The following is a 225,093-nucleotide window of genomic DNA, read 5'->3' as shown; positions in this document are numbered from 1 at the left end:
TGCCGCGAGACCTGTTCGGCGGTGGCGCCCGGCCACAGCGTGCGCACCACCATCGCCTTGAAGGTGAATGGTGGATCCTCGGACTGGCCCAGGTGCTTGTACGACCACGCGCCGATCAGCGCGAAGGCCAGCATCGCGAACAGCACCAGCGGGCGGTTGGCCAGCGCCCACTCGGAAAGATTGAAGCGGCGCACCGGCTTACTCCTTGGCCTTGGCGGCAGCGGCCGGCGCGGCCGGCTTCAGCACCGGGCGGTTCTGCCGGTCCACGGCGATCACCGGCTGGCCCGCTCGCAGCAGGTGGCCACCGGCGGCAACCACCCAGTCACCCGCGTTCACGCCGGACAGCACCGGCACGGTCTCGCTGCCAAACGCACCGGTGGTGACCGAGGCGGCCTTCAGCGTGCTGTTGGCCGGATCGACCACCCACACGCTGGCGGCACCGTTGGCACCGCGCTGCAGCGCGCCCAGCGGCAGCTGCAGGGTGCCGTGGCGACCGGCGCTGCTGTAGACGCGTGCGCTCTGGCCCAGTTCGACATCGGCCAGCGCATCGGCGGCCAGGCTGACGCGGGTGGCATAGGTGCGTGCCTGCGGATCGGCGGCGGCGGCGATCTCGCGGATCGTACCGGGCAGGCGCTGGCCCGGGCGGTTCCACAGTTCCACCTCGACCGGCTGGCCGACCGCGTAGTCGCGGATGGTCGCCTCGGGCAGGTCGATCAGCACTTCGCGGCCGCCATCGGCGGCCAGGTTGAAGATAGTCTGGCCGGCGGACACCACCTGCCCGGCTTCGGCCTCGCGGCTGGCGATCACGCCATCGGCCGGCGCGCGCAGCTGCGCGTAGTCAGCCTGGTTGCGCAGCACATCGAGGTTGGCGCGGGCCGCATTGGCCTGGCCCTGCGCGGCCTTGAACGCCGCGGACTGCTGGTCCAGCTGCGAGCGGCTGACCAGTTGCTGGTCGGCCAGCACCTGGTAGCGCTTCAGGTCATCACGGGCACGCACCAGGTCGGCCTCGGCCGCAGCCAGCTGCGCCTGCGAGGCACGGGCCTGCAGCGCGAAGTCAGCCACGTCCAGTTCGGCCAGCACGTCCCCCTTCTTCACCCGCTGGCCAGCATCGACGTGGCGCTTGACCAGGTTGCCTCCGACGCGGAACGACAGCGGGCTTTCCTGACGGGCACGCACCGTGCCCGGGAATGCCGCCGGCGCCTGTCCGGCCTGTTCGCCGGGGTGAACCACCAGTACCGGCACGGCCGCCTGCGGCGCCTGTTCCTGTCCCGAACAGGCTGCCAGCGCAGCCACCCACACCATACCGCCCATCCAGCGCACGATCTTCATCGGTCAACGTCCTGAAAACGCAGGGTTGCAACAAGGGGGAGCCGCGACTGCCGGCCCAATTTAATAAACCGGCCGGTATAGTATAAATATCGAACCGCTTGGTCTAGTATTGTTGCGATGAGTTCTTCCACTTCCCGCAAGCCGTCGGCCAAGCCCGCTGCCAAGGCCGCCGGACCCGGGCGCCCCAAGGATCTGGGCAAGCGCGCGGCGATCCTTGAAGCAGCCAAGGTACTGTTCATCGAACAGGGGTATACCGGCGTGAGCATGGACGCCATTGCCGCCCAGGCCGGCGTCTCGAAGCTGACCGTGTACAGCCACTTCGGCGACAAGGAGACCCTGTTCTCCGAGGCCGTGCAGTCAAAGTGCATTGAAATGCTGCCCGATGCCCTGTTCGTGGCCGACGCGGACGGCCCGCTGCGCGACCAGCTGATCGGCATCGGCCTGGCCTTCTTCGAACTGATCACTTCCGATGCGGCGATCTCGATCCAGCGCATGATGATGGCGCCGGAGACCGACGAACGCCTGCGCGAGCTGTTCTGGAAGGCAGGACCGGAACGTACCTGCGAGGCCCTGGCTGACTTCCTGCGGGCACGCGCCGAGCGCGGCGAGCTGGAAATCACCGACTATTCGCTGGCTGGCGAGCAGTTCCTGACCCTGGTCAAGGGCGAAGTGCACATGCATATGATGTGCGGCATGCCACTGTCACCGGTGGAGTGCGACCCTCTTGCCCACGTGACCGCCAGCATCGACTTCTTCCTGCGCGCCTATGCGCCGCGAGGGGCCGGGACGGCTGAATAACCAAAACTGAACGAACCGGAGGTCGCGATGACTTCCGGCACTGCGACCCCGGCCACCCGGCAGCTGATGCTCTGGGCGCGCCGCCGGCCTCCGGCACCGGTAAAATGGCCGGCCCACTGCGCTGGATTTGAACCTCATGACGATTGATTACGCCCACGCCCGCGAACTGATGGTGGAACAGCAGATCCGTCCCTGGGACGTGCTGGACATCAAGGTGCTCGACGTCCTGGCCCGCCTGCCGCGCGAGGCTTTTGTCGCCGATGCACACCGGGCGCTGGCCTACGCCGATGTCGAACTGCCGATCGGCCACGGCCAGAAGATGATGAAGCCGGTCATCGAGGGCCGTACCCTGCAGGCACTGGATCTGCAGCCGGGTGACGAAGTGCTGGAAATCGGCACCGGCAGCGGCTTCCTGTCCGCCTGCATCGGCGCGCTCGCGCGCGACGTGCTGAGCCTGGAGATCGACCCGGAGCTGGCCACCGCCGCGCGTGCCCGCCTGGACGCCTCCGGCCTGGGCACCAACGTCCGCGTGGAAGTGGCTGACGCCCTGTCCTGGCAGACCGAACGCCGCTTTGACGTGATCTGTGTCACTGGTGCGGTCGACGTGGTGCCGTCACAGTTCGCCTCGTGGCTGCGTCCGGGTGGTCGCCTGTTCGTGATCCACGGCCGCTCGCCGGCGATGGAGGCCCTGCTGGTCAAGGCCGACGGCAGCACCGAGTCCCTGTTCGAGACCGATATCGATTACCTGCGTGGTGCCGCCCCGGCACCCCAGTTCCACCTCTGAGTCCAAGGAAGCCGCAATGATCCGCCGATCCCTCGCTGTTGCGCTGGCCACTGCCCTGCTGCCGTTGTCTGCCCATGCCGCCGACCTGCTGCAGGTCTACGAAATGGCACGCAACGGCGATCCGCAGCTGTCCGCCGCCGAATCGACCCGGCTGGTCGACAAGGAAGGCGCCGTGCAGGCGCGCGCCGCCCTGCTGCCGCAGATCAACGGCCAGGCCACGCTGAACCGCACGCGCAGCGAGCCGAACGCCGACATCAACTCCGGCTCGTTCACCAACAAGCGCCGCAATTACACGATCGATGGCAGCCAGACGCTGTTCAACTGGACCCAGATCAACAACCTGCGTTCGCAGCGTGAGCTGAGCAAGGCGGCGGACTTCACCCTCGAATCTGCCAACGACAGCCTGATCGTGCGCACCTCGGCGGCCTACTTCAACGTGCTGGTGGCGATCGAATCGCTGAACGCCGCACAGACCAATGAAGCGGCTGCGAAGAAGCAGTTCGACTTCGCCGACAAGCGCCTGGAAGTGGGCCTGGCGCCGATCACCGACGTGCACGAAGCACGCGCCCAGTACGACCAGGCGCGCGCCAACACCATCGTTGCGCAGAACACCCTGGCCGATAACTACCAGGCCCTGACCGAACTGACCGGCCAGCCGGTGACCAACCTGCGTGGGCTGCCGGCCGACTTCCGTCCGGAAGTGCCGGCCAACCGTGGCAACATCGACGAGCTGGTGCACCAGGCCACCACCCAGAATCCGGCGCTGAAGGCGCAGGAACTGAAGGTGAGCGCCGCCGAAGCCGGCGTGCAGGCCGCGCGTGGTGGCCACTACCCGACCCTGTCGCTGGGCGGCAGCTGGGGCAAGACCGCGACCTGGGGCGACAGCACCGGCTCCGGCTCGCTGTCCCCCGACGCCCGCACCAACAGCATCGGCCTGACCCTGAACGTGCCGATCTTCGCCGGCGGCGCTACCCAGTCCGGCGTGCGCCAGGCGCTGGCCCAGCGTGACATTGCCCAGGACGGCTACGAGCAGCAGAAGCGTGCCCTGGACCGCAACACCCGCAATGCCTACCAGACCCTGGTGCAGGGCATCAGCGAAGTGGAAGCCCGCCGCTTGGCGGTGGTCTCGGCACAGAGCGCCTATGACGCCTCGCAGGTCGGCCTGGAAGTCGGTACCCGTACCGTGCTGGACGTGATCCAGAACCAGCGCATCCTGTTCTCGGCGCAGCTGGACTACGCCCAGGCCCGTTACACCTTCCTGCAGAACCGCCTGCTGCTGAGCCAGTCGCTGGGTGCGCTGGACGTGGCCGAGCTGCAGGACGTCAACCGCCTGCTGACCCAGGACGCGGGCAACCCGGCAACCACCACGCACTGAGTCGTCAGCCTGCCGGTCACGAAGAAGCCACCCGCGAGGGTGGCTTTTTTGTTGGCCGCGCGGACGGAAGCATGCACCCATCGACCGTCAGCCGGGCCAGACCCGCATCCGTTCGACTGCGGCCAGCAGACACAGTGCGATGGCGACGGGAGCCAGCACCGGCAGGGCGCGTGACCGCGGTGCCCGTCCGCGCAGTACGGCCACGCACACGGCCCCCATCACCAACAGGGTTGCCGGACCAGGCAGTACCGGCAGGCTGCCCATGGGCGCCCACAACGCCAGCAATGCCGCCGACAGGACGACGGCAACCGGCACCAGTCTCTCCCGGAACTCCAGGGATCGGTCACCTGCCGTCGGCCACAGCTGCATCGCCAACCGCGCAGCCAACATCAGCAGCACCAGGATGAGCGCCACCAACCCTGCCACTCCCGCCAGCGGCAGCAAGGGCATCACCCAGTACAACTGCGGGTGATGCTGCAGGGCGACCGACAAAGGCCGCGTGCTGGCCAGGGCCGGAAATTCGACCAGGCCCGCCTGCAACGCGGCCAGTACGATCAGCAGCACCATGGCCAGCAGCACGCACGCCGACAGCAGCGGCGGCCGTGCCCTCGCCTGCCTGCCGATGCCAGGAAATCCCAGCGCCAGGCCAACGGTGGCGAACACACCGTACAGCGGCACGCTCGCCGCCAGTACACCGCCGAACCCGAAGCGATAGGGTGCCGTTGACGGCGGCAGCCATGGAATCCAGTACGCGTAGTGCACATGGCGGGCTGCCAGCACCAGCAACAGCAGGCCGGCGCCGACCTTCACCGTCAGCAGCACGCAGGCAACCAGCACCACACGGTGTGGCCGCAGCAATCCGACCACTGCAAGCAACAGCAGGCTGGCAGCAGCCATCAGTTGACCCGGCATCCCGTTGCTGGCCTCGATTCCACACCCAGCCAGCAGTACATGCAGATGGTTGGCGACGGACTGCGCAACGCCAGCGGCAGTCACCACCAGTTCCAGCAGCAGCGCGCCACCGAGCAGAACGGCCGGCACGCCTCCCCAGCAGTCCCGCACCACGCCATGCAGGCCATCGGCAGCGGGCCTTTGCTGGTTCAGAACGTGCAGGCAGTACAGCAGCGGCCCTGTGCCCAGCGCGGCCAGCAGCAGGCTCAGGACGATGGCCGGGCCTGCCTGGGCTGCGGTGTGCTGGCCGACCAGCGCGACCACGCCGCCTCCCAGCAGCAAGGTCAGTGCCACCACCACAAGGCGATCGCCGTACCCGGGCTCATCGATGCCGGGGCTGCTGTCGCTGTCCATCGCAAGTTCCCTTGATATCCGCCCAAGCGCGGTCGACAGCAGACTGACAGCCTGTGCCGGGAGGCGGTATCGGAATACGCGCCATGCGCATCACGATGTGACGGCAGGCACGTTGGCAAGGAAGCTCACGGTCCCGCTACGACAGATTCCAGGTCGCTAAGCAGAATTGACGCGGTCTTTCACGACAGTCACGTCGCGTGCGCCGGCCCTTCGGACTCAGCGGCAAGGCGGCGGCAGGTGTGGTCCGACCAGCGCCAGCGTACGCTGCAGGGCACCGCGTCCGTTGCTGATCAGCGTGCAGCCTGCCCGCGCCATGTCCTCGCGTGCCTGTGGATCTTCGAGCAGGTGCTGCAGCAGTTCGCCGACCGCCTGCACGTCTTCGCCGATCAACAGCGCGCCCGCCTCGCGCATCCGACGGGAAATCTCCGAGAAGTTGTGCAGGTGCGGGCCCGTCACCGCAGCGGTGCCCATCGCCGCCGGCTCCAGCAGGTTGTGGCCACCGATCGGCTGCAGGCTTCCACCGACAAACGCCACCTGCGCGCAGGCATAGAACGGCATCAGCTCGCCCAGGGTATCGATGACGAACACATCGGTTCCAACCTCCGGCCACTGCTTCGCGCGCCGGGTTGCCACGTTCCAGCCCTGCTCCCGCGCCAGCGCCTCCACCTTCGGGAAGCGCTCGGGATGCCGGGGCGCCCACAGCAGCAACAGGTCGGGGTGCTGCCGGCGCAGGCGCCGATGCAGATCGATCACCGCCTGTTCTTCACCATCATGGGTACTGGCGGCGATCCACACCGGCCGCCGGGCCGGCACGCGGGCATGGAACTGCTCGACGAAGCCCTGCACGTCCGGCGTAGTGATGTCGAACTTCAGGTTGCCCAGCGCCTGCACCTGCTCCGGCGCGGCACCCAGCTGCACGAAACGCTCGGCATCGTCCTGCGACTGCGCGGCCACGCAGGTGACCGTGCGCAGTGCGCGGCGGATCAATGACGCCAGCAACCGGTAGCCCCGCAGCGAACGTGCCGAGAGGCGCGCGTTGAGGATGTAGACCGGAATGCCACGGTCACGGCAGCCGAACAGCATGTTCGGCCACAGTTCGGTTTCCAGGATCAGCGCCAGGCTGGGCTGGAAGTGGCCGAGGAAGCGGTTGACGCTGCCGGGCACGTCATACGGCAGGTAGACGTGGTCCAGGGCGTCGCCCCACAGCGCACGCACGCGCTCGGAGCCGGTCGGGGTGATGGTGGTGATGACCCAGCGGATGTCCGGGCGCTCCTTGCGCAGCGCGTTCACCAGCGGCGCAGCGGCATTGACTTCGCCCACCGAGACCGCGTGCAGCCAGACCCGCGGTTGGCCGGTGGGCTGCGGATAGGAGGCATAGCGCTCATCCCAGCGCCGGAAGTATTCACGGACCCGGAAGCCGCGCCAGACCAGGTGGTACACGGTGATCGGCAGCAGGATGTAGAGCACGACCGAGTACAGGCCGCGCAGGATCCATTCGACAGGGTCTTTACGCATGCGGCAAGGATACGGGAGCCCCCCGGGAAAGACACGCGGCCGCCTTGGTAGAATGGGCCAATGTCCGATGCCACCACCGCCGTCCGCCCGTCGCTGCGCGATCCCCGCAACTGGCCGATGTTCGCCGCCATGCTGGGCGCCTTCGCCATCGCCCGCCTGCCGTGGATGCTGCAGCGGGCGCTGGGCCGGGGCGTCGGCTGGATCACCTGGCGCCTGCTGGGCAGCCGTCGCCGCGCCGCCGAGGTCAACCTGCAGCTGTGCTTCCCCGAGAAGGACGAGGCCTGGCGCCAGCGCCTGGTGCGCGACAGCTTCGATGCCCTGGGTGTGGGCGTGTTCGAGTGCATCCGTGCCTGGTGGGGCAGCATCGACAGCATCCGCCCGCAGGTGCAGATCGAAGGACTGGAACATCTGCGGCAGATGCAGGCGGAAGGTCGTGGCGTGCTGCTGGTGTCCGGCCATTTCATGACCCTGGAAATGTGCGGGCGCCTGCTGTGCGACTACGTTGATCTTTCAGGCATGTACCGCAAGCACAAGAACCCGGTGTACGAGTGGGCGGTGAAGTTCGGCCGCCTGCGCTACGCCAAGGCAATGTTCGCCAATGAGGACATCCGCGCCACCGTGCGCCACCTGAAGAAGGGCGGCTTCCTCTGGTACGCACCCGACCAGGACATGCGCGGCAAGGACACCGTGTTCGTGCCGTTCTTCGGCCACACCGCTTCGACCATCACTGCCACCCACCAGCTGGCGCGGATGACCGGCTGTGCGGTGATCCCGTATTTCCATCGCCGCGAAGGCGGGAAGTACTTCCTGAAGATCGGCGCGCCACTGGAGAATTTCCCCAGCGACGACGTGGAAGCCGATACCACGCGGGTCAACCAGGCCATCGAAGAGATGGTGCGCGAGGCGCCCGACCAGTACCTGTGGATCCACCGCCGCTTCAAGCGCCAGCCAGGCGGGCGGAGCGATTTCTACAAGTAGATCCACGCCATGCGTGGATGCTTTTCGATTCCGTGCCGGGATTCACAACGGCCAGCGGCACCAGGCGTACGGGTACTCCCCCACCACGCACGCCAAGCCCGCACGGACCGGATTGGCCAGGATGTACATTGCCTTCTCGTGAAGTGATTCGTCGGTCCGCACTGCATGGTCGTGATAGCCGCGCTGCCACTGCGCAGTTCCATCAGCCAGTGCAGATGGTCGGGCATCACCACCCAGGCGAGACTGTGGCTGAAGCCCCTACGCTCGACGAAGCGCAGGGTGTCGATCAGGATCGCCATGTTCGCCGCATCCGCGAACAACGGTTCACGGCCAAGGGTTGCCGTGGTCAATGAGTACACGTTGCCGGATCGGGAATATCGACCGTAGCGGAGTCCTGGGCTGGCCATGCCTCAAGCGTGCGATACGCATGGAAACACCGGTAGTGGTGGGTTACCTGTGTTTGCGTCGGGAAAGCTCCATCCACGCATGGCGTGGATCCACCACAGGAATCTCCGTTCGGTACGTGCAGTAGAGCCACGCCATGCTGGATGGACGATCACGCCGCCGTCGGCGTGTCGTCCGCGTCGCGCGCCAGCAGGCTGCCGGCGAACAGCGCGGCCAGCAATACGGTCAGGCCACCCCAGAAGGCCGAATAGAACGCCAGATGGGTGTTCAGCGGGAACACGGTCACCGCCAGCGCCAGCATCGCCGGACGCGCGCGTTCGCGGGCCATTGCCGGCGCGTAGCGCCATGCGCGCCAGGCCTGGGCCACCGCCGCCAGCCACAGCAACAGACCAATCACTCCAGTCTCTGCGAGGATTTCCAGCACGATCTGATGGGCATGAAGCGCCGGGGCATTGCCCCACACGGCCGGCCCTTCCTCCGCCACGCAAGCGGGATAGGCATCGCGGAAACCACGTGCACCCACGCCATTGATCGGGTGCTCTTCAATCATGCAGGCGGCGGCTTCCCAGATCCGCGCGCGCCCTGACAGGGCCTCGTCGACACCACGCTCCCCCCCATCCAGGGCCATGGCCGTTCGCGCGAAGCGCTCGCGCAGCTGCGGCACGCTGGCGGTCAGCGCACCGGCGCCGAGCACCGCCACCAGCGCCAGCGCGGCCAGCCGTTTCCAGCCGAACTGGCGCACGCCGCTGTAGGCCAGCACCAGCGCGAAGGTGATCCACGAGGCGCGCGAACCGGCCAACAGCAGCACGCTGCCCAGCGCTGCTGCAGCCAGCAGCCAGCCCGTATTGCCAACGCGCCGCGCGGCGGGCAGCAGCAGGAACGGCGACAGGCTGGCCAGCACCTGGCCGAACTTCAGGTTGCACGGTCCCAGTGCGCCACTGAGGCGATCTGCCAGTGCGGCCTCGTCGGCCGGGCACAGTGCGTGGCCACTGACCGCCAGCTTCAGGTGTTCCAGCGACCAGAACCAGGGGCTGGTGCCGGCCACCGCCTGCACCAGTGCATCCAGCGTCCATGCGCCGGTGATCAGTGCCAGCCCCGCGAAGGTCAGCCGCCGCCGCTCCGGCGTAGCCACCGCGATCGCCACCAGCCACATGAAGGGCAGATAGCGCAGGCCCGCAGCAGCCTTGGTCCACGAGGCCGCCGGATCGATCGCATCGAATGCGGAGAATGCCTGCGGCAGCCAGTAACCAAGGAACAGGATCGAAGTCAGTGCCCAGGCCGCCGTGCTCAACAGATGCGGGCGGCGCTGCAGGCGGCGCGTCACCATGCGCACCGCCGCGTACAGCGCGCCCAGGCCCAACACGGTTTCGGCGATGCCTGGCAACGGCCACATCGCCACGTACGCCAGCACCCACCAGGGCGCCCAGCGCCCGGCGCGGTCGTCGCGCACGATGACGGTGGGGTCAGCCGGCGAGGTCGGCATAGAGGCGGAGGGTATCGCGCTGCATGGCCTGCAGGGTAAACGGGATGCGGGTCGGCAAGGACGGGGGCTGGGCCAGCAGGGCCAGCGCACGTTCACCCAATGCCCGCGCATCGCCGAGCGGCACGGCACCTGCGGGTTGCAGCTGCCGAAGCAGCTCACCAACGCCACCATGGTCCCAACCCAGCACCGGCCGGCCCACCGACAACGCCTCGACCACGGTGCGGCCGAACGCTTCGGGCTTGTCCGACAGCTGCAGTACCAGGTCGCTGGCCGCGTAGGTCTGGGCGATGCGTGCGGTCGGCGTGCTGATGTGCACGGCCTCGGCCACGCCGAGCGCGGCCGCCTGCCGGCGCAGGTCGGCCACGTAGGCTTCACGGCCGGGTTCATCGGTGCCCAGCATCCACAACTGTGCCGGCACGCCGGCGGCGCGCACATCCGCCAGCAGCTGCAATGCGTGTGCGTGACCCTTCAGGCGGGTGCCACGCCCCGGCAACAGCAGCAAGGGGCCTTCAACCTGCGCCAGCCATGGGTACTCTGCCGCAAGCGCCATCCGCGGACGGCGATCGGCACGCGCCACGCGCGGGAACTGGGCCACATCGACGCCACGCGGAATCACCTGCAATGCCTGTTCGGGCACGGTCGGGTAGTGCCGCTGCACGTAATCGCGCACGGTGTTGGACACGCAGATCACGCGTTCGCCGCTGGTCATCACCGCGCTGTAGCGGCTGGGCGAATTCAGCCCATGCACGGTGGTCACCCAGTGCGGGCGTTGCGCGGCAGGCAGGGCACGGATTGCGTACAGGCCCAGCCAGGCCGGCAGCCGCGAGCGGGCATGCACGATGTCCGCACCAACCTCGGCAAACAAGCGGCGCAGGGTCGGCAAGTGGCGCAGGGTCAGCAGCGACTTGCGGCCGATGTCCAGGGTGAGGTGCTCGGCACCGCTGTCGAGCAGCGGCTGCACCAGGCGGCCACCGGCGGAAACCACCAGCGCGCGATGGCCGGCGGCGACCAGGGCCGCAGCGATTTCCAGGGTCGAGCGCTCGACGCCGCCGGAGTGCAGCGCCGGCAGCAACTGCACCACGGTCAATCGGCGCATCGAAGGGGCGGCCGCTTAGTCGGCCAGCACGAACACGGAACCGCAGTACGGGCACTGCGCTTCGCCATTGGGCTCGTCTTCGATCGGCAGGTACACGCGCGGATGCGAGTTCCACAGCGCCATTTCCGGGGTCGGGCAGCTCAGCGGCAGATCGCTGCGGTGCACGGTGTAGCGCTTCTCGGCGTTGGCGGGCGCAGTGGCGGTATGGCTCATGGCGGATGTCGATGAACGGGTTGCGAGGCCTGTGATTCTAGCATCCAGGCCGCCCCGACATTGCGCCGCAACGGGTCTTTGCGCGTATCGGGCCGATTCCCTGCGACCTTGCATGCCACTTCGGGATGAGGTGCCGGTGGGAATTCCCGACCGATCCTGCAGATTCACCCCGGGAAACCACCGACAACGATATTTACCGCATTTGGATCGAACTAAATGGCACTTGTCAGGTTGCCACGGCTGTTGCAGGATCGGGCCAGGTCGTGAACCGGCCTGCCCCAATCCGACCCGATCGCATGGCCCGCCCCCACCGGACCGGCATCGCCTCTTCCACTGCCATCCCGGCGGGCGGAGCGATGCCGTCCGTGGTGTCCGCCGATGCGGGTTCTGCCCGCCGCCAGCCCTTCCGGGAGACCCCTGCATGACCCTGTCCGATCCACGCCGCGCCCTGCTTCCGCTCGCCCTGGCCCTGGCCTGTGCGACTACCGCGATGCCGGTGCTGGCACAGGGACTGCAGAGCTCGTTCGAGCCGGGCCAGCCGGCTCCGGAACCGGCCGCAGGCGCATTGCAGGTCACGATCGGCAATGGCCCCGCGGCGCCCTACGCCGCCAAGCGCAATGTCGGCTACAGCGGCCTGCACGCACTGCGCTACAGCAGTGAAGGTGGCAATGCGCGGCGCGAACTGTTCAAGGCGGACGTGACCATCGAGGCGGATACCACCCTGTCGTGGTTGGTGCTGCCGGAGATCGTCGGCAAGGACACCGTGGCTTCGACCTATGTGTCTCTGGACCTGCTGCTGGACGATGGCAGTCGGGTTTCGGCCGGCACTGCACGCGACCAGCACGGCGTAGCGATCGGCGCCCGCGCGCAGGGCGACTCGAAGACGCTGTACCCGCAGCAATGGGCGCGCAAGGCGGTGCGGCTGGGCGATGTGCCCGCGCTGAAGGGCCGCCGCGTGGTGGCGATCGAACTGGAGGTGGCCAGTGCCGACGGCGCACCGGTCTCCGGCTGGATTGATGACGTTCGCCTGGACACAGTGCCACGGCAGCAGCCAGCGCGCGTCTCCGACTGGGTACTGACCACCCGCGGTACCCAGGCCAACGGCACCTTCTCGCGTGGCAACAATTTCCCGGCCACGGCGGTGCCGCACGGGTTCAACTTCTGGACCCCGGTCACCGATGCCGGTGCGCTGAACTGGCTGTACCGCTGGAACGAGCAGAACGACGCGCAGAACCGTCCGCAGCTGCAGGCGCTTGCGCTGAGCCATCAACCCAGCCCGTGGATGGGCGACCGCCAGACCTTCCAGGTGATGCCATCGGCCAGTCGTGGCGTGCCGGAGGCTGACCGTCGCAAACGTGCCCTGTCGTTCGACCGCAGCCACGAAAGCGCCCGCCCTTACCGCTACGACGTGCGCTTCGACAACGGCGTCGCGGCATCGATCGCGCCGACCGACCATGCCGCGCTGTTCCGCTTTGACTTCCCGGAGGACGGCGACGCCAACCTGCTGTTCGACAACGTCGATGCCCGTGGTGGCCTGACTCTGGACGCCGCCACGCAGACGCTGTCCGGCTACACCGACACGCGCAGCGGCCTGTCCAACGGTGCCAGCCGCATGTACGTGGTGGCCAGCTTCGACAAGCCGTGGCGCAGCAGTGGGCGCCTCAGCACCGGCCGCCCGACCGGCTACATCAAGTTCGATGCCGGCAGCGACCGGCGGGTGACCATGCGCATCGCCACTTCGCTGATCTCGGTGGAGCAGGCACGACACAACCTGGCCCTGGAAATCACCGCCACCGATACGCTGGAGAGCGTGGCCGGCCGTGCGCAGGATGCATGGGACGCACGCCTGACCCGCTTCGACATCGGCGATGCCAGCGACGACCAGAAGACCACGCTGTATTCCAGCCTGTACCGGCTGTTCCTGTACCCGAATTCCGGCCATGAAAACGTGGGCAGCGCCGCCGCACCGGAGTGGCGCTACGCCAACCAGGCCAGCGCCAGCGATGACAACACCGATGGCAGCGCGACCCGCACCTTTGCCGCCGTGCGCGATGGCAAGGTGTTCGTCAACAATGGCTTCTGGGACACCTTCCGCACCACGTGGCCGGCCTACGCGCTGTTCACGCCCGACGATGCCGGGCAGATGGTGCAGGGTTTCATCGAGCAGTACCGCGCTGGCGGCTGGATCGCGCGCTGGTCGTCGCCGGGCTACGCGGACCTGATGGTCGGCACCAGCTCGGACGTGGCCTTCGCCGATGTGTGGCTGAAGGGCGTCGGCGGCTTCGATCCGGGCGAGGCCTACGCCGCCGCGCTGAAGAACGCGACCGTGGTACCACCCGACCGCCATGTCGGCCGCAAGGGCATGGACCGTTCGACCTTCCGGGGCTACGCCAGCGCCGACGTGCATGAGGGCATGTCGTGGACGATGGAAGGCGCACTCAATGACTTCGGCATCGCCAACATGGCCGATGCGCTGGCCAAGCGCGCGGCCACGCCGGCCGCACGCGAGCGCTACAGCACCGAAGCCGACTACTTCCGCCACCGCGCTGCCAGCTACGCGACGATGTTCGACCCTGCCGCCGGCTTCTTCCAGGGCCGCAAGGCGGATGGCCGCTGGCGCGTGGACGCCAAGGACTACGACCCGCGCGTGTGGGGCCACGATTACACCGAATCCAACGGCTGGACCTTCGCCTTCACTGCCGCCCATGACGGCGAAGGCCTGGCCGCGCTGTACGGTGGCCGCGACAAGCTGGCGGCGAAGCTGGATACCTTCTTCGCCACGCCGGAAACCGCAGACCCGGCACTGGCCGGCTCCTACGGCGGCACCATCCACGAGATGACCGAAGCGCGCGACGTGCGCATGGGCATGTACGCGCACAGCAACCAGCCGGCGCACCACATCCCGTGGATGTACCTGTATGCCGGGCAGCCGTGGAAGACCCAGCAGCACGTGCGCGAGATCCTGTCGCGGCTGTACGTCGGCAGCGAGATCGGCCAGGGCTATCCGGGCGATGAGGACAACGGCGAAACCTCGGCATGGTACGTGCTGGCCTCGCTGGGCCTGTACCCGCTTCGCATGGGCGCCCCGGAGTACGTGATCGGCTCGCCGGCCTTCGAACATGCACGCGTGGAGCTGCAGGGTGGCGCGGTGCTGACCGTGAACGCGGCCAACAACTCGCGCGAGAACGTCTACGTGCAGTCGCTGAAGATCAACGGCAAGCCGTGGACGAAGACCTGGGTGCCACACGACCTGATCGCCAAGGGCGCGACCCTCGACTTCGTGATGGGACCCCGTCCCTCGCGCTGGGGCAGCGGCGTGGACGATGTGCCGCGCTCGTTGACCGCGCGCGGCCAGCGCCCGCAGCTGCTGCACGACCTGCTCGGCAGCGGCGCGAAGGCGACGCTGGCCGATGGCCGCGCCCTGCCCGCACTGGTCGATAACGATGCGAGCACCACCGTGGGCCTGGGCGGCGGCGCAACCATCGCGCTGACCGGACTGAGCGACGGCACGCCAACGATGTACACGCTCACCAGCGGCGACGGCCGCATCCAGGGCGGTGAGTGGACGCTGGAGGCGCGCAACGGCGGCGGCAGCTGGACCGTGCTCGACCAGCGCAGCGGCGAAGACTTCGAATCCGCCCGCCAGACCCGTCCGTTCCGCATCGCCAGACCCGGCCGCTACAGCGAATACCGCCTGCGCCTGGCGGCACCGGCACGGCTGCCACTGGCGGAGATCGAACTGCTGGCGGCCGGCACCGTACAATGAGCGGCATGCGCTACCGTCTTCTGCCTCTGGCCCTTGTTGCCCTGTCCTTCTCAAGTTTCGGCCAGACCCAGGCGTTCGATACGCAGCTGACCCGCGACGGCGTGACGCTGAACTACCAGGACGCCCGTGGCGCCCTGGCCGCGCCGCAGCGCAAGCGGGTGATCGATACGTTCTTCTTCGCCTACCTGCGCGAACGTGCGGACTTCCACCCGCCCGCGCCGGCGATGGTGCGCATCGTGATCGATCCGGCCTACACCGGCATCGCCTTCGTCGGCGACAAGGACCAGGCAGCGACGATCACCATCAACCCAGGCTGGTTGGCGCAGCACCCGAACGACATCGACCTGGTCACCCATGAGGCGATGCACATCGTGCAGGGCTATCCAGGTTACGGCGAAGCACGGGTGCCGGGCTGGCTGGTGGAAGGCATCGCCGACTACGCACGCGACCGCTACGGCATGGATAATGCCGCCGCAGGCTGGGTGCTGCCGGGCAAGGTCGAGAAGGGGCAGAATTTCGACAGCGGCTACCGGGTGACCGGTGCGTTCCTGAAATGGGCCGAGGCCGAGTATCCCGGCCTGGTGCTGGCGCTGGACAAGGCCCTGCGCGACGGCCGCTATACGCCGGCGCTGTGGCAGAAGCACACCGGCAAGGCACTGCCGGCGCTGTGGACGCAGTACGCCAAGCCGCGTTCGGATGCACCGCCGCCGGCACCAGCGCGCCGCGGCAAGCGGCGCTGACTGGGCGACCAACTGGGTACTGCGGCGACTGGGTACTGCGGCGACTGGGTAGAGTCGACTGGGTAGAGTCGACTGTTAGTCGACTGCCTTTCGTACAGCCCCCGAAAACCCCGCGCTTCGCGCGATAGTCGACCAACGGTCGACTCTACCTCGCTGGCGTCTACGCCTCAGCGCGACTGCACGAAACCGGCGTACAGCGCGAACAGCTGCTGGAAGTACCGCCGCGTCACTCGATTGCGCATGACACCCTCGCCCGTGAAAAGTTGGTCGGGCCCAGGGTGGGAAGGCCGGTCCGGTCCCTTCCCACGGCCGGGCCGCGTGGGCGTATTGGGCCGCAACGGCGTTGCAGGGACATGACCGGGTTGCGTAGCGCGTGTGGCAGCGGTGGGACCGGCATCGGGACCGGCATCGGGACCGGCATCGGGACCGGCATCGGGACCGGCATCGGGACCGGTAGAGTCGACTGTTAGTCGACTATCGCGCGATCGCGCGGGATTTTCGGCGTCCGAATCAAGAGCAGTCGACTAACAGTCGACTCTACCCGTTTCCGCTTTGCGGAAACAAAAACGCGCCCCGGAGGGCGCGTTTCTGCAGCTGTCGCCGGAAAGAAGGCTTACGCCTTCTTTTCCGCTTCCAGCTGCTTCCTGATCTGCGCATCCACCGCTGCAATCGCGGTCATGTTCAGGATCCTGCGCGAGGTCGCGCTGGTGGTCAGGATGTGCACCGGCTTGTTCACGCCCATCAGGATCGGGCCGATCGCCACGCCGTCGGTGAACACACGCACCAGGTTGTAGGCGATGTTGGCCGCTTCCAGGTTCGGCAGCACGAACAGGTTGGCGCGACCCTGCAGGGTCGAGCCCGGCAGCAGCTTCTGGCGCAGCGCTTCATCCCATGCGGTGTCGCCCTGCATTTCACCGTCCACGTTCAGACGCGGGTTGCGCTTGAGCAGCAGCTCGCGCACCTGGCGCATCTTCAGCGCGTCCTTGGAATCGTGGCTGCCGAAGTTGGAGTGCGACAGCAGCGCCACCTTCGGCTCGATGCCGAACAGCTTCATGCGGTAGGCCGCCTGCAGGGTCGCTTCGCACAGCTGCTCGGCGGTCGGGTCTTCCTGCACGTGGGTATCGACGAAGAAGAACACGCCCTGCTGGTTGATCACGCCTGTCATCGCAGAGGTCGAGGTGACCTTCGGCTCCAGCGGCAGCACGCTGCGCACGTAGCCCAGCTTCTTGTGGAAGCGGCCGACGATGCCGGTCAGCATCGCATCGGCTTCGCCACGGGCCACCATCACCGCCGCGATCAGGGTCGGGCGCGAACGCATCAGGTTCTTCGCCGCGGCCACGGTCACGCCACGACGGCCGGTCAGGCCGTGGTAGTACTGCCAGTATTCGTTGAAGCGCGGGTCGTCGTTGATGTTGGTGACTTCAACGTTCTCGCCGATCTTCAGGCGCAGGCCGAGGCGCTCGATGCGCGATTCGATCACTTCCGGGCGGCCGATCAGGATCGGGTGTGCCAGGCCGTCGTCGACCACGTTCTGCACCGCCTGCAGCACCACTTCCTCTTCACCTTCGGCGTACACCACGCGCTGCTTGTCGCTGCGCGCGCGGTCGTAGACCGGCTTCATCATCAGGCTGGTGCGGTAGACGAACTGGGCCAGCTTGTCACGGTAGGCGCCCATGTCCTCGATCGGGCGCGAGGCCACGCCCGAGTCCATCGCGGCCTGGGCCACGGCGGCCGACAACTCCACCAGCAGGCGGCGGTCGAACGGGCGCGGGATCAGGTATTCACGGCCAAAGCTCGGCGTCTCGCCACCATAGGCCGAGCCCATGTCGGTGGCCGCACGACGGGCCAGCGCCGCGATGGCACGCACGCAGGCGATCTTCATTTCCTCGTTGATCGCGGTCGCACCCACGTCCAGCGCACCGCGGAACAGGTACGGGAAGCACAGCACGTTGTTGACCTGGTTCGGGTAGTCCGAACGGCCGGTGCCGATGATCGCGTCCGGACGCGCGGCGCGCGCCACCTCCGGCATGATCTCCGGGGTCGGGTTGGCCAGTGCGAAGATCACCGGGTCCGGCGCCATGGTCTTGACCATGTCGGCGGTCAGGATGCCCGGTGCCGACAGGCCCAGGAAGATGTCCGCGCCGTCGACGATCTCGGCCAGGGTGCGCTTGTCGGTGTCGCGCGCATAGCGCTGCTTTTCCGGATCCAGGTCGGTACGACCGGTGTGGATCACGCCCTCGCGGTCGAAGGCCAGGATGTTTTCCGGCTTCAGGCCCAGCTGCACCAGCATGTTCACGCAGGAAATGCCGGCCGCGCCCATGCCCGTGGTCGCCAGCTTCACGTCCTCGATCTTCTTGCCGGTGATCGCCATGGCATTGAGCACGGCCGCACCGACGATGATCGCCGTGCCGTGCTGGTCGTCATGGAACACCGGGATCTTCATGCGCTCGCGCAGCTTGCGCTCGACCACGAAGCATTCCGGCGCCTTGATGTCTTCCAGGTTGATGCCGCCGAAGGTCGGCTCCAGCGAGGCGATGATGTCGACCAGCTTGTCCGGGTCGGTTTCATCCACTTCGATGTCGAACACATCGATGCCGGCGAACTTCTGGAACAGCACGCCCTTGCCTTCCATCACCGGCTTGCCGGCCAGCGCGCCGATGTTGCCCAGGCCCAGCACCGCGGTGCCGTTGGAGATCACCGCCACCAGGTTGCCGCGGGCGGTCAGCTCGCTGGCCTGCTGCGGGTCGGCCTTGATCGCTTCACAGGCGTACGCCACGCCCGGCGAATACGCCAGCGACAGGTCGCGCTGGGTCAGCATGGGCTTGGTAGCGGAAACCTTGATCTTTCCCGGCGGAGACATCCGGTGGTAATCGAGGGCGGCCTGTTTGAAATCTTCGTTGGACATCGATGTGGGTTACATGAATGGGCAGAAGGGACAGGGGATGATACCCCCGTTGGAGCGTCTGGACCTGTCGCTATCCTGTCGCAGGCATGCTGCGACTGCACAATTCCGTGCCGTATGCGACGGTACCGGGATGCCAGCATCGGCGCCCCCGATGACAGCCATGGGACGCCCTGAAACGCCGCGGGGCCGTACCACTGTCGTGATCGGCCCCGCGGTACCACACACCTGGGTCAGCCCTTGGCCGGCAGCGCCTCGGGCAGTGCGTCCACCGGCGGCGGCAGCTCGCTTTCGCGGCCATCCAGCGCCAGCTGCAGGCGGTTGCGGTCCAGCGCGCCTTCCCAGCGCGAAACCACCACGGTGGCCACCGCATTGCCGATGAAGTTGGTCAGCGAGCGGCATTCGCTCATGAAACGGTCCACGCCCAGGATCAGCGCCATGCCGGCCACCGGTACCTCCGGCACCACCGCAAGCGTGGCGGCCAGGGTGATGAAGCCGGCACCGGTGACGCCGGCCGCACCCTTGGAGCTGAGCATGGCAACCAGCAGCAGGGCGATCTGGTGGCCCAGGGTCAGTTCGGTGTTGGTGGCCTGGGCAATGAACAGTGCCGCCAGGGTCATGTAGATGTTGGTGCCGTCCAGGTTGAACGAGTAGCCGGTCGGGACCACCAGGCCCACCACCGACTTGCTGCAACCGGCGCGTTCCATCTTCTCCATCAGCGACGGCAGCGCCGACTCCGACGAGGAAGTGCCCAGCACCAGCAGCAGCTCGGCCTTCAGGTAGCGCGCCAGCTTGAACACCGAGAAGCCGCACAGTCGGCAGACCACACCGAGGATCACTGCCACGAACAGGAACGCGGTGAGGTAGAACGAGCCCACCAGCCACGCCAGGTTGACCAGCGAACCGACGCCGTACTTGCCGATGGTGAAGGCGATGGCGCCGAAGGCACCGATCGGGGCGGCCTTCATCAGGATGTGCACCAGCTTGAACACCGGGGCGACCAGCGCCTCCAGGAAGTTCAGGATCGGCTTGCCCTTCTCGCCCACCGAGGCCAGCGCGATGCCGAACAGCACCGCGATGAACAGCACCTGCAGGATGTTGCCGTCGACGAAGGCGCTCACCAGCGTCTTCGGAATGATGTCCATCAGGAAACCGACCAGGGTCAGGTCGTGCGACTTCTCGACGTAGCTGTGCACCGCGGTCTGGTCCAGCTCGGCCGGGTTGATGTTCATGCCGGCGCCGGGCTGTACCACGTGCGCCACGATCATGCCCACGATCAGTGCCAGCGTGGAGAAGAACAGGAAGTACGCCATCGCCTTGGCGAACACCCGGCCCACCGTGCGCAGGTGGGTCATGCTGGCGATGCCGGTGACGATGGTGAGGAAGATCACCGGCGCGATGATCATCTTCACCAGGTTGATGAAGGCATCGCCGAGCGGCTTCATCTTCTCGCCGATCAGCGGTTCGTAGTGGCCGAGGATGGCGCCCAGGACGATCGCCACGATCACCTGGAAATACAGCTGGCGATAGATCGGCAACGGCTTTGCAGGCGCCGGGGCTGCGGTCGGGATGTGCATGGCGGACTCCGGAAGGGGCGTTTTCAGGCACGTACGGCCCCGGGACAGCACGGGAACCGTTACCGTGGAAACTGATCGCAGGCCCTGTGCTGCATGCGCAGGAGGTGCGACCAATGGACGCCTTTGTACGCGCCGGGCACGCCGGCGCAGATAACCTATTGGTACTAGCCCCCCGGTTCAGGTGGCGGCGATGCCTACACTGGCGCCGCACCGCCCGATCCTGGGGAGGCCGGTGGCCCGTGCTGAACGGCCGGGCGCGTCATTGCGAAAGTTTCGGCCCCTGCGGCCGTTGTTGTCCTGTCCACACGCAATCTGAGAGAGCCGCACCCAACATGCGCCCGATTCCCACCTTGCTGGCCCTGTCGCTGGCCGCGCTTCCCGCCTTCGCTTCGGCTGCCGATTTCGACAACTGGCCGACCAAGTACGCCTTCGGCGACGGCACCGAGTTGGCCGCTACCGCCAACATCGCCTACGACTACAACGATTTCTCCTCGGGCAGCGGCCTGGAGGACGACGACGCCGTGCGCCGCAAGGAGTTCGGTGCGACGCTGAAGAAGAAGGGCGTCTACGACGCGATGGTCTACTACGACTTCCAGTCCGATACCTGGCTGGACGTGTTCGTGCGCTTCGAGAGCAAGGCCTTCTTCGGCCGCGATATCGGCCGCTTCCGCTTCGGCTATATGAAGACCCCGGTCGGCCTGGATGCGAACACCTCTTCGCGCGCCGGCAGCTTCCTGGAAACCGCGCTGCCCGTGCAGGCCTTCTACGAAGGCCGCCGCACCGGCGTGGAATGGGTGCTGGAGCGCCCGCAGTACCTGCTGCAGGCCGGCGCCTATGGCGGCAAGGACCTGCAGGGTGACAACCCCGGCACCACCCAGGCAGTACGTGCGGTGTGGACCCCGGTGAAGGCGCCCGGTGACGTGATCCACCTGGGCCTGGCCTACTCGCAGGAAAATCCGCGCGGTTACAGCGATGGCCGTGACGTGCACCACGAGGCCAGCGCGCGTCTTCGCGCACGCCCGGAAGCCGGCCTGACCGACATCCGCTACGTCGATTCCGGCGCCCTGGTCACCGCCGACCAGATCCGCCGCACCGGCCTGGAAGGCATCTGGATCCGCGGCCCGTTCTCGCTGCAGGCCGAAGCCCTGCGCGCCACGGTCACCCGCCATGACGGCAAGCCCGACTACACCGGCAGCGGCCAGTACGCGATGGCCAGCTGGGTGCTGACCGGCGAGTCGCGCCCGTACAACGCAGGTGCCGTGGCCAACATCAAGCCGGCGCACGACTACGGCGCGGTGGAACTGGTGGCCCGTTACAGCCGCATGGACCTGGACGATGGCAGCATCCTTGGTGGCCGCCAGCACGACCTGACCCTGGGCGCGAACTGGTACCTGACCAGCCACTTCAAGTTCCAGGCCAACTACGTGAAGGTCGACGCCAGCCGTCGCGGTGTGCACAGCACGCCGGAGATCTTCGAGCTGCGCGCGCAGATGCACTTCTGACCCCTTCCACGTCAGATCCCGGCGGGCGTGCACGCCACGCCCGCCGGCCCTGCGTAGACTGCCGCCATGTACTGGCTCAGCCGCCACCGGATGCTGTTGCTGACCATCCTGGTGATGGTCGGTGGCACCGTGCTTTGTGCGGTCGCCGCCGGCCACTACGCCTGGCGGCGCGCCCTCGGCGAGGAAAGCAGCCAGGTGCAACGCCAGCTGCAGCTGTACGGCCAGGGCCTGCAGCAGCGCATCGACCGCTTCGGCACGTTGCCGCAGGTACTGGCGCTGGATCCGGATCTGCTGCACGCCCTGCGTGTGCCGCCCTCGCCCACCGAACAGCAGCGGCTGAACCTCAAGCTGCAACGCGCCAATGAAGTCACCCGTGCCTCGACCCTGACCCTGGTCGGCCATGACGGGGTGGCAGTGGCGGCCAGCAACTGGGACCAGCCGACCAGCAACGTCGGCGAGAACTACAGCTACCGCCCCTACTACCGGCAGGCACTGGCGCAGGGCCGCGGCCGCTTCTACGGCATCGGCATGACCACCGGCGTACCCGGCTACTACCTGTCGCAGGCCATCGAGGAAGACGGCAAGCGGCTCGGCGTGGTGGTGATCAAGGTCGAGCTGTCGGCGCTGGAACAGGAATGGTTGAGCAGCCCGGACGTGGTGCTGGCCAGCGACGACCATGACGTGGTGTTCCTGGCCAACCGTGACAGCTGGCGCTACCGCCTGCTGCGCCCGCTGGGCGCCGATGAGCGCCGCGAAATGCTGGACGCCCGCCAATACGCCGACCGCGCGTTGCAGTCATTGCGCGCGCGTACTGAAGACGTGCTTGCCGATGGTGGCCGCATGGTGCGCCTGCTCGATCCCGCACTGCCGCAGCCGATGCTGTGGCAAAGCCTGCCGCTGCCCGCCGAAGGCTGGAACCTGCATCTGCTGCACGACGCCAGCGCCGCCACCGCCGCCGGTCGCGCGGCCGCCCTCACCGGCGGTGCCGCGTGGCTGGCGCTGGGCTTCCTGGTGCTGTTCGTGCAGCAGCGCCGACGCCTGGCCAAGCATCGCCTGCGCAGCCGCCGCGAACTGGAAACCCTGCTCAAGCAGCACGCACAGGAACTGCGCACCGCACAGGATGGCCTGCTGCAGGCGGCCACCGACGCCGACAGCGGACTCAGCCGCAGCCTCGAACACCTGCCGCAGGGCGTGGTGGTGATCGACCGCGAACTGCGCCTGGTCGCGTGGAACTCGCGCTACCTGGAACTGTTCCGTTTCCCACAGGACCTGGTTCGCGTCGGCCGGCCCATCGAGGAACTGTTCCGCTTCAACGCACGCCGTGGCCTGCTCGGTCCGGGCCCGGTCGATGAAGCAATCGAGCGTCGCCTGAACCACCTGCGCAGCGGCCGCCCGCACATGCGCGAGAGCGAGAAGGACGACGGCACGGTGCTGGAGATCCGTGGCAATCCGCTGCCTGACGGCGGCTTCGTCACCAGCTATGCCGACATCACCAGCTACAAGAACGCCGCGCGCGAACTGCGCTCCCTGGCCGATGCGCTGGAGCACCGCATCGCCGAGCGCACCCATGATCTGGAAGAAGCACGCCGCGAAGCCGAGCAGGCCAACCGCTACAAGACCCGTTTCGTTGCCTCGGCCGTGCACGACCTGCTGCAGCCCCTCAACGCGGCGCGCATGTTCGTCTCGGTGCTGCGCGGCAAGCTGAGTGACCCGGCGCAGCAACAGACCAGCGACCACATCGATGCTGCATTGGCCGCGCAGGATGCGATCCTCAACAGCCTGCTGGATATCGCGCGCCTGGAATCGGGCAGCCTGCCCACGCGCGTACAGGCGTTCCGGCTCGGGCCTTTGCTGCAGACGCTGGCACGCGAGTTCGGCATCGCCGCGCAGTCACGTGGGCTGGTGGTCGACTGGGTCGATACCGCTGCGGTGGTGGTCAGCGATGAAGCGCTGCTGCGCCGCATCCTGCAGAACTTCCTGTCCAACGCACTGCGCTACAGCGAACGTGGCCGCGTGCTGCTCGGCTGCCGTCGCCGCGAAGGCCTGCTGTGGATCGAAGTTCACGACCAGGGCCCCGGCATTCCCGATGCGCTGCAGGGCGAGATCTTCGAGGAGTTCCGCCGCCTGCACGACGGCCAGCAGCGCGGCGCCGGCCTTGGCCTGGCGATCGTCGACCGCATCGGTCGGCTGCTCGGCCACCCGATCCGCCTGCGCTCGCAGCTGGGCCAGGGCAGCGTGTTCGCGGTGGGCGTGGCGTTCGGCGAAGCCAGCGCGATTCCCGCTACTGCTCCTGTGCCGGTGCTGGTGCAGGAACCGGCCGCGGACAATCCGCTGCGCGGTCGCCGGGTGTGGGTGATCGACGACGATCCGCACGTCTGCGCCGCCAGCCGCGCGCTGCTGGAGCGCTGGGGCTGCGAGGTGGCGCTGGCCGACGGCCCGCAGGCGGCGCTGCAGCTGGCGGCAACAGGCGCGGTGCCGGAACTGGTGCTGCTGGATGTGCGCATGGGCGATCACCACGGGCCGGTGCTGTACGAGACGCTGGCCGAGTTGTGGCAGGCCCGCCCACCGGTGGTGCTGGTCACCGCCGAGCGCGATGCGGGATTGCGTGAGATGGCCGCCGAGCGCGGTTGGGGAATGATGGCCAAGCCGGTGAAGCCGCCGGCGCTGCGGGCGTTGATGAGCCAGTTGTTGATCCGCCATCGCGGGTAGTTTCCAGCCAACGGCGCAGCCCCTCGTGGGTGGTCGCACAAAGCAGTTCATCGGTGGGGCCGGGCAGATGGGCTGCACAGGGGCCGCTGCAAGTACGTCCCTGTAAGCTCGGTCGCCGCATCCATCCGGCTCACGCCCCTGTGCAGCCCATCTGCCCGGCCACGGACACGTTCCGTGCGCGTCCACCCTCGGAGAAGAAAAAAGATCAAAAGCGGGTCGCGCGCTGCGCTTGCTCGTGTAGAGCCGAGCCCATGCTCGGCCTCACGGACGGGCCGGAAAGCAGCCGAGCGTGGGCTCGGCTCTACGAAAAATGGCCTGCCAGGCTGCCTTTGCTTTTGATCTTCTTTTCTCTTCCGTGGGTGACAGGCCACCGAAATCTGTCAGAGGTCGGTCGGGTTGGGTGCGCGGGGGTGTCAGCCGCATGGGCCCGAGGCATGCCTCGGGCGGGTTGGGCAGGACGCCCAACCCGGGTCTTGCCGTGTGCGCAGGACAGCGCACACGAGCAAGCGGCTGCCAAGCCTCCAGGGACGGATTCACGGCGTCCCCCGCGCACCCAACTCGACCGGCCCGCTCGCAGCTTCTGCTTTCAGCGACCAACCCAAACCCACCCACGAGGGGCTGCGCCGTTGGCTGGAAACTACAACCCGATGCCGGCGTCGCCCTCAGGCTCCAGCGCCTTCACCAGTACCGCTGCCTGTGTGCGGCTGTGGCATTCGAGCTTCTTCAGGATCGCAGTGACATGTACCTTCACCGTGTTCTCGGCCAACCCCAGCGTGTAGGCGATCTGCTTGTTGAGCAGGCCATCGGCCAGGCACAGCAGTACCCGGAACTGCTGCGGGGTCAGCTGGGCCAGGCGGCTGGCCAGCAGTGCGTCGGCCTCGGAGCGTTCGGCGGCCATCGCCGGGAACCACAGGCCACCATCGAGCACCGCCTGCACCGCCTCGCCGATGGTCTCGGCCGGAGCAGACTTTGGAATGAAACCAGCCGCGCCGAACTGCTGGGCACGACGGATCACCCGCGGATGGTCGTTGGACGAGAGGATCACCACCGGAATGTCCGGATGCGAGCCGCGCACGTGCAGCAGCGCGGAGAAACCGTGTGCACCGGGCATGGTCAGGTCGAGCAGCACCAGGTCCACGTCCGGGTGCGCGTCGAGTGCTTCGGCCAATGCCTCGGCGCTGGCGACCTCGCGCACCTGCGCCAGCGGCAGGCTCTGCCGCAATGACTGCACCACCGCCGAACGCAGCAGCGGGTGGTCATCGGCGATCAGGATGGTGTATTCGCTCATGCCGCCATTGTACGGGCAGGCCGGAGCCTCAGCGCCCTGCCGGCTCCACGCTGCTGCGCCAGGCATCCAGGAACTGGCGGCGCTTGAGCGCGTCCAGGTACACCAGCAGGCCCGGGCCGAGCTGGATCGGGCGGCGGCTGCGGCCGGGCGCATCGTCGCCACGTGCGTTGCCGGTCACGATCGGCATCAGGCGTGCCTCGCGCGACAGCACCTGCTGGCCACGTGGCGACAACAGGTAGTCGAGGAAGCGCCGGGCTTCTTCCGGGTGTGGGCCGGTGCGTGGAATCACCGCGGTACGCAGCACCACCAGCGTGTAGTCCTCGGGCTCCACGATCGCCAGCGGCGCACCCGCGTCGATGCGCGCCTGCGCGTAGGAGCCGAGCACGTTGTAGACCAGCGACAGCTGTCCGCTGGCGACCTTGTCCAGCAGCACGCCGGTGCGCTCCTCGCGCACCACGTCGTTGTCGCCCAGCGCGCCCAGCAACGCGCCGGCGATGCTGCCACGCTGCGCATCCTGGGTAGACAACAGGTAGCCGACACTGCTGCGCTCAATGTCATAGGTACCGACCCTGCCGCGCAGCGGTGCTCCCTCCGCGCGCAACCGGTCCAGCAGTTGCCGACGCGTGTGCGGCACCTTCGCAGCCGGCAGTGCGCGGGTGTTGTAGACCATCACCACCGGCTCGTAGCTGATGCCGAAGGCCTCGTTGCGCCACTGCGCCCAGGCCGGTAGCGCAGCGGTCTGCGCCGAACGATGCGGCAGCGCGTGGCCGTCGTTGACCAGCTTGGTCTGCAGGTCCATGCCGCTGGAGATCAGCAGGTCCGGCGATGCCGGTCCGCCGCGGTCGTGCAGGTACCGCGCGTACAGGTCCTGGGTGATGATGTCCTCGTACACCACCTCAGTGCCGGGGTGCAGCCGCTGGTAGTCGGCAATCACTACCGCGAACACTTCGATGTCGGTGGTGCCGTGGATGCGCAGCTGCGCAGTGGCCTTTGCCTGGGCCGGGAAGCGGCGCACGTCGCCCGGTGCTGCAAGCACCGGCAGGGCCAGCAGCAAGGCAACGGCAGCAGCGAACAGGCGGATCATGGCGTACTCCGGGGCAGACGGATGGTGGCGACCAGCCCGCCCTGCGGACGGTTGCTGAGGTCGATGCGACCGCCATGGCTGTCGACCACGCGCTTGACGATGGCCAGGCCAAGCCCGGCGCCGCCGGACGGCGCGCCTTCGCCACGGGCGAAGCGCTCGAACACGCGTTCGGCATCGGCGGCGGCAATCCCGGCACCGTGGTCGGCGATGGTCAGCACGGCCTGCCCGCCTTCCACGGTCAACGCGATCTGCAACGGACCGTCACCGCCGTACTTGAGGGCGTTGTCGACCAGGTTCTTGATCGCCTCGCGCAGCAGCAGCGCATCACCGTGCACCTGCACGGGTTCGGCGGTCATCGCCAGTTGTACGCGCGGTGCCGGGCCGGCCTGCGGCAGTACTTCATGCAGGGCCTGGTGCACGGTCTCGGCCAGGTCCACCGCTGCAAAGCGCTGCAGATGCGAGCGATGGATCACGCTGGCATCGCTGAGCAGCTGGTTCAGCAACCGGCTCATGTGGGTGGCATTGCGTTCGATCGCCTGCAGGCTGCGCCGCATGTCCTCGGGGTCGTCGTCATCCAGCGCCAGCTGTGCCTGCGCGCGCAGGGCAGCCAACGGCGTACGCATCTGGTGCGCGGCCTCGGCCATGAACGCGCGCAAGGTCTCGTTGCTGCTGGACAGTCGTTCCATGAAGCGGTTCAACGCCGCCACCATCTGGTCCATCTCGCGCGGCACGCGCGCATCCAGCGGTTTCAGATCGGACGGCTCGCGGCGCGACAGCTCGCGTTCCACCCGCACCAATGGCCGGAACGCGCGATGCACGCCAAAGGCCACCAGCGCCAGCAGCAGCCCGGACAGCACACCGATCGCCAGCAATGCACGGTTGACCATGTCCTGCGCAACCGCTTCACGTGCACGCCGGGTCTGGCCGACCTGCACCTGCACCTCGCCCTGCGCCGACGCGGCGGCGAAACTGCGGCCGACCACCACGAAGCGCACGGTCTCGCCGCTGTACGCCGCATCAAACAGCTGCGGTTGCGTGCCGGGCCGGCGCGGTGGCGCCGGCAGGTCGCCGTAGCCGGTGATCAGGTTGCCGCGACTGTCGGCGACCCGATAGAACACACGGTCTTCCGGGGCCATCGCCAGCAGGTCCAGCGCGGCATAGGGCAGATCGACCTGCCACTGGCCATCGACCAGGGCCACCGAATCGGCGATGGACAACGCCGAGGACACCAGCAGGTGATCGTAGGAACGGTTGGCGGCGCGCTGGCCATAGCCGCGCGCCGCAAACAGCAGGGCCACCGCGAACACCGCCAGCAACGCGCCGAGATAGAGCAGCAACGTGCGCCGCAGCGAGCCCGGTGCGGCATTCGCGGTACGCGCGTCAGCCATCGGCGTCGGCGCTGCCGTCACTGGCTTCCAGCAGGTAGCCAACGCCGCGCACCGTGGTGATGCGCAGCGGTGCGCCTGCCAGCTTCTTTCTCAGGCGACCGACATACAGCTCGATGGCATTCGGACCGGCTTCGTCGTCGAAGCCGAACAGGCCGTTGCCGATTTCGTCCTTGCCGACCACCTGGCCGAGGCGGCCGACCAGGATCTCCAGCAACCGATATTCGCGGTTGGGCAGTTCGATCGGTTCACCGTCGAGGCTGACCCGGTGCGCGGCGTTATCGAACTGGAAGCCGCCGATCTGCACCACTTCGCTGGCCTGCCCACGCGCACGCCGCAGCAGCACGCGGCAGCGTGCTTCGAACTCGCGGAAATCGAACGGTTTGCCCAGGTAGTCGTCGGCGCCGACATCCAGCGCCTGCACGCGGTCTTCGATGCCATCGCGCGCGGTCAGCATCAGCACTGGCGTGCTGTCGCCGCGCTCGCGCATGCCGGCCAGCACGCGCAGGCCATCGAGCTTGGGCAGGCCGATATCCAGCACCACCAGGTCGAAGCTCTGGTAGCGCAGCACGCTGGCCGCCGCCAGGCCATCGGCCTGCCAGTCCACGGCATGCCCACTGCGGCGCATGCGGCGGATGATCGCATCGGCCAGATCCGGGTTGTCTTCGACCAGCAGCAGGCGCATGGGCACGGGGGTGGGAAGGGAAACGAATGCTACCGCATGCCGCTGCCGCGCTCGCCGCGCCCCGCCCGGAGGTGGCAGCGGGCCGCTTTACGCTGCACCGCACAATCCGTTGACAGGACGATGACAGCTTGCGCGACCCAGACTGCGGCCGCGCACCGTCCGGTGCCCACGATTGCCGCGCGCCTGGCGCGCACCTGGGAGGGTTTGTGGAATTCACGTTTGCCTGGCGGCGCCCTGCCGCCATGATGGCGCTGGCTGCCCTGTCGGCGCCGGCCTTCGCCGCCGAAGACGACCGTCCGGTCACCGCCACCCTCGGTGGTCGCCTGCACCTGGACTTCGCCACCTTCGACAACGACAACCGGGGCACCCCGAACAAGGACGACACCGAAATCCGCCGTGCGTGGGTTGACGTGTCCGGCAAGTTCTTCGTGGTCGACTACAAGCTGGAAGCCGATTTCTCCGGCGACCGCGTCGAGGCCAAGGACGTGTACCTGGCACGCAGCTTCGGCAAGGCCGGCAAGCTGACCGTGGGCCAGTTCAAGCAGTACTTCTCGCTGGATGACCGTACCAGCTCCAACTACGGCAGCTTCCTGGAGCGCGGCAACGCCGGCACCACGCTGGCGCCGCTGTACCGCCTGGGTGCGTCCTGGCAGGCCAACCCCGGTGACTTCACCTGGGCGGCCAGCCTCTACAGCCTGGAGAGCATCGACGCCTGGCAGGTGAAGGGTCGCGCTGCCGGTGGCCGCGTCACCTGGGCGCCCTCGCCCAGCGATGGCGACGTGCTGCACCTGGGCCTGTCGCTGGCCCGCGAGGCCTACGACAATCCCGGCGCCAACGGCGTGCCCGGCCTGCGCATCCGCCCGCGCCCGGCCGGCCATCTGTCCGACAACAGCCGCCTGACCCTGGTCGACTTCTCCGCCGGCCGCGATACCGACGTCAACAAGTGGTCGCTGGAATACGCGCAGGTGCGCGGCCCGCTGTCGTGGCAGGGCGAGTTCAGTGGCGCCACCTTCGACGACGGCGCGCAGCGCGGCGATGTAATGGCGGCCTACGGCATGCTCAGCTGGTTCGTCACCGGCGAAAGCCGTGCCTACGACCGCAAGACCGGTCGATTCGCGCGGGTGAAGGACATCCGGCACAAGGCCGGTGCTTTCGAAGTGGCGCTGCGCTACGACCAGATGTGGGGCGCGCAGCATCTCGACGGTGCGCCGGACCTGCGTCGCGGCAGCACCGAAGCCTGGACGCTGGGTGGCAACTGGTACCTGCGCGACAACCTGCGCTTCATGCTCAACGTGATCGAAAGCCGCAACCGTGATCGCCTGGCCGGGGTGACGGTGGACCGCACGCGCGCGGTCACCGGCCGCCTGCAGTACGACTTCTAGGCCCGACATTCCGGGCATTCCGCCCGGGCCCCTTCCACTCCCCACGTCCTGTTTTCGCAAGGAGTCCGCAGATGATGCTGAGCATCCTCGGCTTTGGCATGGTCATTACGTTCATGTACTTGATCATGAGCAAACGCCTGTCGCCGCTCGTCGCCCTGATCACCATTCCCATCCTGTTCGCGCTGATCGGTGGCTTCGGTGCCGGCATCGACGAGATGATGCTGGAGGGCATCAAGAAGATCGCGCCGACCGGCGTGATGCTGATGTTCGCCATCCTCTACTTCGGGGTGATGATCGACGCCGGCCTGTTCGATCCGCTGGTGCGGGTGATCCTGCGCTTCGTCAAGGGCGATCCGATGAAGATCGTGCTTGGCACCGCGGTGCTGGCGATGCTGATCTCGCTCGACGGCGATGGCTCGACCACCTACATGATCACCGTCTCGGCGATGCTGCCGCTGTACCAGCGGCTGGGCATGAACGCGCTGAACATGACGTGCGTGACCATCCTTGCCGGCGGCGTGATGAACCTGACCCCGTGGGGCGGCCCGACCGCACGCGCGGCCACCGCGCTGCACGTGGACCCGGCCGACGTGTTCGTGCCGCTGATCCCGTCGATGGTGATCGCCTGTGCCGGCGTGCTGCTGCTGGCCTGGTACCTGGGCCTGAAGGAACGCCGTCGCCTCGGCGTGGTCACCCTGCCCAAGGGCGGCAGCTGGATGGACAACAGCGTGTCCGATGACAGCAATCCGCTGCCGACCGTGGAAGACGCCGAAGACATCAAGCGCCCGAAGCTGCTGTGGGTGAACCTGGCGCTGACCGTGGCACTGATGACCGCGCTGATCATCGGCGTGCTGCCGATGCCGGTGCTGTTCATGGTCGGCTTCGCCATCGCCCTGGTGATCAACTATCCGAACCTGGCCGAGCAGCGCCGCCGCGTGGTCAACCATGCCGGCAACGTGCTGTCGGTGGTGTCGCTGATCTTCGCCGCGGGCATCTTCACCGGCATCCTCAACAACACCGGCATGGTCGAAGCGATGTCACACAGCTTCCTGGCGGTGATTCCGGAATCGTGGGGCCCGTACCTGGCGGTGATCACGGCGGTGGCGTCGATGCCGTTCACCTTCTTCATGTCCAACGACGCGTTCTACTTCGGCGTGCTGCCGATCCTGTCCGAGGCCGCTGGCAACTACGGCATCACCCCGGTGGAAATGGCACGCGCCTCGCTGGCCGGCCAGCCGGTGCACCTGCTCAGCCCGCTGGTGCCGTCCACCTACCTGCTGGTGGGCCTGGCCAAGGTCGAATTCGCCGACCACCAGAAGTTCACCCTGAAGTGGGCCATCGCCATCTCGATGCTGCTGATGGTCGGCAGCCTGCTGTTCGGCCTGTATCCCCTCGCCGCCTGACCCTTTGCCAAGGAGCCTTCTGCAATGACGCTTCGAATCGCTTACGTCACCAGTGGAATGGGCAGTGTCGGCACTGCCATCTGCCAGAGCCTGGCCCGCAGCGGCCACACCGTGGTTGCCGGCTGCGCGCCGAACTCGCCGCGCAAGGCCAACTGGCTGCGCGAGCAGCGCGAACAGGGCTTCGACTTCATCGCCTCCGAAGGCAACGCGACGGACTGGGCCTCGACCAGCGCGGCGTTCGCCAAGGTCCGCGCCGAAGTCGGCGAGGTGGATGTACTGGTCAACAATTCCGGCGGCAGCCGCGACCTGCTGTTCCGGCAGATGACGGTGGAGGACTGGAACGCGGTGATCGCCTCCAACCTCAACGCGCTGTTCAACCTGACCAAGCAGGTGGTGGACGGCATGGCCACGCGGGGCTGGGGCCGCATCATCAACATCGGTTCGGTCAGTGCCCACAAGGGCCAGATCGGCCAGGTGAACTACGCTACCGCCAAGGCCGCGATGCATGGCTTCAGCCGTGCGCTGGCTGCCGAAGTTGCGTCGCGCGGGGTCACCGTCAACACGCTGTCGCCGGGCTACATCGCCAGCCAGGCGATCAGCAGTTTCCCGCCGGATGTACTGGACCGGCTGGCTGCCTCGGTGCCGGTTCGCCGCCTGGGCCGCCCCGAGGAAGTGGCCGGCCTGTGCGCGTGGCTGGCGTCGGATGAAGCCTCGTATGTGACCGGTGCCGACTACGCGGTCAACGGTGGCCTGTACATGGGTTGAGCCCTCCCCCACGGAGTGCGCGGGGGCCGGATCACCTTCAGTTGTGAAGGTGATCCGGCCCCTTTTGTTTCTGCATTTCTGAGACGCACTTCCCGATACATCGGCAGAACCGGTGCTATAGCTGCCAGCGCTCGCCGAGCCCGATGGATGAACGGCTGGAATCGCGGATCAAGGAGGTTGGCATGCGTGCATTGCTGATTGCGCTTCTCGTGGTCGCCACTACGCTGCTGGCGACACCGACCCGCGCGGAGCCCCCGCCTATGCGGGTGATCACGGGCCTGGGCTGCCCCGACTGGCTGATCCCAGGCGCGCCCACGCTCGACGCGCAGATCACCGGCCATCCGGAGTGGACCTTCGCCTGGGCTCCCGCGTCCTATACCAATCGCGATCCCATCCGGATCTACATCCAGTCCTTCGACTGCGATTCCTCCGACATTGCAGGCTATTACTTCCGGATCGCAGCCATTGCCCATGAAGTGGGACACGCACTGTATTTCGAAGGTATCGCCTTGAGCACCCGAGGTGCGTTCATCCAGCACTTCTGCACCATGGAGGGGAAAGCGGTACTCAACAACCTCACCGCGCGCAGTGAGCTTCTGGTGACCAGCCTGGGGTACTACGACATCGGCGTAGCTGCGTCCAACGGTCCTGGCCTCATCGCACAGGCCGATGCCGGCGGTGAAGACCTGGACCGGCAGGTAGGTAAGCTGTTCTGCGACAACAACGTAACTTCAACCACCGGCGAGAACTACAACGACTTCTACGGAAGAATCTACGATGAAGCGATCGCAGCCCGTCCCTGAACTTCTTCTGATCCTGAGCCTGTTGGTTGCCGGTTCTGCAACAGCAGCCACGTCCGCTGCCACTGCGGAAGAGGCGGATGCAACCTGGCGGCTCGTGGAGCGCTGGTCCTTGCAGCTGTCACGCTCTGACCTTGTCGCGCAGCTGTCACCCCTGGCTCCGGCCGGCTCGCGTTCGGAAGCAAGAATGGGCCGGGGCGACAGCGCCACCATCGATCTGGCGCCATTCGCGGTCGCTGGGAGGATCAAGGGGCCCTCTGGCCAGATCTACACCGACGCGTCGGGGCGAATCATCAAAGGCATTACGCTGCGGCTGAGCGGCGCCTGCATCTCGCGAAAGCAGATGGGTCGTCGCTACCCCGACTTCAATGTCCTTTCCGTGCCGTCAGGGCATAGCCTGGACGAGTCGACGGTGTTCGGCACAGTAGTGAACGGCATCCAGATCGGGTTCTCATTCTCCGAACATGACCGTGACTGCATGGACCAGCTCAAATTGAGCTGGCCTGGGGAGCGCTTCTGATTCCCACCGGCCTACCACCATGACGAACATGTTGCAGGACACGCACCACTGCCCTGCACCGTTCGTTGGTTTTCCGTAAAGAAGGTTTCATGTTCCGTTCGCATAGTGGCCATGCACCGCGCACGCGTGCCGGTGACCACCCCCAATGCAACGGACCACCATGCAGACCCGACACCTGACGATCGCCGTGGCGATTGCGCTCTCCGCCGCCACCAGCGCCCATGCCGCCACCGCCGCCGATACCGGCGCCAGCACCGATGCCGCGCTGAGCGCGCAGACGCTGGATACCGTCTCCGTGATCGGCCAGGGCGAGACCCGCCAGGTGCAGCGCATCACCACCGTCGACAAGCAGGTGCTGCCGCCGGGCACCAGCGGCCAGAAGATCCTCGACCGCCTGCCGGGCGTGTCGGTGCAGTCCAACGATGCCTTCGGCGCCAACGAAGAATCGCAGACCATCAGCCTGCGCGGCTTCGACAAGAGCCGCCTCGGCTACACGCTGGACGGCATCCCGCTGGGCGACAACAGCTACGGCAACTACAACGGCCTGAGCATCGCCCGCGCGATCATCGCCGAGAACCTGGCCGGTGCCGAGCTGTCGCAGGGCATCGGTTCGCTGGGCGTGGCCTCGACCAGCAACCTGGGCGGCACCATCCAGTACTTCTCGATGGACCCGTCCACCGAGTTCGGTGGCCGCGCCAGCGTCACCGTCGGCGACAACAGCCAGCGCCGTGGCTACCTGCGCGTGGATACCGGTGACATCAACGGCTTCTCAGCCTATGTGTCCGGCGTGCACCAGGACCAGGACATGTGGGCCGCGCCCTACCAGAACCAGACCACCCGCCAGTTCAACGCCAAGGCAGTGTGGAATGTCGGCGACCACCGCTTCGGTGCGTTCGTGGCCACCTCGCGCGCCAGCCAGGCCAACTACGCCTACCTGTCCAAGGACATGCTGGCGCGTGGCCTGGGCTGGGATTGGAACATCTACGCGCCGGACTGGGATCGCGCCGTCGCCGCTGCGTACTGCGCGCCGGGCACCTACAACAAGGCACGCTGCAAGTTCAGCGGCGGCGTCAACAGCATCGACGATGCCTACTACCAGAGCCGCGCATTGCGCGACGACAATCTCTATTCGGTCGATGCCGACCTGCGCCTGGGCGAGCAGGGCCGCCTGAAGCTGCTGGCCTACCACCACGACAACCGTGGCCAGGGCCACTGGTGGGCACCGGGCCAGCCGTCCTACCCGGGCACCGACAGGATGCTGCCGATCTCGATCCGCAGCACCAACTACACGATCAACCGCGATGGCCTGACCGCCGCATTGTCGTGGACGGTGGGCATCCACGAACTGGAAGCCGGCCTGTGGTATGAGCAGAACGACCACAACGTCTCGCGCAACTTCTACTACATCAGTGGCCCGTTCCTGGACGACCTGTACCTGAAGAATCCTGATCGCCTGCTGTTCAACCAGGACTTCGACATCCGCACGCGCCAGTTCTACGTACAGGACCGCATGCGCTTCCTGGACCAGCGCCTGACCGTGGACGTGGGCATCAAGAGCCCGAACACCCGCATGCGTGCCACCGCCCAGCCGGGCGTGGAAACCAGCATCGCCTCGGGCACGCTGACCGCCAAGGAATCGGTGCTGCCGCAGGTGGGCCTGGGCTTCAAGCTCAACGCCAACAACGAGCTGTTCGCCTCGTACGCCGAAAACATCGCCGCCTTCGTCGGCGGTGGCAGCGGCGGCCCGCTGCAGGTGTCGCCGGAATCGTTCGCGGCCAGCGCTGGCCTGGAGCCGGAGAAGTCCAAGAGCCTGGAAGCCGGCTTCCGTACCTTCGGCGAGAAGTACCAGGCGTCGATCGCGGGTTACAACGTGAAGTTCGACAACCGCCTGCTGTCGTTGAACCCGTGCTCGAGCATCGAAGTCGGCACGCGTCCGGAGTGCGTGACGCGCTTCATCAACGTCGGTTCGGTGAAGAGCTACGGCGCGGAACTGACCTTCATCCTCAAGCCGATCGACGGCCTGCAGTGGTACAACGCGCTGTCCTGGAACAAGACCACCTACGAGGATGACTACACCTCGGGCGGCGCCATCGTTCCGGTGGCCGGCAAGATCACGGTGGATACGCCGCAGCGCATGGCCTCCAGTGAGATCAGCTGGAACCGCGACGGTTTCTTCGCCAGCCTGCGTGCCAAGTACACCGGCAAGCGCTACTACACCTACACCAACGACCAGTCGGTGCCGGGCGTGACCACCTTCGACGCCGGTGCGGGCTACGACTTCGGCCCCGGCCTGGGCCTGCGCAACGTGCGGGTGTCGTTGAATGCGACCAACCTGACCAACAAGCGCTATGCCGGCCAGCTGAGTTCGTTCGCACCGACTGATCCGAAGGGCACGCGTTATGCGATCCATGCGAGCGCACCGCGGCAGTTGTTCATGACGGTGGCGGCGGAGTTCTAAATCGAAAGCGGGCGCTGCAGCGCGTTGATTGTTCCTGCATGGCGTGGGTAGGCAGGCCCATGCAGGACACGCCGTAAACCCATCCATGGGGGCTCGATCGGCGCATCCATGCGCCTCACGGTCCTGCATGGGCCTGCCTACCCCCGCTGGACAGTTCCCCGCGCCGGCGCGGAGGCAATGGAAAGCAAGAGCAAAAGCAAAGAGCCGGGCAATGCCCGGCTCTTTGCTTTTCAAGCGCAATCCCTCTGGTGGACCTGCTGCCGCGCCCGCAGGAAATTGTCTGGAGGAGGCGGGGCACCCTGGTCAGGACCGTTGGCGCCATGGATGGCGCCATCGAGCACCATGGAGGGGCTTTTGCGTGTCCTGACCAGGGTGCCCCGCCTCCTCCCAGCCGATAGCAGGCAGGCGCAGGAGGATCCGCCAACGCATTTCATTCCGGCGCCAGCTGGTCCATCCGTATCCGGTTGGCAAACAGCGAGAACGCCAGCATCCCGGCCAGGCCATTCGCCCGGCTCACCCAGTGCGGCAGCCAGCGCGGAGGCTTCAGCACCCCCGCCTCGAACAACGGCGCGAACGCGATCGCATCGGTCAGGCTCATCTTGCCGGCGAACAACCAGCGACAGACCTGCAGGCGGTCCTCGGCCAGCATGTGGCGGAAGAAGGTGTGCACCGACACCAGGCCGCGCAGGTACACCGTGTCCTTGGTGAAGGCCAGGCCGCCACTCGGCGGCACGCCGCGGAACACGCGCTGTGCCGAGGCGAAACTCTCCTCTGCGTTCTGCCCCGCATCGCAGAAATAGCGGAACACTTCGATGAAATCGGCGCCTTCGCGTGCCATCGCAATTGCTTCGGTACGCAGGCTGATGCGCTTGAGGCGCTCGATGTCGATGCTGCCGGTGATCTGCTCGGCGAAGGTGGCCAGACCTTCCTGGGTGGCGGTCACCCGTGGCGAGGACAATGCCAGGCTCGGCAGCACCGGCTGTTCGCGGCCGTTCAATGCGGTCAGCGAATGCACCAGCGCTTCGTGGTGGAACAGCTGCGCGCGGTCGTAGGCACTGAAGCGGGCACTGGTGCGCAGTCGGATACGGGTCGGACCGGCAGCCGCCTTGGACACCAGTTCCGGGTCGAGCTGTACCTGGATGATGCGCGATTCGAAGAAGGCATCCAGGTCGTTCTGCAGCTGCAGCTGCAGGGCGATGGCCGACACTGGCACCTGCTCTTCCGGCGCCAGCAGTTCGTGGTCCAGTTCGGCGGCAATCTGGATGAAGTGGCGCGCTGCTTCGCGCGTGCTCGGGCCATTGCCCGGCAGCGGCTGCTCGGGTGCGCCGAACAGCTGCACTGAACAGGTATCGACCGCCGCGGTGCCCAGCCCTTCCAGCAGCTGCGCGGCCAGGTCCCAGCTCTGCGCCGACTGTCGCACGTAGTGGCCCAGTGGGTGGCTGTCGTCGCAATCGGCGGCGATCGCGGCCAGCGCGCGACGTTCTTCGCTGAAGTCCAGCCGTGGGTAATCCACCTTCGGCAGCACCGGCTGACCACGTGCCAAGCTGTCCAGAAACGGTGCCTGCACCGTTGCCGGCCAACTGGTCAGGCCCAGCAGGCGGATGCCTCCCACGGCCTCGACCAGGCGCGCATCGAGCGCTGCATGGTGGGCCACGTCACGGTCCAGCGTCGCAGTCGGTTCCATGCGCGGACTATAGCGCCCTGCCCTTGCTTTGGTAGGTGCCAACGTTGGTTGGCGTCCGCCGACGGCGGGCTTCGGACACACCCGTGCCAACCAGGGTTGGCACCTATCAGGAGCGGGCAGTTGGCACCCGCCCGAAGCAGACAGAGGCGGGGTCATTGCAGGGGTCAGCGCCCATTGCGGTGCAATGGGATCCGACCCCGCGGTACCGATCAGCGCCTACGCGGCTTGCCGGCCGGGCGGAACTGCTGGCCCTTGCCCTTCTTGCCGCCACGCTCCTGCGCGGTCTCGGCCTGGCGGACCGCCAGCTTGGCGGCGGCGGCGGCCACTTCTTCCTTCAGCTTGAAGTAGTTGAGCAGCCGGCTCTCTTCGATCTCACCTGCTTCGATCGCTGCGCGTACGGCACAGCCCGGTTCCTGCTGGTGCTTGCAGTCGTTGAAACGGCACTGTGCGGCCAGCGCTTCGATATCGGCGAAGCCGCCTTCGGACAGCGTCTCTTCACCGGTCGGCTTCAGCTCGCGCATGCCGGGGGTGTCGATCAGGCAGGCGCCGGTCGGCAGCGGCATCAGTGCGCGGTGCGTGGTGGTGTGGCGTCCGCGCGAATCGTTGGCGCGCACCGCGTTGGTCTTCATCCGCTGCTCGCCCAGCAGGGTGTTGGTCAGCGTCGATTTGCCGGCACCGGACGAGCCCACCAGCACCACCGTGCGGCCCGGGCCCAGCCACGGCTGCAGCACCGCCACGCTGTCGGCATCCAGGCCGTTGATCGCATGCAGCGCGATGCCCTGCATCTCCAGCTCCTCCAGCACCGCCAGCGCGTCTTCGCTGTACTCGGTCTGGTCGGCCTTGGTCAGCACCACCACCGGTTCGGCACCACCACCGCCGACCAGCAGCAGGTAGCGTTCGATGCGCCTCGGATTGAAGTCGGCATCCAGGCCGCAGACGATGAACACCGTATCGATGTTGGCCGCGATCACCTGCTGGTGGTAATGCTCGCCGGCAGCACCACGCTTGATCGCGGTACGACGCGGCAGCAGGGCGACGATGCGGATGCCATCGAGCAGCACCCAGTCACCCACCGCCGGCCGTTCATGGCTGGGGAAGCGCGGGCGCTGCCATTCCGGCAGCGACTCGGCCTTGATCGACGCGTCCGGGCCATCGGCCACCACGTAGTGGGTGCGGTGCTGTTCGATCACCCGTGCCGGGCGGGCCTGCGGATGTGCGGCCATCGCGGCCTGCCAGTCGGCCTGCTGCGCCGGGCCCGGCCAGGGCCAGCCGATGGTCTGCAGGGCGATGAAATCGGGGGTCTGGGTCATCGCCGCCATTCTACCTGTGCCGGCGCCCTGCCAGCCCAGCAATGACGGGCCCGGCGCCCTTGCCATGCATTGCAGCAATTCCGGTAGGATGGAAGCCCCATGCCTTTTGACGGCCCAGCTCCCATGTCCACCAACTCGCCCAAGCCCCTGGCCATCCGCGAGCGCCTTTCCGAAGTGCGCTACGAAATCCGCGGAGAACTGGCGCGGCGAGCCCGGGAGCTGGAGGCGCAGGGCCGCAAGCTGATCAAGCTCAACATCGGCAATCCGGGCGCTTTCGGCTTCCGCGCGCCGGAGCACCTGCAGCGTGCGATCGCTGACGACATGGGCCGCACCGACCCGTACACGCACCAGCAGGGCCTGCCGGTGGCGCGCGAAGCCATCGCCAGCTACTACGCCCGTCGTGGCGCGCCCGATGCGCACCCTGACCGTGTCTTCCTCGGCAATGGCGTCAGCGAGCTGATCGACCTGTCGCTGCGTGCGCTGCTCAACCCGGGCGATGAAGTGCTGGTTCCCTCGCCCGACTACCCGCTGTGGTCGGCCTCGACCATCCTCAACGATGGCCGTCCGGTGTACTACCGCTGCGCACCGGAGAACGGCTTCCAGCCGGACCCGAGCGAGATCGAGACACTGGTGTCCTCGCGCACCCGCGCCATCGTGCTGATCAATCCGAACAACCCCAGCGGCGCCAGCTACCCGCGCGAACTGCTGGAGCGCGTGGTCGAGATCGCACGCCGCCACAACCTGTTGCTGCTGGTCGACGAGATCTACGACCAGATCCTGTACGACGACGCGGTGTTCCAGCCGGTCGCGCCGCTGGCCGGTGATCATCCGTGCCTGACCTTCAGCGGCCTGAGCAAGGTGCACCGCGCCTGCGGCTGGCGCGTGGGCTGGGCCCACCTCAGCGGCGACGATGCCCGCCTGGGTGACTTCCGCGCGGCACTGGACCTGTTGGGCGCGCTGCGCCTGTGCGCCAACGTGCCGGGCCAGTACGCCATCGAGGCCGCGGTGAACGGTCCGGACACCATTTCCGAGCTGTGCACGCCGGGCGGCCGCCTGTATGAAACCCGCCGCGCGGTCATCGAGGCCTGCGAAGCCAGCGAACATCTGTCGCTGGTCGCACCGGCCGGCGCGCTGTACGCGTTCCCGGCCGTGGTCGGCGCCGCTGCGAAGGGCTTCGACGACCACAACTTCGCGCTGGACCTGATGAACAACGAAGGCGTGCTGGTGGTGCCGGGCTCGAGCTTCAACGTGCCCTACCGCCATCATTTCCGCGTGACCCTGATGCCGGAGGCCTCGGTGATGCGCGATGTGTTCGCGCGCATCGACCGCGTGCTGGCGCGGCGTGCCGAGGACGCGACCAAGGTCGTGCCGCTGAAGCCGCGCCGTTCGGTGGCCTGAGCGTGGCGCTGTCCTACCTGGCGCTGGGCGATTCGTACACCATCGGTGAAGCGGTTGCAGTCGAAGGCCGCTGGCCGCACCAGCTGGCCGCCACGCTGCGTGCGCAGGGCATTGAGCTGTCCGATCCGCAGACCATTGCGACCACCGGCTGGACCACCGACGAACTCGATGCGGGCATCGATGCGGCTGCGCCGCAGGGGCCGTTCGATTTCGTCAGCCTGCTGATCGGCGTCAACAACCAGTACCGCGGGCGTCCGCTGGACGAATACCGCAGCCAGTTCCTGGTGCTTCTGCAGCGGGCGATCGGCTTCGCTGGCGGTGATGCCGGACGCGTGCTGGTGCTGTCCTTCCCCGATTGGGGCGCGACCCCGTTCGGCGCAGGCAGTGGCCGCGACCTGGCCGCGATCGAGATCGAGACCGACGAGTTCAACGCGGCAGCCGAGGTGATCAGCACCCAGCAGGGCGTGGCCTTCGTCGACATCACCGATATCAGCCGCGCACAGGGCGAAGACCCGACGATGATCGCCGAGGATGGCCTGCACCCTTCGGCGCGGATGTACGCGCTGTGGAGCGCACGCGCCCTTCCGGTGGCCACGCACCTGCTCGGCGGCACGGACTGAGGCGATGGACGGCACGCCACGGAACGGCCCGCCCCTGCCCTGCACTCCCCTGACGGCCCCGCAGGCCCGCTTGATTGCCGAGGCCTTCCGCCCGGCGCAGGCCTGGGGCAGCCGCCGCGACTACTACTACACCCGTGGCAAGCTCGGCAGCGATCCGCTGTACGACGGCGTGCTGCAGCATCTGCCTGACGATGGGCAGCCGGTGCTGGACCTCGGCTGCGGGCTGGGCCTGTTCGCCCATGTACTGCGCCAGCGCGGCGGTACCCAGCGCTACCTTGGCGTGGACGTGGATGCCGGCAAGATCACCCGCGCGCAGCGTGCTGCCGCCGACCTGCATGACGTGCGCTTCGATTGCGTGGATGTGCAGGCGCCGCTGCCGGCGCAGGCCGGGCACGTCCTGCTGCTGGACGTGCTGCAGTACCTGGACGCGGGCCCACAGCAGGCACTGCTGCGCGCGGCCAGCGCACAGGTGGCCCGCGGCGGCCGCCTGCTGCTGCGCACGCCGCTGGCCACCGGCGATGGCCGCGACCGCACCACGCGGGTGGCGGACCGGCTGGCCTGGCTGATCGGCTGGATGGGCACGCGACCGCGCCACTACCCCGATCCGCAGGTATTGCAGACAACGCTTGCCGAAGCTGGATTGCAGGTGACCGCACCCCGGCCGCTGCACGGGCGTACCCCCTTCAACAGCTGGCTGCTGGTGGCCAAACGCCCCGCGTTGTAGGGCCGAACCCACGCTCGGCTGTGCTGTTGCGGTAGATCCACGCCATGCGTGGATGGCCTCGCGACCATTCCTGTAGGGGCGAGCCCAAGCCTGGCTGCCCCAAGCGGCCAGAAGCCTGGTTTACAGGACCGGCAGCCGCGCCTTCAGCCCCCGCTCGTCCAGCGCCTGCAGCACGCGTTCGATGATCACCCGATTGTGACCGTGGGCGGCGCCCTCATGCAGCAGCACGATGGCGCCGGGTTGCAGGTCAGGCAGCAGCCGTGCCAGCACGCCCTCCGGCGTGCAGCCGACGCCGTCGTAGCCCCGGGCACTCCAGCCCACGCGCACCAGGCCCAGCGCCTTCAACACCGGTGCCACGAACGGATTGGTCATGCCCACCACCGAGCGGTACCAGCGCACTGGATGCCCGCTCAGGGCCTGCAGTGCATGCTGGCAGCCCTCGATCTCCGCCCGCATCGCCGCCGGGCCCAGACGCCAGAAGCGCGCCTGTGGGTGGCTGTGGCTGTGGTTGCCCAGGTCGTGGCCGCGGCGCAGGATCTCCTGCACCAGTTCCGGCTGTGCCAGCGCACGTTCCCCCACCAGGAAGAAGGTGGCGCGCGCCTGGTGGCGGTCCAGCAGGTCGAGCACGGCGCGGGTTTCCGGGCCAGGGCCGTCATCGATCGTCAGCCAGACGCTGTTGCCGGCCTCTGGCAACCGGCTCAGCACCGGTGCGTAGAAGCGGCTGTTGGGCAGGAATATCGGCACCATGAACAGCGCGTGGCTGGCCACCATCAGCGGCAGGCCCCAGTGCCAGCCTGCCAGTACCCATACCAGGATCACGGCCAACTGCGACGCCACCAGCCAGGGCAGCCAGCGCCAGGGCCGGGTCGGGATGCGATGCAATGTTCCTGCGTTGCTCATCCCCCATGATGCCATGAGGGGTAGAATTGATGATTCGAATTCCCGGAAACCCGACGTCCATGTCCCTCGATCCCGCCCTGCGTTCGCGCATCGAATCCATCCTCAACGCCAACCGCGTCGTGCTGTTCATGAAGGGCCAGCCGTCGATGCCGCAGTGCGGTTTCTCGGCCAAGGCCGTGGGCGCCCTGCAGGATCTCGGCGTCGAGTTCGCCCACGTCAACGTGCTGGCCGACCAGGAAATCCGTGAAGGCATCAAGGCCTACGGCGACTGGCCGACCATCCCGCAGCTGTACATCGACGGCGAACTGGTCGGTGGCAGCGACATCGTGCTGCAGATGGCCGCCAGCGGCGAGCTGAGCAGCGTGCTGGGCCTGGCCGCACCGGACCGCACCCCGCCGAGCATCACCGTCACCCCGGCCGCCGTGGAAATGCTCAAGGGCGCGCTGGCCGACGCTCCGGGCGCTGCCCTGCAGCTGAGCATCGACGCCGGCTTCCAGCCGAACTTCCAGCTGGCTCCGCACGACGAAGGCGCGATCGCTGCCGAGTCCAACGGCCTGCGCGTGCAGTTCGACCTGGCCAGCGCGCGTCGCGCCAACGGCATCACCATCGACTGGGTGGACGACATCCGCGGCAAGGGCCTGGCCATCGACAATCCGAACGCACCCAAGCCGGTGCAGGAAATCAGCGTGCGTGATGCCGATGACCTGGTGCGTGCCGGCAACATCACCCTGGTGGACGTGCGCCCGGCCGAGGAGCGCGAGATCGCTGCCGTGGGCGTGCCGTTCAAGAGTTTCGACGGCAACGGCCGTGCGGAGCTGGAGGCCCTGCCGAAGGACACCGCACTGGCTTTCATGTGCCACCACGGCGGCCGCAGCGCACAGGCTGCCGAGCAGTTCCGCGCACTGGGCTTCACCAAGGTGTTCAACGTCACCGGCGGCATCAACGCCTGGTCGGAAGAAGTGGACAACGGCGTGCCGAAGTACTGATCGGCCCTGAAAAAGGGGACGGAGGGAATTAAGTCGTTTATGGCACAAACGACTTAATTCCCTCCGTCCCCTTTTTCTTAGCCGGCGAACCCGCCTTCGGCCAGGTAATCCAGTTCTTCCGCCGTGGGGAAGCGGCCCAGCACGGCATTGCGATGCGGGAAACGACCGAAGCGGCGGATGATGTCGCGGTGCAGTTCGGCGTACTGCAGGTATTCCTTGTCACCCAGCACGTCGAACATCGCCACCGAGCGGTCCTGGTCCAGCGGATCCTCGGAGTGCTCGAACGGCAGGTAGATGAAGGCGCGCAGCTTCGGCACCAGCTGCAGGTCCAGGCCTTCCTCGATGGCGCGCATGGCGTAATGCCGGGCCAGGCCATCGGTGGCGTAGGAATGGGCAGTACCCCGGAAGCAGTTGCGCGGGAACTGGTCGAGCAGCAGCATCAGGGCCAGCGCCCCTTCGGCACTGCCCAGCCAATGTTCGCGCGCGCGCGAAGCGGCGGCGAAATGCTCATCCAGAAACAACTGGCGGAACTGCGCGTCGAACGCGTCGTCGCGGGCGAACCACTTCGCGGGGCCCGCCTCCTTCCAGAATTCCACCACTTGCGCGGCAACGTCCATCACCTACTCCCCAGGGCCGGCGCGCCGCGCCAGGCCATCATCATCATTCGTCGAAGCGCAGGTGGCGGACCGACTTGCCGTTGCGCCGGATAAGCTTAAGCGCCTCGATACCGATCTGGATATGGTTTTCCACGAACTGGGAGCTGACCTTGGCATCGGAGGCTTCGGTCTTGACCCCATCGGGGATCATCGGCTGGTCCGACACCAGCAGCAGCGCACCGCTGGGGATGTGGTTGGCGAAGCCGGCGGCGAACACGGTGGCGGTTTCCATGTCGATGGCCATGCAGCGCATCGCCCGCAGCCGCTCCTTGAACGCCTCGTCGTGTTCCCAGACCCGGCGGTTGGTGGTGTAGACGGTGCCGGTCCAGTAGTCGTGGCCGAGGTCGCGGATCATGGTCGAGACCGCACGCTGCAGCGCGAACGCCGGCAACGCCGGCACTTCCGGCGGCAGGTAGTCACCCGAGGTACCCTCGCCACGGATCGCAGCGATCGGCAGCACCAGGTCGCCCAGCTGGTTCTTGCGCTTGAGGCCGCCGCACTTGCCCAGGAACAGCACCGCCTTGGGCATCACCGCCGACAGCAGGTCCATGATGATCGCGGCATTGGGGCTGCCCATGCCGAAGTTGATCATGGTGATGCCGTCGATCGTGGCGCTTGCCATCGGCCGGTCCAGGCCGATGACCGGCGCACCGGTCAGCTCGGAAAAGGTATGCAGGTAGCCGCCGAAGTTGGTCAGCAGGATGTGCTGGCCGAACTGGTCCAGAGGCACGCCGGTATACCGGGGCAGCCAGTTGTCGACGATTTCCTGCTTGCTTTTCATGGGCGGTCCGGTACGGCGGGGGACCGGGTATTTTCGGCCACCCGGCCGGTGCAGTCGAGCCGCCGTCGACCGTCCTGTGAAGAAGGTCACTTGGCAAGCCCGCCACCACCGGGCTAGCGTCGGCGGTTGGACCAGGTTGCAAGGGGAACTGCATGGCATCGACGTTGTTGCGCGCCGGGGTGGCCCTGGCGCTGCTTTCATTGAGTACGGCTCCGGCGGTGGGCGCCTCGCGCTTTGTCGCCGATCCCTACCCCAGCACCTACCAGGCCCATCCCGATGCGCCGGTACTGATCCACAACGCCACCGTGCTGACCGGTACCGGCCAGCGCCTGGACAACGCCGATGTGCTGCTGCGCGACGGCCGCATCGTTGCCGTCGGCCGCCAGCTGCAGGCCGATGCGGGCGTCACCCGCATTGATGCACAAGGCAAGTGGGTCACTCCGGGCCTGATCGACGTGCATTCGCACCTGGGCGTGTATCCCAGCCCGGGCGTCGGTGCGCACAGCGATGGCAACGAGATGACCGCACCGGTCACCGCCAACGTCTGGGCCGAACATTCGGTGTGGCCGCAGGACCCGGGCTTCGCCACCGCGCTGGCCGGCGGCGTGACCAGCATGCAGGTGCTGCCGGGCTCGGCCAACCTTGTCGGTGGCCGCGGCGTGACGCTGAAGAACGTCCCGGCCATCACCTACCAGGCGATGAAGTTCCCCGGTGCGCCGTGGGGCCTGAAAATGGCCTGCGGCGAGAACCCCAAGCGGGTCTATGGCGAGGGCAAGGGCGTGACCCCGGCCACGCGCATGGGCAACGTGGCCGGCTATCGTGCCGCCTTCATCGATGCCGCCGACTACATCGCCAAGAACAAGCCCAAGCCGGCCAAGCGCAAGAGCTGGTTCGGCAGCGACAAGGGCGACAGCGCCGGTGATGCCGGCGGCAAGCGCGATCTCAAGCTGGACACACTGGCCGGCGCGATCGAAGGCGACATCCGCGTGCACATCCACTGCTACCGCGCCGACGAGATGGCCACCATGCTCGATCTGGCCAAGGAATTCGGCTTCAAGGTAGCCGCCTTCCACCACGGCGTGGAGGCCTACAAGCTGGCCGACAGGCTGGCCGCCGACGGCGTCTGCGGTGCGCTGTGGGCCGACTGGTGGGGCTTCAAGATGGAAGCCTTCGACGGCATTCCGGAGAACATCGCGCTGGTCGACCGGCCGAAGAACAGCTGCGCCATCGTCCACTCCGATTCACCCGAGGGCATCCAGCGCCTGAACCAGGAAGCAGCCAAGGTGATGGCGTCCGCGCGCCGCGCGCGCATGCCGGAGATCACGCCCGAACACGCCATCACCTGGATGACCGCCAACGCCGCCAGGGCGCTGGGCATTGAAGGCCAGACCGGCACCCTGGAGGCCGGCAAGATGGCCGACGTGGTGGTCTGGAACGGCAACCCCTTCAGCTCGTATGCGCTGGCCGAGCAGGTCTTCATTGATGGCCGCAGGTTGTACGACCGCAGTGCACCGGCAGCGACGCCGCGTTCTGATTTCCAGCTTGGCCAGGAGGTGCGCTGATGGTGGTGCTCAAGCAGTTGACGCAGTCTGCCGCGAAGGGCAGCCGAGCATGGTTCGGCGCTACTGTCATGGTGCTGGCCTGCATCTCCGCATCCGCACAGGCACAGGACCTGCTGGTGCGCAACGCAACGGTGCACACGGCCAGCGCACGCGGCAGCCTGCACAACGCCGATGTGCTGGTCCAGGGTGGCATCATCCGCGCGGTCGGCCCCGGCCTGTCCGCGCCGGCCGGGGCGACCGTGGTCGAAGCCAATGGCAGGCCGCTGACCCCGGCCCTGTTCGGTGGCATCACCGAAACCGGCATCGAAGAGGTCTCAGGTGAATCGAGCACGGTGGACAGTTCGTTGAAGCTCGGCGAGCAGCCGCTGCGCCCGGAATTCGACGTCACCCTCGCCTACAATCCGGCCTCGGTGCTGATTCCGGTCACGCGCCTGGAAGGCATCGGCTTCACTGCATTGGGGGCCGCCACCGGTGGTGGTTTCGTGGCCGGCCAGGGCGGCGTGATGCGGCTGGACGGCAGCGCCGACCCGATCGGCCCGCGTGCCCTGTTCCTGCGCATCGGCGCGGCCGCCTCCGAACTGACCGGCCATTCGCGCGCCGCGCAATGGATGCTGCTGCAACAGATGGTCGACGAAGCACGCGGCCAGGTTGCTGTGGATTCTCCGCACGCGCTGTTGACCCCGGCCGGGCGCCGTACGCTCAGTCGCTACCTGGCCGGCCAGGGCCGCATCGTGGTGGAGGTGGATCGTGCCTCGGACATCCGCCAGCTGCTGCGCTGGGCCACACGCGAGAAGGTAAAGATCGCCATTGCCGGTGCCAGCGAAGCCTGGCAGGTCGCGCCGGAGCTGGCCGCTGCGCACGTGCCGGTATTCGTCGACGTGCTGGCCAACCTGCCGGCCAGCTTCGATCAGCTCGGTGCCACCCTGGAAAACGCCGCGCGCCTGCAGCGTGCCGGCGTGGCGGTTTCTTTCGTGCAGCGCGGCGACGCCACCCACAATGCGCGCAAGATGCGCCAGCTGGCTGGCAATGCAGTGGCCAACGGCCTGCCCTGGGCTGACGGTCTGGCCGGGCTGACCCGGGTACCCGCACAGGCGTTCGGCGTGGCCGACCAGATCGGCAGCATCGAGCCCGGCAAGCGCGCCGACCTGGTGCTGTGGGAAGGCGACCCGCTGGACGTGGCGCACTATGCCGAACAGGTCTGGCTGGGCGGGCGTGCGATGCCGATGCGCTCGCGCCAGACCGACCTGCGTGATCGCTACCTGCAGCGCAATGCGCAGCCCTGACCGCATTGAAGGACACCACCATGGCCACCCTGCGCTGGTACTTCGACTTCGTCTCGCCCTACTCCTACCTGCACTGGCAGAAGCTGAAACAGTTGCCGCAGTTCGCGCAGATCCAGACCGTGCCGATCGCCTTCGGCGCGGTGCTGCATCACCTGGGCAATCTCGGGCCGGCCGAGATTCCGGCCAAGCGCCGTTTCATGTACCGCCAGCTGCAATGGACCGCGCAGGCCGAGGGCACGCCGATGCGCTTCCCGCCCGGCCATCCGTTCAATCCGTTGTCGGCGCTGCGCCTGTGCCTGGCCGCCGGAGCCAGCGCACAGGCGGTGGACGTGCTGTTCGACTGGATCTGGCGCGACGGCCATGCCGGTGACAGCGCCGAAGCCCTGCGCGAACCGGGTGCGCAGCTGGGCATCGAGGATGTCGCCAGCGCCATCGCCGCCCCGGCGGTCAAGGAACAGTTGCGGCGCAACACCGAGGCCGCAATCGGCGCCGGGGTGTTCGGGGTCCCGACCCTGGCCATCGACCAGGAACTGTTCTGGGGCAACGACGCCCATCCGCTGATGGCGGCCGTGCTGGCCGATCCTGCCCTGCTGCAGCAGCCCGAATGGCAACGCCTGGACAGCCTGCCGGTGGCGGTGCAGCGCGATCGCTGAACAGGGGTGGCGCGTTTCCCTCGGGCGCGGGCTCTGGTTTTGAGATAGATTTCACGTTTCCGAACCTACAACCGCCCTGGAGGGGGAGCCGCGGATGCGCATCGGAATCGTCGTCGACTCGGCCTGCGACCTGCCGCAGGACTTCATTGCCGAGCACAACATCGTGCTGCTGCCGATCACCGTCCGCATCGGCGAAGCCGTGCTGGCCGATCACCGCGATGAGCAGGCCACCCTGAGCTTCCTGCACGCGCACGTGGCCGAACACGGCGCCGAGGCGGAAACCATTCCCTTCAGTGTCAACCAGATCCGCGACCTGTTCCTGCAGCAGCTGGTGATCGATTACGACCACGTGTTCTGCATGACCATCACCAAGACCCGCAGCCCGATCCACGACAACGCGCTGCAGGCCAGCTTCGCCATCCTCAACGACTACAAACCGGTGCGTCAGGCAGCGGGCTACAACTCGCCGTTCGCGCTGCGCGTGCTCGACACCCAGAACCTGTTCGCTGCCCAGGCGGTAACGGCGGTGGAAGCGGTGCGCCTGCGCGACAGCAACGCCAGCGTGCAGCAGATCCGCGAACGATTGGAGGAACTGGCGGGCAACGTGCATGGCTACATGGTTACCCGCGACCTGTACTACATGCGCGCACGTGCGCGGCACAAGGGTGACCGCAGTGTCGGCCTGCTCAGTGCAGCGCTGGGAAGCGCACTGGACATCAAGCCGGTGCTGCATGGCTACCGCGGCGAGACCGGGCCGGTGGCCAAGATCAAGGGCTTCGACAACGCCGTGCAGAAGCTGTTCGCGGTGGTCGGCCAACGTGTGCGTGCCGGGCTGATGACACCGACGGTGTGCGTCAGCTACGGCGGCGAACTGGACGAGCTGCGCACCCTGCCCGGCTATGCACAGATGAAGGAGGTCTGCGCCGGCCACGGCGTGACCGTGTACGAATCGGTGATGAGCCTGACCGGCATGGTCAACGTCGGCAAGGGCGCGGTCACCGTGGGCTTCGCCGATGGGCCACATCGGTTCGAATGAGCGCCGGCCACGGCCGGATTCTGCACATCGATTCCACCGCGGTTGTGCCAGTCTTGCCGCACTTCAAGGAGAACTCCATGCCTGCGCAGTACCACATCAGCCTGCCCGACCCGTCCAAGGCCCGCGGCAACGATCCTGACCTGTCCTTCCATTCGCAGGGCGCCGCCGGTTTCGCCGAAGAGCTGCAGGACGCCCTGCGCAGCGGCACGCTGTTCGAGCGCTGGAAGGCCAAGCAGCCCGACCCGGATGCGGTGGAACCGCAGTGGGGCGTGACCGACCCGGCTGCCACCGTGACCGGCGAGCAGAAGGACCTGCGCATCAACCTGGTCGCCACCACCCGCATCGACAGTGACGTGTTCAAGCAGCGCCTGCGCCTGCTGGCCGGCAGCCACTGGGAACTGCGCGACGTGCGTTGAGGCCCTGCCCTGGTAGGTGCCAACCCTGGTTGGCAACTACCGGGACGCGAGGTAGTGCCGGCCGCTGGCCGGCAACCGCAACATCCATGAAGGTGCCGGCCAGCGGCCGGCACTACCAGCCTCCACCCAGCGCGCGGTACAGCTCTACACGCGCGATCGCGGCGGTGGCCTGGCTATTGGCCAGCGCGGCCTGGTTGTCCAGTGCGATGCGCTGGGTGGTCAGCACGTCCAGCATGTCGACCACGCCGGCCTGGTACTGCCGGCGCGCCGCCCCCAGTGCCGTCTCGCTCTCATCCACTGCCACGTGCAGCTGCACCGTGCGCTGCTGCTCGGCACTGTAGCCATCCATGGCGTCATCCACTTCGTGCCATGCCTGCAGCACGGTACGGCGGAACTGCAGGGCCGACTGTTGCTGCTGCAGCCTGCTCAGCGCGAGATTGGCCTTCAGCCGTCCGCCCTGGAAGATCGGCAGGCTGATCGACGGACCGATGCTGAAACGGTGCGCGTTCCAGCCATCCAGATCATCGAGCTGCTTGGCCTGGAAGCCGGCGTCGCCATTCAAGGTGATGCGCGGCAGGAAACTGGCCTTGGCCACGCCGATGCCTGCCGTTGCCGCATGCAGTGCCGCTTCGGCACGACGGATGTCCGGGCGACGCTCGGCCAGTTCACTGGGCAGCCCCACCGCTACGGCCGGCAACGCCGGCCAGTCACGGCGTGCATCCTGCAGCTGCGCGTCCAGCGCCTGCGGCGGCTGCGCCAGCAGGAACGCCAGCGCATTGCGCAGCTGCGATTCGCGATGCCGCAACGGCGCGATGCGTGCCTGCAGCGATGCCACCTGCGCGGCCGCGCTGGACACCTGCAGCGTGCTGGCCACACCCTGGCGTTGGCGTGCTTCGGTCAGGCGTTTGATGTCGTGGGCGATGCTGAGGTTGTCCTCGGTGATCGCCAGCAGCTGCCGCGTCGCGCGCAGCTGCAGGTAATCACGCGCGGTTTCCGCCAGCAGCGCGATGCGCACTGCATGTGCATCCTCCTCGGCCATCTGCACGCGCGCGTCGGCCGCTTCCACCTGGCGCCGCACGCGGCCCCACAGGTCCAGTTCCCAGCTCAGGCCGATACCGGCCTGGAACAGCCCGTAGTCATCACGGCCGCCGTTGCCGGACGGATCATTCAGGCCCACCTCGCTGTTGCGTGCACGCACGCCACTGGCGCTCGCGCTGACGCTGGGCAGGCGATCGGCGGCGGTGATGCCGCGTGCAGCACGGCTCTGCTGCACGCGGTTGGCCGCCAGCTGCAGGTCCAGGTTGGCCGCCAGCACCTGGTTGCCCAGCTGCCCCAGCAGCGGATCGTCGAAACCGGCCCACCAGGCCGCGTCCTGGTCGATGGCGTTGCCGGCGACGGCCTCACCCTGCCAGTGGCTGGGCAGTTCCGCCTGCGGGCGTACGAAGTCCGGACCCATCGTGCAGGCAGCCAGGGCCGTGCACAGACTGGCCGCAACGAAGGTGCGGAACACGGTGACTGCGCTCATGCGCCCTCCCCGCTCTTGTGGCCCGGACTGTGCTGCACGCTCTGCGCGCGCGCGCGGCTGCCCAGGTCAACGCTGGCTTCCACCGACATGCCGGCACGCAGCTGGTCCAGCAGCGGCTGGCCCGGCTCCAGCACGATCTTCACCGGAATGCGCTGCACCACCTTGGTGAAGTTGCCGGTGGCGTTCTCTGGTGCGACGGCAGCAAAGGTGACGCCGGTGGCTGGTGCAATGCTGTCGATGTGCCCGCGCAGCGGCTTGCCCGGGAATACGTCCACCTTCAGTTCGACCTGCTGGCCGGCCTGCATGCGGGTCATCTGCGTTTCCTGGAAGTTGGCGACCACGAAGGCGCGCTTCAGCGGCACCACCGCAGCCACCGGCGTACCCGGCGTCAGGTAGGCACCCACGCGCACCGCGCGGCGACCGACCATGCCATCGATCGGTGCGCGCAGCACGGTGTGCGACAGATCCAGTTCGGCGCGTGCCTGCGCCGCTTCCGCACGCTGCACCGCCGCCTGTGCAGCCTGCACGCCCGCGCTGAGGATGTCGGTGCGCTGGCGTGCGGTCGACAGCGCGGCCTGGCCCTGCTGCAGATGCGCACTGGCCACGGCCTGCTTCGACTGCGCCTGCTGCGCGTTCTGCACGGTACCGGCGCCGTCACGGGCCAGTTCGCGGTAACGCTGCTGGTCGGCACTGGCCAGGGTCAGTTCGGAACGGCTGACATCGACACTGGCCCTGGCCTGCGCGATCAACGAGTCCTGCTGGGCCAGTGCGGCCTGCGCATTGGCCAGCTGTGCACGGGCATTGGCGAGGTCGGCACGGGCCGCCTGCAGGGCGACCCGGTAGTCGCGGTCGTCGATGCGGGCCAGCACATCACCGGCCTTCACCGACTGGTTGTCCTCGACTTCCACGGCACTGACGAAGCCGGGAATCTTCGGCGCTACCAGGGTGTAGTCGGCCACCACGTACGCATTGTTGGTGGTCTGGTGGCCGCCATCGCGCAGCAGCAGCCACGCGCCGACGGCCAGGGCCAGCACGCCCAGGCCCAGGCCAGTGTTGAGGGTGGTTCGATTGATCGTCATGAGGGGGTTCCTGCGAAAGGTTCAGGCCACGGCACGTGGCGGATGGATGCGGGTGGGCATCCAGGCAATGAGGGGAATGAAGGCCAGCGCCACCAGTGCGACCACCCAGTACAGGTCGGCCGAAGTCAGCGCCTGCACCTGTGCATGCAGGCGCGCGCCCAGCTGCGGGCCATCGGCCAGCCACGGTTGCTCGCCAAGGCGGTCGACCAGCACGGTGGAATGGAAATGACGGCGGCCCTGGGCGACGGCATCCAGCACGCCACCGGCGAGCACGGCAGCGAAGCCCTTGACCGTGTTGAACCAGGCCGAGGCGAACGGGCCGTCCTGCGGCGCCAGGCCGCCGGTGGCCAGCATCAGCAGCGGCAGCACCGCCATCGGTTGCGCGAACACCTGCAGCAGCTGCACCCACAGGAAGTTGTCGCGGATCCAGGCCACGTCCAGGTGCGAGCCCAGCCAGCAGGCCAGCGCCAGCATCGCCAGGCCCGTGGCCTGCACCCAGCGGCAGTCCACCGCGCGGATGTTCAGCAGCGCCGCCACCAGCGGCAGCGCGATCACCTGCGGCAGCGCCACCCACAGCAGCATCGGTGCGGTCTGCAGCGGCCGGTAGCCCTGCACGCTGGCCAGGAACCCGGACGGGATCGAGATCACTGCCAGCAGCACGAACAGCACGCCGCCCAGCGTCACCAGCGAGTAGCTGAGATTGCGGTTGGCCAGCAGCTGCAGCTTGAAGAACGGCAGCGGATGGAACCATTCATTGATCATGAACAGCACCATCAGGCCGGCACCGCCACCGATCATCAGCGTGATCATCGGCGAGTCGAACCAGTTCAGGCGCGGGCCCTGCACCAGGCCCAGCACCAGCAGCACCAGCGCCGGCAGGCCCAGCAGCAGGCCGACGCCATCGAACTCGGCGAAGCGTTCCAGCCGCAGCGGGTCCTGCGGCAGGCCCCAGCCGACCATCGCCATGGCGGCCAGGCAGTACGGCACGATCTGCCAGAACGCCCAGTGCCAGCCCACCTGCTCGACCCAGAACGCGGCCAGCGGCGTGCCCATGCTCGGGCCGAACGTCGCCGTCAGTGCGTAGCCGGCCAAGCCGTACAGCTTGATGCCCGGGGGCAGGAAGCGCAGCGCCACGCTCATCAGCAGCGGCGGCAGCGCGCCACCGCACAGGCCCTGCAGCGCGCGCAGCAGCAGGAACACCTGCAGGTTCGGGGCGAGCGGGCACAGCACGCCCAGCACCATGAAGCCACCGATCATCGCCAATGCGAAGCGGCGCAGCGAGAAGGTGGCGGCACACCACGGTGCGAAGGCCATCGCGCTGACCGACATCGCGCTGTAGAGGGCGACGACCCAACTGCCGTCGTCGACGCTGAAACCCATCGCGCCACGGATGTCGGCCAGGGCGACCTTGGTGATGTTCTCGTTGAAGCCCGACACCAGCACCGCCAGCAGCACGCCACACAGGCCGACCAGAATGCGGCGATCGAGCCCGGGGGCGGCGGCAGCACGGGGCGCTGCGGCGGCCGGGACAGCGGCGGCCGGCGTACTCATCGCCGGGCACCTATCCGTGCAGTGCACGGCATGTTGGGGGTCATTGGAATGCGCTCAGTGAAACTCCGGGGAGCGCAGTCTAGGGAGCCGGTACCCTGCGAAAAATGGCGCAACCCGCATCCCAGGCGTGCGCCAGGCGCACGCATGCAGATGTCAGCGCGGGGCCTCCCCTGCGCTTTCGCACATGGTCTTGATCGACCGCCGCAGCCACTGGTGGGCGGCGTCGTTGTCCAGTCGTGGATGCCAGGCCTGCACGATGGCGGCGGTCCGCACCGGGATCGGCAGCGGGAACAGGCGCAGCGGCAGGCGCATGCTGACGATCCGCTCCAGCATCACGCTCGGCATCTGCGGCAGGATCAGGTCCGATTCGGCCGCCGCGAAGATCGCGCCGTGGAAGGTCGGGCTGATCAGCGCCACCCGCCGCTGCAGGCCCAGCGCGGCCAGATCATCGTCGATCGGACCACGCGGCAAGCCGCGGCGCGACACCGCGATGTGGTCGCAGGCGGCAAAACGCTCGGCGCTGATCTCCTCATCGAACAACGGATGATCTTCGCGCGCGGCGCCCATGAACGAGGTACTGAACAGGTTCTGCACCTTGGTATCGGGCGCATGCTTGCCGGCGGTGCTGATGTACAGGTCGATCCGGCCCTGCGCCATCGCATCGTCGTCGGTATCGCCCTCGGGCACGAAGCGCAGCACTGCGCGCGGCGCCTGCTGGCGGAACAGCTCGCGCAGGCGTCCGCCGAACCCCCCGACGAACACATCATTGGCACGCACGCTGAAGGTTCGTTCGAGCACGCGCATGTCCACTTCACGACCGGCGTTGAAGACGCGGTGGGCCTGCTCGATCACATCGCGGACCTGCTCGCGCAGCTGCAGGGCGCGGGGCGTGGGCGCCAGACCGCGGCCGGCACGCACCAGCACCGGGTCGCCCAGCGCGGTGCGGATCCGGCCCAGGGTACGGCTCATCGCCGGCGCGCTCAGATTCATCCGGCGCGCGGCGGCGGCCACGCTGCATTCGTCAATCAGCACGTCCAGTGCCAGCAACAGGTTCAGGTCCGGCAGGGGCATGACAGTCTCCAGTAAATCAGATGACTTTACGGCACTTGCAACCACGGTGGATTGCGTTCGACGCATTCATTGACTGCCGCGCACGGCATGGGTGCGCGCGGTGACATCGGCGACCATCCCCGGCCTGCCAAGGAGACATCCATGTTCAATACCCTGCTGGTCGCCCTGGATGGTGGCCCCCAGCACGCACGCGTGCTGGACCTGGCCGCCGCAATCGCCGGCCCCCACAGCCGCCTGCACCTGCTGTGCGTGCTCGACCCCGAATTCGCGCTGGCGGCCGATGCCAGCGAAGCCGACCGCATCGAGTACCCTGAAGCCGCCCGCCAGCGCTCGCGGGCCGAAGCGGTGCTGGCCGAAGCCTTGGCCGAGCTGCGCGAACGCGGCATTGACGCCATCGCGCAGATTCCCTCCGGTGACCCTGGCGAAGTGATCAGCGAGCAGGCCCGGCGCCTGAAGTGCGACCTGATCGTCATCGGCCACCGCCACCTGTCCCGGCTGGAACGCCTGTTCGAACCCTCGATCGGGCAATGGACCATCGACCACGCGCCCTGTCCGGTGCTGGTGGAAACCCGCGACCCACAGCCCTAGCCACCATGGCCTCCCGTTCCCCGTTGTTTCCCACCCGGGTCAACTACCGCGCCTTCGGTCGACAGTTCGGCCGCGGCGAACAGGCGCTGCTGGGCGCGATACGGCAGCTGCGCGACCCCGATCTGCAGGCCGATGGCCTTGCCCAGCTGAGCGGACTCGGGCTTGGCCAGGAGGGATGCGACGCCTTCATCGGCCTGCTGCCGCTGCTGGCCACCCCCGCCGCTCCGATCGATCTGCTGCCGGCCGGCTCTCCCTTCATTGCCGCCAGCGAATTGGACCTGCTGGCCTGCCTGCTGCGCATCGCACAATGGCGGCATGCGCGGCCCCGCGAAGACGACACGCTGGCACCGTTGCGCCGGCAACTGGCACGCTGTGCGATGGCCGTGCAGGCGGCAAACCTGCCGTTGCGGCAGCGCTCGTTGTCACCGGTCGGGCTGAGGCTGCTCGATCCGACCGGCTGGTTGCGGCAGCGATAAGCCGTCGCGCCCCCCGTGTGATCGCATGCAGAGAGCTGCTCAGCAGTCCATCGTTCCGTGCGTGCTGCCCTCGTCATCCAGCACGTGCGCATGCAGGATCACCTGGTTGCGGCCAGCCCGCTTGGCGGCATACAGGCCGGCATCGGCGTCTGCCAGCAACTGATCGGCACTGGCCAGAGCCGGCGGATGCAGGTAACCCACGCCGACGCTGATGCTGACCGGGCCCTCCGGCAATGGCAGCGCTTCGACCGCTTCGCGCAGCCGCTCGGCCAGCGCCAGCACGCCCGACAACGGGCTTCCGGGCACGATGACGGCGAACTCTTCACCGCCATAACGCGCAACGCTGTCACCACCGCGACCGGCTATGGCCTTCAGCACCCCGGCCACCGCCTGCAGGCAACGATCACCGGCCGGATGGCCGTGCTGGTCGTTGAAGGCCTTGAAGTGGTCGATATCCACCAGCAGCAGGCCCAGCTCGGTGCCGCTGCGCCGTGCGCGATTCCACTCGGACGTCAGCCGTGCGTCGAACTCGCGGCGGTTGGCCACGCCGGTCAGGCCATCCTGCCGCGCCAGTTGATCCAGTGCTGCCTGGCGTTCCAGAAGATCGGTCTGCAGCAGGACGCTGCGCAGGCCGAAGCCAAGGGTGGCTACGACGAAGCCGGCAACGGCCAACGGCCGCGCATGATCGACCACCAGCGTGCCGACCACCAGCAGCAGCAATGGCAGGATGATCGGACCGGCGGCCTGCACCGTCCTCGCCAGCCGCGGGTGTGCCGTGGTGCCTGTGTCCGGCCTCGTGTCCAGCGCCAGGCAGGCGATCAGCAGAAAAGGTACGTCGATCAGCAGATCGTTGAACGCACCGAATGCATCATCGGAGGTGTAGTGGTTGATGTAGTAGGCCACCAGCAGATAGGCCAGTGCGTACAGCGCCAGTGCGCGGAAGAACCTGCGCCGTTCGGGCACGTCGCCGGCCAGCCATCGCACCACGGCGAACGCGGCGATACACAGGTTCTGGATATCGAACATGCGTTGCATGTTGGACAATGCGTGGTCGTCGATGTCCACGCGGGCGGCGAACGACTGCGCATGCACGAAGAACAGCACGCCAAGCAGCGCCGCCATCGCCGCGTCGATCAGGCTGATGCTCAGGCGCTCGCGGCGTGCCCGGGCCAGGATGAACACCAGGGGCACGCCATACAGCACGTACAGGAACATGCTTGCGCGCGGGGTGAAATCGGCACGCCCGGCGCCCAGCGCGTCGATCATGTTGAACGCCATGCCGCCGGCCCACAGCAGCAGTGCCAATGCCGTGGCGCGCCACCCCAGTGCCGCGCGGTCGCGGCGGGCCCGCCACAGGCAGGCGGCCGCCGCCAGCAACGGGGCGCCGGTCAGGAAAACGAAGGAGCCGACCCCGGCGGGGCCAGGCCACAGGGCCAGCACCAGGCCATGGCACAGCACATACAGCAGCGCCAGCACTACCGGCATGCATCCCCCCGATCCGCAAGGCCGTCTACGCGCACGATAGCGCGCCGGCACGCCACAGCGGCGTGATCCACTGCGGCAAAACGACACTCCGAGTGCACCGCGATGGTAGTGCCGGCCGCTGGCCGGCAAACCCAATGAATCACAGGGCTGCAGGTTGCCGGCCAGCGGCCGGCGCTACCGGAAAGCCCTCAGCCCTGCAGGGCGCGGGCGTGGTGGGCGATGTGCTCGCCGATGAAGCTGGCGATGAAGTAGTAGCTGTGGTCGTAGCCGGGCTGCAGGCGCAGGGTCAGCGGATGGCCGGCGGCATCGCAGGCCTGCTGCAGGCGCTGCGGCTGCAGCTGGGTCTGCAGGAACTCGTCCGCCTCGCCCTGGTCGACCAGCAGCGGCAGGCGCTCGTCAGCCATAGCGATCAGCTCGCAGGCATCCCATTGCGCCCAGTCGGCCGGGTTGTCGCCCAGATAGGCATGGAAGGCCTTCTGCCCCCACGGCACGTGGCTGGGCGCGACGATCGGCGAAAACGCCGACACGCTGCGATAGCGCCCGGGGTTGCGCAGCGCGATCACCAGCGCGCCATGGCCGCCCATCGAATGGCCACTGATCGCGCGCGCGTCGGTCACCGCGAAGTTCGCCTCGATCAGCGCCGGCAGCTCCTGCGCCACGTAGTCATGCATGCGGTAGTGCTTCGCCCACGGTGCGCGGGTGGCATTGAGGTAGAACCCTGCCCCCTTGCCCAGGTCGTAGCCCTCGGCATCGGCCACGTCATCACCGCGCGGGCTGGTGTCGGGCGCGACGATGATCACACCGTGCTCGGCCACATAACGCTGCGCGCCGGCCTTGGTGATGAAATTCTGCTCGGTGCAGGTCAGGCCGCTCAGCCAGTACAGCACCGGCAGCTTCTGTGTTTCCGCCTGCGGTGGCAGGTACACGGCGAACTGCATGTCGCAGCCCAGCGTGGTCGAATGATGGCGGTAGACGTCCTGCCAGCCGCCAAAACAGGCGCGGTGTTCAATGCGTTCCATGGTGCTCTCCTGCGCGGCGCGTCAGCGCACGCGTGCTTCCGGTAGATGCCGACCTTGGTCGGCTTATCCACGCCCGGCGTGGATGCCTTGGTTGATCCGTTCATCCAGCTGTGCCAGCAGGCGCAGCAACGATTCGACGCCAGGCTGGCCGTCAAGGTTGCGATACACCGCCACCGCCACGTCGCTGCGCGGTGGCCACTGGCCGTCGGCGCGGGCCTCGTAGAGGCGCGGCAGGAATACCTGCGCAAGCCACTGCTCGAACGGCATGCCATCGTCACTGCCGAAGGCCGAAGTCACCGCACGCGGTGGTCCCACCTCGCCGTCGACCCAGCCCAGCGCACGCAACGCCTGCTCGATCGGCGCCACCAGGGCCGCGCGCGGGTCTTCCGCACGCGGCCGGCGCAGGGCATCGAACCAGCCCATGACGCGGCTCAGTAGTGGACCACCGAACGGATCGACTTGCCTTCATGCATCAGGTCGAAGGCGTCGTTGATCTTGTCCAGGTCCATGGTGTGGGTGACGAACGGGGCCAGTTCGATATCGCCCTTCATCGCATCCTCGACCATGCCCGGCAGCTGGCTGCGGCCCTTCACGCCGCCGAAGGCGGTGCCCATCCACTTGCGCCCGGTCACCAGCTGGAACGGACGGGTGGAGATCTCCTGGCCCGAACCGGCCACGCCGATCACCACGCTCTGGCCCCAGCCACGGTGCGCGCATTCCAGCGCCGCGCGCATCACGTTGACGTTGCCGATGCACTCGAAGCTGTGGTCCACGCCCCAGGTGGTCATTTCAACGATGACCTGCTGGATCGGCTTGTCGAAATCCTTCGGATTGATGCAGTCGGTGGCACCGAATTCGCGCGCCAGCTCGAACTTGGACGGGTTGGTGTCCACCGCGATGATGCGGCCGGCCTTGGCCTGGCGCGCACCCTGGATCACCGCCAGGCCGATGCCACCGAGGCCGAACACGGCCACGCTGTCGCCTTCCTGCACCTTGGCGGTGTTGTGTACCGCGCCGATGCCGGTGGTGACGCCACAGCCGAGCAGGCAGACGTGCTCCGGGTTGGCGTCCGGGTTGATCTTCGCCAGCGAGACCTCGGCAACGACGGTGTACTCGCTGAAGGTCGAGCAGCCCATGTAGTGGTACAGCGGCTCACCGTTGTAGCTGAAGCGGCTGGTGCCATCGGGCATCACACCCTTGCCCTGGGTGGCGCGCACGGCCACGCACAGGTTGGTCTTGCCGCTCTTGCAGAACAGGCACTCGCCGCACTCGGCGGTGTACAGCGGAATCACGTGGTCGCCGGGCTTGACGCTGGTCACGCCCTCGCCGACCTCGACCACGATGCCGGCGCCTTCATGGCCCAGCACCACCGGGAACAGGCCTTCCGGGTCATCGCCGGACAGGGTGAACGCATCGGTGTGGCAGACACCGGTGTGGGTGATCTTGACCAGCACTTCGCCTGCCTTCGGCGGGGCGACGTCGATCTCGACGATCTGCAGCGGCTGGCCGGGACCAAAGGCGACGGCGGCACGGGACTTCATGGTGGTTTCTCCAAAGACAGGCAATGACAGGATGGGCGGCGCCATGTTGCGCCATCGTTTATTTCAGGTACGAGCGGATCAACGCGCTCATGTCGCGCACGCGTTCGGCGCGTTGTTCATCGGAGGCCGCAGGCTGGCCGAACTCCTCGCGCAGATGGGCCTCCATCACCTCGGACATCAGGCCGTTGACCGCGCCACGGATGGCGGCGATCTGCTGCAGCACCGGCCCGCAGTCAGCGCCGGCTTCCAGCGCGCGGTCCAGCGCATCGCACTGGCCGCGGATGCGGCGCACGCGGGCCAGGACCTTTTTCTTCTCTTCGGGGGAGTGCGGCATGGCGGGCCACCTCGGAACTATACTGGGGGATAGTATACACGCGTGTTGGCAAAGTGACGGAAATGGCATCTCCCGCCTCCGCAATAGTGCCGTTGGATCCATTCATATCAATCACTTACAGCAATTGCGCTTCTCCCGTAAACGCATCGGGCATGCTGTGGGATCGGCAGAATCAGGAACCAGGCAATGGGTGTTGGCATCCAACTCGGGCGCATCACCGATGAGATCGGTAGTGGTGCGTTTCTCTATGCCTTCTTCTCGACCATATCCGGCAACCTGGAGCCGAATGGCTGGGCAAGTCGATTCCCTATCCTCTTGAATCAGCTATACGCCGGCAGACTGCAGCAATCAGATGCTGCCGCCGCGCTGGCCGAACTACATGGGGTCCGCCGAGAGCTGGCCGAGCTTGCGCCAGCCCGTGTCATATGGTCGTTCGAGGATCGAACCCAGCGTCCACCGTGGGGAGACGATATCGCTGGCGATATCGACAGCCTGGCGACCTACTTCGTCACCTCACATGGGCGCGATCTGATCGCGCTTCTGGCCGAGGTGTTTGAAGCACTTCAGGAAGGCGAAGACACGTCCGCCCGGATCGTCAGCTACTGAAGCCCTACGCTCAGTCAAACAATCCCTCACCCGCCAACCGGGTCAGTTCATCCACCACGTAGCGCACCTTGGGCCGCAGGTGGCGCGTCGGTGGCCACAGCGCGTGGATATCGATGTGCCGTTGCATGTGCGCATCCAGCACCGACCGCAACACGCCGGAATCCAGGTGGCGGCGTACCAGTGAAACCGGCATCTGGCAGATACCAAGCCCGGCGATGGCCGCCTCGATCACCGCGTCGCCGTCATTGAGTTGATAGGGCGCATTCGGGATGAATGTCCCTTCGTCCTCCTCGCTACCGATCCGCCACCACACCGGTTGCCCGTGGCGGAAGCCAACAATGCTGCGGTGCCGCGCCAGTTCCTCCACCGTGCGCGGCACGCCGTGCGCCTGCAGGTACTCCGGCGATGCGCAGGTGACCAGTCGCTGGCGCCCCAGCCGCCGCGCCACCAGATGCTCGGCCTGGTGCAGCCCGCCGAAGCGGATCAGCAGGTCGATGCCTTCCTCGACGGGATCGACGAAATGATCGGTGAAGGTCATCGTCAACTGCAGGTCCGGGTACTGCCGGCACAGCCGCAACAGCACCGGCAGCACCACCAGGCGCCCGAACGAGGATGGCATGTCGATGCGCAGCCGCCCGCTGGGCAGGCCGGCCGAACCCAGGCAGGCCTCGGCGGCGGAGATTTCTTCCAGCGCCGCCGCGCACGATGCGTAGTACGCCTCGCCATCGGTGGTCAGCGCGATGCGCCGCGTGGTGCGGTGGAACAGGCGCACCCCCAGCCGCGCTTCCAGCCGGGCGATGGCCTTGCCCACCGCCGAGCGCGAGATGCCCAGCGCGTCGGCGGCCTCGGTGAAGCTGCCTGAGCGGGCCGTGGTGACGAACGTGACCAGGCCATTCAACGATTCCAGCGGCAGCATCTATCGCGCTCCATTGGGGACAAATAGTCCCACACTCAGGGAGATCGAAGCGCTTTATGCGCCCGCATGTCAACTCCATCCTGTGGGCATCGCGCCGCTGGCGCTCCTCCCCCCGCACCGAGAAGACCGACATGACCGCCACCCTGTTCCGCCCCTTCGACCTGTCAGGCACCCTCCTGCGCAACCGCATTGTGATGGCCCCGATGACCCGTGCCCGCAACCCCGGCTCGGTCGCCAATGCGCTCACCGCGCAGTACTACCAGCAACGCGCCAGCGCTGGCCTGATCATCAGTGAAGGCACCCCGGTCTCGCCGCAGGGCCAGGGGTACATCGACGTGCCGGGCATCTGGTCAGCCGAGCAGGTGGCCGGGTGGAAGCGTGTCACCGAGGCGGTGCATGCCGCACAGGGCACGATCTTCGCCCAGCTCTGGCACGTCGGCCGCATGTCGCATTCCTCGCTGCAGCCCGACGGTGGGCAACCGGTCAGCGCCGGTACCCGCCCGGTGGCCAGCGCACCGAAGAACACCTCGTTCGTGTACCTGGACGATGGCAGCCGCGGCCACGCCGATCCCACTCCGGCACGTGCACTGGAGACTGCGGAGATCCCCGGTATCGTCGACGACTTCGTGCGCGGGGCGGACAACGCCATTGCGGCCGGCTTCGACGGCATCGAACTGCATGCCGCCAACGGTTACCTGTTCGAGCAGTTCCTCAACCCGCTCATCAACCAGCGTGATGATCGCTACGGCGGCTCGCTGCCCAATCGTGCGCGCTTGATCCTGGAGACCGTCGATGCGATGGCGCAGCGTATCGGTGCGCATCGCATCGGCGTGCGCCTGGCACCGAACAACCTCACCTTCGACATGCCGTTCTACCCCGACAACGAAGCCACCTATCTGTACCTGGCCGAGGAACTGGGCAAGCGTGGGCTGGCCTACGTGCACCTCAACGACAACCTGCAGGCGGGCCGGTCGGTGCTGGGCGAGGCGTTCCTGCGGCAGTTCAAGCAGGCCTACGGTGGCACCGTCATCCTGGCAGGTGGCATGACCCGCGAACGCGCCCTGCAGCTGGTCGAAGCGGGCACCATCGACCTGGCCGCGTTCGGCCAGCCGTTCATCGCCAACCCGGATCTGGTCGAACGCCTGCAGCGCAACATCGCGTTGGCCACGCCCGACCGCAGCACCTATTACGGGGGCGGCGAAGCAGGCTACCTCGACTACCCGGCCGCGGGCTGATCCCCACGGGGCCCCCACGGGGTCGGATCCCTTTCCAACGGAAAGGGCTCTGACCCCTGTTCGGCGAACAAGGCGTCAGAGCCACGCTGCGCGCGGATCCGACCCCGGCCTTCAGGCGTCCTCGCGCACGTAGGCGAACGACTCGTCCAACCGCTCGAAGCCGATCACCTCAGCGACGATGGCCTGTGCATCCTCGTCGCTGATGTTTCCTTCAGCGATATCGTCAACGCGGGCGAACAGCCGCTGCAGGGCTGCGTACTGGTCATCGCGCAGGAACGGCTGGTGGCTCTGCAGCCAGCGCCGCAGGTTGCTGGCCAGCTCGCCGTGCGACAGCAGCGTGTACGGCCCCTGGTAGTCAGCAACGGCTTCGACCATCTTGCGGAACAGGAAATCCTGATAGCTGGCCGCCAGCACATCGGCACGATCATCGTCATGCCACACCAGCACGACGGGGGGCTCGGCAAAGCCGGGCGCGTTGCTCCAGAAGCAGTAGCTGTCGCCACCGCCGGTCCGCGCAAAGGGCAGCAACTGCAGGTCAGTGCGCAGGGGATTGTAATGATCCTCCGCAGTCAGCTCCTGCCACGCCTCGAGCAGCTCATCGTCCTCCAGGGGCTCATAGTCCTGGGCATACAGCAGCACCGGCGGATCCGCCTGCAGCGTCGGGAATACCACCTCGGACCATTCCGGATGTGGGGCACCCCAACTCAACCGATCCGCTGCATGCAGCTGCTTGAACAGGGGCGGGAAGGACTGGCCGGTGGCCTGTTCGATGCCGGATAGCGCGCTCATGGATGTCCTTGTCGATGGAGACCGCCCAGCTTGCCCGAATCCGCGCAGGAGATGAACCAGCCGCAGCACGCGGCAGGACTAGACTGCGACCACCGGATGCCGCCCATCGCTGCCATGAACGCCACTGCCCACAGCTTCATCGTCAACCTCGACGTGCCCGACCTGGCCGCCGCCGAAGACTTCTACATCCGGGCCTTCGGCCTGCGCATCGGCCGCCGTCTCGGCCCGGGCGCCGTGGAGCTGCTCGGTGGGCCAACGCCGCTCTACCTGCTGCACAACGACGCCGGCAGCGCCGCCACCGAAGACGGCGACGTGCGCGACTACGAGCGCCATTGGACGCCGCTGCACCTGGATTGGGTGGTGGATGACATCGAAGCCGCGCTGGTACGTGCAGTCGCAGCCGGAGCGACGCTCGAGCAATCCGTGCGCGAGCGCCGCTGGGGACGCATCGCCGTGCTGGCCGATCCGTTCGGCCACGGCTTCTGCCTGATCCAGTTCAGCGGCGAAGGCTACGACGCACTGGTCGAATGACCGTTGCACCGCTCACCACGGCAACGGCACCGCTTCGCCGTTGGCGCGCTCGCCGTAGTACAGCGACGGCAGCAGGCGCGAGAGGAAACTGAACTCCGTGTAGCAGTGCTTGAGCAGGCCCAGCCCGACCGCATCGCCGGCATCGCGGTGCGGATCGGTGCTGTCCAGGCCGAGCACGAAGCGGCTGCGCAGCACACAGCCAAACGGCGTATCGCGTGCGACGTGCAGCATCTGCCCGTCGCAGGGGTCAGCGTTTGCATCCAGACGGACCTGGTCGCCGAAGCCGATTCGCGCGGCGATCACCGCCGATACATCGCCTGCATCCTGTGCCGCCTGCAGGCGCTCGGGCACCAGCAACGTGCGCGGGTCATGGAACTTCAAGCGCGCCGCCACCGGCGGAATGTCGGCCAGCGATTCCACCGCATGGATGCTGGCGCCGTGGTAGCTGCGCCCGCGCTGCCAGGCCGCGTCCCAGCCGCGATGCTCGACATGATCGACCGGATGCCACCAGCGGATGTGCTGGGTGGTCTCGAAGAAGGTGAACCACCAGTCGAGCATGCGGCCCTTGCAGCCGTGCAGATCGGTGCGCACCGCCACCAGCAGGGTGCCGTCTTCGCGGCGCTGGATGCCGGTCTCCAGATGCATCGGCGCCGGGTCGAGCAGATCGTGGTGGTCCAGCCAGGCGCGGGCGTTCACAGCGGTATCCATCGGGGTCTCCTGCGGTGTTGGGAGTCCCGACAATACGGAAACGTCTACCGTTTCGCAATTGTCCGGATGCGGTAAGATGGGCGCAATGAACAGCACCACCGTGCCCGAGCCCACATCACCGACCCGCCGCCGCGGCCGCCCTGCGCGGCCGGAAGCCGAAGTCCGCCACGCCGTGCTGCAGGCCACGCTGGAACTGCTGCTGGCGCAGGGCTACGAGGCCACCACCATCGAAGCGGTGGCGGCGCACGCCGGAGTGGCGAAGAAGACCGTCTACCGCCACGCCAGCAACCGCGAGGAACTGGTTGGGTTGGCGGTGCGTGAGTGGACCGACGGCTTCGCGCCGCAACTGCAGCGCGATGCGCGCAATGCCCAAGAGGTCGTGCCGTTGCTGCAGGACATCCTGCACGCGGTGTGCGCGCAGGCGCTGTCGGCGCAGGCGGTGCAGGTATTCCGCCTGCTGGCCACCGACTTTCCCGGCAAGGACGCGCTGCTGCAGGCCTATCTGGACAACGGCATCGAACGCGGCCGTGCGCTGCTGGCCGACTGGCTGGCGCGCCAGCAACAGCGTGGGCTGCTACGCGAGGGAGATCCTGTTTGCATGGCGCGATTGCTGCTGGCGATGGCCGTGGCCGAGCCGCTGCGCGAACGCGTGATCGGTGTGGTGGCCGAGGATGCGCCGGTGGACGTGCACCTGCGCGACTGCGTGGCGTTCTTGGCGCCGGTGTTGCAGGCGCCGTAAGGTTGCTCCATCCACGCGTGGCGTGGATCTACCGGCCGATCCCGATTCGTTGGTCGGCAATGGCCTGCCCCGGTGGGTGCCGACCGTTGGTCGGCAATGGCCTGCCCCCGGTGGGTGCCGACCGTTGGTCGGCACTCCTGCAGCACCTCACTCGCGCAGCATGTCCACGAACGCACGCAGCGCGGCAGGCATCTGCCGCTGCTTCGGGTAATACAGCGCGAAGCCGGCGAACGGTTCGCTCCAGTCTTCCAGCACCGCCACCATCTGTCCGGATTCGATGTACGGCCGCGCGGTGTCTTCCAGCACATAGGCCAGGCCAATGCCATCGAGCACCGCGCCGACCACGGTGCCCTGCTCGCCCAGCGTCAGCCGCCCCGGTACATCGATCTCCAGCGCCTGCCCACCGCGCTCGAACTGCCACTTGTACAGATGCCCGCTGGCGAAGCGGAAGCGGATGCATTCGTGTGTGGCCAGGTCGCGCGGATGCTGTGGCGCCGGGCGCCGCCGCAGGTAGTCCGGCGAGCCAACAATCAAGCCACGCAGCGGTGGGCCCATCGGCACCGCCACCATGTCCTCGGGTACGAACTCGTGCAGGCGCACGCCGGCGTCGTAGCCTTCGGCAACGATATCGACCAGGCCATCGTTCTCGGTCAGCTCCACCCGCACGTCGGGATGGGCGTGCAGGAAGCGCGCCAGCCGTGGCCCCAACTGGGTCGGCACTGCGGCGCGGGTAGCATTGATACGCAGCAGGCCCGCCGGCGCGGCGCGGAACTGGTTCATCTCCTCCAGCGCGTCATGCACCTGGCCCAGCGCGGGCTGCAGGCGTTCCAGCAGGCGCTGCCCGGCCTCGGTCAGGGCCACGCTGCGGGTGGTGCGATGGAACAGGCCCACGCCCAACCGTTCCTCCAGCGCGCGGATCGCATAGCTCACCGCCGAGGTCGACAGCGCCAGCTCGGCGCCGGCACGGCGGAAGCTGCGGTGACGGGCGACCGCCGCGAACGCGGCCAGGTGGGTGAGATTGTCAGTGGCCATGATTGTGCAGTTTCACTTGATGAATCATGCCGATATCCGGGCTTTTTGCCGCTGGGTACGGGGCGTATTGTAAAGCGCCTTTCGACAAACCCTGCCAAGGATTCCCCATGTCCCTCGCCCGTGGTTACGCCGCCCATTCACATACCGACCCGCTGATCCCGTACGAGTTCGAACGCCGCGCGGTCGGCCCGGACGATGTGCGCATCGAGATCCTCTATAGCGGCATCTGCCACTCCGACCTGCACCAGGCCCGCGACGACTGGGGTGGCTCGATCTACCCGATGGTGCCGGGCCACGAGATCATCGGCCGCGTGACCGAGGTCGGCAGCAACGTCACCCGCTTCAAGGTCGGCGACCACGCCGGCGTGGGCTGCATGGTCGACTCCTGCCGCCACTGCGATGCCTGCGAGCACGACCTGGAGCAGTACTGCGCAGAGGGCGCGACCTGGACCTACAACGGCCGTGAACGCGAAAGCGGCGCTCCGACCTACGGCGGCTATTCCGACCACGTGGTGGTCGAACAGCGCTTCGTGGTGAAGGTGTCCGAGACCCTCGACCTGAAGGCCGCCGCCCCGCTGCTGTGCGCCGGCATCACCACCTGGTCGCCGCTGCGCCACTGGAAGGTCGGCCCGGGTCAGAAGGTCGGCGTGATCGGCCTCGGTGGCCTCGGCCACATGGGCGTGAAGTTCGCCAAGGCGCTCGGCGCGCACGTGGTGATGATCACCACCACGCCGGAAAAGGGTGCCGACGCCAAGCGTCTGGGCGCCGATGAAGTGCTGGTCTCGCGCGATGCCGCGCAGATGAAGGCGCACGCGGGCAGCTTCGACTTCCTGCTCAACACCATCCCGGTCGGCCATGACACCAACCCGTACATGGGCCTGCTCAAGCGTGAAGCCACCATGTGCCTGGTCGGCGTGCTGACCGAACTGGACCCGCCGCTGACCGGTGGCAGCGTGATCTTCGGCCGCAAGCACCTGACCGGCTCGGCGATTGGCGGCATGGCCGAAACCCAGGAAATGATGGACTTCTGTGCCGAGCACGGCATCGTCAGCGACGTCGAGATGATCGACATCAAGAACGTCAACGAAGCCTGGGAACGCATGGCGAAGAACGATGTGCGCTACCGCTTCGTGATCGACATGGCGACGATGAAGGACGCCGCCTGATCCAAGGCAGATGTGGAAAATGAAAAACCCCGGCAATGCCGGGGTTTTTCTTCTGGTAGTGCCGGCCGCTGGCCGGCACCCCCGCATGGCTGCCGGCCAGCGGCCGGCACTACCGCAATCCACTCAGTACGCGAATTCGCGGAACACCGGATCGACGTCGCCGTGCCAGCGGCCATGGAACAGCGCCAGCTTGCGCTCGGCCGGGGTCAGCCCGGATTCGACGATCTCCTGCAGCACGTCCAGGAACTTGCTCTCGTCCTGGCCGTCGGCATTGCGCGCCGCGCGGCGCTTGAGGCCTTCGACGGAAATCTTCACGGCTTCGCGGGCCAGGTCGCGCACCGTGCCATTGCGGAACGGCAGGTTCATCGCATGCTTCGGCACGCCGTCGCGCAGTGCATGGCGCTCGGCCAGGGTGAAGTCACGCACCAGGTCCCACGCAGCGTCCAGCGCAGCGTCGTCGTACAGCAGCCCGACCCAGAACGCCGGCAGCGCACACAGGCGGCTCCACGGACCACCATCGGCGCCGCGCATTTCCAGGTACTTCTTCAGGCGCACTTCCGGGAACGCGGTGGTCATGTGGTCCGACCAGTCGCGCAGCGTCGGCAGCGCGCCCGGCAGCACCGGCAGCCTGGCCTGCATGAAATCGCGGAAGCTCTGCCCGCTGGCGTCGTGGTAGATGCCATCGCGGTAGGAGAAATACATCGGCACGTCGAGCAGGTAATCGACATAGCGCTCGTAACCGAAGCCATCCTCGAACACGAAGTCGAGCATGCCGGTGCGGTCAGCGTCGGTGTCGGTCCAGATGTGCGAGCGGTAGCTCAGGTAGCCGTTGGGCTTGCCTTCGGTGAACGGCGAATCGGCGAACAGCGCGGTGGCGATTGGCTGCAGCGCCAGCGATACGCGGAACTTCTTCACCATGTCCGCTTCGGTGGCGTAGTCCAGGTTCACCTGTACCGTGCAGGTGCGCGTCATCATGTCCAGGCCGAGCGAACCGACCTTGGGCATGTACGAACGCATGATCTTGTAGCGGCCCTTGGGCATCCAGGGCATCTCGTCGCGCTTCCACTTCGGCTGAAAGCCCATGCCGAGGAAACCCAGCTGCAGTTCGCCGGCCACCTGTGCCACTTCGTTGAGGTGGGTGCCGGTCTCCACGCAGGTCTGGTGGATGGTCTCCAGCGCCGCACCGGACAGTTCCAGCTGACCGGCCGGTTCCAGCGTCACCGAGGCGCCATCGCGCAGCAGGGCGATCGTGTTGCCGTTCTCCTGCACCGGCTCCCAGCCGAAGCGGACCAGGCCGTTGAGCAGCGCTTCGATGCCGCGCTCGCCTTCGAAGGTCGGCGGGCGCAGGTCATCCAGGCGGAACCCGAACTTCTCGTGCTCGGTGCCGATGCGCCACTGCGCGCGGGGCTTCTCGCCAGAGGCGATCACCTCCACCAGCTGCGAGCGGTCGGTAATGGGGGTATCGGCGACGTGGCTGGGGCTCGACAAGGGAAAGGCTCGCTGGACGGTGGCGGGGGATGTGGGGCTCGCGGCCTTCCATCGCAAGGGCGCACTATAGCGTGGCACCCCGTTGCGTCATGCGACGGTGACGGGTTTCAGCATCCTACCGACGCCCTCTTGACCCTCGTACACTCAGAGCCATGAGCCGCCATTCACGACACCCCGAACTGCATCGCTCCGAGCGCGTCGGCTGGCTGCGAGCCGCCGTGCTGGGCGCCAACGATGGCATCGTCTCGGTGGCTGGCCTGGTGGTCGGCGTGGCCGCCAGCGGCGCCTCGGCTGCGACCATCCTGGCCACCGGCGTGGCAGGTACCGTGGCCGGCGCGATGTCGATGGCGGCGGGCGAATATGTCTCGGTGCAGACCCAGGCCGACACCGAAGAGGCCGACCTGGCAATGGAAAAGCGCGAGCTGCGCGACGATCCGCACAGCGAACTGGAGGAGCTGGCCGCGATCTACCGCCACCGCGGCCTGGAGCCTGCGCTGGCGCGGCAGGTGGCCGAACAGCTCACCGCCCACGATGCGCTGGGTGCCCACGCCCGCGACGAACTGGGCATCACCGATACCCTGCGCGCCCGGCCGCTGCAGGCAGCGCTGGCCTCGGCCGGTGCGTTCACCTGCGGTGCGGCGCTGCCAGTGCTGACCGCCCTGCTGGCGCCGGTCGACAAGGTCGCACTGATGACCACGGCCAGTACCCTGCTCGGCCTGTGCCTGACCGGCGCGGTGGCAGCCCAGGCCGGCGGCGCCCCGCCGGTACGCGGCGCAATACGGGTGATGTTCTGGGGTGCACTGGCAATGGCCGCCGCTGCAGGCGTCGGTCGCGTGTTCGGCGCCCAGGTGACATGACCGGCATGCTGCCGCCAGTTACCGCGCTGCTGGCCGAGATGGCCAGCCTGGCCGGCTGCGCACGCGCCGAAGGTTATGCGTGCATCACCGCGCGGCGCGAACATGGCGCCAGCTCGGTGGAGATTCCGCAACCGCAGTTCGCGATCCTGCTGGAAGGCCGCAAGCAGGTGCGTACCGCGCACCAGTCGCTGGAGTTCATCCCCGGCGACATCCTGCTGCTGACCCAGCGCTGCCGCATCGATGTGGTCAACACCCCCGACCCACGCAGTGGCCGCTACCTCAGCGCCATCGTGCCGCTGTGTGCCGAAGTGCTGGCGGCCGCACGCACGCTGTGGAGCGAGGAGCTTCCCGCGCCAGGCCAGGCGATGGCGCGACTGCCGTTGATCGATCATGGCGCGGTGCTGCGCCAGTGGCGGCAATCGCTGCAGGACGGTCGTTACAGCGAAGCGCGGCTGGCCCTGGCCTCGCTGGTACTGACCTTGTGCCGGCAGGGCCACGGCAACCTGCTGCTGCCGCAGGCACCGAGCCTGGGCGAACAGATCCGCGACCGCATCGCCGCCGAACCGGCCCGCGACTGGCAATCGCGCGATGTGGAAGAACAGTTCGCGTTGAGCGGCGCGACACTGCGCCGCCGTCTTGCCGCCGAGGACACCAGCCTGCGCCAGCTGCTCACCGAGGCACGGCTGGCGCATGGCATGCAGCTGCTCTACACGACGGACCTGCCGTTGAAGACCGTGGCAGCGCGCGCGGGCTACCGGTCTGCGGCGAGTTTCAGCAAGCGCTTCGCCGAGCAGTACGGACTGGCTCCCACAGACATTTGAGGGGGTTCGGCAGGGCTTGCAGCCCTGCACCTGCAGAGGCAACGGCAACAGCGAAAGCAACAGCAACAGCGGCTATCCGTGGGAGGGCGGGACGGTGTGGGTGGGCAGGACACGCCGTAAACCCATCCATGGGGGCTCGATGGCGCCATCCATGGCGCCAACGGTCCTGCCCACCCACACCGCCCCACCTCTGACAGATCTTCGCGACTGTTAGTAGGTGTCGACCTTGGTCGACACATCTGTCAGATATCGAATGAAACTCGTGGGGTCAGATCCGTTTTCCTGCGGAAAACGGATCTGACCCCACGAGCTGACAGATCGCGGAAAACTGTCGAAGGCGGGGCGGGTCCGGTTGCGGGAGTGTCCGCGGCATGGATGCCGCGGCCAAGCCCCCATGGACGGGTTTACGGCGTCTCCCGCAACCGGACCCACCCCGCCATCCAACAGGAAACCAGCTTTTGCTTCGGCCGTTGCCGTTGCCATTGCCTCTGCGGGTGCAGGGCGCAGCCCTGCAGACAACACCCCTTCCCTGAGCATTCCGCGCAGTGGTTTGAGCGCCGCGCACACGCCGGCCACGGCACTCTGGGCACAACGGAACCGCCCGTCATCCACCGAGAACCGCCATGACCCTGCGTCCCCTGCCGCTGCGCGGCGCCCTGCTGCTGGCCCTGTCGTCCCTGCCGCTGGTCGCGCTGGCCGAGGCCACCTCGCCCGCCCCCACCCAGCAGGTGCCCGGCGTCTATCACCAGCGCATCGGTGCGCTGCAGGTCACCGCCCTGTTCGACGGCGTGGTCGCGCTGGGTCGGCAGGAAGTGGTGGACGTGCCGCCGACGCTGGTCAGCCGCCTGCTGGAAGGCCGTTACGTGCCGGAAGACAAGAAGGGCCTGCAGACCGCGATCAATGCGTTCCTGATCCGCCAGGGCAACCACCTGACCCTGGTCGACACCGGCACCGCGCAGTGCTTCGGCCCCGGCCTGGGCCAGGTGCTGGGCAATCTGCGCGCCTCCGGCGTGGACCCGGCCGAGGTGGATGAGGTGCTGCTGACCCACGCCCATCCGGACCACCTGTGCGGCGTACTCGACGCGCAGGGCAAGCCGGCCTATCCCAATGCCACGGTGTGGCTGTCCAAGGCGGATGCCGATTACTGGCTCAACCCGGCCAGCGAGGCCACCGCGCCGACGGGCGTGCGCTTCGCCTTCCCGCTGGCACGCAATGCGGTCGCGCCATACCAGGCCAGCGGCCACCTGCGCACCTTCAGCCCCGGCGACGCCCTGCCCGGCGGCGCGGTGGCGATGGACACCCATGGCCATACGCCCGGCCATGTCTCTTACCGGCTCGACAGCCAGGGCCAGTCACTGCTGGTATGGGGTGATGTGCTGCACTTCCATGCGGTGCAGTTCGCGCACCCGGAGGCGGCATTCGAGGCCGATTCGGACCGCACAGCGGCCATCGCCAGCCGTCGCGGGCTGCTGCAGCAGGCCACCGCCAACGGCTGGTGGGTAGCCGGTGCGCACCTGCCCTTCCCCGGCCTGGGCCATGTGCGTGGCGAGGGCAAGGCCTATGCGTGGGTGCCGGCGGAGTATTCGCCGTTGTGAGGGTGTGCCGACCAAGGCCGGCACCCACCGATCGGGTAGCGCCCGGCTGCCAGCCGGGCGACCGGAAATACCTTATTCCAGCCCCAGCCAGCCGCCGATCACGCCGCGGGCTTCGTCCACGCCGGTACGGTCTTCGCCGGAGAACACCTGCACGCTGACGCTGTCGCCGTAGGCCGATTGCAGTTCCTTGCGCACCTTCTGCAGGGACTGCATCTGCTGGCTGCGGCTGAGCTTGTCGGCCTTGGTCAGCAGGGCGTGCGCCGGCAGGCCGCGCTGCACGGCGTAGGACAGCATCTGCCGGTCGTAGTCCTTCAGCGGATGGCGGATGTCCATCACCACCACCAGCCCCTTCAGGGCTTCGCGGGTGCGGAAATATTTGTCGATGAAGGCCTGCCAGTGCGCCTGCAGGTCCAGCGGCACCTTTGCATAGCCATAACCTGGCAGGTCGACCAGATGCGCTTCCGGGGTGACCTGGAAGAACACCAGCTGCTGGGTACGGCCAGGGGTCTTGGAGACACGGGCCAGGGCGTTCTGGCGGGTCAGCGCGTTGAGCGCACTGGACTTGCCGGCGTTGGAGCGGCCGGCGAAGGCCACTTCGGCCCCTTCGTCGGGCGGCAGCTGCCGCACGTTGTGGGCCGAAAGGTGGTAACGGGCGCGTTCGATGAGCAATGACATGTGCCTAGGATCGCATGTTGCGGCGCCGCGCGCCCGTGCCGGCGGCCTCTGCGGGCATTTTGCTGCACTGCTGCGTTGACCGTGCGCGGAAACGGCGTTGATAATCCGGGCGATGCCGGCGGCCACCGCCCGGCCCGGTCCATACGGAGCTTCAGCATGCGCCACGCTCGCGTTCTTGCCGTATCCGCCCTTGCCACTGCTGTAGTCGTTGCCGCTGCTGCGTTCGCGCAGACCACGTTGACCCCGCTGCCCGACAACGGGCCGATCAACACCGCCTCGCTGGAGGTGGATTTCAGCAAGACCCACTGGGGCGATGCCAAGGCCGGCCAGACCAAGGCCTCGGCCTGCGCGGCCTGCCATGGCGCCGACGGCAATTCCACGGTGGAGATGTACCCGTCCATCGCCGGCCAGAGCGAACGCTACGTCGCCCAGCAGATGGCCCTGATCGCCAATGGGCAGCGCAGTTCCGGCGCGGCGGTGGCGATGGTGCCATTCGTACAGAACCTCACCCCGCAGGACATGCGCGACATCGGCGCGTTCTTCGCCACGCAGAAGGCCACCGCCGGCATCGCCGATGACACGGCAGTCACCGACGGCCCGTACAAGGGCATGAAGTTCTACGAGATCGGCCAGCAGCTGTACCGTGGCGGCGACGCCAAGCGCGGCCTGCCGGCCTGCATGGCGTGCCACGGCCCCAGCGGTGCCGGTAATCCGGGTCCGGCCTATCCGCACATCGGTGGTCAGCACGCCAGCTATGTCGCGCGCCGCCTGCAGGAATACCAGGCCGGCCAGACCAACGAGACCGACAAGGCCCACTTCCAGATCATGGCGACAGTCGCGCAGAAGCTGAGCGAGCAGGAGGTGCAGGCGCTGTCGAGCTACCTGCAGGGCCTGCACAACAAGGCCGACGATGTGGCCACTGCCCCCCCGTCGGCGCAACCGGCTGCCGCCCCCTGACCACCACTGGTCGGCCCGGGCCGCCACCACGGCCCGCGCCTGCGGTATGTTTCCTTCACGCCGGCGACCGCGCCGGCGTTGCTTTTTTCAACGGAGATGCGTGTCGATGAGGTTGATTTCCCGCCTGCTGTTGTCCGTGCTGGTGCTGCTGCCGCTGGCAGCCTGCGCCGCTACCCCCGCCAATGCCCCGCTGGTCGAGGGCAAAGACTACGAGCGCATCGCCCAGCCGGGCCCGTTCCAGCCGCTGGCCGGCAAGATCGAGGTGGTCGAGGTCTTCGGCTACACCTGCCCGCATTGCGCCCACTTCGAACCGCAGCTGGAAGCCTGGGCGGCCAAGCTGCCGGCCGACGTGCGCTTCACCCCGGTCCCGGCTGCCTTCGGTGGCGCCTGGGATGCCTGGGCACTGGCCTACTACGCCGCCGACGAGGTCGGCGTGGCCAAGCGCAGCCACGCTGCCGTGTTCAAGGCCCTGCACGAGCAGGGATCGCTGCCGATGCAGAACGTCTCGGCCGATGAGCTCGCCACCTTCTACAAGGCGTATGGCGTGACCCCGGACCGTTACCTGCAGGCCCTGCGCGGCGACGCCGTACAGAAGAAGGTCGATGCCGCGCGCGCGTTCGCCCAGCGCACCAGGATCCCGGGGACCCCGGCGCTGATCATCAACGGCCAGTACCTGGTGCGTGGCAACAGCTTCGACGACCAGCTGCGCATCGCCTCGGCGCTGATCGCCCAGGCCCGCGCTGCCCGCGGCCGCTGAACCAACACCCACCACCGACACGGCGCCGTCGCCGCCGCATGTCATCATTTCCCTCTGGCCGGCGCCTGGCGCCGGCCCCACCATTCCAGATGCTGGAGACGTTTCCATGAAGATCCGTTACGCCCTCGCCCTCGCAGCGCTGCTGCCGATACTGGCTGCCTGCAAGGCTGATGATGGCAGCACCAACACCACCGCGGCCCCGGCCGAACCGGCTGCAGCCCCGGCAGCCACCACCGAACCGGCTGCTGCGCCGGCGGCGGGCAGCGAAGGCGCCGCGCCGGCTGCCGCTGAAGGCGAGAAGGCCCCGGCCGAAGCGGCTCCGGCCACCGCACCGGCCCCGACCACCGCCGCACTGACCGGCCCGGCCCCGGTGGAAGGTGCCGACTACCAGGTGATCCCGAACGGCCAGCCGTTCCAGCCGGCCACCGGCAAGATCGAAGTGACCGAGATCTTCGGCTACGTCTGCCCGGCCTGCGCCGCATTCCAGCCGCTGGTCGGCCCGTGGAAGGCCGGCCTGCCGAGCGACGTGAACTTCGTCTACGTGCCGGCCATGTTCGGCGGCACCTGGGATGACTACGCCCGTGCCTTCTACGCCGCGCAGACCCTGGGCGTGCAGGAGAAGACCCACGAAGCGCTGTACGCCGCCATCCACTCGCAGAAGACCCTGAAGGGCGAGCGCGGCCGTGATTCGGTGGAAGACATCGCCAAGTTCTACGGTGCCTACGGCGTGGATCCGAAGCAGTTCGCCGCCACCATGGGCAGCTTCGCAGTGAATGCCAAGACCAACTCGGCCAAGCAGTTCGCGCAGCGCAGCCACATCAGCGGCACCCCGTCGATCATCGTCAACGGCAAGTACCTGGTGAAGGGCAAGAGCTTCCCGGACATGCTGCGCATCGCCGACCACCTGATCGCCCGCGAACGCGGTGCGGCCCAGGCTCACTGATCCAAGAGAAGCGTTTCCCGGCCGTGAATTCCCCCCGTACACGGACCCTGCGCTTGCTGACGGCCAACATCCAGGCCGGCTCAAGTACCCGCCGCTACAGCGACTATGTGACCCGCAGCTGGTCACATGCGCTGCCGGCGGGTCGCAAGCGCAGCAGCCTTGACGCGATCGCCACCTTGGCGCGCGACCATGACATCGTCGGCCTGCAGGAGGCCGACCCGGGCAGCCTGCGCTCGGGCTTCACCAACCAGACCCACTATTTGGCCCAGCGCGCCGGCTTCAATTACTGGAGCCACCAGCCGAACCGGCGCATGGGTGGGGTCGCCTCCAGCGCCAACGGCCTGTTGAGCAAGCTGGAACCGGTTGAAGTGCAGGATCACGCCCTGCCCGGCCGCATCGGCGGGCGCGGCGTGCTGCTGGCCAAGTTCGGCGATGGCGCCGATGGCCTGGCGGTGGCAGTGGCCCATCTGTCGCTGGGCGCGGGATCGCGGATGTCGCAGCTGGGCTTCATCGCCGAGCTGTTGTCCGACCACCCCAACGCAGTACTGATGGGCGACTTCAACTGCCTGGCCGAGCGCCCGGAAATGCAGGTGCTGTACCAGAAGACCCGGCTGCAGCCCCCGGGCTGCATCGTGCCGACCTTCCCCAGCTGGCGGCCGGACCGCGCCATCGACCACATCCTGGTCAGCAGCGGCCTGCAGACCCGCACCGTGGAAGCCGTACCGGCCGCGTTCTCCGATCACCTCGCCCTGGCGATGCAGATCGACGTCCCGGCCGACGCCCTGCGCTGACTCGCCGTTGCGGTAGGTGCGGACCGTTGGTCCGCACGCCCTGTGCCGGGCGCCGCCCGGCGCTCCCTAAATCGGGGCACAAACGACTTAATCCCCTCCGTCCCCTTTTTTTCAGGCGGTGACGGGTGCCTTCAGGCGCCGCGCGGTCATCGTGCTGCCCACCGAGGCCAACACCGTGCAGCCGATCGCCAGCCACTGCAGCCCGTGCAGGTGCTCGTGCAGCAACAGCATTGCCCACAGCGCGGCCACCGCCGGCTCCATGCTGATCAGGATGCCGAAGGTCTCCTTCGGCAGGCGCTTGAGCGCCATCATTTCCAGCGACATCGGGATCGCGCTGGACACCAGTGCCACCAGCAGGCCCGCCGCCAGGATCTTTGGGTCGAGCAGCGCGGCACCGGCATGCACCACGCCCACCGGTACCACCACCAGAGACGCCGCCAGCAGCCCCAGCGAGACCGAGTGCCCGGCATGCAGATGACCGGCACGCTTGCCGAACACGATGTACAGGCCCCAGCAGGCCGCAGCGCCCATCGCGTACAGCACGCCGGCCGGGTCCAGCGCGGGGCCACCGCCGATCGGCAGGAGCAACAGCAGCCCCACCGCCGCGCAGCCTACCCAGAGGAAATCGATCGGGCGTCGTGATGACAGCATCGCCACCGTCAGCGGCCCGGTGAACTCGATGGCCACCGCGATGCCGAAGGGAATCGTGCGCAGGGCCATGTAGAACAGCAGGTTCATCAGCCCCAGGGTGAGCCCGTAGCGCAGGATGGTGATCGCATCCACGCGGCTGGTCTTCCAGCGCCATGGTCGCCAGAACAGCAGCAGCAACAGCGCTGAAAAGCCCACGCGCAGCGCGCTGGTGCCCTGCGCACCGATCAGCGGGAACAGGTGTTTTGCGTAGGAAGTGCCGATGGCCAGCGAGGTGACCGAGCCGAGCACCGCCAGCGCCGGCAACATCGGCGCAAGTCGTGAGGTCTGCATGCGCAAAGTCTATTGCGTCGGCGTCGAGCACTTGGCTCAATTGACAGCCTGTTCGTGCAACTTCTGCTCGCCATGGCCATCGCTCCCGTGCTCGACAGTTTCGACCGCGCCATCCTCGACCTCCTGCAGCGGGACAACACCCTGCCGTAGCGCGAAATCGCCGAGTCCGTGCACCTGTCCACCCCGGCCGTGCAACGGCGCATCAAGCGCCTGCAGGACAGTGGCGTGATCGCGGCCAACGTGGCGGTGGTCGCCGCAGCCAAGATCGGTCGGCCGCTGACCATCATCGTCGAGGTGCGCGTGGTCAGCGAGCAGCGCGACCGCGTGGCGCCGTTCAGGCGCCGCGTGCAGGACGACCCTGCGGTGCAGCAGTGCTACTCCATCACCGGCGATGGCGATTTCCTGCTGCTGCTTTCGGCGGCGTCGATGGAAGAGTACGAGGCCATCACCGAGCGGTTGTTCGGCGGCGATGACAACATCGAGCGCTTCCGCACCTCGGTGGCACTGGGCACGTTGAAGCGGAGTTTCGAGGTCCCGCTGACACCGGTTCTGTAGCGTCGAGCCATGAATACACCGTCCTCCCACGCCCACCGCCTTCGCCGCTGGTTGCTGCGTGGCCTGTGGCTGGCCATTGCGCTCGTCGCGGCGATGACGCTGTGGAACAGCCCATGGGCGGTCGCACCGAAGATGCTGTGGGCGCTCTCGCGGATGCCGCCGGCAACGCAACTACCGGTGCCGGTGGACGGCGTGCGGCCACGCCAAATCGCCGATACCTTCGGCGCGCCACGTGGCCGTGACCGCTCCCACGCCGGCATCGACATCTTCGCCAAACGCGGCACCCCAGTGCGCAGCGCCACGGCCGGTGTCGTCGCGGATGTCAGCGAACGCGGGCTCGGCGGGCGTCAGGTCTGGGTGATCGGGCCCGGGCGCGAACGCTACTACTACGCGCATCTGGAGGACTGGGCCGACGGCCTGGCACGCGGCCAGGTGGTGCAACCCGGCGATCTGCTCGGCCATGTCGGCGACAGCGGCAACGCCAAGGGCACGCCGCCGCACCTGCACTGGGGCGTCTACGGCACCGACGGCGCGCGAAACCCGCTGCCATTGCTGCGCTGACTGCCACTGCACACCCGCAGACCGATCTGTTCATGATTTGTAAATAGGAATAGTTCGTATTACCATTTCTTTCGTTTCCGGTGGTGCCAGGACGGCCTGCCCGTCCGTTTCCCGCCCGTAGCGCCTCGCCTCTGGATGCCGGCCGAGCGCGCGTGCTCGTCCAGGACCCCCATGACCCGTTCCGTCTTCCGTACGCCGCAGCCACAACGGCTGTCCGTTGCCGTGCTCGCCGTTCTCTGCGCCGTGGCCCCGGCCGCCTTCGCCGAAACCGCCGCCGATCCGACCAACCTCGACAAGGTGGTGGTGAAGGGTGAACGCGCCGAAGGCTATTCGGTGCGCCGCACCTCGGCCGGTACCCGCTTCGACCTGGCCCCGCGCGAGATCCCGCAGTCGATCAGCATCATCAGCCACCAGCGCATCGAAGATCAGAACCTGGACGACATCATCGACGTGCTGGCCAACACCACCGGCGTGACCAGCACCCAGTCCGACAGCGAACGCACCGAGTTCTACGCGCGCGGTTTCTACATCGATGCCTACCAGTTCGATGGCCTGCCGACGCAGATGGTGCAGAACTGGAGCTACGGTGATTCCGGCCTGGACCTGGCGCTGTACGACCGCGTGGAAGTGGTGCGTGGTGCCACCGGCCTGCTCAGTGGTGCCGGCAATCCGTCCGCGTCGGTGAACCTGATCCGCAAGCATGCCGACAGCGCCGAACTGAACGGCAGCGTCTCGGTGAACGTCGGTAGCTGGGGCCGCACCCGCACCACCGTGGACGTGGGCAGTGCGCTGAACGCCAGCGGCACCGTGCGCGGCCGCGTGATCGGCAGCTACCTGGACACCGACGGCCAGATGGATCGCTACAACCAGCGCAAGACGCTGGGCTATGCGGTCATCGACGCCGACCTGACCCCGGACACCCAGCTGAGCGTGGGCTACGACTACCAGCAGAAGCGCGCCAACGGCGCGACCTGGGGCGGCTTCCCGATGCTGTACTCCGATGGCTCGCGCACCGGCTATGACGAATCGTTCAACGCCAGCCCGAACTGGACCTACTGGGACACCACCAGCAAGCGCGCGTTCGCCACCCTGCAGCACGCCTTCAGCAATGGCTGGAAGTTCAAGGTCGGTGCCACGCACGATGAGACCAAGGCCGACGACAAGCTGTTCTACCCGGCATACAACGACTGGACCACGGGCGCATCGAACTTCGACAGAACCAACGGCACGGGCATCTCGCCTTCCGCGGGTTTCTACAACACCGAGCGCAAGGTCACCGGTGTTGATGGCTATATTGACGGTCCGTTCCAGCTGTTCGGCCGCGAGCACCAGTTCATGGCCGGACTGAGCTACAACAAGCGCGACTATGCCAACTACGGCGACTACCAGGTCGGTGGCGCCGGCAAGACCTGGGACCCGTTCACCAGCTACCTGCACTGGACCGGCAACATCAGCGAGCCGAACTGGAACCCGCTGGCACTGGCCAGCCAGGGCACCATCACCCAGAAGGCCGGTTACGCCGCCGCACGCCTGTCACTGGCCGATCCGCTGAAGCTGATCATCGGCGCCCGCTACACCGACTGGAAGAGCGAAGGCGAGAACGACGACCGCGAACACAAGGTGACCACCCCGTACGCCGGCCTGGTGTATGACATCAACGACACCTACTCCGCGTACGCCAGCTACACTGAGATCTTCCAGCCGCAGACCGCCCGCGACCGCAACGACCGTTATCTCGACCCGGTCGACGGCAAGAGCTACGAGGTGGGCGTCAAGGGGGCTTGGTTCGACAACCGCCTGAATGCCTCGCTGGCGGTGTTCCGCATCGAGCAGGACAACGTCGCCCAGGTCACCAGCGAGCCGATCATCGGCCGCCCGGGTGAGTTCGCCTCGATCGCCGCACGCGGCACCGTCAGCCGTGGCTTCGAGTTCGAGGTGAACGGCGAACTGGCACCGGGCTGGAATGCCACCTTCGGCGCCTCGCGCTACGTGGCCAAGGACATCAACGACGCCGACATCAACACCAACCTGCCGCAGACCGCCCTGAAGCTTTTCACCAGCTACACCCCGCAGTCGCTGCAGGAACTGACCGTCGGTGGCGGTGCCAACTGGCAGAACCGCATCTACTACGCGGTGCCTGCCTACGGCCGCATCGAGCAGAGTGGCTATGCACTGGTCAGCGCCTTCGTGCGCTACCGCATCTCGCCGGAGTTCAGCGTGCAGGCCAACCTCAACAACCTGCTGGACAAGAAGTACCTGTCGCAGATCAACGGCTACGGTGCGTACGGCGATGGCCGCAACGGCTCGCTGACGTTCACCTGGTCGTTCTGATCCAACCGGCTTTGTAGCGTCGAGCCATGCCCGACTCGGCCACAGAGGGCAGTCGAGCACGGCTCGACTCTACAACGGGGGCGCTCAGCGCCCTCGTTGCGGCGGCGCCCCGGCAGGTGTAGCGTCGCGGACACGGTGGCCTAACTTCGACCCGTGCCATACGGACACCTTGCGCCTCCCCTTCAAGGACGACCGGCCATGCGCACCCGCACGAAACTCGGTCTCTCGCTCATGGCCCTGTTCTCGTCGCTACCGCTGATGATCGGCACCGGCAACGGCTACTTCATCCTGCTTCTGCTGATCGGCCTGCCCGCCGCCATCCTGTCCTGGTTCGATCTGGGCCGTGAACTGCGTGCCATCCCCAGCCCCACCCGTACCGAGCGAGCGCTCGGCCTGGCAATGGGCGTTCCGCAGGTGCTGTTCGGGCTGTTGTGTGCGGTCATCGGCCTGCTGTTGGTTGTCTGGATCCTTTACAACCTGCTGATCGAGCACCAATCGCAGTTTCGCATCCCGTCACTGCCCGCCTTCGCGGCTGGGCCGATGATGATCGTGGTCGGGCTGGGTTGGGCGCGCACAGCCTTCCGCCGCGCGGCCCTTGAGCAGGACGCCCCGAAACAGGACATTCCGGATTGATCCCTGATGACCGGTGCCGGGACATGCCCGGCACCGGTCCCTCATCAGAACCGCAGATCCGCGCGCAGGTACCAGTAGCGGCCACGCGGGATGTCGTAGGTCGAAGCGTCGTAGCCGTTCAACGAGCACGACAGGCAGATCGGCGGATCCTTGTCGAACACGTTGTTCAGGCCGGCGGTCAGCTGCAACCCCTTCATCCAGTCGATCTTGTAGCCCACCTGCATGTCGTGGAAGGTGGTGGCCGACAGCGTGTTGGTGCCCGCTGCCTGGTTGCTGCACACCGGGAAGGCCGCGGCATCGCCACAGTTCTCGGTCAGCTCGGAGATGTGCCGCACCGTCCAGTTGGCGCTCCAGCGGTCCATCGTCCAGCCGATGCTGGCATTGCTGGTCCACTCCGGAATCGAGCTGTCGGCCACTTCCACGCCCGGCTTCTGCGGCTGCTTCTGCCCGGCCGCGCCGGTGGCCTCGTAACGGCCGACGAAGGTGTTCTTCCACGCCAGCTTGAACTGGCCGATGGAGGTCTGCGGCAGGGTCCAGAACAGATCCACGTCCCAGCCGTCGGTCTTGATCGACCCCAGGTTGGTCAGGCGGTTGTTGAAGCTGCTGACCGCACCGGTGCTGGCACGGGTGATGCCATCGCAGTAGACCGGGTCCAGCGTATCCACGCACAGGTCCAGCTGGGTCTGCGCGTTGATCGCTTGGATCGCACCATCGATGGCGTGGCGGTAGAAGGTCACTTCCACATCGAAGCGCTCCGACCACGACGCATTGTTGCCGAACCACGGGCTCCACACGAAGCCGGCGCTGAAGCTGCGCGAGCGTTCCGGCTCCAGCTCGCGGTTGCCGCCGGTGGTCACCGAGATCTGCGAGTTGGCCTGCTGGAAGCCGGCCGGCACGCCCAGCGCGGCACAGTTGGCGGCGCTGCCACGCGGCGGAGTGCCGCCCAGACCCACCGAGCACGGGTCGAACAGCTGCAGGTCGGCACGCGCCGCCGAGCCGTACAGTTCACCGATCGACGGTGCGCGGAAGCCCTCGGCGTAGGTGGTGCGCAGCACGAAGTCATCGGTCACCTGCCAGCGCAGGCCGTACTTGGGCGTGAATTCACCACCAAAGGTGGAGTAGTCCGAATAGCGGCCGGCCAGGCTCAGGTCCAGCTTCTTGCCGAACGAGGAATCGGCGAAGATCGGCACGCTCAACTCCAGGTAGGCCTCGTTGACGTCGTAGGAACCGGAGGTCGGCTGCGACGGTACGCCGTTGTAGTGGCCGATCACCGTCAGCGGATCGGGCTGGTAGGAGCCCTTGTACTTGCGGTACTCGAAGCCGGTGGCGAACGATACCGGACCGGCCGGCAGCGAGAACAGCTCGCTGGACAGGTTGGCGGTGAACAGGCTCAGTTCGTTCTGGCTGCGGTCGCGCACCACCGGCTGGATCCACTTCAGCATGTCCGGGGTGATCGAACCGACGCCGCCGAAGATGTTCAGCGGCACGCAGCCCGGCGTGGCCGCACAGACGGACGGATCGCCCAGCGCCATGTTCACCTTGTAGATGTCATAGCTGCCGTAGTTGGTCTGTTCGGCCTTGTTCTTGCTGTACATGCCGTTGACGTCCCAGTACCAGCTGCGGTCGGCGGCATGGAAGTCACCGACCAGGCCGGTGGCGAAGTAGGTGGTGTCCACTTTCTGCTTGAACACGCGCGCACCGCCTTCCACCGGGCGACGACCGATCAGGCTCATGTTGTCGCCGGAAACGAGATCGAAGCCGAACGGGTTGTACGGGTTCAGGCGCGAGACCACGATGTTGTCGGCCAGCGGATTGCCGGTGGCACCATCGGGGCCGAAGAACAGCGGCTCCGGGCCGGCCTGGTTGGTCGACTCACGACGGTTGCCCAGTGCCTTGACGTACCACTGCACGTTGTCGGTGATGTCGAAGCGGAACTGACCGAACAGGCCTTTGCGCTCCGACGGCGTCAGCACCATGTTGTATTCGGCGAAGTTGAAGCGGTCGGCGGTGGTGAAGCAGTGGTAGTCATCCGTGCGGCTGCAGCCGGCGCTGCCGTCGTAGCGCGGATTGCTCACGCCGGTATTGGGCACGATGTTCTGCACCGCACCGGTGTTCGGGTCGGTGAACATGAAACGGCCCTGCGGAATGCCACCGCTGCCGAACGCCAGGCCGGTGCCGGGAATCGGGAAGCGCGACTGCTCGCGGTCCTTGGCGAATACCGGATCCTGCTTGGTCCAGCTGGCGCCCAGGAACAGGCTGAAGCGGTCGCCACTCTTGCCCCAGGCCAGGTCCACGCCCTTCTGCGTGCCGTCGCCCTTGCTGTACTCGCCGTAGTTCAGCGTCACCTGCCCACCATCAAAGTCACGGCGGGTGATGATGTTGACCACGCCGGCAATGGCATCGGAGCCGTACAGCGACGACGCGCCATCTTCCAGCACCTCGATGCGCTCGACGATGGCCAGCGGAATGGTATTGAGATCGGTAGCCGAGCCGACGCCGGAGGCGGACGACTCATTGACCCAGCGGATGCCATCGACCAGCACCAGCACGCGCTTGGCCCCCAGGTGGCGCAGATCGACCTGCGCCGAGCCGGCACCCACGCCACTGCCATCGGGCGGGAAACCGAAGTTGCCGGACGAGTTGAACTTGGCGTTGAGCGCCGAACCGGAACCGGTGAGCTGCTGCAGCACTTCGCCGATCGAGGTCAGGCCGGTGCGTTCGATGTCACCGCGCGTCAATGTCTGGATCGGCACCTGGCCTTCGACTTCAGCGCGCTTGATGCGGGTACCGGTCACTTCCACCGCATCGAGGTTGGTGGTGGATTGCGCAGCGGCACCCAACGGTGCCAGGGCCGTCACGCACAGCGCAACGGCAACCGCCAACGGGCGGTGATGCAGGTGAATCATTCGCTCTCTCTCCAAAGGAATGTCGGGACTTGGACTGCCGCGCTCCCCCCTGCATGGCGGCAGCGTCTCCTTTGTAAACAAGTGGTAAAAACCAAGGCGTGATGATCGACACTATTTCACGCGGAATTGACGCAATTGCAGGCCGATTACGTCAGATAGCTGCAGGTTATGACCGGACGATACTGTTCGCAGCAGGCAGCCTTGATGCTGGCTGCGACAGCGCGCGCCGGGAGCTGCCGCATTCATGAAAAAGGTCTTTGCCGGACCGTTTCAGGAATAGTTTGAAATTTCTTCGTTTAGAAGGCCCCGCTAGTCGACCCCGTGCAGACTCGCACCTGCAGCCATTCGCGGGAGGATCGATCATGAAAGCAGCAACTGCCGTGCCGGGCGTCATGATGGTACTGACGCTGCTTCTTTCCTTGGCAGGCGAATCAAGGGCAGGCGGCGTGATCGAGTGCAACAACTGCCCCTCTCCCAGCGATGCGGCCTTGGCCTCGGGAGAGGGACTGACGGTTGTGGTGGATTTCGAGAGAGCCGAGTTGACTGCTTTCGACGTTGAACATGACCCTGAGAGCAGAAAGTGGCGAGCACATCCGACAGCGGTTCCAGCGCAGATTGAAATGGCTTTTCTGCGGATCCTGGATGCGACACTGTCAGCAGGGCAAGCGCCGCTCATGCAGCAATCACCGCATGAGCGGCAGTGAGACAACGCCCTACCGCACGAACGCAATGCGCTCCATACCGGTGGCCTCGGCAGCGGCCAGAATCCGCGCCATGCCTTCGTACTCGGCCGCCGGATCGGTGGCGATGCGCAGCTCCGGCAGGTTGCCGGCATGTTCGCCCACCTGTGCCTGCAGGCGCGCCTGCAGATCGCCGATGACCATCGGCTGGCCATTCCAGCTGAGCTGGTTGCCAGCGTCCAGGCTCAGCTCGATCGGCGGTGGCGGTTCGAGGCGATCGATCGTGCGATCGGTGGACTGTGGCAGCTGCACGGCAATCGGCCGGGCCACGATCGGCGCGGTCACGATGAAGATGATCAACAGCACCAGCATCACATCCACCAGTGGCGTGACATTGATGTCCGCCAGCGGGCCGCTTCTTCCTGCGCTACTGAACGCCATGTGCCGCTCCGTGCAGCCGGGCCGTTCGCCCAAGGCCGACAGTACGTCGCCTTCCGTCACCTGCGGCAGTGGCCTGTACGGGTTCATTCAGCTGTCGTTGCCAACGCCCGGCGTCCACACAATGCGAAACTGAATTCAGCCATCCCCCGCTATGCTGAGTGCCATGACCCGACGCTCCTCGACCGCCCTGTCCCTGCTGCCCTTGGCCACCACGCTGCTGATCGGCTGCGCCAATGCCCAGTCCCTCGACGCCCAGAACGCGCAGCTGAAGGCCGCGATCGCTGCCGCCGAACGCGGCCAGTTCGATCCCGGCCAGGCCGCCGCACTCAGCCGCCATCCGGCTTACGGCTGGCTGGAGTACGCCAACCTGCGCCGCAACATCGACACCGTCGATACCGCGCAGGCCCAGGCCTTCCTCAAGCGCTATGACGGCCAGGCCGTGGCCAACACGTTCCGCAGCGTGTGGTTGCCCTCGGTCGCACGCCGCCAGGACTGGCCCACCCTGCTCGCCAACTGGGTGCCCACCGACAACGCAGGCCTGCGCTGTGCGCAGCTGACCGCGCGCCAGGTGACGGGCAAGGTCGATCCGCAGTGGATCAGCGAGGCACAGGACCTGTGGCGCAAGAACGGCAAGTCGCTGCCAGACGGCTGTGACGCCGTTTTCGCCGTGCTGCAGGCACAGGGCGGACTGAGTGACGCATTGCGCTGGGAACGCATCGATGCCGCCGCCGACGCCCAGCAGCCGGCCGTGATGCGCAGCGCCGCACGTGGCCTGCCTGCCACCGACCTGGCGCTGGCCAACAATTACGCCGCCTTTGTCGACAAGCCCAATGCCAGCGCATTGAACTGGCCGCGCAACGAGCGCAGCCGGCGCATCGCCACCGACGGCCTGGCCAAGCTGGCCAAGGCCGACCCGGCCGCCACCGAACAGCAGTTGCCGCAGTACGCCCAGGCGCTCGGCCTGAGTGCCGAGCAGCAGGGCCAGGTGCTGTACCAGATCGCGCTGTGGACGGTGGCTTCCTACCTGCCCGATTCGGCACGCCGCCTCAACGCAGTGCCGGAATCGGCGTATGACGAACGCCTGCACGAATGGCGCGTGCGCGAGGCGATGTCGCGCGGTGACTGGCCGGCGGCACTGACCGCGATCCGCAAGATGGCCAGCAAGCAGCGCAGCGACCCGCGCTGGCGCTACTTCGAAGGCCGCATGCTGGAGAAGACCGGCCAGGCCCAGCAGGCGCAGCCGTTGTTCCGCGATGCGGCGCGCGCACCGACCTTCCACGGTTTCCTGGCTGCCGACAAGCTGCAGCAGGGCTACACGCTGTGCCCCTGGAAGCCGAACGACAGCGCGCAGGCACAGGCGGTGATCGCGCGCGACCCGGCCATCCAGCGCGCGATGGCGCTGTACCAGATCGACCGCACCGGCTGGGCCGTGGCCGAATGGAACAGCGCGCTGTCGCGCTTCGATGACACCCAGCGCCGCCTCGCGGTACGCGTCGCGCAGGACAACGGCTGGTTCGACCGCGCCGTGTTCGCGCTCGGCAAGCAGCCGCAGGAACAGCGCCTGTACGACCTGCGCTTCCCGCTGCACCACGACGCCACCATCCGCCGCGAATCGGCACGCAACGCGATCGATCCGGCCTGGGTGGCGGCGGAAATCCGCGCCGAGAGCACGTTCACCCCGCGTGCGCGCTCGCCTGCAAACGCCATGGGCCTGATGCAGGTGCTGCCGGCCACCGGTGCCGGTGTGGCCAAGTCGATCGGCCTGACCGGCTACGGCGGCGCCGACAGCCTCTACGACCCGGACACCAACATCGCCATCGGCACCGCCTACCTGCGCCAGCTGATGAACAAGTACGACGGCCTGCCGTACGTGACCATCGCCGCCTACAACGCCGGCCCGACCCCGACCGCGCGCTGGCAGAGCCAGCGCCCGGGCTTTGACCCGGACCTGTGGATCGAGACCATCAGCTACAAGGAAACCCGCGAGTACGTCGCCCGTGTGCTGGCCTTCAGCGTGATCTACGACTGGCGCCTCAATGGTGATGCACTGCCGCTGAGCGACCGCCTGATGGGCCGCCTGGTGGACAAGCGCAAGAACTTCAGCTGCGCCGCCAACGCCGAGCAGGGCGGGGATTGATCGCACTGCGGTAGTGCCGGCCGCTGGCCGGCAATCCCCGGTATCCACGCCCTGGAGTGAAACGATGAGCCTGCTGGCCTGGATCAGGCTGGCCGCTGTATCGGTAGTGCCGGCCGCTGGCCGGCAGCTTCGGTGTGACTGCCGTTGCCGGCCAGCGGCCGGCACTACCGGTGCATCTGCGCCGGGCATGCGATGATTCCAGCCATGAAGATCTATCTTGTCGGCGGCGCCGTACGCGACCGCCTGCTGCAGCGCCCCGCCGGCGACCACGACTGGGTGGTGGTTGGCGCCACGCCCGCGCAGATGGAAGCGCAGGGCTACACCGCGGTCGGCCGCGATTTCCCGGTATTCCTGCATCCAAAGACCGGTGAGGAGTACGCACTGGCGCGCACCGAACGCAAATCCGGCCGCGGCTATCGCGGCTTTGTGGTCGATGCCGACCCGGGAGTGACGCTGGAAGAAGACCTGCAGCGCCGCGACTTCACCATCAATGCGATTGCCTGCGACGAAGACAGCGGGGCGCTGGTCGATCCTTACGGCGGCGTGCGTGATATCGAGCAGCGCGTGCTGCGCCATGTCGGCCCTGCGTTCGTGGAAGATCCGTTGCGCGTGCTGCGCGCGGCGCGCTTCATGGCGCGCTTCGCGCCGCTGGGCTTCACCGTTGCGCCGGAAACGATGGATCTGATGCGCGAGATCGCCGCCAGTGGCGAACTGGACGCGCTGGTGCCGGAACGCGTCTGGCAGGAACTGCGCAAGGCGCTGGTCAGTGAGCGGCCCTCCGCCTTCCTGCGCACGCTGCACGATGCACATGCACTGGGCCCGATCCTGCCCGAGCTGGAAGCGCTGTATGGCGTGCCGCAGCGTGCCGAATTCCACCCGGAAGTCGATACCGGCATCCACCAGGAAATGGTCAGCGACATGGCGGCGAAGCTGGCCCCCGGCGATGACCTGGTCGGCTTTGCCGCGCTTACCCACGATCTCGGCAAGGGCCTGACCCCGCCGGAGGAGTGGCCGCGCCACATCATGCACGAACAGCGCGGTATCAAACCCCTGAAGGCGCTGTGCGCGCGGTTGAAGATTCCTGCCGAGCACCAGCAGCTGGCCGAAGCGGTCTGCCGGGAGCACTTGAACGTGCACCGCATCGACGAACTCCGCGGTGCCACCGTGTTGGAACTACTGGGCCGCTGTGATGCGCTGCGCCGGCCGGAGCGCGTGGCCCGCATCGCACTGTGCTGCGAGGCCGACAAACGCGGCCGGCTCGGCTTCGAGGACGCCGACTACCCGCAGGGCGAAACGCTCAAGCGCCTGCACCAGGCGGCACTGTCAGTACAGGCGCGGGACCTGGATACCACCCATCTGAAGGGCCCGGCCATCGGTGAAGCGTTGGCCAAGGCACGCGTAAAAGCCATCGCCGCCGCCCGCTGATCCGCAACCGCCGTGGCGGCCGCGCACCGACTCCCATGGGTAGTGCCGGCCGCTGGCCGGCAACCCCAGGTTGCCGCCACAGGAGTCAGTTCTCACCCAACTCCTGGACTTCAATTGCCACGACATTGCATCCACCCAGCAGCACGGTCCCTCGGGATCGCAGGTCCCCGATCAGTTTCCCCCTGATGGTCGCGTAGGCACCAGAGCGTCGTTCAACCTGGTCAATCATGCGCTTGGGGATCAAAAGCGACACACAGCTTGCTTCACTGTTGTACCGGCGGTACTCCGCTTTGCTGTCCCAGATGCCACGATCCTCGAACTGTGCCACTAGGTAGCCGCGAAGTTCCACCTGAGACCCATCCAGCTCCGCGCTTCCCTTGATGGCCTTGCTTGGCAGCAGCGCCGCCGGGTTGGAGGAAGGTGCCTGCCCGGAAGTTGCACACCCGGCCACGGTTGCGAACAACAGGAAGACGCCAGGCAGGAACCACTTCATCGCCCACTTCCTGGTAGGTAGAACAGCTCCTGCTGCTTGGTGATGTTCTGCTGGATGAGCCGCTGCTCGGTCGGCGTCATGCGGCCCTGAATCATCCGGAATTGCACCTTGCCGTCGACCAGCTCACGCACACCGACCCGCGAACCCGTGCTGTCCACCGTGATGTTGGGAACCCCCGGGCTCACGAGGGGACCCGAATCTCCTGGCGTCAGCCGATCCACCAGGCCACTCTGCTCCAGATGGCCGTGCATCACAGCCACGGTATCGGCGGTCGGCGTCAGTTCCGCATAGAACCCGGAGGCATCCGAGGACGTCGCCATTGATGGATCCACCCGGATCGACTCGGTACCGTTGCTGCTTGCCTCGATGGTGACAGCCTTCTCCCGGTTGCCACTACCGACTCTCACCGAATCGGTGTTGGCCAGAGCGGTCTTCTCCGTCTGCGCCGAAAGCTGGATGTCCAGGCCACTTGATCGGCTCTGGTCGAAACGCCTGGCATCGATGCACGTGGACCGGCCGGCCCCTTCCGGGCATCGTCCATCCGGATCCGTGAACCGGTAGGGATTTCCGTTGGCGTAGTGGTAGCGGTTGAACTGCCCAACCGGCTGTCCATATGCCGTCACCGGGTCCACCGACAGGAATACTCCCAGCTGTGGGTCCATGTACCGCTGCTGCATGTAGCTCAACCCAGTAGCCGCGTCGCTTACATGCCCTGTATAGCCAGGACCATCGGCCACCCCTTCACCGATCGCGGCTCCGTAGGGTTCGTAGTCATAGCGTGTGATGACGGCGCCCGCCCCGTTGGTTTCAGCGACAACCGACCCGAGGGCGTCGGTATGGACGTAGGTGACGACCTGTGCGCCGGCAATGGCGCTGTACATCAGTGAAGTCGATGCGAACAACGCCAGCCGCAGCTTCGAAGCCACCATTCCGTTCTCCAGCAGGTCCATCCTGAACTGCCTCCCCCATGAGCGGGGGATGCCCCCTGGGTCCGCGCGTGCCCACTTTCCCTGCCGCTCGCCTGCCCTGCCCGTTTCGTGCAGAGCATTGCAGCCACATGCGCCCCTTGCCGAACGTGGTTCCTGGCTCAGTGCGCCATGCCGCGGGTGATCGCCGCGGCGCGCTGCTTCAGCTGGGCCACGGCATCGGGAATCATCTCCATGCCCACGTCCAGGCCGGGGTTCAGCACCAGGCCGACGCCGTCGCCGATCCCGGCCAGCAGCGCGTGCACCGCGATCGGCATGGCATGCGCGAACTGCGGCAGCTGCTCGTGCCACAGGCCCGCGCGCTCGGGCGCGGTGAACACCGCGAACATCGGCTCGCCGCTCTCGCTGGTCAGCACCAGCGGCGAGATGCTCTCGTCCCAGGCACCGTCTTCGCCGATGGCCTTGTCCAGCAGCACGAACGCCGTCGAGGTCAGCAGGCCATCGAGGAACTGCGATGCGGTCAGCGTGCCGTCCTGGGCCTGCAGCAGGCGCACCTCGAGGTCGTTGAGGGGTTCGAACGGGGTGTCGTGGTCCATGGTCGGTTCCGGTACGTGGTTGCAGGGCAGACTTTAACAGGCCCGCTCCTCAACCGAGGAATCCGTGCCGCCACAGCCAGCCCAGCGCGGCCAGCCCGGCCACGCCGACCAGCATCAACGGCAGGCCGAAGCGGTGCCGCCACGGGATCGGCACCCCGCCCAGCTGCTGGTCCATGGTCTCGGTATCCAGCACCCAGCCGTGCCCGCACCGGGTGCAGGCCAGCTCGTAGCGGCGCTGGTAGGTGAGGCCAAACAGCAGGTCGATGCGCGCCATTTTGTAGCGCAGTTGCGGGGCGAACTCGGTTTCCGTCTGGCAGCGCAGGCAATGGTGGGCTTCGGTTGGGCCGACCACCACCACCCGCTCCTGCTGGCCGATCAGGATCATGGATCAGCGGCCCTGGCAGGCGGGTTGGGCCAGCAGCCAGGCTTGGGCGGCGGCCAAAGTGGCGGCATCACCCTCGATACGCTGGTCGGGCTCGATCTTCAAGCCATCACCACGATCATTGCGGTCGCGCATCACGGTGGTGGTCAGCAGCAGGCGACTGCCATCGGCAAGCGTGTGCACGACATTGCCAGTGGAGACACCCGCAGTGGGCTGACCGAAACTCCGCGTCTGCGGACGACCACGCCACGCCAGCACCGAGGCCTCGCCCGAACTGCCGGTGCGCGGCCCGAACAGCACCGCCACCGGCGCGCCGGGCTGCCGCAGCACATAGCCGGACTGGCCGAAGTCCAGCACCGACTTGCCTGCACGCTGCACGGCGGTCGCGGTCAACGTCCAGCGCTCGGGCCCCTGTGCAGTTTCGAACGACCCCACATCTTCGTTGTTCACTACCGAGGTGCGCAGCAGCGGTGCCATGCCCAGCAGCATCGGCCACATGTTGCCACCGCTGTTGTCACGCAGGTCGACGATCCAGCCACAGCGCGCGCCGTCGTCCTTGCTGCGGATGACCTGCTGCCACCGCGCGGCACGCTGGATGTCCTGGCGGAATTTTTCCTGCGGCGTCGCGCCCGGCGTGGAGGCATAGCCCTCGATGACCACCCAGCCGATGCGCATATCCACCGCATCGGCCGCCTTGGCCCGGTCCACGGCGGCGGCGCCGGCCTGCTGCGCGCGCGCAAGGGATTCGCTCTGGCGCTGGGTCGTCGTCCATCCGCCATGATTGCCCGTGCTGACCGCAATGGCTTCGCGCAGAACGGCCAGCCGTTGCGCGGGGTCGCCCTGCGCCGATTGCAGGCGTACGTGGGTGGCGGCCCAGTCCACCCGATCGCGATACAGCGCTTGCCGTTCAAGCAGATTGAGGATCTCGGCCTGGGCCTCCGGCGAGGGCACCTCGACCGCGCCTGGCGTATCGGCCATGGCGCCGGTCGCCAGCAACACGAGCATCAGCGCGCCGATGCGACGCACTCCCTTGCGAACCTGCATGTGACGTTTCCTTGTCGTTGAGGCAGGCGCACAGCATAGCCCGCAGGTGATGGCTTTCGCCATGCGCGAACTGTCGTATCTGGCCCCGCCGCGGGTTGCAGCAAGACAGCGTGCACGCGATCAGTAAATTGCAACTTTGCCCATGTCATTGCCACGTAGAACGCGAGAAGGTTGCCTCCGTCGGCGCCTCCTGCGCTGGCCGGGATTGGCGTCCTGAATCAAACATCGAAACGATCGAGTTGCCGCCTCAGCGGCAATCGCGACAATGCACCGGCTTGCCCATGGCGGGCGGTGCGTGGGGATCCTCGTGATCCGTCGGCTTTTTTTCGTTTCGATTTTGACCGGCACGCCAACCCGCACCGCCCGCCACCTTGCACGCCGCAGGTGGCCTTGCCTCGTGAGGTTGCCGCCATGAACACGCCCCACCCCACCTATCCACGCCTGCAGGCATTGCTCGGCGCTGCACTGCCCGGCCTGCAGCTGCCCACTACCGCCGCCGAAGCGTTGGAAGATGCACTCGCCGAAGCCAACGAACAGGCGCCGCCCTCCGCATTCTTCGCGCGGTTGCGCGGCATCGCGCACAGCCACGCAGCCGACGGCCAGGCGTGGCGCGAGCGGCAACTCAGCGAGGCGCGCGGCCGGGACCTGGCGGAGGCAACGCGCTGCCTGGCGGCAGTGTCTGCGTGTGGGGGCGTGTTGCTGGCGGCGCAGTCGGCACGCGAGATGGATGATGCGCAGGCGCAGTGTCCGCCGCAGGTGGAGGAAGGCTTGCTGCACGCAGTGGTGGTATTGGCCGATCATGCCGGAGCGTTGGTGGAACCGGATGCGTGCGCACCGCTGCTATAGAGCTGCGCCTATGCCCGGCTGCGCAGAGGTCATGGCGTGGGTGGGATTCGTGCCGACCAAGGTCGGCACCTACCCAAGGTTGCGGTTGTCACCAGTCCGCGCGCAGGCCGATGTTGCCTTCGATGATGCGGCGCTTCTCGTTGCGGTCGCCGCCCAGCTCGCGCGTGTAGTCGGCCACGGCGTACGCACTGATGGTGCGGTTGAAGCGACCGACCACACCCACGCCGGCTTCCAGCGCGCGCGAGCGCTGCGAATTGACGATCACGTCGTCGTCGAAACGGATGCGGTCCTCGCCGGAACGGCCATGCCAGTAATTGAGCTTGAAATACGGCTGCCAGCCGTTGTCGGCCAACTGATAATCGCCGGCCAGGCGCAGGCCGATGCGGCCGGTCCAGGCGTTGTCGTTGTCGAAGCGCACGCTCGATACTTCATCGCGACGGTCATCCAGCGAAGCGCGCTGCCAGATCACCTGCACCTGCGGTTCCAGCCACCATGCGGACTGCCCGACGTGCAGCAGCGGCTTTCCGGCCTCCACTGACACGCTGGTGCCATCGCCCTTGATGCCGAAGCCGAGCCCACGCGAGGAACGCACGCGGCCGTCGTAGCGGCTCTGCATCGCCACGGCGTCGATGTAGCCGCCACTGCTGTCGGTGAACGTCCAGTACAGGCCCACGTGCTTGTCATCCAGGCGGTTCTGGCCTACCTGCACGTTCTCCCAGCCCAGGGCCAGGCCGGTGGTCTTGCCCTGCGCGCGGGTGCGGCCAACGAATACGCCGATCTGGTTGCGGTGGTTGTCAGACGCCGCAGCCCACACGTCGAGGCCGGCCTGCAGGCCCATCACATCGCCATCGAAGCCCGGCTGCGCATCCCCCTTCCAGTGGATCTCGCTGCTCTGCCCCACCAACCGGCCCCAGGCGGTGCGGAATGCGCCCTGGTTGTACAGCAGGCGCTGCTCGCCCTGCCGCTCGTGGAACGTGCCGAGACTGGCCAGCGAGGTCTCGCGCAGCAGCGGTGGCACCACCGCGTAGGCGGCGGCCTCCACGCGGTACAGCGGCACCACCGCGCCTTCGGCCGGGCGTGCACCCGGCGTTGGCGGGGCGCCGGTACCGGGCAGCGCACCGCCGGCCACTGGCACGTCCGGCACCGCCGGGTCACTGGGCGGCGCCACCGGCGCCGGTTCCGGTGGCGGCGGTGGCGGCGCGGTCTCGCCGGCGGTCAGGTCAGGATCGGTGGCGCCTTCCGGTGGCGGCGGCGGTGCCGGGGTGATCGCCGGCGGCGGTGCGACCGGCGGCGTCAGCGGCGGTGGCGCGGCGCTGCCATCACCGTTGGGTGCCGGCGTTGGCCCGGTCACCAGCGTCGATCGCAGGTACCAGTTCTCGCTGGTGCCGGCGCTGACACCGCCCTTGAACAGGAAGTACTCGTAGGCACCGGCCGCGACCGGCGCAAACAGCGAGAACGCGCCCGGCGCGGTGCGGCCACCATTCAACGCCTGCACCACCAGGATGCCATCGGCCAGCGTGGCGGCACCGCTGCCGCCCGCATTGAGTACCCCGATGCCGGTCGTGCCGGTGGCGGCACCGCCATCGATCACCAGGCGGTCGCTGGTGGAATTGTCCGCGCCCAGCACAGTACGCAGGTACAGGCCACCGCCATCACCGCGATAGTTGCCACGCACGGTGAACACGTCGCCGGCACCGGTACCGGTCAGGTCGATGCGCCCGGCATTGACCATCTCCACCAGTGCGGCGCTGTTGAACGGACGGATGGCATGGCCGCCACTGCCCGCATACACGGTACTGGTGTCATCCACGGTGAGCGTGCCGGTGCCGGTTGCGCTGTCGCCCAGCACCAGATCGCCATCAAAGGTCATCTCGGTGCTGTTGGCCAGGCTGATCGCCTCCCAGTTCTGGAAGCGGGCCACGCCCGTGGTCTTGACGTTGTTGAAGTTGAGCTGGTCGATGCCACTGCCGCCGTCGAACAGCGGCACCGCACCGAGGTTGCCCTGGTTGAGGCTGCTGAGGTTGGCCACGTCGTTGTCCGGCCCCATGTCGATCGCGCCGTAGACGATGCCACCGCCACTCCAGTTGAAGGTGTCGCTGCCGGTACTGAGCAGCACCTGCCCGCGCACGGTGCCATCGGTGATGGTCACGCTGTCGTTGCCGCCACTGACACTGATGTTGCCGCCGATGTAGGCCGTGCCCGAGATGATGATGGTATCGGTGTCGAAGCCGGTCACCACGTTGCCGTCTACCGTACCGCCAGACTGGTCCCACAGGTTCTTGTCCAGCTTCATGTTGACGCGGCCGATGCGGCCAGCGGTCATCCAGGCCTGGTCGCCATCCTCGAACGCGCCGATGATGCGGCCACCGCTCATGCGGAAGGTATCGATGTTGTCGCCCTGCTGCAGCGCGCCGATGGTGCCGCCACTCATGATGAAATCATCGCGGCCACTGCCCTGCGCCACCACGCCGGTGACGGCGCCGCCGGTGACGGTCATCTGGTCATCGCCGCCGCCCTGGTCGACGCTGTCGATCGTGCCATCGCTGAGCAGCAGCACATCATTGCCATCGCCCTGCAGAACGCCGCCGGTGATGCTGCCGCTCTGCATCTCGAGGCGATCATTGCCCGCATCGAACTGTACGCCGGTGCGCCCGCTGATCGTTCCTCGATTGACCAGCACGCTGTCGCCCGCACCGACGAACTGCAGGGCGGTGTTGTTGCCGGTGCTGATGCTGCCGGTGTTGTCGACGCGGCTGCCACCCCCAAGCTGCACGGTTACACCGCCGACCGAACTGATCGCGCCCTGGTTTGACAGCAGGTGACCACCGGCGCCGACCAGCGCGATGGCCGATCCACCACCACTCTGCTGCAGCTGTGCACCGGCGGCGACATTGACGGTGATGCCGGCCGCACCATTTGCGGTAACGGGAGTGGTCTGCGGATTCGGCGCGTTGGTATCACAGGTGACCGTCTGGCCGGCGGTCGGTGCCGGGCTGTTGCAGCCGGCCCACGCAACGCTGGCGGTCGTCAGAAGCAGGGAGGGAACGGCGAGGGCCTGCAACACGGAAACAGCAAGGCGGCGCGGACGGAACGCACGCGGAACGGCACGGTACATGGGGCACTCCTGGGCGGGAAATCAGGAACTGCGTATGTGCGGCACGGCGCTTGCAGTCTGCCGTGTGGTGAACCATTTCGATAGGTGAACTTGCGTGCGGGAAATCACAGTTCAGATATGAAATCGCCCAGCCCTCACGCCGATGTGATGTGGCTGAAACCGTTCATTTTTCCGGCATCCGGAATCACGCGCAAAGCATCCACGCATGGCGTGGATCTACTGATCCTGCATCGCCAATCGATTCGCTCACGGCACCTGGTAAATCTACGTCATGCGTGGATGCCGTTGGCGGGTGGGGTCAGATCTTCAGGTAGATCTTCCGCTTATCCAGCCACCACGCCACGCCCCACCACAGTGCGACGAACACCAGCGCCTGCAGCATCGACGCCAGCTCCAGCGCCTGCGGCATCGCGGTGGCCAGCTGCTGCCAGATCCACCCCCAGATCCCGGTGGCCATCAGCACCACCGACATCACCGATGCCCCCAGGTACGCGGTGATCGCATTGACCCCGAAGCGCCGGCCGAGTGCCGGCCAACCCTTCTGGTCGATCAGCACGTGGCCCAGCCACAGTGCCAGCGCGGCCAGGCCGCCGGTCCACAGCACGTAGCTGGGCGTCCACAGCTGCTTGTTCAACGGCAGCACCACGGCCAGCAGCAGGCCCAGCACAGCGGTCGCCACGCCCAGCCCTGCCAATGCCGCCGAACGCCCGTTGCGCAGCAGGCCACCGGCAAGCAGGCCGAGCACGGTACTGGCCAGCGCCCCCAGCGTGCTCAGCAATCCTTCCGGGTCATGGCCCAGTCCGGTATCGGCATGCCACTGGTAGATCCACGGTGCGAACAGCGCGGTATCCAGGCGGCTGGTCGGGTTGGTCCACGGCGCCAGGTCGCCGATGCCCAGCAGCAACACGGTGTACCCCACCAGCAGCGCGATCAAAGCGCCCACCTGCACGCGTGATCGCGCGTAGACCGCCAGTACGCCCACCAACGCCGCACACACCGCGATGCGTTGCAGCACGCCCCAGATGCGGAAGTGATGCGTATCCAGTGCCCACCAGATCAGCAGGTGCAGCAGCGCACCGGCCACCAGGATGCGCAGCGCGCGCTCCAGCACGCCGCGCGCCAACGCGGGTCGCGCCGCCGCATCCTGCGCGCGCGGTGCCACGCTGAAGGCCATCGACACGCCCACCAGGAACAGGAAGAACGGGAACACCAGGTCGGTGGGCGTGCAGCCATGCCATTCCGAGTGACGCAGCGGCGCGAACACCGCACTCCAGTCGCCCGGATTGTTGACCAGCAGCATCGCCGCCACGGTGATGCCGCGCAGGGCATCGATCGAGCCCAGCCGGCGTGGCGGCGAACTGTTCATCAGGCGGCCTCGTACTGTCCGGCAATCCAGGTACCCCGCACCTGCAGGGCGTCGTCCAGCAGCACCAGGTCGGCCTGGTAGCCCTCGGCGATGTGGCCCAGGCGATCATCGACATTGAGGAACTGCGCTGGGTATGTCGATGCCATGCGCGCCGCTTCGGCCAGCGGCTGGCCAAGCAGCTGCACGGTGTTGCGCACCGCGGTGGCCATGTCCAGCGCCGAGCCGGCCAGCGAACCGGCAGCATTGCGCACCACGCCGTCGACGGCGGTAATGGTTTCGCCGTACAGCACGTAGCTGGGATCGTCGGCACCGACCGGCGGCATCGCATCGGTCACCAGCAGCAGGCGGCCTCGCGGCTTGGCCGCCAGTGCCACGCGCAGGCTGGCCGGGTGCACGTGAACGCCATCGACGATGATGCCGATCCAGCTGTCGCGGTCCTCCAACGCGGCGCCCACCGCACCGGGCTCACGGCCCTGCAGCGGCGACATCGCGTTGTACAGGTGGGTGAAGCCACGCACACCGGCATCCAGGCCGGCACGGATCGCTTCGTAGGTACCTGCGGTGTGCCCGGCAGCAACGATCACGCCACGCTCGACCAGCGCACGGATGGTCTCCAGCGGCACGCGCTCCGGCGCCAGCGTCAGCACGGTCACACCGTTGTCCAGCGATGCCGCCAGCGCGATTTCTTCTTCGTCCGGCACGCGGAACTTGCTGGCATCGTGCGTGCCCTTGCGCGCCGGTGCGATGTACGGGCCTTCCAGGTGGATGCCGATCACGCCTGGTACACCCTGCGTGATCGCCTCGCGCATCGCAGCGATCGCTTCGCGCATCACTGCCACGTCATCACTGATCAGGGTCGGCAGCATCGCCGTGGTGCCGAAACGGCGGTGCGCCTGCGCGATGGTGCGCAGTGCCGCCACGTCCGGCGTGTTGTTGAACAGCGCACCACCGCCACCATTGACCTGCACATCGATGAAGCCGGGCAGCAGCCAGCCGCCACCCAGGTCCACCTGCTCGGCGGCATGGCCGAGCTGCGGTGCGGCGTCGGGCAACAGCGCGCTGATGCGACCGTTCTCGATCACCAGCGCCAGATCATCGCGGAAGTCGTCGCCCACCAGGATGCGGGCATTGCGCAGGACGGTCGCCATTACACGGTCTCCGTCACCTTGTTCAGGTGCGGCGGCAGGTCCGGGTTGAAGCCACGACGCAGCGCCAGCGCATTGATCGCGCGGTAGAAGCTCTGCACGGTCAGCAGCGGTGCGCACAGCGGGTGCGGCGCAGCAGCCACCGGCAGGTTGCCGCCAGCACCGGCCATCCATACCTGTGCGCCACGCGCGGTGAATTCTTCGACGACGGCACGGGTGCCGGCGCCGGTTTCATCCGGCTGGGCAAAGGCCAGCACCGGGAAGCCGCGGTCGACCAGCGCCATCGGGCCATGCTTCACTTCAGCCGAGCTGTAGGCTTCGGCATGCAGGCTGCAGGTTTCCTTGAACTTCAGCGCCGCTTCCTGCGCCGCCCCCAGGCCCAGGCCACGGCCGAGCACGAACAGGTTGGTGGCCTCGACCAGGCCTTCGGTCACCGCGCTCCAGTCACACTGCCACGCCTCACGCAGGGCGTCGGGCAGCAGGTCCAGCGCCGCGCGCAGGCTGCTGTCCTGCTTCCAGTACGCGGCCAGCTGCAGCAGCGCGGCCAGCGACGCCAGGTAACTCTTGGTCGCCGCCACGCTCTTTTCGGCACCCGCGTGCAGCGGAATGACCGTGTCGGCCAGCTGCGCCAGCGGTGAATCCTCGACGTTGACCAGCGCGATCACGCGCGCACCGGCCGCCTTGGCGGCCTCGGCGTTGCGCAGCAGGTCCGGGCTCTTGCCCGACTGCGAGATGACGATGAACAGTGCGCCGCGCAGCTGCAATGGTGCGGCGTAGACCGACCCCACCGATGGCGAGGCCGACGCGACCACCAGGCCCAGCTGGGTTTCCAGCAGATACTTGCCATAGGTGGCGGCGTGGTCGGAGCTGCCGCGTGCACAGGTGACCACGAACGGCGGCGGTTCAGCACGCAGGCTGGCGGCCAGGGTTTCCATGGTGGCGTGGTTGCGCGAGAACTGGCGCGCGACCACGTCGGCCGCTTCAGCGGCCTCGGCGAACATCAGGGTGGACGTGGGGTCTGACAGCGACATGGCAGGCTCAGGCAGGATCGGAAGGAAGGGGGCGTGCGCCGGCGGGGCGCATCGGCGCGGTCGAACCACGCACCACCAGCTGCGGCACGAAGCCCTGGTTGTGCAGCGGCGCCGGCGCATCGTCGTAGGCATCGCTGCGCAGTTGCGCGATCAGCAGGCGCGCGGCGTGGCGGGCGATGTCCTCGGTGGCCTGCTTGGCGGTGGTCAGCGGCGGCCACGACTGGCGCGAGAACGGGCTGTCCTCGAACCCGGCAATGGACAGGTCGTAGGGCACGTTCATGCCGGCCGACTTGGCGGCGGCCAGTACGCCGGCGGCGATTTCGTCGTTGGAACCGAAGATGGCGGTGGGCGGCTCGCGCAGCGCCAGCAGGCGGCGCGCGCCGCGGAAACCATCGTCGAAGGTGTAGTCGCCCTGCACCACCAGATGCTTGTCCACGGTCATGCCGTAGTCCTTCAGCGCGGCTTCGTAACCGGCATAGCGTTCGCCAGAGGAGCGGTGTGAGCTGCCGCCCCAGAGGAAGCCGATGCGCTGGTGGCCCAGCTGGATCAGGTGCTCGGTGATCTCGTAGGCGGCCTCGCGGTCGTCGACGAACACGCAGGCACCGTCAGCCGGATCTTCGGTGGCGGCGATGATGCGCACCAGCTTGATGCCGCGCGCGGTCAGCGCCTGGATCAGGTCGCGGCGCTCGGACATCGGTGCGGTCAGCACCAGCCCGGCCAGGCGCGAACGCTGCACCCAGTCGGCCAGTTCATCGGCCAGCAGCGGCGAGCTGGAATCGCAGGGATGGATCTGCAGCCCGAACCCGGTCTCGCGGCAGGCGGCGAGCACGCCGTTCTGCACGCCGATGATGTGGTATGGGTTCGGGTTGTCGTAGACCAGCCCGATCACGAAGGTGGTGCCGCTGCGCAGGTTGCGCGCGGACGGATCGGGCTCGTAGTCCAGCTCGGCGATGGCACGCAGCACCCGCGCGCGGGTGGCCTGCATCACCGAGGGCTCGTTGTTGATCACGCGCGAGACCGTCTTCAGCGAGACCTTGGCTTTCTCCGCAACGTCCTTGATGGTCGCTCTGCGCATGGGTTTTCCCTGGGGTTGGCTGCCGTCCATCATCGCCGATCAGGCCTTGTCCTGCGGCAGGCCGGCGCGATGCCCGATCACCGAATAGAACAGGATGTACAGGTAGCACGGCACCATCAGCAGCACGAAGGTCAGCTGGAAATCGATGTGCTGCTTGAGCAGGGCGAACAGCTGCGGAATGATCGCGCCACCGGCGATGCCCATCACCAGCAGGGCCGAGCCGGTTTCGGTGAAGCGGCCCAGGCCACGGATCGCCAGCGGGAAGATGGCCGGCCACATCATGGCGTTGGCAAAGCCCAGCAGGGCCACGAAGGCCACCGACACATAGCCGTGCGTTGCCCACGCGCCCAGGCAGAACACCACGCCCAGCACCGCCGAAATGGTCAGGTAGCGCGACTGCGACACCACCCGCGGAATCACCAGCAGGCCGACCACGTAACCGACCAGCATCGCGCCCAGGGTGAAGGCGGTGAACATCTTGGTCTCGTCCAGCGGCAGGTTGAAGCCATGGCCGTAGGTGCCGATGGCATCACCGGCCATCACTTCCACGCCCACGTACACGAACAGGCACAGCACGCCCAGCCACAGGTGCGGGAACTGGAAGATGCTGCGGCGCTCGACCGCACCGGCGGCCACCGGCGTCGCGTTGGCTTCGGACGATTTGATTTCCGGCAGCGGCGAGAACAGGATCGCCACCGCCAACACCACCAGCAGCGCCGCCATGGCCAGGTACGGGGCATGGATCTTGGCCGCAAACTGGTTCAGCAGCAAGGCCTTGGTCGCGGCATCGGCCGCCTGCACCTGCACGTCCAGATCGCCAATGCCATGCAGCACCACCGTGCCGATCAGGATCGGCGCCAGGATGCCGGCGATCTTGTTGCAGATGCCCATCAACGCGATGCGCCGCGCCGCCGTTTCGATCGGCCCAAGGATGGAGATGTACGGGTTGATGGCCGTCTGCAGCAGGGCCAGGCCGCTGCCGATCACGAACAGGCCGCCCAGTGCGCCGGGGTACCAGCGCTGGGTGGCGAATTCGCCGAACAGCGCGGCGCCCCCGGCCATCACCAGCAGGCTCAGGCTCAGGCCCTTCTTCATGCCGGTGCGGCGCAGGATCCACGATGACGGCAGGGCCAGGAAGAAGTAGGACAGGTAGAACACCATCAGCACCAGGAAGGCGCCGACCTCGCTGAGTTCGAAGGCGAGCTTGACGAAGGTGATCAGCGGGCCGTTGAGCCAGGTGAAGAAGCCGATCAGGAAGAACAGCACGCCGACGATGGCGATGGAGGTGGCCACGTTCGGGCGCACGCTTGCAGCGGAGACGGCGGACATCGGGAAGGGCTCCTGCGGCGACGGCCGCAGAACGCGGCGTCGGAGAGTGGCTGGGAACAACGTTGTCACATTCTTTCGATGGACAACCGAGGTTTGTCAACTTCCCCGCGAGGCCGCGTGAACCTCGTGCTGCACTGCGCAACCCGATGGCAGCGGATCGTGCTGAATGCGCCGCAGCCCTTGAGCCCCGTGCAGCAACGGCTCCAGCGTGAAACCCATGCTCACGCCATGTAAACGTTTACTGCACGCCGCATTCGTTGCGACGCAGCAACGAAAGTGTCACGAACTCGTTGACATCGTTGTCAGCGCGGTTACAGACTCCGCCCCAATCGCCGCCCTCGAGCCTTGGGGACGGCCCCACCTGCAGCAGGAGCCCGCGTGACCGCCAGCCACCCCGCCCCGGCCCATGTCCTGTCCCGAATCGCGCCCTCGTTCCTGGCCGCCGACGTCGGTGGCACCCATGTGCGCGTGGCCCGGGTCCAGGCCAGCGGTGATGCCGCCCATCCGGTGCAGGTGCTGGAGTACCGCAAGTACCGCAACGCCGACCATGCAGGCCTCAGCGCGATCCTGTCCGACTTCCTCGGCGAAGGCCCGCGGCCCACGCACTGCGTGGTCGCTAGTGCCGGTTACGCCCGCGAGGACGGCACGGTGATCACCGCCAACCTGCCGTGGCCGCTGTCGGCGCGCCAGGTGGAAGCCGACGTCGGCCTGCAGCGGGTCTACATCGTCAACGACTTCGAAGCCGTGGCCTATGCCGCCGCGCAGGTTGACGCCAGTGGCGTGCTGCACCTGTGCGGACCGGAAACCGCCGCCCGCGGCCCGACCCTGGTGGTCGGCCCCGGTACCGGCCTCGGCGCCGCGCTGTGGATCCCCACCGCGCACGGCCCGGTGGTGCTCCCGACCGAAGCCGGCCAACCGACCCTGGCCGCCAGCACCGAACTGGAAATGGCCATCGTCCGCCACATGCAGCGCGACCGCGCGCACGTGTCGATCGAACACGCGATCTCCGGCCCGGGCCTGATGAACCTGTACCGCGCGGTATGCGCGCTGCAGGGCCAGGCGCCGACCCTGGCCAGCCCCGACGCGGTCACCGCTGCGGCCATGGCCGACAGCGATGCACATGCGCGCCAGGCGCTGGATGTGTTCTGCGGCCTGCTCGGCAGCACCATCGGCGACATGGCGCTGTTCTACGGCGCCCATGGTGGCGTCTACCTGGCCGGCGGCATCCTGCCGCAGATCCGCGAATACCTGCACGCCAGCACCTTCGTCGAACGCTACCTGCAGAAGGGGCCGATGGGCGAAGCGCTGGCACGCATCCCGGTGAAGGTCGTCGAGCACGGCCAGCTGGGCGTGGTCGGCGCTGCCAGCTGGTACCTGCAGCAGCAGTCGGTCGCCTGACACCGCAACAGGCTTCAACGCAATCGCAGCACGCAGTACGTGGCACGCCAACGCACGGGACTTCGCCGCCGCCCCGCGCATGTCATCGCAACCGTAATCGAACACCGCCGCCGGCATCCAATCGAGTGATGAGGAGAGACATCATGAACACCCGCAAGACCCTGCTTTCGGCCGCCATCGTCAGCTGCATCGCCTTCAGTGCACATGCGCAGCAGGCCGCCCAGACCGCCACCGACCTGGATACCGTGCAGGTCACCGGCATCCGTGGGTCGATGGAAAAATCGCTGGACACCAAGCGCGAAGCCAATGCGCGCGTGGAAGTGGTCACCGCCGAAGACGTGGGCAAGCTGCCCGCGCACAACGTCGCCGACACCCTGCAGCGCCTGCCGGGCGTGAACATCAGCTCGTCCAGCGCCGACGAAGGCGGCTTCGACGAAGCCGACCGCGTCAGCCTGCGTGGTACCAGCCCGAGCCTGACCCAGACCCTGATCAACGGCCACACCGTCGGCACCGCCGACTGGTTCGTGCTCAGCCAGGGCAACAACGTCGGCCGCAGCGTGAGCTACTCGTTGCTGCCATCGGAACTGGTGCGCTCGGTGGAAGTGAACAAGTCCTCGCAGGCCAAGCTGCAGGACGGCGGCACCACCGGTACCGTCAACATCCTCACCCGCAAGCCGCTGGAATTCTCCAAGCAGCTCACTGCGGAAGGCTCCATCGGCATGGTGCGTTCGGACCAGGCCAAGTCCAACGACCCGCAGCTGTCGGCACTGTTCAACTACAAGAACGACGAAGGCAACTTCGGCGTGATGGTGCAGGCCTTCAGCCAGAAGCGCGAGCTGCGCCGCGAAGCGCAGGAAATCCCGGGCGGTTTCTTCCAGATCGATCCGAATGGCACCGTGGCCAAGTCCAACCCGGACCTGGCCGGCGTATACGCGCCGGGCCTGCTCGGCTCGACCCTGTTCGAACAGACCCGCGAGCGCAAGGGCGGCCTGGTGTCGCTGCAGTTCAAGCCGATGGACAACCTGACCCTGGGCCTGGAAGGCTTCAGCTCGGAATTGAAGGCGAACAACTACAACCGCAACTTCATGCTGTGGGGTGGCCGCATCCTCAATGACCGCACCGTTGAAGATGCCAATGGCAACAAGATCCTGATTCCGGGCCAGGCCCCGAATCCGGGCTACGTCATCAAGGATGGCGTGCTGTCCAACGCCACCTTCGCCGGCCAGGCCGACCGCGACTACGCGGTGTACGACATGATCTACCGCGAGTCGAAGGCCAAGACCAACTACATCACCTTCGATGCCGACTGGCAGATCAGCGACAACCTGGGCATGAAATTTCAGGCTGGCAGCACCAAGGGCACCGGCGAAACGCCGCGCCAGTACATCGCCGAAGTCAACCTGGCCCGTGGTGGCGGCGCCACCTGGGCAACCCACGGCAACGGCTCGCCGATCGACTGGAACGTCGGGGGCAACATCGGCCCGAGCGGCGTGACCGACTTCGGTACCTGGGGCAACCAGCAGGTCACCGCGATCGACAAGGAAAAGTGGGCCACGCTCGATTTCAACCAGTACTTCGCCGACGCTGGCGTACTGAACTCGATTGATTTCGGCGCCCGCTTCGGCGACCACAAGCGCGAGGCCAAGTCGCCGGAAGGCGCAACCCCGGGCGCGATCTGGAATGCGCTGAAGAATGGCGCCACCGCCAACTTCCCCGGTGGCTTCGCCAACGGCATCGGTGGCAGCTTCCCGCGTGACCTGTGGTACTTCACCCCGGGCGCACTGAAGGAAGCAGTGACCAACAACTCCACCTGGCTGTCCGGCAATGACGGCCCGACCGGCCGCCACAACTACGGCGCCGAGTGGACGGTGTCCGAGAAGAACTTCGCTGCCTACGTACAGGGCAACTTCAGCGGCGACCGCTGGAGCGGCAACGTCGGCCTGCGCTACGTCAACATCAAGCAGGATATCGATACCTACGCCGCCGCCACCGGCTCGACCGTGCCGGACGTGAGCAGCCTGTTCGGCGCGTGGACCCGCGAAGCTTTCGAGAACAAGCACAACCGTGTGCTGCCGAGCGCCAACTTCAAGTACGACCTGCGTGACGACCTGGTGCTGCGCGTGGCCGCCTCGCAGACCCAGACCCTGCCGGACTTCTCGGCACTGGGTGCCTCGTCGTACGGTTCGGACCTGAACCGGACCGGCGGAGGCGGCAATCCGAAGTTGAAGCCGGTGGTGTCGACCAACTTCGACGCCAACCTGGAGTGGTATTTCATGCCGCGCGGCATGTTGTCGATCGGTGCCTACTCGATGCGCCTGAAGGACTACGTCGCCTTCAGCACCGAGAAGGAAATGCTGTTCAGCGAGCTGACCAACCGTCTCGAGGAATACAACATCTCCCGCCCGCGCAATGCCGACGGCAAGGTGCGCGGTATCGAAGTGGCCTATGAGCAGCCGATCGGCGAGTACTTCGGTGTCAATGCCAACTACACCTACGCCGATGGCAGCACCGACCACACCTGGGCCGATGGCAGCGACAACCTGCTGGGTACTTCGAAGAACACCTACAACGTCGGTGCCTACTTCGAGAACGATACCTTCGGTGCACGCGTCAGCTACACCCGCCGTTCGTCGTTCCTGATCGGCCTGTCCGGCGCCAACCCGTACTACCAGGATGACTTCGGCACCCTGTCGGCGTCGCTGAGCTACAAGGCCACGGACTGGCTGAGCATCAGCTTCGATGCGCTCAACCTCAACAACCCGACCTACAAGTACTACCAGACCGCGGCCATCCCGACCTCGTTCTACAGCAACGGTCGCCAGTACTACCTCAACTTCCGCTTCAAGTACTGATCCAGCGGCGGCAACATCGCCGAGTCGTGCACGCACGCCGGGCCTGGGTCATTCCGGGCCCGGCGTTTTTCATGTATAGCGTTCATCGCACCGTTCCAAGGAGTCGTCCCGATGGTCAAGCCTTCCCGCGCCCGGATGCGCAGCGCAGTGCTGCTGGGCAGCCTGCTCGCCCTGTTGCCGGCACTGCCGGCACTTGCCGCCGACCCCATACCCGCCACTGAAGCACCCGGCCCTCTGCTGCGCGCCGGCAGCCTCATGCTGATTCCCGCACCGGCGACCGTGCAGCGCGGCCAGGGCAGCGGCATCACCGTCCGCGCCGACACCGTGCTGCAGGCCGAAGGCGAAGCCGCGCAGCGCGTCGCCAGCCAGTTCGCCGATCTGCTGGCCCGCAGCGGTGGTCCGCGCCTTGCACGAGCCAGCGGCAAGGCGGCAGGCACGTCGGGCAGCATCCGCTTCCAGATCGTGCCCACCTTCCGCGACAGCGGCGAAAGCTACACGCTGGAGAGCACCGCGCAGGGCGTGCTGATCCAGGCCGGCAACGAAACCGGCCTGTTCTACGGCGCGACTACCCTCGCCCAGCTCGCCACCGGCGGCAGCAATGGCGTGCTGCCGGCGGTGCAGATCCAGGACGCGCCGCGCTTCAGCTGGCGCGGTTTCATGCTCGATTCCGCACGTCACTTCCAGAGCCTGGACGAGATCAAGCGCGTGCTCGACGCGATGGCCGCGCACAAGCTCAACACCTTCCACTGGCACCTCACCGACGACCAGGGCTGGCGCATGGAGATCAAGCGCTACCCGAAGCTGACCGACGTGGGCAGCTGCCGCCTGCCGGCCGGCGACGGTGGCATCGATCCGGTCACTGGCAAGGAGCATCCGTATTGCGGTTTCTACACGCAGGACCAGATTCGCGAGGTAATCGCCTATGCGGCGAAGCTGCATATCCAGGTGATTCCGGAAATCGATGTGCCGGGCCACGCGACTGCCGCGATTGCTGCGTATCCGGAGCTGGGCACCATCGATACGCCGTTGAAACCGATCAGTGAATGGGGCGTGTTCCCCAACCTGTTCAACACTGAAGACAGCACCGTCACCTTCCTCGAGAACGTGCTGGAAGAAGTGATCGACCTGTTCCCGGCCAAGTACGTGCACGTCGGTGGCGACGAGGCGGTGAAGGACCAGTGGGAAGCGTCGAAGCAGGTGCAGCAGCGCATGCGTGCGCTGGGCATCAAGGATGAAATGGCCATGCAGAGCCACATCATCAAGCGCCTGGAGACCTTCCTGGAGGAGCACGACCGGCGCCTGATCGGCTGGGATGAGATCCTCGAAGGCGGGCTGCCGCCGCAGGCCACGGTGATGTCCTGGCAGGGCACCGAAGGCGGCCTGGCTGCGGCCAGCGCCGGCCATGACGTGATCATGTCGCCGGTCGGCTACCTCTATCTGGATTACCTGCAGACGGCCTCGCCGAACGAACCGCCCGGCCGCCCGACCCAGGTCAACCTCGGCAAGCTGTACAACTTCGAGCCGGTGCCGGCCGAGCTGGCCGCTGACAAGCGCGGGCACATCCTCGGCCTGCAGGCCAACATGTTCACCGAGCACACGCGCAGCTACGCACGCCTGCAGCACAACCTGTTCCCACGCCTGGCCGCCGTGGCCGAGACCGGCTGGAGCACGCCGGAACATCGCGATTTCCGCGATTTCCTCGCGCGCCTGCCGTCCCAGCTGCAGCGCTACCGTGCCTGGGGCCTGGCCTATGCGCAGACCCCGTTCGAAGTGGGCGTGGACTACACCGACAATCGCGCGGACAACACGGTGACGGTGTCGCTGGCCAATCCGCTGGGCTATGAAGTGCGCTACAGCACCGATGGGCAACCGCTGAGCGCGCAGTCACCGCTGTACCAGCAGCCGCTGACCGGAAAACTGCCAACCACCGTGCAGGCTGCCGCGTTCTACCAGGGCCAGATGCTGGCGGCGAAACCGACCATTGCCACCTTCACCGCACAGTCGCTGCTCAGCCGCCGCAGCGATGAGCTGCTCAGCTGCGTGGGCAAGAAGGGCCTGGTGCTGCGCCTGGAAGACGATGGCCCACGCGAAGGCAACCGTGCGGTGTTCAACGTGGACATCTTCCAGCCGTGCTGGCGCTGGCCGCAGGCACAGCTGGACGGCATCGGCAGCCTGGAGGTCCGCGCGGGGCGTATTCCGTACTACTTCCAGCTTGCCCACGATGAACCCAAGCGTCGCTTCGAGAAGGCCAAGCGGCCACACGGTGAGATGCTCGTGCGTCGTGGCGACTGCAGCGGCAAGGTGCTGGCGGAAGTGCCGTTGCCGGCCAAGCCGGATGCCGATGGCTTCGTGACCCTGCGTGCGGCGCTGCCGAAGGGGACGCAGGGCAGCGGTGACCTGTGCATCAACTTCACCGGCGACACGCGCCCGGCGATGTGGGTGCTGGATGAGGTGACCCTGGGGAAATGACGGCAGGCCTGTCCAGGTGGGTGCCGGCCTTGGTCGGCACCTCGGGCAGAGCATCCACGCATGGCGTGGATCTACGGGTAGGTGCCAACCTGGGTTGGCACGCCTTTACCCGCGCCAGCGCAGCAGCAGGTCGCGCAGCGGGGTCAGTGCGGTGGCCATGCCGGCGAGCACACCGACCGTGTTGGCGATGGCATCCATCGGGTCGGCCATGCGGTTGCTGGTCAGCGCACCCTGGGCAAATTCGATGCCGATGCCCATCAGCACCAGTCCCACGCCCACCCACAGCAGCGGGCGGCCCCGACGGAACAGCTGCACCGCGCTGCCGGCCAGGATGAAGTAGGCGAGGAAGTGCTCGCCCTTGTCGCTGTTTTCCGGCAACGGAATCGGCGGCGGTGGAATCAGGCAGACCACGATCACCAGCAGTACTGCCGCCGCCCACAGCCCGGCCCACAACCGCGGCCGCCGCAGCGGCTTGATCGCCGGCAACACCTCGCTCACAGGCGCCAGCTCAGGTCACCCAGCTCGAAGGCCGGTTCGAAGTCGACGCCACGCTGCAGGCCGATGGCCTGGAAGCGCTCGCCCATCTCGGTCGGCAGGGTCAGCTTCTTCACCTGGTCGCGCAGCTGGATGCGGCCGACCTCATCGGTGCGTTCCTCGGCCAGCAGCAGCACCTGGTCCAGGCCATTACCGAGCAGGAAGCTGGCCTGGCTGCAGTAGCCGGCCAGCTCGAATCCGCCGTGCATGCCGGCCTCGGCCATCGCGGTGAAATCCACCGACGCGGTGATGTCCTGCAACCCCGGCCAGCGGTGCACGTCGTTGTGCACGTGGTGGCGGTAGAACGCACGCACGGTGCCATCGTCGCGGTCGTGCTGGTAGAACTCGCTGCGACTGTAGCCGTAGTCGACGAACAGCATCGCACCACGCTGCATGCCACCGGCCACCGCCTGCAGCCAGTACGGCAGCTGCGGCAGCACTTCAGAACGGTAGCCTTCGGCGAAAGGCTTTTCCAGGTAGCGCTCGATATGGCGCACCGCACCGTTGAGCAGGATGTCGGCCGGCTGCGCGCCACGGATGAAGTTGCCCTCGGCGTCCAGCTCGACGGTTTCCTCGTAGACCTCGCCGTCCCGGATCAGGAAGCGCGGGGTCGGCAGCGCGTCGATCACCTCGTTGGCGAACACCACCCCTTCCCAGTCCTCCTCGAACGGGCGGTCGACCCAATCCACCCGCGCGGCCAGCTCCGCCGGCAGGTTCTGCTGCAGGCGCTGCTGCTGGCGCTCGCGCAGGTCGGCGCTGGGTTCCAGGATGGCGTAGCGCGACGGCAGCGCGTCCAGCTCGGCCAGGCGCAGCAGCACCGCCTCGGCGAAGGCGCCGGTGCCGCCGCCCAGTTCCAGCATGCGCGCCTGCGCACCCAGCTGGGCAAACACCGGCGCCAGCGCATTGGCCACGCTGCCGGCGAACAGGCTGCCGAGCTCGGGGGCGGTGGTGAAGTCGCCACTGCCACCGAACTTGCTGGCGCCGGCGCTGTAATAGCCCCAGCCGGGGGCATACAGGCAGAGCTCCATGAAGCGCGAGAACGGCATCGCCCCGCCCTGCGCAAGGATCTCGGCGCGCAGGGCGGCCGCCAGCTGGTCGCTATGGGCCAGGGCATCGGCTTCGGGCAGGGGGAAGGTGGGCTGCATGGCGTCTTCGAATGCGGTGACAATGGTGCACAGGATAGCCGAGCCTTGGAGGACCCTCGATGAGCGATACCCACCCCGTGGTCCTGATCACCGGCAGCGCGCGCCGGATCGGTGCGGCCATCGCCCGCCAGTTCCACGCCTGTGGCTGGTCGGTGGTGCTGCACGCCAATACCTCCAGCGCCGAGCTGCAGCAGGCCGCGTTCGATTTCGACAACGTGCGCCCGGGCAGCGTGCTGGCCCTGCAGGCCGACCTGCGTGACGCCGACGCCCTGGCCGACCTGGTGGAACAGGCGGTCACCCACTTCGGCCGACTGGACGCGCTGGTCAACAACGCCTCCAACTTCTTCCCCACCCCGCTCGGCCAGGTCACCGCCGAGGCGATGGACGAGCTGTACGCGGTCAATGCACGCGCGCCGCTGCTGCTGTCACAGGCGGCGGCGCCCTACCTGCGCCGCCAGCAGGGTTGCATCGTCAACCTGACCGATCTGCATGGCACCGACCCGATGCGCGACCACATCGCCTACACCATGGCCAAGGCCGCGCTGGAGATGGCCACCCGCGCGCTGGCACTGGAGCTGGCGCCGAAGGTGCGGGTCAATGCGGTCGCGCCGGGTGCGATCCTGTGGCCGGAACAGGGCAAGGACGATTTCGCCCGCGAGGCGTTGCTGGCGCGCACGCCGCTGGCGCGGATCGGCACGGTCGAGGAGATCGCCGAAGCGGTCTACTGGCTGGTGGCCGAAGCCAGCTTCGTCACCGGCCACACCCTGCGCGTGGATGGCGGGCGCACGGTCAGTTGAGGTAGTGCCGGCCGCTGGCCGGCAACCGCCGTCATTCCAGGTCCACCACCTCGAACGCTTCGCCAAACTGCGCGTGCGCCCGCCACAGCGTGGCCAGGTCCTGCCCGCTGACCGGGTCGATGAAGCCCGGCGCGATGTCCGCCAGCGGCTTCAGCACGAAGGCATGCTTCAGTTCCGGGCGCGGAATGCGCAGGTGGCCGGGGCCTTCCACCACCAGGTCGCCGTAGAACACCACGTCGATGTCCAGGGTCCGGTCGGAGAAGCGCGGCCCACTGCGATCGCGGCCATGCGCGTCTTCCAGCGCATGCAGCCAGTCGTCCAGTTCCTGCAGCGGCAGATCGGTCTCGATCGCCACCGCATTGTTGAGGAAGGCCGGGCCATCGAAGCCGACCGCGGCAGTACGGTAGGCGGGTGACACCTGCAGTGCGCCAAAGCGCTCGCGCAGGGCCGTCACCGCGGCGTGGAGGTAGCGGCGGGGCTGGACGTTGCTGCCCAGGCTCAGGAGCACGGTGGTCATGCGGTTCAGGTGACGGCACTTGGGGGGGCGTGGACATGCCGTCGTCACGGCGGCCTGCCTACAATCCGGGACGCACATGATAGGGCACCGACATGACCTATTGCGTTGGAATCGAGGTGGACGAAGGCCTGGTCTTCGCTGCCGACACCCGGACCAATGCCTCGCTGGACGATGTGCGCGTGCACCGCAAGCTGCACGTGTTCGAGTACCCCGGCCAGGCAGCCTACGTGCTGATGGCGGCTGGCAACCTGGCCACCACCCAGCTGCTGGTGTCACGCCTGGGGCGCGACGCCGGTGAACGGCGCACGCCCAACCTGCGCGACATGACCCATCTGTTCGAAGCTGCCGAGTACGTCGGCCAGCTGCTGGTGGACAGCCAGGTGCACAGCAGCCACAGCGAGCACGGCCATGACGGGGTCAACACCCAGGCCACGCTGATCTTCGGTGGCCAGATCGCTGGCGAGCGGCCCGGGCTGTACATGATCTACCCGCTCGGCAACGCCATCGCCGCTTCGCCGGAGACGCCCTATCTTCAGATCGGTGAGTCCAAGTACGGCAAGCCCATCCTGGACCGCATCCTCAGCCCGGCCACACGCTTGGAGGACGCGGCGCGCACGGCAATCGTGTCGCTGGATTCGACCATTCGCTCCAATCTGTCGGTAGGCCTGCCGATCGACCTGGCGCTGCTGCGTGATGGTGACCTGCGCATCGGGCAGCAGCTGCGGCTCGGCGCGGATTCAACGTTGTATGCGGACATCCACCAGAACTGGTCACGGCGCCTGGAACAGGCGGTGGACGCCCTGCCACGCTTCCCCTGGGAAACTGCCGAACGGTAGTGCCGGCCGCTGGCCGGCAACCGCATTGATCCCGCCACACAGGGATGCCGGCCAGCGGCCGGCACTACCGGGCATCAGCCCAGCGCTTCGGCCGCTGCGCGAAGACCAGCTGCATCTGCAGCGGCTGGAACAGACGGTGGACGCCCTGCCACGCTTCCCCTGGGAAACTGCCGAACGGTAGTGCCGGCCGCTGCGCGGAAGACCAGCTGCATCTGCAGCGGCTGGAACAGACGGTGGACGCCCTGCCGCGGTTCCTCTGGGAAACTGCCGAACGGTAGTGCCGGCCGCTGGCCGGCAACCGCATTGATCCCGCCACACAGGGATGCCGGCCAGCGGCCGGCACTACCGGGCATCAGCCCAGCGCTTCGGCCGCTGCGCGGAAGACCAGCTGCATCTGCAGCGGCTGGAACAGACGGTGGACGCCCTGCCGCGGTTCCTCTGGGAAACTGCCGAACGGTAGCGCCGACCGCTGGCCGGCAACCGCATTGATCCCACCACACAGGGATGCCGGCCAGCGGCCGGCACTACCGGGCATCAGCCCAGCGCTTCGGCCACCGCGCGGAAGACCTGCTGCATCTGCAGCGGCTGGAACAGGCGGTGGACGCCCTGCCACGCTTCCCCTTGGGAAACCGTGGAACGGTAGTGCCGGCCGCTGGCCGGCAACCGCATTGATCCCACCACACTGGGATGCCGGCCAGCGGCCGGCACTACCGGGGCATCAGCCCAGCGCTTCGGCCACGGCGCGGAAGACCTGCTGCATCTGCAGCGGCTTGTGCAGCACATGCACCTCCACGCCGTCCGGGAAGGCATCGGCCGCGACCGGCACTGCCGGGTCTTCCAGTACCAGTGCTGGGCCGCGATAGCCCAACGTCGCCATCTCGCCCAGCAGCTGGCTGGCCGGCAGCAGCTTGGAGCCGGCATCGGCAATCACCAGCGCGGGCATCGCCTCCTGCTGCATCCAGCGCAGCGCTGCCGGCCCATCGGAGGCCAACTGCAGCTGGTAGCCCTGGCTGGACAGCGCATTGCCCAGCAGCGATAGACGCGTGGCTTCGCCATCGACCACCAGGATCGATTGGCCGCTGCCCAAGGCCACCAGCTGTTCGATCGGCTCGCTGCCATCGATGGCCTCGTGCATCGGCAGGCGCAGTTCGAAGCAGGTGCGCTGCCCCGGCTGGCTGCTGACGTGAATGCTGCCGCCGGCACCTTCGACGATGCGCTTGCAGGAAATCAGCCCCAGGCCAGTGCCGTCGGCCTTGGTGGTGAAGAACGGATTGAACAGGTGCGACAGCGTGTCCGCATCCATGCCGATGCCTTCGTCGGCGACCCGTATGTGCATCCAGTCCACGCCATCGCGATGGCCGGCATGGCTGGCAGTCAGGCTCAGGCGGCCACCGTTGGGCATCGCCTGTATCGCGTTGAGCGCCAGATTCAGCATCACCTGCTGCAGTTCGGTGTAGTTGGCGTCGACCACCAGGCCTTCGTCCTGCACCTGCAACTCCAGGCGCACCGCATCAGGCACGTTGCTGCGCAACAGCAGTGCCACCGCATCGAACAGGCCGTCGATCTCGATGCGCTCGCTCGGCTTGCGCGAACCGCGCACGAACGACAGCATCGATTCGGCCATCTCATGGCCACGGCGGCCGCACTCGGCGATGACATCGGCCAGGTGGTGCAGCTGCGGATCGTCGGTACGCGCCTTCAGCAGGTCCGGCATGATCAGCAACGGCTGCAGGATGTTGCGCAGGTCGTGGCTGAGCCCGGCTGCGAGCAGCGACAGGCTTTCCAGGCGCTGTGCGCGCATCAGCTCGGTTTCCACCCGTGCGCGCTCGATCGCGCTGCGTGCATCGCGGATCGCACGTGCCACCGCCGACGGCAGGCGCGCCGGCTGGTGCTTGATGATGTAGTCATTGGCGCCCTTCTGCAGCGCCGCCACCGCATTCTCCTCACCCATGGTGCCGGAGACGAAGATGAAGGGTACTTCCGGCGAGGTCTCGCGCACGATGCGCAGCGCGTCATCACCGGAAAACCCCGGCATGCTCAGGTCGGACAGCACGATGTCCGGCTGGAACGCGGCCAGTGCCTGGCGCAGTTCGGCCTCGCTCTCGACACGCTCGAAGCGGGCCTCCAGGCCCGCATCGAGCATCTGTTCGGACATCAGCTCGGCATCTTCCGGTGAGTCCTCCACCAGCAGGATGCGCAGCGCCCCCAGGGCGGGACCGGTCAAGGGCATGGGCTCACTCGAGTTCCGGTGCCTGGTTGATCAACGCCCAGAACTTGCCCAGCGTCTGTACCGCGCCAAAGAACTGGTCCACGTCCACTGGCTTGACCACATAAGCATTCACGCCCATGTCCCAGCTCCGGGCCAGATCGCTTTCCTCGCGCGAGGACGACAGGATCACCACCGGGAGGCGCTTGAGCTCTTCGTGTTCGCGGATCTGCCGCAACACTTCCAGGCCATCCATGCGCGGCATCTTGATGTCCAGCAGCAGCACTGCCGGCAGGCCTTCCTCGCGGTTGGCGAAGGCGCCGCGCCGCAGCAGGTAGTCCATCACTTCCACGCCATCCTCGACGTGCACGATGGGGTTGGCCAGACGCGCCTCTTCCAGGGCGTCGATCGCCATTTCGGCGTCGGCCGGGCTGTCTTCGGCGAGAAGAATGGTGCGCAAAGTGGTCATGCAGAAGGCCCTTGTTTGTCCGCATCGATCGCGGGAGGCAGGTAGAAGTGGAAGGTGGCGCCGACGTCCGGTTCAGCCTCGGCCCAGATACGGCCGCCATGACGGGTGAGCACGCGGCGCACGCTGGCCAGGCCGATGCCGGTACCCGGGTAGTCGCTGGCCTTGTGCAGGCGCTGGAAGACACCAAACAGCTTGCCGGCGTAGGCCATGTCAAAGCCTGCACCATTGTCGCTGACCGTGAACTGATGACCGCCGTCAGGCTGCGGCTGGTAGTCCACGCGAATCTTCGCCGGTTCGCGGTTGCCCGAGTACTTCACCGCGTTGCCGAGCAGGTTCAGCCAGACCTGGCGGATCATGTTCTCATCGCCGACCACGATCGGCAGCGGCGCGATGCTCCACTCCACCTGGTGCACATGGCCACTGTTCTCCGCCTCGGCCTGCAGGTTGGAATCGAGCATGGCGCGGGTATCGGCCACCAGCGACTGCATGTCCACCGCCTGCTGGCGCATCGCCGCGCGGCCCAGGCGCGAGTAGACCAGCAGGTCATCGATCAGCGCCGCCATGCGCCGGGCCGAACTGGAGATCACGTCCAGGTAATGACGGCTCTTGTCATCGGCAGCGTCGCCCAGGTGGCGCGACAGCTTGTCGGAGAATCCGGCGACGTGGCGCAGCGGTGCGCGCAGGTCATGCGAGACCGAGTAGCTGAAGGCCTCCAGCTCGCGGTTGACCTCGGACACCTGCGCGACCTTGCCTTCCAGCTGGCGGTTGAGCTCTTCAACGCGCAGCTGGACTGCGCGTTGCATGGTGACATCGCTGACCGTCAGCAGCACCACTTCATCATCGGTATCGGGCAGCGGCATGCGCCGTGCGTTCAGCAGCATATAGCGCGCCATGCCGTCGGCGGTGCGCTGTTCGTGCTCGAAATCCCACAGCTCGCGGCCTCGCAGCAGCACGTCGGACAGGCGTTGGCGCACGACGGCGTCCTTCCAGGCGCCGTCGCCGACGCTTTCCAGCAGCAGGCCATCGGCGCGTTCGTCCTGCAGCCCGTACAGCTCGGCGAAGGCGGGGTTATGCAACTGCACGCGCAGGTCGCGGTCGAGCAGCACGATGGGTTCGCGCACGGTCTGCAACACCGATGCCGCGCGTGCCGCCGAGCGCAGCGATTGGCGTTCGGCGTGCAGGCGCCGCCCGATCTGCCGCTGCAGGAGCCAAAGCACCAGGCCGAGCAGTCCCAGCTGGATCACCAGCGAACTCCAAGACACCAGCTCGGTCTGCTTGCGCTGGCGCGCCGCCTGCTCGGCCCGCAGTGTCAACAGTTGCTGTTCGCTGGCCTGCAGCTCCTCCACCAGGCCACGGATCGGATAGCGCGTGCTCAGGTCCTTCACCAGCTCGCGTTGATCGCTGTTGGGTTCAGATCTGGCCAGCTCGCGGGCAAGCGCCATCCGCCCTTCCAGCATCGATTCGATACGGCCGATGCGGATCAGCTGGTCGGGGTTGTCGCGGGTCATCCGCCCCAGTTCGGCCAAGCGACCGGGAATGTCGTTGGCTGCGGCCATGCGCTCGCGCAGCCCGGGTGCGTCCACGCCCTTGGACAGCGTCAATGCGGCCGATTCGACGTCGCGCACATCAGCCTGCAGCTGCTGCAGGGCCACGCCCACCGCCTGGGTATGGTTGACCCAGGCCATTGCCTGCTCGTTGTCCTGCTGCAGTTTGCGCAGGGTCAACCACGGCACCACGATGATCGCTGCAGCCGCCAGCGCCAGGGCCGGCAACCGCCAGCGGTCCCAGATGTCGTCACTGAAAACCAGCGCCATAGTTCCTCTTCAGCACGGCCGCAGGGCGTCGGCCGGACCCTGTCCGGCTGCGGCGGAACCGGCAATATAGCGCAGGCGGTCACAACGCAGGGGTTTCCCCCCTGGTTGGCTGAACAGGTTCGCAGTCCTCAGACCTGTAGAGCCGGGCCATGCTCGGCTGCCTTGGAGTTCCAGCCGAACATGGCCGCGGCCCTACAGCTCAATGGGCGCCCCGCGAGGGGGCGCCCATCAGGTTCAGCGCTTGGCGGCAGCGCTGACCTTCAATGCGGCTGCATCAACGCGGGTCACGCCCTTGATGCCCTTGGCGGTGGTGACGGCCTTGTCCTTCTCGGCCTGGCTCGCTACGGCGCCACTCAAGCTGACCACGCCGTTCACGGTTTCCACCTTGATTTCCGTACCCGGAACGTTGCTGCTGGCGAGCAGGTCGGCCTTCACCTTGGTGGTGATCCAGGTATCGGTCACCGGCTCGTTGGAATCGTGGCGATCAGCATGGGTCGCCGGGTGCGCGCTGGTCGGCGGGCTCTTCGCGGCCGGATCCTTGGCGAATGCGGCCGAGGAAGACAGCGCCAGGCCCAGCGTCAGGGCGGAGGCAATCAGCGTGCGGGTCGTATTGCTCATCGTGTCGTACTCCTTCGGAATGTGCTGCCAGTCTGGACAAGCCGGCGTAGAGCAGGCGTGGCGTTGCGGTCATGCCGCTGTGAATCGGGCTACCTGCAACGACAACCGTTCAGCTTTGGCCCGTGAGCCCGCGTCGTTTACCCTGCCCTTCCCACTGCCGGAGCTCTGTCATGCGCCCCGACCTGCAACTGGCCCTGATCGGCTACGGCCTCGCCGGCCGTGTCTTCCACGCACCGCTGATCCAGCACACACCCGGCCTGGTGCTGCACAGCATCGTGAGTTCGCAGCGAGACACGTTGCTGCGCGCGTTCAGCGACGTGCACGTGCGTGCCACGCCGCAGGAGGTGTTCGACGACCCGGCCGTGGATGCCGTAGTGATCGCCACGCCCAATGAACAGCACGCGCCGCTGGCGATCGCAGCGTTGGCCGCCGGCAAGCACGTGCTGGTCGACAAGCCGTTCGCGCTGGATGTCGCTGAAGCCGAAGCCGTTCTGGCTGCGGCACGCGATGCCGGACGCATCGCCACCGTGTTCCAGAACTGGCGCTTCGATGCCGACTTCCTCACGCTGCAGGCGCTGCTTGCGGACGGGACACTGGGCGACATCGCCGAGTGCCATGTGCACTTCGATCGCTATCGCCCGCAGGTGCGCAACCGCTGGCGCGAGCAGGACGGTCCCGGCAGTGGCCTGTGGTACGACCTGGGCCCGCACCTGCTGGACCAGATGCTGGTGCTGTTCGGCTGGCCCGAAGCGATCGATGCTGATCTGGCCGTGCAGCGCGATGGCGGCAGCGCCATCGATTACTTCCACGCCGTGCTGCACTACCCGCGGCATCGCGCGATCGTGCATTCCGGTTCCCTGGTGGCAGCTCCCACGCCGCATTTCAGCGTGCATGGCAGCAAGGCCAGTTGGATCAAGCACGGCCTGGATGTGCAGGAAGCGCAGCTGCGCCGCGGTGTGGCGCCCGGTGCGCCCGGCTGGGGCATCGACCCGCGGCATGGCGAGCTGGTGCGCTGTGATGCCGAGGACAACGTGCAGCGCAGCACCGTCGACAATCTGCCCGGTGACTACCGTCGGTTGTATGCGCAGTTCGCCGCGGCCATGCATGGCGACGGCGAAGCCACGGTCGATCCGGTGCAGGCGCTGCAGCTGATGCGGCTGCTGCAGGCAGGCATGGACAGTGCGCGCGAAGGGCGGCGGATCGCGTTGGGGTGATCGGCAGGGCTGCGCCCTGCACCCGTGGTAGTGCCGGCCGCTGGCCGGCAACCTCAACAGCAACGGCAAAAACCGGCAATCCGTGAGATGGCAGGATGGGTCCGGTTGCGGGAGCCGGACCCACCCCGCCTTCGACAGAGTCCCGCGCCCGACGGTAGGTGTCGACCTTGGTCGACACATCGACGTGGAAGCCATCGGAGACGGCTTTTGCAGAGTCGAGCCATGCTCGACTGCCTGCATGGGGTCAGAGCCCTTTCCTGCGGAAAGGGATCCGACCCCGGCTTCGTGCTTACGATTTCTTGATCGCGTGGCCGCCGAATTCATTGCGCATCGCCGACAACAGGCGATCGGTGAACGAATTGGATTCGCGCGAGCGCAGGCGTTCCAGCAGCGACAGGGTGATCACCGGTGCCGGCACATCGAGCGCGATCGCTTCGGCCACGGTCCAACGGCCTTCACCGGAATCCTCCACGTACGGCGCGATGCCATCCAGCGACGGATTGCGCTTGAGGGCTTCGGTGCTCAGGTCCAGCAGCCACGAGCGCACCACGCTGCCGTGGCGCCAGACTTCGGCCACCTGGGCGAGGTCCAGTTCCATTTCCTGCTTGCGCTCCATCAGCGCGAAGCCCTCCGCGTAGGCCTGCATCATTCCGTACTCGATGCCGTTGTGGACCATCTTGGTGAAGTGGCCAGCGCCGGACGGGCCGACACGACCCCATCCACGATCTTCGGCCGGTGCCAGCGTACGCAGCAGCGGTGCGATCTGCTCCACCACCGCCGCTTCACCACCGACCATCAGGCTGTAGCCTTCCTGCAGGCCCCACACGCCACCGCTGGTGCCGCAGTCGACGTAGCCCAGGTCGTCTTCGGCCAGCGCCTTGGCGCGACGGACCGAGTCCTGGTAGTTGGAGTTGCCGCCGTCGATGACGATGTCACCCTCGGCCAGGTGCGGAGTCAGCTGGCCCAGGGTCTGGTCGACGGTTTCGCCGGCCGGCACCATCAGCCACACCACGCGCGGCACCGGCAGCGCGGCCACCGCGGCGGCCAGCGAATCGACCACCTCCAGGCCTGCCTCGGCGGCGCGCTGGCGGGCACCTTCGCCCGGGTCGTAGCCGACGACGCGGTGGCCGCCGCGATGCAGGCGCTGGGCCATGTTGGCGCCCATGCGGCCGAGGCCGATCATTGCAATATCCATTGTTTCACCTTCAGTTGGGGTCTAGGGTCAGGCTGCCTGGCCTGCCGGTAGCCGCGCAGTGGCGCAGCTGCGCCTCGCGCCAACGCCGGTAGAGCGTGGTATGCAGATTGTGCACCGCCAGGTCGATCGAAAAGGGGGTTCGCGGGTTGCGGTCAAGCAGGCGGGCGATGTGGTAGCCGATGGGACGTATACCGCGCGGATGCACATAGATCACGAACTGCTGGTAGAACGGATCGTCCAGCAGGCGGTCCATGCGTGCCAGCGTGGCGTGGTAGCGCGGTTCCAGCCGTGCACGAAGGTCCGGGTCGCGCTCGAACAACAGGCGTTCGAAGTAGCGCCGGCCGATACGCGGGATGTCCTGCGCCAGCGCCCACAGCTCGGCATTGCGCTGGTCGTACCAGGCAAGGCCGCCGTGCGCGGCCAACGCCTGCGCGGCCTCCTCGCCCACCGACACCACCACGAAGTTTTCGGCCTGGTTGCTCAGGTCGTCCAGCGTGCCCTTGTCGTCCACATGCTCGATGAAACCAGGCACACCGACGAAGGCCTGGCGGCCCATCGCCGAGGTGCGCACCGCCTTGCCATCGGCGAAGTAGTCACCGGCGTGTGCGCCAAGCAGGATGCTGTCGGTATCGTGCAGCGCGAGGAACGTACCGATCGACAGTTCTTCTGCGGAGAATCCAGCGTCGAAGGCCGCATCGCCATACAGCTCGCGCTGGGTGGCCAGTTGTGCGACCTGGCGACCGACTCCACATTCGGCGCGCACATTGCCGCTGTAGAACGCCTGCAGCGCCTGGCTGTTGCCCGTAATGGGCACGAAACCACGGCCGAAGCTTCGCGTGCGCTGCCAGCCTTGCGCCTGTGCGCCGTGCAGGCCGAAGCCGATCCAACCGAGCTGCAGGCCAGAGAAGCGGAATCCTGCATTGCCCTGCAATGCAGCAGCGGCACGTTGCGTGGCTGCACCCAGCTGGAAGGCGTAGGCGCAAACCGTAGCCGGGTCGTCCAGCACCTGCTGCAGCAACGCCTTGCGCGCTGCAGCGGGCATGTCCGCCGGCCATTTCACGCGCAGATCGCCTGCCGCCTGAGCCTCCGGCAGCGACGCGCGCGTGCACACAGGGCCACCATGCACCTGCGGTGCACCGATCGCGCGTGTTTCGAAGCGCCACCCCAAGCGCTGCAGCAGGCCTTGTGTACAGTCCAGCGGCGTGGCTGCTGCGCCCAGCGCGGGCAGCAGCAGGGCCACACCCATCCATCTGCCGCGCACGTTCAATCCTGGTCCGTGCTCGCCGGTGCGGGCTCCGGGGTTGTGACCACAGGCGGAACGGGCTTGCCTGCCTCCGCCGGGAGGTACTGTTGCAGGCGCTGGAAGAAGCGACGATAGAACTCAGCATCGGTAACCGTGCTGCTGGCCACTTTCACCAGCGAGTCGTCATTGCTGCCGAACGGCAGCGATACAGATCCGAGCGCACCGACGCCAACACTGGCCGAGGTCGGACTCTTCTTCAACGCATAGCGATCCTGCACGGCACTGACGAATACCAGTGTCTGGCTCCCGCGCGGTGCGCAGGAAATACGCAGCACCAGCTGCTCGTGATCGTCCTCGCGCGGCTGGAAGTTCTTGTTGCCTTCCACCTGCGCCGCGTCGGAACGGGCGATGGCATAGCCCTGGCTGAGCAGGGTGCGCCGTGCGGCCTCGCAGGCGTCACCGGGACGGCCATCGACGGTGCGCGAGAAGGTGTCGCCGGAATCAAAGGATTCGCGAAGCAACGTGCTGTCAGCAGCGCGGCCACCACAGGCCGACAGGATCAGGGCGCTGGCGAGCGCCACGGCAACACTGGAAAGACGGGAGGCCCGCATGGGTACTCCTGCGAGGACGGTACCGCCAAGGGTAGTCCTGCGGCCGTGTGCGGCAGGTCGAAAGTACGCCCGCCAGCCCCCGCCGTTGCTGCCGGTTCATGCACGGAAAAGGGGACGGAGGGGATTAAGTCGTTTGTGGCACTTCGCCCCGCCACGCATGGCACGGCGCTACCGTGAACGAGGTCCCCCAAACGGAGAAGGGCCGGCAATGCCGGCCCCTCGGGTATCACATGCCGTCGCCGGCTCAGTCCGCCCAGCGGCCGGCACCGGTGGACTGCGGCAGCACCTGCGCCGACAGCGGGCGGTCGTTGGCCAGCAGGTTCACCGCGTCGGCCAGGATCGAGGCTGACTCGCGCAGCAGCGGGTCCGGGCGCTTTTCGGCAGCCTTCTCGCGCGCGGCATCCTTGACGATGTCGCGCTCGTTGCCAGTCAGGCCGTCATCGCTGCTGTCATCGGCCAGCGGGTCCAGGGCCAGGCCAAGCTCCTTGCGCTGCACCTGGCGCTCCTTGCGCTGGGTATCCTGGCGCTCGCGCTCAGCGCGACGGGTCGCCTCGTTGAGCGAGATGTACTTCTTCGCCGCTTCGGTGCGGAACTGCTGCACGTCCTCGTTCCACCACTGGAACTCCTTGTCGGTGGCGATGCGCGCGTCGTGACGGGTTTCCAGCTTCGGCAGCAACGGCGCGAAGTTGCCGTACTGGGTGTGCGGCACGGCGGCGATGCGGGTCCACGGCAGTGCGTTGTCGTAGGTGCTTTCGCCGAACTCGGTGGCATCGACGCTGGCCGGGAAGGCCAGGTCCGGCACCACACCCTTGTGCTGGGTGCTGCTGCCGCTGATGCGGAAGAACTGGGCAATGGTCAGCTTGACCTGGCCGAAGCGCTGGGTCTCGCCGCTCGGCCAGCGGTCAAGGTCGACGATGTTCTGTACGGTGCCCTTGCCGAAGCTGGTTTCACCGATCACCAGGCCGCGACCGTAGTCCTGGATGGCACCGGCGAAGATCTCCGAGGCCGAGGCCGAACCACGGTTGATCAGCACCGCCAGCGGGCCGTCCCATGCCACGCCCTGGTTACGGTCGCTGTTGACGGTGACTCGGCCACCGGATTCGCGCACCTGCACCACCGGGCCCTGCTCGATGAACAGGCCGGTCAGTTCGATCGCTTCATCCAGCGAACCACCGCCGTTGTTGCGCAGGTCCAGCACCACGCCGTCCAGCTTGTCGTTCTTGAAGCCGGCCAGCAGCTTGGCCACGTCGCGGGTGGCCGAGGCGTAGTCGGCGGCATTGCGGCGACGGCCTTCGAAGTCCTGGTAGAAGGTCGGCAGCTTGATCACACCGATCCTGCGTGCCGGCTCGCCGTTGGCAGCCGGGATGGTCATGGTCTCGCCCTTGGCGGCCTGTTCGGCCAGGCGCACCTTCTGGCGGGTCAGCACCAGGGTGTGGTGCTTGCCATCGGCGCCTTCGGCAGCCGGGATGAATTCCAGCTTGACCTGGGTGTCCTTGGCGCCGCGGATCTTGGCCACGACATCGTCGATGCGCCAGCCGATCACGTCCTCGACCAGGCCGGACTTGCCCTGGCCAACGCCGACGATGCGGTCACCCGGCTTCAGCGTGCCATCCACCGCGGCCGGGCCACCGGCAATGATCTCGCGGATGACCACCACATCGTCCTGGCGCTGCAGCTGCGCACCGATGCCTTCCAGCGACAGCGACATCGCCTGGTTGAAGTTCTCGGCGGTGCGCGGGGTGAAGTAATCCGTGTGCGGGTCAACGGCACTGGTGTACGAATTCATGAAGAACTGGAAGACGTCTTCGCCCTTCAGTTCATTGACCGACTTCTCCAGCGTCGCGTAGCGCTTGTCCAGCGTCTTGCGGATGTCATCCGGCTTCTTGCCGGCCAGCTTCAGGCGCAGCCAATCGTTCTTCACCGACTTGCGCCACAGCTCATCGAGCTCGGCACTGCTGGCCGCCCACGGCACCTTCTTGCGGTCGTACTCGAAGCGCTCGTCGGTGGTGAAGTCCGGCTCCTGCTTGAGCAGCTTGCGCGCGTACGCCACGCGCTCGCCGACGCGCTGCTTGTAGACAGCGAACACCTGGAACGCCGGCTCCAGCTCGCCGCCCCGGATGGCCGAGGCGATGTTGGCCTCGAACGGTGCGAAGCGCGCCACGTCGGCCTGGGTGAAGTACTGCTTGCCGCCGTCAAGCGTTTCCAGATAGCGCTTGAACACGTCCTTGGAGGTGGCCTCGTCCAGCGCGCGCGGGCGGTAGGCGTAGCGGCTGTCGGACAGCAGGCCGTACACCAGCTTGGACGTGGTCACCTGGTCGGCGGTGGCCGCCGCGGGCAATGCGGGCGAGTCGGCCTTGGCCGCCAACGCCAGTGGCGCGACCAGCGCCAGGGCCATCAGGAATGCGGGGGCTTTGAATTTCATTGACGTGCTCGAAGGCGCCTTGCCAAGGGGGAGACTGCGGGGTGTTAAGACACCACGACAGTGCCGAAAGTTGCCGGGTTTGTCACCCGGCCGCGCTCGGTGGAAAACCAGCCTAGCCGGGCCGGTGTAGCAAATTGTGAATGCAGGCGAAGGCGTGCGGACCAACGGTCCGCACGCACCAAGAGGGTGGTGACACCCATTGGCAACGCCAGGCCATGGCTGGCGAAGGCGTGCGGACCAACGGCCCGCACCCACCTCAGGAGACGCCGGCGCCCTTGGCCTGCACGTCGGCGTGGTACGACGAGCGCACCATCGGGCCGGAGGCCACGTGGCTGAAGCCCAGCTCGTAGCCGTAGTCTTCCAGCGCCTTGTAGTCTTCCGGGGTCCAGTACTTCAGCACCGGGTGGTGGTGTGCGGTCGGCTGCAGGTACTGGCCGATGGTGATCATGTCCACGTCGTGTGCGCGCAGGTCGCGCAGGGTGGCCTTGATCTGTTCGAAGTCCTCGCCCAGGCCGAGCATGATACCGCTCTTGGTCGGCACGTCCGGATGCTGCGCCTTGAAGTTCTTCAGCAGGTTCAGCGACCACTGGTAGTCCGCACCCGGGCGCACGTTGCGGTACAGGTCCGGCACGGTCTCGATGTTGTGGTTGAACACATCCGGCGGGTTCTGCGCCAGGATCTCCAGCGCGCGCTCCATGCGGCCCTTGCCACGGAAGTCCGGGGTCAGCACTTCGATGCGGGTGCCCGGCGACTTCTCGCGAATGGCGGTGATGCAGTCGACGAAGTGCTGGGCACCACCGTCGCGCAGGTCATCGCGGTCCACGCTGGTCACCACCACGTACTTCAGGCCCATGTCGGCCACGGTCTGGCCGAGGCTGGCCGGTTCGTTGGCATCCGGCGGCTTCGGGCGGCCGTGGGCCACGTCGCAGAACGAGCAGCGGCGGGTGCAGACCTCGCCCAGGATCATGAAGGTGGCGGTGCCGTGGCCGAAGCACTCGTGGATGTTCGGGCAGCTGGCTTCCTCGCACACGGTCACCAGGCGGTTTTCGCGCAGCTTGGCCTTCAGGTTCTGCACGGCATTGCCCGAAGGAATGCGCACGCGGATCCAGGACGGCTTGCGCAGCACCGGCGCGTCGGCGAACTGCACCGGCGAGCGGTTGATCTTGTCACCGCCCAGCTGCTTGACCCCGGCCTGCAACGGCGCGGCGGACGGGGAGTCGCCCTGCACGATCTGCAGGGGAATGGAACGGGCGGTGGTTTCAGTCATGGCAGTTCCGGGGGCGGTCAGGCGGCCGCAGAAAGATCGGGCAGTTCGGGGGTGTGCTGCAGCAGCAGGCCGAACTGGCGGGCCAGGTGGTCCAGCAGCACCGGCTTGACGGCCTCCATCCCGGAGGGACCGCCCAAGTCTACCACCGAGGTCACCTGCAACCCCTGATAGCCACAGGGATTGATGCGGTGGAAGGGCTCCAGGTCCATGGCCACATTGAAGGCCAACCCGTGGAAGGTGCAGCCGCGACGCACGCGGATGCCGAGCGCAGCGATCTTGGCGCCGCCGACATAGACGCCCGGGGCGCCCTCGCGGCGTTCGGCACCGATGTTCCACTCGCCCAGCGTATCGATGATGGCCTGCTCGATGCGGCACACGTAATCGCGCACACCGATGCCCAGGCGCGGCAGGCGCAGCAGCGGGTAGACCACGATCTGGCCGGGGCCGTGATAGGTCACCTGGCCGCCACGGTCCACATGCAGCACCGGGATATCGCCCGGCGCCAGCACATGCTCATCCTTGCCGGCCTGGCCCAGGGTGAACACCGGGTCGTGTTCGACCACCCACAATTCGTCGGCATCGGTGTCGCTGCGCTGGTCGGTGAAGCGCTGCATGGCACGCCACACCGGCTCGTACGCCTGGCGGCCAAGGTCACGCACCAGCGCCGGACGCGGCGCGCGGTCCTCGGGGGCGGCTTCAGCCGGGCAGCTGTCGGCTACAGCGTCCACTTCACTTCCGGGTGGTCGCGCAGCGCCTGGTGCGCCAGGTCGTACTGTTCGCGGCTCTCAGCCTTGAACACGATGCGGACGGACACGTACTTGCCGTTGGAGGAATGCTTCCAGCTGATGCGTTCATTGACGACATCGATGCCGGCAGCCAGCAGCAGGCGGGGGAGCTCATGTTCCAGGCCGCGGTTGGCCGGGCCCATGGCGCTGAGCTCGAACTGGCCGGGGAACTGGAAGCCGTGGTCGGGGTTGTCGGACTTGATTTCCATGGACCCATTATCGGGCCGCAGGGCAACAAACCCAAGAGTATTCATCAACGTCAAAGACGCCACCGGCGGCCTGCTGCGTTGCAGGCCACCCAGAGGCGTGGGCCGAAAGCCCAACGGCAGCTGACTGCAATCTGCTGTCACGCACTGGCCCAGGCATCGTATGGCGGCCAGTGGTCACCTTCACACCAGACCCGCGGCGCTTGCGCGGGTAACAAATTGTGTCCGCTGGACAATGTTGTTTTCGGAACAGACAAGTGATTCGAACGTGCTCGTTCCGCCGCGCGGGCGCGAGTACCGTAGCGTTGCATATAACGACTGAAAACCGTCCCCTTCCCCATGAGCATTCCATCCATGCGTAGTGTCGCAGCCCTGGGGCTGGCCGGCCTGCTGGCCTCTGCCCTCCCCCTTGCCGCCCAGGCGGCCGAACAATGTGGCCCGGACGCGATGCGCGACCACCCGCCGCAGATCAACTTCCGCGTTGACAACGACCTGTTTGGTGGCCGCCACCAGGACCAGGGCTACACCAACGGTGCGCTGTTGACCCTGGTCTCGCCCAATCTGGTCGACTACACCGACGACCCCTGCCTGCCGCGCATGGCGCGCTGGGTGAACCAGTACCTGGAAGGGCTGCATCCGGGCAGGTTCGAGCAGCAGAACATGATCTTCAGCATCGGCCAGGGCATCTTCACCCCGACCGATTTCAGCCGCAGGGACCTGATCGAGGACGACCGTCCTTACGCCGGCGTACTGATCGCAAACTTCGGTTTCAATGCGCGCAGCGGCGACCGCCTGCAGACCACCCAGCTGACGCTGGGCGTGGTCGGCCCGTGGGCACAGGGCAAGCAGGTGCAGAATGCCGTGCACGAAGTGCTGGGCGACGAGAAATTCAAGGGCTGGGACAACCAGTTGCACAACGAGCCGCTGTTCATGCTGACCCATGAGCGCATGCGCCGCTGGCCCGGCGATGCCAGCATCAATGCCGACGGCTGGGGTTGGGACGCGATCAGCCACTACGGCGGGTCGATCGGCAACCTGGAAACCAAGGCCAACCTCGGCGGTGAAGTGCGCTTTGGCTGGAAGCTGCCGGACGACTTCGGCAGCACGCCGTTGCGCCCGGCCGGCGAGAACACTGCGCCGACCCGCGGCGGCCGTCCCAATGGCTGGTCCTGGCACCTGTTCGCGACCTCGGACGCGGCCTGGGTGATCCGCGACATCACGCTGGATGGCAACACGTTCCGCAACAGTCACAGCGTGGACAAGCGCCATGTGGTGGCCTACGGCGGCTACGGCGTGGCCGTGATGTACGGGCGCTGGAAGTTCGCCGCGGCGCGCTACCACAGCACGCGCGAGTTCAACGGCCAGCGCGAAGCACCGGTGTTCGGCAGCTTCACCATCAGCCGCTCGCTGTAAGCGAGGGGCTGAGGGTGAAGCGGGTAGGTGCCGACCGTTGGTCGGCACACCGGTTATTGCATGGCTCGCTGTAAGCGAGGGGCTGAGGGTAGTGCCGGCCGCTGGCCGGCTGTTGGCACATCCGGATGGGTTCATGGGGAGCCGGCCAGCGGCCGGCACTACCCACATCCGGATGGGTTCATGGGGAGCCGGCCAGCGGCCGGCACTACCCACATCCGGCGGGAATCATGCGGAGCCGGCATCCCGAAACGGAAAAGGCCGGCATTCGCCGGCCTTTTCCTTCACCACGCCAGGGCGTGGATCATTCCGATTCCCACCACATCCAGAAGCTGTCCCACAGGCGCTTGAAGAAGCCGGCCTGCTCGACGGCGGCCACGGCCACCAGCGGTGCCTCGGCGATGACCTTGCCATCCAGGGTGACCTTCACGGTACCGATCTGCTGGCCGGCGGTGAACGGTGCTTCCAGGGTCTTGGGCACGTCGATGCTCGGCTTCAGGTCGTTGTAGCGGCCGCGCGGCACGCTGACCAGCATCGGCTGGGCCACGCCCAGCTGCACCTTGTCGGTGGTGCCCTTCCAGACCTTGTGCTCGGCCACGGCCTTGCCCGGCTCGTAGAGGCGGTGGGTCTCGAAGAAGCGGAAGCCCCAGTTCAGCAGGGCCAGGCTGTCATCGGCACGCTGCTTCTCCGACGCACCGCCCAGCACCACCGCGATCAGGCGCTGGTCGCCACGCTGGGCCGAGCTCATCAAGCAGTAGCCCGCCTCGGAGGTGTGGCCGGTCTTGATGCCGTCCACGCTGCCATCGCGCCACAGCAGCAGGTTGCGGTTCGGCTGCTTGATGTTGCCGACCTGGAATTCCTTGATCTTGTTGTACGCGTAGGTTTCCGGGTAATCGCGGACCATCGCGCGGCCCAGCAGCGCCAGGTCGTAGGCGGTGCTGTGGTGGCCCTGCGCGGTCAGACCATGGGCGTTGACGAAGTGCGAGTCCTTCATGCCAATCTTGGCGGCGTAGCTGTTCATCAGCGAGGCAAAGGCCTCTTCGCTGCCAGCCACATGTTCGGCCAGGGCGATCGCGGCATCATTGCCGGACTGGATCGCCATGCCCTTTTCCATGTCTTCCAGGCGCGCGGTCTGGTTGACCGGGAAGCCGCTGTAGCTCCCATCGGTGCCAGCGCCGCCCTCGCGCCAGGCGCGCTCGCTCATCATCACCTGGTCATCCGCACGGACCTTGCCGTTCTTGACCTCGGCGGCGATCACGTACGACGTCATCACCTTGGTGATGCTGGCCGGGGCCAGCTGCTCGTGGATGTTTTCGCCAGCCAGCACCTGGCCGGTGGCGTAATCCATCAGCACCCAGGCCTTGGACACGCTTGGCGCCGGGGCCGGCGGAGTGGCGACGGTGGCCGGGGCGGCGGCGGCGGCGGGCGCCGGCGTGGCCGGAGTCGGCAGCGGCGTCTGGGCGGAAGCCAGGCCCACCACCAGGGTGGCGGCCAGGGCGGTGGCGGCGGAACGGAAATTCATTGGACAGCAGGCTCCAGGGGACGGCCGGGAATGGAGGGTGGAACGTAACGGCCATTGTAAGGCCGGGGGAGCATGGGCCGGCAGCACCGGCCCGGGCGGATCAGTCCTTGACGATCTGCGGCGAACCCAGGCCCAGACCGGCGATGCGACCGACAAGTTCCGCCGCACTGGCATGGTCGCTTGCCGGAACACGCAGGCGGAACAGGGTGCGGCCACCGGCGGCGATGTCGCTGATGGTCGCACCGACGATGCCGGCGGCACTGAGCTGGCCCATCGCGCGGTTGGCGTTGTCGCGGTTGGAGAAGCTGGCGACCTGCACCATCACCGCGCCGACCATCTGCTGCGACAGGCTCGGCGCCGCCGCGGCGGCACGCACCGGTGCCGGTGCCGGTGCCACCGCGCGCGGGGCCGTGCTGGCGACAACCGCCGGAGCCGGCGCGGAGGTGCGCACCACCGGCGCGCTTGGCGGCAGGCTGCTGACCGCCACATCCGGCGCGGTGCTGGCCACGCCCCGGGTGGTGGCCGGCTGGCCGCGCGCCGGGGCGCCATCGGTCGGCAAGCGGTTGACCAGGCGATCGATATCACTGTCGGTGGAAGCACGTGGCGCCGGCACCGGGCGCGCGCTGGCCACTGCAGTGGCGGCGGCCGCTTCAGCCGCACGACGCTCGCGACGCGACGGCTTCTGCGCCATCAGGTTGCTCTCGCCCGGTTGCAGCGCGCGCACCTCGACATTGCCGGTACCGCGTTGGGTGATGCCCAGGCGCACGGCGGCGGCATAGCTGAGATCGACCACGCGGCCGTCATGGAACGGGCCACGATCATTGACACGCACGATCACCGACTCGCCGTTGTCCAGGTTGGTCACGCGGGCGAAGCTGGGCAGCGGCAGCGTCTTGTGCGCGGCAGTGAACTGGTACATGTCGTAGACCTCGCGGTTGGAGGTCAGGCGGCCATGGAACTTGGCCCCGTAGTACGACGCGGTGCCGCGCTCGACGTAGTCATGGGTGTCGTCGAGCACCTTGTACGACTTGCCCAGCACCACGTACGGCGACTTGTTGCCGATGGCCGAACGTTCCTCGGCGGTCACTTCCGGCTCGGGGATGCAGGCCACGTTGGGAATGTAGTCGGGCGTGCTGTCACGCACGCCTGGTTTGTACAGGCCACCAGCGGTGTAATTGCCGCGGGTGCTGAGGTCTTCCTTGGCCGCTGCATACGGCGAACCTTCCGGGCAGTGCGCCGGTCGCGAACCACGGCCCTGCACCAGCGTGCCGCTGGACTTGCCACCATGGCCGGCCGTGGCCGGCTTCTTCGGCGCGCTGCTGCAGGCCGCCAGCGCGAAGACGATCAAGCTCGGGACCAACCATCTGATGTTCATGCCGGGGGCAGCTCCTGTCCGGCGATGGCCTGGGACAGCTGGAACACGGCCATCGCGTACATCTTCGAGAGGTTGTAGCGGGTGATCGCGTAGTAGTTCTGGAAGCCCAGCCAGTACTGCTTGCCGGTGCTGCCTTCCAGGGTGATCGGGGTGGCGGTGGCGCCCGGCTGCACCGGCGTGCTCGGCTGGTAGCCGCGCTGTGCGAGGTCGGCCAGCGACCAGGTGGGCATCCATTCGGTCGGGTTGAACTCCTCGCGACCCGGGGCCAGCGCGGCCGGTACCGCAACCTGGCCACCACGCACCCAGCCCCCCTTCTTCACGAAGTAGTTGGCGATGGAGGAGAACACGTCGTCGTAGCTGTTGAACAGGTCGCGACGACCATCACCGTTGCCGTCCACCGCGTAATCGAGGTAACTGGACGGCATGAACTGGCCCATGCCCATCGCACCGGCATAACTGCCCTTGAGCGTGGTGATGTCCAGATTCTCTTCTCGGCCCAGCTCGAACAGCTTGGCCAGCTCATCGCGGAAGAACAGCTCGCGGCGCACTTCGCGTTCGAGCTTGGCCGGGTCGCCGCTGCGTGGGTAGTAGAACGCCAGCGTGTACAGCGCATCGAGCACGCGATGGCTGCCGGCATTCTTTCCGTAACTGGTTTCCACGCCGATGATCGCCACGATCACTTCGGCCGGCACGCCGGTGCGCTGCTGCACGCGATCCAGCTCGGCACGGTGTTCGGCCAGGAACGCGCGACCGCCATCAATGCGTGCCTTGCTGATGAACATCGGCCGGTATTCGTTCCACGGCTTGACCCGCTCGGCCGGACGCGACATCGCGGCGATGATCGGCTGGCGCACCTGCGCCTGGTCGAGCACGCTGCTGATCTGCTCCGGCTTCAGGCCATAGCGCTTGGCGGTATCGGCAATGAAGCGGGCCCGCGCGACCTCGAATGGCACCGGGGTGAGATCCACCGGCGGCGCGGTAGCCGCAGTTGCTTCGGGTGCAGCCTCGGCCGGCCCATGGGCCTTGGTGGCGGGCTGGCGCGGCGTACTGCTGGCCTGGGGTGAAGACGGTGGGGACTTCGGCTGGGTCGCGCAGGCGACCAGGCCGAGGGTGAGCATGCAGGCCAGAGTGCGTCGAATCATCGTCGCAGGTTAGCAGGTCATGGATGAATTAAAACCCCTAACACCATGAATCACAACGATTTGCCCGTGTTCAGCGGGAAATGTGAAGGCGTCGTGATCGTGCTTCCCCATTCAGAGAGAGGTGGCCGGTTGCGTCCCCATCCCCGCAGACGCAACCGGCGACCGGATCCGGTCGATACCTGCGCGGCTGCCGCTCCCCAGTGGCAGTGCCCCGCGCTCCCTGTATCCGTTGGATCAGTACTGCTCCCGCCCGACGCCCCCTCGCGCTGCAACGATTGACGGCGCGCCGTGCCGAACGGGCCGCCATTGTGCAGGCCGATTACGACAAGTCCATTGATCAAGATCAACGCGGCGTAAAAGTGTGAACCAGCTAACGTTTTTTGCGGACTTTGGTCAGCGGGTGTGCTGTCGTGCAGCGTTGTGAGAACGCTTCCACAGCGAGCGTTGCGCAGAGTCAGGAAGTTTCCAGCCAACGGCGCAGCCCCTCGTGGGTGGTGTCTGGGGTGGTCGCGGAAAGCAGAAGCCGCGGGTGGGCCGGTCGGGTTGGGTACGCGGGGGACGCCGTGAATCCGTCCCTGGAGGCTTGGCAGCCGCATCCATGCGGCTGACACCCCCGCGTACCCAACCCGACCGCCCTCTGACAGATTTTGGCGGTCTGCCACCCACGGAGAAGAAAGAGAAAATCAAAAGCGGGTCGCGGCGCTGCGCTTGCTTGTGAGCCGAGCATGGCTCGGCTCCACACAAGGCAATGAAGCGACCGGCCAAGCCGCTTTTGCTTTTGATCTTCTCTTTCTTCTCCGTGGGTAGACGCGCACGGAACCTGTCCGTGGCCGGGTAGATGGGCTGCGCAGGGGCGTGAGCCGCATGGATGCGGCGACCGAGCTTACATGGACGTACTTGCAGCGGCCCCTGCGCAGCCCATCTACCTGGCCTCAACCGTTAACTGCTTTTCGCGACCACCCACGAGGGGCTGCGCCGTTGGCTGGAAACCCTATCCCCCGTGCACGGGCCGGTGCCCGCGCACCGCCATCACCAGCCCGATACCCGCCAGCAGCGACACCGCCGAGGTACCGCCATAGCTGATCAACGGCATCGGAATGCCCACCACCGGCAGCAGGCCGGAAATCATTCCGCCGTTCACCAGTACGTACACGAAGAACGCCAGGCCCAGGCTGCCGGCGAGCAACCGTGCGTGCGTGTCGCGGGCGTGCACCGCGATCCACAGGCAGCGGCCGACCACGAACAGGTACAGCGCAAACACGGTGGCCACGCCGATCCAGCCGAACTCTTCGGCCAGCACCGAGAACGCGAAGTCGGTGGTGTACTCAGGCAGGAAGTCCAGCGTGGCCTGGGTGCCCTGCCCCCAGCCGCGCCCGTCCCAGCCACCGGAGCCGATCGCGATGCGCGACTGCAGGATGTTCCAACCGGTGCCAAGCGGATCCGCCGACGGATCAAGGAAGGTCAGCACGCGATCCTTCTGGTACTGCCGCAGCAGGCCGAACCAGGCCAGCGGCGCGGCAACGGCAAGGCCCGTCGCGCCAGTGGCCACCCAGCCCCAGTGCAATCCGGCCAGCAGCAGCGCGAACACGCCGCTGGCGGTAACCAGCGTGGCGGTGCCCAGGTTGGGCTGCATCAGGATCAGCACGGCGGGTACGCCGATCAGCACGGTGGCGGTCAGCACGGTGCGCGGCGACGGTGGCAGCGGTTGCCGATGCAGGTACCAGGCCATCATCAGCGGCAGGCTGAGCTTGAGCAGTTCGGACGGCTGCAGGTAGAACACGCCGAGATTGAGCCAGCGCTGCCCGTACTTGCCTGTACCGATCACATACACCGCCATCAGCGGCAGTATCGACAGCGCATAGATTGCCGGCGTCCACGCGCGCAGCCGCAGCAGCGAAACGCGCGACAGCAGCCACATCGACGCCAGGCCACCGGCAAAACGCGCCGCCTGCCCAGCCACCGGACCGGACACGCTGTGCAGCACCGCCAGGCCCGCGCCCATCAGGATCAGCAACGCGATCAGCAACGGCAGATCGATCGTGCGCGCCACCTCACGGCAGCCGCCAAGCAGTCGTTTCCATTCCACGCGGGCACGGTAGCAATGCGTGCTTGCGTGAAGCTGTCAGGGTGCGCGCTTGTAGAGTCGAGCCGTGCTCGACTCTACAGAACAGCGCAAGCAATCGAGCAGATGGAAGCGCGACGAAGCGCGCAACCGGTGCTAGCCGTAGCCGCCGTGCACCGGGTTGTGACTGCGCACGGCCATCACCAGGCCGAAGCCGGCCAGCAGTGACACCGCCGAGGTACCGCCGTAGCTGATCAGCGGCATCGGCACGCCCACCACCGGCAGCAGGCCGGAAATCATCCCGCCGTTCACCAGTACATAGACGAAGAACGCCAGGCCGGTAGCGCCGGCCAACAGGCGCGAATAGGAATCGCGCGACTGGCTGGCGATCCACAGGCAACGCCCGATCACCACCAGGTACAGGGTCAGCACCAGGGCCACACCCATCCAGCCGAATTCCTCGCTCAGCACCGAGAACGCGAAGTCGGTGGTCTGTTCGGGAATGAAGTTCAGGTGCGACTGCGAGCCCTCGCCCCAGCCCTTGCCATCGAAGCCACCGGACCCGATCGCGATCTTCGACTGGATGATGTTCCAGCCGGCCCCCAGTGCATCCATCTCCGGGTCCAGGAACATCATGATGCGGTCCTTCTGGTACGGCCGCAGCAGCCAGAACCAGGCCACCGGCGCGACCGCAGCCACGCCGCCCACGCCCAGCCCGACCCACCACCACGGCAGGCCTGCCAGCAGCAGTACGAACACGCCGCTGGCGGCGATCAGTACGCCGGTACCGAAGTCGGGCTGCAACATCACCAGGCCGGTCGGCACGCCGATGATGATCAAGGCCACCAGCACGGTGTTGAAGCGCGGCGGCAGCGGCATCTTGTGCAGGTACCAGGCCACCATCATCGGCAGGCTGACCTTCAGCAGCTCGGCCGGCTGCAGGTAGAAGAACTTCAGGTCCAGCCACTGCCGGCCGTACTTGCCGGTGCCGAGCACGAACACCGCCAGCAGCGGAATCATGGAGATCGCATAGATCATCGGCGTGGCCGAGCGGATGCGCAGGATCGGCACCCGCGAGATGCCCCACAGTGCAGCCATGCCCACCGCGAAACGCGCGCCCTGGGCCATCACCAGGCCGTCGCCACCGGCACTCTTCAAGGTGGCCAGGCCGATCACCATCAGCGCGCCCAGGGCCAGGCACAACACCCAGTCCAGCGTGCTGAAGAAGCGGCGCAGCATGTCGCCGGCCCAGCGCAGGAACACTTTCATCGTGCGGGCTCCGCAACCGTCGGGCGTGGCGTGGCCGGCACTGCGGCAGCGGCCGGCGTGCCCGGCTGCGGCGCAGGGGCCGGTTCGGGGGTGGGGGCACCCACCTGCACCGGGTGTTCGCCCAGCTGCGCGGCCGCCAGATCACCGGCCTGGCGTGCGCCGGCGTCCTCGTTGTCGAACGCGGTGGCACCGATGGCGGTGGTACCACGCTCGCTGTCCAGCGGCTGCATGCCCTCGGGCATCTTGCCCAGCAGGTAGGCATCGAACACCTTGCGGGCGATCGGCGCAGCAGCCGAACCACCATAGCCACCGCCTTCCACCGCCACCGCGATCGCGATCACCGGGTTTTCGACCGGCGCGAAGCCGACGAACAGCGCGCGGTGGCGCAGGTGCATCGGCAGGCTCTTCGGGTTCACCGCTGCGGTGCCCTTGCGGCTGATGACCTGCGCGGTACCGGTCTTGCCGGCCATCACGTACGGCGCACCGACCGCCACGCGCCAGCCGCTGCCGCCCGGCCGCATGGTCGCCATCATGCCCTCGCGCACCGCCTGCACGTTGTTGGGGTTGGGGCTGACCGGCTTGCTCTCGCCGGGCGGCGTCGCGGTCCAGTCGCTGTCGAAGCCGTCGCGCTGCTGGATCACCAGGTGCGGGGTGCGCAGCTGCCCGTCGGCCAGCGCGCTGACGCCGCGCGCCAACTGCAGCGGGGTGACCTTCCAGTCGCCCTGGCCGATGCTGATGTTGACCGTATCGCCGGGGTACCAGGCTTCCTTGCGGGTCTTCCGCTTGTAGGCCGGCGACGGCAGGATGCCACCGATTTCGCCGGTGAGGTCGATACCGGTCGGCTGGCCGAAGCCGTAGTACTCCATGTAATGGTCGAAGCGCTCGATGCCCAGGTCCAGCGCCAGCTTGTAGTAGTAGGTGTTGACCGACTCGGCGATGGACTTGCGCAGATCGGTCCAGCCATGGCCGCCACGATGCGCATCACCCCAGCCACGGCTGGTGCCGGGCAGGTAGAACATGCCGGTGGACAGCACCTTGTCTTCCGGGCGGCGCACGCCCGAGTCCAGGCCGGCCAGGCCGATCAGCGGCTTCAGCGTGGAACCGGGAGCGACGCCGCCGAGCACCAGGCGGTTGAACTGCGGCCGCGACGGGTTCTCGTTAAGCGCCTTGAAGTCGGCATGGGAAATGCCGTTGACGAACAGGTTGGGGTCGTAGGACGGCAGGCTGACCATCGCCAGCACCTCGCCGGTACGCGGGTCCATCGCCACTGCCGAGCCCTCCTGGTCGCCGAAGGCGGCCACCATGGCACGCTGCAGGTCCGCGTCGATCGACAGCCGCAGGTCGGCGCCGGACTGCGCGGCCACCCGGCCGATGGTGCGGATGGCACGGCCCTGCACGTTGGTTTCGACCTGCTCGTAGCCGACCTTGCCGCGCAGCTGCTGCTCGTAATAGCGCTCCAGGCCGGACTTGCCGATGTGGGTCAGCGCGGCATTGCCTTCGCCGAGGATCTCCAGATCCTTGTCGTCGACGCGGCCGACATAGCCGATGATGTGCGCGAACAGGTCACCGTACGGATAACGCCGGGTCAGGTAGGGCTCAAGCTCGACGCCGGGGAAGCGCCAACGGTCGACGGCGAAGCGCGCCATCTCCTCGTCGCTCATGCGCAGCTTCAGCGTGACCGGCAGGAACTTGCGGCGCGCCTTGCGCGACTTGTTGAACGCTTCCAGCTCTTCCGGGCTGATGCTGATGATCTTCGCCAGCCCTTCCAGAGTGGCGTCCATGTCCTTGACCTTGTCCGGGGTCACGTCCAGGCGGAACGCTGGCACGTTCTCGGCCAGCAGGCGACCGTTGCGGTCGTAGATCATGCCGCGCCCGGGCACCACCGGCCGCGGTTTGATGCGGTTGGCTTCCGAGCGCGTGGCGTAGACGTCGTGATCCAGCACCTGCAGCTTGAAGTACCAGCCGCCCAGGCCCAGCAGGCAGACCAGCACGCCCAGGAAACCCAGCGCCGCACGGCGGCGGAACTGTTCGGCTTCGGCGTGCGGGTTCTTGACCTGGCGGCGCGGGATCATGGCTCAGCGCCCGCGCTTGCCGAAGCGCACTGCGTCCAGCAGCACGAACACCAACGGCCACAGGCCCATGCCCAACAGCGGGGCCCACCAGTACGACCACGGCAGGGTCGGCTCGCCCACCAGGATGTGGACCAGCGCGCTGACGATGCGGTCGTTGAACAACAGGCCACCGATGGCCAGCATCTGCTGCGACATCGGGAAGAAGCGGATGCGGGCGCGGAAACGCTGCAGGATGAAGGCCAGCATCACCAGCCGCAGCGCCTGTTCGCCGAGCACGCCGCCGTACAGCAGGTCGGCGACCACGCCGCTGGCGAAAGCGATGCCCAGGCCGACGCGCTCGGGCGTCTCGATCACCCAGTACGCCAGCACCAGCGCCAGCCAGTACGGGCGCAGCGGCTGCAGCAGCGCCGGCAACGGCAGCAGGCCCAGCAGCAGGGCTACGACCAGGCTGGCCGGCAATACCCACGGGTTGTCGCGCAGGCGGCTCATCGCTGGGCCTCCGGCGTGGTCGGTTGCCGGCCAGCGGCCGGCACTACCGGGGCAGCAGGATCAAGCGAGGATGCGGGGGCAACAGTCCTCGCTTGCGACGAGGGCTGTTGCCGGCCAGCGGCCGGCACTACCGGGGAGCTGACCGGAGCTGGCGTCGTTGTCGCTGGCGCGGCTCCCGCAGGCACGGTGGCGCCGGTGGCCGGGCCACCCGGAGTGGTTTCTTCCAGCTGCAGGCGCAGTTCCGGCGGAATGCGGATCGCCGCACCGGGGCGCAACAGCAGCACATCACGGCCACGATCCAGCTGGGCGGCTGGCTTCAGTTCGCCGACCAGGAAGGCATGGGTGTCGTCCGGGCGCAGGCCGGTGATGGTGCCGACCGGGAAGCCGGCCGGGAAGCGGCCACCGAGGCCGGAGGTGACGATCTCATCGCCCACTTCCACACCCGCGCTGAGCGGGATGTCGCGCAGCTCCAGCGTGTCGCCGCGACCGTAGACGATCAGGCGTACGCCGTTGCGGGCCACGGTGACCGGCACCGCGTGGTCGGGGTCGGTCAGCAGCAGCACGGTGGAGGTACCGCCGGTGACGCTGATCACCTGCCCCATCAGGCCACCGGCATCGATCACCGCCTGCCCGACATGCACGCCTTCGCGGCTGCCGGCGTCGAGCACCAGGCGCTGCTTCACCGGGTCCAGGTCGATATCCAGGATCGGCGCCAGCTGCACGTCCAGGCCACTGCGCTCGGCCACGTTCAGCAGTTCGCGCAGCTGGGCGTTGTCCAGCGCTGCGGTCTGCAGTCGGGTCAGGCGCGCGTTGGCCAGCAGCAGCTGGTTGCGCAGTTCACGGTTCTCGGTGACCAGCTGGGTGTGGCTGGCCGCGGAATCCTTGACCTGGTTGCCGAGCTTGCCGGGCAGACCCGCCAGTGCCCACACAGGCTGCACCAGGCTGTTGGCCTGCTCGCGCAGGCGCGCCAGCCAGCCCGCCTGATCGTCAAGGACGATCAGTGTGATGGCCAATGCAAGATAGGCCAGCAACCGCAGGGGGCTGGCGGCATCACCGGATCGGGAGGCAACGGGAGGACCGGCGTAGGGCGGCACGGCAACGATTCAACTGGCAGAAGGCGGAAGGGAAACACGCGGACGCCCCGCCGGTGCCGGCCCGCCATCGCGGCGGGCCGCACCCCGGAAGGGCGCGGCGGGCAGGAACGGCCGGGACGGCTTATTCCGGCGCAAAGAACTCGTTGCCGTGCATATCCACCAGTTCCAGCGCACGACCGCCACCGCGGGCCACGCAGGTCAGCGGATCGTCGGCCACCTGCACGTGCAGGCCGGTTTCCTCGGAGATCAGGCGGTCCAGGTCACGCAGCAGGGCGCCGCCGCCGGTCAGCACGATGCCGCGCTCGGCAACGTCGGCACACAGTTCCGGCGGGGTCTGCTCCAGCGCCAGCTTGACCGCACTGACGATGCCCGACAGCGGTTCGTGCAGGGCTTCAAGCACCTCGTTGGAGCTGATCTTGATCATCTTCGGCACGCCCTCGGCGAGGTTGCGGCCGGAGATCTCCAGCTCCTGCACCTCGGCCTGCGGGTAGGCACAACCCAGCTCGACCTTGATGCGCTCGGCGGTGGCTTCACCGATCAGCATGCCGTGGTTGCGGCGCACGTAGTTGGTGATGGATTCGTCGAAGCGGTCGCCGCCGATGCGGACCGAGGCCGAATAGACGATGCCGTTGAGCGAGATCACGGCCACTTCGGTGGTGCCGCCGCCGATGTCGATGACCATCGAGCCACGGGCTTCGGTGACCGGCATGCCGGCGCCGATCGCGGCAGCCATCGGCTCTTCGATCAGGTACACGTCACGGGCACCGGCTTCCTCGGCCGATTCCTTGATCGCGCGGCGCTCGACCTGGGTCGAACCGGCCGGCACGCAGACCAGCACGCGCGGGCTCGGGCGCAGCACGCGCGACTTGTGCACCTTCTTGATGAAGTGCTTGAGCATCGCCTCGGTGTAGGTGAAGTCGGCGATGACGCCGTCCTTCATCGGGCGGATGATGGTGATGTGGCCCGGGGTACGGCCGAGCATCTGCTTGGCCTCGGCGCCAACGGCTGCCACCGAGCGGGTGCCACCGATGGCACGGTCCTGGCGCACGGCCACGACCGACGGCTCGTTCAGCACGATCCCCTGCCCGCGCACGTAGATGAGGGTGTTGGCCGTGCCCAGGTCGATGGACAGGTCGTTGGAGAACATGCCACGGAGTTTCTTGAACATCTGAGGAAGGAGTCCTGAGGGGTGTCGTGCCCGCCGCGGGATGGCGAAAAAATGGGCAGAAATCGAGGCCGACAAGCCTAGCAACCCGCCTGCCGCCGAGCAAGGAAAAAACTAGCTGAACCCGCGTCTTCACAGGCTTTCGGCCTGATCGGCCATCACCCGGTTCTGGCCCTGAGCGGCACCAGCGGGTAACCTTTGCGCCGTCGGGCGCCCAAGGGCGCCGTTTGCTTGCCCGCTGAACCGGGCCGGCCCACCCCAAAATTCACCGCATAGGCTTACATCGATGTCCGCTCTGATCTGTGGTTCTCTTGCCTTCGACACCATCATGGTGTTCCCGGACCAGTTCAAGAATCACATCCTGCCGGACAAGGTGCACATCCTGAACGTGTCCTTCCTCGTGCCGCGCATGCGCCGCGAGTTCGGCGGCTGCGCCGGCAACATCGCCTACAACCTGCACCTGCTGGGCGGCCAGCCGATCCCGATGGGCACCGTGGGTTCGGACTTCGGCCCGTACCGCGAATACTTCGAAGGCCTGGGCATCGACCTGTCGCGCGTGCGCGTGATCGACGAGCTGTTCACCCCCCAGGCGTTCATCACCACCGACCACGACAACAACCAGATCACCGCCTTCCACCCGGGCGCGATGATGCGCTCCTACGAGAACCATGTGCGCGGCGTGCCGGGCGTGACCCTGGGCCTGGTCGGCCCGGACGGCCGCGAAGGCATGATCCAGAACGCGCAGGAATTCCACGAGGACGGCATTCCGTTCATCTTCGACCCGGGCCAGGCCATGCCGCTGTTCAACGGCCCCGAGCTGCGCGCCTTCATCGATCAGGCCGACTACGTGGTGGTCAACGACTACGAGTCGAACCTGCTGCAGGAGCGCACCGGCTGGGACGAGAAGGAGATCGTCAGCCGGGTGAAGGCCTACATCACCACCCGCGGCCCGAAGGGCGCGGTCATCCACACCCCGGAAAAGAGCTACGACATCCCGCCGGCGCACGAGCGCCGCGTGGTCGACCCGACCGGCTGTGGCGACGCCTTCCGCGCCGGCCTGATCTACGGCATCCAGAAGGGCTACGACTGGCTGACCATCGGCCGCATGGGCAACCTGATGGGCGCGCTGAAGGTCGAGCACCCGGGCACGCAGAACCAGCGCTTCACCTTCGATGAGTTCAACGAGCAGTTCAAGCAGCAGTTCGGTTACGCGCTGGGCGCGTAAGCCGAACTGCCCGCGCATTCCACCTTGTCCCCGCGCCTTCGGCGCGCCCTCTTGAACAACAAGGGGGCTTTCCACCCGATGCGCTGCTGGGAATGCTGTTGGTAGGTGTCGACCTTGGTCGACACTGCCGGCCAGCGGCCGGCACTACCCCTTCTGCTGCCAGGCCGCCAGCCTGGCCACGGGTGTTCTGGTAGCTGTCGACCTTGGTCGACACTGCCGGCCAGCGGCCGGCACTACCCCTTTTGCTGCCAGGCCGCCAGCAAGGCGCGGCAATCGGCGAAATGCCAGTCGGCCCGGCCCGGCCATGGGTTCTCCGGCAGATTGACCAGCACGGTGTGAGCGCCCGCGGCGCGCCCGCACTCCAGGTCGTAGGCGTGGTCACCGACCATCACCGCGTGCGCAGCCCCGATGCCCCAGCGACGAAGATGCTGCTGCAGGCCATCCGGCGAGGGCTTGGGCACCGCTTCATCGCGGCCGATGATGTCGGCGTCGTCGAACAACGCCCCGACCCCGATCGCCTCCAGCGTCAGCTTCGCCAGCGCATGGTCGTTGCGGGTCAGGATGCCCAGCCGGCAACCTGCCGCCGACAGCGCGCGCAGCAGCTTCACCGCCCCCGGCGCTGGCAGCGCGTCCTCGGCCAGGGCGCGCTCGTGATCCAGCAGCCACGCGCGCTTGGCCTGCGCCGGTGCGTCGGGCAATGCCGCGATATGGTCGAGGATGTCTTCCTCCGCGGCGATCTCCAGCGCGCGGCGGATCGCGGCGAAATCATGCACGGCCACCGTCAGCGTGCCGTCCATGTCGAACACCCAGTGCCGGATCGCGGACAACGCGTGCACTGCGCTGCCCGTCGCAACCTTCACTGCCACCACTGCGGCATGCGGCTGGCGTCGACACCGCCGGTTTCGAACACGGCCGTTCGCGTGCCACCGGCCTTGACCGGAAACTCGATGCTGATCGACTTGCCCTTGCGCGCCAGCTTCCACAGTGCCTTCTGATCGGTGATGAACAGGGCGATGGCTTCATCGGTCTTCGGGCGCCAGGCCGCCATTGGTACCGGCTTGCCGTCATCCACGGTCACTTTCACCGTGCATTGCGGGCAACGGAAATCACCGGCCTGCAGCACCAGGTAGGCATGCCGCTTCCACTCCGGATGATCGCGGAACACCAGCTGCACCGGTTTGGCGCCGCTGCCATCCACGTCCACCCGTTCCTTGCTGTAGATCTGCGCCGAGACCTGGTTGCCCTTGCTGCCCACCGGAATCTGGTTGTACTGCCATAGCCCCTGCATGCGGCGCAGGTCGCGCGCGGCGTCGCCCTTGGCCTTGACCTCGTCGAAGCCTCCGGCGATGCGCTCGGCGGCGGCGGTGTCCTTGTACTGGTCCAGCAGCGAGGCACCATGCAGGCGCGCGCGTTCCCAGTCCTGCGCGGCCACGGCCATGTCGTACTGCTTGGCCACGTCTTCGGCCTTGGCCTCCTTCTGCGCCTGCGCGGCGGCCGCAGCGGCTTCCTGCGCCTTGCGTTCCTCTTCCGGGTTGCTGCAGGCGGCCAGGGCCAGGGTGCAGGCGGTGAGCAGGATCAGTCGTTTCATGGCGGAGGTCCTATGCGAGTGCATCCCGATTCTATCGGCAGCGAAAAGCGGATACACCAACGGCGGGTTTCCCCGCCGTTGGTGGTGAAGCAGTGACCGGTTGCCAGCCAGCGGCCGGCACTACCGCTTACTTGGCTTCAGCCTTGGCCAGCATGTCCTGGACCGAGGCGGTGGTGATCGGGTGGTAGCCCGGCTTGGCCTTTTCGAAGGCCTGCTTGGCCAGTTCCAGACCCTTCGGGGTCTTCACCAGTTCGGCGTAGATCGGCAGGATCAGCTTGCGACGGCCGACGCGCTCGATGAATGCCGCCGCGCCTTCATTGGCCTGCTCGTAGCCGCTGCGGATCGCCAGCGGGTACCAGCGCATGGCGATCTCGCCATTGGGGGTGCCGGTGAAGTGGAAGGCCTTGTCCAGCGTGGCCAGCTTGTCCAGCGGCTGGGTCGCACCGAGGCCGTCGATGAAGCGCACCCATTCCTGGGTGCTCCAGTCGGCGATGACCTGGCTGCTGGGCACGGTGCCGGCGCTGGCGAATGCGATGCGCGCGGTATCGACGCTGCTGAAGTTGCGCGACTGCGCCTTGGCCGCGAACGCCGGGATGCCCGGCTCGTCCAGCCACGCCTTCAGTTCGGCCTCGGTCACGGCCGACGGATTCTTCGGCAGCAGGTTCTTCTTCATGTACGCGACGAACTGGTCGGTGTTCGCGCTCTGGAAGGCGTGGTCATCGAACCAGCCCCGCAGGAACGGATCGAAGGTCTCGCGGCCGAAGCGCTGCTCCAGGAACTCCAGGAACCACGAACCCTTGACGTAGGCGACCTGGCTGAGCGCTTCGTCGGGATCACGCTCGTTCAGCGGCGGCAGCGCCAGTGCTTGGTCGGCCGGGCTCATGTCCTTCACTTCGGCCAGCAAGTCGGTCTGGTCGATCTGCTTCTCCATCTCGGCCATCTCCTTGCCGTACAGGGCTTCGGTGATGCGGCCCTGGACGTAGGTGGTGAAGCCTTCATTGAGCCAGATGTCCTTCCAGCTGGCGTTGGTCACCAGGTTGCCCGACCAGCTGTGCGCCAGCTCGTGGGCGACCAGCGAGACCAGCGACTTGTCGCCGACGATCACGGTCGGGGTGGCGAAGGTCAGGCGCGGGTTCTCCATGCCGCCGAACGGGAACGACGGCGGCAGCACCAGCATGTCGTAGCGGCCCCAGCGGTATTCGCCATACAGCTTCTCGGCGGCACCGATCATCTTCTCGGTGTCTTCGAATTCCTTGGCGGCCTTGTTGACCATGGTCGGCTCGGCCCAGACGCCGGAGCGGCCGGAGATCGGCTCGAACACCAGGTCGCCGGCGGCGATGGCCAGCAGGTAGGACGGAATCGGCTGCGGCATCTTGAAGGTGTAGTCACCGTCACGCGCCGCCTTCGGATCGTTGTCGGCGCTCATCAGCACCATCACGTCCGGGCGCGAGACCACGTGCGCGCTGTAGGTGAAACGCACGCTCGGGGTATCCTGCAGCGGCACCCACGAACGGGCGTGGATGGCCTGCGACTGGCTGAACATGAAGGGCAGCTTCTTGCCCTCGGTCATCGACGGTGCCAGCCACTGCAGGCCCGATGCGGTCGGTGCGGTGTGGTAGGTCACTTCCACCTTGGCCGGCTGTTCCGGGGCCTCGATGGTCAGCTTGCTGCCGAACACCTTGTCAGCGGCGGCCAGCTCGAACTTCAGCGGGCTGCGCGCGCCATCGGCGGCGACGGCCTCGACCTTGGACACGGTCAGCTCGCGGGTGTCGAGCACCAGCTGGCTGGCGTCCTTCTGCTTCCATTCCAGGGTGTAGGTGGCGGTGCCGCCGATCTGCTTCTGGTCGAAGTCCAGCTTCAGATCCAGCGCGATGTCCTTGATGACGACCTTGTCCGGCTCGGCGTACGAGCTTTCGTCGTGGCTGCGGTTCTCGGCGTTCACGGGGGCGGCAGGGGCCTTTGCGGCAGTCGGGGCGGCGGCGGGCGCGGCCGCCTCCTGGGAGCAGCCGGCGGCCAGGGCCACGGCCAGCGGAAGGAGCATCAGCGGATTACGCATGAATCGGGACCGTTACGGGGATCAAACCCCAATGGTACCTCCCTCCGGCCCGGCAGGCGTTGCGCGTTGCGGGGTAATGGCAGGCAAGCCGATCCTGCGCCTCGGGCGCATGCCAACCAAGGTCGGCATCTACAGGCAGGTACCAACCTTGGTTGGCACGGATCCATCAACGCATGCGGCAGGCCCGTGCCGACCAAGGTCGGCAGCTACCAGATCGGATCACCGCAGCGGGCGAGCACCAACCACGGTTGGCACCCACCAGAGCGGGGCTTACAGCTTGTAGCCGGAGTGGATCGAAACGATGCCGCCGGTCAGGTTCTTGTAGTGGCAGCGCTCGAACCCCGCCTGCCCCATCATCGCCTTCAGTTCATCCTGCGGCGGGTGCTTGCGGATGCTCTCGGCCAGGTACTGGTAGCTGTCCGAGTCATTGGCGAACAGCTTGCCCAGCTTCGGCAGGATCTTGAACGAGTGGAAGTCGTAGATCGGCTTGAACCAGTCCGCGGTGACTTCGGAGAACTCCAGCACGCGGGCCTGGCCCCCGACCTTCAGCACGCGGTACATCTCGCGCAGGCCGGCGTCCTTGTCGGTCACGTTGCGCAGGCCGAAGGCGATGGTGACCAGGTCGAAGCTGTTGTCCGGGAACGGCAGGGCCTCGGCGTTGCACTGCACGTAGTCCAGGCCCAGCACCAGGCCGCGGTTGGTCAGGCGATCACGGCCGACCGACAGCATGCCGGCGTTGATGTCGCCCAGCACCACCGAGCCCTCGGCGCCGACGCGCTCCTTCAGCAGGGCGGCGATGTCGCCGGTGCCGCCCGCCAGATCGAGCACGCGGTCGCCCGGCTTCACCTGCGCGGTGGCCACGTAGTAGCGCTTCCACGCCCGGTGCACGCCCAGGCTCATCAGGTCGTTCATCAGGTCGTAGTTGCGCGCGACCGAGGTGAACACCTGGCCGACCAGCTTCTGCTTGTCCTTGGCGGCGACGTCGCGGAACCCGAAATGGGTGGTACCGGCTTTGTAGGGGGATTCGCTCATGGCCCCGATTATCGCACCGCCGGGGGCCAGCGGCACCCCCTGCCCGTATCATGGCGGGCCACGACTTACCGGAGCCCCGCATGATCACCACGCCCGACTACCAGGCCCTGCTGCAGACCGCCATCGCCGAAGCCCGCCAGGGCCTGGCCGAGGGCGGCGTGCCGATCGGCGCAGCCCTGTACCACAACGACGGCCGCCTGCTTGGCTGCGGCCACAACCGCCGCGTGCAGGAAGGCGACCCGTCGGTGCACGGCGAGACCGATGCGTTCCGCAAGGCCGGCCGCCAGCGCCGTTACCAGGACACGATCATGGTCACCACCCTGGCACCGTGCTGGTACTGCTCTGGCCTGGTGCGCCAGTTCAACATCGGCACCGTGGTGGTGGGCGAATCGCGCACCTTCCAGGGCGGCATCGACTGGTTGCGGGAAAATGGCGTCAACGTGATCGACCTGGACAGCCAGGAATGCGTGGACCTGCTGGGCGGCTTCATTGCGCAGCACCCGGAGATCTGGAATGAAGACATCGGTGAATGATCACCACGCAGTGTCCTGTTGAACCCGTTTAATGAACGCTTCAGTGCCGGCACGCCCTAGTGCCGGCAGCGTTTGCGGCCATTGCCGTGAACCAGTGCACAGTCAGCTGCGCAACGTGCACACGCTGCGATAACACCCCGCCCGGCTGCCGCGCCTAGGGTGGGGTTACCGGGACTTCTTTCCCCGGCGGAGCCAGCCATGTGCGCGCACGCCGTACGACCTGCACCAGACTCGATCCTCGACCCGATCCGCGAACGCCTGCAGCGGCAATATGCACTGCACCGGCGCGGCGCGTTGTTCTGGACCGCCTACCAGCGCATGCAACTGGAGCTGGTCCGTCGCCATCCGCTCGACCACGAGCGCCTGTGCAACGCGATGGCCACCCTGGCCGAAGATCTCGGTGCCGTCGAGCACGCGCAGTTGATTGGACATGCCAACGCCAGCTCCACATCGCGCTGACGCGGCATGCACCGCCACATACGCCACACTCCGATGAACCCCCACTCCCTTTCCACTCAACCGAACTGGATTGTCATGCACGCTGAAGTCCCCACCATTCCTCCGGTCATCAACGTTGACGCCGAGCTGGATCACTGGCGCCGCCAACATGCCGAAGGCGCACTGCCGCACAACTCGTTCGGCTCGTACGTGCCGTGGATCAAGTTTGCCTGCGATTCGCTGATCACCCAGCCGCGCGCCAGCGAGGCCGAACGTGACGAGATGTTCCAGACCCAGTACGCCCTGCAGATCATGCCGCGACTGAGTGAAGCCCAGGCCCGCGAATTCGTCGACCGTTGCTGGCAGCACGTCTACCAGAGCAGTCCGGTGCGCAGCCTGCAGGCACCGCGGCTGCAGCGCATGCGCGCCTGACCGCCGCTGCACGGCGCCTGCACGGGCCACTGCCGATCATCCTCGTCACCTGAGTGGGACGACGACGATGAAAGTACGAAACCTGTTCAATACGATCGCCAAGAAGGCCGCGGCCGCCACCGGCTCGCCGTGGACCTTCCTGGCTGCAGTAGCGATCGTGGTGATCTGGGGTATCAGTGGCCCGGTGTTCGGTTTCAACGACACCTGGCAGCTGGTGATCAACACCGGCACCACCATCATCACCTTCCTGATGGTGTTCCTGATCCAGCACACACAGAACGCGGACACCGCCGCGATGCAGATCAAGCTGGACGAGCTGATCCGGGCGACGGCCGAAGCCAACAACGAACTGTTGGATCTGGAAGAACTGGACGAAGCGCGCCTGGAAGAGATCCGCGCCGAGTACGAGCAGATGGCGCGCGAAGCCGGCGATGCGCTCGCGCGCGTTCGCGCCTGCCATGCAGCGCGGCGCGACGATGAAGCGGTGTAGCGGGCCCGGGAATGACAATGCCGGCCAGCGGCCGGCACTACCATCGATCATCAGGGTAGAGCCGGCCGCTGGCCGGCTGTCCTTCAGCTGCGCTCGTGCCAGCCACCGCCCATCACCTTGTACAGGGTGATGCGGTTGGCCTGCTGCGCCAGCTGCGCCTGCAGCTGGGTCTGCTGTGCGTTGTAGGCCGTACGCCGCGCATCAAGCAGGGTCACGAAGCTGTCCAGGCCCGCGTCGTAGCGCGCCTGCGACAGGCGGTTGGCCTGTTCGGCCGCTTCCACCAGGCGCTGCTGTGAACTCACCTGCTCGTCCAGGCTGACATTCAACGCCAGCGCATCGGCGGTTTCGCGGAAACCCACCTGGATCGACTTCTCGTACTGCGCCAGAGCGATATCACGATCGGCGTTGGCGATGGCCAGGTTGGCGCGCAGCTTGCCGCCCTGGAAGATCGGCAGCGTGATCTTCGGCAGGAAGCTCCACACGCGCGTACCGCTGTCGAACAGGTTGGACAGTTCGCTCGAACCACTGCCGATGCTGCCGGTCAGCGAGATGCTCGGGAAGAACGCCGCGCGTGCCGCACCGATATTGGCGTTGGCCGCCAGCAGCTGGTGTTCGGCGGCCATGATGTCCGGGCGCTGCAGCAGCACGTCGCTGGGCAGGCCGGCCGGCGGCGGTGCCAGTGCAAGCAGCTGCGGCTCGATGCTGTCCGGCAGCAGCGCCGGATCCAGCTGGCCACCGGCCAGCAGCGCCAGCGCGTTGCGGTCCTGGGCCAGCTGGCCACGCAGGCGTGCGGCGTCCGTACGCGCGGTCTCGACCAGGGTACGGGTCTGGGTCAGCTCCAGCGCCGAACTGCCACCACGTTCGTGGCGGGCCTCGGCCAGGCGCAGCGAATCCTCGTAGGTCTTCAGCGTGGCATCGGCGATCTTCAGCCGCTGCGCATCGGCACCGTAGGTCAGCCATGCGGTGGCCGTCTCGGCCACCAGGCTCAACTGCGCGTTGCGGCGGTTGGCGGCGACGGCGAAGTACTGCTGCAGCGCGGCTTCACTGAGATTGCGCACGCGGCCGAACAGATCCAGCTCGAACTCGGCCACGCCGACACCGGCGGTGAACTGTTCGTTGACACCGGCGTCGGTGCCCTGGCGCTGCATCTGGCCGGTAACGGCCACGCCGGGCACGCGATCAGCGCGCTGCACACGGTACTGGCCGCGCGCGCGCTCTACATTGAGCACGGCCACGCGCAGGTCGCGGTTGTTCTGCAGCGACTGCTCGATCACCTGCTGCAGGCGTGGATCGGTGAAGAAGTCGCGCCAGCCGACGGCGGCGACATCGGCCACCTCGCCCTGCGCGGCCTCGGCCGGCCACTGCGCCGGGATCGCCGGGGCGACAGCGGTGTTCTTCGGCACCAGGGTGGAGCAGCCGGCGAGCGCGAGCACAGCGGCAATGGAAAGGAACAGGGATGCACTTTTCATGGGAATGACTTCCATCGGTACTGCCGGATGGCAGGAGGTCATGCCGGCCAGCGGCCGGCACTACCGTTTCGACAACGCCAGCCTGAGGCCGGCATGACCGTTTCAGGTCACGTCGTGGATTTGCGCTTGAACACGCGCTGCACCACCACGAAGAACAGCGGCACGAAGAACACACCGAGCACGGTGCCGACGATCATGCCGCCGAGCACGCCGGTGCCGATCGCCTGCTTGGCCCCGGAACCGGCACCGGTGGAGATCGCCAGCGGTACCACGCCCATGCCGAAGGCCAGCGAGGTCATCACGATCGGGCGCAGGCGGTCGCGCACGGCATGCATGATCGATTCGATCAGGCCTGCGCCCTTCTCCAGGTTCTCCTTGGCGAACTCCACGATCAGGATCGCGTTCTTGCTGGTCAGGCCCACCGTGGTCAGCATCGCCACCTGGAAGTAGATATCGCGTTCCAGGCCCTTGAAGGTATTGGCCAGCACCGCGCCGAGGATGCCCAGCGGGGCCGCCAGCAGCACTGCGGTCGGCACGCTCCAGCTTTCGTACATCGCGGCCAGGCACAGGAATACGATCATCAGCGAGAGCGTGTACAGCAGTGGCGTCTGCGAGCCAGCCTGGCGCTCCTGGTACGACATCGCCGTCCACTCGATGCCGAAGCCCGCCGGCAGCTGCTTGGCCAGCTGCTCGATCTCGGCCATGGCATCGCCGGAGGCGACACCCGGGGCCGGTTCGCCCTGGATTTCCATGGCCGACACACCGTTGTAGCGTTCCAGGCGCGGCGAACCGTAATCCCAGTGCTTGGTAGCGAAGGCGCTGAACGGCACCATTTCACCCTTGTCGTTCTTCACGGACCAGAGATCGAAGTCCTCCGGCACCATGCGGAACGGCTGGTCGGCCTGCACGAACACACGCTTGACGCGGCCACGATCGACGAAGTCGTCGATGTACGAGCTGCCCCACGCGGCGGCCAGCGTGCCGTTGATCTGGTCGATCGACAGCCCCAGCGAGGTCGCCTTGGCCGCGTCGATGTCGATGCGGAACTGCGGCGTGTCCTCCTGGCCGTTCGGGCGCACGTTGGCCAGCTTCTTGCTGCCGGCGGCGAGGCCGAGCAGCTGGTTGCGCGCGGCCACCAGTGCCTCGTGGCCCTGGCCGCTGTTGTCCTTCAGGAAGAAGGTATAGCCCGAGGCGGTGCCCAGTTCCGGGATGGCCGGCGGCGGGAAGGCGAAGATGAAGGCATCCTTGATCTGGCCCAGGGCCGCCATCGCGCGTCCGGTGATCGGCATCACGCCATTGTTGGCGTCACGCTCGCTCCAGTCCTTCAGCTTGACGAACGCCATGCCGGCGTTCTGGCCCATGCCGGCGAAGCTGAAGCCCTGCACCGAGAACACCGAGTCCACCGCATCCTTCTCGTTCTGCAGGAAGTGGTTTTCCAGTGCCGCGATCGATTCCAGCGTACGTTCCTGGGTGGCACCTACCGGGGCCTGCACCAGCGCCATCAACACGCCCTGGTCTTCGTTGGGCAGGAATGAGCTGGGCAGGCGCACGAACAACACGCCCATCAGCACGAACAGCGCCGCCACGATGCCCATGAAGCGCCACGGGCGATGGATGATGCCGCGCACGCCACGCTGGTAGCTTTCGCTGGTGCGGTCGAATCCACGGTTGAAGCCATTGAAGAAGCGACCGGCCAGGCCGCGGTGGGCGACGTGGTGCTCACCCTTCTTCAGCGGCTTGAGCATGGTCGCGCACAGCGCCGGGGTCAGCACGATCGCGACCAGCACCGACAATGCCATCGCCGAGACGATCGTGGCCGAGAACTGGCGGTAGATCACGCCGGTGGAGCCACTCATGAAGGCCATCGGCACGAACACCGCCGACAGCACCAGGCCGATGCCCACCAGCGCGCCGGTGATCTGGCCCATCGACTTGCGGGTCGCCTCGAGCGGCGACAGTCCTTCCTCGGACATGATGCGCTCGACGTTCTCAACCACCACGATGGCATCGTCCACCAGCAGGCCGATCGCAAGCACCATCGCGAACATGGTCAGCATGTTCACCGAGAAGCCGAGCATGGCCAGCACGCCGAAGGTACCCAGCAGCACCACCGGCACGGCGATGGTCGGGATCAGGGTGGCGCGGAAGTTCTGCAGGAACAGGTACATCACCACGAACACCAGCACGATCGCTTCGATCAGGGTCTGCACCACGCCCTTGATCGACACGCGCACGAACGGGGTGGTGTCGTACGGGACCTCCGCCTTCAGCCCGGCCGGGAAGAAGCTCTTCATGTCTTCCAGCGCGGCATTCACACCAGCGGCGGTATCGAGCGCGTTGGCGCCGGTGGCCAGGGTCACCGCCAGGCCGCTGGCCGGCTGGCCGTTGTAGCGGGTGACGAAGTCGTAGGACTCGGCACCCAGCTCGACGCGGGCGACATCCCCCAGGCGCAGCTCGGCACCGTCCTGCGCACCGCGCACGATGATGTTGCGGAACTGTTCCGGGGTCTGCAGGCGCGACTGCGCGTTGATGGTGGCGTTGAGCTGCTGGCCCTTGATCGACGGTGCACCGCCAAGCTGGCCGATGGCCACCTGCGCGTTCTGTGCCTTGATCGCTGCGGTCACTTCCGCAACCGACAGGCCATAGGTATGCAGCTTGTTCGGATCCAGCCAGATGCGCATGGCGTACTTGCCACCGAACACCTGGATGTTGCCCACGCCCGGCACGCGGCTCAGGCGATCGACGACATTGGAACCGACGTAGTCGGCGATGTCGTTGGCGTCCATGCTGCCGTTCTCGGACACGAACGCGATGACGTTCAGGAAGCCCGAGCTGGACTTGGCCACGTTGATGCCCTGCCGCTGAACTTCCTGCGGCAGCAGCGGCATGGCCAGCTGCAGCTTGTTCTGCACCTGCACCTGGGCGATGTCCGGGTTGGTGCCGCTCTCGAAGGTCAGGGTGATGGTGGCCTGGCCGTTGGACGAGCTGTTGGAGGAGAAGTAGATCAGGCCATCAAGGCCCTTCATGTTCTGCTCGATGATCTGCGTCACCGAGTCCTCGACCACCTTGGCCGATGCACCCGGGTAGGTGGCGCTGATTTCCACCGCCGGCGGTGCGACGTTGGGGTACATCGAGACCGGCAACTTGAACAGGGCCAGGCCGCCGGCGAGCATGATGATGATGGCGATCACCCACGCGAAGATGGGTCGATCGATGAAAAAGCGTGCCATGGGGTTCTCCGCTTACTTCGCGTCGCCGGCCGGGGCGGCAGGCTGGGCGGCCGCTGCCGGCTTGGCCGGAGCAGCGCCCTTCTCGGTGGCCTTGACCGGCATGCCGGGGCCGATCTTCTGCAGGCCTTCGACAATGACCTTGTCGCCGGCCTTCAGACCGTCCTCGACCAGCCACTTGTCGCCAACCGTGCGGCTGACCTTGACCGGGCGCACTTCGACCTTGTTGTCCTTGCCGACCACCATCGCGGTGGTGTCGCCCTTCGGATCGCGGGCGATGCCCTGCATCGGTACCAGCACCGCATCGCTGCGCACGCCGCCGCCGATCACCGCGCGCACGTAGGTGCCCGGCATCAGCAGGCCGTCCGGGTTGTCCACCTTCACGCGCAGGCCGAAGCTGCCGGTGGCTGGATCGACGCTCACTTCAGAGAACTCCAGCGTGCCCTTGTGCTCGAAGGTGCTGCCGTCTTCCATCAGGATGCTGACCGGCAGCGTCTGGTTGTCCTGCAGGCGGCCGGCAGCCAGTTCGCGGCGCAGCTGCAGCAGCTCGGCCGAGGACTGGGTCAGGTCGACGTAGATCGGGTCCAGCTGCTGCACGGTGGCCAGTGCATTGGCCTGGCCGGCGCTGACCAGCGCACCCTGGGTAACGCTGGACTTGCCGATGCGGCCGCTGATCGGCGCGGTGATGCGGGCATAGCCGAGGGTGACGTTGGCCGCGTCCAGCGAAGCCCTGGCGGCACCGACATCGGCCTCGGCCTGCTTCTGCGCGGCCACGGCGTTTTCCAGGTCCTGCTGGCTGACCGCGTCGACCTTGGCCAGCTCGGTGATGCGCTTGGCGCTCAGGCGCGCGGCGTTGGCCGTGGCTTCGGCGCGGGCCAGCTGGGCGCGGGCGCTGTTGGCCTGGGCTCTGTAGCTGGCGTCCTCGATCTGGTAGAGCGGCTCGCCGGCCTTGACCATGCCGCCTTCGGTGAACAGGCGCTTGGCAACGATGCCGTTTACCTGCGGGCGCACTTCGGCCACCAGGAAGGCGTTGGTACGGCCCGGCAGTTCGCGGGTCAGGCCCACGGTCTCGGACTTCAGCGTGACCACGGTGACGTCACCCGGGCCCTGCTCGGGGGCCTGGGGTTGGCCGCCGCAGGCAGCCACGGCTGCGGCGATGGCCAGCGACAGTGCAAAGGGTCGGATTCGGCTCAGCAACATGACGGAAAGGCTCTTGAAGGAAAGGATCTCAGCCGACGCTGATACGGCGGAGCCTTCGACCGGTAAAGGTGAAGACCGTGAGAACAGCGCCCACCCGGGTGGAGCGGGAGCCGGACCGGCCTGCCACGCACACGACGGGAATGATGGGAGCGAAATATACATACATGCTTGTTTGTTTGTAAACCGGTACAATTCAGCCACGTTTCACCCGCACTCGTACCTACCCATGGCCCGCAAGACCAAAGAGGACACCCAGGCAACCCGGGAAGGCATCCTTGACGCCGCCGAAGCCTGCTTCCATGAACACGGCGTGGCCCGTACCACGCTGGAGATGATCGGCGCCCGCGCCGGCTATACCCGTGGCGCGGTCTACTGGCACTTCAAGAACAAGAGCGAGGTGCTGGCCGCGATCGTCGAACGGGTGCACCTGCCCTTCATGCAGGAACTGGAGCGCACCTCGACCGACCAGCGCGACCCCCCCGTGCACGACCTGCGCGCGGTGATGATCCACTCCTTCATCGAGCTGTCCGAAGACGAGCGCCTGCGCAAGACCATGGAGATCATGCTGCGCAGCGATGCCTCGGCCGACACCAGGGTGCTGACCGAAATGCAGCAGGCCGGATTCCGCGATGCGCTGGACCGGATGGAGCGTGCCCTGCGCCGCGCCCGCGATCTGGGCCAGCTGCGCGAAGGCGCCGACCCCAAGATCGCCGCGCGCATGCTGCATGCCACCGTGCTGGGCGTGCTGCACGGAGCGATGGTCGAACCGGACCTGATGGACCTCAAGCGCGACGGCATGCTCGCACTGGACATGACCCTGGCCGCCTACGTGAAGGACGGCGTGTTCGTGCCGGGCACTGTGCCCGAGCCGCTGCCCGAAGCGTGAGTGGCGCTGCTGCCGCCACCGCCGCGCCCATCTGAGGACAGCCCCGTGATCCTGGACAACGTGGTGTGGGGCTTCATCGGCTGTGGCAGCGTCACCGAGAAGAAGAGCGGCCCCGCCCTGGCCAGCACACCCGGCTCACGGGTGGCAGCGGTCATGCGCCGCAATGCGGGATTGGCCGAGGATTATGCGCGGCGCCACGCGATTCCGCGCTGGTACGCGGACGCCGACGCACTCATCGCCGATCCGGAAGTGAACGCGGTGTACGTCGCAACGCCGCCCTCGACGCACATGCAATACGCGCTGCAGGCGATCGCCGCGAGCAAGCCGGTCTACATCGAAAAGCCGATGGCCATGGACCACGACGAGTGCCAGCGCATCATCGCGGCCAGCGCCCGCAGCGGCGTGCCCGTGTTCGTGGCCTACTACCGCCGTGCCCTGCCCCGCTTCGCACAGGTGAAGCAGCTGCTGGACAACGGCGCGATCGGAACGCCGCGCAGCGTGCGCGCTACCCTGCATCGGCCGTATTCGGCGAATGCCGCATCGCCCGACTTCTGGCGGACCAATCCGTCGATCGCCGGCGGCGGGCTGTTCGTCGATCTGGGCTCGCATACCCTGGACCTGCTCGACCATCTATTGGGGTCGCTGAGCGACGTGCGTGGCCTGGCCAGTTCGCTGACCGGCGCCTACGCCGCCGAGGACAGTGTCTCGATGTGCTTCCGTACCGGCAGCGGGGCGCACGGCATCGCGCAATGGAGCTTCTGCGCATTCCGCCGCCAGGATGAGGTCGAGATCACCGGCGACCGCGGGCAGCTGCGCTTTGCCACCTTCGAGGACGTTCCAGTGGTTCTGGAGACCGAAGCGGGCATGCAGGCATTCGACATCCCGAACCCGCCATCGGTCCAGCAGCCATTGATCGCCTCCCTCGTGGACGAGCTGCGCGGCAACGGCCGTTCGCCCTCGACCGGCATCAGCGCCGCCCGCACCAGTGCGGTGATCGACCAGGTACTGCGGGACTACCGCACCCGGCAGTCGCGCTGACCGCACAAGAAAATGGCCGCCCTGCGGCGGCCCTTTCTGTTGCAGCGGGCGGGGTCAGAGCCCTCGCTGGGGCGAGGGATCCGACTCCAACGGGCATTACAGGATGTAGCGGCTCAGGTCCGGGTCCTGCACCAGCTCACCCAGGTGCTTGTCGACGTAGGCGCTGTCGATCGCCAGGCTTTCGCCATCGCGATCCGGTGCCTCGTAGCTGAGCGAATCCAGCAGGCGCTCCAGCACCGTATGCAGGCGACGGGCACCGATGTTCTCCTGGCGCTCGTTCACCTGGAAGGCGATTTCGGCCAGGCGCTCGATGGCGTCGGCGGTGAAGCTGACCTTGACGCCCTCGGTAGCCAGCAGCGCCTCGTACTGCTTGGTCAGCGCGGCCTTCGGCTCGGTCAGGATGCGCACGAAATCACCCTTGTTCAGCGCACCCAGTTCAACGCGGATCGGGAAGCGACCCTGCAGCTCCGGAATCAGATCGCTGGGCTTGGCCAGGTGGAACGCACCGGATGCAATGAACAGGATGTGGTCGGTCTTGATCGTGCCGTACTTGGTGGACACGTTGGAGCCTTCCACCAGCGGCAGCAGGTCGCGCTGCACGCCTTCGCGGGAGACATCGCCGCCGCCCACGTTATCGCCACGCTTGGCGACCTTGTCGATCTCGTCGATGAAGACGATGCCGTGCTGCTCGCAGGCCTCGATCGCCGCAGTGCGGATATCGTCCTCGTTGACCAGCTTGCCGGCCTCTTCCTCGATCAGCAGCGGTCGCGCGGCCTTGATGGTCAGCGTGCGCTTGTGCGCCTTCGCGCCGCCGCCAAGGTTGGCGAACATCGACTTCAGCTGCTGGCCCATTTCCTCCATGCCCGGCGGGGTCATGATGTCCATGCTGACATTGGCGGCCAGGTCGAGTTCGATCTCGCGCTCGTCCAGCTCACCGTTGCGCAGCATCTTGCGGAACTTGATGCGGGTCTCGTTGTCCTGCGCCGACGGTTCGTTGCGGGCGACTTCCGGATCGAAGCCGATGCCACCGCTGCGGCGCGGCAGCAGCGCATCGAGGATGCGGTCTTCGGCGCGTTCCTCGGCCTGGGTACGCACGCGCACCTTGGCCTGTTCGCGGTACAGCTTCACTGCGGTATCGGCCAGGTCGCGGATGATCTGCTCGACGTCCTTGCCGACGTATCCGACTTCGGTGAAGCGGGTGGCTTCGACCTTCACGAACGGCGCGTTGGCCAGCGTGGCCAGGCGACGCGCGATCTCGGTCTTGCCGACGCCGGTCGGGCCGATCATCAGGATGTTCTTCGGCATCACTTCATTGCGCAGCTCAGGCACCAGCTGCATGCGGCGCCAGCGGTTGCGCAGGGCGATGGCCACCGCGCGCTTGGCGTCGTGCTGGCCCACGATATGCCGGTCCAGTTCCTGCACGATCTCGCGCGGGGTCATGGTGGCGGAGGAAACTTCGATCTTCGACATGGATGTGCTCACGAATTCGTTGTCGGTCGCGCCGGCCGCTGGCCGGCAACCAGGCACGCGTGTGGGGGATCATGAGGTTGCCGGCCAGCAGCCGGCGCGACCCTCAGAGTTCCTCGACCACCACGTTGCGGTTGGTGTAGATGCAGATATCGCCAGCAATGCCGATCGCTTCGCTGGCGATGGTGCGCGCATCCAGTTCGGTGTGTGCCATCAACGCGCGTGCAGCCGACAGCGCATAGGAACCACCCGAGCCGATGGCGATGATGCCGTCCTCCGGTTCGATCACATCGCCGGTGCCGCTGATGATCAGCGAGGTTTCCTTGTCGGCCACGGCCAACAGGGCTTCAAGCTTTCCGAGGCGGCGCTCGGTGCGCCAATCCTTGGCCAGTTCGACCGCAGCACGCTGCAACTGGCCGTGCTTTTCCAGCTTGGCCTCGAACAGCTCGAACAGGGTGAAGGCATCGGCGGCGGCACCGGCAAAGCCGGCCAGCACCTGGCCATCACGACCGAGGCGGCGCACCTTGCGCGCATTGCCCTTCATCACGGTGTGGCCCAGCGTGACCTGGCCGTCGCCGGCAATGGCCACGTGCTCGCCGCGACGGACGCAGACGATGGTGGTGGCGTGGAAAACGTTGGGGTTCTGACTGGGGTCCATGATGCCTCCGGGGTGACAGAACCAGAGGTGGGGACTGCCCTGCGCCCTTCAAGCCACCCGCGACCGGCTGCCGCACGGGCAACGTTCAGCTTTCTCCGCTGCCCTCGCTGCTGCTTCGACGCTTCGCGCGCGGATGCGCCGCGTCGTAGACCTTGGCCAGATGCTGGAAATCCAGGTGGGTGTAGATCTGGGTGGTGGCGATGTCGGCATGGCCCAGCAGCTCCTGCACGCCGCGCAGATCACCGGATGATTCCAGGATATGGCTGGCGAAACTGTGCCGCAGCATGTGCGGGTGCACGTGCTTGAACAGGCCCTGGCGCTGCGCCAGCTGGCGGATGCGGATCTGCACCGCGCGTTGGCTGATCGGTCCGTTGCGGCCGGGAAATACCGGCGAGGCCGGACCACCGCCACTTTCGGCGCGCCACGCCTGCAGCGCTTCGCGCGCCGGCCGGCCGAACGGCACGCGGCGCTGCCGATTGCCCTTGCCCAGCACGTTGACCAGCCCGCTGTCGAAATCCAGATCGCGCCAGGTCAGCGCGCAGACTTCGCTCAGGCGCAGGCCGGAAGAATAAAAAAGTTCCAGCAGCGCGCGGTCACGGCGGCCAAGTTCACCTTCCGGCTCCAGCTCGACCAGCTGCACGGCCTCATCGGCGTCGAGGACCTGAGGCAACCGGCGCGGCGCGCGCGGCGCCTTCAGCGTTGCTGCAGGACTGACCTCGATGCGGCCGTGCTTGAGCAGCCAGGCATAGAAGCTGCGGCAGGCGGACAAGCGGCGCTGCAGGCTCTTGGCCGACAGGCCACGGCGGTGCTCATCGGCGACGAACTGGCGCAGCGCGTCGGCATCGAGTGCCTCCACCGCAACACCGCGCGGCTCGGCCCAGACCGACAGCGCGTCCAGGTCACGGCGGTAGGCATCGAGCGTATGCGCCGACATCCGCCGCTCCACCTGCAGATGCTGCAGGAAGGCCTGTACCGCGCTCATCGTCGTGTCCTGCTCAGCCCGGGAAGCGCTTCAGGCCGGCGACCAGGGCGTCGCCCATCATGCGCAGGAACAGCGTGCCCATGCCCGGATAGAAACGGTTCGGATCGTGGCTGCCCACCGCAATCAGGCCCACGCCCGGCAACGGCAGCAGCGCGGTGGTCTGCACTTCCTCGCTGCGCACGCCATACAGCACGGCATTCTTTTCCGGCTGCAGGCGGCCGCAGATCGGCTCGCCGTCCTTCAGGCAGTCGCGGAACGGGCCGAGCTGCGGATCATCGGCGGCGATCACCTGCAACCAGTCGGCCTGTTCCAGCCCGGCCACCGGCGTGTGCACCACCAATCGCACCAGGTCACCGGCGAAATCTTCCTGCAGCGAGGCCGCCATCGCACGCAGGGTGTCGGCGGCGTTGTCCTGCTTCATCAACGCCAGGGTCAGCTGGTGCGTGCGCACCGCCAGGCGTTCGTTGACCTGGGCGGTCGCGCCCAGGTCGGCCAACCGTCGTGCCAGCTCGCGGTTCTTCTCGCGCAGCACTTCCAGCTGGTAGCTGGCCAGCGACGCGGTCGGGCCGTCGTCACGCGGCACCACCAGGGTCAGGGCCAGGTCCGGGAACTGCTTGAGGAAGCCGGGATGTCGCCGCAACCAGGCAGCGACTTCGTGGGCCCCGAGCTTGTCGACGGTTTCGGTCATGCCATCCACTCCCCTTCGAAGACGAATGCGGTCGGGCCGGCCATCACCACAGGCTGGCCATCGCCCGGCCACTGGATGCGCAGGTCACCGCCGGGCAGGCTGATGCGTGCATCACGCTGCAGGCGGCCGCGCTGCATCAGGGTCACCGCAGCGGCGCAGGCGCCACTGCCGCAGGCCAGGGTTTCGCCGACGCCGCGTTCATTCACACGCAGGCGTGCATGCGCCGGGCCCATCACCTGGGCGAAGCCCACGTTCACCGAGCGCGGGAACGAGGCATGCTGCTGCAGCAGCGCACCGACGCGCTCGACCGGTGCAGCATCGATCAGGCCCACTTCGATCACCGCATGCGGGTTGCCCATCGACACCGCAGCAAAACGCACGCTTTCGCCCTGCAGCGGCAGCAGGTATTCCTCGCGTGCGTGGGCGAAACCCACCAGCGGCACGTTGGCCGGCTCGAACGCCGGCACGCCCATGGTCACCGCGAACTGGCCATCGCCCAGCACTTCCACCTCATGGCTGGCCAGCGGGCTGTCGATGACGAAGCGGTCGCCCTGCGCACTGCCTTCGCGCACCAGCCAGGCGGCGATGCAGCGCGCGCCATTGCCGCACTGTTCGGAATTGGAGCCGTCGGCATTCCAGATGCGGTACGACGCCACCGAGCCTTCCGCACGCGGCGCTTCGATCGTCAGGATCTGATCGCAGCCGACGCCGGTGTGGCGGTCGGCCAGCTGCGCGGCCAGTTCAGGCGTGGGCGGCGCGGTGCCGTCACGCAGGTCGATCACTACGAAATCATTGCCCGCGCCATGCATCTTGCTGAAGCGCAGGGCCTTGGAACCGGCCTTACTCATTCCCGCCGCCCACCTTCTTCGCAGGCGCAGGTGCCGGTTGCGTGGTCGGTGCAGCCGGCTCCACGGTCGTGGCCGGGGTGCCACTGCCTTCGGTCTGCGCCGGGGTCGCTTCGGTAGCGGGCTCGGCAACAGGTTCGACGGTTTCTTCCACCGGCACCGGCTTCTGCGGCAGTACCAGCGGGCCCTTGTTGCCGCAGGCGGCGAGGAACAGCAGCGAAGCCGCTGCCAGCGGAATCAGGATGGCGTTTCGATGGGGGATCTTCATGCCCCGAGTATAGCCATTGGCGGCTGAGCGGTTGGTAGAGTCGACTGTTGGTCGACTGCTCCTGCAACGGCCGTGAAAAACCCGCGCTGCGCGCGATAGTCGACTGACAGTCGACTCTACCCCCCTGACCCACCCCCACGGGCCGCCCCGGGGCGGGCCATGTTCAGCCTTCCGGCGGTGGCAACGGCCGGGTCCACAGCCAGATCGCCACCACGGTCATGCTGCCGATCGAGAACCACTTCACCCAGGCAATCGGCACGCACCACAGCATGATGCCGGCGCATACCGCCATGGTGATCGTGGCCATCCACTTCCCGTAGCGGCTGACCGCCCCGTGTGCCTGCCAGTTGGCGATGGCCGGGCCGAAGCGTGGATGCTGCAGCAGCCAGTTGTGCAGGCGCTCGGAGCCACGCGAGGCGGCCCAGGCCGAAATCAGGATGAATACGGTGGTCGGCAGGCCCGGTACGAAGATGCCGACGATGCCGGTGCCGAGGCTGACATAGGCCAGCAGCCACCACGCCCAGCGGAAACGCACCACGCGCGGAGGCGTGGTGGCATCGCGAGGGACGGAAGGATCTGGCGCGCTCATGGCCGCAAGGATACCGGTTCAGGGTGCCAGGCAGTGCCCGGCACCCTGTCGCGATCACGGCTGGGCGATGCCCAGCTGCTGCAGCACGAATGCGTACGACTCGGACAGCTCGCGGTAACGCTGGAAGCGCCCCGACTTGCCGCCGTGGCCGGCTTCCATGTTGGTGCGGAACAGGATCGGGTAATGGCCGGTGTTGTCGTCACGCAGCTTGGCCACCCACTTGGCCGGTTCCCAGTACTGCACCTGCGAATCCCACAGGCCGGTGCCCACGAACAGCGCCGGATAGGCCTGCTTGCTGACGTTGTCGTAGGGCGAGTAGGACAGCATGTAGTCGTAGAACTGCTTCTGCTCCGGGTTGCCCCACTCGTCGTACTCGTTGGTGGTCAACGGAATGGTCGGGTCGAGCATGGTAGTCACCACGTCGACGAACGGCACCTGGGCCACCATCACGCGGTAGTCCTGCGGCGCCTGGTTGGCCACCGCGCCCATCAGCAGGCCACCGGCACTGCCTCCGGATGCCGCCACGCGATCCTTCGCCGCCCAGCCCTGCGCCACCAGGCCACGGGTGACGTCGATGAAGTCGTTGAAGGTGTTCTGCTTGTGCAGCAGCTTGCCGTTCTCGTACCAGTCGCGGCCCATTTCCTGGCCACCGCGGATGTGGGCGATGGCATACACCACGCCGCGGTCGAGCAGGCTCACCGCGGTCTGGTTGAAGTACGGGTCCATCGACATGCCGTAGCTGCCATAGGCGTACTGGAACAACGCGCCCTTGCCATCCTTCTGGTAGCCCTTGCGGTAGACCAGCGACACCGGCACCTTCACGCCATCGCGCGCGGTGATCCAGACGCGGTCGGTTTCGTACTTCGACGCGTCATAGCCGATCACCGGCTGCACCTTCAGCTGGCGGCGCTCACCGGTGGCGGTGTTCAGTTCGAACACGGTGGTGGGGGTGGTCATCGAGGTGTAGACGTAGCGCAACCAGGGCGTATCGGCCTCGGTGTTGTCGCCCAGGCCCATCGAGTACGCCGGCTCGTCGGCCTTCACGTAGTCGCTGCGGCCATCCTTGAACAGCAGGCGGATGCGTTCCAGGCCCTCGGAGCGTTCGGCGATGGCGGTGTAGCCATCGAACAGTTCGAAGCCTTCGATGAACACCGCATCGTCGTGCGCGATCCAGTCCTTCCACTGCGCACGCGAGGTCGCATCGGTCGGTGCGGTGACCAGCTTGAAGTTCTTCGCACCGTCATTGGTGCGGATCACCCAGCGGCCATCGTAGTGGTCGGCGTCGTACTCGACATCGCGCTGGCGCGGCGCCAGCACGGTGAAGTGGGTCGGGTCGCTGGCCGGCGCGTAACGCTCTTCCGAGGACACGGTGCTGTGCACGCCGATGGTGATGAAGCGATCGTCGCGGGTGCGGCCGATGCCCATGTAGAAGCTGTCGTCCTTCTCTTCGTAGACGACGGTGTCGGCGCTGGCCGGGGTGCCCAGCACGTGCTTCTTCACGCGCACGGTCAGCAACGTTTCCGGATCGTTCTCGACGTACAGCACGGTGCGGTTGTCGTCGGCCCAGACCAGGTCGCCCGAGCTGCCGGTGATCACATCGGGCAGCACCTTGCCGGTGGCCAGGTCCTTGAAGCGGATGGTGTACTGGCGGCGGCCGACATCATCATCGGCCCAGGCCAGCAGCTGGTTGTCCTGGCTGACTTCCATCGAGCCGACGCTGAAATAGCCCTTGCCGGCAGCCATCGCGTTGACGTCCAGCAGGATTTCCTCGGCGGCCTCCATGCTGCCCTTGCGGCGTGCGTGGATCGGGTAGTCCTGGCCGGTTTCGAAGCGGCTGTAGTACCAGTAGCCACGCTCGCGCGCCGGCACGCTGGAATCGTCCTGCTTGATGCGGCCGACGATCTCCTTGTACAGGGTGTCTTCCAGCGGCTTCAGCGGCGCCAGCAGCTGGTCGGCATAGGCATTCTCGGCCTGCAGGTAGGCCAGCATGTCCTTGTTCCCGCGCTTGTCGTCGCGCAGCCAGTAATAGTCATCGTTGCGGGTCGCGCCGAACGGCGCCTTGACCACATGCGGATGCTTGGCGGCATCCGGCGGAACGGGCGGAGTGGCGGCGGTGGCAGTGGTGGTCATCAGGCTGGCAAGCAACAGGCAGAGGGTGGATTTCATGAGATAGGGCTCCTTGAGGGGCAATGCAATGGCGTCCTTGCGCCCGAGTCTGGGTTGCGGAAGGACGGTGGGCAACCCTGCGGAACGTCATGGTGGCCATGCCTGCCGGTAGTGCCGGCCGCTGGCCGGCACCCTCACGGCCTGCGGGTGGGTCGGTTGCCGGCCAGCGGCCGGCACTACCAGAGCGCGTGACCCCGGTACGCGGCGTACCATGGGCTGCATGAGTACCCTGCCCCATACGCCGGGCTACAGCCGGCGCAGCCATGAAATCGCTCCGTTCCACGTGATGTCCCTGCTGGCCCGCGCGCAAGCGCTGGAACAGGCCGGCCACGACGTGATCCACCTGGAAATCGGCGAACCGGACTTCACCACCGCCGAACCGATCGTGCGTGCCGGCCAGGCCGCATTGGCCGCCGGCCATACCCGCTACACCGCCGCACGTGGCCTGCCCGCCCTGCGCCAGGCGATCAGCGGCTTCTATCGCAGCCACTACGGGCTGGACGTCGACCCCGAACGCATCCTGGTCACCCCCGGCGGCTCCGGTGCGCTGCTGCTGGCCAGCAGCCTGCTGGTCGATCCCGGCCGCCACTGGCTGCTGGCCGACCCTGGTTATCCGTGCAACCGCCACTTCCTGCGCCTCGTTGAAGGCGGCGCACAGCTGGTGCCGGTCGGCCCGGACACTGCCTACCAGCTCACACCGTCGCTGGTGGAACAGCATTGGAATGCCGACAGCGTCGGCGCGCTGGTTGCCTCACCGGCCAACCCGACCGGCACCGTGCTCTCCGCCGACGAACTGGCCGCCCTGTCGAAGACCCTGCACGCGCGCGGTGGTCACCTGGTGGTGGACGAGATCTACCACGGCCTCACCTATGGCCTGGATGCACCCAGCGTGCTGCAGGTGGATGACAGCGCATTCGTGCTGAACAGCTTTTCCAAATACTTCGGCATGACCGGTTGGCGGCTGGGCTGGCTGGTGGCACCGCCAGCAGCCGTGCCGGACCTGGAGAAACTCGCGCAGAACCTGTACATCAGCGCGTCGAGCATCGCCCAGCATGCCGCGCTCGCCTGCTTCAGCGCGGAGTCGATGGCGATCTTCGAGCGGCGTCGCGAAGCGTTCCGCCAGCGCCGCGACTTCCTGCTGCCCGCGCTGCGCGAGCTGGGCTTCCGCATCGAAGTCGAGCCGCAGGGTGCGTTCTACCTGTACGCCGATGTCAGCGCATTCACCGATGACGCACAGGCGTTCTGCGCCCATTTCCTGGAAACCGAGCACGTGGCATTCACGCCCGGGCTGGATTTCGGCTTCCATCGCGCCAACCAGCACGTGCGCCTGGCCTATACCCAGGAAGTGCCGCGGTTGCAGGAGGCGGTGGCACGGATCGCGCGTGGGTTGCAGCGTTGGCAGGGATCACGTTGACGGTAGTGCCGGCCGCTGGCCGGCAACCCGGGAATGCGTGAATGATGCGGTTGCCGGCCAGCGGCCGGCACTACCGGATAAAGAAAAACGCCGCCCTGGGGCGGCGTTTTCCGTTCTGCCTGTCTGCTTACTTACCGCCCAACCGCTCCCACAGGAAGCTGTAGGCCAGCGCCGACATGTGTGCGGCCTGCGCGTTGTTGGCTGCACCGCCGTGGCCACCTTCGATGTTCTCGTAGTAGGTCACGTCCTTGCCGGCGTCGATCATCTTCGCCGCCATCTTGCGGGCGTGGCCCGGGTGCACGCGGTCATCTCGGGTGGAGGTGGTGAACAGCACCGGCGGGTACTTCTTCTTCGCGTCGAACAGGTGGTACGGCGAGAAGGTCTTGATGAACGCCCAGTCGCTGGTATCCGGGTTGCCGTACTCGGCCATCCACGAGGCACCGGCCAGCAGATGGCTGTAGCGCTTCATGTCCAGCAGCGGCACCTGCACCACCACCGCACCGAACAGTTCCGGGTACTGGGTCAGCATGTTGCCGGTCAGCAGGCCACCGTTGCTGCCGCCCTGCACGCCCAGGTGACTGGCGCTGGTGATCTTGCGCTTGACCAGATCGCGTGCCACCGCGGCCATGTCTTCATAGGCCTTGTGGCGGTTCTGCTTCAGCGCCGCCTGGTGCCAGCGTGGGCCGTATTCGCCGCCGCCACGGATGTTGGCAACCACGTACACGCCGCCCTTTTCCAGCCAGGCGCGGCCCATGCCACCGGAGTAGCCCGGGGTCAGCGAGATCTCGAAACCACCGTAACCGTACAGCAGGGTCGGGTTGGAACCGTCCAGCTTCATCGCCTTGTCGTGCACCACGAAGTACGGCACGCGGGTGCCGTCCTTGCTGGTGGCGAAGTGCTGCTCGATCACCTTGCCCTTGGCATCGAAGAAGGCCGGCATGGTCTTCAGCGTTTCCGGGGCCTGCCCGATCTCGGCCAGCGCCAGAGTGGTCGGGGTCAGGTAGTCGGTGGCGGTCAGCCACACCGCGTCGCTGTCGTTGCTGTCGACAGCAGCCACGCCCAGCGTGCCGAAGGCCGGCGCGCCAACGAAGCGGCTGGTCTGCCAGCCATTGGCGCCCGGGGTCAGCACCGACAGGCGGTTCTTGACGTCATCCAGCACGTTCAGCACCAGGTGGCTCTTGGTCCAGGTGGCGCTGGCCAGCGAGGTGGTCGCGGTCGGGGTGAACAGCACGTCGAAGTCACGCTTGCCGGCCAGGAAGTCATCCAGCCTGGTCGCCAGCAGCGAACCGGACGCATAGGTCTTGCCACCCACGGTCCACGGATCACGCAGCTCCAGGGTCAGCCACTGCTTGTGCAGGCCCTTCTCGGCCGAGTTCGGCGCATCGATCTTGGTCAGCGTGCCATCGTCGCCACGCAGGTAGATCTCGTTGTTGTAGAACGCCAGCGTGCGGCTGACCAGGTTGCGCTCGAAGCCCGGGGTGTCATCGTGCATCGCCGCGATGTACATGTCTTCCGGCTTGCCTTCATACACCACGCTGGCGGAGGCCATCGGCGTACCACGCTTCCACAGCTTGGCCACGCGCGGGTAGCCGGAGGTGGTCATCGAGCCGGCACCGAAGTCGGTGTAGACGAATACGGTGTCGCGATCGATCCAGTTCAGGCCGCCCTTCGACTCCGGACGGAAGAAGCCGTCCTTGATCCAGGTCTTGTTGGCCAGGTCGAACTCGCGGGTCACGTCGGCGTCGGCACCACCGCGCGACAGCGCGATCAGGCAGCGGCTGTAATCCGGGCGCAGGCAGTCGGCGCCGTGCCAGACCCAGTTCTCGCCCTCGGCCTTGTTCAGGGCATCGAGGTCAAGCACGGTCTCCCACTGCGGCGAGGCCTTGCGGTACTCGGCCAGCGTGGTGCGGCGCCACAGGCCACGCTCGTGCTGCTGGTCCTTCCAGAAGTTGTAATAGTAGTCACCGATCTTCTGCACGGCGGGAATCTTGGCATCGGAGTCGAGCACCTCGCGGATGCTGGTCTCCATCTGCTTGAAGGCCGGGGTCTGCGCCAGGCGCGCCTCGGACTTGGCGTTCTGTTCCTTGACCCAGGACAGCGGCTTGTCGCCGGTGACGTCCTCCAGCCAGGCGTAGCGATCGGTGTCTTCAGCAGCCACGGCGGTCCCCACCGAGGCAGCGGTCATCATGCCAGCCAGCAGGCAGGCGGAAGCGAGTCGAGACATTGCAGCTCCAGGCAGTCATAAGCCGTGGAACGCTAGCACGGATCGCTGCAGCCGCCCCCGTGTCGAAGGTCAGGCCGTGGCCGTAGCGCGGCGGCCACGGCGGGGCGTCCCGGCGGTGCGACGATGTGCCTGTCCACCGGTGCGACGGGCCAGCCGCAGCCACGACAGGCGCGGCACAGGGAAGCGCAGCAGCGCCCACCAGGCCACCAGCGGCATGCCCACCAGCCACATCGGCAGCCAGCCCAGCCAAGCGTTGCTGCCGCGCGCGGCTGGCCAGACCAGTACCAGCGCCAGGCCGGCCAGGGCCACCTGCCGCACGCTGCGCAGCAGGCGCGGATCGGCGCGTTCAATGATGACGCGTTCAGTTGCAGGGCGGCGGACGGAACGTGCGTTCATGGGGCTTCTCCGGTGGACAATGCAACACAGCTTGGGCAAGGCCCTTCTCACAGGTTGCGACACCATTGACGGATCGCGCACGCTCAGTCGACCATGCTCAGGCAAAGCCCTCCTGAGCCCGCTCCCGCATGACTTCGATCCGCCCGCTCTGCGCCATGCTGTTGGCCCTGTCCCTGGCGGGCCCCGCCGTGGCCGCCAGTGAGCCGCCATCGCCCCGCGCCAGCACCCCGCGCGCGACCGACCCGGATGCGCCGATCGACCTGAAGCGCTTCATGGGCACCTGGTACGTGATCGGCCGCGTGCCGAACTTCATCGAACGTGGCCATGTGGCCAGCGTCAACGACTACGAACTGCGGGACGAGCACAAGGTCGGCATCACCTACCGCTACCGTGATGGCTTCGGCGAACCGCTGCAGGAAGTGCGTGCCCGCGCCAGCGTCGACCCGGACAGCGGCAACCACGGCTGGCGCACCTGGTTCTACCGCGTCGTGCCTACCCATTCGCGGGTGCTGGAAGTGGCACCGGATTACTCGTGGGCACTGATCGGTTACCCGGGCCGCGAGATGGCCTGGATCTTCTCGCGTACGCCGGACATGGACAAAGCCCTGTACAAGGAGCTGGCCGAACGCCTGCGTGACGAGTACGGGGTGAACACCGACAAGCTCAAGCGCGTGCCGCAGCACCCGGAGCAGGTCGGGAAGCTGGGTTACGAAGTACCGAACGTGCGTTGACCGCACGTGGGATTGCCGGCCAGCGGCCGGCACTACCCAAACGAGATGCCGGGCGCCGCCCGGCATTCTGTTATCTGCGGCTGTAATGCGCGACCAGGCGGTCGCCAAGCATCTGCAGCAGCTGCACCAGGATCAGCAGCAGGACCACGGTGACCAGCGCCACGTCGGTGTGCGAGCGCTGGTAGCCGTCGCGGAACGCCAGGTCGCCAAGGCCACCGGAGCCGATCGCACCGCCCATCGCGGTGAAGCCGATCAGCGCGACGGTGGTGACCGTTGCGCCAGCGATCAGGCCCGGGCGCGCTTCCGGCAGCAGCACGCGGGTGACCAGCTGCCAGGTGGTGGCTCCCATCGCCTGGGTCGCTTCGATCACGCCACGGTCCACTTCGCGCAGTGCGGTCTCGACCAGGCGCGCGTAGAACGGCGCGGCACCGATGACCAGCGGCACGATCGCACCGCGTACACCCAGCGACGTCCCCATCAGGAACAGGGTGACCGGGATCAGCACGATCATCAGGATGATGAAAGGCACCGAGCGCAGCAGGTTCACCACCAGCGCCAGCACGCCATAGGCGAACGGACGGCGCTTCATCTGCGGTGCACCGAACAGGTAAAGCAGCACGCCCAGCGGCAGGCCGATGGCCAGGGTCAGCGGCAGCGAACCGAGCAGCATCAGCAGGGTGTCGATGGTGGCCTGGCCGATGTCGGCCCACTTGCCCGCGTCCAGGTGGCGGAAGAATCCGCCGGCAGTAGCGATGATCATCGACGCAGCTCCTCAACATGCACGCCGGCGGCCACGAACGCGGCCTGCGCGGCGGACTGGTCGCCGCCCACCAGGGCGACCACCAGCTGGCCATACGGGGTGTCCTTGATCCGGTCGATGCGACCGGACAGGATGTTGTAGTCGACCCCGGTCTCGCGCGCGACGCGGCCGAGCAGGGGTTCGTAGGTGTCGCCACCGAGGAAGGTCAGGCGCACGATGCGGCCACCGACGGCATCGAAATCGCGGTGCAGCGTGCCCTCGTCCACATGCTCCGATTCGCTGACGAAACGGCGCGTGGTCGGGTGCTGCGGGTGCAGGAACACCCGGGTGACCGGACCGGTTTCGACCATCTGGCCGGCATCGAGCACCGCAACGCGGTCGCAGACACGGCGGATCACGTCCATCTCGTGGGTGATCAGCACGATGGTCAGGCCCAGCTCGCAATTGATCTTCGACAGCAGCGACAGCACCGAAGCGGTGGTCTGCGGGTCGAGCGCACTGGTGGCCTCGTCGCACAGCAGGATCTGCGGACGGGTCGCTAGCGCGCGGGCGATGCCGACGCGCTGCTTCTGGCCACCGGACAGCTGCGCCGGATACTTCTGCGCATGCGCTTCGAGGCCCACGGTCTGCAGCAGCTCGGCCACGCGCGCGTCGATCTCCGCCTTCGGCGTGCCGGCCAGTTCCAGCGGGAAGGCGACATTGCCAGCCACCGTGCGCGAGGACAGCAGGTTGAAGTGCTGGAAGATCATGCCGATGCGCCGGCGCAGCGCGCGCAGGCCGTCCGCGTCCAGCGCGGTGACATCCTCACCGCCGATCAGCAGCCGGCCACCACTGGGTTCTTCCAGGCGGTTGATCATGCGGATCAGTGTCGACTTGCCGGCGCCGGAATGGCCGATGATGCCGAACACCTCACCGGCCTCGATGGTCAGGTCCAACGGTTGCAGCGCGCTGACTTCGCGGCCGGCAACGGCATAGGATTTGTGCAGGCGCTGGAACTCGATCACGGGCGTGGCTCACCGGCTGGGTGACGGAAGGGGGCGTGCAGCCTACCAGCGCAGGCGGTCGCGCGCCCGCGCCATGGCCCAGAATGTTATTCCTTTTGGTTCTAAGAAACTGTCCCCGGTAGTGCCGGCCGCTGGCCGGCACCTGCAGCGGTCCCTCCGGCGCAAGGGGTTGCCGGCCAGCGGCCGGCACTACCCCCGGGCTCAGGGATGATCCAGCGGCTTCGGCGGTTCCTGCCGGTTTACTCGCTCGCGATGCAGCAGGTACAGCCCCGAGGCGACGATGATCGCCGCGCCCACCCAGGTATAGCCGTCCGGCAGCTGGCCCCAGAAGGCCAGATCCCAGCCGATCACCCAGACCAGGCCGCTGTACTCCAGCGGCGCGATCATCGAGGCCTCGCCCAGCTGGAAGGCCTTGGTCAGGGCAATCTGGCCCAGCGCCCCGGCCAGGCCCATGCCAGCAATCAAAGGCGCGTGTGCCAGCTGCAGCGGTACCCAGCCGGGAATGGCGAGCAGGCCGGCGCCGATGGCCATGATCACCAGGAACCAGACCACCATCGACTGCGAGGTATCGGTGCGGGTCAGCAGGCTGACCGTGATCGCCGCCACGGCATAGGCCGTTGCCGCCGCCAGCACCATCAGGCCGGGCACCGAGATGAAGCCATCCACGCCCGGCCGCAGCACCACCAGCACGCCCACCAGGCCAATGCCGATGGCGACCCAGCGCCGCGGCCCGACCCGCTCGCCCAGCAACGGCACCGACAGCGCGGCGATCAGCAGCGGGGCAACGAAGTAGATGGTGTAGGCGGTGGACAGCGGCAGGTCGCGCAGGGCGAACACGAAGCAGCCGATCATCGCCATGCCCAACGCGCCACGCAGCAGGTGCAGGCCCCAGCGCCGCGGCACCAGCGAACGTGGGCCGGCACTGACCAGCACCCACACCAGCACGAACGGCAACGAGGCCGCACCACGCAGGAAAGTCACTTCCAGGGTGGGATAGCTGGCCGACAGCTGCTTCATGCCAGCGTCCATCAGCGAGAAACAGGCGACCGCAGCGACCATCCAGGCCACCGCACGCGAAGGGGAGCGTTGCACGTTCATGGCCCATTATCGCCGACCGCACCAGATTGTAGGGCGGCCGCCGAGCATGGGCCGGGCTCCACAGAAAGCGGGCACGCGGGCCGGCACGATAGAATGATCGCCACTGAAACCTGCGGAGCACCGCCCATGCCTTCCTTCGACGTCGTGTCCGAAGTCGACACCCACGAGCTGACCAACGCCATCGACCAGGCCAACCGCGAACTGGCCACCCGCTTCGACTTCAAGGGCGTGGACGCAAAGTTCGAGCGCGACGGCGATGTCATCAATCAGTTCGCGCCGACCGAATTCCAGCTCAAGCAGATGAACGACATCCTGCGTGCTCGCCTGGCCGCGCGCGGCATCGACGTGCTCAGCCTGGAGTTCGGCGACATCGAGACCAACCTGGCCCAGGCCCGGCAGAAGATCACCGTCAAGCAGGGCATCGAGCAGAAGATCGCCAAGAAGATCGCGGCGGCCCTGAAGGACGCCAAGCTGAAGGTGGAAAGCCAGATCAACGGCGACAAGCTGCGCGTGCAGGGCAAGAAGCGCGATGACCTGCAGGACGCCATCGCCGTGCTCAAGGCCGGCAAGTTCGAGCTGCCGCTGCAGTTCAACAATTTCCGCGACTGAGCCACCTGCCGGGAATCCCCCGGCGCTGCCAGCCGCAGGTACGACGGCGCGTTGCCAGCGACGCGCCTACAATGTCGGCCCCGCCAGCCGACGTGCCCGCCATGACCGATTCCGACCTGTCCACCGATGACCCGATCGCCGCCACCCGCCTGTGGCTGGAGCGCATCGTCATCGGCCTGAACCTGTGCCCGTTCGCCAAGGCGGTATACGTGAAGGACCAGGTCCGCATCGTGCTCAGCGATGCGACCACGACAGAAGCGCTGGTTGAACAGCTGGCCGAGGAGCTGGTGCTGCTGCGCGACACGCCGGCCGAGCAGATCGACACGACGCTGATCGTGCATCCGCAGGTGCTGACCGATTTCCTCGACTACAACGACTTCCTCGACAACGCAGATGCGGCGATCGAGGCACTGGACCTGCAGGGGATCCTGCAGGTGGCCAGCTTCCATCCGGATTACCAGTTCGAGGGCGTGGCCGCCGACGACGCCAGCAACTACACCAACCGCGCGCCCTTCCCCACCCTGCACCTGCTGCGCGAAGACAGCGTGGCGCGCGCGGTGGATGTGTATCCGGACCCGGACGTGATCGTCGAGCGCAACATCCAGACCCTGGACCGCATCGGCGTGGACGGCTGGCATCGTCGCCTGCGCGGCGAAGACCTGACGTGAGCACGGTGCCGCCGATTGCCGCATGGCCGGCCGCGCCACTGTCGGGCAAGGTGGTGCTGGTCACCGGCGGCGCCAACGGCATCGGTCGCGGTATTGCCCAGGCTGTGCTCGGTGCCGGCGGACGCGTGCTGATCGGCGACCTGGACAGGGAGGCCGGCCAAGCCTGCCTGGACGAATGGCAGCGCGGTGAGGATGCCGCGTTCCAGCGTTTGGACATCACCGACGAAGCCAGCGTGCGCGACTTCATCGCCGAGGCGCTGCAGCGTTTCGGACACATCGACGGGCTGGTCAACAATGCCGGCATCGCCGGGCCGCACGGCACGCGGCTGCAGGACATGGACTGGCACGAATGGCAACGCCGGCTGTCGTCGCTGCATGGCGCCTTCCTGTGCAGCAAGCACGCGCTGCCGGCGCTGACGGACAGTGCTGCGGGCGCGATCATCAACATCGCCTCCACCCGCGCCTGGCAATCCGAAGCGCACAGCGAGGCCTATGCGGCGGCCAAGGGTGGCCTGGTGGCCTTCACCCATGCGCTGGCGATCAGCGCCGGCCCGGCGGTGCGGGTGAACAGCATCAGCCCCGGATGGGTCGGTACCACTGCGTGGCAGGCACCCTCACGGCGCCATGAACCAGAGTACTCGGCCATCGACCACGCACAGCATCCAGTCGGCCGGGTCGGCCGCCCTGAAGATATCGGTGCACTGGCGGTGTACCTGCTGTCGTCGCTGTCCGGTTTCAGCACCGGCCAGGACTTCATCGTCGACGGCGGCATGACCCGGAAGATGATCTACGCCGAATGACCGGTCTTCGGTGGTGCCGGCCGCTGGCCGGCATTCCGGTAGATCCACGCCATGCGTGGATGGCGGTGAAGTGCCAACCAGGGTTGGCACCCACCACAACGGTTTACGCCATGCCCGAGTGGCGCAGCAGCGCGTCGATCTGCGGCGCGCGCCCACGGAAGGCCTTGAAGTTCTCCGCCGCCGGGCGGCTGCCACCGCGCGACAGGATCTCATCGCGGAAGCGTGCACCGGTCTCGGCCAGTGCCTGCGGCGCTTCCTCGAACGCCGCATAGGCGTCGGCACTGAGCACTTCGGCCCACTTGTAGCTGTAGTAGCCGGCGGCGTAACCGCCCGCGAAGATGTGGCTGAACTGGTGCGGGAAGCGGTTCCAGGCCGGCGGATGGTTCACCGCCACCTCCGCACGCACGCGATCGAGCAGCGCCAGCACGCTGTCCTGCGCCGGTTCGAACTGACTGTGCAACAGCATGTCGAACAGGCCGAACTCAAGCTGGCGCACCGTGGCCATGCCGCTGTGGAAGTTGCGCGCGGCCAGCATGCGCTCGTACAGCCCGCGCGGCAGCGGTTCGCCCGTGTCCACGTGCGCGGTCATGGCCTGCAGGTGCTCCCACTCCCAGCAGAAGTTCTCCATGAACTGGCTGGGCAGTTCCACTGCATCCCATTCCACGCCATTGATGCCGGCCACGCCCAGCTCACCGATGCGGGTCAGCAGCTGGTGCAGGCCATGGCCCATCTCATGGAACAGCGTGGTCACTTCGTTGTGGCTGAAGGTGGCCGGCTTGCCATTGGCACCGCGGCCGAAGTTGCACACCAGGTAGACCAGCGGCGTCTGCACGCTGCCGTCCGCGCGCACGCGACGGTTGCGGCAATCGTCCATCCACGCGCCGCCACGCTTGCCCTCGCGCGCATACAGGTCCAGATAGAACTGGCCGACCAGCGCGCCCTGCGCATCGACCAGACGGAAGAAGCGCACGTCGTCATGCCACACCGGTGCGCTGTCCTCCTGCACGCGCAGGCCGTACAGCCGCTCGATCACCGAGAACAGGCCGCCCAGCACCTCCGGTTCGGTGAAGTACTGCTTCACTTCCTGTTCGGAATAGCTGTAACGGGCCTGCTTCAGGCGGTCGGCGGCGAACGCCAGGTCCCAGGCCTGCAGGCTGTCGATGCCCAGCTGCTCGCGTGCGAACTGCTCCAGGTCGGCGCGGTCCCTGGCCGCGAACGGCTTGGCGCGCGCGGCCAGGTCACGCAGGAAACCCAGCACTTCGGCCGGGTCCTGCGCCATCTTGGTCGCTACCGAATAATCGCCATACGAATCGAAGCCGAGCAGCGCGGCCAGTTCAGCGCGCAGGGCGAGGATCCGATCGATGTTGCCGCTGTTGTCCAGGGACTCATCGCCGAATTCGGACGCACGCTGTGCGCTGGCGCGGTACAGGATCTCGCGCAGGTCGCGGTCCTCGCCCCAGGTCTGCACCGGCAGGTAGCACGGCATCTGCAGGGTCAGTTTCCAGCCGGCCTTGCCGTCCTTCTGTGCTGCGGCACGCGCGGCGGCCTTCACGTCTTCCGGCAGGCCCTTCAGCCGCGCTTCGTCCTCGATGATCAGCGACCAGGCGTCGGTAGCGTCGAGCACGTTCTGCGAGAACTTCGCCGACAGCGCCGACAGTTCTTCCTTGATCGCCGCGAAGCGCTGCTGCGCCTCCGGCGCCAGCTCGGCACCACCGAGGCGGAAATCGCGCAGGGTGTTGTCCAGCACCTTGCGCTGGGCCGCGTCGAAGCGCGCCGCCTCGGCACTGGCGGCCAGCGTCTGGTACTGCCGGTACAACGCCAGGTTCTGGCCCAGCGCGCTGGCGAAGCGGGTCACCCGCGGCAGGTTGCTGTTGTAGGCCTCACGCAGTTCCGGGGTGTTGACCACGCCCTGCAGGTGGCCGACCAGACCCCAGGCGCGCCACAGGCGCTCGGTGGCGTCATCCAGCGGGGCAACGAAGGTCTGCCAGGTGACCGGCTGCACCTGCTCGGCGGCGCTGACGGCGGCTTCGGCCTCGGCCAGCAGCACGTCCAGCGCCGGCGCCACGTGCTCGGGGCGGATGGCCTCGAAGCGCGGCAGGCCGGAAAAATCGAGCAGGGGGTTGGCAACGGTCACGGCAGATCTCCAGGGTACGGGCCCGGCAGGCGGGCAGCATGCAGGATATGGCGCTGGCAGGCGGGGCTGACAAGGGGGCACGGCCCGGCATTCACGTCGGCCTTACGGTCGCGCACCGAAGCTCTGGCTGCGGGGGAGTCCGCAGCGGTACGCACCGAACGAGGCCCTACATGGAAGGTCTGGCTGCAGTTGCATCCGCCTCACCGGCCCGGTCACTGGCATTGTCCGCCAGCCCGGCCGAACTGACCTGGATCGCCGCATTGTGCGATGCCGGCGATGACGCCCCGCGCCATCTGCAGCAGTTGCAGGCAGTGCTGCAGCAGGGCGGCACGTTCAACGATGCGCAGGAGTGGTACCCGTTCGAGGTGATCGAACGCGGCGCCAGCCAGCTGCGGCTGGGCCATGAGCGCGAGTTCGTGATCTGCGTGCTGCTGTGGCTGCAGGCGCTGGCCCAGGGCCGAGCGAGCATCCTGGACCCGAGCCTGCATCTGGATGATCGCGCGATGGACATCGAGGCCTTGCCCGATGCACTGCGCGACGCGGTGCTGGACGCGTTCACTGCAGCGGGATATTGAGCCGCCCCGGCGACCGGGTAGAGTCGACTGTTAGTCGACTTTCGCGCGCAGCGCGGGATTTTCGCGACCTGAACCTGGAGCAGTCGACTAACAGTCGACTCTACCCAGCCGACACACAGCCGGCCGTGCGTTGCCGCGTTACAACGCTTCCAGGCTGCACCACGGCAATTCGGGCAGTCCCTGCCCGGCCACCGCTGCGGCCAGCTGTGCGTCGGCGCCGTCGACATCGATCCCCATCCGCGCGTACCACGCCGGGTCGTAGTAACTCTGCGCATAGCGCTCGCCGCTGTCGCACAGGATGCTGACGATGCTGCCCTGATGGCCCGCCTCGCGCATCCACTGCGCGGCCTGCAGCACGCCGATGAAGTTGGTCCCGGTCGAGCCGCCGACGCGGCGCCCCAACTGCCGGCTGACATGGCGCATGGCGGCCAGGCTCAGCGCATCGGGCACCTTCACCATCGCATCGACGCTGGTCGGGATGAAACTCGGCTCCACCCGCGGCCGGCCGATGCCTTCCACGCGCGAACCACCGCTGCAGGTCAGCGCGCGCCAGTCCTGTTCACCCGCCACAGCGGCCCTGTAACCATCGAAGAACACCGACACTTCCGGGTCCGCGCACAGGATGCGGGTGTCATGCCGGCGGTAGCTGACATAACGGCCCAACGTGGCTGCGGTACCGCCGGTGCCGGGGCTGCATACGATCCATTCCGGAACCGGGCTGGGCTCTTCGGCCATCTGCTTGAAGATGGACTCGGCGATGTTGTTGTTGGCACGCCAGTCGGTGGCGCGCTCGGCATAGGTGAACTGGTCCATGAAGTGGCCACCGGTTTCACGGGCCAGCTTTTCCGAATCACAGTTGAGGTCGCAGGCACGTTCGACCAGGTGGCAACGGCCGCCGTGGAACTCGATCGCGGCGATCTTTTCAGGCGAGGTGGAGGCCGGGATCACCGCAATGAACGGCAGGCCGAGCAGCCGCGCGAAATAGGCTTCGGACACGGCGGTCGAGCCGCTGGAGGCCTCGATCACCGGACGCCCTTCACGCAACCAGCCATTGGCCAGCGCATACAGGAACAGCGAGCGCGCCAGCCGGTGCTTCAGGCTGCCGGTGGGATGGCTCGACTCATCCTTCAGGTACAGGTCGATGCCCTCGAACCCTGGCAGCGCCAGCGGGATCAGGTGGGTATCGGCGGAACGGTTGAAATCAGCTTCGATCTTGCGGATGGCGGCAGCCACCCATTCACGCTGCGACATGGCGGGCAATCGTTGTCAGGACGGAACGGTGCGATCCGGCCATTGTACGTCGCAGTGCCGCCAGGTGCTGGCCGGTAGAATGGCGCCATCCGGCCGGCAACGGCCCTGTCTGAAGGACCTCCCCCATGACCATTCCCGCCCTGCGCGATGTTCCCGGCGTCGCCGCCCAGGCCCCGGCCGAAACCATCGGCTTCGTGTTCAACCACACCATGCTGCGCGTGAAGGACATTGCCGCTTCGCTGGACTTCTACACCCGCGTGCTCGGCTACCAGCTGATCGACAAGCGCGACTTCCCCGAGGCCCAGTTCAGCCTGTACTTCCTGGCCTACGTGCCCGCTGGCGCCACGGTGCCGGAAGATGACAACGCCCGCCGCCTGTGGATGGCCGGGCTGCCGGGCGTGCTGGAACTGACCCACAACCACGGCACCGAAACCCAGGACGGCGCGGTCTACCACGACGGCAACAGCGACCCGCGCGGCTTCGGCCACATCTGCGTGTCGGTGCCGGACATCGAGGCCGCCTGCCAGCGCTTCGAGGATCTGGGCGTGACCTTCCAGAAGCGCCTGACCGACGGCCGCATGAAGAACCTGGCTTTCATCAAGGACCCGGACGGCTACTGGGTCGAGATCATCGCCAACGTCTGACCCGAAAAGGGGACGGAGGGGATTAAGTCGTTTCTGGCATTATTGGACTGGAAGCGGCTTAATCCCCTCCGTCCCCTTTTTCTGCGAGGTTCGTATGGAAACGATGGAACTGCACCGCGGCCGCCTGATCGACCACATCCAGCTGGTAGTGCGCGATCTGGCGGCCAGTCGCCGCTTCTACCAGGCGGTCTTCGATACGATCGGCATCCCGATCGCCGGTGAAGGCGATGACTACTTCTGGGCCGATGAGCTGTTCATTTCCAGCGCCAGCAGCACGGCCGCCGCCGGCCAGCTGACCGGCCGCCACCATCTGGCCTTCCAGGCCCGCGACAGCGCCACCGTCGATGCCTTCCATACCGCCGCGATCGCCGCCGGCGGCACCGACAACGGCGCGCCCGGTGAACGCCCTTACCACCCGGGCTACTACGGTGCGTTCGTGCTCGACCCGGATGGCAACAACATCGAAGTGGTCTACCACGGCCCAGCCAACTACAGCGCCGACTCGGTGAAGGTCACTTTCTGATTTCACCGATGCCGTGAACGAAGAAGCCGGGCAATGCCCGGCTTCTCTGCTTCCAGCGCTGCAGCCCTCAGTGGGCGGCCATGTAGATGTCCTGCAGCACGGCCTTTTCCAGCTCCAGCTCGCCCAGCAGGTTCTTCACGATGTCGCCCAGGCTGAGGATGCCGACCAGACGAGTGCCTTCGGTGACCATCAGATGACGGCGCCGCGAGTACGTCATCAGCGACATGGCCTGCTTCAGGGTCGCCTCCGGGGCGATGCCCTCCAGGCCGGTGGACGGCAGGCTGGAAATCACCCGGCGGCCGGCCTGCGGGCCGTCGTCGGCCAGGGTACGCACGATGTCCTTCTCGGAAATGATGCCGACCGGGGCATCGTCCTTCATCACCACCAGCGCAGCGATCCTGTTCGCGCTCATCTTGTGGGCGGCGGCACCGATGGTGTCTTCGGCATCGATGGTGATGACAGCTTCTTTCTTGGATTGCAGGAGTTCGCGGACGTTCATTCTTGTTTCCTGGTGCAGGTCACTGGAGTCAAAAAGTGTGCTCTTCCGATACGCCCCCTCCCCGGGAACAGACCTTTCAGCGCACGTCTGGCGCACCCGGCTGCCGCTTGGAATGGATCGGCAGACGACGTGCTGCAACGCGAACGAGGTGGGTTCAACCGCTCAACCCGGACCTCGGTCAAATCGATTCTACGACTGCGACTATCGGTCACTACCGGCATCGATGGGACAGTTCGTCGTGGGAACCAACCGACGATCCAGAGAATGGCACCGCGGCTGAAACCGCCGCTGAATACACGCGATGCCACGCGTTAAAGATTGATTGCCTGCTGCCGACGGTGGACAGAACACCCTGTGGCTGTCCCACTTGCCGCTGCCACCGGCACAAACGAAAGGGGGCCACACGGCCCCCTTCGCTTGCAACCTCCAACCGAGCTGACGGGTGTTACTCCACCGTCACGCTCTTGGCCAGGTTGCGCGGCTTGTCCACGTCGGTGCCGCGCGCCAGCGCGGTGTGGTAGGCCAGCAACTGCACCGGAATGGTGTGCACGATCGGGCTGAGCACGCCGGCATGACGCGGCGTACGGATCACGTGCACGCCTTCGGACTCGTTGAAGTTGCTGTCCTGGTCGGCGAACACGAACAGTTCACCGCCACGCGCGCGCACTTCCTGCATGTTCGACTTCACCTTCTCCAGCAGGCTGTCGTTCGGCGCGATCACCACCACCGGCATGTCCTCGTCCACCAGCGCCAGCGGGCCATGCTTCAGCTCGCCTGCCGGGTAGGCCTCGGCGTGGATGTAGGAGATTTCCTTGAGCTTGAGCGCGCCTTCCAGCGCGATCGGGTAATGCAGGCCACGGCCCAGGAACAGCGCGCTGCTCTTGCGTGCGAAACGCTCGGCCCAGGCAGCGATCTGCGGCTCCATGTTCAATGCGTGCTGCACGCTGCCCGGCAGGAAGCGCAGCTGCTCGAGGTAGTCCGCTTCCTGCGCCGCGTCGATGCGGCCGTGCAGCTTGCCCAGCACCACGGTCAGCTGGAACAGTGCCGCCAGCTGGGTGGTGAAGGCCTTGGTCGAGGCCACGCCGATCTCGGCACCGGCACGGGTATAGCACACCAGTTCGCTGGCGCGCGGAATCGCACTTTCCGGCACGTTGCAGATCGACAGCGTGTGCTTGTGGCCCAGCGACTTGGCGTACTTCAGCGCTTCCAACGTATCCAGCGTTTCGCCGGACTGGGAGATGGTCACGATCAGATGCTTCGGGTTCGCGTAGGCCGCGCGATAGCGGTACTCGCTGGCGATCTCCACGCTGCACGGAAGGCCGGCGATGGCTTCGATCCAGTAGCGCGCGGTCAGGCCGGCGTAGTAGCTGGTGCCGCAGGCGATGATCTGCACGCCTTCAGTGCCCGACAGCACGGCTTCGGCGATCTTGCCGAACAGCCCGGCTGGGAAACCACCGGCGTCGATCGCCGCCTCGATGGTGTCGCCCAGCGCGCGCGGCTGCTCGTGGATCTCCTTCTGCATGAAGTGGCGGTACGGGCCCAGCTCCAGCGATGCCAGCGACACATCGGACAGATGCACGTCGCGCTCGATCGGCCGGTCGTGCTCGTCGAAGATGCGCACGCCATCGCGACGGATCTCGGCGGTATCGCCCTCTTCCAGGAAAATGACCTTGCGGGTGGCCGAGATCACCGCCGAGACGTCGGAGGCAACGAAGTTCTCGCCCTCGCCCAGGCCGATCAGCAGCGGGCAGCCCATCCGCGCGCAGACGAAGCGTTCCGGCTCGGCGCGGCTGACCACGGCCAGTGCGTAGGCACCGGTCAGCTCCTTCACCGTATGCTGCAGCGCCACCAGCAGGTCGTCACCACTCTTCAGGTGATGGTGGATCAGGTGTGCGATGACTTCGGTGTCGGTCTGCGACTCGAAGGTGTAGCCCAGCGCACGCAGCTTCTCGCGCTGCTCTTCGTGGTTCTCGATGATGCCGTTGTGCACCAGCGCCACGCCATGGCTGATGTGCGGATGCGCGTTGGCCTCGGTGACGCCCCCATGGGTGGCCCAGCGGGTGTGGCCGATGCCCAGCACCGCGTTGAAGCCCTCGGCCTCGGCCGCCGTGGCCATTTCCGACACACGACCGGTACGACGCACGCGACGTACATCGCGGCGCTCCCCCTGGTCGATCACCGCGATGCCGGAGGAATCGTAACCACGGTACTCCAGCCGCTTCAGGCCTTCGATCAGCACCGGCACTACGTCGCGATCAGCGATCGCACCCACGATTCCACACATGTCACGCGTTTCCTTGAAGACGATCGTCGCATTCTAGCCTGCGTGCCCGCGCTCCCCCTCCTGTCCGCTTAATGAAAGTGTCCGGAAAGGTGTCCGCGGACACCCGGACACTTCACATCACACCCCAACTCATTGACCCATAAGGAATTAAAGTTGGCACGCTACGTGCTTGGTACTGGCTACCACCGTCAGGCACGCACCCGATGATCCGCGACACTTCCGCCCAGGACCAGATCGTTTCCTCCGCTCCGGCCAGCGCTCCGCGCGCCAACTGGCTCCGTTACCGTTGGCCGGCGCTGGGCACGATCGCCCTGCTCGCCGGCATCGGCTGGGCCGTGCACGCCTGGTCCAACGCCAGCCGCTCCTTCGACAGCAGCCGCGTGCGCATCGCCGAAGTGAAGCGGGGCGACCTGGTCCGTGACATCGCCGCCGACGGCCGCGTGATCGCCGCCAACAGCCCGGTCCTGTATGCCATCTCTGCGGGCACCGTGGACCTGAAGGTGGTCGCCGGTGACGTGGTGAAGAAGGGGCAGGAGCTGGCGATCATCGACAGCCCCGAACTGCGCAGCAAGCTGGCCCAGGAACAGGCCACCCTGGCCGGCCTGGAGGCCGAGGCCAGCCGTGCCGCGCTGGACGCCACCCTGGCCCGCGCCAAGTCGCGCAAGGAAACTGACCAGGCCACCATCGAACGGCAGGCCGCCGACCGCGACCTGCAGCGCTACCAGCGCGGCTACGACGGCGGGGCGGTGCCGCAGATCGACCTGGCCAAGGCCAAGGACTCGCTGAAGAAGGCCGACATCACCCTGGCCAACGCCACCACCGATGCGCGCCTGCAGAGCCAGGGCGCGGACCTGGATGCCCGCAACAAGCGCCTGCTGGCCGATCGCCAGAAGGCGGTGGTGGCCGAAGTACAGCGCCAGGTCGATGCGCTGACGCTGCGTGCCCCGTTCGATGGCCAGGTCGGCCAGGTGCAGGCGGTGCAGTCCACCAACCTGGCCGCCAATGCCCCGGTGCTGGGCGTGGTCGACCTGTCCAAGTTCGAAGTCGAGATCAAGGTGCCGGAGAGCTTCGCCCGCGACCTGGCGATCGGCATGCCGGCACAGCTGACCGGTGGCAACGGCCAGCCGTTCCCGGGTGAGATCAGCGCGGTGTCGCCGGAAGTGGTCAACGGCGAGGTCAATGCCCGCGTGCGCTTTGCCAGCGCGCAGCCGGAAGGCCTGCGCCAGAGCCAGCGGATGTCGGTGCGCGTGCTGCTCGATACCCGCAGGAACGTGCTCAAGGTCGAGCGCGGCCCGTTCGTCGAACAGGGCAATGGCATGGCCTACGTGATGGATGGCCGCACCGCCGTGCGCCGTCCGGTGGAACTGGGCGTCAGCAGCCTGGGCGAAGTGGAAATCAAGTCGGGTGTGCAGCCGGGCGACCGCATCGTGGTCTCCGGCAGCGACCTGTTCAAGGACGCCGAACGCGTCTCCGTCAACTGATACCTGATACCTGAATCCTGGAGAGAGGACACCCCATGTACATGCTCGAAATGCGTTCGGTCGCCAAGGTCTTCCGCACCGAACAGGTGGAAACCCACGCACTGCGCTCGCTGGAACTGCAGGTCAAGGAAGGTGAGTTCGTCGCGGTCACCGGCCCGTCCGGCTCCGGCAAGACCACCTTCCTCAACATCGCCGGCCTGCTGGAAACCTTCACCAGCGGTACCTACATGCTGGACGGCCAGGACGTGAGCACGCTGGGCGACGACGCCCGCAGCCGCCTGCGTAACCAGAAGATCGGCTTCATCTTCCAGGGCTTCAACCTGATCCCCGACCTGAACCTGTTCGACAACGTCGACGTTCCGCTGCGCTATCGCAGGATGAGCGCCAACGAGCGCCGCGAACGCATCGAGAAGGCACTGACCCAGGTCGGCCTGGGCTCGCGCATGAAGCACTACCCGAATGAACTGTCGGGTGGCCAGCAGCAGCGCGCGGCCATCGCGCGTGCGCTGGCCGGCAGCCCGCGCCTGCTGCTGGCCGACGAACCGACCGGCAATCTGGATACGCAGATGGCCCGGGGCGTGATGGAGCTGCTGGAGGAGATCAATGCCGCCGGCACCACCATCGTGATGGTCACCCACGACCCGGAACTGGCCGCGCGTGCGCAGCGCAACGTGCACATCGTCGATGGCCAGGTGACCGACCTGGTGCGCGAGCCGGTGCTGGCCACGCCGTTGCGCCACATCGTCGCCGTCAACGAGTGAGGGCCCGACCATGTTCGCCTACTACGCCCGATTGGCGGCGCGCAGTTTCCGCCGCAACAAGGTCCTGACCGCGCTGATGGTGATCGCCATCGCGCTCGGCATCGGTGCCTCGATGACCACGTTGACCGTATTCCACGTGCTGTCCGGCGACCCGATTCCGGGCAAGAGTGACCGCCTGTTCTACGTGCAGCTCGATGCCGCGACCGGCGCCTATGTCGCCGGCGAGGAACCGGAAACCCAGCTGACCCGCTTCGACGGTGAAGCGCTGCTGCGCGAGGCCAAGGGCGAGCGCCAGGCGCTGATGAGCGGCGGCGGCGGCACCATCGAACCGGACAACAGCACGCTCAAGCCCTTCAGCATCGACACCCGCTGGACCTCGGCCGATTTCTTCCCGATGTTCGAGGTGCCCATGCAGTACGGCCGCCCCTGGACGCGCGAGGACGATGAAGGCCGCGCACGCGTGGTGGTCATCTCCAAGGCGCTCAACGACAAGCTGTACCAGGGCGCCAACAGCGTGGGCCGCGACCTGCGCATGGAAGGCCAGAGTTACCGCATCGTCGGCGTGATGAAGGAATGGAGCCCGGAGCCGCACTTCTACGACCTGACCACCGGCAGCTACGGCAAGAACGAAGACCTGCTGCTGCCGATCTCTACCTCGTTCGACCTGAAGCTCGGCAACAACGGCAACATGAACTGCTTCGGCGAAAACCCCGACGGCAACAGCTACTCGCTCAATGCCCCGTGCGCGTGGCTGCAGTACTGGGTGGAAATGGACCCGGCCAAGGCCGGCGACTACCGCCGCTACCTGGAGAACTACTCGACCCAGCAGCGCGAGGCCGGCCGCTTCAAGCATCCGCCGAACGTGCGCCTGCGCACCGTGATGGAATGGCTGGACTTCAATGGTGCAGTGCCCAGCGACGTGCGCCTGCAGCTGTGGCTGGCGCTGGGCTTCCTCGGTGTCTGCCTGGTCAACACGGTAGGCCTGCTGCTGGCCAAGTTCCTGCGCCGCAGTGGTGAGATCGGCGTGCGCCGTGCACTCGGTGCCAGCCGTGGCCAGATCTTCCTGCAGTGCCTGGTGGAAGCCGGCGCGGTGGGCGTGGTCGGTGGCGTGCTGGGTATCGGCCTGGCCCTGCTTGGCCTGTTCGCGGTGCGCCAGCAGCCGGTGGAATACGCAAAGCTGGCCCACCTGGACGGCAACATGCTGCTGCTCGCGCTGGGCCTGACCCTGTTCGCCAGCCTCGCCGCCGGATTCCTGCCCGCCTGGCGCGCGATGCAGGTCACCCCGGCCATCCAGCTCAAGTCGCAGTAAGCACCTGAACGAGGACTCCCATGGACATCCGCCCCATCCTCAGCACGCTGCGCCGGCACAAGACCGCTGCCGCCCTGATCGTGCTGGAAGTCGCACTGACCTGCGCCATCGTCTGCAACGCGCTGTTCCTGGTCAGCCAGCGCGTGGAGAAAATCAGCATGCCCAGTGGTATCGCCGAGAGCGAACTGGTGATGCTGCGCGTCAGCGGCATCGGCAAGCAGACCGACGCCATGTCCCGCACCCGCGAGGACCTGGCATCGCTGCGCGCGATTCCCGGCGTCAGCAACGTCACCATCATCAACCAGGTTCCCTTCCGCAACGGCTCCTCCAGCAGCAGCATCTCGCGGGTGATCGACCAGGAACGGCCGACCACCAACGCTTCGATGTACACCCTGTCCGAGAACGGGCTGGCCACGATGGGCATCAATCTGATCGCTGGCCGCGATTTCCTGCCCGACGAGTACCAGAACTTCGAAGACGTCAGCAAGGGTGGCGCCAAGGAAAAGGCCATCCCGGTCATCCTCACCCAGGCCACCGCCGCCAAGATGGAGCCCAACGGCAGCGCCCTGGGCAAGACCTACTACATGGGCAAGCAGTCGCTGCATGTGGTCGGCATCGTCGACACGCTCAGCACGCCCAATGGCTGGAATGACAACTGGACCAACTCGATGCTGCTGCCGATCCGGGTCAGCTTCGACAAGGGTGGCACCTACGTGTTGCGCACTTCGCCGGAACGCCGCCAAGAGGTGCTCGATGCCGGTGCCGCCGCGCTGGAGCGCAACGACCCCAACCGCCTGATGCGCGACAAGCTGACCTATGAAGACCAGCGCAAGGATTTCTTCAAGAACGACCGCGCGATGGTTGGCCTGCTGATCACCGTCAGCATCTCGCTGCTGGTGGTCACTGCGCTGGGCATCATCGGCCTGGCCAGCTTCTGGGTGCAGCAGCGCAGCAAGCAGATCGGCATCCGCCGTGCGCTGGGCGCCACCCGCGGGCAGATCCTGCGCTACTTCCAGACCGAGAACTTCCTGCTGGCCTCGCTGGGCATCGTGCTGGGCATGCTGGCGGCGTACGCGATCAACCTGGCCCTGATGAACCTGTACGAGCTGCCGCGCATGCCGCTGTACTACCTGCCGCTGGGTGCGCTGCTGCTGTGGATACTGGGCCAGATTGCGGTGTTCGGTCCGGCACGGCGTGCGGCGGCGGTACCGCCTGCGGTCGCCACGCGGGGCGCGTGAGATGCGTGCCTGCGCGATGTGCCTGATGCTGCTCCTGCCCCTGCCGGCGCTGGCCGGTGGTGGCAGCGCACAAACGCTGGAATGGCGCCGGGATGGAGCGCGGCTGTCGCTGCGCTCGACCGAAGGCCAGGTGCATGTGGAGGCCGCCAGCCCGGAAGTGCGCTTCGGCGTGCGCAGTGGCGATCGCATCCTCCGCGTAGACGACACGGCGGTGCGCCGGGTTGAACATCTGGCCGAGGCACTGCGCCATTCCCACGCGGCCAGCGCCTATCTGTTGCTGCGCCGCGACAAGCGCGAACTGACGGTGGCGGTCAACGCCGCTGCGTGGCGACAGGCATTGGAGGTCCCGCCACCACCCGCGCCACCACCTGCGCCAGCCCCACCCAGGCGCTGAGCATCATCCGCTCCTGCACGGCCACAGGTTTGGCTATGCTTGATGGGTGGCGCCGGGCTCTCCCGGTGCGTGGACACGAACGGCTCCATCGGCGCCGCCCATCCCTTTCTGCAGAACCGCTTGATGCCTGCGATCCTGATCATCGACGACAACGCCAGCGTGGGTACTGCGCTGGACGTGCTGTTCTCCCTGCACGACATCGACACCCTGCAGGCGCACACGCCCGCCGATGGGCTGGCCCTGCTCGAGTCGCAGCCGGTCGATCTGGTGATCCAGGACATGAACTTCAGCGAGGACACCACCTCCGGTGAGGAGGGCGAAGCGTTGTTCGCGCAGATCCGTGCGCGCCATCCGGACCTGCCGGTGATCCTGCTGACCGCCTGGACCCACCTGAGCAGTGCGGTGGACCTGGTCAAGGCCGGTGCGGCCGACTACCTGGCCAAGCCCTGGGACGACCGCAAGCTGATGACCACGGTCAACAACCTGCTGGAACTGTCCGAGGCACGCCGCGAACTGGACCGGCGCCGCAGCCGTGAACTGCACCAGCGCAACGCGCTGGAAGAGAAGTACGACCTGTGCGGCGCGGTCTTCGCCGACCCCGCCAGCGAGCGCGTCATCGCCCTCGCCTGCCAGGTCGCACGCTCGGAACTGCCGGTACTGATCACCGGCGCGAACGGTGCCGGCAAGGAGAAGATCGCGCAGATCATCCAGGCCAATTCGCTGGTGGCCAAGGGCCCGTTCGTGGCGGTCAACTGTGGCGCGCTGCCCTCGGAACTGATCGAAGCCGAACTGTTCGGTGCCGAGGCCGGTGCGTATACCGGCGCCAACAAGGCGCGCGAAGGCAAGTTCGAGGCCGCCGATGGTGGCACCCTGTTCCTGGATGAGATCGGCAACCTGTCGCTGGGCGGGCAGATGAAGCTGCTGCGCGTGCTGGAAACCGGCCGCTTCGAGCGCCTGGGTTCCAACCGCGAGCGCCAGGTCAAGGTCCGCGTGGTCAGCGCGACCAATGCCGACCTGCCGGCGATGATCCGCGAGGGTACCTTCCGCGAAGATCTCTATTACCGCCTCAACACGGTGGAACTGGTGCTGCCGCCGCTGGCCGACCGCCCGGGCGACATCGTGCCGCTGGCCGAGCGATTCCTGACCGCTGGCAAGCCGCTGTCCAGCGCCGCCACCGCAGCACTGCAGCGGCACCCCTGGCCAGGCAACGTGCGCGAGCTGCGCAACGTGATCCAGCGTGCCGAACTGCTGGCCACCGGCAACCGCATCGAAGTGGCCGATCTCAACCTGCCGCGCGCAGCCGCCGCACCACGACCGGCACCCAGCGCAGGCAATGATCCCGACCGCGCACGCATCGAGGATGTGCTGGCGCGCAACCATGGCGTCATCGCCCAGGCTGCCGCCGAGCTCGGCCTGAGCCGCCAGGCGCTGTACCGGCGCATGGACCGCCACGGTATTCCACGCGAATGAAGCGGCGCTCGTTCACTTTCCGCCTGTTCCTGCGCCTGCTGCCGGTGCTGGCACTGGCTGCGGCACTGCCGTGGCTGCTGGCCTACTGGATGGACCATGGCTGGGTGGTGACCACGGTGTCGGCGCTGATCCTGCTGTCACTGATGTGGTGGACCCTGCGTCGGGCCACCGCCCCGGTGCGGTCACTGATGCGGGCCCTGGCGGGCACCACCAGCAGCTATCGCGACGGCGAATACAACTTCGGCGTGCACTGGCCCGGCAATGACGAGCTCGGCGACCTGGTGCAGGCACACCGGGAGCTGGGTGATGTACTGCGTGAGCAGCGGCAGGGCCTGGTGCAACGTGAGCTGCTGCTGGACACCATGGTGCAGAACACGCCGGTTGCGATGCTGTTGATCGCCTCCGGCGGTGATGGCATCGCCCGCGTGGTGTTCTCCAACCTGGCCGCGCGCAAGCTGCTGCACGGCGGCTGGAAGCTGGAAGGCCAGCGCCTGGAAGACGTGCTGGAACAGGTGCCGGTGGAACTGCGCGATGCCATCGCCCGTGGCGGTGACAGCCTGTTCGCGGTGCACGCCGAGGGGGAGGACGGCGATGAGGATGACGAGCAGGTCTATCACCTCTCGCGGCGTGCCTTCCAGCTCAACGGCCGCCCACACGACCTGCTGCTGGTGCGCCTGTTGACCGCCGAGCTGCGCCGCCAGGAAGTGCAGACCTGGAAGAAGGTGATCCGGGTGATCAGCCACGAGCTCAACAACTCACTGGCGCCGATTGCTTCGCTCGCCCATTCCGGCGGCGTGCTGGTGCAGCGTGAACGCTTTGACCGGCTGCCCGAGATCTTCACCACCATCGAGGATCGCGCACGCCACCTGGAAGGCTTCATCCGTGGCTATGCGCGCTTTGCCAAGCTGCCACAGCCGCAGCTGCAGACCGTGCACTGGGCGCCGTTCCTGTCCAGCCTGCGCCAGCAGATCCCGTTCGGCATGGAACGTGAGCCGGACGAGGAGCTGAGCAGCCGCATCGACATCGCGCAGTTCGGGCAGGCGTTGTTGAACCTGCTGAAGAATGCGCACGAAGCCTGCGCTGAAGCCGAGCCGCCCAACGACGATGTGCAGGTACAGCTGACCCGGCTGCCGCAGTGGCTGCGCCTGGACGTGCTTGACCGCGGCAAGGGCATGAACGAGCAGGTGCTGCAGAACGCACTGATGCCCTTCTATTCGACCAAGCGCAATGGCACCGGGCTGGGGCTGGCGCTGACGCGGGAGATCGTGGAGGCCCACGGCGGACGGGTGTCACTGCAGAACCGCAGCGATGGCGGGTTGTGCGTGTCGATCCTGCTGCCGGTGGGTTGAGCGGACCGATCGGGTAGATCCACGCGATGCGTGGATTTGCCGACCGAGGTCGGCACCTACCAGGCCTGCCGCATCGCCACGCGTAGATGCATCGGAAACCCCAGCGCGGCCTCTTCGGCCATCACCGCCTGCAGCCCTGTACCCCACTCCGCCTCCGGGGCGGCGACGAACCCTTCACTGGCATAGAAGGCCGCATTCCACGGCACGTCGGACAACGTGGTCAGCACGGCCGAGCGATAGCCTTCCGCCCGGGCCTGTACCAATGCATGGCGCAACAACGTACGCCCATGACCTTGCCGCGCGTGTGCAGGATCCACATCCATCTGCAGCACGTGGAACTCACCTGCCAGTTCGCCGGCAAGCAGATAGCCGGCGATGCCACCGTCTGCCGCATCCACCACCCACAGCTGCCCGCGTTCAAGGCCATCCTGTAGTGTCGGCAGGTCCAGGCCATGCCCGGCGAACACCGGATAGGCCTCATGGCCCCTCAACACCTCGCCGGCGCGCTGCTCGATGCCGGGCAGCACACCGAGTTCATCGGCGCGGGGAATGCGGGGCTCAGGACTTCTTGAGCGGGCGCTTCCAGCCATCGATGGTTTCCTGTCGGGCACGCGCCAGTGTCAGCTTGCCGTCCGGCGCGTTGCGGGTGATGACCGAACCGGCGGCAATGGTCGCGCCGTCGCCAATGGTCACCGGTGCCACCAGCGAACTGTTGGAGCCGATGAACGCGTTGTCGCCGATGGTGGTGGTCGACTTGTTCACGCCATCGTAGTTGCAGGTGATGGTGCCAGCGCCGATGTTCACCTTGCTGCCGATCACCGCATCGCCCAGGTAGGTGAGGTGATTGGCCTTGCTGCCCACACCCAGCGTGACCTTCTTGGTCTCGACGAAGTTGCCGACGTGCACGCCATCGGCCAGCACGGTGCCCGGTCGCAGGCGCGCGAACGGGCCGATCTGCGCGGCACCCTCGGTAACCACGCCCTCCAGATCGCAGTGCGCACGCACTTCGGTGCCCGGCCCAAGGTTGACGTCCTTCAAACGGTTGAACGGACCGACGGTGACGCCGTCGCCGAGCACCACGTTGCCCTCGAGCACGACATCGACGTCGATCAGCACGTCGCTGCCCACGGTGACAGTGCCGCGGATGTCGAGCCGGGCCGGATCGCGCACGCGCGCCCCCTGTGCGCACAGGGCCCGTACCGCACGACGCTGCCAGGCGCGCTCCAGCTGCGAGAGCTGCCAGGGGTCGTTTGCCCCTTCGGCCTCCTGCGCGTCGGCCACCAGCGCCATTTCGGCCGGCGTGTATTCATGGGCGGCAAACGCAAAGACATCGGTGAGGTAGTACTCGCCCTGTGCATTGCTGTTGGAAAGCTGCGACAGCCAACGGCGCAGCGCAGTCGATTCGGCGGCGATGATGCCGGTATTGATCGTACGCACGCGCAGCTGGTCATCGGTGGCGTCCTTCTGCTCGATGATCGCGCCAACCTTGCCCTCGGCATCGCGCAGCACGCGGCCATATCCGGTCGGGTCATCGACATCGGCCACCAGTACCGCCAGCCGGCCCGGCTGTGCGAGCAGGTAGCGCAGGGTCTGCGCACGGATCAGCGGCACGTCGCCGTACAGGACCAGCACCTGCGCCAGGTCGGGAACCTGGGGCATCGCCTGCGCTACCGCGTGGCCGGTGCCGAGCTGCTGTGCCTGCTCGGCCCATTGCAGGTCGGGCTGGCCGGCGAAGTACTGGCGCACCGCCTCGCCGCCATGGCCATGGACCACGTGGATCGCCGCCGGCTGGAGCTCACGGGCCGCGTCGATCACGTGCGCCAGCATCGGCTGGCCCGCGATCGGCTGCAGCACCTTCGGCAGCACCGACTTCATGCGCTTGCCTGCGCCGGCAGCGAGGATGATGACGTGCAGGGGTTGGGTCATGGGAACGGCGGTCCGTGGTTCGTTGCCGGTGATTCTAGAGCGTGCGCCGTTAACATGGGCATCCCTCCTCTCCTCGCCATGCCGATGAGCCTCGTCCGCCAGGGAAGCGCCTACCTCGTCATCGGGCTCGTGCAGCTGCTGCTCGACTGGCTCGTGTTCGTGGTCACCACCGCACTGGGCATGCCCGTGGCGCCGGCCAACATCGCCGGGCGCCTGGCCGGCATGCTGCTGGGCTTCTGGCTCAACGGCCGCTACACCTTTGCCGAGGCCGGCACCCGCAAGCTGGGATGGAAGCGATTTGCACGCTTCTTCGGCCTATGGCTGCTGCTCACCGTGGCGAGCACATTGCTGGTGAGCCTGGTGGACCATGCGCTGGGCCTGCAGTACACCTGGCTTGCCAAACCGCTGGTGGAAGGCGGCCTGGCGTGTGTGTCGTTCCTGCTGATGCGGTCCGTGGTGTATCGCTGAGACGGCACCAGGATCGGGATCGGGATCGGGATCGGGACTGGGGACCGGGACTGGTAGAGTCGACTGTTAGTCGACTAACGCGCGCAGCGCGGGATTTTCGCGGCCTTAACGTAGAGCAGTCGACTAACAGTCGACTCTACCCAGTCGAATCTACCCGGTCGGCTCTACCCAGCCACCCGAACAAAAACGCCGGCGCAGGGCCGGCGTTTTCGTGGATGCAGCGCGGAACCTCAGTGCTTGAGGGTCTTGCGCAGGCGTTCCAGGGCCTGCAGCTGGACGACGGCTTCGGCCAGCTTCTGCTGGGCTTCGGCCACTTCCATGGCTTCACCGCGGTTGGCCAGGATGCGCTCGGCTTCTTCCTTGGCCTTGCGGACCGAGGCTTCGTCGATGTCCTGCGCGCGGATCGCGGTGTCGGCCAGCACGGTCACCACCTGCGGCTGCACTTCCAGGATGCCGCCGGAAATGGCGAAATCCAGCTGCTCGCCATTCGGCGTGGTCACCACCACCTTGCCCGGCTTCAGGCGGGTGATCAGCGGCGCGTGCTTGGGCGCGATGCCCAGTTCGCCCAGCTCACCGGTGGCCACGACCAGGGTCGCTTCGCCACGGAAGATTTCCTGCTCGGCGCTGACGATGTCGCAACGGATCGTGCTCATGCAAATCTCTTCGCTGTTCGCGGCGGCGCAATGCCACCGTGGGAGTCCACCGGCGCGGGCGGTTGCCCGGCGCCGGCGTCAGGTCGGGTAGGATCGCTCCCGCCCGCCCCGGATCAGGCCTTCTCGGCCATCTTCTTGGCCTTCTCGACCGCTTCTTCGATGCCGCCGACCATGTAGAACGCCTGCTCCGGCAGGTGGTCGTACTCGCCATCGACGATGGCCTTGAAGCCACGGATGGTGTCCTTCAGCGGCACGTACTTGCCCGGCGAACCGGTGAACACTTCCGCCACGTGGAACGGCTGGCTGAAGAATCGCTCGATCTTACGGGCGCGCGACACGGCCTGCTTGTCCTCTTCGGACAGTTCGTCCATGCCCAGGATCGCGATGATGTCCTTCAGTTCCTTGTACTTCTGCAGGGTCTGCTGGACGCGCTGGGCGGTGTCGTAGTGCTCGTGGCCGATGACCAGCGGGTCCATCTGGCGGCTGGTGGAGTCCAGCGGATCGACGGCCGGGTAGATACCCAGCGAGGCGATCGAACGCGACAGGGTAACGGTCGAGTCCAGGTGAGCGAAGGTGGTTGCCGGCGACGGGTCGGTCAGGTCGTCCGCGGGAACGTAGACGGCCTGGATCGAGGTGATCGAACCGTTCTTGGTCGAGGTGATGCGCTCCTGCAGGACGCCCATTTCCTCGGCCAGGGTCGGCTGGTAACCCACGGCGGACGGCATGCGGCCCAGCAGTGCCGACACTTCGGTACCGGCCAGGGTGTAGCGGTAGATGTTGTCGACGAACAGCAGGACGTCCTTGCCCTTGCCGTTTTCGTCCTTCTCGTCGCGGAAGTACTCGGCCATGGTCAGGCCGGTCAGGGCGACGCGCAGACGGTTGCCCGGCGGCTCGTTCATCTGGCCGTACACCATCGCCACCTTGTCGAGGACGTTGGAGTCCTTCATTTCGTGGTAGAAGTCGTTGCCCTCACGGGTACGCTCACCCACGCCGGCGAACACGGACAGACCGCTGTGCGCCTTGGCGATGTTGTTGATCAGTTCCATCATGTTGACGGTCTTGCCGACGCCGGCGCCGCCGAACAGGCCGACCTTGCCGCCCTTGGCGAACGGGCACATCAGGTCGATGACCTTGATGCCGGTTTCCAGCAGTTCGGTGGCCGGGGACTGGTCTTCGTACGACGGGGCCGCACGGTGGATTTCCCAGCTGTCGCTGGCGGCCACCGGGCCGGCTTCGTCGATCGGACGGCCGAGCACGTCCATGATGCGGCCCAGGGTGCCGGCGCCGACCGGCACCGAGATGCCACGGCCGGTGTTGACGGCAACCAGGTTGCGCTTCAGGCCGTCGGTGGAACCGAGGGCGATGGTACGCACCACGCCGTCGCCCAGCTGCTGCTGGACTTCGAGGGTGATCTCGGTGTTTTCCACCTTCAGTGCGTCGTACACCTTCGGCACCGATTCACGCGGGAATTCGACGTCGACGACCGCGCCGATGATCTGAACGATCTTGCCCTGACTCATTGCTGCATCCTCTAATGTGTGCTTTGAACGAACGCGGTCAGACTGCTGCCGCGCCGCCGACGATTTCGGAGATTTCCTGGGTGATCGCTGCCTGGCGCGCCTTGTTGTAGACGAGCTGCAGGGTGCCGATCAGCTTGTTGGCGTTGTCGCTCGCCGCCTTCATCGCAACCATGCGTGCCGCATGCTCGGAGGCGACGTTTTCCAGCAGTGCCTGGTACACCAGCGACTCGATGTAACGCGTCATCACGTGCTCGAGCACGGTCGCGGCATCGGGTTCGTACAGGTAGTCCCAGTCGTGGTGAGCGACCTGCTTCTCAGCCGGCGGCAGCGGCAGCAGCTGATCGAAGCTGGCCTTCTGCACCATGGTGTTCACGAAGCGGTTGTAGACCAGGTACACGCGGTCGATCTTGCCTTCGGTGAAGGCGTCGAGCATGACCTTGATCACACCGATCAGCGATTCCAGCTTCGGCACGTCGCCGATGTGGGTCACGCTGCCGACCATGTTGACCTTCACGCGGCGGAAGAAGGTCGAAGCCTTCTGGCCGATGGTCACCAGGTCCACTTCCGCACCCTTGTCCTGCCATGCCTTGGCTTCGCCCAGCATCTTGCGGAACAGGTTGTTGTTCAGGCCGCCGGCCAGGCCGCGATCGGAGGAGATCACGATGAAGCCGACCCGCTTGACCTGCTCGCGCTCGACCAGGAATGGATGCTGGTAGTCGGTGCTGGCCTGGGCCAGGTGACCGATCACCTGCTTCATCGCCTGCGCGTACGGACGCGAGGTCTTCATCCGATCCTGCGCCTTGCGGATCTTGGAGGCCGAGACCATTTCCAGGGCGCGCGTCACCTTGCGGGTGTTCTGCACGCTCTTGATCTTGGTTTTGATTTCGCGTCCGCTTGCCATCTCTTGTTTCCCGTGGCGCGGGGCTGCTGCCCCGCGTTGTTCAACCGTTTGTCATCTGGTCCAGCGGAGCCAGCGGCTCCGCTCTACAGGACCGCGATTACCAGCTGCCGGTGGTCTTGAACTCGGCGATGCCCTTCTTGAAGGCACCTTCGATGTCGTTGTCCCAACCGCCGGTGGCGTTGACCTTGCTGACCAGCTCGCCCTGGGTGTTGGCGAAGTGGGCGTGCAGGCCTTCTTCGAACGCCAGCAGCTTGTTGACCGGCACGTCGTCGAGGTAACCCTCGTTGACGGCGTAGATCGACAGTGCCTGGTTGGCGATCGACATCGGCGCGTACTGCTTCTGCTTCATCAGCTCGGTGACGCGCTGGCCACGCTCCAGCTGCTTGCGGGTCGCTTCGTCCAGGTCCGAGGCGAACTGCGCGAACGCAGCCAGTTCGCGGTACTGGGCCAGCGAGATACGGATGCCGCCCGACAGCTTCTTGATGATCTTGGTCTGGGCCGAGCCACCGACGCGCGACACCGAGATACCGGCGTTCACGGCCGGGCGGATGCCGGCGTTGAACAGATCGGTTTCCAGGAAGATCTGGCCGTCGGTGATCGAGATCACGTTGGTCGGAACGAAGGCGGACACGTCGCCGGCCTGGGTTTCGATGATCGGCAGCGCGGTCAGCGAACCGGTCTTGCCGGTGACCTTGCCTTCGGTGAACTTCTCGACGTACTCCTCGGACACGCGGGCAGCGCGCTCGAGCAGACGGGAGTGCAGGTAGAACACGTCACCCGGGTAGGCTTCACGGCCCGGCGGGCGCTTCAGCAGCAGCGAGATCTGGCGGTAGGCGACAGCCTGCTTGGACAGATCGTCGTACACGATCAGCGCGTCTTCGCCGCGGTCCATGAAGTACTCACCCATGGTGCAGCCCGAGTAGGCGCTGATGTACTGCATGGCAGCCGATTCGGAAGCGGTCGCGGCCACCACGATGGTGTGGGCCAGCGCGCCGTTCTCTTCCAGCTTGCGCACGATGTTGGCGATGGTCGAAGCCTTCTGGCCGATCGCAACGTACACGCACTTGATGCCGGTGCCCTTCTGGTTGATCACGGCATCGATCGCCATCGCGGTCTTGCCGGTCTGGCGGTCACCGATGATCAGCTCGCGCTGGCCACGGCCGATCGGGATCATCGAGTCGACCGACTTGTAGCCGGTCTGCACCGGCTGGTCGACCGACTTGCGCCAGATCACGCCCGGCGCAACACGCTCCACCGGAGCGGTCAGGTCGGTGCCCAGCGGGCCCTTGCCGTCGATCGGCTCGCCCAGCGCGTTCACGACGCGGCCCAGCAGTTCCGGACCGACCGGCACTTCCAGGATGCGGCCGGTGGTCTTGGCGACGTCGCCTTCGCGCAGGTGCTCGTAGTCACCCAGCACCACGGCGCCGACCGAGTCGCGCTCCAGGTTCAGGGCCAGTGCGAAGGTGTTGTTCGGCAGTTCGATCATTTCGCCCTGCATCACGTCGGCCAGACCGAAGATGCGCACGATGCCGTCGGACACGCTGGTCACGGTGCCTTCGTTGCGCGATTCCGCGGCCAGCTTGACCTTCTCGATGCGGTTCTTGATCAGTTCGCTGATTTCGGAGGGGTTGAGCGTGGTTGCCATCGTCAAGTCCTAGTGCCGGCAGCGGGGCCGGACGTTAAATGAATTCAGTTAGCGAGCGCGGTCTGCAGACGGGCCAGCTTGCCCTTCAGCGAACCATCGATGACCACGTCGCCGGCGTCGATCACGGCGCCGCCGATCAGCGAGGCATCGACCGCGGTGGTCACGTCGACCTCGCGGTTGAAGCGCTTGCGCAGCGCGACCTTGATCGCGTCCAGCTCACCGGCCGACAGTTCGGCGGCCGAGGTGACGGTGGCCTTGACCACGTGCTCGGCTTCGGCGCGCAGGGCGTCGAACATGCCGGAAATCTCCGGCAGCAGCGGCAGACGATGCGATTCGGCCAGGATGGCCAGGAAGCGCGAGTAGGTCTCGCCGTGGGACACCGGCGCCAGCAGGGCGACGGCGTCGTCACGACCCAGCTCCGGGTTGGCGAGCAGGGCCGCCACGCGCGGGTCGGCGGCGACGTGGGCGGAGAACGCCAGGGCGTCCGACCACGGCGCGAACGCGCCTTCGTCGCGCGCGGTCGCGAACGCGGCGCGGGCGTACGGGCGGGCAAGCGTGAGGGCCTGGCTCATCCTTAGATCTCCGAGGCCAGCTCGTCGAGCAGCGCCTTGTGGGCGTTGGCGTCGATTTCGCGCTTGAGCAGCTTTTCGGCACCGGTCACGGCCAGCGCGGACACCTGCTTGCGCAGATCTTCACGGGCACGGTTGGCGGCGGCGTCGATTTCAGCCTGGGCCAGTTCCTTCTGACGGGTGGCTTCGGTGATCGCTTCGTTACGCGCAGCATCAACGATCTGGTTGGCACGCGCGTGGGCCTGATCGATGATCTCGTTGGCCTTGGTGCGTGCTTCCTTCAGCGCTTCGTTGACCTTCTCCTGCGCCTGGGCCAGATCTTTCTGGCTGCGGTCGGCAGCAGCGAGGCCTTCAGCAATCTTCTGCTGGCGCTCTTCGATCGCGTTCATCAGCGGCGGCCAGATCTTGGTCGCGATGATCCAGATCAGACCAGCGAAGGCCAGCGCCTGCGCAAGAAGGGTGAAATTGATATTCATGGTTAGCTCGATCGCTGGTTTCGGGGTGGACGCGCCGCCGTAGCGGCACATCCGGCCTTCATCCGAAACCGGGTGCATCAGCACCCGGTCGTCTCAAACCGCTGTATCAGCCGGCCAGAGCCTTGGTGACGGCGCCAGCGAAGGCAGCCGACAGCGGGTTGGCGAAGGCCAGCAGCAGGCCAACGGCGACCGAGATGATGAACGCGGCGTCGATCAGGCCGGCGGTGATGAACATGCGGACCTGCAGGACCGGGATCAGTTCCGGCTGGCGGGCGGCCGACTCCAGGAACTTACCAGCCATGATGGCCAGACCCAGACCGGCGCCCAGCGCGGCCAGGCCGATCATGATGCCGACGGCAAGGGCGGTGGAGCTCTGAATCTGCGCGAAGTTGGTCAGGACGGCGAAGTACATGGTTATCTCCAGGAACTTAAGTTGCTAAGGGTGATGAAACGGATGAAGGTTGAAACGCGTTGAAGCTTGAAACTCAGTGAGCGTCTTCCGACAGGCTCAGGTACACGATCGACAGCATCATGAAGATGAAGGCCTGCAGCGGGATCACCAGCAGGTGGAACAGCATCCAGCCGAGGCCGAACACACCACCGGCAATGGCACCGAAGAAACCGGCACCACCCAGCACCCAGATCAGCAGGAACACGATTTCGCCGCCGAACATGTTGCCGAACAGTCGCATCGCCAGCGAGATCGGCTTGCTCAGCCACTCGACGATGTTGAGGATCAGGTTGAACGGCATCATCCACTTGCCGAACGGGGCCGTCAGGAATTCCTTGATGAAGCCGCCCAGGCCCTTGGACTTGAGCGCGAAGAACAGCATCAGGAAGAACACGCTGATGGCCATGCCCAGGGTGGCATTGACGTCAGCGGTCGGCACCGGCTTCCAGTAGTGCACGCCCGCCCATTCCAGCGGCTTGGCGATGAAATCGGCCGGGATCATCTTCAGCAGATTCATCAGCAGAATCCAGAAGAAGATGGTGATGGCGATCGGCGTGACCAGCTTGCTCTTGCCGTGGTAGGTGTCCTTGGCCTGGCGGTCGACGAACTCCAGGCAGATTTCAACGAAGGCCTGCCACTTGCCCGGCACGCCGGCGGTGGCCTTGCGGGTGCCCAGCCAGAACGCGACAACGATCACCAGGCCCATCAGGACCGCGGTGAGGAAGGTATCGACGTGGATATGCCAGAACATACCCTCACCCTTGCCGACCGGCGCGGTCAGGTTGTGCAGGTGATGCTGGATGTAGCTGGTAGGGGTTAGAGCCTCGCCCGCCATGTGTCCGGAACCTTCAGTTAATTGAATTCTGTCAACGCCTGGCCATCGCCAGGACCTGGAACATCAAGCCGACGGCGATACCGGCCAACAGCGCCAATGCAGGCAGCTTGAAGACCAGGAACCCCACCAGCAGGACGCCGAAAACCACGACCCACTTGGCCACGATCGCAATGATCAGGCGAGCCATCGCCGATCCTGCGGCCAGTGCCCCACCGCCCAGTGCCATCCGTGCCGCCACCCAGCCACCGGCCGAAATGGCCACACCGGACGCCAGCGCGCCGAGGGCGTATTTCGGACCTACCAGCAGGAAGGCCAGGGCCAGGACAGCCACTGCGGCCAGCGGGTAGACCGCGGCGCGCAGCATCAGTCGCCGACCCGCATCAACGGAGTTCAGCACAGGACGTCCCGCGTGGTTGCAAGTGGAGGGCTGAGGCGGCTACAGCAGGGGGGCCTCATCGAGCCGCCAAATTATAGCAATGGGACAATTTGCGAGACAACCGCTCCCTGTTCATCCCTGGAAGCCGCAAGTTGCGGTAACGGTTACATTTTTGCGTGCCACCAGGGGGACAATGACGTCCGCACCATGTTGCGACGCACTATTGAACTTTGGTCGCAGGCTGCGGAACTTTCGTCAGACATGCCGGTCCGATCATTTGACCTGCCTGCAGCATCCTCGTCGGCTCCGCCCCGCAGGTCCCGCGATGGCCCCGAAGCCCGGCTCCGGGGCCATCTTTTTGCATCGTCGCGACAGCACTGAACCGTACACATGCCATGGACCATACGTTCACGCATGGTGGACGGGCCTGTCCGGCACAGTGGCTTTCATTCTGATGAACCACTGCAAGGACTCTTCGATGCGCCCCGTACCCACCCTGCTCGCCCTCTCCCTGCTCGCTGCCGGCGCCTCGTTCGCCAATGCGGCCCACGCCGCCGAAGGCGATGACCGCTTTGCCATCCGTCTGGGTGCGATGAACATCGATTCGGACAACACCCTCCGCGGCAGCACCACCGTGGCCGGCCAGGACATCTCCCTGAACCAGGACTTCAAGCTGGGTGGCAAGGAATGGGAGCCGCGCATCGACGGCATGTTCCGCATCAGCAACCGTCAGCGCCTCCTGTTCAACTACTTCAAGTACGACAAGGACCGCCGCGAGACCCTCGACCAGGGCATTTCCTTCGGCGGTGAGAACGTGCCGGCCGGCAGCTTCGTGAAGGGTGAGCTGAAGTACCAGGTGGCCAGCCTGGTCTATGACTACTCGGTGGTTGATACCGACACCTTCGACCTCGGCCTGCAGATCGGTGGCGAGTACGCCAAGGTCAGCACCAAGGGCTACGCCGACCTGGGCACGGTGTACGAAGGCCAGTTCCTCGACGAGAAGGCCGATGGCGTGGCACCTGTGGTGGGCGCCCGCATGACCTTCACGCCGTCCGAGCGCTGGATGATCACGCTGCAGGGCCAGTACCTCAACACGCGCTGGGGCAGCTTCGATGACTACAAGGGCGACCTGAGCCGCGCCAATGCCATCGTCGATTACCGCTTCACCAAGAACTTCGGTGTGTTCGCCGGCTACGACTGGTTCAAGCTGGACGTGGACAAGAAGGGCAGCGACGGTACTGTCGGCCTGAAGCAGGAATTCAAGGGCCCGGTGGCCGGTATCAGCTTCGTGTTCTGATCCCCCGCCCCTTCCACGGCACTCTCTCTCCTGGCGCGGCCTCCGGAACATCGGGGCCGCGTTTTTTGTGGCATCGTCGAGCAGAGAAGCAGGTTGGTCGAGCGCGGGGGGAGAGGGGCTTGCGTGCGAATGTCCCCCGGCGCCGGCCTACGGCCGACGCCTCCTCCTTTACTTCGCACACAAGCCCCTCTCCCCCCGCGTGTCAGGAATCCGGGCGGCTTTGGCACTGGCTCTGACTATCCGCAAGCCGAGCCACTGCGCGGGTGGCGGGCGTTTCGACAAAGTAAAGGAGGAGGCGACCGCCACAGGCGGGCGACGGGGGACATTTGTCGAAACGCCTGCCACCCGCGCAGCGGCCCCACCCTTCGCTGCAGCACTGATCGAAGAAAAAAAACCCCGGCAGAAACCGGGGCTTTTCGTTCGGAACGGCGCGGGCGCCTTACTTCTTCTTCGGCATGTACAGATCGGTGATCGTGCCGTCGTAGATTTCCGAGGCCATCGCCACCGACTCGCTCAGCGTCGGATGGGCATGAATGGTGTGGCCGATGTCTTCGGCTTCCGCACCCATCTCGATGGCCAGGCCGATCTCGGCCAGCAGGTCACCGGCGTGCACGCCGACGATCGCACCGCCGATGATGCGGTGGGTTTCTTCGTCGAAGATCAGCTTGGTGAAGCCCTCGGTGCGGCCGATGCCGATCGCGCGGCCACTGGCGGCCCACGGGAACTTGGCCACGCCGACCTTCAGGCCCTTGGCCTTGGCTTCGGTCTCGGTCACGCCAACCCAGGCGATTTCCGGGTTGGTATAGGCCACCGACGGAATCACGCGGGCGACCCACTCCTTCTTGTGGCCGGCTGCCACTTCAGCGGCCAGCTTGCCCTCGTGCGTGGCCTTGTGGGCCAGCATCGGGTTGCCGACGATGTCGCCGATGGCAAAGATGTGCGGCACGTTGGTGCGCATCTGGCGGTCGACCGGGATGAAGCCACGGTCGGTGACCTGCACGCCGGCCTTCTCGGCATCGATCTTCCTGCCGTTCGGCGAACGGCCCACGGCCACCAGCACGCGGTCGAAGGTGCCCTGCGCCAGCGCAGGCGCCTGGCCTTCCTCGGCGGCGTCGAAGGTGACGGTGATGCCCTTGGCATCGGCGGTGACGCCCGAGGCCTTGGTCTTCAGGTGCACTTCGATGCCCTGCTTCTTCAGGCGGTCGGCCAGTGGCTTGACCAGGTCCTTGTCGGCGCCCGGCATCAGCTGGTCCATGAACTCGACCACGGTGACCTTGCTGCCCAGCGCGCTGTACACGGTGGCCATTTCCAGGCCGATGATGCCGCCGCCGACGACCAGCAGCGAGCCCGGCACTTCGGCCAGCTCCAGCGCGTCGGTGGAATCCATCACGCGCTTGTCGTCCCACGGGAAGTTCGGCAGTTTCACCGCCTGCGAACCGGCGGCGATGATGCACTTCTGGAAGCGCAGCAGCTGGGTGCTGCCGTCAGCAGCGGTGATTTCCAGCTCGTTGGCCGAGATGAACTTGCCGACGCCCTGCACGTTGCGGACCTTGCGCTGCTTGGCCATGCCAGCCAGGCCCTTGGTCAGCTGGTTGACGACCTTTTCCTTGTACTGGCGCAGCTTGTCCAGGGTGATGGTCGGCTTGCCGAACTCGACGCCGAAATCACCGGCATGGGCCACTTCGTCGATGACCGCTGCGGCGTGCAGCAGCGCCTTGGACGGAATGCAACCCACGTTGAGGCAGACGCCGCCGAGGCTGGCGTAGCGTTCGACCAGCACCGTATCCAGACCGACGTCGGCAGCGCGGAAGGCGGCGGTGTAGCCGCCCGGGCCCGAGCCCAGCACGACCATCTCGCATTCGATGTCGGCCGGCTTGCCGCTGGACAGCGCCGGCTTCGGCGCAGCCGGTTCGGCCGGGGCGCGGTGCGACGGGGTCACCGGCGGCTTGCTGGCCGGAGCGGCTGCAGCCGGAGCCGGCGCAGCGGCCTTGGCCGGGGCTTCGGCGGCGCCTTCAGCGTCCAGCACCACGACCACGGCGCCTTCGGACAGGGTGTCGCCCAGCTTGACCTTGATTTCCTTGACCACGCCGGCAGCCGAGGACGGCACTTCCAGGGTGGCCTTGTCCGATTCCAGGGTCACCAGACCCTGGTCCTTCTTCACCGTGTCGCCGACGGCGACCAACACTTCGATCACCGGCACATCGCTGTAATCGCCGATGTCGGGAACCTTGACTTCAATCGTGGCCATGGTGGGTTTTCCTCATGCCCGCCCGGCATGGCCGGTGGGCTGTCACTGCATCTGTTCACGCGGCCGCGCCAGGGGCTGCGGCCGCACGGTGGGGGCGAAGCGGGTGCCTTACAGCAGCACGCGGCGCATGTCGGCCAGTACCTGGGACAGGTACGTGGTGAAGCGTGCGGCCAGGGCGCCGTCGATGACGCGGTGGTCGTAGCTCAGCGACAGCGGCAGCATCAGCTTCGGTGCGAATTCCTTGCCGTTCCAGACCGGCTGGATGGACGACTTGGAGACGCCGAGGATGGCCACTTCCGGTGCATTGACGATCGGGGTGAACGCGGTGCCGCCGATGCCGCCCAGCGAGCTGATCGAGAAGCAGCCGCCGCTCATGTCGGCCGGGCCGAGCTTGCCGTCGCGAGCCTTCTTGGCCAGTTCGCCGGTTTCCTGCGCGATCTGCACCACGCCCTTTTTGTCCACGTCGCGGATCACCGGCACGACCAGGCCGTTCGGCGTGTCGGCGGCGAAGCCGATGTGGAAGTACTTCTTCAGGGTCAGGTTTTCACCGCTGGCATCGAGCGAGGCGTTGAACTCCGGGAACTTCTTCAGCGCTGCGGCGCTGGCCTTGATCAGGAAGGCGAGCATGGTCAGCTTGATGCCGGCCTTCTCGTTCTCCTTGTTCAGCGCCACGCGCAGGCCTTCCAGGTCGGTGATGTCGGCCTGCTCGAACTGGGTGACGTGCGGGATCATCGCCCAGTTGCGGGCCAGGTTCGCACCCGAGATCTTCTTGATGCGCGACAGCGGCTGCACTTCGGTCTCGCCGAACTTGCTGAAGTCGACCTTCGGCCACGGCAGCAGGTTCAGGCCACCACCGGCAGCGACAGCAGCACCGCCGGCAGCCGGCACGCCACCACTGAGCGCGGCCTTGACGAACTTCTGCACGTCACCCTTGGTGATGCGGCCACCCTTCTCGGTGCCGTTGATCTGCAGCAGGTCCACGCCCAGTTCGCGGGCGAACACACGCACCGCCGGGGTGGCATACGGCACCTTGGCCGGCAGCACGCCATCGGCGTTGAACTGCACCGGCGGGCTGGACGGGGTACCGGCCGAGGCGATCTCGCGGGCCGCCAGCTTGTCCGGCTGCACCGGCACAGCGACCGGCTCGACCTTGGTGGCGGTCTCGGCGGCAGCCGGAGCGGCCGCAGCGGCCGCCTTGGTCGGCGCCGGCGCGGCAGCGCCCTCGGCTTCGATGATGGCGACCACATTGCCCTGCGACAGAGTGTCGCCGACCTTGACCTTGATCTCCTTGACCACGCCGGCCACCGACGACGGCACTTCCATGGTGGCCTTGTCGCTTTCCAGCGTGACCAGGCCCTGGTCCTTCTTGACCGTGTCGCCGACGGCGACCAGCACTTCGATGACCGGAATGCCGGCGTAGTCGCCGATATCCGGCACCAGCGCTTCAACCGCACCACCGCTGGCAGCCGGGGCGGCCGGCGCAGCTGCGGCCGGGGCCGGTGCGCTCTGGGTGGCGGCAGCCGGGGCAGCGGCCTTGGCCGGTGCCGGCGCGGCAGCCGCCGGCTTGGCGGCTTCGGCTTCGCCTGCGGCCACTTCGATCAGGGCCACGACCTTGCCTTCGGACAGGCTGTCGCCGACCTTGACCTTCAGTTCCTTGACCACGCCAGCCACCGAGGACGGCACTTCCATGGTCGCCTTGTCGCTTTCCAGCGTCACCAGGCCCTGGTCCTTCTTGACCGTGTCGCCGACGGCGACAAGCACCTCGATTACCGGGATATCGCTGTAGTCACCGATATCGGGGACAAGTGCTTCCTTGATTTCGGCCATGGGGATAACTCCGGCAATCTGGTGTAGGGAAACGTCTATTGTGCGGCCAGCGGGGTCCAGCGCCAACCGTTACAGGTGTTTTCAGTACGCACGCAGCCGGGACAGGCTGTTGCCCATGGGTCGCGGCCGCGACCAGTCGGTAGCGTATTGTCCGGACGATGTCCGCTTCATGTCGCCCGCGCGTCGGCCACCGGCTGCCAGGCCTGGCGCAGGCGCGGCAACGACCACGCCGCATTGGCAGGGCTGGTCGACGGCAATGCGACCAGCTTCGGCGGGGTTTCCAGCCGTGGCAGCACCCAGCGCTGGAATGCCTGCAGCGAGGCACCACCATTGCAGCCGATCAGCTTCAGCTCAGGCAGCGTGGCGATCAGTTCCGGCAGCGCATTGGCCACTTCCGTGCCACGCACGATGTCGGCATCCAGGCTGCCGCGCCGCTCGCAGCGGCCGATCACATCCCACAGGCCGATGCCCGCGGCGTTCAACGCCTGCAGCCGTTGCACATAGGGCAGAGCCGCGTCGAAACCGCAGATATCGGCCATCAGCGGCCAGAAGCGGTTGCGCGGATGCGCGTAGTAACGCTGCTCCTGGAGGGATGCCACGCCTGGCATCGAACCCAGCAGCAGCACCCTGCAATCCACGTTCACCTGCGCTTGCAGGCCGACGCACAGCGTTGCCGCGCTCACATCTTCTCCAACTGAATGAATGCCACTGACGACCAGAAACCCCATGGATACAGGCTTTTCGCGCTGATCGCTGAACAAGGAAAACTATTTTTTAACGCGCGTCGGATTCGATTCATGTTGAGGCGACTACGGTGTGCTCGCCCCGCAACCGGGGGCCCAAAACAAGAAACATTAGGAGATACCCCCATGCGCTCCATCCGTATCCTGAGTCTCGCCCTGCTGACCTCCGCCGCCTTCGCGCCGGCCGCTTTCGCCCAGGACAGCAGCTCCACCGATACCGCTTCGGGCAAGCATTTTGCCGTGGTTGGCGGCGTCGCGCTGCTGCAGCCGAAGAATGATCCGATCGACGGCATCAAGAAGGTCGATGGTGGCCCGGCGCCGACCGTCAGCTTCAGCTACTACATCAACGACAACTGGGCCGTTGAACTGTGGGGCGCCGCCGACAAGTTCGACCACAAGGTGAAGGGCCCGAACAATGCCCGCCTGGGCAACGTCGAGCAGCAGCCGGTCGCGCTGAGCGGCCAGTACCACTTCGGCCAGGCTGACAACGTGTTCCGTCCGTTCGTGGGCGTGGGCTACTACCAGTCCAGCTTCAGCAATGAAACGCTGGCCGACGGCAGCAGCTCCGACATCCGCCTCAAGGACGCCAAGGGCGTGATCGGCACCGTCGGCGTGGACATGAACATCAACTCCACCTGGTTCGCCCGTGCCGATGCCCGCTACATGCGTTCGCGTCCGGACGTGAAGGTCGGCGGCGAGAAGATCGGCGAAGCCAAGATGGATCCGTGGACCGTCGGCTTCGGCATCGGTGCCCGCTTCTGATCCAGGCAGCACCGGCTTCACTGATGTAACGCGACGGGCCCTGCGGGGCCCGTCGTCGTTTCCGTCACCCGCGTTCTGTAGAGTCGACTGTCAGTCGACTGCTCTTTCAAAAGTCGAGCATGCCTCGACTCTACAAAAGGCAGTCAACTGTCAGTCGACTCTACGCACACACAGGACACGGAGACGCGATGGACGACGTCGACCTGCTGGTGATCGGTGGCGGCATCAACGGCGCCGGCATCGCCCGCGATGCGGCCGGCCGCGGCCTGCGGGTGCTGTTGTGCGAGCAGGATGACCTGGCCGCACACACCTCCAGCGCCAGCAGCAAACTGATCCACGGCGGCCTGCGCTACCTTGAACAGGGCGAGTTCGGACTGGTGCGCAAGGCACTGGGTGAACGCGAAGTGGTGCGGCGCCAGGCCCCCCATCTGGTCCGTCCGTTGCGCTTCGTGCTGCCATGGGAACCCCACCTGCGACCGCGCTGGATGCTGCGCGCGGGCCTGTGGCTGTATGACCATCTGGGCCGGCGCAGCCCGAGTTTTCCCGCCTCGCGCGCACTGGACCTGCAACGCGACCCGCTTGGCCCCTGGCTCTCCCCGGCGCTGCGGCAGGCCTTCAGCTACGCCGATGCGCAGGTCGATGACGCGCGGCTGGTACTGCTCAATGCGCTGGATGCCGCCCGGCGTGGCGCACGGGTACATGTGCGCAGCCGCTGCATTGAACTGCGCCCTGTGCTGGGCCGTTGGCAGGCCACGCTGGAAGCCACCGACGGCCGGCAGCAAACGGTGATCGCCCAGGCCGTTGCCAATGCAGCCGGCCCTTGGGCAGGAGGCCTGCTGGAACGTATGCAGGCGCGCGATGGCGGCCCCGCCCTGCGCCTGGTACAGGGCAGCCACATCGTGCTGCGCCGGCCCTGGCCCGACGACAGCGCCTGCCTGCTTCAGCAGCCCGATGGCCGCGTGGTGTTCCTGCTGCCGTTCGCCCACGACCACCTGCTGGTCGGCACCACCGACACCGACTACCGTGGCGACCCGGCCCGGTGCAGCGTGCTGCCTTCGGAGGTGGCTTACCTGTGCGAGGCCGCCAACCACTACCTGCGCGAGCCGATCACCCCGCAGGACGTGGTCTGGCAGTTCGCAGGGGTACGCCCGCTACTTGCCGATCCAGATCCGCGTGCAGCGAAGCTGAGCCGTGACTACCGCCTGCAGTTGCAGTCCGACCCGGCGCCCGCGCTGCATGTGCTGGGCGGCAAGCTGACCACGTACCGCGTGCTGGCCGAAGAAGCGCTGGACCTGCTGCGCCCCGCCCTGCCGCAGATGGGACCGGCATGGACGGCAACGGGCCACCCACTGCCGGGCAGCGACTGGGGCGACGCCACGCAGGCGTGCTCGCGCCTGCAGGCACTGGCACCGTGGCTGCCCGCAGAGATTGCGCGCCGCTGGGCCGGCGCCTACGGCAGCCGCAGCGCGGAGCTGCTGCACGGCCTGAGGGGTGTGAACGATCTCGGCGAGGACTTTGGCGGCGGCCTGCATGCGCGGGAAGTGGCTTTCCTGCGCGACCACGAATGGGCGCGTAGCGCCGAGGACGTGCTGTGGCGGCGGAGCAAGCTGGGGCTGCGGCTGGATGCGGCGCAGGTGGCGCGGCTGCAGGCGTGGATGGGGGGTCGGATCCCTTTCCCAGGGAAAGGGCTCTGACCCCCCGTGTTGCCACGTGTGCCAACCAAGGTTGGCAGCTACCAGGGTGGCCGCGCGCGACGCGATCGATGCATTAGGATTTCCCCATCGCCACCGGAGACGCTGCATGACGCCCCGCTACGTGCTGGCCATCGACCAGGGCACCACCAGTTCGCGCGCGATCCTGTTCGACCGTGCTGGCGACATCGTCGGCAGTGCGCAGCGCGAGTTCGCGCAGATCTTCCCGCAGCCCGGCTGGGTCGAGCATGACCCGCGCGAGATCCTCACCAGTGTCTATGCCACGCTGACCGAACTGCTCAGCCGCGAACAGATCGACCCGCGTCATATCGCCGCGCTGGGCATCACCAACCAGCGCGAGACCACCGTGGTCTGGGACCGCGCCACCGGCCAGCCGATCCACAACGCCATCGTCTGGCAGTCGCGGCAGAGCCATGCCATCTGCGAGCGACTGAAGTGCGACGGGCATGAGGCACTGGTCCGCGAACGCACCGGCCTGCTGATCGACGCCTATTTTTCCGCCACCAAGGTGCGCTGGATCCTCGACCACGTGGAAGGTGCGCAGCAACGCGCCGAGCGTGGCGAGCTGCTGTTCGGCACCATTGACAGCTGGCTGGTATGGAACCTCAGTGGCGGCCAGGCGCATGTGACCGACTACAGCAACGCCGCACGCACGCTGTTGTTCAACATCCACACGCTGGACTGGGATGACGACCTGCTGGCGCTGCTGGACATACCCCGCGCGATGCTGCCGCAGGTGCGCGATTCCAGCACGGTGTATGCGCACACCCGGCCGCAGTTCTTCTTCGACCACCCGATCCCGATCGCCGGCATCGCCGGAGACCAGCAGGCGGCGCTGTTCGGCCAGGCCTGCTTCCAGCCGGGCATGGTCAAGAACACCTATGGCACCGGCTGCTTCATGCTGATGCACACCGGCACGCAGGCGGTGCGCTCGCGCAACGGCCTGCTGACCACCATTGCCTGGGGCCTGGACGGGCGCGTGGAATATGCACTCGAAGGCTCGATCTTCATCGCCGGCTCGGTGGTGCAGTGGCTGCGTGACGGCCTGCGCATGATCGAGCGTGCCAGCGACAGCCAGGCACTGGCCGCGCAGGTGCCGGACAGCGGCGGCGCGTATCTGGTGCCAGCATTCGTCGGCCTGGGCGCGCCCTACTGGCGCAGCGATGTGCGCGGCGCGATGTTCGGCCTGACCCGTGGCACCCGCAAGGCACACTTCGTGCGTGCCGCGCTGGAGGCGATGGCCTACCAGACCCGCGACGTGCTTGATGCGATGCAGTCCGATGCGGGCATCGCGCTGACCGAACTGCGCGCCGACGGCGGTGCGATCGGCAACGATTTCCTGGCCGGCTTCCAGGCCGACATCCTTGGGGTGCCTCTGCTGCGGCCGCGGCTGACCGAGACCACCGCGCTGGGCGCGGCCTACCTGGCCGGTCTGGCCGTCGGGTTCTGGTCCAGCCGCGAGCAGATCGCCGCGCAATGGGGCCTGGACCGGCGCTTCGAGCCACAGATGGAAGTGGCGCGGCGCGAGAAACTCTATGCAGGCTGGCAGCAGGCCGTGGCGGCCACCCTCGCCTTCCACGTCGACTGAAGGTCGTGCCGGCCGCTGGCCGGCAACCCCATGATCCTTGGCGGCGTTTGCAGATTGCCGGCCAGTGGCCGGCACGACCGCATGGCCAGAACGTCCGTAGCGCCGGTCAGAACGCCGGCAGCACCGCGCCCTTGTACCTGGTCTCGATGAAAGCCTTCACCTGCGGGCTGGTCAGGGCCTTGGCCAGCTTCTGCACGCGGGCGTCGTCCTTGTTGTCCGGCCGCGCGACCAGGAAGTTCACGTACGGCGAGTCCTTGCTCTCGATCGCCAGTGCATCCTTGGTCGGGTTGAGGCCCGCATCCAGCGCGTAGTTGGTGTTGATCAGGGCCAGGTCGACCTGGTCCAGCACGCGCGGCAGCATCGCCGAGTCCAGCTCGCGGAACTTCAGGTTCTTCGGGTTGGCGGTGATGTCACGCAGGGTCGACAGCGCGTTGGCCGGATCCTTCAGCTCGATCACGCCGGCCTTGTGCAGCAGGATCAGCGCGCGGCTGTTGTTGCTCGGGTCGTTCGGGATCACCACGTCGGCACCGTCGCGCAGCTCGGCCAGCGACTTGACCTTGCGCGAATAGGCACCGAACGGCTCGATATGCACGCCGATCACCTTCACCAGATCGGTCTTGCGATCGCGGTTGTAGGCATCCAGGTACGGCTCGGTCTGGAAGTAGTTGGCGTCCACCTGCTTCTGCACCAGCTGGTCGTTGGGCTGCACGTAGTCGTTGAACACGCGCACGTCCAGGTCCACGCCTTCCTGCTTGAGGATCGGCTTGACCACCTCAAGGATCTCGGCATGCGGCACGGCCGTGGCGGCCACCACCAGCTTCTGCGAGGGCTCGCCGGACTTGCCGCAGGCGGTCAGGGCCAGCGCAGCGGCGAGCAGGGGCAGCAACAGGGTCTTCTTCATGGGCGGAGGAGTTCTCGGGGGGAGTGTCAGGATTTTTCGTAGTTGCTCAGGGCCAGCTCAAGCAGCGCCTTGGCCTGCTCGCGCAGCATCACCGGCTCGACGATTTCGGCATCCGAGCCGTAGTGCAGCACGTCCATCAGCAGTTCGCGTGAGACGCTGTACGGCACCTTCAGTTCATAGCGGCCATCGGCAAGGAAGCGGCCCTGCTGCTTGGAGTGCCAATGCTCGTCGGCCACCCAGCGCGCGGCCTTGGCACTGAACAGGATGGTCGCCCAGCCCTTCGGCGCACCGGAGAAGATGCCGTAGCTGGCACCCAGCTGCTCGTCCAGCTCGCTGTCGGCGACGTCACGCGCAGTACTGTCGACCACGCGCGCCTTGTGGATGCGGTCCACGGCGAAGCTGCGCAGGGCTTCGCGGTCATGGTCCCAGGCATCCAGGTACCAGTTGTCGCGGTAATGGGTCAGGCGCTGCGGCGAGACGGTGCGCTTGGTCGGCTCGTCGGTGGAACGGGCACGGTACTCGAACGCCAGCTGGCGGCGCTCCAGCACCGCCGAGGCCACGCTGCGGAAGCTGCCTTCATCGAACTTGCGGCCGCGGTGCGGGATTACCCGCACACGGTCCACCGGCCAGTTGGAGACACCGGCCTGGGCAGCCAGCAGGCTCTCGATACGCTGCTGCAGCGGCGCCAGCACCGAGGACAGCACGCCGCCGCCGGTACGCGCCAGCAGGTGCTGCGAGGCCAGCAGGGCGTGCAGCTCCTCCGAGCTGAGCCACAGGCCAGGCAGTTCGAAGCGGTCGCTCTCGTCGGCCTGGTAGCGGAAGCCGGCCTCGCCGTCGCCCTCGATCGGTGCCATCAGCGCATCGCGCAGGAAGGCCAGGTCGCGGTAGACGGTGGCACGGGAACAACCGAGCTTGTCCTGCAGGGTCGCCACCGTCACCGGATAGCGCGCGGACTTGAGCAGACGATGCAGGGCGGTGATGCGTTCGTATCGGTCCATACCCCCGATTATGTCCGAGTCGCGGGTCTTGTGTGGGACGTTTGGGCTATCGTGGTCGCCCCCACCCCCATGGAATGCCCGATGCGCCGGTTGCCCGCCCTGTCCCTGCTGGTCTGCCTGCTGCTGGCTGCCTGCGATCGCGCACCGGCGCCGGCCAGGACCGAAGCCCCCGTGCCCGCGGCAGATCCGGCCCAGGCCGTACTGGGCGCCAGCCAACGCTTTGCTGCCCTGGGCAGTTTCCATGCCGAGCTGGAGGTGCTGGGCGCGCCGCAGCCGGTGCGCAGTGCCATGGACTTCGTCGCTCCCGACCGCTTCCGGGTGCAGACCCCGGGCGGGCCGCAGACGATCATTGGCGACACCATGTTCCTGCAGGCCGACGGTGCGATCCGCCAGGTTCCCACCCCGCCGGGCCTGCTGGAGCAGTGGCGCAATCCCTTGCCGGCCGACGCCCTGCCTGCCGAGCTGCAGGCCGAAGACCTGGGCAGCCAATCGCTGGATGGAGTTGAGACCCGTCACTACCGCCTGCGCGGCGCGCAGGCCGGCGAACGCCTGGAGTACTGGGTGGACGCCCAGGGCCTGCCACGGCAGATCGTGCGCAGCGGCAGCAGCAATGGCCGCAGTTTCCAGCTGCGCCTGCGCTATTCGCGCTTCAACGACCCGGCATTGCGTATCGATCTGCCCTGAATAGGCGTCCGCGGCAACGTCTGCTGAAGCGCGCCTTGGATCGATTCTGACCGCCATCACGCTTCCAGTATCATCACCGGCTGTCAACCGCTTCGGAGAAGCCCCGATGTCCCTGCGCGTGTCCCTGCTGATCCCCCTGCTGCTGTGCGCGCCGCTCGCGTATGCACAGGATGCCTCCGAACTGGCGGCGATGTCTTCGCCGTGGAGCGGCAGCGGCGGCGAGCTCGGCTTCGCCTCGGCACGCGGCAACAGCAGCACCGAGAGCTTCAACGGCCGCCTGCGCCTGCGCTACACCGACGGCGACTGGGTGCACAGCATGGACCTGGCCGGCCTGCGTTCCAGCTCCAAGGTGACCGAGACCCGCGACGACGGCACCACCACCCGCCGCAACAACACCACCGCCAACCGCTACACCGGCAGTGCCGGCAGCGCGCTGCAGCTGGGCGAGCACCGCCAGCTGACGGCCACGGTGCGTACAGAGCGCGACGACTTCGCCACCTACGACCGCCAGAGCTCGTTCGGTCTGGGTTACGGCACCCGCCTGTGGAACACCGAGCGCTTCTCGTTCGACGCGCAGATCGGCCCCGGTGTGCGCCGCACCCACAGCACCGAGGACGACCGCACCCGCACCGGCATGATCGGCCGCGGCCTGTTCGACATGAAGTACTCGCTGACCGACAACACCGACCTGGTCAACACCCTGCTGGTCGAATCCGGTTCGTACAACACCTTCGGCCAGAACGACTTCGGCGTGTCGGTGAGCATGAACGAGCACCTGGCGCTGAAGGCCGGCTGGCAGGCGCGTTACAACAGTGACGTGGCCGAGGACAAGCGCAAGACCGATACGCTGACCACGATGAACGTGGTCTACAAGTTCAAGTAAGAAACGGGCGCCAAGGGCGCCCGTTCTTCTTCCGGTAGTGCCGGCCGCTGGCCGGCACGACCTGCGATGGCTCAGACGTTCAGCAGTTCGCCGGCACCGGCATCCAGCAGCATCTTCGCCACTTGCTGGCCCAGCGCTTCCGGATCACTGCCTGGGCCCACGGCCTCGGCGCGCACCGCACGGCCGTCGCTGGCGCTGCCAACCAGCCCCTGCAGGTGCAGGTCATCGCCCTGCCACTGCGCGATGGCCGCCACCGGCACGTGGCAGCTGCCATGCAACGCACGGTTCATCGCCCGCTCGGCTTCCACGCAGGCACGCGTGGCCGCGTCATCAAGCGGGGCGAACAACGCCATCAGACGCGCATTGCCACTATCGCACTCCACCGCCACCGCGCCCTGCGCCGGGGCTGGCAGCCACTGCGGCGGTTGCAGGCGCGCGACGATGCGCTCGCCCAGACCCAGACGCTCCAGGCCGGCCACGGCCAGCACGATGGCGTCGTAGCCACCGTTGTCGAGTTTGGCCAGCCGGGTGTTGACGTTACCGCGCAGGTCGAGCAGTTCCAGGTCCGGTCGCAGCGCGCGCAGCTGCGCCTGGCGACGCAGCGACGAGGTCCCGACCCGCGCACCGATCGGCAGCGCGTCCAGCGAGGCGTACAGGTTGGAAACGAAGCCATCGGCGGGATCGTGGCGGGTCAGCATTGCCGGCAACGCGAACGGCGTGTCCAGTTCCATCGGCACATCCTTCAGCGAGTGCACCGCGCAGTCGGCCTCACCGCGCAGCATGGCCAGCTCCAGCTCCTTCAGGAACAGGCCCTTGCCACCGATGGCGGCCAGCGAACGGTCGAGCACTTCGTCGCCGCGGGTGCTCATCGGCACCAGTTCCACATGCAAGCCGGGATGGGCCTGGCGCAGGCGGTCGGCGACGTGTTCGCTCTGCCAGAGGGCGAGCGGGCTCTTGCGGGTGGCGATGCGGACGGTTTCCATCCGGTCATTATCGCGCCTTCGGCGCGGATACGGCCAACGGCGGAGCCCCTCGTGGCTGGTGGAGGGGTCGTGAAAGCAACAGCCGCGCTAGGCCGGGCGGGGTGGGGGCGCGGGGGGCGCCGTGAATCCGTCCGTGGAGGCTTGGCCGCGGCATCCATGCCGCGGACACCCCCGCGCCCCCACCCCGCCCGGCCTCTGACAGCTTCCTTGCGCGTCAGCCACGGAAGATCAAAAGAAAAAAGCAGAAGCAAAAGCAACAGCCGACGGCTTCCGGGGTCAGATCCCTTTTCCGCAGGAAAAGGGATCTGACCCCTCTTCCCTCACCCGATAACAACAATGCCTTTGCCGTCCGACGCGGGAAAAACGAGAGGGTTGGGCCGGGGTGGGGTGGCGGGACCGTTGGCGCCATGGATGGCGCCATCGAGCCCCCATGGATGGGTTTACGGCGTGTCCCGCCCTTCCCGCCTCACCCAACACGCAACAACACAGAGCCGACAATCTGCTGTTGCTGTTGCTGTTGCTTCAGACGTTGCTCGTAAGCAGTCGCGGCCGCAGGCCGCGCGGACCACTCACAGATGCCGCAATTCCTGCTTCAGCGTCGCCACGCAGCGGCGGCTGACTTCCAGCGGCTGCTTGCCATGCCGCAGCACCGCCTGCACTTGACCACTCGAGCCTCGACGCAGCTCCACCAGCTCGTGGCGCGCCACCAGGCAGTTGCGGTGGATGCGGATGAAGCGGCTGGCGAACTCTTCCTCCAGCGACTTCAGCGACTCCTCGATCAGGTCCTCGCCGCGCGCATGGTGCACCACCACGTACTTCTCTTCCGCCTGCAGGTAGTGGATGTCGTCCAGCGGGATCAGCCGCAGGCTGCCACGCAGGCGTGCGCACAGCATGCTGCGGGCCTGCTGCCCGCCGCTGTCCTGCGGCTGGCCGTCGCGGCCGGCCAGGAACGTGCGTGCACGTGCGATCGCTGCGGCAAGGCGTTCGGCGCGGACCGGCTTCATCAGGTAATCGATGGCCGCCGCCTCGAACGCCGACAGCGCATGCGCGTCATAAGCCGTGCAGAACACCACCGCCGGGCGCGGCTCGAAGCTGGCCAGGTGGCGGGCGGCTTCCAGGCCGTCCAGCCCGGGCATGGCGATATCCAGCAGGACCAGGTCCGGCTGCAGCTCCGCGCACGCATGCAGGGCCTGCTCGCCGTTGCCGGCCTCGGCCACCACGTCCACCCCGTCCTGCGCCGCCAGCAGGCTGCGCAGGCGTTCCCGCGCCAGCGGTTCGTCATCGGCGATGACTACCCTCACGGTCGTCCCCTCACTGGATCGGCACTGTCACTTGGCAGGCATAGTAGCCCTCGCTCCAGCCAGCCGTCATCCGCGCGGCGGCGCCGAAGCGCCAGGCCAGCCGATGAGCGATGCTGTGCTGGGCATGGCCGGCACCACGCGCCAGCGCCAACCCCGGCGCCTGCGGATCGGGCGCGGGATTGCGCACGCGGATCTGCAGCTCGTTGCCCTCGCGCACCAGCTGCAATTCGATGGTGCCGCCCTCGGGCAGCCGCGAAATGCCATGCAGCACTGCGTTTTCCACCAGCGGCTGCAGTACCAGCCTCGGCAGTGGCAGGTCCCACGGCAGCGGCTCATCGCGCTGCCAGCGCACCTGCAGACGCTCGCCGAGGCGCAGCGACTCTATCGACAGATAGCGCTCGGCCAGCTCGCATTCGTCACGCAGGGTGGAGTCGCCCTCGCCCGCGCCCAGGGCAGCACGGAACAGATCGGACAGATCCAGCACCGCGCGTTCGGCCACCGCCGGATCGCGATGCAGCAGGCTGGCAATCAGGTTCATGCTGTTGAACAGGAAGTGCGGCCGGATCCGCGCCTGCAGCGCGTCGGCCTGGGCACGCGCGTTGGCCTGCACCTGCGCGGCCCAGCGATCGCTCACATAGAAGTAGCGCAGGGCAAGTGCGGCGATCAGTGCCGTGGTTGCCGCACTGCCCAGGGTGAAGCGCCAGAAGCTGATGCCGCGGGCGAAGTTGTCGCCCAGCACCGCGTACAGTGCATGCACGATGCCGGCACAGACCACGGCGATCAGGGTCGCCAGCACGATCGCCGCGACAGCGCCCAGCACCTGCGGCAGCCTCGACAGTGCCTGCCGCAGGAGGCACAGGCTGGCGGTCACCGCCAGCGCCAGCCACAGCGCGAAGCCGCTGGCCGACAGCAGCTCGCCGAAGGTCCAGTGGCGGCTGCCATCGGGCGCCAGCGCCAGCACCACCACTACCAGCTGGGCCAGGCCAAGCATCGCCGCCAGCCGCGGCAGGCGGCACAGTTCCGGCATCCACGGCGATGTGCTGGCCGGGGGCATGGCTCAGGCAGCGCCCAACCGTTCCTGCAGCCAGTCACCCAGCGCCTGGATCTCTTCGGCGCAGACCTGGTGGGCCATCGGGTAGCTGTGCCACTCCACCTCCAGGCCCAGCGCCTGCAGGGCCTGCGCGCTGTGTACGGCCACCGCCTGCGGAATCACCGGGTCGCTGCTGCCATGGGCCATGAACACCGGCACCTGCACCGCACCGTCAACGCGCCTGGCGCTCTCGGCTTCCGGCAGGTAAGTGGACAGTGCGATCAGGCCAGCCAGTGGCGCGGTGCGCGACAGTGCAGCGGTGAGGATGATCGCCCCGCCCTGCGAGAAGCCGGCCAGGAAGATCTTCTCCGGCGCGACGCCGCGCTCGATCTCACGTGCGATCAGCGCATCCAGCTGCAGCACCGATTCCTGCACGCCGGCCATGTCGGCACGCGAGCGGAAGTCCATCCCGACGATGTCGTACCAGCCGCGCATCGGCACGCCGTTGTTGATCGTGATCGGCCGCACCGGTGCGTGCGGGAACACGAAGCGCAGCGCCGGCCAGTGCGGACGCACCAGTTCCGGCACGATCGGCGCGAAGTCGTGGCCGTCGGCGCCAAGCCCGTGCAGCCAGATCACCGACCACTGTGGCGAGGCGCCGGTTTCCTGTTCCACCGTTTGCAGCATGATGCGGCTCCTTCAAGTTCGAGCCGCATTATGCCGCTGGTGCAGGGCCATCAGTACAGCGGCGGTTGCTCGGCGGCTTCCCGGCGCAGCTGCGCGGCGCGCACCAGCACCGGTGGCGGAATGTTCTCTTCGGGGATGTCGAGCAGGCCGAGGCGATGCAGGAAGGCACCCGGGCCGCGCGAGGAGGTCAGCGCCACCACCGGAACGGCCAGCACCATGCCGATCACCACCGGCGCCATCCAGGCTGCCAGCGACGGCGACACCGCCCACGCCAGCACACCCATGAACGCACCAAACACGCCCAACCCGCCGTAGCCACGGATCAAGGCCATCCACGAGATGCCACCATCGTCACGCTGCTGTGCGTCCCAGCCGGAATCGCGGCCGGACAGCACTTCGGCCACGCCGCGCGACTGCACGTACATCACTACCGGTGCCATCAGTGCGGCCAGCACGGTCTCCACCAGCATCGACACGAACGCACGGATCGCACCGCCGCAACCGCGGCGGTCGACAGGGTCCAGCAGCATCGCCAGATAGCCCAGCACCTTGGGCAGCAGCAGCACCGCCATGGTGGCGGCGAACAGGCGCACCACCTGCTCCTCGTCCTGGGCCCGCCAGTACACGCTGGGTGACAGGTGCAGCAGGGCATTGAAATCGATGCCTTCCTGGAACAGCGGGATCGCAATGCCGATCAGCATCAGCATCGCCCACATCGGCGCGGTGAAGTAATGGCCGATGCCGATCAGCATGTGGGTGCGGCTGATCCAGTGCAGGCCACGGCTGCCGACCACCTTGCCGTGCTGCAGGTTGCCCTGGCACCAGCGACGGTCGCGCACCAGCAGGTCGGTCAGGGTCGGCGGCCCTTCTTCGTAGCTGCCCCCCAGGTACGGCACCATGTGCGCGGCCCAGCCGCCACGGCGCATCAGCGCCGCTTCGACGAAATCGTGGCTGAGCACGTGACCGCCGAACGGCTTGCGCCCCGGCAGCGCTGGCAAGCCGGCGTGGTCGGCGAAGGCACGGGTGCGGATGATGGCGTTGTGGCCCCAGTAGTTGCTCTCGGCGCCATGCCACCAGGCCACGCCACGGGCAATCACCGGGCCGTACACGCGACCGCCGAACTGCTGCATGCGTGCGAACAGGGTGCGGCCACCGATCACCGAGGGCAGGGTCTGGATCAGGCCGACATCGGCGTTGTGTTCCATGCCGGCCACCAGGCGCACGATGCTGTCGCCGGTCATCAGGCTGTCGGCGTCCAGGATCAGCATCTGCGGGTAAGCGCCACCGAAGCGGCGCACCCAGTCGGCGATGTTGCCGGCCTTGCGCCCGCTGTTGTCGCCACGGCGGCGGTAGAACAGCCGCGTCTGGCCGTCCGGCACGCGCTCGCGCAGTTCGGCGAATACCTGCTCCTCGGCGCGTGCGATGTCCTCGCGCCGGGTATCGCTGAGCACGAAGAAGTCGAAGCGTTCGAGCTGGCCGGTGGCGGCCACCGACTCGTAGATCGCCTGCAGGCCCGCCAGCAGTCGGCGCGGATCCTCGTTGTAGGTCGGCATCAGCAGCGCGGTGCGGCTGTGCACGGTCGGCAGCGGCTTGTCCGGGTCGATGCCAAGGCGATAGCCACGGTCGAACACGGCGGTCAGGAAGCCGGCCACGGCGCTGGCGAAGGACAGCGCGATCCAGGCGAACAGGCCGACGAACAGCACCAGCAGGCAGGCTTCCAGCACGCTGATGCCATTGGCCGACAGCACCCGCCACATCATGCGGGTGGCGATGGCGGTCATGGCCAGGGTGCCGCCGAAGATGTAGAACCGGCGCAGGCCGATCAGGCGTGGCGAGGTACGGTGCCGACGGACCTTCAGCTTGCCTTCGCGCAGGGTCTGTTCGGGCATCGGCAGCGGAGATTCGGCCGGCAGCAGCGCCCAGCCGGCGTCGAGCCGGGGCGCATCCGCTTCCGCGTGGATGGTGTGACCCCCCATCACCGCTTACTCCCCACGATCGGCATGGCCGGCCGTCCCGGCCGGGCTGCATGCGCGAAGGTTCCCGGCGCGCCTTCCCGGCGCCCGCACTTGTCCTGGCTGTACCGGCCCTTGGCCGCACAGTCGCTGTCTGTCACTACCGGAACCCACACGATCTCCAACGGGGCGGAATCGAAAATGCGGCCCAGTCTAGGGCGCCGGATGTAAGCCGAGTGCGAAGGTCTACGCCGGGATTTATCCCCATTCAGCAAACAGCAGGCGATGGTGGACCGCGCAGCGGAATGTCGCTTCGTGGCACCGGGTACTGGATCGTAACAAACGCGAACGGTTATCATTTCATTAACCAGGCAGGTCGCCGTCTTCCGTACGGCCGAGACCCACCCAGCTGCGCCGGCCCGAACCGTGCGCCCTACGACCCATGGAAGGGGGGCCTGCCTGCTTGTCTGCGTGTGCCCGTTGCTTCCATCCGGTCCCCCCTCATTCGATGGAAGCCGTCATGTCCCAGCCGTTCCGCTCCCGTTCCGCGCGCCTGCCGCGCACCCGCCTGGCCAGTGCCCTGGCCACTGCCTGCCTGCTGGCCCTGCCCGGCCTGGCCGCTGCAGAGGCCAGCGCCGATGCCTCCACCAAGGACCTGGATACCGTGGTGGTCACCGCCTCGGGCAACCAGCAATGGATCAAGGATGCGCCGGCCAGCATCAGCGTGATCAGCCGCGAGGACATCGCGCGCCAGCCGGTGCACGACCTGGCCACCCTGCTCAGCCGCGTGCCCGGCGTGACCGGTGGCCTCAGTGCGGTTGGCGAGCAGTCCAAGATCAAGCTGCGCGGCATGCCGTCGAACTACACGCTGGTGCTGGTGGACGGCAAGCGCATGGGCAGCTCGGCCTCGACCAACTACCGGCCGGACCTGGGCCGCCAGGACCTGAACTGGATCTCGCCTGACCAGATCGAGCGCATCGAAGTGGTGCGCGGACCAATGTCGTCGCTGTATGGCTCCGACGCCATGGGCGGCGTGATCAACATCATCACCCGGCGCATCGGTGATGACTGGAGCGGCAGCGCCACCCACAGCTATACCCGCCCGGGCGATGGCAAGCGCGGCGACACCCAGCAGATCGGTGCGACGTTCTCCGGGCCGCTCGGCGAGCGCTTCGGCCTGCGCATCGGTGCCAACAGCATGCGCCGCGATTCGGATCGCTCCAATGGCGGTGTCTACGGCAACGCGTATGCAGGCGAGAAGGACCGCAATGTCGATGCGCTGCTGCAGTGGAAACTGAGCGACGCGCAGGAACTGTCGCTCGAAGCCGGCCATGGCGTGCAGCAGGCCTTCATCGACGCTTCGCTGGAAAAGCAGGATGAAGGCGCCTGGGGTGCCAGCGAACTCAAGCGCAGCTCGCTGGCGCTCAACCACGATGGCAAGTGGAGCTTCGGCAATTCGAAGATCAGTGCGTACTGGACCGAGTACAGGAACGACATCGGTGCTACCGGCCGTTCCGAAGCCACCGATACGATCATCGAGGGCAGCCTGACCACGCCGTTCACCCTCGGCGTTGAACACCAGTTCGCCGTGGGCGGCCAGTGGAAGCGCCAGGAGCTGACCAACACCGACACCATCGGCCGCGCGCCGATCGACTATGCCGGCAATGCCGTCAGCGGCTCCGATCTGGAAGTGGATACCTGGGCCCTGTTCGTCGAAGACGAACTGAAGCTGCACCGCACCCTGGCACTGACCTTGGGCGCGCGCCTGGATCACCATGAGAAATTCGGTGGCCACGTCAGCCCGCGCGCCTACCTGGTCTGGCATCCGGCCGAGCAATGGACCATCCGCGGTGGCGTTTCCAAGGGCTTCCGCGCCCCCAGCCTGACCGAGAACTCCGCCAGCGCCGCCACCCAGTCCGGTGGCCGTGGCTGCACCTCGCTGATTCCGCTGGGCTATACCCGCGGCGGCTGCTACATGGCCGGCAATCCGGACCTGGACCCGGAAACCAGCACCAACCGCGAAATCGGCATCAGCTTCGACAACGACCTGGTCGATGCCGGCCTGACCTACTTCCACACCGACTTCAGGAACAAGATCGAGTACGCACCGCTGGGCAGGTTCAACGGCATCTGGTGGACGCGGATGAGCAACGTGCAGCGCGCACGCACCAGCGGCATGGAAGGCAGCTTCAATGTCCGCTTCGGCGAGCACTGGCGCTGGCGCACCTCGGCGACATGGATGAAGGAAGCCAGGAACCTGACCACCGGCCGCAACCTGATCGATACCCCCGAATTCTCGGGCTATTCGTCGCTGGACTGGACGCCCGACGCGGTGTTTTCCAGCAGCCTGTCGGCGCAGTACACCGGCAGGCAGGCCGGCACGGCGACGACCTTCCTCAAGGCCTACACGCTGTATGACCTGACCGCGGCCTGGAACGTCAATGAGGTACTGACCCTGCGTGGCGGCGTCAGCAACCTGGCCGACAAGAAGCTGTATGCGGAAGGCTCCACCGATTACTTCGTGGCCGGGCGCAGCTACTTCCTCAGCATGACCGCGCGGTTCTGACCAAGAGCGTCCGCCGCGATCGCGCTGGCGACGGGCCGGCGCGATCGGCGGTGTTGCGGATTACTCGCTTTCCAATGCGGCGGCGGGCGCCGCGCTCTGCGTAGCCGCCGTGCGTGCACGGTCCATCGCCACCGCCAGTTGCTGGCGTGCGAGCAGCTGTTGTGCCTGCACCACTTCAGGTGTCGGCAGGAGCACCGGTCCCGGTGCGTTTTCCGGTGTAGCAGGTGTGGTCATGCAACCTCCATGGACATCCCGCCGCCGCACGGATTCAGCTGGTGCGGCAGCGGAACTGCGCACCCTATCCTAAAAACAAGGCGGGCGGGTGACGGTGCGCGCCCCTGCCGCAGCAGCCGGAACAAGGCAGGCGTCACATTTTTGACGGTGACGCTTGGATCCTGAATAGGACTTGCCCTATCATGAAAACGTTTTCTCACAGGGATGTCTCCCCCAATGAATACCACTGACCTGTCCCAGTTCAGCCCGAAGTGGCAGTTCCGCTTCAACTTCTTCCGCCAGCACGGCGCCCCCAAGAACCCCGGCTTCAAGCAGGCCTGGAAGGCGCTGTCCTTTGGTGACCGCCTGAAGATCAACCTGAACTTCTTCGCGTTGTTCTTCGGTGCCATCTACCTGCTGATTCTTGGCATGTGGCGCAAGGCACTGGTGGTGATCGGCATCAACATCGTGCTGGCCATCGTCTCCATGTTCCTTCCGGACGTCGTCGGGCGCATGCTGTTCATCGCCATGAACCTGCTGGTCGCCTCCAGCACCAACTACAGCTACTACCTGGAGAAGGTGGAAGGCCGTACCAGCTGGAACCCGTTTGAAGGAATGTTCTGAGCCATCAGACCTGCGCAGGATGCGCGGCAAGGATGCAACCGACGCCCGGCCCCCGCCGGGCGTCTTCGTTTCCGGGATCAGGCCGCGCGGCGGGCCATGGCCTCCGGTTCGGCCTGCAGGCGGAAGCGCGAGACCGCCACGGCCAGCTGCTCGGCCTGCTCCTCCATCGCCCGCGCCGCGGCGCTGGCTTCCTCCACCAGTGCGGCGTTCTGCTGGGTGGTCTCATCCATCTGCACCACGGTCTGGTTGACCTGCTCGATGCCGGCGGACTGTTCGCGCGACGCAGCCGAGATCTCGGCCATGATCTCGTTGACGCGCCCCACCTGGCCGACGATGGCCTGCATGGTACGGCCCGCACCGTGCACCAGCTGCGCACCGGCACCGACCTGCGCCACGGATGCGTCGATCAGTTCCTTGATCTCCTTCGCTGCGCCCGCCGAGCGTTGCGCCAGCGCGCGCACTTCGCTGGCGACCACCGCGAAGCCGCGGCCCTGCTCACCGGCCCGCGCCGCTTCCACCGCCGCATTCAACGCCAGGATGTTGGTCTGGAAGGCGATGCCGTCGATCACCGAAATGATCTCGGCGATGCGCTGCGAGGAGGCCTCGATCTGCTCCATGGTCTGCACCACCTGGTTGACCACTTCCCCGCCCTCGCTGGCAACGTCAGCGGCGGATCCTGCCAGGGTATTGGCCTGCAGCGCGTGGTCGGCGTTCTGGCGCACGGTGGAGGTCAGCTCCTCCATCGAGGCGGCGGTTTCTTCCAGGTTGGCGGCCTGCTGCTCGGTACGACGCGAGAGATCGCTGTTGCCCGCAGCGATCTCACCCGCCGCCAGGCGGATGCTGGCGGCCGACTGCTGGATCTGGCCGACGATCTGGGTCAACTGCTGCACGGTGCTGTTGGCATCGTCGCGCATCACCGCGAACACGCCATGGAAATCACCGCGCATGCGTGCGCTGAGGTCGCCGGCGGCAATCGCGCGAAGCAGCGTCGAAAGCTCAGCCAGGTTGTGATCGCTCACCTGCATCATGATGTTGAGGGTCTCCACCATGCGGCGGAAATCGTGGTCGAAGCGCTGGGCATCACCGCGTACAGCGAAGTCGCCGGCTGCCGCGGCGGCAGCCAGCTGCTGGATCTGCTCGTTGATCGCGGCCAGGTTGCTCTTGGTGGTGGCCATCGCTGCGGTGAACACCGCCTTCTCGCCCGGCAGCGCTTCCATGTCCACGCTGAGGTCACCCACCGCGTAACGCTGCATCACCTCGACCAGGCGCTGGGTGACCGCATTGCTGGAAGCCACCAGCTGGTTGCTGTCGGCCACCATGCGGCCGTACTCGCCGGGGAAGGCAGTGGCGTCCATGCGGTAGCTCAGCTCGCCAGCATCGTGGCGGCGCGCCATTTCCGCCTGCGCCGCCATCACCGCCTGCAGCTGCCCGCGCATGCCCTGCATCGCGTCCAGCAGGCGGCCCACTTCATCGTTGCTGCGCGCAGGCAAGGTGCTGTCGAGCTTGCCGGCGGCGACGTCACCCGCCACCCGCACCGCTTCGGCCAACGGGCGGATCGCCAGGCGGCGCAGCAGCACATAGACGCCGGCACTCAGCGTCAGCGCGGCCACCACGCCCACCAGCAGCGTCAACCACAGCAGCTGGCGCGCCTCGG

200 protein-coding genes and 2 pseudogenes (2 of these 202 running past the window's edge) are annotated in these 225,093 nt (G+C 67.0%); 83 read left to right on the top strand and 119 right to left on the bottom strand.

What is annotated here, in order from left to right; all coding sequences use genetic code 11:
- Both AC5P6X_RS05285 and AC5P6X_RS05280 read right to left on the bottom strand, forming a co-directional pair.
- On the bottom strand, positions 1-194 hold the 5' portion of the coding sequence (locus tag AC5P6X_RS05285) for an efflux RND transporter permease subunit (protein ID WP_005410957.1). 2,968 nt of this gene lie to the left of the window's left edge; 194 of the gene's 3,162 nt are visible here — the first part of the coding sequence; its start codon is at positions 192-194; its stop codon lies off the left edge, out of view.
- A 4-nt stretch (positions 195-198) separates the two neighbouring features.
- Complete coding sequence (locus AC5P6X_RS05280; protein ID WP_005410958.1) at positions 199-1,329, bottom strand: efflux RND transporter periplasmic adaptor subunit; 1,131 nt, start codon at positions 1,327-1,329, stop codon at positions 199-201.
- Positions 1,330-1,446: 117 nt separating this feature from the next.
- Here AC5P6X_RS05280 and AC5P6X_RS05275 point away from each other — a divergent pair, with 117 nt between their 5' ends.
- The 3 genes from AC5P6X_RS05275 to AC5P6X_RS05265 all read left to right on the top strand — a co-directional run bounded on the left by AC5P6X_RS05275 (position 1,447) and on the right by AC5P6X_RS05265 (position 4,286).
- On the top strand, positions 1,447-2,127 hold the full coding sequence (locus tag AC5P6X_RS05275) for a TetR/AcrR family transcriptional regulator (protein WP_005410959.1): 681 nt from the start codon (positions 1,447-1,449) through the stop codon (positions 2,125-2,127).
- Positions 2,128-2,263: 136 nt separating this feature from the next.
- Positions 2,264-2,911: a protein-L-isoaspartate O-methyltransferase family protein gene (locus tag AC5P6X_RS05270; protein WP_005410960.1), complete on the top strand. Its 648-nt coding sequence runs from the start codon at positions 2,264-2,266 to the stop codon at positions 2,909-2,911.
- A 16-nt stretch (positions 2,912-2,927) separates the two neighbouring features.
- Positions 2,928-4,286: a TolC family outer membrane protein gene (locus AC5P6X_RS05265; RefSeq protein WP_033835642.1), complete on the top strand. Its 1,359-nt coding sequence runs from the start codon at positions 2,928-2,930 to the stop codon at positions 4,284-4,286.
- An 87-nt stretch (positions 4,287-4,373) separates the two neighbouring features.
- Here AC5P6X_RS05265 and AC5P6X_RS05260 read toward each other — a convergent pair whose 3' ends face one another.
- Together AC5P6X_RS05260 and waaA are read right to left on the bottom strand one after the other, a co-directional pair.
- Positions 4,374-5,591: an amino acid transporter gene (locus AC5P6X_RS05260; RefSeq protein WP_108270724.1), complete on the bottom strand. Its 1,218-nt coding sequence runs from the start codon at positions 5,589-5,591 to the stop codon at positions 4,374-4,376.
- 216 nt (positions 5,592-5,807) lie between these two features.
- Complete coding sequence (gene waaA / locus AC5P6X_RS05255) at positions 5,808-7,106, bottom strand: lipid IV(A) 3-deoxy-D-manno-octulosonic acid transferase (RefSeq protein ID WP_049403581.1); 1,299 nt, start codon at positions 7,104-7,106, stop codon at positions 5,808-5,810.
- A 60-nt stretch (positions 7,107-7,166) separates the two neighbouring features.
- Between waaA and AC5P6X_RS05250 the strand changes: the two genes are divergently transcribed.
- Complete coding sequence (locus AC5P6X_RS05250; RefSeq protein ID WP_005410964.1) at positions 7,167-8,084, top strand: LpxL/LpxP family Kdo(2)-lipid IV(A) lauroyl/palmitoleoyl acyltransferase; 918 nt, start codon at positions 7,167-7,169, stop codon at positions 8,082-8,084.
- Between the two features lie 42 nt (positions 8,085-8,126).
- Here AC5P6X_RS05250 and AC5P6X_RS05245 read toward each other — a convergent pair.
- The 4 genes and pseudogenes from AC5P6X_RS05245 to AC5P6X_RS05230 all read right to left on the bottom strand — a co-directional run bounded on the left by AC5P6X_RS05245 (position 8,127) and on the right by AC5P6X_RS05230 (position 11,281).
- Positions 8,127-8,491: pseudogene (locus AC5P6X_RS05245) on the bottom strand (transposase).
- A gap of 149 nt (positions 8,492-8,640) precedes the next feature.
- On the bottom strand, positions 8,641-9,972 hold the full coding sequence (locus AC5P6X_RS05240) for an O-antigen ligase family protein (RefSeq protein WP_329757017.1): 1,332 nt from the start codon (positions 9,970-9,972) through the stop codon (positions 8,641-8,643).
- Complete coding sequence (locus AC5P6X_RS05235) at positions 9,953-11,068, bottom strand: glycosyltransferase (RefSeq protein WP_108270727.1); 1,116 nt, start codon at positions 11,066-11,068, stop codon at positions 9,953-9,955. Before AC5P6X_RS05235 ends, AC5P6X_RS05240 begins: the two co-directional genes overlap by 20 nt.
- A gap of 15 nt (positions 11,069-11,083) precedes the next feature.
- Positions 11,084-11,281: a zinc-finger domain-containing protein gene (locus AC5P6X_RS05230; protein WP_005410967.1), complete on the bottom strand. Its 198-nt coding sequence runs from the start codon at positions 11,279-11,281 to the stop codon at positions 11,084-11,086.
- Between the two features lie 421 nt (positions 11,282-11,702).
- On the opposite strand from AC5P6X_RS05230, the gene AC5P6X_RS05225 reads away from it, so the two are divergent.
- Both AC5P6X_RS05225 and AC5P6X_RS05220 read left to right on the top strand, forming a co-directional pair.
- A complete protein-coding gene (locus tag AC5P6X_RS05225; RefSeq protein ID WP_049450551.1) occupies positions 11,703-15,047 on the top strand; it encodes a GH92 family glycosyl hydrolase in 3,345 nt (1,114 codons plus the stop codon).
- Positions 15,044-15,787: a basic secretory protein-like protein gene (locus AC5P6X_RS05220; RefSeq protein ID WP_088436245.1), complete on the top strand. Its 744-nt coding sequence runs from the start codon at positions 15,044-15,046 to the stop codon at positions 15,785-15,787. Before AC5P6X_RS05225 ends, AC5P6X_RS05220 begins: the two co-directional genes overlap by 4 nt.
- A gap of 613 nt (positions 15,788-16,400) precedes the next feature.
- Here AC5P6X_RS05220 and AC5P6X_RS05215 read toward each other — a convergent pair.
- On the bottom strand, positions 16,401-18,692 hold the full coding sequence (locus AC5P6X_RS05215) for an NADP-dependent malic enzyme (protein WP_005410971.1): 2,292 nt from the start codon (positions 18,690-18,692) through the stop codon (positions 16,401-16,403).
- Positions 18,693-18,922: 230 nt separating this feature from the next.
- Positions 18,923-20,266, bottom strand: a complete 1,344-nt coding sequence (locus AC5P6X_RS05210; RefSeq protein ID WP_005410972.1) for a dicarboxylate/amino acid:cation symporter — start codon at positions 20,264-20,266, stop codon at positions 18,923-18,925.
- 332 nt (positions 20,267-20,598) lie between these two features.
- Here AC5P6X_RS05210 and AC5P6X_RS05205 point away from each other — a divergent pair, with 332 nt between their 5' ends.
- Entirely contained in the window at positions 20,599-21,768 is a 1,170-nt protein-coding gene (locus AC5P6X_RS05205) for an OprO/OprP family phosphate-selective porin (protein WP_005414426.1), read from the top strand.
- Between the two features lie 66 nt (positions 21,769-21,834).
- Positions 21,835-24,477 carry a hybrid sensor histidine kinase/response regulator gene (locus AC5P6X_RS05200; protein ID WP_329757019.1) on the top strand — a complete coding sequence of 881 codons (2,643 nt, stop codon included), beginning with the start codon at positions 21,835-21,837 and terminating at the stop codon, positions 24,475-24,477.
- A 637-nt stretch (positions 24,478-25,114) separates the two neighbouring features.
- Here the strand turns inward: AC5P6X_RS05200 and AC5P6X_RS05195 are convergent.
- Genes AC5P6X_RS05195 through AC5P6X_RS05180 form a run of 4 tightly spaced genes read right to left on the bottom strand, consistent with a single transcriptional unit; the run spans position 25,115 to position 28,919 of the window.
- The gene (locus AC5P6X_RS05195; RefSeq protein ID WP_005414428.1) at positions 25,115-25,765 is read right to left on the bottom strand and encodes a response regulator; all 651 of its coding nucleotides are present in this window, start codon (positions 25,763-25,765) and stop codon (positions 25,115-25,117) included.
- 28 nt (positions 25,766-25,793) lie between these two features.
- Entirely contained in the window at positions 25,794-26,849 is a 1,056-nt protein-coding gene (locus AC5P6X_RS05190) for an ABC transporter substrate-binding protein (RefSeq protein WP_005414429.1), read from the bottom strand.
- A complete protein-coding gene (locus tag AC5P6X_RS05185) occupies positions 26,846-28,237 on the bottom strand; it encodes a sensor histidine kinase (RefSeq protein WP_108270528.1) in 1,392 nt (463 codons plus the stop codon). Before AC5P6X_RS05185 ends, AC5P6X_RS05190 begins: the two co-directional genes overlap by 4 nt.
- A complete protein-coding gene (locus tag AC5P6X_RS05180) occupies positions 28,230-28,919 on the bottom strand; it encodes a response regulator transcription factor (RefSeq protein ID WP_019662067.1) in 690 nt (229 codons plus the stop codon). The genes AC5P6X_RS05185 and AC5P6X_RS05180 overlap by 8 nt, the downstream gene beginning before the upstream one ends.
- 242 nt (positions 28,920-29,161) lie before the next feature.
- Between AC5P6X_RS05180 and AC5P6X_RS05175 the strand changes: the two genes are divergently transcribed.
- The 6 genes from AC5P6X_RS05175 (at position 29,162) to AC5P6X_RS05150 (ending at position 36,247) form a co-directional block, all read left to right on the top strand.
- Complete coding sequence (locus AC5P6X_RS05175; protein WP_005410980.1) at positions 29,162-30,301, top strand: OprO/OprP family phosphate-selective porin; 1,140 nt, start codon at positions 29,162-29,164, stop codon at positions 30,299-30,301.
- A 74-nt stretch (positions 30,302-30,375) separates the two neighbouring features.
- Positions 30,376-31,704 carry a CitMHS family transporter gene (locus tag AC5P6X_RS05170; RefSeq protein ID WP_012481220.1) on the top strand — a complete coding sequence of 443 codons (1,329 nt, stop codon included), beginning with the start codon at positions 30,376-30,378 and terminating at the stop codon, positions 31,702-31,704.
- 24 nt (positions 31,705-31,728) lie between these two features.
- Positions 31,729-32,469 (top strand): acetoacetyl-CoA reductase, encoded by a 741-nt coding sequence (phbB, locus tag AC5P6X_RS05165; RefSeq protein ID WP_005414435.1) that lies wholly within the window; start codon positions 31,729-31,731, stop codon positions 32,467-32,469.
- A gap of 182 nt (positions 32,470-32,651) precedes the next feature.
- The gene (locus AC5P6X_RS05160; protein WP_065426815.1) at positions 32,652-33,272 is read left to right on the top strand and encodes a hypothetical protein; all 621 of its coding nucleotides are present in this window, start codon (positions 32,652-32,654) and stop codon (positions 33,270-33,272) included.
- Positions 33,247-33,789 carry a hypothetical protein gene (locus AC5P6X_RS05155; protein WP_049450563.1) on the top strand — a complete coding sequence of 181 codons (543 nt, stop codon included), beginning with the start codon at positions 33,247-33,249 and terminating at the stop codon, positions 33,787-33,789. Before AC5P6X_RS05160 ends, AC5P6X_RS05155 begins: the two co-directional genes overlap by 26 nt.
- 160 nt (positions 33,790-33,949) lie before the next feature.
- Positions 33,950-36,247 (top strand): TonB-dependent receptor, encoded by a 2,298-nt coding sequence (locus AC5P6X_RS05150; RefSeq protein WP_049396509.1) that lies wholly within the window; start codon positions 33,950-33,952, stop codon positions 36,245-36,247.
- Between the two features lie 430 nt (positions 36,248-36,677).
- Here the strand turns inward: AC5P6X_RS05150 and AC5P6X_RS05145 are convergent, their stop codons facing one another.
- Positions 36,678-37,931 carry a flavohemoglobin expression-modulating QEGLA motif protein gene (locus tag AC5P6X_RS05145; RefSeq protein ID WP_108270529.1) on the bottom strand — a complete coding sequence of 418 codons (1,254 nt, stop codon included), beginning with the start codon at positions 37,929-37,931 and terminating at the stop codon, positions 36,678-36,680.
- Between the two features lie 209 nt (positions 37,932-38,140).
- Positions 38,141-39,250, bottom strand: a complete 1,110-nt coding sequence (rsgA, locus tag AC5P6X_RS05140) for a ribosome small subunit-dependent GTPase A (RefSeq protein WP_032129866.1) — start codon at positions 39,248-39,250, stop codon at positions 38,141-38,143.
- A gap of 114 nt (positions 39,251-39,364) precedes the next feature.
- Between rsgA and AC5P6X_RS05135 the strand changes: the two genes are divergently transcribed.
- Genes AC5P6X_RS05135 through AC5P6X_RS05125 form a run of 3 tightly spaced genes read left to right on the top strand, consistent with a single transcriptional unit; the run spans position 39,365 to position 41,983 of the window.
- The gene (locus AC5P6X_RS05135; RefSeq protein ID WP_005414441.1) at positions 39,365-40,639 is read left to right on the top strand and encodes a pyridoxal phosphate-dependent aminotransferase; all 1,275 of its coding nucleotides are present in this window, start codon (positions 39,365-39,367) and stop codon (positions 40,637-40,639) included.
- A gap of 2 nt (positions 40,640-40,641) precedes the next feature.
- Positions 40,642-41,259, top strand: a complete 618-nt coding sequence (locus tag AC5P6X_RS05130) for an SGNH/GDSL hydrolase family protein (RefSeq protein WP_108270530.1) — start codon at positions 40,642-40,644, stop codon at positions 41,257-41,259.
- Positions 41,260-41,263: 4 nt separating this feature from the next.
- Positions 41,264-41,983: a class I SAM-dependent methyltransferase gene (locus tag AC5P6X_RS05125; protein ID WP_049450566.1), complete on the top strand. Its 720-nt coding sequence runs from the start codon at positions 41,264-41,266 to the stop codon at positions 41,981-41,983.
- 120 nt (positions 41,984-42,103) lie between these two features.
- On the opposite strand, the gene AC5P6X_RS05120 is transcribed toward AC5P6X_RS05125, so the two are convergent.
- Positions 42,104-42,883, bottom strand: a complete 780-nt coding sequence (locus AC5P6X_RS05120; RefSeq protein WP_049450568.1) for a polysaccharide deacetylase family protein — start codon at positions 42,881-42,883, stop codon at positions 42,104-42,106.
- A gap of 59 nt (positions 42,884-42,942) precedes the next feature.
- On the opposite strand from AC5P6X_RS05120, the gene grxD reads away from it, so the two are divergent.
- A complete protein-coding gene (grxD, locus tag AC5P6X_RS05115) occupies positions 42,943-43,869 on the top strand; it encodes a Grx4 family monothiol glutaredoxin (RefSeq protein ID WP_033835209.1) in 927 nt (308 codons plus the stop codon).
- A 77-nt stretch (positions 43,870-43,946) separates the two neighbouring features.
- Here grxD and AC5P6X_RS05110 read toward each other — a convergent pair whose 3' ends face one another.
- Together AC5P6X_RS05110 and AC5P6X_RS05105 are read right to left on the bottom strand one after the other, a co-directional pair.
- Positions 43,947-44,486 carry a DUF924 family protein gene (locus AC5P6X_RS05110; RefSeq protein ID WP_005410992.1) on the bottom strand — a complete coding sequence of 180 codons (540 nt, stop codon included), beginning with the start codon at positions 44,484-44,486 and terminating at the stop codon, positions 43,947-43,949.
- A 43-nt stretch (positions 44,487-44,529) separates the two neighbouring features.
- The gene (locus tag AC5P6X_RS05105) at positions 44,530-45,306 is read right to left on the bottom strand and encodes an AMP nucleosidase (RefSeq protein ID WP_005414446.1); all 777 of its coding nucleotides are present in this window, start codon (positions 45,304-45,306) and stop codon (positions 44,530-44,532) included.
- A gap of 152 nt (positions 45,307-45,458) precedes the next feature.
- Between AC5P6X_RS05105 and AC5P6X_RS05100 the strand changes: the two genes are divergently transcribed.
- The 5 genes from AC5P6X_RS05100 (at position 45,459) to AC5P6X_RS05080 (ending at position 50,256) form a co-directional block, all read left to right on the top strand.
- Positions 45,459-46,868 carry an amidohydrolase gene (locus tag AC5P6X_RS05100; RefSeq protein ID WP_049450570.1) on the top strand — a complete coding sequence of 470 codons (1,410 nt, stop codon included), beginning with the start codon at positions 45,459-45,461 and terminating at the stop codon, positions 46,866-46,868.
- Complete coding sequence (locus AC5P6X_RS05095; RefSeq protein WP_024956047.1) at positions 46,868-48,151, top strand: amidohydrolase family protein; 1,284 nt, start codon at positions 46,868-46,870, stop codon at positions 48,149-48,151. The genes AC5P6X_RS05100 and AC5P6X_RS05095 overlap by 1 nt, the downstream gene beginning before the upstream one ends.
- Before the next feature lie 20 nt (positions 48,152-48,171).
- Complete coding sequence (locus tag AC5P6X_RS05090) at positions 48,172-48,804, top strand: 2-hydroxychromene-2-carboxylate isomerase (protein ID WP_005414448.1); 633 nt, start codon at positions 48,172-48,174, stop codon at positions 48,802-48,804.
- 94 nt (positions 48,805-48,898) lie between these two features.
- A complete protein-coding gene (locus tag AC5P6X_RS05085; protein ID WP_049450571.1) occupies positions 48,899-49,840 on the top strand; it encodes a DegV family protein in 942 nt (313 codons plus the stop codon).
- A 77-nt stretch (positions 49,841-49,917) separates the two neighbouring features.
- Positions 49,918-50,256: a hypothetical protein gene (locus AC5P6X_RS05080; protein WP_329757020.1), complete on the top strand. Its 339-nt coding sequence runs from the start codon at positions 49,918-49,920 to the stop codon at positions 50,254-50,256.
- 112 nt (positions 50,257-50,368) lie between these two features.
- Here the strand turns inward: AC5P6X_RS05080 and AC5P6X_RS05075 are convergent, their stop codons facing one another.
- From AC5P6X_RS05075 to AC5P6X_RS05060, 4 genes are all read right to left on the bottom strand, one after another.
- A complete protein-coding gene (locus AC5P6X_RS05075) occupies positions 50,369-51,781 on the bottom strand; it encodes an efflux transporter outer membrane subunit (RefSeq protein WP_024956048.1) in 1,413 nt (470 codons plus the stop codon).
- Positions 51,778-52,860, bottom strand: a complete 1,083-nt coding sequence (locus AC5P6X_RS05070; protein WP_049450572.1) for an HlyD family secretion protein — start codon at positions 52,858-52,860, stop codon at positions 51,778-51,780. The genes AC5P6X_RS05075 and AC5P6X_RS05070 overlap by 4 nt, the downstream gene beginning before the upstream one ends.
- 21 nt (positions 52,861-52,881) lie before the next feature.
- Positions 52,882-54,411: an MFS transporter gene (locus AC5P6X_RS05065; protein WP_329757021.1), complete on the bottom strand. Its 1,530-nt coding sequence runs from the start codon at positions 54,409-54,411 to the stop codon at positions 52,882-52,884.
- Positions 54,412-54,564: 153 nt separating this feature from the next.
- Positions 54,565-55,482 carry a LysR family transcriptional regulator gene (locus AC5P6X_RS05060; protein ID WP_005411002.1) on the bottom strand — a complete coding sequence of 306 codons (918 nt, stop codon included), beginning with the start codon at positions 55,480-55,482 and terminating at the stop codon, positions 54,565-54,567.
- A 141-nt stretch (positions 55,483-55,623) separates the two neighbouring features.
- On the opposite strand from AC5P6X_RS05060, the gene AC5P6X_RS05055 reads away from it, so the two are divergent.
- On the top strand, positions 55,624-56,070 hold the full coding sequence (locus AC5P6X_RS05055; RefSeq protein ID WP_005411003.1) for a universal stress protein: 447 nt from the start codon (positions 55,624-55,626) through the stop codon (positions 56,068-56,070).
- Between the two features lie 5 nt (positions 56,071-56,075).
- Entirely contained in the window at positions 56,076-56,546 is a 471-nt protein-coding gene (locus AC5P6X_RS05050) for a hypothetical protein (RefSeq protein ID WP_164221702.1), read from the top strand.
- Positions 56,547-56,585: 39 nt separating this feature from the next.
- Here AC5P6X_RS05050 and AC5P6X_RS05045 read toward each other — a convergent pair whose 3' ends face one another.
- The 5 genes from AC5P6X_RS05045 to frmR all read right to left on the bottom strand — a co-directional run bounded on the left by AC5P6X_RS05045 (position 56,586) and on the right by frmR (position 60,925).
- Positions 56,586-58,031, bottom strand: coding sequence for a GGDEF domain-containing protein (locus AC5P6X_RS05045; protein ID WP_329757022.1), 1,446 nt, complete (start codon positions 58,029-58,031; stop codon positions 56,586-56,588).
- A 188-nt stretch (positions 58,032-58,219) separates the two neighbouring features.
- Entirely contained in the window at positions 58,220-59,050 is an 831-nt protein-coding gene (gene fghA, locus AC5P6X_RS05040) for an S-formylglutathione hydrolase (protein WP_049450576.1), read from the bottom strand.
- A gap of 63 nt (positions 59,051-59,113) precedes the next feature.
- Entirely contained in the window at positions 59,114-59,473 is a 360-nt protein-coding gene (locus tag AC5P6X_RS05035) for a YqcC family protein (protein ID WP_329757023.1), read from the bottom strand.
- Positions 59,474-59,481: 8 nt separating this feature from the next.
- The gene (locus tag AC5P6X_RS05030; protein ID WP_005411008.1) at positions 59,482-60,591 is read right to left on the bottom strand and encodes an S-(hydroxymethyl)glutathione dehydrogenase/class III alcohol dehydrogenase; all 1,110 of its coding nucleotides are present in this window, start codon (positions 60,589-60,591) and stop codon (positions 59,482-59,484) included.
- Positions 60,592-60,649: 58 nt separating this feature from the next.
- A complete protein-coding gene (frmR, locus tag AC5P6X_RS05025) occupies positions 60,650-60,925 on the bottom strand; it encodes a formaldehyde-responsive transcriptional repressor FrmR (RefSeq protein WP_005411009.1) in 276 nt (91 codons plus the stop codon).
- Between the two features lie 186 nt (positions 60,926-61,111).
- Between frmR and AC5P6X_RS05020 the strand changes: the two genes are divergently transcribed.
- Positions 61,112-61,531, top strand: a complete 420-nt coding sequence (locus AC5P6X_RS05020) for an Imm70 family immunity protein (protein ID WP_049450578.1) — start codon at positions 61,112-61,114, stop codon at positions 61,529-61,531.
- Positions 61,532-61,541: 10 nt separating this feature from the next.
- Here the strand turns inward: AC5P6X_RS05020 and AC5P6X_RS05015 are convergent, their stop codons facing one another.
- A complete protein-coding gene (locus tag AC5P6X_RS05015) occupies positions 61,542-62,447 on the bottom strand; it encodes a LysR family transcriptional regulator (protein WP_049450579.1) in 906 nt (301 codons plus the stop codon).
- 131 nt (positions 62,448-62,578) lie between these two features.
- On the opposite strand from AC5P6X_RS05015, the gene AC5P6X_RS05010 reads away from it, so the two are divergent.
- Positions 62,579-63,682 carry an alkene reductase gene (locus AC5P6X_RS05010; RefSeq protein ID WP_049450625.1) on the top strand — a complete coding sequence of 368 codons (1,104 nt, stop codon included), beginning with the start codon at positions 62,579-62,581 and terminating at the stop codon, positions 63,680-63,682.
- 111 nt (positions 63,683-63,793) lie between these two features.
- On the opposite strand, the gene AC5P6X_RS05005 is transcribed toward AC5P6X_RS05010, so the two are convergent.
- The gene (locus tag AC5P6X_RS05005) at positions 63,794-64,471 is read right to left on the bottom strand and encodes an SMI1/KNR4 family protein (RefSeq protein WP_005411012.1); all 678 of its coding nucleotides are present in this window, start codon (positions 64,469-64,471) and stop codon (positions 63,794-63,796) included.
- A 114-nt stretch (positions 64,472-64,585) separates the two neighbouring features.
- On the opposite strand from AC5P6X_RS05005, the gene AC5P6X_RS05000 reads away from it, so the two are divergent.
- Positions 64,586-65,002 (top strand): VOC family protein, encoded by a 417-nt coding sequence (locus AC5P6X_RS05000; RefSeq protein ID WP_012481244.1) that lies wholly within the window; start codon positions 64,586-64,588, stop codon positions 65,000-65,002.
- A 12-nt stretch (positions 65,003-65,014) separates the two neighbouring features.
- Here the strand turns inward: AC5P6X_RS05000 and AC5P6X_RS04995 are convergent, their stop codons facing one another.
- Positions 65,015-65,710, bottom strand: coding sequence for a DAPG hydrolase family protein (locus AC5P6X_RS04995; protein WP_005411014.1), 696 nt, complete (start codon positions 65,708-65,710; stop codon positions 65,015-65,017).
- A 76-nt stretch (positions 65,711-65,786) separates the two neighbouring features.
- Here AC5P6X_RS04995 and AC5P6X_RS04990 point away from each other — a divergent pair, with 76 nt between their 5' ends.
- The gene (locus AC5P6X_RS04990) at positions 65,787-66,449 is read left to right on the top strand and encodes a TetR/AcrR family transcriptional regulator (protein ID WP_049450581.1); all 663 of its coding nucleotides are present in this window, start codon (positions 65,787-65,789) and stop codon (positions 66,447-66,449) included.
- Positions 66,450-66,596: 147 nt separating this feature from the next.
- Here the strand turns inward: AC5P6X_RS04990 and AC5P6X_RS04985 are convergent, their stop codons facing one another.
- Positions 66,597-67,481 carry a LysR family transcriptional regulator gene (locus AC5P6X_RS04985; protein WP_049450583.1) on the bottom strand — a complete coding sequence of 295 codons (885 nt, stop codon included), beginning with the start codon at positions 67,479-67,481 and terminating at the stop codon, positions 66,597-66,599.
- A 107-nt stretch (positions 67,482-67,588) separates the two neighbouring features.
- Between AC5P6X_RS04985 and AC5P6X_RS04980 the strand changes: the two genes are divergently transcribed.
- Positions 67,589-68,647, top strand: a complete 1,059-nt coding sequence (locus tag AC5P6X_RS04980; protein WP_049450585.1) for an NAD(P)-dependent alcohol dehydrogenase — start codon at positions 67,589-67,591, stop codon at positions 68,645-68,647.
- Between the two features lie 123 nt (positions 68,648-68,770).
- Here AC5P6X_RS04980 and AC5P6X_RS04975 read toward each other — a convergent pair whose 3' ends face one another.
- Positions 68,771-70,135: a glutamate--cysteine ligase gene (locus AC5P6X_RS04975; RefSeq protein WP_049450587.1), complete on the bottom strand. Its 1,365-nt coding sequence runs from the start codon at positions 70,133-70,135 to the stop codon at positions 68,771-68,773.
- Between the two features lie 152 nt (positions 70,136-70,287).
- Between AC5P6X_RS04975 and AC5P6X_RS04970 the strand changes: the two genes are divergently transcribed.
- From AC5P6X_RS04970 to AC5P6X_RS04960, 3 genes are all read left to right on the top strand, one after another.
- On the top strand, positions 70,288-70,992 hold the full coding sequence (locus AC5P6X_RS04970; protein ID WP_099605454.1) for a VIT1/CCC1 transporter family protein: 705 nt from the start codon (positions 70,288-70,290) through the stop codon (positions 70,990-70,992).
- Positions 70,989-71,813: a helix-turn-helix transcriptional regulator gene (locus tag AC5P6X_RS04965; RefSeq protein ID WP_005411020.1), complete on the top strand. Its 825-nt coding sequence runs from the start codon at positions 70,989-70,991 to the stop codon at positions 71,811-71,813. The genes AC5P6X_RS04970 and AC5P6X_RS04965 overlap by 4 nt, the downstream gene beginning before the upstream one ends.
- Before the next feature lie 623 nt (positions 71,814-72,436).
- A complete protein-coding gene (locus AC5P6X_RS04960; protein WP_099605119.1) occupies positions 72,437-73,408 on the top strand; it encodes an MBL fold metallo-hydrolase in 972 nt (323 codons plus the stop codon).
- A gap of 72 nt (positions 73,409-73,480) precedes the next feature.
- Here the strand turns inward: AC5P6X_RS04960 and yihA are convergent, their stop codons facing one another.
- The gene (gene yihA, locus AC5P6X_RS04955) at positions 73,481-74,083 is read right to left on the bottom strand and encodes a ribosome biogenesis GTP-binding protein YihA/YsxC (protein ID WP_005411022.1); all 603 of its coding nucleotides are present in this window, start codon (positions 74,081-74,083) and stop codon (positions 73,481-73,483) included.
- Between the two features lie 156 nt (positions 74,084-74,239).
- Here yihA and AC5P6X_RS04950 point away from each other — a divergent pair, with 156 nt between their 5' ends.
- From AC5P6X_RS04950 to AC5P6X_RS04935, 4 genes are all read left to right on the top strand, one after another.
- Complete coding sequence (locus AC5P6X_RS04950) at positions 74,240-75,040, top strand: c-type cytochrome (RefSeq protein WP_005411023.1); 801 nt, start codon at positions 74,240-74,242, stop codon at positions 75,038-75,040.
- A 106-nt stretch (positions 75,041-75,146) separates the two neighbouring features.
- Positions 75,147-75,797, top strand: coding sequence for a thiol:disulfide interchange protein DsbA/DsbL (locus AC5P6X_RS04945; protein WP_005411024.1), 651 nt, complete (start codon positions 75,147-75,149; stop codon positions 75,795-75,797).
- Positions 75,798-75,903: 106 nt separating this feature from the next.
- Positions 75,904-76,740, top strand: coding sequence for a thiol:disulfide interchange protein DsbA/DsbL (locus AC5P6X_RS04940; protein ID WP_495215341.1), 837 nt, complete (start codon positions 75,904-75,906; stop codon positions 76,738-76,740).
- A gap of 53 nt (positions 76,741-76,793) precedes the next feature.
- Positions 76,794-77,531, top strand: a complete 738-nt coding sequence (locus AC5P6X_RS04935) for an endonuclease/exonuclease/phosphatase family protein (protein WP_005411026.1) — start codon at positions 76,794-76,796, stop codon at positions 77,529-77,531.
- Between the two features lie 111 nt (positions 77,532-77,642).
- On the opposite strand, the gene AC5P6X_RS04930 is transcribed toward AC5P6X_RS04935, so the two are convergent.
- Complete coding sequence (locus tag AC5P6X_RS04930) at positions 77,643-78,512, bottom strand: EamA family transporter (protein ID WP_012481254.1); 870 nt, start codon at positions 78,510-78,512, stop codon at positions 77,643-77,645.
- Between the two features lie 72 nt (positions 78,513-78,584).
- Between AC5P6X_RS04930 and AC5P6X_RS04925 the strand changes: the two are divergent.
- The 4 genes and pseudogenes from AC5P6X_RS04925 to AC5P6X_RS04910 all read left to right on the top strand — a co-directional run bounded on the left by AC5P6X_RS04925 (position 78,585) and on the right by AC5P6X_RS04910 (position 82,592).
- Positions 78,585-79,067: pseudogene (locus AC5P6X_RS04925) on the top strand (Lrp/AsnC family transcriptional regulator).
- A gap of 9 nt (positions 79,068-79,076) precedes the next feature.
- Positions 79,077-79,628 carry a M23 family metallopeptidase gene (locus tag AC5P6X_RS04920; RefSeq protein WP_043034019.1) on the top strand — a complete coding sequence of 184 codons (552 nt, stop codon included), beginning with the start codon at positions 79,077-79,079 and terminating at the stop codon, positions 79,626-79,628.
- A 171-nt stretch (positions 79,629-79,799) separates the two neighbouring features.
- Complete coding sequence (fhuE, locus tag AC5P6X_RS04915) at positions 79,800-81,959, top strand: ferric-rhodotorulic acid/ferric-coprogen receptor FhuE (RefSeq protein ID WP_108270537.1); 2,160 nt, start codon at positions 79,800-79,802, stop codon at positions 81,957-81,959.
- A 198-nt stretch (positions 81,960-82,157) separates the two neighbouring features.
- Positions 82,158-82,592 (top strand): hypothetical protein, encoded by a 435-nt coding sequence (locus AC5P6X_RS04910; RefSeq protein WP_234411856.1) that lies wholly within the window; start codon positions 82,158-82,160, stop codon positions 82,590-82,592.
- Between the two features lie 44 nt (positions 82,593-82,636).
- On the opposite strand, the gene AC5P6X_RS04905 is transcribed toward AC5P6X_RS04910, so the two are convergent.
- On the bottom strand, positions 82,637-85,498 hold the full coding sequence (locus AC5P6X_RS04905) for a TonB-dependent receptor plug domain-containing protein (protein ID WP_005414478.1): 2,862 nt from the start codon (positions 85,496-85,498) through the stop codon (positions 82,637-82,639).
- A 362-nt stretch (positions 85,499-85,860) separates the two neighbouring features.
- Between AC5P6X_RS04905 and AC5P6X_RS04900 the strand changes: the two genes are divergently transcribed.
- Positions 85,861-86,202, top strand: a complete 342-nt coding sequence (locus tag AC5P6X_RS04900) for a hypothetical protein (RefSeq protein WP_134948574.1) — start codon at positions 85,861-85,863, stop codon at positions 86,200-86,202.
- Positions 86,203-86,211: 9 nt separating this feature from the next.
- Here AC5P6X_RS04900 and AC5P6X_RS04895 read toward each other — a convergent pair whose 3' ends face one another.
- The gene (locus AC5P6X_RS04895) at positions 86,212-86,619 is read right to left on the bottom strand and encodes an ExbD/TolR family protein (protein ID WP_043034017.1); all 408 of its coding nucleotides are present in this window, start codon (positions 86,617-86,619) and stop codon (positions 86,212-86,214) included.
- Positions 86,620-86,770: 151 nt separating this feature from the next.
- Here AC5P6X_RS04895 and AC5P6X_RS04890 point away from each other — a divergent pair, with 151 nt between their 5' ends.
- Positions 86,771-88,756 carry a transglycosylase SLT domain-containing protein gene (locus tag AC5P6X_RS04890; protein ID WP_049450593.1) on the top strand — a complete coding sequence of 662 codons (1,986 nt, stop codon included), beginning with the start codon at positions 86,771-86,773 and terminating at the stop codon, positions 88,754-88,756.
- A gap of 204 nt (positions 88,757-88,960) precedes the next feature.
- Positions 88,961-90,181, top strand: coding sequence for a multifunctional CCA addition/repair protein (locus AC5P6X_RS04885; protein WP_049450595.1), 1,221 nt, complete (start codon positions 88,961-88,963; stop codon positions 90,179-90,181).
- 85 nt (positions 90,182-90,266) lie between these two features.
- Here AC5P6X_RS04885 and AC5P6X_RS04880 read toward each other — a convergent pair whose 3' ends face one another.
- From AC5P6X_RS04880 to AC5P6X_RS04860, 5 genes are all read right to left on the bottom strand, one after another.
- Positions 90,267-90,674 carry a hypothetical protein gene (locus AC5P6X_RS04880; RefSeq protein ID WP_024957023.1) on the bottom strand — a complete coding sequence of 136 codons (408 nt, stop codon included), beginning with the start codon at positions 90,672-90,674 and terminating at the stop codon, positions 90,267-90,269.
- Positions 90,671-91,624 carry an RHS repeat-associated core domain-containing protein gene (locus AC5P6X_RS04875; protein WP_024957024.1) on the bottom strand — a complete coding sequence of 318 codons (954 nt, stop codon included), beginning with the start codon at positions 91,622-91,624 and terminating at the stop codon, positions 90,671-90,673. The genes AC5P6X_RS04880 and AC5P6X_RS04875 overlap by 4 nt, the downstream gene beginning before the upstream one ends.
- A 137-nt stretch (positions 91,625-91,761) precedes the next feature.
- The gene (locus tag AC5P6X_RS04870) at positions 91,762-92,196 is read right to left on the bottom strand and encodes an SseB family protein (protein WP_005411035.1); all 435 of its coding nucleotides are present in this window, start codon (positions 92,194-92,196) and stop codon (positions 91,762-91,764) included.
- Between the two features lie 49 nt (positions 92,197-92,245).
- Positions 92,246-92,581: a hypothetical protein gene (locus AC5P6X_RS04865; protein WP_043034012.1), complete on the bottom strand. Its 336-nt coding sequence runs from the start codon at positions 92,579-92,581 to the stop codon at positions 92,246-92,248.
- Between the two features lie 3 nt (positions 92,582-92,584).
- A complete protein-coding gene (locus tag AC5P6X_RS04860) occupies positions 92,585-93,622 on the bottom strand; it encodes a S41 family peptidase (RefSeq protein WP_049450597.1) in 1,038 nt (345 codons plus the stop codon).
- A 411-nt stretch (positions 93,623-94,033) separates the two neighbouring features.
- Here AC5P6X_RS04860 and AC5P6X_RS04855 point away from each other — a divergent pair, with 411 nt between their 5' ends.
- On the top strand, positions 94,034-94,468 hold the full coding sequence (locus AC5P6X_RS04855) for a hypothetical protein (protein WP_049450599.1): 435 nt from the start codon (positions 94,034-94,036) through the stop codon (positions 94,466-94,468).
- Positions 94,469-94,556: 88 nt separating this feature from the next.
- Here the strand turns inward: AC5P6X_RS04855 and AC5P6X_RS04850 are convergent, their stop codons facing one another.
- The 6 genes from AC5P6X_RS04850 to AC5P6X_RS04825 form a co-directional block, all read right to left on the bottom strand.
- The gene (locus tag AC5P6X_RS04850; protein WP_108270544.1) at positions 94,557-97,583 is read right to left on the bottom strand and encodes an autotransporter family protein; all 3,027 of its coding nucleotides are present in this window, start codon (positions 97,581-97,583) and stop codon (positions 94,557-94,559) included.
- Positions 97,584-97,881: 298 nt separating this feature from the next.
- Positions 97,882-98,949, bottom strand: coding sequence for an acyltransferase family protein (locus tag AC5P6X_RS04845; RefSeq protein ID WP_049450603.1), 1,068 nt, complete (start codon positions 98,947-98,949; stop codon positions 97,882-97,884).
- On the bottom strand, positions 98,949-100,097 hold the full coding sequence (gene nagA / locus AC5P6X_RS04840; RefSeq protein ID WP_049450604.1) for an N-acetylglucosamine-6-phosphate deacetylase: 1,149 nt from the start codon (positions 100,095-100,097) through the stop codon (positions 98,949-98,951). The genes AC5P6X_RS04845 and nagA overlap by 1 nt, the downstream gene beginning before the upstream one ends.
- A complete protein-coding gene (locus AC5P6X_RS04835) occupies positions 100,097-101,125 on the bottom strand; it encodes an SIS domain-containing protein (protein ID WP_049450606.1) in 1,029 nt (342 codons plus the stop codon). The genes nagA and AC5P6X_RS04835 overlap by 1 nt, the downstream gene beginning before the upstream one ends.
- A 7-nt stretch (positions 101,126-101,132) precedes the next feature.
- On the bottom strand, positions 101,133-102,200 hold the full coding sequence (locus AC5P6X_RS04830; RefSeq protein WP_005411045.1) for a LacI family DNA-binding transcriptional regulator: 1,068 nt from the start codon (positions 102,198-102,200) through the stop codon (positions 101,133-101,135).
- Between the two features lie 39 nt (positions 102,201-102,239).
- The gene (locus AC5P6X_RS04825) at positions 102,240-103,529 is read right to left on the bottom strand and encodes a sugar MFS transporter (protein WP_049450608.1); all 1,290 of its coding nucleotides are present in this window, start codon (positions 103,527-103,529) and stop codon (positions 102,240-102,242) included.
- Between the two features lie 378 nt (positions 103,530-103,907).
- Between AC5P6X_RS04825 and AC5P6X_RS04820 the strand changes: the two genes are divergently transcribed.
- The 3 genes from AC5P6X_RS04820 (at position 103,908) to AC5P6X_RS04810 (ending at position 110,248) form a co-directional block, all read left to right on the top strand.
- Positions 103,908-104,927, top strand: a complete 1,020-nt coding sequence (locus AC5P6X_RS04820; protein WP_049450611.1) for a glucokinase family protein — start codon at positions 103,908-103,910, stop codon at positions 104,925-104,927.
- 143 nt (positions 104,928-105,070) lie between these two features.
- Complete coding sequence (locus AC5P6X_RS04815) at positions 105,071-107,779, top strand: TonB-dependent receptor (RefSeq protein WP_005414491.1); 2,709 nt, start codon at positions 105,071-105,073, stop codon at positions 107,777-107,779.
- A gap of 111 nt (positions 107,780-107,890) precedes the next feature.
- Complete coding sequence (locus AC5P6X_RS04810) at positions 107,891-110,248, top strand: beta-N-acetylhexosaminidase (protein ID WP_049450615.1); 2,358 nt, start codon at positions 107,891-107,893, stop codon at positions 110,246-110,248.
- Positions 110,249-110,353: 105 nt separating this feature from the next.
- Here AC5P6X_RS04810 and AC5P6X_RS04805 read toward each other — a convergent pair whose 3' ends face one another.
- Entirely contained in the window at positions 110,354-110,746 is a 393-nt protein-coding gene (locus AC5P6X_RS04805; protein ID WP_049402429.1) for a VanZ family protein, read from the bottom strand.
- Entirely contained in the window at positions 110,743-111,927 is a 1,185-nt protein-coding gene (locus AC5P6X_RS04800; protein WP_012481278.1) for a class I SAM-dependent methyltransferase, read from the bottom strand. The genes AC5P6X_RS04805 and AC5P6X_RS04800 overlap by 4 nt, the downstream gene beginning before the upstream one ends.
- Before the next feature lie 59 nt (positions 111,928-111,986).
- Between AC5P6X_RS04800 and AC5P6X_RS04795 the strand changes: the two genes are divergently transcribed.
- A complete protein-coding gene (locus AC5P6X_RS04795; protein ID WP_005411052.1) occupies positions 111,987-112,724 on the top strand; it encodes a pteridine reductase in 738 nt (245 codons plus the stop codon).
- A 31-nt stretch (positions 112,725-112,755) separates the two neighbouring features.
- Here the strand turns inward: AC5P6X_RS04795 and folK are convergent, their stop codons facing one another.
- A complete protein-coding gene (gene folK, locus AC5P6X_RS04790; protein ID WP_012481279.1) occupies positions 112,756-113,241 on the bottom strand; it encodes a 2-amino-4-hydroxy-6-hydroxymethyldihydropteridine diphosphokinase in 486 nt (161 codons plus the stop codon).
- 92 nt (positions 113,242-113,333) lie between these two features.
- Between folK and AC5P6X_RS04785 the strand changes: the two genes are divergently transcribed.
- Positions 113,334-114,077 carry a proteasome-type protease gene (locus AC5P6X_RS04785; protein WP_049450617.1) on the top strand — a complete coding sequence of 248 codons (744 nt, stop codon included), beginning with the start codon at positions 113,334-113,336 and terminating at the stop codon, positions 114,075-114,077.
- 534 nt (positions 114,078-114,611) lie between these two features.
- On the opposite strand, the gene AC5P6X_RS04780 is transcribed toward AC5P6X_RS04785, so the two are convergent.
- The 5 genes from AC5P6X_RS04780 to AC5P6X_RS04760 form a co-directional block, all read right to left on the bottom strand.
- Complete coding sequence (locus AC5P6X_RS04780; protein ID WP_261382362.1) at positions 114,612-114,746, bottom strand: hypothetical protein; 135 nt, start codon at positions 114,744-114,746, stop codon at positions 114,612-114,614.
- 49 nt (positions 114,747-114,795) lie between these two features.
- Positions 114,796-116,307 carry a two-component system sensor histidine kinase NtrB gene (locus tag AC5P6X_RS04775; RefSeq protein WP_495215340.1) on the bottom strand — a complete coding sequence of 504 codons (1,512 nt, stop codon included), beginning with the start codon at positions 116,305-116,307 and terminating at the stop codon, positions 114,796-114,798.
- Between the two features lie 4 nt (positions 116,308-116,311).
- Positions 116,312-116,752, bottom strand: a complete 441-nt coding sequence (locus tag AC5P6X_RS04770; protein ID WP_005411057.1) for a response regulator — start codon at positions 116,750-116,752, stop codon at positions 116,312-116,314.
- The gene (locus tag AC5P6X_RS04765; RefSeq protein ID WP_005411058.1) at positions 116,749-118,566 is read right to left on the bottom strand and encodes a sensor histidine kinase; all 1,818 of its coding nucleotides are present in this window, start codon (positions 118,564-118,566) and stop codon (positions 116,749-116,751) included. The genes AC5P6X_RS04770 and AC5P6X_RS04765 overlap by 4 nt, the downstream gene beginning before the upstream one ends.
- A 234-nt stretch (positions 118,567-118,800) precedes the next feature.
- Positions 118,801-119,184: a BON domain-containing protein gene (locus AC5P6X_RS04760; protein ID WP_005411059.1), complete on the bottom strand. Its 384-nt coding sequence runs from the start codon at positions 119,182-119,184 to the stop codon at positions 118,801-118,803.
- A gap of 170 nt (positions 119,185-119,354) precedes the next feature.
- Between AC5P6X_RS04760 and AC5P6X_RS04755 the strand changes: the two genes are divergently transcribed.
- Entirely contained in the window at positions 119,355-120,398 is a 1,044-nt protein-coding gene (locus AC5P6X_RS04755) for an oxidoreductase (RefSeq protein ID WP_495215339.1), read from the top strand.
- A gap of 289 nt (positions 120,399-120,687) precedes the next feature.
- On the opposite strand, the gene gnd is transcribed toward AC5P6X_RS04755, so the two are convergent.
- The 7 genes from gnd to AC5P6X_RS04720 all read right to left on the bottom strand — a co-directional run bounded on the left by gnd (position 120,688) and on the right by AC5P6X_RS04720 (position 128,130).
- Positions 120,688-121,593 (bottom strand): phosphogluconate dehydrogenase (NAD(+)-dependent, decarboxylating), encoded by a 906-nt coding sequence (gnd, locus tag AC5P6X_RS04750; RefSeq protein ID WP_088437013.1) that lies wholly within the window; start codon positions 121,591-121,593, stop codon positions 120,688-120,690.
- A gap of 10 nt (positions 121,594-121,603) precedes the next feature.
- Complete coding sequence (locus tag AC5P6X_RS04745; RefSeq protein WP_088437014.1) at positions 121,604-122,839, bottom strand: hypothetical protein; 1,236 nt, start codon at positions 122,837-122,839, stop codon at positions 121,604-121,606.
- Between the two features lie 17 nt (positions 122,840-122,856).
- Entirely contained in the window at positions 122,857-123,447 is a 591-nt protein-coding gene (locus AC5P6X_RS04740; protein WP_024957044.1) for a DUF2242 domain-containing protein, read from the bottom strand.
- Between the two features lie 244 nt (positions 123,448-123,691).
- On the bottom strand, positions 123,692-125,869 hold the full coding sequence (locus AC5P6X_RS04735; protein ID WP_005411064.1) for a carboxy terminal-processing peptidase: 2,178 nt from the start codon (positions 125,867-125,869) through the stop codon (positions 123,692-123,694).
- Positions 125,870-126,125: 256 nt separating this feature from the next.
- A complete protein-coding gene (gene lipA / locus AC5P6X_RS04730) occupies positions 126,126-127,136 on the bottom strand; it encodes a lipoyl synthase (protein WP_005411065.1) in 1,011 nt (336 codons plus the stop codon).
- Positions 127,137-127,153: 17 nt separating this feature from the next.
- Complete coding sequence (gene lipB / locus AC5P6X_RS04725; protein WP_005411066.1) at positions 127,154-127,864, bottom strand: lipoyl(octanoyl) transferase LipB; 711 nt, start codon at positions 127,862-127,864, stop codon at positions 127,154-127,156.
- Positions 127,852-128,130 carry a YbeD family protein gene (locus AC5P6X_RS04720; RefSeq protein WP_005411067.1) on the bottom strand — a complete coding sequence of 93 codons (279 nt, stop codon included), beginning with the start codon at positions 128,128-128,130 and terminating at the stop codon, positions 127,852-127,854. The genes lipB and AC5P6X_RS04720 overlap by 13 nt, the downstream gene beginning before the upstream one ends.
- 351 nt (positions 128,131-128,481) lie before the next feature.
- On the opposite strand from AC5P6X_RS04720, the gene AC5P6X_RS04715 reads away from it, so the two are divergent.
- The gene (locus AC5P6X_RS04715) at positions 128,482-129,540 is read left to right on the top strand and encodes a lipid A deacylase LpxR family protein (RefSeq protein WP_080101830.1); all 1,059 of its coding nucleotides are present in this window, start codon (positions 128,482-128,484) and stop codon (positions 129,538-129,540) included.
- A 301-nt stretch (positions 129,541-129,841) separates the two neighbouring features.
- Here AC5P6X_RS04715 and AC5P6X_RS04710 read toward each other — a convergent pair whose 3' ends face one another.
- From AC5P6X_RS04710 to AC5P6X_RS04670, 9 genes are all read right to left on the bottom strand, one after another.
- Entirely contained in the window at positions 129,842-131,059 is a 1,218-nt protein-coding gene (locus AC5P6X_RS04710) for a D-alanyl-D-alanine carboxypeptidase family protein (protein WP_005411069.1), read from the bottom strand.
- A 100-nt stretch (positions 131,060-131,159) separates the two neighbouring features.
- A complete protein-coding gene (locus tag AC5P6X_RS04705; RefSeq protein ID WP_329757193.1) occupies positions 131,160-132,434 on the bottom strand; it encodes a septal ring lytic transglycosylase RlpA family protein in 1,275 nt (424 codons plus the stop codon).
- Positions 132,431-133,576: a lytic murein transglycosylase B gene (gene mltB / locus AC5P6X_RS04700; RefSeq protein WP_088437016.1), complete on the bottom strand. Its 1,146-nt coding sequence runs from the start codon at positions 133,574-133,576 to the stop codon at positions 132,431-132,433. Before mltB ends, AC5P6X_RS04705 begins: the two co-directional genes overlap by 4 nt.
- Positions 133,577-134,567: 991 nt before the next feature.
- A complete protein-coding gene (gene rodA, locus AC5P6X_RS04695; protein ID WP_329757062.1) occupies positions 134,568-135,662 on the bottom strand; it encodes a rod shape-determining protein RodA in 1,095 nt (364 codons plus the stop codon).
- 132 nt (positions 135,663-135,794) lie between these two features.
- Positions 135,795-136,907: a rod shape-determining protein RodA gene (rodA, locus tag AC5P6X_RS04690; protein ID WP_005411073.1), complete on the bottom strand. Its 1,113-nt coding sequence runs from the start codon at positions 136,905-136,907 to the stop codon at positions 135,795-135,797.
- Positions 136,904-138,979, bottom strand: a complete 2,076-nt coding sequence (mrdA, locus tag AC5P6X_RS04685) for a penicillin-binding protein 2 (RefSeq protein WP_005414510.1) — start codon at positions 138,977-138,979, stop codon at positions 136,904-136,906. Before mrdA ends, rodA (AC5P6X_RS04690) begins: the two co-directional genes overlap by 4 nt.
- A gap of 3 nt (positions 138,980-138,982) precedes the next feature.
- The gene (gene mreD / locus AC5P6X_RS04680; protein ID WP_005411075.1) at positions 138,983-139,468 is read right to left on the bottom strand and encodes a rod shape-determining protein MreD; all 486 of its coding nucleotides are present in this window, start codon (positions 139,466-139,468) and stop codon (positions 138,983-138,985) included.
- Positions 139,465-140,562 (bottom strand): rod shape-determining protein MreC, encoded by a 1,098-nt coding sequence (gene mreC, locus AC5P6X_RS04675; RefSeq protein WP_049450451.1) that lies wholly within the window; start codon positions 140,560-140,562, stop codon positions 139,465-139,467. The genes mreD and mreC overlap by 4 nt, the downstream gene beginning before the upstream one ends.
- A gap of 121 nt (positions 140,563-140,683) precedes the next feature.
- Positions 140,684-141,730 carry a rod shape-determining protein gene (locus tag AC5P6X_RS04670; RefSeq protein WP_495215338.1) on the bottom strand — a complete coding sequence of 349 codons (1,047 nt, stop codon included), beginning with the start codon at positions 141,728-141,730 and terminating at the stop codon, positions 140,684-140,686.
- Positions 141,731-142,013: 283 nt separating this feature from the next.
- On the opposite strand from AC5P6X_RS04670, the gene AC5P6X_RS04665 reads away from it, so the two are divergent.
- Complete coding sequence (locus AC5P6X_RS04665; protein WP_005411078.1) at positions 142,014-142,952, top strand: carbohydrate kinase family protein; 939 nt, start codon at positions 142,014-142,016, stop codon at positions 142,950-142,952.
- Between the two features lie 233 nt (positions 142,953-143,185).
- Here the strand turns inward: AC5P6X_RS04665 and AC5P6X_RS04660 are convergent, their stop codons facing one another.
- The 4 genes from AC5P6X_RS04660 to ubiE form a co-directional block, all read right to left on the bottom strand.
- The gene (locus tag AC5P6X_RS04660) at positions 143,186-143,821 is read right to left on the bottom strand and encodes an HAD family hydrolase (RefSeq protein WP_012481295.1); all 636 of its coding nucleotides are present in this window, start codon (positions 143,819-143,821) and stop codon (positions 143,186-143,188) included.
- A complete protein-coding gene (locus AC5P6X_RS04655; RefSeq protein WP_108269960.1) occupies positions 143,809-144,540 on the bottom strand; it encodes a hypothetical protein in 732 nt (243 codons plus the stop codon). Before AC5P6X_RS04655 ends, AC5P6X_RS04660 begins: the two co-directional genes overlap by 13 nt.
- Before the next feature lie 127 nt (positions 144,541-144,667).
- Positions 144,668-146,596, bottom strand: a complete 1,929-nt coding sequence (locus AC5P6X_RS04650) for a M1 family metallopeptidase (RefSeq protein WP_329757061.1) — start codon at positions 146,594-146,596, stop codon at positions 144,668-144,670.
- A 270-nt stretch (positions 146,597-146,866) separates the two neighbouring features.
- Positions 146,867-147,628: a bifunctional demethylmenaquinone methyltransferase/2-methoxy-6-polyprenyl-1,4-benzoquinol methylase UbiE gene (ubiE, locus tag AC5P6X_RS04645; RefSeq protein ID WP_005411082.1), complete on the bottom strand. Its 762-nt coding sequence runs from the start codon at positions 147,626-147,628 to the stop codon at positions 146,867-146,869.
- Positions 147,629-147,708: 80 nt separating this feature from the next.
- Between ubiE and AC5P6X_RS04640 the strand changes: the two genes are divergently transcribed.
- From AC5P6X_RS04640 to AC5P6X_RS04625, 4 genes are all read left to right on the top strand, one after another.
- A complete protein-coding gene (locus AC5P6X_RS04640) occupies positions 147,709-148,161 on the top strand; it encodes a nucleoside deaminase (RefSeq protein ID WP_005411083.1) in 453 nt (150 codons plus the stop codon).
- A gap of 198 nt (positions 148,162-148,359) precedes the next feature.
- Entirely contained in the window at positions 148,360-148,620 is a 261-nt protein-coding gene (locus AC5P6X_RS04635) for a hypothetical protein (RefSeq protein WP_005414515.1), read from the top strand.
- Positions 148,621-148,695: 75 nt separating this feature from the next.
- Positions 148,696-149,031, top strand: coding sequence for a hypothetical protein (locus tag AC5P6X_RS04630; RefSeq protein ID WP_005411085.1), 336 nt, complete (start codon positions 148,696-148,698; stop codon positions 149,029-149,031).
- A 67-nt stretch (positions 149,032-149,098) separates the two neighbouring features.
- Positions 149,099-149,521 (top strand): low affinity iron permease family protein, encoded by a 423-nt coding sequence (locus AC5P6X_RS04625; RefSeq protein ID WP_005411086.1) that lies wholly within the window; start codon positions 149,099-149,101, stop codon positions 149,519-149,521.
- A gap of 83 nt (positions 149,522-149,604) precedes the next feature.
- Here AC5P6X_RS04625 and smeF read toward each other — a convergent pair whose 3' ends face one another.
- The 3 genes from smeF to smeD all read right to left on the bottom strand — a co-directional run bounded on the left by smeF (position 149,605) and on the right by smeD (position 155,417).
- On the bottom strand, positions 149,605-151,005 hold the full coding sequence (gene smeF / locus AC5P6X_RS04620; protein ID WP_123959040.1) for a multidrug efflux RND transporter outer membrane subunit SmeF: 1,401 nt from the start codon (positions 151,003-151,005) through the stop codon (positions 149,605-149,607).
- A 92-nt stretch (positions 151,006-151,097) separates the two neighbouring features.
- The gene (gene smeE / locus AC5P6X_RS04615) at positions 151,098-154,220 is read right to left on the bottom strand and encodes a multidrug efflux RND transporter permease subunit SmeE (protein ID WP_005411088.1); all 3,123 of its coding nucleotides are present in this window, start codon (positions 154,218-154,220) and stop codon (positions 151,098-151,100) included.
- A 12-nt stretch (positions 154,221-154,232) separates the two neighbouring features.
- On the bottom strand, positions 154,233-155,417 hold the full coding sequence (smeD, locus tag AC5P6X_RS04610; protein WP_005411089.1) for a multidrug efflux RND transporter periplasmic adaptor subunit SmeD: 1,185 nt from the start codon (positions 155,415-155,417) through the stop codon (positions 154,233-154,235).
- A gap of 226 nt (positions 155,418-155,643) precedes the next feature.
- On the opposite strand from smeD, the gene smeT reads away from it, so the two are divergent.
- Both smeT and AC5P6X_RS04600 read left to right on the top strand, forming a co-directional pair.
- Positions 155,644-156,303 carry an efflux transporter SmeDEF transcriptional repressor SmeT gene (gene smeT / locus AC5P6X_RS04605; RefSeq protein ID WP_099536634.1) on the top strand — a complete coding sequence of 220 codons (660 nt, stop codon included), beginning with the start codon at positions 155,644-155,646 and terminating at the stop codon, positions 156,301-156,303.
- 45 nt (positions 156,304-156,348) lie between these two features.
- Complete coding sequence (locus AC5P6X_RS04600) at positions 156,349-157,341, top strand: Gfo/Idh/MocA family protein (RefSeq protein WP_049450449.1); 993 nt, start codon at positions 156,349-156,351, stop codon at positions 157,339-157,341.
- A 96-nt stretch (positions 157,342-157,437) separates the two neighbouring features.
- Here AC5P6X_RS04600 and hslU read toward each other — a convergent pair whose 3' ends face one another.
- The 8 genes from hslU to AC5P6X_RS04560 all read right to left on the bottom strand — a co-directional run bounded on the left by hslU (position 157,438) and on the right by AC5P6X_RS04560 (position 165,004).
- Positions 157,438-158,811: an ATP-dependent protease ATPase subunit HslU gene (gene hslU, locus AC5P6X_RS04595; protein ID WP_099605133.1), complete on the bottom strand. Its 1,374-nt coding sequence runs from the start codon at positions 158,809-158,811 to the stop codon at positions 157,438-157,440.
- 103 nt (positions 158,812-158,914) lie between these two features.
- The gene (hslV, locus tag AC5P6X_RS04590) at positions 158,915-159,466 is read right to left on the bottom strand and encodes an ATP-dependent protease subunit HslV (RefSeq protein WP_005411093.1); all 552 of its coding nucleotides are present in this window, start codon (positions 159,464-159,466) and stop codon (positions 158,915-158,917) included.
- 85 nt (positions 159,467-159,551) lie between these two features.
- On the bottom strand, positions 159,552-160,448 hold the full coding sequence (gene xerC / locus AC5P6X_RS04585) for a tyrosine recombinase XerC (protein WP_005411094.1): 897 nt from the start codon (positions 160,446-160,448) through the stop codon (positions 159,552-159,554).
- A 13-nt stretch (positions 160,449-160,461) separates the two neighbouring features.
- Positions 160,462-161,136 carry a DUF484 family protein gene (locus AC5P6X_RS04580; RefSeq protein WP_005411095.1) on the bottom strand — a complete coding sequence of 225 codons (675 nt, stop codon included), beginning with the start codon at positions 161,134-161,136 and terminating at the stop codon, positions 160,462-160,464.
- Positions 161,133-161,984, bottom strand: coding sequence for a diaminopimelate epimerase (dapF, locus tag AC5P6X_RS04575; RefSeq protein ID WP_033834522.1), 852 nt, complete (start codon positions 161,982-161,984; stop codon positions 161,133-161,135). The genes AC5P6X_RS04580 and dapF overlap by 4 nt, the downstream gene beginning before the upstream one ends.
- Complete coding sequence (lptM, locus tag AC5P6X_RS04570) at positions 161,977-162,249, bottom strand: LPS translocon maturation chaperone LptM (protein WP_005411097.1); 273 nt, start codon at positions 162,247-162,249, stop codon at positions 161,977-161,979. Before lptM ends, dapF begins: the two co-directional genes overlap by 8 nt.
- A gap of 163 nt (positions 162,250-162,412) precedes the next feature.
- The gene (locus AC5P6X_RS04565) at positions 162,413-162,838 is read right to left on the bottom strand and encodes a YbaN family protein (protein WP_024957059.1); all 426 of its coding nucleotides are present in this window, start codon (positions 162,836-162,838) and stop codon (positions 162,413-162,415) included.
- 54 nt (positions 162,839-162,892) lie between these two features.
- Positions 162,893-165,004 (bottom strand): S9 family peptidase, encoded by a 2,112-nt coding sequence (locus tag AC5P6X_RS04560; protein WP_005414524.1) that lies wholly within the window; start codon positions 165,002-165,004, stop codon positions 162,893-162,895.
- A gap of 220 nt (positions 165,005-165,224) precedes the next feature.
- On the opposite strand from AC5P6X_RS04560, the gene AC5P6X_RS04555 reads away from it, so the two are divergent.
- On the top strand, positions 165,225-166,418 hold the full coding sequence (locus tag AC5P6X_RS04555; RefSeq protein WP_172963545.1) for a pyridoxal phosphate-dependent aminotransferase: 1,194 nt from the start codon (positions 165,225-165,227) through the stop codon (positions 166,416-166,418).
- 127 nt (positions 166,419-166,545) lie between these two features.
- On the opposite strand, the gene AC5P6X_RS04550 is transcribed toward AC5P6X_RS04555, so the two are convergent.
- Positions 166,546-168,642: a prolyl oligopeptidase family serine peptidase gene (locus tag AC5P6X_RS04550; protein ID WP_164222975.1), complete on the bottom strand. Its 2,097-nt coding sequence runs from the start codon at positions 168,640-168,642 to the stop codon at positions 166,546-166,548.
- 69 nt (positions 168,643-168,711) lie between these two features.
- On the bottom strand, positions 168,712-169,038 hold the full coding sequence (locus AC5P6X_RS04545; protein WP_099605136.1) for a hypothetical protein: 327 nt from the start codon (positions 169,036-169,038) through the stop codon (positions 168,712-168,714).
- 128 nt (positions 169,039-169,166) lie between these two features.
- On the opposite strand from AC5P6X_RS04545, the gene AC5P6X_RS04540 reads away from it, so the two are divergent.
- A complete protein-coding gene (locus tag AC5P6X_RS04540) occupies positions 169,167-169,769 on the top strand; it encodes a lipocalin family protein (protein WP_005411103.1) in 603 nt (200 codons plus the stop codon).
- A 70-nt stretch (positions 169,770-169,839) separates the two neighbouring features.
- On the opposite strand, the gene AC5P6X_RS04535 is transcribed toward AC5P6X_RS04540, so the two are convergent.
- The 3 genes from AC5P6X_RS04535 to AC5P6X_RS04525 form a co-directional block, all read right to left on the bottom strand.
- Positions 169,840-170,529 carry a methionine ABC transporter permease gene (locus tag AC5P6X_RS04535; RefSeq protein WP_005411104.1) on the bottom strand — a complete coding sequence of 230 codons (690 nt, stop codon included), beginning with the start codon at positions 170,527-170,529 and terminating at the stop codon, positions 169,840-169,842.
- Complete coding sequence (locus AC5P6X_RS04530; RefSeq protein WP_123959042.1) at positions 170,526-171,533, bottom strand: methionine ABC transporter ATP-binding protein; 1,008 nt, start codon at positions 171,531-171,533, stop codon at positions 170,526-170,528. Before AC5P6X_RS04530 ends, AC5P6X_RS04535 begins: the two co-directional genes overlap by 4 nt.
- Before the next feature lie 201 nt (positions 171,534-171,734).
- Positions 171,735-172,631 carry a DMT family transporter gene (locus tag AC5P6X_RS04525; RefSeq protein WP_005411106.1) on the bottom strand — a complete coding sequence of 299 codons (897 nt, stop codon included), beginning with the start codon at positions 172,629-172,631 and terminating at the stop codon, positions 171,735-171,737.
- A 126-nt stretch (positions 172,632-172,757) separates the two neighbouring features.
- On the opposite strand from AC5P6X_RS04525, the gene AC5P6X_RS04520 reads away from it, so the two are divergent.
- The 3 genes from AC5P6X_RS04520 to AC5P6X_RS04510 all read left to right on the top strand — a co-directional run bounded on the left by AC5P6X_RS04520 (position 172,758) and on the right by AC5P6X_RS04510 (position 174,708).
- Complete coding sequence (locus tag AC5P6X_RS04520; protein ID WP_005411107.1) at positions 172,758-173,240, top strand: YajQ family cyclic di-GMP-binding protein; 483 nt, start codon at positions 172,758-172,760, stop codon at positions 173,238-173,240.
- Between the two features lie 101 nt (positions 173,241-173,341).
- Positions 173,342-173,908 (top strand): DUF1415 domain-containing protein, encoded by a 567-nt coding sequence (locus tag AC5P6X_RS04515; protein ID WP_024957065.1) that lies wholly within the window; start codon positions 173,342-173,344, stop codon positions 173,906-173,908.
- Positions 173,905-174,708, top strand: a complete 804-nt coding sequence (locus AC5P6X_RS04510; RefSeq protein WP_012481308.1) for an SDR family oxidoreductase — start codon at positions 173,905-173,907, stop codon at positions 174,706-174,708. Before AC5P6X_RS04515 ends, AC5P6X_RS04510 begins: the two co-directional genes overlap by 4 nt.
- A 103-nt stretch (positions 174,709-174,811) precedes the next feature.
- Here the strand turns inward: AC5P6X_RS04510 and AC5P6X_RS04505 are convergent, their stop codons facing one another.
- The gene (locus AC5P6X_RS04505; RefSeq protein ID WP_123959044.1) at positions 174,812-176,842 is read right to left on the bottom strand and encodes a M3 family metallopeptidase; all 2,031 of its coding nucleotides are present in this window, start codon (positions 176,840-176,842) and stop codon (positions 174,812-174,814) included.
- Between the two features lie 170 nt (positions 176,843-177,012).
- On the opposite strand from AC5P6X_RS04505, the gene AC5P6X_RS04500 reads away from it, so the two are divergent.
- Positions 177,013-177,417 carry a hypothetical protein gene (locus tag AC5P6X_RS04500; RefSeq protein WP_005411111.1) on the top strand — a complete coding sequence of 135 codons (405 nt, stop codon included), beginning with the start codon at positions 177,013-177,015 and terminating at the stop codon, positions 177,415-177,417.
- A gap of 138 nt (positions 177,418-177,555) precedes the next feature.
- On the opposite strand, the gene AC5P6X_RS04495 is transcribed toward AC5P6X_RS04500, so the two are convergent.
- Positions 177,556-178,668, bottom strand: coding sequence for a PLP-dependent cysteine synthase family protein (locus AC5P6X_RS04495; protein WP_049450416.1), 1,113 nt, complete (start codon positions 178,666-178,668; stop codon positions 177,556-177,558).
- 125 nt (positions 178,669-178,793) lie between these two features.
- On the opposite strand from AC5P6X_RS04495, the gene gloA reads away from it, so the two are divergent.
- Entirely contained in the window at positions 178,794-179,312 is a 519-nt protein-coding gene (gene gloA, locus AC5P6X_RS04490) for a lactoylglutathione lyase (RefSeq protein ID WP_099605171.1), read from the top strand.
- Positions 179,313-179,406: 94 nt separating this feature from the next.
- Positions 179,407-179,835: a VOC family protein gene (locus tag AC5P6X_RS04485; protein WP_005414534.1), complete on the top strand. Its 429-nt coding sequence runs from the start codon at positions 179,407-179,409 to the stop codon at positions 179,833-179,835.
- 67 nt (positions 179,836-179,902) lie between these two features.
- On the opposite strand, the gene AC5P6X_RS04480 is transcribed toward AC5P6X_RS04485, so the two are convergent.
- Entirely contained in the window at positions 179,903-180,334 is a 432-nt protein-coding gene (locus AC5P6X_RS04480) for a CBS domain-containing protein (protein WP_005411115.1), read from the bottom strand.
- 445 nt (positions 180,335-180,779) lie between these two features.
- The gene (glmS, locus tag AC5P6X_RS04475; protein ID WP_049450412.1) at positions 180,780-182,618 is read right to left on the bottom strand and encodes a glutamine--fructose-6-phosphate transaminase (isomerizing); all 1,839 of its coding nucleotides are present in this window, start codon (positions 182,616-182,618) and stop codon (positions 180,780-180,782) included.
- Between the two features lie 203 nt (positions 182,619-182,821).
- Here glmS and AC5P6X_RS04470 point away from each other — a divergent pair, with 203 nt between their 5' ends.
- From AC5P6X_RS04470 to AC5P6X_RS04440, 7 genes are all read left to right on the top strand, one after another.
- Positions 182,822-184,099: an efflux RND transporter periplasmic adaptor subunit gene (locus tag AC5P6X_RS04470; RefSeq protein ID WP_123959048.1), complete on the top strand. Its 1,278-nt coding sequence runs from the start codon at positions 182,822-182,824 to the stop codon at positions 184,097-184,099.
- Between the two features lie 35 nt (positions 184,100-184,134).
- Positions 184,135-184,860, top strand: coding sequence for an ABC transporter ATP-binding protein (locus AC5P6X_RS04465; RefSeq protein WP_005411118.1), 726 nt, complete (start codon positions 184,135-184,137; stop codon positions 184,858-184,860).
- Positions 184,861-184,870: 10 nt separating this feature from the next.
- Entirely contained in the window at positions 184,871-186,169 is a 1,299-nt protein-coding gene (locus AC5P6X_RS04460) for an ABC transporter permease (RefSeq protein ID WP_043035642.1), read from the top strand.
- 20 nt (positions 186,170-186,189) lie between these two features.
- The gene (locus AC5P6X_RS04455) at positions 186,190-187,407 is read left to right on the top strand and encodes an ABC transporter permease (protein ID WP_005411120.1); all 1,218 of its coding nucleotides are present in this window, start codon (positions 186,190-186,192) and stop codon (positions 187,405-187,407) included.
- A 16-nt stretch (positions 187,408-187,423) separates the two neighbouring features.
- A complete protein-coding gene (locus tag AC5P6X_RS04450; RefSeq protein ID WP_169449123.1) occupies positions 187,424-187,801 on the top strand; it encodes a PDZ domain-containing protein in 378 nt (125 codons plus the stop codon).
- A gap of 123 nt (positions 187,802-187,924) precedes the next feature.
- Positions 187,925-189,271 carry a sigma-54-dependent transcriptional regulator gene (locus AC5P6X_RS04445; protein ID WP_012481316.1) on the top strand — a complete coding sequence of 449 codons (1,347 nt, stop codon included), beginning with the start codon at positions 187,925-187,927 and terminating at the stop codon, positions 189,269-189,271.
- Positions 189,268-190,620: a sensor histidine kinase gene (locus tag AC5P6X_RS04440; protein WP_024957073.1), complete on the top strand. Its 1,353-nt coding sequence runs from the start codon at positions 189,268-189,270 to the stop codon at positions 190,618-190,620. Before AC5P6X_RS04445 ends, AC5P6X_RS04440 begins: the two co-directional genes overlap by 4 nt.
- Before the next feature lie 56 nt (positions 190,621-190,676).
- On the opposite strand, the gene AC5P6X_RS04435 is transcribed toward AC5P6X_RS04440, so the two are convergent.
- Together AC5P6X_RS04435 and glmU are read right to left on the bottom strand one after the other, a co-directional pair.
- Complete coding sequence (locus AC5P6X_RS04435; RefSeq protein WP_049450406.1) at positions 190,677-191,210, bottom strand: GNAT family N-acetyltransferase; 534 nt, start codon at positions 191,208-191,210, stop codon at positions 190,677-190,679.
- Positions 191,179-192,546, bottom strand: a complete 1,368-nt coding sequence (glmU, locus tag AC5P6X_RS04430) for a bifunctional UDP-N-acetylglucosamine diphosphorylase/glucosamine-1-phosphate N-acetyltransferase GlmU (protein WP_088435774.1) — start codon at positions 192,544-192,546, stop codon at positions 191,179-191,181. The genes AC5P6X_RS04435 and glmU overlap by 32 nt, the downstream gene beginning before the upstream one ends.
- An 84-nt stretch (positions 192,547-192,630) precedes the next feature.
- On the opposite strand from glmU, the gene AC5P6X_RS04425 reads away from it, so the two are divergent.
- Complete coding sequence (locus tag AC5P6X_RS04425) at positions 192,631-193,014, top strand: GtrA family protein (protein WP_049450404.1); 384 nt, start codon at positions 192,631-192,633, stop codon at positions 193,012-193,014.
- Between the two features lie 230 nt (positions 193,015-193,244).
- Here AC5P6X_RS04425 and AC5P6X_RS04420 read toward each other — a convergent pair whose 3' ends face one another.
- From AC5P6X_RS04420 to AC5P6X_RS04380, 9 genes are all read right to left on the bottom strand, one after another.
- On the bottom strand, positions 193,245-193,667 hold the full coding sequence (locus tag AC5P6X_RS04420; protein ID WP_005411127.1) for a F0F1 ATP synthase subunit epsilon: 423 nt from the start codon (positions 193,665-193,667) through the stop codon (positions 193,245-193,247).
- A gap of 113 nt (positions 193,668-193,780) precedes the next feature.
- Complete coding sequence (atpD, locus tag AC5P6X_RS04415; RefSeq protein WP_005411128.1) at positions 193,781-195,187, bottom strand: F0F1 ATP synthase subunit beta; 1,407 nt, start codon at positions 195,185-195,187, stop codon at positions 193,781-193,783.
- 37 nt (positions 195,188-195,224) lie between these two features.
- On the bottom strand, positions 195,225-196,088 hold the full coding sequence (atpG, locus tag AC5P6X_RS04410) for a F0F1 ATP synthase subunit gamma (protein WP_005411129.1): 864 nt from the start codon (positions 196,086-196,088) through the stop codon (positions 195,225-195,227).
- Between the two features lie 97 nt (positions 196,089-196,185).
- Positions 196,186-197,733 carry a F0F1 ATP synthase subunit alpha gene (gene atpA, locus AC5P6X_RS04405; protein WP_005411130.1) on the bottom strand — a complete coding sequence of 516 codons (1,548 nt, stop codon included), beginning with the start codon at positions 197,731-197,733 and terminating at the stop codon, positions 196,186-196,188.
- Between the two features lie 44 nt (positions 197,734-197,777).
- Positions 197,778-198,305, bottom strand: coding sequence for a F0F1 ATP synthase subunit delta (locus AC5P6X_RS04400; protein WP_005411131.1), 528 nt, complete (start codon positions 198,303-198,305; stop codon positions 197,778-197,780).
- Between the two features lie 2 nt (positions 198,306-198,307).
- Positions 198,308-198,778 (bottom strand): F0F1 ATP synthase subunit B, encoded by a 471-nt coding sequence (locus AC5P6X_RS04395; protein ID WP_005419512.1) that lies wholly within the window; start codon positions 198,776-198,778, stop codon positions 198,308-198,310.
- A gap of 106 nt (positions 198,779-198,884) precedes the next feature.
- Positions 198,885-199,190 carry a F0F1 ATP synthase subunit C gene (gene atpE, locus AC5P6X_RS04390; RefSeq protein WP_005411133.1) on the bottom strand — a complete coding sequence of 102 codons (306 nt, stop codon included), beginning with the start codon at positions 199,188-199,190 and terminating at the stop codon, positions 198,885-198,887.
- A 73-nt stretch (positions 199,191-199,263) separates the two neighbouring features.
- Positions 199,264-200,064 (bottom strand): F0F1 ATP synthase subunit A, encoded by an 801-nt coding sequence (gene atpB / locus AC5P6X_RS04385; protein WP_005411134.1) that lies wholly within the window; start codon positions 200,062-200,064, stop codon positions 199,264-199,266.
- A gap of 31 nt (positions 200,065-200,095) precedes the next feature.
- Positions 200,096-200,461 (bottom strand): hypothetical protein, encoded by a 366-nt coding sequence (locus tag AC5P6X_RS04380; protein ID WP_006394654.1) that lies wholly within the window; start codon positions 200,459-200,461, stop codon positions 200,096-200,098.
- 457 nt (positions 200,462-200,918) lie between these two features.
- Between AC5P6X_RS04380 and AC5P6X_RS04375 the strand changes: the two genes are divergently transcribed.
- Positions 200,919-201,737 carry a hypothetical protein gene (locus tag AC5P6X_RS04375; protein ID WP_032967007.1) on the top strand — a complete coding sequence of 273 codons (819 nt, stop codon included), beginning with the start codon at positions 200,919-200,921 and terminating at the stop codon, positions 201,735-201,737.
- Between the two features lie 439 nt (positions 201,738-202,176).
- On the opposite strand, the gene lpdA is transcribed toward AC5P6X_RS04375, so the two are convergent.
- From lpdA to AC5P6X_RS04360, 3 genes are all read right to left on the bottom strand, one after another.
- Complete coding sequence (gene lpdA, locus AC5P6X_RS04370; protein WP_033833955.1) at positions 202,177-203,985, bottom strand: dihydrolipoyl dehydrogenase; 1,809 nt, start codon at positions 203,983-203,985, stop codon at positions 202,177-202,179.
- Positions 203,986-204,093: 108 nt separating this feature from the next.
- Positions 204,094-205,812, bottom strand: a complete 1,719-nt coding sequence (aceF, locus tag AC5P6X_RS04365) for a dihydrolipoyllysine-residue acetyltransferase (protein WP_049450400.1) — start codon at positions 205,810-205,812, stop codon at positions 204,094-204,096.
- A 167-nt stretch (positions 205,813-205,979) separates the two neighbouring features.
- Positions 205,980-206,495, bottom strand: coding sequence for a DNA-deoxyinosine glycosylase (locus AC5P6X_RS04360; RefSeq protein ID WP_005411139.1), 516 nt, complete (start codon positions 206,493-206,495; stop codon positions 205,980-205,982).
- A gap of 186 nt (positions 206,496-206,681) precedes the next feature.
- On the opposite strand from AC5P6X_RS04360, the gene AC5P6X_RS04355 reads away from it, so the two are divergent.
- From AC5P6X_RS04355 to glpK, 3 genes are all read left to right on the top strand, one after another.
- Positions 206,682-207,317, top strand: coding sequence for an OmpW/AlkL family protein (locus AC5P6X_RS04355; RefSeq protein ID WP_005411140.1), 636 nt, complete (start codon positions 206,682-206,684; stop codon positions 207,315-207,317).
- A gap of 188 nt (positions 207,318-207,505) precedes the next feature.
- Positions 207,506-209,011 carry a glycerol-3-phosphate dehydrogenase gene (gene glpD / locus AC5P6X_RS04350; RefSeq protein ID WP_049450398.1) on the top strand — a complete coding sequence of 502 codons (1,506 nt, stop codon included), beginning with the start codon at positions 207,506-207,508 and terminating at the stop codon, positions 209,009-209,011.
- A gap of 106 nt (positions 209,012-209,117) precedes the next feature.
- Complete coding sequence (glpK, locus tag AC5P6X_RS04345) at positions 209,118-210,617, top strand: glycerol kinase GlpK (protein ID WP_005414549.1); 1,500 nt, start codon at positions 209,118-209,120, stop codon at positions 210,615-210,617.
- Positions 210,618-210,723: 106 nt separating this feature from the next.
- Here the strand turns inward: glpK and AC5P6X_RS04340 are convergent, their stop codons facing one another.
- Positions 210,724-211,518: a MetQ/NlpA family ABC transporter substrate-binding protein gene (locus AC5P6X_RS04340; RefSeq protein WP_012481327.1), complete on the bottom strand. Its 795-nt coding sequence runs from the start codon at positions 211,516-211,518 to the stop codon at positions 210,724-210,726.
- A gap of 26 nt (positions 211,519-211,544) precedes the next feature.
- Complete coding sequence (locus AC5P6X_RS04335) at positions 211,545-212,516, bottom strand: helix-turn-helix transcriptional regulator (RefSeq protein WP_005411144.1); 972 nt, start codon at positions 212,514-212,516, stop codon at positions 211,545-211,547.
- Positions 212,517-212,597: 81 nt separating this feature from the next.
- Here AC5P6X_RS04335 and AC5P6X_RS04330 point away from each other — a divergent pair, with 81 nt between their 5' ends.
- Both AC5P6X_RS04330 and AC5P6X_RS04325 read left to right on the top strand, forming a co-directional pair.
- Complete coding sequence (locus AC5P6X_RS04330; RefSeq protein WP_049450396.1) at positions 212,598-213,200, top strand: LolA-like protein; 603 nt, start codon at positions 212,598-212,600, stop codon at positions 213,198-213,200.
- Between the two features lie 106 nt (positions 213,201-213,306).
- Positions 213,307-214,083 (top strand): DUF481 domain-containing protein, encoded by a 777-nt coding sequence (locus AC5P6X_RS04325; protein WP_005411146.1) that lies wholly within the window; start codon positions 213,307-213,309, stop codon positions 214,081-214,083.
- Between the two features lie 71 nt (positions 214,084-214,154).
- Here AC5P6X_RS04325 and hemC read toward each other — a convergent pair whose 3' ends face one another.
- The 5 genes from hemC to mdoH all read right to left on the bottom strand — a co-directional run bounded on the left by hemC (position 214,155) and on the right by mdoH (position 220,060).
- Positions 214,155-215,066, bottom strand: coding sequence for a hydroxymethylbilane synthase (hemC, locus tag AC5P6X_RS04320; protein ID WP_099606025.1), 912 nt, complete (start codon positions 215,064-215,066; stop codon positions 214,155-214,157).
- 569 nt (positions 215,067-215,635) lie between these two features.
- Positions 215,636-216,367, bottom strand: coding sequence for a LytR/AlgR family response regulator transcription factor (locus AC5P6X_RS04315; protein ID WP_049450394.1), 732 nt, complete (start codon positions 216,365-216,367; stop codon positions 215,636-215,638).
- Between the two features lie 10 nt (positions 216,368-216,377).
- Positions 216,378-217,421: a sensor histidine kinase gene (locus AC5P6X_RS04310; protein WP_171040179.1), complete on the bottom strand. Its 1,044-nt coding sequence runs from the start codon at positions 217,419-217,421 to the stop codon at positions 216,378-216,380.
- Between the two features lie 3 nt (positions 217,422-217,424).
- The gene (locus AC5P6X_RS04305) at positions 217,425-218,084 is read right to left on the bottom strand and encodes an alpha/beta hydrolase (protein WP_049450392.1); all 660 of its coding nucleotides are present in this window, start codon (positions 218,082-218,084) and stop codon (positions 217,425-217,427) included.
- Between the two features lie 50 nt (positions 218,085-218,134).
- Complete coding sequence (mdoH, locus tag AC5P6X_RS04300) at positions 218,135-220,060, bottom strand: glucans biosynthesis glucosyltransferase MdoH (RefSeq protein ID WP_049395441.1); 1,926 nt, start codon at positions 220,058-220,060, stop codon at positions 218,135-218,137.
- A gap of 496 nt (positions 220,061-220,556) precedes the next feature.
- On the opposite strand from mdoH, the gene AC5P6X_RS04295 reads away from it, so the two are divergent.
- A complete protein-coding gene (locus tag AC5P6X_RS04295) occupies positions 220,557-222,602 on the top strand; it encodes a TonB-dependent receptor domain-containing protein (RefSeq protein ID WP_108269982.1) in 2,046 nt (681 codons plus the stop codon).
- Positions 222,603-222,662: 60 nt separating this feature from the next.
- On the opposite strand, the gene AC5P6X_RS04290 is transcribed toward AC5P6X_RS04295, so the two are convergent.
- On the bottom strand, positions 222,663-222,836 hold the full coding sequence (locus AC5P6X_RS04290) for a hypothetical protein (protein WP_005411154.1): 174 nt from the start codon (positions 222,834-222,836) through the stop codon (positions 222,663-222,665).
- A gap of 216 nt (positions 222,837-223,052) precedes the next feature.
- Here AC5P6X_RS04290 and AC5P6X_RS04285 point away from each other — a divergent pair, with 216 nt between their 5' ends.
- On the top strand, positions 223,053-223,439 hold the full coding sequence (locus AC5P6X_RS04285) for a DUF2628 domain-containing protein (protein WP_005414559.1): 387 nt from the start codon (positions 223,053-223,055) through the stop codon (positions 223,437-223,439).
- 77 nt (positions 223,440-223,516) lie between these two features.
- Here the strand turns inward: AC5P6X_RS04285 and AC5P6X_RS04280 are convergent, their stop codons facing one another.
- Positions 223,517-225,093, bottom strand: the 3' portion of a protein-coding gene (locus AC5P6X_RS04280; protein ID WP_043034588.1) for a methyl-accepting chemotaxis protein. 955 nt of this gene lie beyond the right edge of the window; only the last 1,577 of its 2,532 coding nucleotides appear in the window; the start codon falls outside the window, past its right edge; it ends in the stop codon at positions 223,517-223,519.

Source organism: Stenotrophomonas sp. YJH_SMC_40 (assembly GCF_059368615.1).
This window is presented reverse-complemented; position numbering and strand designations above follow the sequence as displayed.

What these genes read in the sequence shown, in the direction of transcription:
- AC5P6X_RS05280 (WP_005410958.1), bottom strand. Translation starts at nt 1,329, where the DNA reads ATGAAGATCGTGCGCTGGATGGGCGGTATGGTGTGGGTGGCTGCGCTG.
- AC5P6X_RS05275 (WP_005410959.1), top strand. Translation starts at nt 1,447, where the DNA reads ATGAGTTCTTCCACTTCCCGCAAGCCGTCGGCCAAGCCCGCTGCCAAG.
- AC5P6X_RS05270 (WP_005410960.1), top strand. Translation starts at nt 2,264, where the DNA reads ATGACGATTGATTACGCCCACGCCCGCGAACTGATGGTGGAACAGCAG.
- AC5P6X_RS05265 (WP_033835642.1), top strand. Translation starts at nt 2,928, where the DNA reads ATGATCCGCCGATCCCTCGCTGTTGCGCTGGCCACTGCCCTGCTGCCG.
- AC5P6X_RS05260 (WP_108270724.1), bottom strand. Translation starts at nt 5,591, where the DNA reads ATGGACAGCGACAGCAGCCCCGGCATCGATGAGCCCGGGTACGGCGAT.
- waaA (WP_049403581.1), bottom strand. Translation starts at nt 7,106, where the DNA reads ATGCGTAAAGACCCTGTCGAATGGATCCTGCGCGGCCTGTACTCGGTC.
- AC5P6X_RS05250 (WP_005410964.1), top strand. Translation starts at nt 7,167, where the DNA reads ATGTCCGATGCCACCACCGCCGTCCGCCCGTCGCTGCGCGATCCCCGC.
- AC5P6X_RS05240 (WP_329757017.1), bottom strand. Translation starts at nt 9,972, where the DNA reads ATGCCGACCTCGCCGGCTGACCCCACCGTCATCGTGCGCGACGACCGC.
- AC5P6X_RS05235 (WP_108270727.1), bottom strand. Translation starts at nt 11,068, where the DNA reads ATGCGCCGATTGACCGTGGTGCAGTTGCTGCCGGCGCTGCACTCCGGC.
- AC5P6X_RS05230 (WP_005410967.1), bottom strand. Translation starts at nt 11,281, where the DNA reads ATGAGCCATACCGCCACTGCGCCCGCCAACGCCGAGAAGCGCTACACC.
- AC5P6X_RS05225 (WP_049450551.1), top strand. Translation starts at nt 11,703, where the DNA reads ATGACCCTGTCCGATCCACGCCGCGCCCTGCTTCCGCTCGCCCTGGCC.
- AC5P6X_RS05220 (WP_088436245.1), top strand. Translation starts at nt 15,044, where the DNA reads ATGAGCGGCATGCGCTACCGTCTTCTGCCTCTGGCCCTTGTTGCCCTG.
- AC5P6X_RS05215 (WP_005410971.1), bottom strand. Translation starts at nt 18,692, where the DNA reads ATGTCCAACGAAGATTTCAAACAGGCCGCCCTCGATTACCACCGGATG.
- AC5P6X_RS05210 (WP_005410972.1), bottom strand. Translation starts at nt 20,266, where the DNA reads ATGCACATCCCGACCGCAGCCCCGGCGCCTGCAAAGCCGTTGCCGATC.
- AC5P6X_RS05205 (WP_005414426.1), top strand. Translation starts at nt 20,599, where the DNA reads ATGCGCCCGATTCCCACCTTGCTGGCCCTGTCGCTGGCCGCGCTTCCC.
- AC5P6X_RS05200 (WP_329757019.1), top strand. Translation starts at nt 21,835, where the DNA reads ATGTACTGGCTCAGCCGCCACCGGATGCTGTTGCTGACCATCCTGGTG.
- AC5P6X_RS05195 (WP_005414428.1), bottom strand. Translation starts at nt 25,765, where the DNA reads ATGAGCGAATACACCATCCTGATCGCCGATGACCACCCGCTGCTGCGT.
- AC5P6X_RS05190 (WP_005414429.1), bottom strand. Translation starts at nt 26,849, where the DNA reads ATGATCCGCCTGTTCGCTGCTGCCGTTGCCTTGCTGCTGGCCCTGCCG.
- AC5P6X_RS05185 (WP_108270528.1), bottom strand. Translation starts at nt 28,237, where the DNA reads ATGGCTGACGCGCGTACCGCGAATGCCGCACCGGGCTCGCTGCGGCGC.
- AC5P6X_RS05180 (WP_019662067.1), bottom strand. Translation starts at nt 28,919, where the DNA reads ATGCGCCTGCTGCTGGTCGAAGACAACCCGGATCTGGCCGATGCGATC.
- AC5P6X_RS05175 (WP_005410980.1), top strand. Translation starts at nt 29,162, where the DNA reads ATGATGGCGCTGGCTGCCCTGTCGGCGCCGGCCTTCGCCGCCGAAGAC.
- AC5P6X_RS05170 (WP_012481220.1), top strand. Translation starts at nt 30,376, where the DNA reads ATGCTGAGCATCCTCGGCTTTGGCATGGTCATTACGTTCATGTACTTG.
- phbB (WP_005414435.1), top strand. Translation starts at nt 31,729, where the DNA reads ATGACGCTTCGAATCGCTTACGTCACCAGTGGAATGGGCAGTGTCGGC.
- AC5P6X_RS05160 (WP_065426815.1), top strand. Translation starts at nt 32,652, where the DNA reads ATGCGTGCATTGCTGATTGCGCTTCTCGTGGTCGCCACTACGCTGCTG.
- AC5P6X_RS05155 (WP_049450563.1), top strand. Translation starts at nt 33,247, where the DNA reads ATGAAGCGATCGCAGCCCGTCCCTGAACTTCTTCTGATCCTGAGCCTG.
- AC5P6X_RS05150 (WP_049396509.1), top strand. Translation starts at nt 33,950, where the DNA reads ATGCAGACCCGACACCTGACGATCGCCGTGGCGATTGCGCTCTCCGCC.
- AC5P6X_RS05145 (WP_108270529.1), bottom strand. Translation starts at nt 37,931, where the DNA reads ATGGAACCGACTGCGACGCTGGACCGTGACGTGGCCCACCATGCAGCG.
- rsgA (WP_032129866.1), bottom strand. Translation starts at nt 39,250, where the DNA reads ATGGCGGCGATGACCCAGACCCCCGATTTCATCGCCCTGCAGACCATC.
- AC5P6X_RS05135 (WP_005414441.1), top strand. Translation starts at nt 39,365, where the DNA reads ATGTCCACCAACTCGCCCAAGCCCCTGGCCATCCGCGAGCGCCTTTCC.
- AC5P6X_RS05125 (WP_049450566.1), top strand. Translation starts at nt 41,264, where the DNA reads ATGGACGGCACGCCACGGAACGGCCCGCCCCTGCCCTGCACTCCCCTG.
- AC5P6X_RS05120 (WP_049450568.1), bottom strand. Translation starts at nt 42,883, where the DNA reads ATGAGCAACGCAGGAACATTGCATCGCATCCCGACCCGGCCCTGGCGC.
- grxD (WP_033835209.1), top strand. Translation starts at nt 42,943, where the DNA reads ATGTCCCTCGATCCCGCCCTGCGTTCGCGCATCGAATCCATCCTCAAC.
- AC5P6X_RS05110 (WP_005410992.1), bottom strand. Translation starts at nt 44,486, where the DNA reads ATGGACGTTGCCGCGCAAGTGGTGGAATTCTGGAAGGAGGCGGGCCCC.
- AC5P6X_RS05105 (WP_005414446.1), bottom strand. Translation starts at nt 45,306, where the DNA reads ATGAAAAGCAAGCAGGAAATCGTCGACAACTGGCTGCCCCGGTATACC.
- AC5P6X_RS05100 (WP_049450570.1), top strand. Translation starts at nt 45,459, where the DNA reads ATGGCATCGACGTTGTTGCGCGCCGGGGTGGCCCTGGCGCTGCTTTCA.
- AC5P6X_RS05095 (WP_024956047.1), top strand. Translation starts at nt 46,868, where the DNA reads ATGGTGGTGCTCAAGCAGTTGACGCAGTCTGCCGCGAAGGGCAGCCGA.
- AC5P6X_RS05090 (WP_005414448.1), top strand. Translation starts at nt 48,172, where the DNA reads ATGGCCACCCTGCGCTGGTACTTCGACTTCGTCTCGCCCTACTCCTAC.
- AC5P6X_RS05085 (WP_049450571.1), top strand. Translation starts at nt 48,899, where the DNA reads ATGCGCATCGGAATCGTCGTCGACTCGGCCTGCGACCTGCCGCAGGAC.
- AC5P6X_RS05080 (WP_329757020.1), top strand. Translation starts at nt 49,918, where the DNA reads ATGCCTGCGCAGTACCACATCAGCCTGCCCGACCCGTCCAAGGCCCGC.
- AC5P6X_RS05075 (WP_024956048.1), bottom strand. Translation starts at nt 51,781, where the DNA reads ATGAGCGCAGTCACCGTGTTCCGCACCTTCGTTGCGGCCAGTCTGTGC.
- AC5P6X_RS05070 (WP_049450572.1), bottom strand. Translation starts at nt 52,860, where the DNA reads ATGACGATCAATCGAACCACCCTCAACACTGGCCTGGGCCTGGGCGTG.
- AC5P6X_RS05065 (WP_329757021.1), bottom strand. Translation starts at nt 54,411, where the DNA reads ATGAGTACGCCGGCCGCCGCTGTCCCGGCCGCCGCAGCGCCCCGTGCT.
- AC5P6X_RS05060 (WP_005411002.1), bottom strand. Translation starts at nt 55,482, where the DNA reads ATGCCCCTGCCGGACCTGAACCTGTTGCTGGCACTGGACGTGCTGATT.
- AC5P6X_RS05055 (WP_005411003.1), top strand. Translation starts at nt 55,624, where the DNA reads ATGTTCAATACCCTGCTGGTCGCCCTGGATGGTGGCCCCCAGCACGCA.
- AC5P6X_RS05050 (WP_164221702.1), top strand. Translation starts at nt 56,076, where the DNA reads ATGGCCTCCCGTTCCCCGTTGTTTCCCACCCGGGTCAACTACCGCGCC.
- AC5P6X_RS05045 (WP_329757022.1), bottom strand. Translation starts at nt 58,031, where the DNA reads ATGCCGGTAGTGCTGGCGCTGCTGTATGTGCTGTGCCATGGCCTGGTG.
- fghA (WP_049450576.1), bottom strand. Translation starts at nt 59,050, where the DNA reads ATGGAACGCATTGAACACCGCGCCTGTTTTGGCGGCTGGCAGGACGTC.
- AC5P6X_RS05035 (WP_329757023.1), bottom strand. Translation starts at nt 59,473, where the DNA reads ATGGGCTGGTTCGATGCCCTGCGCCGGCCGCGTGCGGAAGACCCGCGC.
- AC5P6X_RS05030 (WP_005411008.1), bottom strand. Translation starts at nt 60,591, where the DNA reads ATGAAGTCCCGTGCCGCCGTCGCCTTTGGTCCCGGCCAGCCGCTGCAG.
- frmR (WP_005411009.1), bottom strand. Translation starts at nt 60,925, where the DNA reads ATGCCGCACTCCCCCGAAGAGAAGAAAAAGGTCCTGGCCCGCGTGCGC.
- AC5P6X_RS05020 (WP_049450578.1), top strand. Translation starts at nt 61,112, where the DNA reads ATGGGTGTTGGCATCCAACTCGGGCGCATCACCGATGAGATCGGTAGT.
- AC5P6X_RS05015 (WP_049450579.1), bottom strand. Translation starts at nt 62,447, where the DNA reads ATGCTGCCGCTGGAATCGTTGAATGGCCTGGTCACGTTCGTCACCACG.
- AC5P6X_RS05010 (WP_049450625.1), top strand. Translation starts at nt 62,579, where the DNA reads ATGACCGCCACCCTGTTCCGCCCCTTCGACCTGTCAGGCACCCTCCTG.
- AC5P6X_RS05005 (WP_005411012.1), bottom strand. Translation starts at nt 64,471, where the DNA reads ATGAGCGCGCTATCCGGCATCGAACAGGCCACCGGCCAGTCCTTCCCG.
- AC5P6X_RS05000 (WP_012481244.1), top strand. Translation starts at nt 64,586, where the DNA reads ATGAACGCCACTGCCCACAGCTTCATCGTCAACCTCGACGTGCCCGAC.
- AC5P6X_RS04995 (WP_005411014.1), bottom strand. Translation starts at nt 65,710, where the DNA reads ATGGATACCGCTGTGAACGCCCGCGCCTGGCTGGACCACCACGATCTG.
- AC5P6X_RS04990 (WP_049450581.1), top strand. Translation starts at nt 65,787, where the DNA reads ATGGGCGCAATGAACAGCACCACCGTGCCCGAGCCCACATCACCGACC.
- AC5P6X_RS04985 (WP_049450583.1), bottom strand. Translation starts at nt 67,481, where the DNA reads ATGGCCACTGACAATCTCACCCACCTGGCCGCGTTCGCGGCGGTCGCC.
- AC5P6X_RS04980 (WP_049450585.1), top strand. Translation starts at nt 67,589, where the DNA reads ATGTCCCTCGCCCGTGGTTACGCCGCCCATTCACATACCGACCCGCTG.
- AC5P6X_RS04970 (WP_099605454.1), top strand. Translation starts at nt 70,288, where the DNA reads ATGAGCCGCCATTCACGACACCCCGAACTGCATCGCTCCGAGCGCGTC.
- AC5P6X_RS04965 (WP_005411020.1), top strand. Translation starts at nt 70,989, where the DNA reads ATGACCGGCATGCTGCCGCCAGTTACCGCGCTGCTGGCCGAGATGGCC.
- AC5P6X_RS04960 (WP_099605119.1), top strand. Translation starts at nt 72,437, where the DNA reads ATGACCCTGCGTCCCCTGCCGCTGCGCGGCGCCCTGCTGCTGGCCCTG.
- yihA (WP_005411022.1), bottom strand. Translation starts at nt 74,083, where the DNA reads ATGTCATTGCTCATCGAACGCGCCCGTTACCACCTTTCGGCCCACAAC.
- AC5P6X_RS04950 (WP_005411023.1), top strand. Translation starts at nt 74,240, where the DNA reads ATGCGCCACGCTCGCGTTCTTGCCGTATCCGCCCTTGCCACTGCTGTA.
- AC5P6X_RS04945 (WP_005411024.1), top strand. Translation starts at nt 75,147, where the DNA reads ATGAGGTTGATTTCCCGCCTGCTGTTGTCCGTGCTGGTGCTGCTGCCG.
- AC5P6X_RS04940 (WP_495215341.1), top strand. Translation starts at nt 75,904, where the DNA reads ATGAAGATCCGTTACGCCCTCGCCCTCGCAGCGCTGCTGCCGATACTG.
- AC5P6X_RS04930 (WP_012481254.1), bottom strand. Translation starts at nt 78,512, where the DNA reads ATGCAGACCTCACGACTTGCGCCGATGTTGCCGGCGCTGGCGGTGCTC.
- AC5P6X_RS04920 (WP_043034019.1), top strand. Translation starts at nt 79,077, where the DNA reads ATGAATACACCGTCCTCCCACGCCCACCGCCTTCGCCGCTGGTTGCTG.
- fhuE (WP_108270537.1), top strand. Translation starts at nt 79,800, where the DNA reads ATGACCCGTTCCGTCTTCCGTACGCCGCAGCCACAACGGCTGTCCGTT.
- AC5P6X_RS04910 (WP_234411856.1), top strand. Translation starts at nt 82,158, where the DNA reads ATGCGCACCCGCACGAAACTCGGTCTCTCGCTCATGGCCCTGTTCTCG.
- AC5P6X_RS04905 (WP_005414478.1), bottom strand. Translation starts at nt 85,498, where the DNA reads ATGATTCACCTGCATCACCGCCCGTTGGCGGTTGCCGTTGCGCTGTGC.
- AC5P6X_RS04900 (WP_134948574.1), top strand. Translation starts at nt 85,861, where the DNA reads ATGAAAGCAGCAACTGCCGTGCCGGGCGTCATGATGGTACTGACGCTG.
- AC5P6X_RS04895 (WP_043034017.1), bottom strand. Translation starts at nt 86,619, where the DNA reads ATGGCGTTCAGTAGCGCAGGAAGAAGCGGCCCGCTGGCGGACATCAAT.
- AC5P6X_RS04890 (WP_049450593.1), top strand. Translation starts at nt 86,771, where the DNA reads ATGCTGAGTGCCATGACCCGACGCTCCTCGACCGCCCTGTCCCTGCTG.
- AC5P6X_RS04885 (WP_049450595.1), top strand. Translation starts at nt 88,961, where the DNA reads ATGAAGATCTATCTTGTCGGCGGCGCCGTACGCGACCGCCTGCTGCAG.
- AC5P6X_RS04880 (WP_024957023.1), bottom strand. Translation starts at nt 90,674, where the DNA reads ATGAAGTGGTTCCTGCCTGGCGTCTTCCTGTTGTTCGCAACCGTGGCC.
- AC5P6X_RS04875 (WP_024957024.1), bottom strand. Translation starts at nt 91,624, where the DNA reads ATGGACCTGCTGGAGAACGGAATGGTGGCTTCGAAGCTGCGGCTGGCG.
- AC5P6X_RS04870 (WP_005411035.1), bottom strand. Translation starts at nt 92,196, where the DNA reads ATGGACCACGACACCCCGTTCGAACCCCTCAACGACCTCGAGGTGCGC.
- AC5P6X_RS04865 (WP_043034012.1), bottom strand. Translation starts at nt 92,581, where the DNA reads ATGATCCTGATCGGCCAGCAGGAGCGGGTGGTGGTGGTCGGCCCAACC.
- AC5P6X_RS04860 (WP_049450597.1), bottom strand. Translation starts at nt 93,622, where the DNA reads ATGCAGGTTCGCAAGGGAGTGCGTCGCATCGGCGCGCTGATGCTCGTG.
- AC5P6X_RS04855 (WP_049450599.1), top strand. Translation starts at nt 94,034, where the DNA reads ATGAACACGCCCCACCCCACCTATCCACGCCTGCAGGCATTGCTCGGC.
- AC5P6X_RS04850 (WP_108270544.1), bottom strand. Translation starts at nt 97,583, where the DNA reads ATGTACCGTGCCGTTCCGCGTGCGTTCCGTCCGCGCCGCCTTGCTGTT.
- AC5P6X_RS04845 (WP_049450603.1), bottom strand. Translation starts at nt 98,949, where the DNA reads ATGAACAGTTCGCCGCCACGCCGGCTGGGCTCGATCGATGCCCTGCGC.
- nagA (WP_049450604.1), bottom strand. Translation starts at nt 100,097, where the DNA reads ATGGCGACCGTCCTGCGCAATGCCCGCATCCTGGTGGGCGACGACTTC.
- AC5P6X_RS04835 (WP_049450606.1), bottom strand. Translation starts at nt 101,125, where the DNA reads ATGTCGCTGTCAGACCCCACGTCCACCCTGATGTTCGCCGAGGCCGCT.
- AC5P6X_RS04830 (WP_005411045.1), bottom strand. Translation starts at nt 102,200, where the DNA reads ATGCGCAGAGCGACCATCAAGGACGTTGCGGAGAAAGCCAAGGTCTCG.
- AC5P6X_RS04825 (WP_049450608.1), bottom strand. Translation starts at nt 103,529, where the DNA reads ATGTCCGCCGTCTCCGCTGCAAGCGTGCGCCCGAACGTGGCCACCTCC.
- AC5P6X_RS04815 (WP_005414491.1), top strand. Translation starts at nt 105,071, where the DNA reads ATGAACACCCGCAAGACCCTGCTTTCGGCCGCCATCGTCAGCTGCATC.
- AC5P6X_RS04810 (WP_049450615.1), top strand. Translation starts at nt 107,891, where the DNA reads ATGGTCAAGCCTTCCCGCGCCCGGATGCGCAGCGCAGTGCTGCTGGGC.
- AC5P6X_RS04800 (WP_012481278.1), bottom strand. Translation starts at nt 111,927, where the DNA reads ATGCAGCCCACCTTCCCCCTGCCCGAAGCCGATGCCCTGGCCCATAGC.
- AC5P6X_RS04795 (WP_005411052.1), top strand. Translation starts at nt 111,987, where the DNA reads ATGAGCGATACCCACCCCGTGGTCCTGATCACCGGCAGCGCGCGCCGG.
- folK (WP_012481279.1), bottom strand. Translation starts at nt 113,241, where the DNA reads ATGACCACCGTGCTCCTGAGCCTGGGCAGCAACGTCCAGCCCCGCCGC.
- AC5P6X_RS04785 (WP_049450617.1), top strand. Translation starts at nt 113,334, where the DNA reads ATGACCTATTGCGTTGGAATCGAGGTGGACGAAGGCCTGGTCTTCGCT.
- AC5P6X_RS04780 (WP_261382362.1), bottom strand. Translation starts at nt 114,746, where the DNA reads ATGCGGTTGCCGGCCAGCGGCCGGCACTACCGTTCCACGGTTTCCCAA.
- AC5P6X_RS04775 (WP_495215340.1), bottom strand. Translation starts at nt 116,307, where the DNA reads ATGCCCTTGACCGGTCCCGCCCTGGGGGCGCTGCGCATCCTGCTGGTG.
- AC5P6X_RS04770 (WP_005411057.1), bottom strand. Translation starts at nt 116,752, where the DNA reads ATGACCACTTTGCGCACCATTCTTCTCGCCGAAGACAGCCCGGCCGAC.
- AC5P6X_RS04765 (WP_005411058.1), bottom strand. Translation starts at nt 118,566, where the DNA reads ATGGCGCTGGTTTTCAGTGACGACATCTGGGACCGCTGGCGGTTGCCG.
- AC5P6X_RS04760 (WP_005411059.1), bottom strand. Translation starts at nt 119,184, where the DNA reads ATGAGCAATACGACCCGCACGCTGATTGCCTCCGCCCTGACGCTGGGC.
- AC5P6X_RS04755 (WP_495215339.1), top strand. Translation starts at nt 119,355, where the DNA reads ATGCGCCCCGACCTGCAACTGGCCCTGATCGGCTACGGCCTCGCCGGC.
- gnd (WP_088437013.1), bottom strand. Translation starts at nt 121,593, where the DNA reads ATGGATATTGCAATGATCGGCCTCGGCCGCATGGGCGCCAACATGGCC.
- AC5P6X_RS04745 (WP_088437014.1), bottom strand. Translation starts at nt 122,839, where the DNA reads ATGGGTGTGGCCCTGCTGCTGCCCGCGCTGGGCGCAGCAGCCACGCCG.
- AC5P6X_RS04740 (WP_024957044.1), bottom strand. Translation starts at nt 123,447, where the DNA reads ATGCGGGCCTCCCGTCTTTCCAGTGTTGCCGTGGCGCTCGCCAGCGCC.
- AC5P6X_RS04735 (WP_005411064.1), bottom strand. Translation starts at nt 125,869, where the DNA reads ATGAAATTCAAAGCCCCCGCATTCCTGATGGCCCTGGCGCTGGTCGCG.
- lipA (WP_005411065.1), bottom strand. Translation starts at nt 127,136, where the DNA reads ATGACTGAAACCACCGCCCGTTCCATTCCCCTGCAGATCGTGCAGGGC.
- AC5P6X_RS04720 (WP_005411067.1), bottom strand. Translation starts at nt 128,130, where the DNA reads ATGGAAATCAAGTCCGACAACCCCGACCACGGCTTCCAGTTCCCCGGC.
- AC5P6X_RS04715 (WP_080101830.1), top strand. Translation starts at nt 128,482, where the DNA reads ATGCGTAGTGTCGCAGCCCTGGGGCTGGCCGGCCTGCTGGCCTCTGCC.
- AC5P6X_RS04710 (WP_005411069.1), bottom strand. Translation starts at nt 131,059, where the DNA reads ATGAATTTCCGTTCCGCCGCCACCGCCCTGGCCGCCACCCTGGTGGTG.
- AC5P6X_RS04705 (WP_329757193.1), bottom strand. Translation starts at nt 132,434, where the DNA reads ATGAACATCAGATGGTTGGTCCCGAGCTTGATCGTCTTCGCGCTGGCG.
- mltB (WP_088437016.1), bottom strand. Translation starts at nt 133,576, where the DNA reads ATGATTCGACGCACTCTGGCCTGCATGCTCACCCTCGGCCTGGTCGCC.
- rodA (WP_005411073.1), bottom strand. Translation starts at nt 136,907, where the DNA reads ATGAAAGTGTTCCTGCGCTGGGCCGGCGACATGCTGCGCCGCTTCTTC.
- mrdA (WP_005414510.1), bottom strand. Translation starts at nt 138,979, where the DNA reads ATGATCCCGCGCCGCCAGGTCAAGAACCCGCACGCCGAAGCCGAACAG.
- mreD (WP_005411075.1), bottom strand. Translation starts at nt 139,468, where the DNA reads ATGAGCCGCCTGCGCGACAACCCGTGGGTATTGCCGGCCAGCCTGGTC.
- AC5P6X_RS04670 (WP_495215338.1), bottom strand. Translation starts at nt 141,730, where the DNA reads ATGTTCAAGAAACTCCGTGGCATGTTCTCCAACGACCTGTCCATCGAC.
- AC5P6X_RS04665 (WP_005411078.1), top strand. Translation starts at nt 142,014, where the DNA reads ATGTCCGCTCTGATCTGTGGTTCTCTTGCCTTCGACACCATCATGGTG.
- AC5P6X_RS04655 (WP_108269960.1), bottom strand. Translation starts at nt 144,540, where the DNA reads ATGAAACGACTGATCCTGCTCACCGCCTGCACCCTGGCCCTGGCCGCC.
- AC5P6X_RS04650 (WP_329757061.1), bottom strand. Translation starts at nt 146,596, where the DNA reads ATGCGTAATCCGCTGATGCTCCTTCCGCTGGCCGTGGCCCTGGCCGCC.
- ubiE (WP_005411082.1), bottom strand. Translation starts at nt 147,628, where the DNA reads ATGAGCGAATCCCCCTACAAAGCCGGTACCACCCATTTCGGGTTCCGC.
- AC5P6X_RS04640 (WP_005411083.1), top strand. Translation starts at nt 147,709, where the DNA reads ATGATCACCACGCCCGACTACCAGGCCCTGCTGCAGACCGCCATCGCC.
- AC5P6X_RS04635 (WP_005414515.1), top strand. Translation starts at nt 148,360, where the DNA reads ATGTGCGCGCACGCCGTACGACCTGCACCAGACTCGATCCTCGACCCG.
- AC5P6X_RS04630 (WP_005411085.1), top strand. Translation starts at nt 148,696, where the DNA reads ATGCACGCTGAAGTCCCCACCATTCCTCCGGTCATCAACGTTGACGCC.
- AC5P6X_RS04625 (WP_005411086.1), top strand. Translation starts at nt 149,099, where the DNA reads ATGAAAGTACGAAACCTGTTCAATACGATCGCCAAGAAGGCCGCGGCC.
- smeF (WP_123959040.1), bottom strand. Translation starts at nt 151,005, where the DNA reads ATGGAAGTCATTCCCATGAAAAGTGCATCCCTGTTCCTTTCCATTGCC.
- smeE (WP_005411088.1), bottom strand. Translation starts at nt 154,220, where the DNA reads ATGGCACGCTTTTTCATCGATCGACCCATCTTCGCGTGGGTGATCGCC.
- smeD (WP_005411089.1), bottom strand. Translation starts at nt 155,417, where the DNA reads ATGTTGCTGAGCCGAATCCGACCCTTTGCACTGTCGCTGGCCATCGCC.
- smeT (WP_099536634.1), top strand. Translation starts at nt 155,644, where the DNA reads ATGGCCCGCAAGACCAAAGAGGACACCCAGGCAACCCGGGAAGGCATC.
- hslU (WP_099605133.1), bottom strand. Translation starts at nt 158,811, where the DNA reads ATGTCGAAGATCGAAGTTTCCTCCGCCACCATGACCCCGCGCGAGATC.
- hslV (WP_005411093.1), bottom strand. Translation starts at nt 159,466, where the DNA reads ATGGACCCCAGTCAGAACCCCAACGTTTTCCACGCCACCACCATCGTC.
- xerC (WP_005411094.1), bottom strand. Translation starts at nt 160,448, where the DNA reads ATGAGCGCGGTACAGGCCTTCCTGCAGCATCTGCAGGTGGAGCGGCGG.
- AC5P6X_RS04580 (WP_005411095.1), bottom strand. Translation starts at nt 161,136, where the DNA reads ATGACCGAAACCGTCGACAAGCTCGGGGCCCACGAAGTCGCTGCCTGG.
- dapF (WP_033834522.1), bottom strand. Translation starts at nt 161,984, where the DNA reads ATGAGTAAGGCCGGTTCCAAGGCCCTGCGCTTCAGCAAGATGCATGGC.
- lptM (WP_005411097.1), bottom strand. Translation starts at nt 162,249, where the DNA reads ATGAAGATCCCCCATCGAAACGCCATCCTGATTCCGCTGGCAGCGGCT.
- AC5P6X_RS04565 (WP_024957059.1), bottom strand. Translation starts at nt 162,838, where the DNA reads ATGAGCGCGCCAGATCCTTCCGTCCCTCGCGATGCCACCACGCCTCCG.
- AC5P6X_RS04560 (WP_005414524.1), bottom strand. Translation starts at nt 165,004, where the DNA reads ATGAAATCCACCCTCTGCCTGTTGCTTGCCAGCCTGATGACCACCACT.
- AC5P6X_RS04555 (WP_172963545.1), top strand. Translation starts at nt 165,225, where the DNA reads ATGAGTACCCTGCCCCATACGCCGGGCTACAGCCGGCGCAGCCATGAA.
- AC5P6X_RS04550 (WP_164222975.1), bottom strand. Translation starts at nt 168,642, where the DNA reads ATGTCTCGACTCGCTTCCGCCTGCCTGCTGGCTGGCATGATGACCGCT.
- AC5P6X_RS04545 (WP_099605136.1), bottom strand. Translation starts at nt 169,038, where the DNA reads ATGAACGCACGTTCCGTCCGCCGCCCTGCAACTGAACGCGTCATCATT.
- AC5P6X_RS04540 (WP_005411103.1), top strand. Translation starts at nt 169,167, where the DNA reads ATGACTTCGATCCGCCCGCTCTGCGCCATGCTGTTGGCCCTGTCCCTG.
- AC5P6X_RS04535 (WP_005411104.1), bottom strand. Translation starts at nt 170,529, where the DNA reads ATGATCATCGCTACTGCCGGCGGATTCTTCCGCCACCTGGACGCGGGC.
- AC5P6X_RS04525 (WP_005411106.1), bottom strand. Translation starts at nt 172,631, where the DNA reads ATGAACGTGCAACGCTCCCCTTCGCGTGCGGTGGCCTGGATGGTCGCT.
- AC5P6X_RS04520 (WP_005411107.1), top strand. Translation starts at nt 172,758, where the DNA reads ATGCCTTCCTTCGACGTCGTGTCCGAAGTCGACACCCACGAGCTGACC.
- AC5P6X_RS04515 (WP_024957065.1), top strand. Translation starts at nt 173,342, where the DNA reads ATGACCGATTCCGACCTGTCCACCGATGACCCGATCGCCGCCACCCGC.
- AC5P6X_RS04500 (WP_005411111.1), top strand. Translation starts at nt 177,013, where the DNA reads ATGGAAGGTCTGGCTGCAGTTGCATCCGCCTCACCGGCCCGGTCACTG.
- AC5P6X_RS04495 (WP_049450416.1), bottom strand. Translation starts at nt 178,668, where the DNA reads ATGTCGCAGCGTGAATGGGTGGCTGCCGCCATCCGCAAGATCGAAGCT.
- gloA (WP_099605171.1), top strand. Translation starts at nt 178,794, where the DNA reads ATGACCATTCCCGCCCTGCGCGATGTTCCCGGCGTCGCCGCCCAGGCC.
- AC5P6X_RS04485 (WP_005414534.1), top strand. Translation starts at nt 179,407, where the DNA reads ATGGAAACGATGGAACTGCACCGCGGCCGCCTGATCGACCACATCCAG.
- AC5P6X_RS04480 (WP_005411115.1), bottom strand. Translation starts at nt 180,334, where the DNA reads ATGAACGTCCGCGAACTCCTGCAATCCAAGAAAGAAGCTGTCATCACC.
- glmS (WP_049450412.1), bottom strand. Translation starts at nt 182,618, where the DNA reads ATGTGTGGAATCGTGGGTGCGATCGCTGATCGCGACGTAGTGCCGGTG.
- AC5P6X_RS04470 (WP_123959048.1), top strand. Translation starts at nt 182,822, where the DNA reads ATGATCCGCGACACTTCCGCCCAGGACCAGATCGTTTCCTCCGCTCCG.
- AC5P6X_RS04465 (WP_005411118.1), top strand. Translation starts at nt 184,135, where the DNA reads ATGTACATGCTCGAAATGCGTTCGGTCGCCAAGGTCTTCCGCACCGAA.
- AC5P6X_RS04460 (WP_043035642.1), top strand. Translation starts at nt 184,871, where the DNA reads ATGTTCGCCTACTACGCCCGATTGGCGGCGCGCAGTTTCCGCCGCAAC.
- AC5P6X_RS04455 (WP_005411120.1), top strand. Translation starts at nt 186,190, where the DNA reads ATGGACATCCGCCCCATCCTCAGCACGCTGCGCCGGCACAAGACCGCT.
- AC5P6X_RS04450 (WP_169449123.1), top strand. Translation starts at nt 187,424, where the DNA reads ATGTGCCTGATGCTGCTCCTGCCCCTGCCGGCGCTGGCCGGTGGTGGC.
- AC5P6X_RS04445 (WP_012481316.1), top strand. Translation starts at nt 187,925, where the DNA reads ATGCCTGCGATCCTGATCATCGACGACAACGCCAGCGTGGGTACTGCG.
- AC5P6X_RS04440 (WP_024957073.1), top strand. Translation starts at nt 189,268, where the DNA reads ATGAAGCGGCGCTCGTTCACTTTCCGCCTGTTCCTGCGCCTGCTGCCG.
- AC5P6X_RS04435 (WP_049450406.1), bottom strand. Translation starts at nt 191,210, where the DNA reads ATGGCTGGAAGCGCCCGCTCAAGAAGTCCTGAGCCCCGCATTCCCCGC.
- glmU (WP_088435774.1), bottom strand. Translation starts at nt 192,546, where the DNA reads ATGACCCAACCCCTGCACGTCATCATCCTCGCTGCCGGCGCAGGCAAG.
- AC5P6X_RS04425 (WP_049450404.1), top strand. Translation starts at nt 192,631, where the DNA reads ATGAGCCTCGTCCGCCAGGGAAGCGCCTACCTCGTCATCGGGCTCGTG.
- AC5P6X_RS04420 (WP_005411127.1), bottom strand. Translation starts at nt 193,667, where the DNA reads ATGAGCACGATCCGTTGCGACATCGTCAGCGCCGAGCAGGAAATCTTC.
- atpD (WP_005411128.1), bottom strand. Translation starts at nt 195,187, where the DNA reads ATGAGTCAGGGCAAGATCGTTCAGATCATCGGCGCGGTCGTCGACGTC.
- atpG (WP_005411129.1), bottom strand. Translation starts at nt 196,088, where the DNA reads ATGGCAAGCGGACGCGAAATCAAAACCAAGATCAAGAGCGTGCAGAAC.
- atpA (WP_005411130.1), bottom strand. Translation starts at nt 197,733, where the DNA reads ATGGCAACCACGCTCAACCCCTCCGAAATCAGCGAACTGATCAAGAAC.
- AC5P6X_RS04400 (WP_005411131.1), bottom strand. Translation starts at nt 198,305, where the DNA reads ATGAGCCAGGCCCTCACGCTTGCCCGCCCGTACGCCCGCGCCGCGTTC.
- AC5P6X_RS04395 (WP_005419512.1), bottom strand. Translation starts at nt 198,778, where the DNA reads ATGAATATCAATTTCACCCTTCTTGCGCAGGCGCTGGCCTTCGCTGGT.
- atpE (WP_005411133.1), bottom strand. Translation starts at nt 199,190, where the DNA reads ATGTACTTCGCCGTCCTGACCAACTTCGCGCAGATTCAGAGCTCCACC.
- atpB (WP_005411134.1), bottom strand. Translation starts at nt 200,064, where the DNA reads ATGGCGGGCGAGGCTCTAACCCCTACCAGCTACATCCAGCATCACCTG.
- AC5P6X_RS04375 (WP_032967007.1), top strand. Translation starts at nt 200,919, where the DNA reads ATGCGCCCCGTACCCACCCTGCTCGCCCTCTCCCTGCTCGCTGCCGGC.
- lpdA (WP_033833955.1), bottom strand. Translation starts at nt 203,985, where the DNA reads ATGGCCACGATTGAAGTCAAGGTTCCCGACATCGGCGATTACAGCGAT.
- aceF (WP_049450400.1), bottom strand. Translation starts at nt 205,812, where the DNA reads ATGGCCGAAATCAAGGAAGCACTTGTCCCCGATATCGGTGACTACAGC.
- AC5P6X_RS04355 (WP_005411140.1), top strand. Translation starts at nt 206,682, where the DNA reads ATGCGCTCCATCCGTATCCTGAGTCTCGCCCTGCTGACCTCCGCCGCC.
- glpD (WP_049450398.1), top strand. Translation starts at nt 207,506, where the DNA reads ATGGACGACGTCGACCTGCTGGTGATCGGTGGCGGCATCAACGGCGCC.
- glpK (WP_005414549.1), top strand. Translation starts at nt 209,118, where the DNA reads ATGACGCCCCGCTACGTGCTGGCCATCGACCAGGGCACCACCAGTTCG.
- AC5P6X_RS04340 (WP_012481327.1), bottom strand. Translation starts at nt 211,518, where the DNA reads ATGAAGAAGACCCTGTTGCTGCCCCTGCTCGCCGCTGCGCTGGCCCTG.
- AC5P6X_RS04335 (WP_005411144.1), bottom strand. Translation starts at nt 212,516, where the DNA reads ATGGACCGATACGAACGCATCACCGCCCTGCATCGTCTGCTCAAGTCC.
- AC5P6X_RS04330 (WP_049450396.1), top strand. Translation starts at nt 212,598, where the DNA reads ATGCGCCGGTTGCCCGCCCTGTCCCTGCTGGTCTGCCTGCTGCTGGCT.
- AC5P6X_RS04325 (WP_005411146.1), top strand. Translation starts at nt 213,307, where the DNA reads ATGTCCCTGCGCGTGTCCCTGCTGATCCCCCTGCTGCTGTGCGCGCCG.
- hemC (WP_099606025.1), bottom strand. Translation starts at nt 215,066, where the DNA reads ATGGAAACCGTCCGCATCGCCACCCGCAAGAGCCCGCTCGCCCTCTGG.
- AC5P6X_RS04310 (WP_171040179.1), bottom strand. Translation starts at nt 217,421, where the DNA reads ATGCCCCCGGCCAGCACATCGCCGTGGATGCCGGAACTGTGCCGCCTG.
- AC5P6X_RS04305 (WP_049450392.1), bottom strand. Translation starts at nt 218,084, where the DNA reads ATGCTGCAAACGGTGGAACAGGAAACCGGCGCCTCGCCACAGTGGTCG.
- mdoH (WP_049395441.1), bottom strand. Translation starts at nt 220,060, where the DNA reads ATGGGGGGTCACACCATCCACGCGGAAGCGGATGCGCCCCGGCTCGAC.
- AC5P6X_RS04295 (WP_108269982.1), top strand. Translation starts at nt 220,557, where the DNA reads ATGTCCCAGCCGTTCCGCTCCCGTTCCGCGCGCCTGCCGCGCACCCGC.
- AC5P6X_RS04290 (WP_005411154.1), bottom strand. Translation starts at nt 222,836, where the DNA reads ATGACCACACCTGCTACACCGGAAAACGCACCGGGACCGGTGCTCCTG.
- AC5P6X_RS04285 (WP_005414559.1), top strand. Translation starts at nt 223,053, where the DNA reads ATGAATACCACTGACCTGTCCCAGTTCAGCCCGAAGTGGCAGTTCCGC.